The organism is Bradyrhizobium sp. B097, from assembly GCF_038957035.1.
Lineage (GTDB): Bacteria > Pseudomonadota > Alphaproteobacteria > Rhizobiales > Xanthobacteraceae > Bradyrhizobium.
Genome location: NZ_CP152412.1, coordinates 6,939,346 through 7,170,031 on the forward strand (window position 1 = coordinate 6,939,346; position 230,686 = coordinate 7,170,031).

178 protein-coding genes and 23 pseudogenes (1 of these 201 cut by a window edge) are annotated in these 230,686 nt (G+C 58.0%); 72 read left to right on the forward strand and 129 right to left on the reverse strand.

The annotated features are described in order from the left end of the window. Positions 1–211 precede the first annotated feature (211 nt). Together AAFG07_RS31935 and AAFG07_RS31940 are read left to right on the forward strand one after the other, a co-directional pair. Positions 212–1,666 (forward strand): carbohydrate porin, encoded by a 1,455-nt coding sequence (locus AAFG07_RS31935; protein WP_342723701.1) that lies wholly within the window; start codon positions 212–214, stop codon positions 1,664–1,666. Positions 1,667–2,122: 456 nt separating this feature from the next. Next, the gene (locus tag AAFG07_RS31940) at positions 2,123–2,359 is read left to right on the forward strand and encodes a transposase (RefSeq protein WP_342723702.1); all 237 of its coding nucleotides are present in this window, start codon (positions 2,123–2,125) and stop codon (positions 2,357–2,359) included. Between the two features lie 577 nt (positions 2,360–2,936). On the opposite strand, the pseudogene AAFG07_RS31945 reads toward AAFG07_RS31940, so the two are convergent. The 7 genes and pseudogenes from AAFG07_RS31945 to hypF form a co-directional block, all read right to left on the reverse strand. Next, a pseudogene (locus AAFG07_RS31945) lies at positions 2,937–3,201 on the reverse strand (transposase); the annotation flags it as partial. 244 nt (positions 3,202–3,445) lie between these two features. Continuing rightward, a complete protein-coding gene (locus AAFG07_RS31950; RefSeq protein ID WP_342723703.1) occupies positions 3,446–4,723 on the reverse strand; it encodes an amino acid permease in 1,278 nt (425 codons plus the stop codon). 31 nt (positions 4,724–4,754) lie between these two features. Continuing rightward, the gene (gene hypE, locus AAFG07_RS31955) at positions 4,755–5,777 is read right to left on the reverse strand and encodes a hydrogenase expression/formation protein HypE (protein ID WP_342723704.1); all 1,023 of its coding nucleotides are present in this window, start codon (positions 5,775–5,777) and stop codon (positions 4,755–4,757) included. Beyond that, positions 5,774–6,742: an agmatinase gene (gene speB / locus AAFG07_RS31960; protein ID WP_342723705.1), complete on the reverse strand. Its 969-nt coding sequence runs from the start codon at positions 6,740–6,742 to the stop codon at positions 5,774–5,776. Before speB ends, hypE begins: the two co-directional genes overlap by 4 nt. Then, positions 6,739–7,323, reverse strand: coding sequence for an isochorismatase family cysteine hydrolase (locus AAFG07_RS31965; RefSeq protein ID WP_342723706.1), 585 nt, complete (start codon positions 7,321–7,323; stop codon positions 6,739–6,741). The genes speB and AAFG07_RS31965 overlap by 4 nt, the downstream gene beginning before the upstream one ends. Before the next feature lie 12 nt (positions 7,324–7,335). Further along, positions 7,336–8,448: an arginine 2,3-aminomutase gene (gene blsG / locus AAFG07_RS31970; RefSeq protein WP_342723707.1), complete on the reverse strand. Its 1,113-nt coding sequence runs from the start codon at positions 8,446–8,448 to the stop codon at positions 7,336–7,338. Between the two features lie 211 nt (positions 8,449–8,659). After that, the gene (gene hypF, locus AAFG07_RS31975; protein WP_342723708.1) at positions 8,660–11,092 is read right to left on the reverse strand and encodes a carbamoyltransferase HypF; all 2,433 of its coding nucleotides are present in this window, start codon (positions 11,090–11,092) and stop codon (positions 8,660–8,662) included. A gap of 418 nt (positions 11,093–11,510) precedes the next feature. Here hypF and AAFG07_RS31980 point away from each other — a divergent pair, with 418 nt between their 5' ends. Next, the gene (locus AAFG07_RS31980) at positions 11,511–11,942 is read left to right on the forward strand and encodes a transposase (RefSeq protein ID WP_342729301.1); all 432 of its coding nucleotides are present in this window, start codon (positions 11,511–11,513) and stop codon (positions 11,940–11,942) included. Between the two features lie 455 nt (positions 11,943–12,397). Here the strand turns inward: AAFG07_RS31980 and AAFG07_RS31985 are convergent. Then, positions 12,398–12,796 (reverse strand): annotated as a pseudogene (locus AAFG07_RS31985) (IS6 family transposase); the annotation flags it as partial. After that, positions 12,789–13,038, reverse strand: a pseudogene (locus AAFG07_RS31990) (transposase); the annotation flags it as partial. The pseudogenes AAFG07_RS31990 and AAFG07_RS31985, both read right to left, overlap by 8 nt. A gap of 468 nt (positions 13,039–13,506) precedes the next feature. Here AAFG07_RS31990 and AAFG07_RS31995 point away from each other — a divergent pair. From AAFG07_RS31995 to AAFG07_RS32020, 6 genes and pseudogenes are all read left to right on the forward strand, one after another. Then, entirely contained in the window at positions 13,507–14,070 is a 564-nt protein-coding gene (locus AAFG07_RS31995; RefSeq protein WP_342723709.1) for a hypothetical protein, read from the forward strand. Between the two features lie 435 nt (positions 14,071–14,505). Next, a complete protein-coding gene (locus AAFG07_RS32000; RefSeq protein WP_342723710.1) occupies positions 14,506–15,666 on the forward strand; it encodes a 4Fe-4S cluster-binding domain-containing protein in 1,161 nt (386 codons plus the stop codon). Between the two features lie 145 nt (positions 15,667–15,811). Then, positions 15,812–16,042, forward strand: a pseudogene (locus tag AAFG07_RS32005) (transposase domain-containing protein); the annotation flags it as partial. A gap of 107 nt (positions 16,043–16,149) precedes the next feature. Next, positions 16,150–16,449 (forward strand): annotated as a pseudogene (locus AAFG07_RS32010) (IS110 family transposase); the annotation flags it as partial. 403 nt (positions 16,450–16,852) lie between these two features. Beyond that, a pseudogene (locus tag AAFG07_RS32015) lies at positions 16,853–17,011 on the forward strand (transposase); the annotation flags it as partial. A gap of 74 nt (positions 17,012–17,085) precedes the next feature. Continuing rightward, positions 17,086–17,553 (forward strand): annotated as a pseudogene (locus AAFG07_RS32020) (ATP-binding protein); the annotation flags it as partial. A gap of 140 nt (positions 17,554–17,693) precedes the next feature. Here AAFG07_RS32020 and AAFG07_RS32025 read toward each other — a convergent pair. From AAFG07_RS32025 to AAFG07_RS32040, 4 genes are all read right to left on the reverse strand, one after another. Continuing rightward, entirely contained in the window at positions 17,694–19,856 is a 2,163-nt protein-coding gene (locus AAFG07_RS32025; protein ID WP_342723711.1) for a hypothetical protein, read from the reverse strand. 307 nt (positions 19,857–20,163) lie between these two features. Beyond that, the gene (locus AAFG07_RS32030) at positions 20,164–21,150 is read right to left on the reverse strand and encodes a pectinesterase family protein (RefSeq protein WP_342723712.1); all 987 of its coding nucleotides are present in this window, start codon (positions 21,148–21,150) and stop codon (positions 20,164–20,166) included. A gap of 275 nt (positions 21,151–21,425) precedes the next feature. Next, complete coding sequence (locus AAFG07_RS32035; RefSeq protein WP_342723713.1) at positions 21,426–22,718, reverse strand: glycosyl hydrolase family 28 protein; 1,293 nt, start codon at positions 22,716–22,718, stop codon at positions 21,426–21,428. 213 nt (positions 22,719–22,931) lie between these two features. After that, positions 22,932–23,135 (reverse strand): hypothetical protein, encoded by a 204-nt coding sequence (locus AAFG07_RS32040; RefSeq protein ID WP_342723714.1) that lies wholly within the window; start codon positions 23,133–23,135, stop codon positions 22,932–22,934. A gap of 907 nt (positions 23,136–24,042) precedes the next feature. On the opposite strand from AAFG07_RS32040, the pseudogene AAFG07_RS32045 reads away from it, so the two are divergent. The 7 genes and pseudogenes from AAFG07_RS32045 to AAFG07_RS32075 all read left to right on the forward strand — a co-directional run bounded on the left by AAFG07_RS32045 (position 24,043) and on the right by AAFG07_RS32075 (position 33,805). After that, positions 24,043–25,326: pseudogene (locus AAFG07_RS32045) on the forward strand (UDP-glucose/GDP-mannose dehydrogenase family protein). A 788-nt stretch (positions 25,327–26,114) separates the two neighbouring features. Then, positions 26,115–27,845: an outer membrane beta-barrel protein gene (locus tag AAFG07_RS32050; protein WP_342723715.1), complete on the forward strand. Its 1,731-nt coding sequence runs from the start codon at positions 26,115–26,117 to the stop codon at positions 27,843–27,845. Between the two features lie 277 nt (positions 27,846–28,122). Further along, complete coding sequence (locus AAFG07_RS32055; RefSeq protein WP_342723716.1) at positions 28,123–28,449, forward strand: hypothetical protein; 327 nt, start codon at positions 28,123–28,125, stop codon at positions 28,447–28,449. A 227-nt stretch (positions 28,450–28,676) separates the two neighbouring features. After that, the gene (locus tag AAFG07_RS32060) at positions 28,677–28,799 is read left to right on the forward strand and encodes a hypothetical protein (protein ID WP_342723717.1); all 123 of its coding nucleotides are present in this window, start codon (positions 28,677–28,679) and stop codon (positions 28,797–28,799) included. Positions 28,800–29,334: 535 nt separating this feature from the next. Further along, positions 29,335–31,572 carry a tetratricopeptide repeat protein gene (locus tag AAFG07_RS32065; protein WP_342723718.1) on the forward strand — a complete coding sequence of 746 codons (2,238 nt, stop codon included), beginning with the start codon at positions 29,335–29,337 and terminating at the stop codon, positions 31,570–31,572. A gap of 689 nt (positions 31,573–32,261) precedes the next feature. Beyond that, positions 32,262–33,440, forward strand: coding sequence for an MFS transporter (locus tag AAFG07_RS32070; RefSeq protein ID WP_342723719.1), 1,179 nt, complete (start codon positions 32,262–32,264; stop codon positions 33,438–33,440). A gap of 17 nt (positions 33,441–33,457) precedes the next feature. Then, the gene (locus AAFG07_RS32075; RefSeq protein ID WP_342723720.1) at positions 33,458–33,805 is read left to right on the forward strand and encodes a DUF3088 domain-containing protein; all 348 of its coding nucleotides are present in this window, start codon (positions 33,458–33,460) and stop codon (positions 33,803–33,805) included. A gap of 377 nt (positions 33,806–34,182) precedes the next feature. On the opposite strand, the gene AAFG07_RS32080 is transcribed toward AAFG07_RS32075, so the two are convergent. From AAFG07_RS32080 to AAFG07_RS32090, 3 genes are all read right to left on the reverse strand, one after another. Continuing rightward, positions 34,183–35,061, reverse strand: a complete 879-nt coding sequence (locus AAFG07_RS32080; protein WP_342723721.1) for a LysR substrate-binding domain-containing protein — start codon at positions 35,059–35,061, stop codon at positions 34,183–34,185. Between the two features lie 1,907 nt (positions 35,062–36,968). After that, positions 36,969–37,385: a hypothetical protein gene (locus AAFG07_RS32085; RefSeq protein ID WP_342723722.1), complete on the reverse strand. Its 417-nt coding sequence runs from the start codon at positions 37,383–37,385 to the stop codon at positions 36,969–36,971. A 668-nt stretch (positions 37,386–38,053) separates the two neighbouring features. Continuing rightward, entirely contained in the window at positions 38,054–38,260 is a 207-nt protein-coding gene (locus AAFG07_RS32090; RefSeq protein WP_342723723.1) for a cold-shock protein, read from the reverse strand. 771 nt (positions 38,261–39,031) lie between these two features. Between AAFG07_RS32090 and AAFG07_RS32095 the strand changes: the two genes are divergently transcribed. From AAFG07_RS32095 to AAFG07_RS32105, 3 genes are all read left to right on the forward strand, one after another. Further along, positions 39,032–39,274 carry a hypothetical protein gene (locus AAFG07_RS32095; protein ID WP_342723724.1) on the forward strand — a complete coding sequence of 81 codons (243 nt, stop codon included), beginning with the start codon at positions 39,032–39,034 and terminating at the stop codon, positions 39,272–39,274. A 403-nt stretch (positions 39,275–39,677) separates the two neighbouring features. Beyond that, positions 39,678–40,457 (forward strand): nodulate formation efficiency C protein, encoded by a 780-nt coding sequence (locus AAFG07_RS32100; RefSeq protein ID WP_342723725.1) that lies wholly within the window; start codon positions 39,678–39,680, stop codon positions 40,455–40,457. 23 nt (positions 40,458–40,480) lie between these two features. Beyond that, positions 40,481–41,236, forward strand: a complete 756-nt coding sequence (locus AAFG07_RS32105; protein ID WP_342723726.1) for a hypothetical protein — start codon at positions 40,481–40,483, stop codon at positions 41,234–41,236. 220 nt (positions 41,237–41,456) lie between these two features. Here AAFG07_RS32105 and AAFG07_RS32110 read toward each other — a convergent pair whose 3' ends face one another. Both AAFG07_RS32110 and AAFG07_RS32115 read right to left on the reverse strand, forming a co-directional pair. After that, positions 41,457–42,407 carry a class I tRNA ligase family protein gene (locus AAFG07_RS32110; protein ID WP_342723727.1) on the reverse strand — a complete coding sequence of 317 codons (951 nt, stop codon included), beginning with the start codon at positions 42,405–42,407 and terminating at the stop codon, positions 41,457–41,459. An 8-nt stretch (positions 42,408–42,415) separates the two neighbouring features. Next, positions 42,416–42,769 (reverse strand): hypothetical protein, encoded by a 354-nt coding sequence (locus AAFG07_RS32115; protein WP_342723728.1) that lies wholly within the window; start codon positions 42,767–42,769, stop codon positions 42,416–42,418. Here AAFG07_RS32115 and AAFG07_RS32120 point away from each other — a divergent pair. Next, positions 42,762–43,134: pseudogene (locus AAFG07_RS32120) on the forward strand (integrase core domain-containing protein); the annotation flags it as partial. The gene AAFG07_RS32115 and the pseudogene AAFG07_RS32120 overlap by 8 nt on opposite strands. Before the next feature lie 127 nt (positions 43,135–43,261). On the opposite strand, the gene AAFG07_RS32125 reads toward AAFG07_RS32120, so the two are convergent. After that, positions 43,262–44,167, reverse strand: coding sequence for a hypothetical protein (locus AAFG07_RS32125; RefSeq protein WP_342723729.1), 906 nt, complete (start codon positions 44,165–44,167; stop codon positions 43,262–43,264). Positions 44,168–44,584: 417 nt separating this feature from the next. Here AAFG07_RS32125 and AAFG07_RS32130 point away from each other — a divergent pair, with 417 nt between their 5' ends. After that, complete coding sequence (locus AAFG07_RS32130) at positions 44,585–45,616, forward strand: trehalose-6-phosphate synthase (protein ID WP_342723730.1); 1,032 nt, start codon at positions 44,585–44,587, stop codon at positions 45,614–45,616. 142 nt (positions 45,617–45,758) lie between these two features. Then, the gene (locus tag AAFG07_RS32135) at positions 45,759–46,040 is read left to right on the forward strand and encodes a hypothetical protein (RefSeq protein ID WP_342723731.1); all 282 of its coding nucleotides are present in this window, start codon (positions 45,759–45,761) and stop codon (positions 46,038–46,040) included. A 73-nt stretch (positions 46,041–46,113) separates the two neighbouring features. On the opposite strand, the gene AAFG07_RS32140 is transcribed toward AAFG07_RS32135, so the two are convergent. Together AAFG07_RS32140 and AAFG07_RS32145 are read right to left on the reverse strand one after the other, a co-directional pair. Next, complete coding sequence (locus AAFG07_RS32140; protein ID WP_342723732.1) at positions 46,114–46,563, reverse strand: type II toxin-antitoxin system VapC family toxin; 450 nt, start codon at positions 46,561–46,563, stop codon at positions 46,114–46,116. After that, positions 46,560–46,862 carry a hypothetical protein gene (locus tag AAFG07_RS32145; RefSeq protein WP_342723733.1) on the reverse strand — a complete coding sequence of 101 codons (303 nt, stop codon included), beginning with the start codon at positions 46,860–46,862 and terminating at the stop codon, positions 46,560–46,562. Before AAFG07_RS32145 ends, AAFG07_RS32140 begins: the two co-directional genes overlap by 4 nt. A 551-nt stretch (positions 46,863–47,413) precedes the next feature. Here AAFG07_RS32145 and AAFG07_RS32150 point away from each other — a divergent pair. Next, positions 47,414–48,643 carry a recombinase family protein gene (locus tag AAFG07_RS32150; RefSeq protein ID WP_342723734.1) on the forward strand — a complete coding sequence of 410 codons (1,230 nt, stop codon included), beginning with the start codon at positions 47,414–47,416 and terminating at the stop codon, positions 48,641–48,643. On the opposite strand, the gene AAFG07_RS32155 is transcribed toward AAFG07_RS32150, so the two are convergent. The 5 genes from AAFG07_RS32155 to AAFG07_RS32175 form a co-directional block, all read right to left on the reverse strand. Further along, on the reverse strand, positions 48,619–49,845 hold the full coding sequence (locus tag AAFG07_RS32155; RefSeq protein ID WP_342723735.1) for a glycoside hydrolase family 18 protein: 1,227 nt from the start codon (positions 49,843–49,845) through the stop codon (positions 48,619–48,621). The genes AAFG07_RS32150 and AAFG07_RS32155 overlap by 25 nt on opposite strands. Before the next feature lie 300 nt (positions 49,846–50,145). Continuing rightward, entirely contained in the window at positions 50,146–50,679 is a 534-nt protein-coding gene (locus AAFG07_RS32160; RefSeq protein ID WP_342723736.1) for a DUF2285 domain-containing protein, read from the reverse strand. 58 nt (positions 50,680–50,737) lie between these two features. Beyond that, positions 50,738–50,929, reverse strand: coding sequence for a DUF6499 domain-containing protein (locus AAFG07_RS32165; RefSeq protein ID WP_342723737.1), 192 nt, complete (start codon positions 50,927–50,929; stop codon positions 50,738–50,740). A 797-nt stretch (positions 50,930–51,726) separates the two neighbouring features. Beyond that, a complete protein-coding gene (locus AAFG07_RS32170) occupies positions 51,727–51,993 on the reverse strand; it encodes a hypothetical protein (RefSeq protein ID WP_342723738.1) in 267 nt (88 codons plus the stop codon). 59 nt (positions 51,994–52,052) lie between these two features. Further along, positions 52,053–52,406: a type VI secretion system ImpA family N-terminal domain-containing protein gene (locus tag AAFG07_RS32175; RefSeq protein ID WP_342723739.1), complete on the reverse strand. Its 354-nt coding sequence runs from the start codon at positions 52,404–52,406 to the stop codon at positions 52,053–52,055. Between the two features lie 671 nt (positions 52,407–53,077). Between AAFG07_RS32175 and aepX the strand changes: the two genes are divergently transcribed. The 4 genes from aepX to AAFG07_RS32195 all read left to right on the forward strand — a co-directional run bounded on the left by aepX (position 53,078) and on the right by AAFG07_RS32195 (position 57,095). Beyond that, positions 53,078–53,947 carry a phosphoenolpyruvate mutase gene (aepX, locus tag AAFG07_RS32180; RefSeq protein ID WP_342729302.1) on the forward strand — a complete coding sequence of 290 codons (870 nt, stop codon included), beginning with the start codon at positions 53,078–53,080 and terminating at the stop codon, positions 53,945–53,947. A gap of 558 nt (positions 53,948–54,505) precedes the next feature. Beyond that, positions 54,506–55,297: a phosphocholine cytidylyltransferase family protein gene (locus AAFG07_RS32185; protein ID WP_342723740.1), complete on the forward strand. Its 792-nt coding sequence runs from the start codon at positions 54,506–54,508 to the stop codon at positions 55,295–55,297. Between the two features lie 7 nt (positions 55,298–55,304). Next, positions 55,305–55,913, forward strand: a complete 609-nt coding sequence (locus AAFG07_RS32190; RefSeq protein WP_342723741.1) for a CDP-alcohol phosphatidyltransferase family protein — start codon at positions 55,305–55,307, stop codon at positions 55,911–55,913. Between the two features lie 267 nt (positions 55,914–56,180). After that, complete coding sequence (locus tag AAFG07_RS32195) at positions 56,181–57,095, forward strand: branched-chain amino acid transaminase (protein ID WP_342723742.1); 915 nt, start codon at positions 56,181–56,183, stop codon at positions 57,093–57,095. A 160-nt stretch (positions 57,096–57,255) separates the two neighbouring features. On the opposite strand, the gene AAFG07_RS32200 is transcribed toward AAFG07_RS32195, so the two are convergent. Then, positions 57,256–58,176 (reverse strand): branched-chain amino acid transaminase, encoded by a 921-nt coding sequence (locus AAFG07_RS32200; protein ID WP_342723743.1) that lies wholly within the window; start codon positions 58,174–58,176, stop codon positions 57,256–57,258. 416 nt (positions 58,177–58,592) lie between these two features. On the opposite strand from AAFG07_RS32200, the gene AAFG07_RS32205 reads away from it, so the two are divergent. Together AAFG07_RS32205 and phnF are read left to right on the forward strand one after the other, a co-directional pair. Further along, the gene (locus AAFG07_RS32205) at positions 58,593–59,708 is read left to right on the forward strand and encodes a PLP-dependent aminotransferase family protein (RefSeq protein ID WP_342723744.1); all 1,116 of its coding nucleotides are present in this window, start codon (positions 58,593–58,595) and stop codon (positions 59,706–59,708) included. Between the two features lie 92 nt (positions 59,709–59,800). Further along, entirely contained in the window at positions 59,801–60,544 is a 744-nt protein-coding gene (phnF, locus tag AAFG07_RS32210) for a phosphonate metabolism transcriptional regulator PhnF (RefSeq protein WP_342723745.1), read from the forward strand. A 182-nt stretch (positions 60,545–60,726) separates the two neighbouring features. Here phnF and AAFG07_RS32215 read toward each other — a convergent pair whose 3' ends face one another. Beyond that, positions 60,727–61,674 (reverse strand): hypothetical protein, encoded by a 948-nt coding sequence (locus AAFG07_RS32215; RefSeq protein WP_342723746.1) that lies wholly within the window; start codon positions 61,672–61,674, stop codon positions 60,727–60,729. Between the two features lie 220 nt (positions 61,675–61,894). Here AAFG07_RS32215 and AAFG07_RS32220 point away from each other — a divergent pair, with 220 nt between their 5' ends. After that, on the forward strand, positions 61,895–64,747 hold the full coding sequence (locus AAFG07_RS32220; protein WP_342723747.1) for a TrlF family AAA-like ATPase: 2,853 nt from the start codon (positions 61,895–61,897) through the stop codon (positions 64,745–64,747). Positions 64,748–64,840: 93 nt separating this feature from the next. On the opposite strand, the gene AAFG07_RS32225 is transcribed toward AAFG07_RS32220, so the two are convergent. Then, positions 64,841–65,698 carry a hypothetical protein gene (locus AAFG07_RS32225; RefSeq protein ID WP_342723748.1) on the reverse strand — a complete coding sequence of 286 codons (858 nt, stop codon included), beginning with the start codon at positions 65,696–65,698 and terminating at the stop codon, positions 64,841–64,843. A gap of 185 nt (positions 65,699–65,883) precedes the next feature. Next, complete coding sequence (locus tag AAFG07_RS32230) at positions 65,884–67,056, reverse strand: Fic family protein (protein WP_342723749.1); 1,173 nt, start codon at positions 67,054–67,056, stop codon at positions 65,884–65,886. Positions 67,057–67,348: 292 nt separating this feature from the next. Here AAFG07_RS32230 and AAFG07_RS32235 point away from each other — a divergent pair, with 292 nt between their 5' ends. Next, the gene (locus tag AAFG07_RS32235; RefSeq protein WP_342723750.1) at positions 67,349–68,656 is read left to right on the forward strand and encodes a DUF2130 domain-containing protein; all 1,308 of its coding nucleotides are present in this window, start codon (positions 67,349–67,351) and stop codon (positions 68,654–68,656) included. Between the two features lie 307 nt (positions 68,657–68,963). Here AAFG07_RS32235 and AAFG07_RS32240 read toward each other — a convergent pair whose 3' ends face one another. Continuing rightward, the gene (locus AAFG07_RS32240; RefSeq protein ID WP_342723751.1) at positions 68,964–70,538 is read right to left on the reverse strand and encodes a porin; all 1,575 of its coding nucleotides are present in this window, start codon (positions 70,536–70,538) and stop codon (positions 68,964–68,966) included. A 245-nt stretch (positions 70,539–70,783) separates the two neighbouring features. Next, positions 70,784–71,047, reverse strand: a complete 264-nt coding sequence (locus tag AAFG07_RS32245) for a hypothetical protein (protein WP_342723752.1) — start codon at positions 71,045–71,047, stop codon at positions 70,784–70,786. An 861-nt stretch (positions 71,048–71,908) separates the two neighbouring features. Here AAFG07_RS32245 and AAFG07_RS32250 point away from each other — a divergent pair. Then, positions 71,909–72,730 carry a class I SAM-dependent methyltransferase gene (locus AAFG07_RS32250; protein WP_342723753.1) on the forward strand — a complete coding sequence of 274 codons (822 nt, stop codon included), beginning with the start codon at positions 71,909–71,911 and terminating at the stop codon, positions 72,728–72,730. Between the two features lie 259 nt (positions 72,731–72,989). On the opposite strand, the gene AAFG07_RS32255 is transcribed toward AAFG07_RS32250, so the two are convergent. From AAFG07_RS32255 to AAFG07_RS32275, 5 genes are all read right to left on the reverse strand, one after another. Further along, a complete protein-coding gene (locus AAFG07_RS32255) occupies positions 72,990–73,850 on the reverse strand; it encodes a phytanoyl-CoA dioxygenase family protein (RefSeq protein WP_342723754.1) in 861 nt (286 codons plus the stop codon). A 243-nt stretch (positions 73,851–74,093) separates the two neighbouring features. Further along, complete coding sequence (locus tag AAFG07_RS32260) at positions 74,094–75,368, reverse strand: extracellular solute-binding protein (RefSeq protein WP_342723755.1); 1,275 nt, start codon at positions 75,366–75,368, stop codon at positions 74,094–74,096. Positions 75,369–75,383: 15 nt separating this feature from the next. Then, the gene (locus AAFG07_RS32265) at positions 75,384–76,232 is read right to left on the reverse strand and encodes a carbohydrate ABC transporter permease (protein ID WP_342723756.1); all 849 of its coding nucleotides are present in this window, start codon (positions 76,230–76,232) and stop codon (positions 75,384–75,386) included. After that, positions 76,229–77,149 carry a sugar ABC transporter permease gene (locus AAFG07_RS32270; protein WP_342729303.1) on the reverse strand — a complete coding sequence of 307 codons (921 nt, stop codon included), beginning with the start codon at positions 77,147–77,149 and terminating at the stop codon, positions 76,229–76,231. Before AAFG07_RS32270 ends, AAFG07_RS32265 begins: the two co-directional genes overlap by 4 nt. A gap of 41 nt (positions 77,150–77,190) precedes the next feature. Further along, a complete protein-coding gene (locus AAFG07_RS32275; protein ID WP_342723757.1) occupies positions 77,191–78,369 on the reverse strand; it encodes an ABC transporter ATP-binding protein in 1,179 nt (392 codons plus the stop codon). 574 nt (positions 78,370–78,943) lie between these two features. Here AAFG07_RS32275 and AAFG07_RS32280 point away from each other — a divergent pair. The 3 genes and pseudogenes from AAFG07_RS32280 to AAFG07_RS32290 all read left to right on the forward strand — a co-directional run bounded on the left by AAFG07_RS32280 (position 78,944) and on the right by AAFG07_RS32290 (position 82,313). After that, positions 78,944–80,142: pseudogene (locus AAFG07_RS32280) on the forward strand (pyridoxal phosphate-dependent aminotransferase). Between the two features lie 68 nt (positions 80,143–80,210). Then, a complete protein-coding gene (locus AAFG07_RS32285) occupies positions 80,211–81,026 on the forward strand; it encodes an isocitrate lyase/phosphoenolpyruvate mutase family protein (protein ID WP_342729304.1) in 816 nt (271 codons plus the stop codon). Positions 81,027–81,404: 378 nt separating this feature from the next. Continuing rightward, positions 81,405–82,313, forward strand: a complete 909-nt coding sequence (locus AAFG07_RS32290; RefSeq protein WP_342723758.1) for a LysR family transcriptional regulator — start codon at positions 81,405–81,407, stop codon at positions 82,311–82,313. 260 nt (positions 82,314–82,573) lie between these two features. Here AAFG07_RS32290 and AAFG07_RS32295 read toward each other — a convergent pair whose 3' ends face one another. The 3 genes from AAFG07_RS32295 to AAFG07_RS32305 form a co-directional block, all read right to left on the reverse strand. Further along, positions 82,574–83,107 carry a DUF2285 domain-containing protein gene (locus tag AAFG07_RS32295; protein WP_342723759.1) on the reverse strand — a complete coding sequence of 178 codons (534 nt, stop codon included), beginning with the start codon at positions 83,105–83,107 and terminating at the stop codon, positions 82,574–82,576. Further along, positions 83,043–83,360, reverse strand: coding sequence for a DUF6499 domain-containing protein (locus AAFG07_RS32300; protein WP_342723760.1), 318 nt, complete (start codon positions 83,358–83,360; stop codon positions 83,043–83,045). Before AAFG07_RS32300 ends, AAFG07_RS32295 begins: the two co-directional genes overlap by 65 nt. Before the next feature lie 155 nt (positions 83,361–83,515). Beyond that, positions 83,516–83,803: a DUF2285 domain-containing protein gene (locus tag AAFG07_RS32305; protein ID WP_342723761.1), complete on the reverse strand. Its 288-nt coding sequence runs from the start codon at positions 83,801–83,803 to the stop codon at positions 83,516–83,518. A gap of 789 nt (positions 83,804–84,592) precedes the next feature. Here AAFG07_RS32305 and AAFG07_RS32310 point away from each other — a divergent pair. After that, a complete protein-coding gene (locus AAFG07_RS32310) occupies positions 84,593–84,817 on the forward strand; it encodes a helix-turn-helix transcriptional regulator (RefSeq protein ID WP_342723762.1) in 225 nt (74 codons plus the stop codon). Positions 84,818–85,021: 204 nt separating this feature from the next. Continuing rightward, positions 85,022–85,498 carry a helix-turn-helix transcriptional regulator gene (locus tag AAFG07_RS32315; RefSeq protein ID WP_342723763.1) on the forward strand — a complete coding sequence of 159 codons (477 nt, stop codon included), beginning with the start codon at positions 85,022–85,024 and terminating at the stop codon, positions 85,496–85,498. Between the two features lie 366 nt (positions 85,499–85,864). Here the strand turns inward: AAFG07_RS32315 and AAFG07_RS32320 are convergent, their stop codons facing one another. The 3 genes and pseudogenes from AAFG07_RS32320 to AAFG07_RS32330 form a co-directional block, all read right to left on the reverse strand. Further along, positions 85,865–86,020 carry a transposase gene (locus tag AAFG07_RS32320; protein ID WP_342729305.1) on the reverse strand — a complete coding sequence of 52 codons (156 nt, stop codon included), beginning with the start codon at positions 86,018–86,020 and terminating at the stop codon, positions 85,865–85,867. Then, positions 85,986–86,222: pseudogene (locus AAFG07_RS32325) on the reverse strand (transposase); the annotation flags it as partial. The pseudogene AAFG07_RS32325 and the gene AAFG07_RS32320, both read right to left, overlap by 35 nt. 29 nt (positions 86,223–86,251) lie before the next feature. Continuing rightward, positions 86,252–86,623 (reverse strand): IS5 family transposase, encoded by a 372-nt coding sequence (locus tag AAFG07_RS32330; RefSeq protein WP_342723764.1) that lies wholly within the window; start codon positions 86,621–86,623, stop codon positions 86,252–86,254. Positions 86,624–86,787: 164 nt separating this feature from the next. Between AAFG07_RS32330 and AAFG07_RS32335 the strand changes: the two genes are divergently transcribed. Together AAFG07_RS32335 and AAFG07_RS32340 are read left to right on the forward strand one after the other, a co-directional pair. Further along, on the forward strand, positions 86,788–87,168 hold the full coding sequence (locus AAFG07_RS32335) for a hypothetical protein (RefSeq protein ID WP_342723765.1): 381 nt from the start codon (positions 86,788–86,790) through the stop codon (positions 87,166–87,168). A gap of 691 nt (positions 87,169–87,859) precedes the next feature. Continuing rightward, positions 87,860–88,834, forward strand: a complete 975-nt coding sequence (locus AAFG07_RS32340; RefSeq protein ID WP_342723766.1) for a class I SAM-dependent methyltransferase — start codon at positions 87,860–87,862, stop codon at positions 88,832–88,834. Between the two features lie 759 nt (positions 88,835–89,593). Here the strand turns inward: AAFG07_RS32340 and AAFG07_RS32345 are convergent. The 4 genes and pseudogenes from AAFG07_RS32345 to AAFG07_RS32360 form a co-directional block, all read right to left on the reverse strand. Beyond that, positions 89,594–90,169, reverse strand: coding sequence for a UPF0149 family protein (locus tag AAFG07_RS32345; protein WP_342723767.1), 576 nt, complete (start codon positions 90,167–90,169; stop codon positions 89,594–89,596). 44 nt (positions 90,170–90,213) lie between these two features. Beyond that, positions 90,214–91,768: pseudogene (locus AAFG07_RS32350) on the reverse strand (IS66 family transposase). 2 nt (positions 91,769–91,770) lie between these two features. Further along, a complete protein-coding gene (gene tnpB / locus AAFG07_RS32355) occupies positions 91,771–92,172 on the reverse strand; it encodes an IS66 family insertion sequence element accessory protein TnpB (protein ID WP_342723768.1) in 402 nt (133 codons plus the stop codon). Continuing rightward, positions 92,169–92,630 carry a transposase gene (locus AAFG07_RS32360; RefSeq protein WP_342723769.1) on the reverse strand — a complete coding sequence of 154 codons (462 nt, stop codon included), beginning with the start codon at positions 92,628–92,630 and terminating at the stop codon, positions 92,169–92,171. The genes tnpB (AAFG07_RS32355) and AAFG07_RS32360 overlap by 4 nt, the downstream gene beginning before the upstream one ends. Between AAFG07_RS32360 and AAFG07_RS32365 the strand changes: the two genes are divergently transcribed. Further along, positions 92,617–93,165, forward strand: coding sequence for a hypothetical protein (locus AAFG07_RS32365; RefSeq protein WP_342723770.1), 549 nt, complete (start codon positions 92,617–92,619; stop codon positions 93,163–93,165). The genes AAFG07_RS32360 and AAFG07_RS32365 overlap by 14 nt on opposite strands. Positions 93,166–93,334: 169 nt before the next feature. Here AAFG07_RS32365 and AAFG07_RS32370 read toward each other — a convergent pair whose 3' ends face one another. The 8 genes from AAFG07_RS32370 to AAFG07_RS32405 all read right to left on the reverse strand — a co-directional run bounded on the left by AAFG07_RS32370 (position 93,335) and on the right by AAFG07_RS32405 (position 101,951). Continuing rightward, entirely contained in the window at positions 93,335–93,532 is a 198-nt protein-coding gene (locus AAFG07_RS32370; RefSeq protein ID WP_342723771.1) for a hypothetical protein, read from the reverse strand. A 1,024-nt stretch (positions 93,533–94,556) separates the two neighbouring features. Further along, positions 94,557–95,456 carry a bifunctional methylenetetrahydrofolate dehydrogenase/methenyltetrahydrofolate cyclohydrolase FolD gene (gene folD, locus AAFG07_RS32375; protein WP_342723772.1) on the reverse strand — a complete coding sequence of 300 codons (900 nt, stop codon included), beginning with the start codon at positions 95,454–95,456 and terminating at the stop codon, positions 94,557–94,559. 3 nt (positions 95,457–95,459) lie between these two features. After that, the gene (gene purU, locus AAFG07_RS32380) at positions 95,460–96,341 is read right to left on the reverse strand and encodes a formyltetrahydrofolate deformylase (RefSeq protein WP_342723773.1); all 882 of its coding nucleotides are present in this window, start codon (positions 96,339–96,341) and stop codon (positions 95,460–95,462) included. 72 nt (positions 96,342–96,413) lie between these two features. Next, positions 96,414–97,715 carry a type III glutamate--ammonia ligase gene (gene glnT, locus AAFG07_RS32385; RefSeq protein ID WP_342723774.1) on the reverse strand — a complete coding sequence of 434 codons (1,302 nt, stop codon included), beginning with the start codon at positions 97,713–97,715 and terminating at the stop codon, positions 96,414–96,416. A 62-nt stretch (positions 97,716–97,777) separates the two neighbouring features. Next, positions 97,778–99,106: a glutamate synthase-related protein gene (locus tag AAFG07_RS32390; RefSeq protein WP_342723775.1), complete on the reverse strand. Its 1,329-nt coding sequence runs from the start codon at positions 99,104–99,106 to the stop codon at positions 97,778–97,780. A gap of 15 nt (positions 99,107–99,121) precedes the next feature. Next, complete coding sequence (locus tag AAFG07_RS32395) at positions 99,122–99,808, reverse strand: GXGXG domain-containing protein (RefSeq protein ID WP_342723776.1); 687 nt, start codon at positions 99,806–99,808, stop codon at positions 99,122–99,124. A 56-nt stretch (positions 99,809–99,864) separates the two neighbouring features. Next, a complete protein-coding gene (locus AAFG07_RS32400) occupies positions 99,865–100,764 on the reverse strand; it encodes a glutamine amidotransferase family protein (RefSeq protein ID WP_342723777.1) in 900 nt (299 codons plus the stop codon). A 212-nt stretch (positions 100,765–100,976) separates the two neighbouring features. After that, positions 100,977–101,951, reverse strand: a complete 975-nt coding sequence (locus tag AAFG07_RS32405; protein WP_342723778.1) for a GlxA family transcriptional regulator — start codon at positions 101,949–101,951, stop codon at positions 100,977–100,979. Positions 101,952–102,044: 93 nt separating this feature from the next. Between AAFG07_RS32405 and AAFG07_RS32410 the strand changes: the two genes are divergently transcribed. From AAFG07_RS32410 to AAFG07_RS32425, 4 genes are all read left to right on the forward strand, one after another. Continuing rightward, on the forward strand, positions 102,045–103,295 hold the full coding sequence (locus AAFG07_RS32410; protein ID WP_342723779.1) for a sarcosine oxidase subunit beta family protein: 1,251 nt from the start codon (positions 102,045–102,047) through the stop codon (positions 103,293–103,295). A 19-nt stretch (positions 103,296–103,314) separates the two neighbouring features. Then, a complete protein-coding gene (locus tag AAFG07_RS32415) occupies positions 103,315–103,590 on the forward strand; it encodes a sarcosine oxidase subunit delta (protein ID WP_342723780.1) in 276 nt (91 codons plus the stop codon). After that, complete coding sequence (locus AAFG07_RS32420; RefSeq protein ID WP_342723781.1) at positions 103,587–106,550, forward strand: sarcosine oxidase subunit alpha; 2,964 nt, start codon at positions 103,587–103,589, stop codon at positions 106,548–106,550. Before AAFG07_RS32415 ends, AAFG07_RS32420 begins: the two co-directional genes overlap by 4 nt. Positions 106,551–106,680: 130 nt before the next feature. Next, positions 106,681–107,067, forward strand: coding sequence for a sarcosine oxidase subunit gamma family protein (locus AAFG07_RS32425; protein ID WP_342723782.1), 387 nt, complete (start codon positions 106,681–106,683; stop codon positions 107,065–107,067). 1,175 nt (positions 107,068–108,242) lie between these two features. On the opposite strand, the pseudogene AAFG07_RS32430 reads toward AAFG07_RS32425, so the two are convergent. Then, a pseudogene (locus AAFG07_RS32430) lies at positions 108,243–108,739 on the reverse strand (DUF2493 domain-containing protein); the annotation flags it as partial. Between the two features lie 215 nt (positions 108,740–108,954). Here AAFG07_RS32430 and AAFG07_RS32435 point away from each other — a divergent pair. After that, entirely contained in the window at positions 108,955–109,620 is a 666-nt protein-coding gene (locus tag AAFG07_RS32435; RefSeq protein ID WP_342723783.1) for an XRE family transcriptional regulator, read from the forward strand. Positions 109,621–110,008: 388 nt separating this feature from the next. Here the strand turns inward: AAFG07_RS32435 and AAFG07_RS32440 are convergent, their stop codons facing one another. From AAFG07_RS32440 to AAFG07_RS32460, 5 genes are all read right to left on the reverse strand, one after another. Next, a complete protein-coding gene (locus tag AAFG07_RS32440) occupies positions 110,009–110,842 on the reverse strand; it encodes a transporter substrate-binding domain-containing protein (protein WP_342723784.1) in 834 nt (277 codons plus the stop codon). 385 nt (positions 110,843–111,227) lie between these two features. Then, positions 111,228–112,253: a sterol desaturase family protein gene (locus tag AAFG07_RS32445; protein WP_342723785.1), complete on the reverse strand. Its 1,026-nt coding sequence runs from the start codon at positions 112,251–112,253 to the stop codon at positions 111,228–111,230. 19 nt (positions 112,254–112,272) lie between these two features. Beyond that, a complete protein-coding gene (locus tag AAFG07_RS32450; protein ID WP_342723786.1) occupies positions 112,273–113,688 on the reverse strand; it encodes an amidase in 1,416 nt (471 codons plus the stop codon). Positions 113,689–114,142: 454 nt separating this feature from the next. Continuing rightward, positions 114,143–115,033 (reverse strand): crotonase/enoyl-CoA hydratase family protein, encoded by an 891-nt coding sequence (locus AAFG07_RS32455; RefSeq protein ID WP_342723787.1) that lies wholly within the window; start codon positions 115,031–115,033, stop codon positions 114,143–114,145. A 245-nt stretch (positions 115,034–115,278) separates the two neighbouring features. Then, complete coding sequence (locus tag AAFG07_RS32460) at positions 115,279–117,000, reverse strand: AMP-binding protein (protein WP_342723788.1); 1,722 nt, start codon at positions 116,998–117,000, stop codon at positions 115,279–115,281. Positions 117,001–117,172: 172 nt separating this feature from the next. Between AAFG07_RS32460 and AAFG07_RS32465 the strand changes: the two genes are divergently transcribed. Then, complete coding sequence (locus AAFG07_RS32465; protein ID WP_342723789.1) at positions 117,173–117,613, forward strand: hypothetical protein; 441 nt, start codon at positions 117,173–117,175, stop codon at positions 117,611–117,613. A gap of 106 nt (positions 117,614–117,719) precedes the next feature. Here AAFG07_RS32465 and AAFG07_RS32470 read toward each other — a convergent pair whose 3' ends face one another. The 12 genes from AAFG07_RS32470 to AAFG07_RS32525 form a co-directional block, all read right to left on the reverse strand. Continuing rightward, positions 117,720–118,568, reverse strand: a complete 849-nt coding sequence (locus AAFG07_RS32470; RefSeq protein ID WP_342723790.1) for a transporter substrate-binding domain-containing protein — start codon at positions 118,566–118,568, stop codon at positions 117,720–117,722. 914 nt (positions 118,569–119,482) lie between these two features. Next, positions 119,483–120,700, reverse strand: a complete 1,218-nt coding sequence (locus AAFG07_RS32475) for an FAD-dependent oxidoreductase (protein WP_342729306.1) — start codon at positions 120,698–120,700, stop codon at positions 119,483–119,485. A gap of 284 nt (positions 120,701–120,984) precedes the next feature. Further along, positions 120,985–121,302, reverse strand: a complete 318-nt coding sequence (locus tag AAFG07_RS32480) for a non-heme iron oxygenase ferredoxin subunit (RefSeq protein WP_342723791.1) — start codon at positions 121,300–121,302, stop codon at positions 120,985–120,987. A gap of 126 nt (positions 121,303–121,428) precedes the next feature. Next, on the reverse strand, positions 121,429–122,442 hold the full coding sequence (locus AAFG07_RS32485; RefSeq protein WP_342723792.1) for a sterol desaturase family protein: 1,014 nt from the start codon (positions 122,440–122,442) through the stop codon (positions 121,429–121,431). Between the two features lie 808 nt (positions 122,443–123,250). Continuing rightward, positions 123,251–124,006: a GntR family transcriptional regulator gene (locus tag AAFG07_RS32490; protein ID WP_342723793.1), complete on the reverse strand. Its 756-nt coding sequence runs from the start codon at positions 124,004–124,006 to the stop codon at positions 123,251–123,253. A gap of 392 nt (positions 124,007–124,398) precedes the next feature. Continuing rightward, positions 124,399–125,406 (reverse strand): D-2-hydroxyacid dehydrogenase, encoded by a 1,008-nt coding sequence (locus AAFG07_RS32495; RefSeq protein WP_342723794.1) that lies wholly within the window; start codon positions 125,404–125,406, stop codon positions 124,399–124,401. 207 nt (positions 125,407–125,613) lie between these two features. After that, the gene (locus AAFG07_RS32500) at positions 125,614–126,459 is read right to left on the reverse strand and encodes a transporter substrate-binding domain-containing protein (protein ID WP_342723795.1); all 846 of its coding nucleotides are present in this window, start codon (positions 126,457–126,459) and stop codon (positions 125,614–125,616) included. 45 nt (positions 126,460–126,504) lie between these two features. After that, positions 126,505–127,269: an amino acid ABC transporter ATP-binding protein gene (locus tag AAFG07_RS32505; protein ID WP_342723796.1), complete on the reverse strand. Its 765-nt coding sequence runs from the start codon at positions 127,267–127,269 to the stop codon at positions 126,505–126,507. 15 nt (positions 127,270–127,284) lie between these two features. After that, complete coding sequence (locus AAFG07_RS32510) at positions 127,285–128,115, reverse strand: amino acid ABC transporter permease (RefSeq protein ID WP_342729307.1); 831 nt, start codon at positions 128,113–128,115, stop codon at positions 127,285–127,287. Positions 128,116–128,410: 295 nt separating this feature from the next. Then, positions 128,411–129,601 (reverse strand): Xaa-Pro peptidase family protein, encoded by a 1,191-nt coding sequence (locus tag AAFG07_RS32515; protein WP_342723797.1) that lies wholly within the window; start codon positions 129,599–129,601, stop codon positions 128,411–128,413. 164 nt (positions 129,602–129,765) lie between these two features. Next, on the reverse strand, positions 129,766–130,629 hold the full coding sequence (locus AAFG07_RS32520) for an amidohydrolase family protein (protein ID WP_342723798.1): 864 nt from the start codon (positions 130,627–130,629) through the stop codon (positions 129,766–129,768). A gap of 76 nt (positions 130,630–130,705) precedes the next feature. Then, positions 130,706–132,361 carry an AMP-binding protein gene (locus AAFG07_RS32525; protein ID WP_342723799.1) on the reverse strand — a complete coding sequence of 552 codons (1,656 nt, stop codon included), beginning with the start codon at positions 132,359–132,361 and terminating at the stop codon, positions 130,706–130,708. Between the two features lie 370 nt (positions 132,362–132,731). Between AAFG07_RS32525 and AAFG07_RS32530 the strand changes: the two genes are divergently transcribed. Next, entirely contained in the window at positions 132,732–133,649 is a 918-nt protein-coding gene (locus AAFG07_RS32530) for a LysR family transcriptional regulator (protein ID WP_342723800.1), read from the forward strand. A gap of 208 nt (positions 133,650–133,857) precedes the next feature. On the opposite strand, the gene AAFG07_RS32535 is transcribed toward AAFG07_RS32530, so the two are convergent. Beyond that, complete coding sequence (locus AAFG07_RS32535; protein ID WP_342729308.1) at positions 133,858–135,321, reverse strand: NAD-dependent succinate-semialdehyde dehydrogenase; 1,464 nt, start codon at positions 135,319–135,321, stop codon at positions 133,858–133,860. 399 nt (positions 135,322–135,720) lie between these two features. Here AAFG07_RS32535 and gabT point away from each other — a divergent pair, with 399 nt between their 5' ends. Beyond that, entirely contained in the window at positions 135,721–137,022 is a 1,302-nt protein-coding gene (gabT, locus tag AAFG07_RS32540; protein ID WP_342723801.1) for a 4-aminobutyrate--2-oxoglutarate transaminase, read from the forward strand. A gap of 538 nt (positions 137,023–137,560) precedes the next feature. On the opposite strand, the gene AAFG07_RS32545 is transcribed toward gabT, so the two are convergent. After that, positions 137,561–137,761 (reverse strand): hypothetical protein, encoded by a 201-nt coding sequence (locus AAFG07_RS32545; protein ID WP_342723802.1) that lies wholly within the window; start codon positions 137,759–137,761, stop codon positions 137,561–137,563. A 453-nt stretch (positions 137,762–138,214) separates the two neighbouring features. Here AAFG07_RS32545 and AAFG07_RS32550 point away from each other — a divergent pair, with 453 nt between their 5' ends. Next, on the forward strand, positions 138,215–138,709 hold the full coding sequence (locus AAFG07_RS32550; RefSeq protein WP_342723803.1) for an Lrp/AsnC family transcriptional regulator: 495 nt from the start codon (positions 138,215–138,217) through the stop codon (positions 138,707–138,709). A gap of 196 nt (positions 138,710–138,905) precedes the next feature. On the opposite strand, the gene AAFG07_RS32555 is transcribed toward AAFG07_RS32550, so the two are convergent. The 5 genes from AAFG07_RS32555 to AAFG07_RS32575 form a co-directional block, all read right to left on the reverse strand. Next, on the reverse strand, positions 138,906–139,982 hold the full coding sequence (locus AAFG07_RS32555) for a tartrate dehydrogenase (RefSeq protein WP_342723804.1): 1,077 nt from the start codon (positions 139,980–139,982) through the stop codon (positions 138,906–138,908). A 323-nt stretch (positions 139,983–140,305) separates the two neighbouring features. Then, positions 140,306–141,499 (reverse strand): Xaa-Pro peptidase family protein, encoded by a 1,194-nt coding sequence (locus AAFG07_RS32560; RefSeq protein ID WP_342723805.1) that lies wholly within the window; start codon positions 141,497–141,499, stop codon positions 140,306–140,308. Between the two features lie 62 nt (positions 141,500–141,561). Continuing rightward, positions 141,562–142,974: an amidase gene (locus tag AAFG07_RS32565; RefSeq protein WP_342723806.1), complete on the reverse strand. Its 1,413-nt coding sequence runs from the start codon at positions 142,972–142,974 to the stop codon at positions 141,562–141,564. Between the two features lie 233 nt (positions 142,975–143,207). Beyond that, the gene (locus tag AAFG07_RS32570) at positions 143,208–143,756 is read right to left on the reverse strand and encodes an amidohydrolase family protein (RefSeq protein ID WP_342723807.1); all 549 of its coding nucleotides are present in this window, start codon (positions 143,754–143,756) and stop codon (positions 143,208–143,210) included. 145 nt (positions 143,757–143,901) lie between these two features. Next, on the reverse strand, positions 143,902–144,696 hold the full coding sequence (locus AAFG07_RS32575) for a Crp/Fnr family transcriptional regulator (protein ID WP_342723808.1): 795 nt from the start codon (positions 144,694–144,696) through the stop codon (positions 143,902–143,904). Between the two features lie 2,035 nt (positions 144,697–146,731). Between AAFG07_RS32575 and AAFG07_RS32580 the strand changes: the two genes are divergently transcribed. Further along, complete coding sequence (locus AAFG07_RS32580) at positions 146,732–147,352, forward strand: nitroreductase family protein (RefSeq protein WP_342723809.1); 621 nt, start codon at positions 146,732–146,734, stop codon at positions 147,350–147,352. 122 nt (positions 147,353–147,474) lie between these two features. Here the strand turns inward: AAFG07_RS32580 and AAFG07_RS32585 are convergent, their stop codons facing one another. From AAFG07_RS32585 to AAFG07_RS32595, 3 genes are all read right to left on the reverse strand, one after another. Beyond that, on the reverse strand, positions 147,475–147,666 hold the full coding sequence (locus tag AAFG07_RS32585) for a hypothetical protein (RefSeq protein ID WP_342723810.1): 192 nt from the start codon (positions 147,664–147,666) through the stop codon (positions 147,475–147,477). A gap of 312 nt (positions 147,667–147,978) precedes the next feature. Beyond that, entirely contained in the window at positions 147,979–148,131 is a 153-nt protein-coding gene (locus tag AAFG07_RS32590; protein ID WP_342723811.1) for a hypothetical protein, read from the reverse strand. Between the two features lie 584 nt (positions 148,132–148,715). Continuing rightward, entirely contained in the window at positions 148,716–148,919 is a 204-nt protein-coding gene (locus tag AAFG07_RS32595; RefSeq protein WP_342723812.1) for a hypothetical protein, read from the reverse strand. Between the two features lie 1,809 nt (positions 148,920–150,728). On the opposite strand from AAFG07_RS32595, the gene AAFG07_RS32600 reads away from it, so the two are divergent. Beyond that, positions 150,729–151,900 (forward strand): IS3 family transposase gene (locus AAFG07_RS32600; RefSeq protein ID WP_342723813.1). Its coding sequence is split into 2 segments (ribosomal slippage): positions 150,729–151,014 and positions 151,014–151,900, totalling 1,173 coding nucleotides; the frame shifts between segments, so codons are not numbered across the junction. Positions 151,901–152,425: 525 nt separating this feature from the next. Further along, on the forward strand, positions 152,426–152,674 hold the full coding sequence (locus AAFG07_RS32605; protein ID WP_342723814.1) for a hypothetical protein: 249 nt from the start codon (positions 152,426–152,428) through the stop codon (positions 152,672–152,674). 375 nt (positions 152,675–153,049) lie between these two features. On the opposite strand, the gene AAFG07_RS32610 is transcribed toward AAFG07_RS32605, so the two are convergent. The 12 genes and pseudogenes from AAFG07_RS32610 to AAFG07_RS32665 form a co-directional block, all read right to left on the reverse strand. Next, entirely contained in the window at positions 153,050–153,532 is a 483-nt protein-coding gene (locus AAFG07_RS32610) for a hypothetical protein (RefSeq protein WP_342723815.1), read from the reverse strand. 18 nt (positions 153,533–153,550) lie between these two features. Next, on the reverse strand, positions 153,551–153,697 hold the full coding sequence (locus tag AAFG07_RS32615) for a recombinase family protein (RefSeq protein WP_342729309.1): 147 nt from the start codon (positions 153,695–153,697) through the stop codon (positions 153,551–153,553). A gap of 76 nt (positions 153,698–153,773) precedes the next feature. After that, the gene (locus AAFG07_RS32620; protein ID WP_342723816.1) at positions 153,774–154,049 is read right to left on the reverse strand and encodes a recombinase family protein; all 276 of its coding nucleotides are present in this window, start codon (positions 154,047–154,049) and stop codon (positions 153,774–153,776) included. A 441-nt stretch (positions 154,050–154,490) separates the two neighbouring features. Then, positions 154,491–154,820 carry a hypothetical protein gene (locus AAFG07_RS32625; protein ID WP_342723817.1) on the reverse strand — a complete coding sequence of 110 codons (330 nt, stop codon included), beginning with the start codon at positions 154,818–154,820 and terminating at the stop codon, positions 154,491–154,493. A gap of 884 nt (positions 154,821–155,704) precedes the next feature. Continuing rightward, positions 155,705–156,406: an SDR family NAD(P)-dependent oxidoreductase gene (locus AAFG07_RS32630; RefSeq protein WP_342723818.1), complete on the reverse strand. Its 702-nt coding sequence runs from the start codon at positions 156,404–156,406 to the stop codon at positions 155,705–155,707. A 515-nt stretch (positions 156,407–156,921) separates the two neighbouring features. Beyond that, positions 156,922–158,208 (reverse strand): aminotransferase class I/II-fold pyridoxal phosphate-dependent enzyme, encoded by a 1,287-nt coding sequence (locus tag AAFG07_RS32635; RefSeq protein WP_342723819.1) that lies wholly within the window; start codon positions 158,206–158,208, stop codon positions 156,922–156,924. 244 nt (positions 158,209–158,452) lie between these two features. After that, a complete protein-coding gene (locus tag AAFG07_RS32640) occupies positions 158,453–159,658 on the reverse strand; it encodes an aspartate aminotransferase family protein (RefSeq protein WP_342723820.1) in 1,206 nt (401 codons plus the stop codon). A 233-nt stretch (positions 159,659–159,891) separates the two neighbouring features. Continuing rightward, positions 159,892–160,602 carry a hypothetical protein gene (locus AAFG07_RS32645; RefSeq protein WP_342723821.1) on the reverse strand — a complete coding sequence of 237 codons (711 nt, stop codon included), beginning with the start codon at positions 160,600–160,602 and terminating at the stop codon, positions 159,892–159,894. A gap of 1,684 nt (positions 160,603–162,286) precedes the next feature. After that, positions 162,287–163,202, reverse strand: a pseudogene (locus AAFG07_RS32650) (IS630 family transposase). Positions 163,203–163,732: 530 nt separating this feature from the next. Then, the gene (locus tag AAFG07_RS32655; RefSeq protein ID WP_342723822.1) at positions 163,733–164,623 is read right to left on the reverse strand and encodes a crotonase/enoyl-CoA hydratase family protein; all 891 of its coding nucleotides are present in this window, start codon (positions 164,621–164,623) and stop codon (positions 163,733–163,735) included. A gap of 1,264 nt (positions 164,624–165,887) precedes the next feature. Next, positions 165,888–168,335 carry a CoA transferase gene (locus tag AAFG07_RS32660; protein ID WP_342723823.1) on the reverse strand — a complete coding sequence of 816 codons (2,448 nt, stop codon included), beginning with the start codon at positions 168,333–168,335 and terminating at the stop codon, positions 165,888–165,890. Between the two features lie 1,116 nt (positions 168,336–169,451). Next, positions 169,452–170,312, reverse strand: a complete 861-nt coding sequence (locus AAFG07_RS32665; protein ID WP_342723824.1) for an acyl-CoA thioesterase II — start codon at positions 170,310–170,312, stop codon at positions 169,452–169,454. Between the two features lie 2,069 nt (positions 170,313–172,381). On the opposite strand from AAFG07_RS32665, the gene AAFG07_RS32670 reads away from it, so the two are divergent. The 5 genes and pseudogenes from AAFG07_RS32670 (at position 172,382) to AAFG07_RS32690 (ending at position 175,788) form a co-directional block, all read left to right on the forward strand. After that, positions 172,382–173,347 (forward strand): IS481 family transposase, encoded by a 966-nt coding sequence (locus AAFG07_RS32670; protein WP_342723825.1) that lies wholly within the window; start codon positions 172,382–172,384, stop codon positions 173,345–173,347. An 87-nt stretch (positions 173,348–173,434) separates the two neighbouring features. After that, a pseudogene (locus AAFG07_RS32675) lies at positions 173,435–173,608 on the forward strand (transposase); the annotation flags it as partial. A gap of 378 nt (positions 173,609–173,986) precedes the next feature. Further along, positions 173,987–174,226, forward strand: coding sequence for a hypothetical protein (locus AAFG07_RS32680; protein WP_342723826.1), 240 nt, complete (start codon positions 173,987–173,989; stop codon positions 174,224–174,226). Positions 174,227–174,241: 15 nt separating this feature from the next. Beyond that, positions 174,242–175,231 carry a tyrosine-type recombinase/integrase gene (locus AAFG07_RS32685; protein ID WP_342723827.1) on the forward strand — a complete coding sequence of 330 codons (990 nt, stop codon included), beginning with the start codon at positions 174,242–174,244 and terminating at the stop codon, positions 175,229–175,231. After that, positions 175,231–175,788 carry a hypothetical protein gene (locus AAFG07_RS32690; RefSeq protein WP_342723828.1) on the forward strand — a complete coding sequence of 186 codons (558 nt, stop codon included), beginning with the start codon at positions 175,231–175,233 and terminating at the stop codon, positions 175,786–175,788. Before AAFG07_RS32685 ends, AAFG07_RS32690 begins: the two co-directional genes overlap by 1 nt. A 1,184-nt stretch (positions 175,789–176,972) precedes the next feature. On the opposite strand, the gene ehuA is transcribed toward AAFG07_RS32690, so the two are convergent. The 4 genes from ehuA to ehuB (AAFG07_RS32710) all read right to left on the reverse strand — a co-directional run bounded on the left by ehuA (position 176,973) and on the right by ehuB (AAFG07_RS32710) (position 180,193). Beyond that, positions 176,973–177,737: an ectoine/hydroxyectoine ABC transporter ATP-binding protein EhuA gene (gene ehuA / locus AAFG07_RS32695; RefSeq protein WP_342729310.1), complete on the reverse strand. Its 765-nt coding sequence runs from the start codon at positions 177,735–177,737 to the stop codon at positions 176,973–176,975. Between the two features lie 86 nt (positions 177,738–177,823). Then, positions 177,824–178,480 carry an ectoine/hydroxyectoine ABC transporter permease subunit EhuD gene (gene ehuD, locus AAFG07_RS32700; RefSeq protein ID WP_342723829.1) on the reverse strand — a complete coding sequence of 219 codons (657 nt, stop codon included), beginning with the start codon at positions 178,478–178,480 and terminating at the stop codon, positions 177,824–177,826. Beyond that, complete coding sequence (gene ehuC / locus AAFG07_RS32705) at positions 178,481–179,209, reverse strand: ectoine/hydroxyectoine ABC transporter permease subunit EhuC (protein ID WP_342723830.1); 729 nt, start codon at positions 179,207–179,209, stop codon at positions 178,481–178,483. 120 nt (positions 179,210–179,329) lie between these two features. Then, positions 179,330–180,193 (reverse strand): ectoine/hydroxyectoine ABC transporter substrate-binding protein EhuB, encoded by an 864-nt coding sequence (gene ehuB, locus AAFG07_RS32710; protein WP_342723831.1) that lies wholly within the window; start codon positions 180,191–180,193, stop codon positions 179,330–179,332. A 1,837-nt stretch (positions 180,194–182,030) separates the two neighbouring features. Between ehuB (AAFG07_RS32710) and AAFG07_RS32715 the strand changes: the two genes are divergently transcribed. Beyond that, positions 182,031–183,389, forward strand: coding sequence for an LLM class flavin-dependent oxidoreductase (locus tag AAFG07_RS32715; RefSeq protein WP_342723832.1), 1,359 nt, complete (start codon positions 182,031–182,033; stop codon positions 183,387–183,389). Positions 183,390–185,606: 2,217 nt separating this feature from the next. Then, complete coding sequence (locus tag AAFG07_RS32720; RefSeq protein WP_342723833.1) at positions 185,607–186,467, forward strand: MaoC/PaaZ C-terminal domain-containing protein; 861 nt, start codon at positions 185,607–185,609, stop codon at positions 186,465–186,467. Positions 186,468–187,762: 1,295 nt separating this feature from the next. Here the strand turns inward: AAFG07_RS32720 and AAFG07_RS32725 are convergent. Beyond that, positions 187,763–187,932, reverse strand: a pseudogene (locus tag AAFG07_RS32725) (transposase); the annotation flags it as partial. Positions 187,933–188,250: 318 nt separating this feature from the next. Next, on the reverse strand, positions 188,251–189,090 hold the full coding sequence (locus AAFG07_RS32730; protein ID WP_342723834.1) for a class I SAM-dependent methyltransferase: 840 nt from the start codon (positions 189,088–189,090) through the stop codon (positions 188,251–188,253). A 229-nt stretch (positions 189,091–189,319) separates the two neighbouring features. On the opposite strand from AAFG07_RS32730, the gene AAFG07_RS32735 reads away from it, so the two are divergent. Further along, positions 189,320–189,589 carry a hypothetical protein gene (locus tag AAFG07_RS32735; protein WP_342723835.1) on the forward strand — a complete coding sequence of 90 codons (270 nt, stop codon included), beginning with the start codon at positions 189,320–189,322 and terminating at the stop codon, positions 189,587–189,589. A gap of 1,008 nt (positions 189,590–190,597) precedes the next feature. Here AAFG07_RS32735 and AAFG07_RS32740 read toward each other — a convergent pair. The 12 genes and pseudogenes from AAFG07_RS32740 to ectB form a co-directional block, all read right to left on the reverse strand. Further along, positions 190,598–191,632, reverse strand: coding sequence for an IS110 family transposase (locus AAFG07_RS32740; RefSeq protein ID WP_342723836.1), 1,035 nt, complete (start codon positions 191,630–191,632; stop codon positions 190,598–190,600). Positions 191,633–191,705: 73 nt separating this feature from the next. After that, a complete protein-coding gene (locus AAFG07_RS32745) occupies positions 191,706–193,319 on the reverse strand; it encodes an IS66 family transposase (protein WP_342723837.1) in 1,614 nt (537 codons plus the stop codon). Between the two features lie 45 nt (positions 193,320–193,364). Further along, positions 193,365–193,712, reverse strand: coding sequence for an IS66 family insertion sequence element accessory protein TnpB (gene tnpB, locus AAFG07_RS32750; protein WP_028182053.1), 348 nt, complete (start codon positions 193,710–193,712; stop codon positions 193,365–193,367). After that, a complete protein-coding gene (locus AAFG07_RS32755; RefSeq protein WP_342723838.1) occupies positions 193,709–194,107 on the reverse strand; it encodes a transposase in 399 nt (132 codons plus the stop codon). The genes tnpB (AAFG07_RS32750) and AAFG07_RS32755 overlap by 4 nt, the downstream gene beginning before the upstream one ends. Positions 194,108–194,408: 301 nt before the next feature. After that, complete coding sequence (locus AAFG07_RS32760; RefSeq protein ID WP_342723839.1) at positions 194,409–195,575, reverse strand: Xaa-Pro peptidase family protein; 1,167 nt, start codon at positions 195,573–195,575, stop codon at positions 194,409–194,411. A 440-nt stretch (positions 195,576–196,015) separates the two neighbouring features. Then, positions 196,016–196,205 (reverse strand): annotated as a pseudogene (locus AAFG07_RS32765) (transposase); the annotation flags it as partial. A 277-nt stretch (positions 196,206–196,482) separates the two neighbouring features. Next, positions 196,483–196,686, reverse strand: coding sequence for a hypothetical protein (locus AAFG07_RS32770; RefSeq protein ID WP_342723840.1), 204 nt, complete (start codon positions 196,684–196,686; stop codon positions 196,483–196,485). 308 nt (positions 196,687–196,994) lie between these two features. After that, a pseudogene (locus AAFG07_RS32775) lies at positions 196,995–197,875 on the reverse strand (integrase core domain-containing protein). A gap of 27 nt (positions 197,876–197,902) precedes the next feature. Further along, a complete protein-coding gene (locus tag AAFG07_RS32780) occupies positions 197,903–198,304 on the reverse strand; it encodes a Zn-ribbon domain-containing OB-fold protein (protein ID WP_342723841.1) in 402 nt (133 codons plus the stop codon). Between the two features lie 4 nt (positions 198,305–198,308). After that, positions 198,309–199,463: a thiolase domain-containing protein gene (locus AAFG07_RS32785; protein WP_342723842.1), complete on the reverse strand. Its 1,155-nt coding sequence runs from the start codon at positions 199,461–199,463 to the stop codon at positions 198,309–198,311. A gap of 70 nt (positions 199,464–199,533) precedes the next feature. After that, entirely contained in the window at positions 199,534–201,630 is a 2,097-nt protein-coding gene (locus AAFG07_RS32790; protein ID WP_342723843.1) for a 3-hydroxyacyl-CoA dehydrogenase NAD-binding domain-containing protein, read from the reverse strand. A gap of 358 nt (positions 201,631–201,988) precedes the next feature. Continuing rightward, a complete protein-coding gene (gene ectB / locus AAFG07_RS32795; RefSeq protein WP_342729311.1) occupies positions 201,989–203,254 on the reverse strand; it encodes a diaminobutyrate--2-oxoglutarate transaminase in 1,266 nt (421 codons plus the stop codon). A gap of 575 nt (positions 203,255–203,829) precedes the next feature. On the opposite strand from ectB, the pseudogene AAFG07_RS32800 reads away from it, so the two are divergent. Beyond that, a pseudogene (locus tag AAFG07_RS32800) lies at positions 203,830–203,941 on the forward strand (integrase core domain-containing protein); the annotation flags it as partial. A 780-nt stretch (positions 203,942–204,721) separates the two neighbouring features. Here AAFG07_RS32800 and AAFG07_RS32805 read toward each other — a convergent pair. After that, positions 204,722–204,880, reverse strand: coding sequence for a hypothetical protein (locus AAFG07_RS32805; RefSeq protein ID WP_342723844.1), 159 nt, complete (start codon positions 204,878–204,880; stop codon positions 204,722–204,724). A gap of 47 nt (positions 204,881–204,927) precedes the next feature. Here AAFG07_RS32805 and AAFG07_RS32810 point away from each other — a divergent pair, with 47 nt between their 5' ends. Both AAFG07_RS32810 and AAFG07_RS32815 read left to right on the forward strand, forming a co-directional pair. Then, positions 204,928–205,407, forward strand: a complete 480-nt coding sequence (locus tag AAFG07_RS32810) for a hypothetical protein (protein WP_342723845.1) — start codon at positions 204,928–204,930, stop codon at positions 205,405–205,407. Between the two features lie 776 nt (positions 205,408–206,183). Beyond that, complete coding sequence (locus AAFG07_RS32815; RefSeq protein ID WP_342723846.1) at positions 206,184–207,548, forward strand: LLM class flavin-dependent oxidoreductase; 1,365 nt, start codon at positions 206,184–206,186, stop codon at positions 207,546–207,548. A gap of 189 nt (positions 207,549–207,737) precedes the next feature. On the opposite strand, the gene AAFG07_RS32820 is transcribed toward AAFG07_RS32815, so the two are convergent. The 3 genes and pseudogenes from AAFG07_RS32820 to istA all read right to left on the reverse strand — a co-directional run. Continuing rightward, a complete protein-coding gene (locus AAFG07_RS32820) occupies positions 207,738–207,935 on the reverse strand; it encodes a hypothetical protein (protein ID WP_342723848.1) in 198 nt (65 codons plus the stop codon). Positions 207,936–208,629: 694 nt separating this feature from the next. Next, complete coding sequence (istB, locus tag AAFG07_RS32825) at positions 208,630–209,370, reverse strand: IS21-like element helper ATPase IstB (protein ID WP_342723849.1); 741 nt, start codon at positions 209,368–209,370, stop codon at positions 208,630–208,632. 11 nt (positions 209,371–209,381) lie between these two features. After that, positions 209,382–210,575, reverse strand: a pseudogene (gene istA / locus AAFG07_RS32830) (IS21 family transposase); the annotation flags it as partial. Positions 210,576–210,730: 155 nt separating this feature from the next. Here istA and AAFG07_RS32835 point away from each other — a divergent pair. The 4 genes from AAFG07_RS32835 to AAFG07_RS32850 are packed head-to-tail and all read left to right on the forward strand — an operon-like array spanning position 210,731 to position 213,880. Beyond that, positions 210,731–211,954, forward strand: coding sequence for a tyrosine-type recombinase/integrase (locus tag AAFG07_RS32835; RefSeq protein WP_342723850.1), 1,224 nt, complete (start codon positions 210,731–210,733; stop codon positions 211,952–211,954). Further along, entirely contained in the window at positions 211,951–212,388 is a 438-nt protein-coding gene (locus AAFG07_RS32840) for a hypothetical protein (RefSeq protein WP_342723851.1), read from the forward strand. The genes AAFG07_RS32835 and AAFG07_RS32840 overlap by 4 nt, the downstream gene beginning before the upstream one ends. Before the next feature lie 24 nt (positions 212,389–212,412). After that, the gene (locus tag AAFG07_RS32845; protein WP_342723852.1) at positions 212,413–212,895 is read left to right on the forward strand and encodes a tyrosine-type recombinase/integrase; all 483 of its coding nucleotides are present in this window, start codon (positions 212,413–212,415) and stop codon (positions 212,893–212,895) included. Further along, positions 212,885–213,880, forward strand: coding sequence for a tyrosine-type recombinase/integrase (locus tag AAFG07_RS32850; RefSeq protein ID WP_342723853.1), 996 nt, complete (start codon positions 212,885–212,887; stop codon positions 213,878–213,880). Before AAFG07_RS32845 ends, AAFG07_RS32850 begins: the two co-directional genes overlap by 11 nt. A 62-nt stretch (positions 213,881–213,942) precedes the next feature. On the opposite strand, the gene AAFG07_RS32855 is transcribed toward AAFG07_RS32850, so the two are convergent. Next, positions 213,943–214,317 (reverse strand): helix-turn-helix domain-containing protein, encoded by a 375-nt coding sequence (locus tag AAFG07_RS32855; protein WP_342723854.1) that lies wholly within the window; start codon positions 214,315–214,317, stop codon positions 213,943–213,945. A 51-nt stretch (positions 214,318–214,368) separates the two neighbouring features. Between AAFG07_RS32855 and AAFG07_RS32860 the strand changes: the two genes are divergently transcribed. Continuing rightward, a complete protein-coding gene (locus tag AAFG07_RS32860) occupies positions 214,369–214,503 on the forward strand; it encodes a hypothetical protein (protein ID WP_342723856.1) in 135 nt (44 codons plus the stop codon). 704 nt (positions 214,504–215,207) lie between these two features. Here the strand turns inward: AAFG07_RS32860 and AAFG07_RS32865 are convergent. From AAFG07_RS32865 to AAFG07_RS32875, 3 genes and pseudogenes are all read right to left on the reverse strand, one after another. Continuing rightward, complete coding sequence (locus tag AAFG07_RS32865) at positions 215,208–215,420, reverse strand: hypothetical protein (RefSeq protein ID WP_342723857.1); 213 nt, start codon at positions 215,418–215,420, stop codon at positions 215,208–215,210. Between the two features lie 48 nt (positions 215,421–215,468). Then, positions 215,469–215,567: pseudogene (locus AAFG07_RS32870) on the reverse strand (transposase); the annotation flags it as partial. A gap of 330 nt (positions 215,568–215,897) precedes the next feature. Next, positions 215,898–217,436, reverse strand: coding sequence for a porin (locus AAFG07_RS32875; protein WP_342723858.1), 1,539 nt, complete (start codon positions 217,434–217,436; stop codon positions 215,898–215,900). A 961-nt stretch (positions 217,437–218,397) separates the two neighbouring features. Between AAFG07_RS32875 and AAFG07_RS32880 the strand changes: the two are divergent. Continuing rightward, positions 218,398–218,768, forward strand: a pseudogene (locus AAFG07_RS32880) (zinc-binding dehydrogenase); the annotation flags it as partial. Positions 218,769–218,802: 34 nt separating this feature from the next. Further along, a pseudogene (locus AAFG07_RS32885) lies at positions 218,803–219,327 on the forward strand (glutathione-dependent formaldehyde-activating protein). Positions 219,328–219,615: 288 nt separating this feature from the next. Here the strand turns inward: AAFG07_RS32885 and AAFG07_RS32890 are convergent. The 8 genes from AAFG07_RS32890 to AAFG07_RS32925 form a co-directional block, all read right to left on the reverse strand. Beyond that, entirely contained in the window at positions 219,616–219,936 is a 321-nt protein-coding gene (locus AAFG07_RS32890; protein WP_342723859.1) for a 2Fe-2S iron-sulfur cluster-binding protein, read from the reverse strand. A 13-nt stretch (positions 219,937–219,949) separates the two neighbouring features. Further along, a complete protein-coding gene (locus tag AAFG07_RS32895) occupies positions 219,950–221,179 on the reverse strand; it encodes a cytochrome P450 (protein ID WP_342723860.1) in 1,230 nt (409 codons plus the stop codon). 144 nt (positions 221,180–221,323) lie between these two features. Further along, positions 221,324–222,148 carry an ectoine/hydroxyectoine ABC transporter substrate-binding protein EhuB gene (ehuB, locus tag AAFG07_RS32900; protein WP_342723861.1) on the reverse strand — a complete coding sequence of 275 codons (825 nt, stop codon included), beginning with the start codon at positions 222,146–222,148 and terminating at the stop codon, positions 221,324–221,326. A 536-nt stretch (positions 222,149–222,684) separates the two neighbouring features. After that, entirely contained in the window at positions 222,685–223,401 is a 717-nt protein-coding gene (locus tag AAFG07_RS32905; protein ID WP_342729312.1) for an amino acid ABC transporter ATP-binding protein, read from the reverse strand. Positions 223,402–223,507: 106 nt separating this feature from the next. After that, positions 223,508–224,170 carry an amino acid ABC transporter permease gene (locus tag AAFG07_RS32910; protein WP_342723862.1) on the reverse strand — a complete coding sequence of 221 codons (663 nt, stop codon included), beginning with the start codon at positions 224,168–224,170 and terminating at the stop codon, positions 223,508–223,510. Further along, positions 224,160–224,819 (reverse strand): amino acid ABC transporter permease, encoded by a 660-nt coding sequence (locus AAFG07_RS32915; protein WP_342723863.1) that lies wholly within the window; start codon positions 224,817–224,819, stop codon positions 224,160–224,162. The genes AAFG07_RS32910 and AAFG07_RS32915 overlap by 11 nt, the downstream gene beginning before the upstream one ends. Before the next feature lie 1,186 nt (positions 224,820–226,005). Continuing rightward, a complete protein-coding gene (locus tag AAFG07_RS32920) occupies positions 226,006–227,439 on the reverse strand; it encodes an MmgE/PrpD family protein (protein WP_342723864.1) in 1,434 nt (477 codons plus the stop codon). Positions 227,440–227,490: 51 nt separating this feature from the next. Beyond that, positions 227,491–228,684, reverse strand: coding sequence for a Xaa-Pro peptidase family protein (locus tag AAFG07_RS32925; RefSeq protein ID WP_342723865.1), 1,194 nt, complete (start codon positions 228,682–228,684; stop codon positions 227,491–227,493). A gap of 247 nt (positions 228,685–228,931) precedes the next feature. On the opposite strand from AAFG07_RS32925, the gene ehuB (AAFG07_RS32930) reads away from it, so the two are divergent. Both ehuB (AAFG07_RS32930) and AAFG07_RS32935 read left to right on the forward strand, forming a co-directional pair. Beyond that, the gene (ehuB, locus tag AAFG07_RS32930; protein ID WP_342723866.1) at positions 228,932–229,762 is read left to right on the forward strand and encodes an ectoine/hydroxyectoine ABC transporter substrate-binding protein EhuB; all 831 of its coding nucleotides are present in this window, start codon (positions 228,932–228,934) and stop codon (positions 229,760–229,762) included. Positions 229,763–229,886: 124 nt separating this feature from the next. Beyond that, on the forward strand, positions 229,887–230,686 hold the 5' portion of the coding sequence (locus AAFG07_RS32935) for a succinylglutamate desuccinylase/aspartoacylase family protein (RefSeq protein WP_342723867.1). It continues 226 nt past the right edge of the window; the window shows 800 of its 1,026 coding nt (coding positions 1–800); its start codon is at positions 229,887–229,889; the stop codon falls past the right edge of the window.

The following is a 230,686-nucleotide window of genomic DNA, read 5'->3' on the forward strand; positions in this document are numbered from 1 at the left end:
AGTCCGCTCTGGGCCAATCAGAGCGGAGTGCAGTCCATTCATGGCTAGCAGACACGGACCGAAGTACACTATGCATGACCGCTTTCTTGCGACGACATCGCCTCGGATAGGCTCGGCTGCGCCGGCACCTTCATTCAACTTTCGACCAACCGGGAAGCGACGTGAGCTTGCGATCGCGCTTTCGCTAGCAGTTTGTCTGGTCGGCAATTCCGTGCTGGCACAAACAGCTAACGAACCTGATCCCAAGAGCGGTACTGCGGATCGGGCCAACAAACGAAGAATTCAAAGGGCTTCCGATCCGGCCACAAAGGTCCGAATCGCCATGATCAGTCAGGCAATCCGCTCTGGTGCCTGGGCGCCAGCAGTAAGTCCCGGCATGTCTCTCGACAAGCGCGACAGCGCGGATCGGGCTGCTCAGGCGGGAACGCAAAAGACGATCGAGCCCTTCGCAAGGTATGAAAATCTGCGTGAAAAAGGGTTGTGGCTCAACATACCTGGCCCTGCCGACACGATTGATCAGGACAAGCACGGCATCAGATCTGCGCTGGCAGACGTCGGCATCGGCTATATCGGCTGGACACACAACACATTTGCAGACAACCAGCTGCCGAATGCAGCCAGAAGCAGCATCGCCAACCAGCTCTATTTGGGCCAGAATCCGACGTTTGCTACGGCGAACTTCATGATCGTCACCTACGATCTCAGCCGATTTGGCGTCCCCGATGGCCAGATCGTCGTGGGAGCCGAGCAGCAATACTGGACATGGAAGCGCCCTGGGCCAGATCGAGTTGGACTGAATACGCTCGCCTACTATCAAACTTTCTTCGACAGGAAGCTCGAACTCAAACTTGGCTATCTCAGAAATCAAAACGAGTTCACCGGCACATTGTTCGGAGGGATCTCAGGATCAAACATGTTTGCCTTGTTGCAAGCAGGCATGAGCAGCAACCCCGCGCCCACGCCCGCGGTCAACTTGAAGTACAATCTTGATGATCGCTTGTACAACAAAGTTTCCGTGCAGCGCTCGATCAGCCCAGATGGTCCCTATGCGCAGATAACCGAGAATCCATCCGGCTTGAACTGGAGCACGGCCAACGCGGGCATTCTTTTCGTTGATGAACTCGGCTACAAGAGCAAGGCTGCTGCCGGCGTACCCGACACGTGGCTGCGGGCGGGCATCGGCTTCAACAGCAGTCACTACAAGAATTTGGCGGATCCGGATCAGCAAAGGGAGAGTGGGAATAATTTTTATTACATCGCAGCTGACAGGCAGCTCTGGCAGAGTGACGTTGAGGGGGCGCCATCTCGCGGCATCTACGGCGGATTCTCCGTCATGGGAGCTCCGCCTGATCTGAACAGGATCAGCCGGTATTACGAGCTTCGTCTTTATGCGAAGGGACCTTTTGATAGTCGGCCCAGTGATCTGATCGCTCTCGTTGCCACCAACACGGCGTGGAGCAAGTTTGCAGTGGATGCGGCCTTGGCCAAAGGGCAGCTTGCGCATCGCGATACCATGGCAATCACGGGAACATATACCGCGCATCTCGCTCCGGGGATATATGCAAGCGTCGGCTTGTCATACATTCATAACCCGACGAGCGTCACACACACGCCCCAAACGGAACATGCCCTCAATCTGCTGGTCTCTACGTTGATATTCTTCTGACTCATCGAGAATGCTTACCAATTTCGGCCCGGGACTGCCGCTGCTGTGAATTGCCTGCCGATCGCGGCGACGATTGGCGAGACCGGCCGCGCAGCGATGTCCGCGGCGCATGCTGGTACCGCCGCGACGGACGTCACAATGCTCGCAGTCACAAGAGACAGGTTCTTCATTCGAGCTTCGGTCGTTTGGACGCCCCCCCCTTGAGGCGTGCCTGTCGTCCTCGCCTGGACCGATCCATCGGGCATCTCGACCGGAGCCTTAAGCCACCGTTCAATGTAGAGCCGGATCCAGTCAGCTTTCGTGTGTCGATAGACCGCGCGCATCAAGAGTTCATGAGTAAGCGGCAAAGAGACCCCGTCTAGCGGAGTGGGTGAGCGATCGGCTATCGGCTGTTGAGTTTGTGAGCCGATGTGAGCTTCTATGTCTGAGCCTAGTTCTGGAACTAGAACCTTCCATATGATCGAGGCGGTCGCCGACCGTCTCGAAGGAGCACCGCGGCAGCTTCGCCGACGCTGGTCGGACGAGTTCAAGGCGCAAGTCGTGACAGAGGCGTTGGAGCCCGGCGCGAGCGTATCCAACTCCGGCTCCAGACACCGTTTGACCACCATCTGGGCAATACGGTCTGCGACCGTCGGTATGCCAAGAGGGACGAACCCCACCGTCGGCCTTAGGAATCTCGACCCGCCGCACTGACCATCGACGCCCGCCGCCTTTCCCTTCTTCTTCACAAGCTTATAGGCCTCCCACACCATCCGCTTGGTGATGGGCAACGGTTTGCCGGAATTCACCGTACTCCTCCCGGTATTCCCGGTTGGCGCAGTGACGCCAGCAGGATAACGCAACCCCTTTGCTCCGCGGCCATTACAGCCGCTTCGTCACTATTACGGGTTGCTCCGCCCCTGACGCATTGCGTCAGGTTCCCACGTTCCGTGTTGAAGCCTGTGACGAGATCATGCCGCCTATGCACCGGCTGCCGCGTGGGCCGTAACCAGGCTCCGCCCACACTCCTCCGGGCACCATTACCCCGCGCCCGTTTTGACAGCGTCTTGAACCCATTTCGATACGTCATCAGCGGTTCGCTTGCGCTCATCTTCTTGTCACTTACCTGACGGTTTCATTCACCGCCTTTTCCTCGTCGCTCACCACCGCGCCTTTTTGAACGCGGCAGCATGAGGTGGCTTGAAGCCTGCCCCCAGGCCGGCTCCGGGAGGCCAAACTCCCATCTTCAACGCAGCATCACCGGCGTCGCCGCCGGTGTTCGTGGCACACGGAAATATGGATCATGGACCCAGCGCTCGCACACCCCCTCATCGGACAGGCCGTAAATGTGCTTGAGCAGCAGCAGCCCGATCATGAAGCGGGTCGCGATGCCCGGCCGACCATTCTCGCTATGGAGCGGCGATCTCGCCGTCGATCCAGTCCCAATCGAGCTTGCCGGCGAGCTGAACCAGCTCGTGCTTCATATTGATGATCTGGTCCAGCCTGGCCCGGAACAGATCGCCCGATCCCGTCGTACTGTGCTTCTTCGGTCGCATCGCCACCTCCGGTGCGACGACGGAAGCATAACTGGCGATTCGACGGAATCCTGAAACTGAATTTGCAAGGTTCCGACGCCCGACGCATCAAAACCCTGCAATCGCAAAACAGTCTTCAGCGACAAATGCGATTCCAGCTCAGTCGCTTAGACGCTCTTCACGGACGACTACGCGGGCACGCGAGAACACAGCGCGTGCGGCAGCATCCGACGAATGCAATAGACCTGCAATCTGCCCGGGTGGATCAGTTTTCAGCCGGCCTTGATAATTGCGCGGCGGGCCGTCGACCAAACTGCAATCCGAGGACGAATGATGTCAACGGAAGCACGACACGCCAGCGGCAAAACCAGAATACGACGAGGCACGAGAGCAGAGAGACAAGCGCCGCCCACCATACACCGCCACCCTTCGGAAAGCGCTTAACGGCTGCGGCCATAGTCAGCGAGTAAGCGAAAACAAACACCGTACTTGGCCATTTGATCAACTCACCAATTTCGACTCCGCTGATTCCGATGAATAAATAGGTAGCACCGAATAGCACCTGGACTAATAACAGCGCATTGAGTGGCGTCTTGCCTCTAGCGCTCAGCTTCCCTACAGATTTTGGCAGCGAACCATTTCGCGCCTGTGCGTAGAGCATGCGCGAGTACCCGGCGATATTGATGTGGAGAGCGGCAAAGGCGACAAGACACGCTAGTGTGGTTATCGCTGCTATGCCCGGCTTTCCCATCGTCCTTTCAATAAGCAGTGGAAATGCCATCACGCCGTCACTTTGCTGATATGCGCCTGTACCGATAGTCACGTACGCAAACGCGCCATATATGATTGACACAACGACTGCGGCGACGACCATGCTCACGCGCACGTCGCGGCGTGGATCCCTAAATTCTTCAACCAGAGGCGCGACCATTTCCCAGCCCACGAAGGAAAAGAAAATAGGCACCATCGCCTCTCCCACCGCTTCCCAACCGCGCGGCGCAAACGGTGTTAGCGAATCGTGGTGTAGTAATGGCCAAGCGGCAATCACTGTCAAAATCATCAGCGCAACGACAACCCCAACGATGGCCATTTGCAAACGACTCGCCGCGGCAAGTCCGCGACCGTTCAAAAGCGTCGAAAACGTGGTTGCGCCGACAGCTAGCCACAGCGCAGCCTGACCGCTCCAACCGCCGAGGTGCGCAGCGTACTGCGTGCCTATCACCGCAACTATCGGAATGCCGATTGGGATAGCCCCCAGAAAGGTCCAACCTAGAGCCGTACCGCAGCGAATCCCAAACGCACTTGAGACATAGTCGATAACGCCCCCGGCCGTTGGATTTCGTATCGCGAATTCGCTTAGCGTCCACACGATCGGAAACGAAAGCATGGCGACAAGCGCCCAGGAGACTAGGGCTGCTGGGCCCGCCTCTTGAGCGGTTACGGCCGGGAGGGCCAGTACACTGATGCCGACCACCGCGCTGATTGTTAAGATAGTCCCCTGGACGCGGCCGATTGTACGCTTTAACTGGGGTACTCTTTCCATCCCGGTCGCCTTATCACCACGTTTCTCCAGATCAACACAAGCGAGGGAGCTCGGCGCCCTCTAGTTCATCTAGAACCTTGATGGCGCCGATCGCATCTGCCAACCTTACTTGAGCTCCTCGAGAACTACTGAATATTTCTCCCACGATTGCCGCGTGTCGGCCGTATTTGTTTCTCCTCAGATGCTGACACACTTCGCCGGCTCTAGCTGGCTCGACGAAAATTGCAAGGCAACCTTCGTTTGCGAGATGTAGAGGGTTAACGCCTAGCATGTCACTAGCCATTACGGTCTCATGTTGAAGGGGTAGGTCAGCTTCGTTTAGGCGAACCTCGAAACCACCGTGAAACGCATACTCGTGCATCACGGCTGCGAGCCCTCCCCGGGTTGCATCTCGGATTGAGCGCACCGTTCCAGTTGGGAACGCTTCCAACAACTCTGATACCATCCCACTTAGCGGCGCACAGTCGCTCAGAACGCGGTTCTCGAAGCCCAACCCCTCCCTCAAGGATAACAGGTGCACAGCGTGATTCCCGAGTCGGCCAGTCACGATAATTCGGTCACCTACGCGCACCGAGGCCATACGCAGCGGCGTGCGTCGGAACACACCCAAGCCCGTTGTATTAAGGAACACGCCATCGGCATCTCCGCGCCGGACCACCTTCGTATCACCGGCGACGATGCGCACGCCTGCCTCCCTCGCCGCATCGCGTACCGATGCGAATATCTTCTTCAGCTTGGCACGCGGGAATCCTTCTTCAACAATTGTCGCCAACGTAAGAGCTAGTGGGATGGCTCCGACGACGGCAAGGTCGTTGACCGTTCCGCAGACAGCAATTCTGCCAATATCACCATTTCCAAAGATGACTGGATCGACCACAAACGAATCTGTCGTCATTGCGAGTTCTTGACCATCGACCGTCAAGAGTGCGCTATCCTCCAGTTCCCCGACATATGTTTCCTCGAGCGTGCCGATGATATCCCCGATCAATAATCGGCTGAGCTTCGCGCCCGTACCGTGATCAAGAACCACGACCTCATCTGGATTCGGATTCAAGGTGCATCCTTTCGTGGCGGAGCAAGTGTCAGCAGACAGAGTAGCTCAAAAAGCAAGTGTGCCGCGACCAAGCTAGTCTGTTGGCCGACATCAAACGGCGGGCTCACTTCGACTACGTCAGCTCCCACGATCGTCAGCCCACGTAATTCGCGCAGCAGACGAAGGCAAAATTTCACGTCCAGTCCTCCGATTTCTGGAGTGCCTGTGCCAGGACAGTATGTGGCATCGATGCCATCGATATCGAATGACACATATACTGGCAAATCGCCGACAACCTTCCGGATGTGCCTTGCCACAGCTTCCGCGCCGAGCGCTTCCGCTTCCTCGGAGAAGAAAAGAGTGAGCCCCTGCCCACGTGCAAAATCGTATTCCTGAATGCCATAGGTTGTCCCTCGAAGGCCTATCTGGAAAAACGCTGGGGGTGAGACCAGTCGCTCCTCAATGGCGCGCCTGAATACGGTGCCATGGTTGTAGCGCGAACCCAAGAATTCGTCTTCCGTGTCCGAATGAGCATCTAAATGCACTACGGCATAGGGGACCGCGTCAGATTTTCCACGTAGCACCGCGAGAGAAATTAGGTGATCTCCGCCGATGGCGAGCACGCGCGACCCGCGGCGCCTCCAGCGGCTCACCTCATCTTCAATGGCGCTCATCGAGGCGGCGAAATCAAGAGGATTCACGGCAACGTCGCCGCCATCCGCCACAATGATCTGCGAAAATGGGGATATGCCGTACGCTGGGTGAAATGGCCGCAGCATCGTCGAGGCGTCGCGTATGGCGCGCGGGCCAAAGCGGCTGCCCGGCCGAACCGTTGAGCCGTTGTCGAACGGCACGCCAATAATCACAACATCAGGCGGAGCAGTTGCGCTGGCCTGTTCAAGCTTCATGAACGTGGGCAACCCTGCATATTTTGGTAGTACATTGCCAGAAGGTGGAAGCGCGTGGGACATGATCTGATTCTTCATGCAACCTTGATGACCTTACGTGTGAACGACTCCCCCCTATTCAATTGATCAATGATATCATTCATTGGCTGAATGGTTGCGCAGTAGGAGCCGAGCCAAGCAATCGCTCGGTCAACATCTTCCTGACGCGTCGAAACAACTCCATCGGGAGGGACGATTACGTTGTAACCGCGAAAAAACGCGTCAGCAGCTGTCGTTTGCACGCAAATTTGCGCCTGCATACCAGTGAGGATCAATGTGCCGACGCCATGCAGCCGCAGCTGATCGTCAAGATCTGTTTCGAAAAACCCGCTGTCGCGGGGCTTTGGGACCACAATATCTCGAGCATCGAGTACGTCTGCCAAAATATCAGCGCCAGGAGTGCCTTTCTGAGCGGGAAGAAATTCCCCAAACCATTCGACGCTTGGATCGGCAGGATCGCAGACGAGCTGAAGGTGGAAGACGTGAACGCCATGCGACCTGACGTTGCACAAGAACTGTACCATGCGTGGCAAGAACTCATACACGGCACGCTCCCGCGCTCCATGTTTTCGAACGAGATCATACTGGAGGTCGTTTGTGAGCACAGCGACGTTATGCATTTGACTGCTCCGTTACACGTGTCGGATATCCATTGTCTGGCCGAGATAGTTGGTCACTCGATAGCCGTTGTCGGTGGAACTCGCGTACTCTTCGGTCAACGGAATCTTTCCGAGACGCGTCGTCAGAACGTACTTAGGTGAAGAAAATCCTGTAGAGTACCCGAGTAGGGCACGCATGATTTCGCGGCCTTTTGCAATCGTCGTCATGAAATGCGAGACCCCCGCTACATTGTCACAGTGGAATAAGTAGTACGGCCGCACACGAATTGTTTGAAGCCCAGTCATCAACGCGCGGATCGCGTCGATGTTGTCGTTGATGCCCTTTAGCAAGACGGTTTGATTCTGAACTGGAATACCGTGCGATAAAAGTCGATCACATGCAGCTGCAGCATCCTGGGTGATTTCCTTCGGGTGGTTGAAATGGGTCTGGAACCATATGGGGTGATAACGTGAGAGCATTTGACAAAACTCTTTAGTGATCCGCATCGGCAGAAACACCGGGTACCGACTTCCGACGCGGATAATTTCGACGTGACGTATGGACCTTAGCCGTTTGAGGATCTCCTCAAGCCGGCGATCTCCATAAGTTAATGGATCGCCGCCAGAAAGAATGATGTCACGGATTTCAGTATGCGATTCGATATAGGCGTAGTCCTGCTCGAATGACGCACCCTCCGCTTCCCCAAAATACGATCCTTTGAGATCGCTAGTGTGGTACTTTCGGGTACAGTGCCGACAATATACCGGACAAACCGAGGTGATGAGAAATAGTGCTCTATCTGGATACTTGTGAATGATCCGATTCGTTTTTCGGTAATAGGTGTCGCCGACTGGATCAACTTCAGCATCTGGGAATGGGGCCATCTCAGCGCCAGCCGGAACGGCCTGTAAGCGAATGGGGCACCGCGGATCCACTGGATCCATCAGAGATGCGTAGTACGGTGTAATGCGCCATTGGTATTTTCCCTTTATGTTGTCGATGGCCTTTCTCTCATCGGGCGTTATCTTGATCCAGGACTCAAGCTGGTTCGCGGTCCTAATGCAGCGCTGCATTTGCCAAGTCCAATCGTTCCATTCCGGGCGATTCCGGTACGCGTCGGCATCTACGCTCTCATCATTGAGCATTGCTCGTCCTTTCCGAACACCGCGATGGCTGTGCAAACCGATATTGCACCGGTGATAAGTCCCTCGACCACTCCGTGGTGATCATTATCGAGCGCAATGAATAGGAGAGAGAGACGCAATTGCTTGCGCGAGCTTCTCACGGATCCTTTGCGCTTGTTCTAAGGTATAGCCGTGGAATTCGATCGTCATATGGAGAACTCCTGGAGATGGCTCACTTCACATTGACGGTAGCATCAGCCGACGCCTGGAGCGTCAAGTGACGTCGCAACGCGACAGCCACCTGCCCTACCGCAATCCCCCCATCGTTCGGTGGAAACACACTGTGCCGATAGACAGCAAATCCGGCGTCACGCAAGGCGTGGAGTACATTCACTGCAAGGAATTCATTGCAGAAAACGCCACCACTAAGGACGATTGCGTTGAACGCATGCAGTTGCCTTAGCAATTTGCACATCTGGATCACCATTTCTACAAGCGTGGAATGGAAGCGCCTTGAGATATCGGCAGCCGGCCGGTGCCCCAGCACCTCATGTGCGATGGCGCGTATCATCGCGCGGTAGTCAAATCGGAGGACCCCTGCGGTGTCCTCGAACACTACAGGATATGGCTCTGTCATCTCGAAATCGCGGCGCAGGAGTCCCTCGAGCTCAATCGGCCCCTGCGCTTCATACTCCGCGCGATATGCAATACCGCCGAGTGCGGCGACACCGTCGAACAGACGCCCCATGCTCGTACACAATGGAGAGTGGACATCTTTGCAGTACATCGCTGTTAACACTCGGAGTTCATCAGGCGTGAACTCAGCGATAACTGGTAGCGCGGCGCAGGCAGACAGATCGCCTTCGTACGCGTCTAACAATAGTGCAAGCGCCGTGCGCCGCGGCTCTCGTACCGCTCGGTCGCCTCCCAGTAAGCGGAGGGACCGGATCGATCCGACCTGTCTAACTGCGCACAGATCTCCCACCAAAAATTCTGCGCCCCAGATGCTACCGTCTTCGCCGAGACCTGCGCCGTCGAAGATCACGCCGAGTGCAGGCCCCTCGATCCGGTTTTCAGTCATGCAGCACGCCATATGCGCGTGATGATGTTGAACTTGAACCAGGGCGCGCCCGGATTCTTGCAAAGCCATTTGCGTCGAACGAAAATTTGGATGTAGATCGCACGCGACTATTTGTGGCGCCGACTTCAGCAATCGAGTTAGATGTTTTTGAAGCGTATAGTGGCTTCCGAGAGTTTCGTCGTTTTTTAGATCGCCGATGTGTTGGCTGACGATGATTTGGCCGCGCGCATATATCGCAAGGGCTGTCTTGAGCTCCGCCCCCAGGGCTAATACTGTCGGCGCGGTGTCGGTCACGCCGTGAAGATCGAATGCATATGGGGCGTAGCCACGCCCGCGCCGGAGGAATAATAGCTCGTTCTGATTGTCCTTATCGGCTGGAAGCCTGCGCAAAACTGAGTCGTCCACGCGAACTTCGATATCACGATTGTGCGTGAGTATTAGATCGGCGACCACCGGCAACTCTGCCAGAGCGGTCGCGTTGTCAATAACAATTGGGCGACCAGAGATATTCCCGCTCGTAGCCACGACTATTGGCGGCGCACCACGATCAAACATAAGATGATGCAACGGCGTGGAAGGCAGCATAATGCCAAGCGTTGAATTATTCGGGGCAATGTTGTCAGGAAGTGGGGAATTTGGATGCCTGGGCATCAGTACAATCGGACTGGCCCAGTGGTCTAACAGTCTGGCTTCGTCAGGCGCGATGATAGCGTGGCGCCTTGCAGTTTCGAGATCGGCCGCCATTAGTGCAAACGGCTTTAAATCGCGGCGCTTGCGGCGTCGAAGTTCGGCCACAGCCGTCGCGTTCCCTGCGTCCACGACCAGATGGAATCCTCCTGCCCCTTTGACTGCTACGATCCTTCCGGCGTTGAGGGCATCGACAACCGCCACCAATGGATCACCAGCAACGACCTGACCTCCTCGGTCGTACAAGGTGAGCCTTGGACCGCATTTCGCACATGCGTTCGGCTGCGCGTGGTAGCGACGATCTGCTACGAGTTCATATTCCGCGCGGCACTGCGGACACTGTTCAAACCCGGACATGGTGGTGACGCGCCGGTCGTACGGCAGGTCACGAATAATTGAAAAGCGCGGCCCACAGTTCACGCAATTGATGAAAGGATATCCGTAACGCCGATCGCTAGGAGTGCGCATCTCTGCGAGACACTCTTTGCATGGCGCGACATCGGGCGAGATCGTGAGACGGCGCTCGTCCATCTGTTCGCTATGGGCCACCTCGAAACTGTCGCAACTCGGGTCCGGGCTAGACGCCATTACCGAAATGCGATCAATTCTGGCCAGATTGGGGGCTTTGTCCTGCAAAGTAGCAACGAATTGCGCAACAAGCGCATGGGAACAGCCATGCAGCAGAATGTCGACTGAAGCGCTGCAGTTTCGGACAAAGCCCCGCAGACCCAGACTCCGCGCTTGGCGAACGACGAAAGGGCGAAACCCCACGCCCTGTACCAAGCCAAAGACCTGTAGTTGCCAGCTAAGCGGCGGGTCTACGTTATCTTCGGACCTGATGTGAACGCTTTCCCGGTCGAGCGGGGTGGTCTCTTCGATAGAACGCGGTGTTACCATCCGCCGGCCCTCGCACCACGAGTAAGAAAGTCATCGGCTACGGAAATCGAGGCTCGGATCTGCGTCGATATTGCACGCATGAAAATAGCAGACCGGTAGTGTGTGCAGCTGTGTCGCCCTCTTTCGTTTGATTGTTGTTCATCGGCATTCCTGGTTTTCCCTGGTCCGCGAACTGGAGTTGAAGCGGTGAAGAGTCGCGCAACATACCTGCCCGTGTACAGCGTGGACACTGACGGTACACCTCACCTTTATCCGACTGAATTGCTATCAGGTAAGTCAACCGGGCCGCACCTACCGAGATCGGTAGGCTCGGCCATTCACATGCTGTTGCCCCGGGTATCCGATTGGCGGAAGAACCACTTGCATAACCAGCCGGCCGCGATCACCCGCCCTCTCATCCTGGTCGAACCGGCATGGGCTGGCGGTCGCCGGCAGGGTCACGCATGCCAATGGCACCGCCGAACGCCGGGCTTCGGAGACCATGCTGAAGGCGAGACGCAAAGCCGCAGGCCGCCGTATCACGGCTGGTGAGGGCAAGGCATACGATACGGCCGACCATGTCGCCAATCTTCGTGCCATCGGCGTGACGCCGCATGTGACACAGAACCAAGCCGTCACCAAAACCGGCAAGAACCGCAGCAGCGCCATCGACGAACGAACCACGCGGCATCCGGGGTACGGCATGTCGCAATCACGCCGGGCAATGGTCGAGTGCATCTTCGGATGGGGCAAGCAGCATGGGACCATGCGCAAGACCAAACATCGTGGCATCGCCCGCGTTGCCGCCGACTTCCTGCTCAATCTGATCGCCTACAACCTGATCCGCATTCCCAAACTGCTTGCCGCTTAGTCTAGCAACCCGCGTCACGGCGCACCCAGCACAAGGTTAGAAAATTACATCCAACTCCACTGCGCCGCCCCAACAACCACCGGCGAGAATGCGAAAACTCGCCATTTAAGGTTTTTCAGCAAACTGTTAGATCAAATAGGTATAGTTCTGAGTTGCTGCGAAGAGGCAATACTACTCGCGCTAGCTTTCGAGAAGCTGACGGACCTCGCTACAGTTCCCATCCAAAAAACGGAAAGCGGTCCGTACGGCCGCTTGCCTCTACACCGAGAAGTCGACCGTTCTTAGTCTCGAGCTCGGTGTCGATCCCGATAGGCAACAGTCCGTTTCCACGTGAGGGTCGTAGGCAGAACCGCCCAGGTAAAGGTTGTCCGTTTCGATCTTTTGCCCAAACGCTCATCTTTGCAGAACGGGAAGAAACAGGCTTCTCAAGGCCTCGTCGTCGAATCTGTCGCTCGCCGCGTCGGCTGATGAGAATTCTCGGCCCGATTGTTGAGAGCTTTGTGCTGGCGATGTTCGACGTGAAAGCCCATCTTCGCCCTCGCAGCGCCGTACGAACGGAGCTTGTCCGTGATCATCACGCGCGGCGGCGTGCCGGCGGATTTCAAGAGCTTCTTCATGAGCCGCTGCGCAGCGCGCGAGTCTCTTCGGCGCCGGATCAAGACGTCGAGAACGAAGCCATTCTGGTCGACAGCGCGCCAGAGCCAATGTTGTTCGCCCGCGATCGAGATAACGACTTCGTCCAGATGCCATTTGTCACCGCGGGCGGGAGCGCGCTGGCGGATCCGATCGGAGAACGCCTTGCCGAATTTCCGTCCCCACTGGCGCACGGTTTCATAGGTCACGCCAATGCCACGCGATGAAGCCGATCATATCGCTTCCTTCACGAAGGAGGCTGCGGCCTTTTTTAGGATGTCCCGATCTGGCCATGGCCCGGAAGAGCCTGCACCGGGTCGGAGCCGAACTCCTTCACCCACTTGCGCAGAACATTCTCGTGAACGTCCAGGTCGCGGCCGGCTTGCGCCACCGACACCCGACGTTCCCTGACCAACTTGACTGCTTCGACCTTGAACTCTCGGCTGAACTTCCGTCGTCCCATTGCCCACCTCCGGCTCCATGAAACACCCAATTTTGGTGTCCATCAAACCGGCAGCAGCTCAACCAGCTCAATTATCGACTAGAGCGGCGACTGCTCTTATTCCATCTGCGAGGTGCTCCAAACCCTGAGAGCCGGCGTGTGAGGTTGGCACCGGCCAGATTTCTCCAGGACTTCTGCACTTCCATCCAACGGCTTTTTGGAGCGGGCAAAATATCAAGCATTTTTTCGGCGTGGGCGCTCTCCGTTTGGGTTGAGCTGGTTCGATATGCCTACGTTAGTCCAGTATCGGCAAAAGCGGACCGCGAGGCTCCTACCAGAATTGCTGGGTATCCCATATCAACGTGCTCGCTCAGCATACTGCTGGACCACCAATGTCTTGCGCCTTAGTCAACTACTGAGCTTGGTTATTGATGGAGAGGACAGACGCATGGCAGTCGTACCCGATGAACCTTCGGGGAGTCGACTCGCATGAAGAACGTCCTGCTGGGCGCAGTAGCCCTGATCGCGCTGACCGCTCCTGCCTCTTCCGCAGATCTGCCCGCGCGGCCTTACGCCAAAGCGCCGCCAATCGTCAGTCCGATCTTTGATTGGACTGGCGTCTACATCGGCATCAACGGCGGCGGTGGCTCCGCGCATCAGTGCTGGGACGTAGTCAACGCCGCCGGCTTGGTCTCCGCTCCACCCCGTGGGATGGGTTGCCACGATGCAACCGGCGGCACGTTCGACGGCCAAATCGGCTACCGCTGGCAAATCGCCAACTCGGTGTTTGGCCTGGAGGCGCAGGGTAACTGGGCCGATTTCAAGGGCTCCAACGCCAACCTCGCTTTCGTCGGTGTCCAGGATGAAACCATGATCGACGCCCTCGGCCTGTTCACGGGCCAGGTTGGCTACGCTTGGAACAACATGCTGCTCTATGTGAAAGGTGACGCTGCAGTCGTCCGCGACAAATACCATGTCTACGATTTCGCGTCTGGCCTGAACGTCGACAACGGCAGCGAAGCCCGATGGGGCGGCGCCGGTTCTAGGAGGTGACTAAGCCCCGATATAGGTTTCTGATTTCTGGGATAGGCATCTTGCACCGCGGTTTTGAACCTCCTCCGAACTGATGGACACCTGTAGTAGGCTCGAAGAGCCAGGAGGTGTCAGATGGAAGGGCGTCAACATCGGTCGTTTACAGCCAACTGCAAGCGGCTGATCTGGGGTTGCATCGGGTAGCCGCTCGATCGGATCGGCGGCCAAGGAACTTGGTCCCGGGACGCCAACTGTAGACGGCTGGAAGAAAATGAAGGTTACCGTCGAATTCGATTCTGCAACGATTCGGGACTGATAATGTACCAAGTGCCAGTTGATGAACTACGCGCAACGTCCGGGGCGGCTGTCGGAGTAACTCTCAAGGACGCCGCTTACATCCTAGACCAAACGAAACATCGTCCTCTGTCCCCTAGGGAAGTTGGCGAGTTCATTGGGATGATCAACACGCCTGATTTTGAGAGGATTAAGGCGATGGTTCTTGACTGTTCTTCCAAAATTAGAGTGCGGAAATATGGTTGCTCGGTTGTCACGTTGTCCCCCGTGGAGGTTACCAACCGATGTGCATCTAACTGTGATTTTTGCGGATGGCGTGCCGACAACACGCAAATGGGTCGCGTAACTATCGATGAAGAACTCGTCGATATTCAAACTCAATATTTGCTTGAGAAAGGCGTTCAGGATATCGAACTGGTCGGCGGCGATGACATTCGATTTGTCCGCGTTCTTCCAGCTCTTCTGCGGAGGCTGAGATCTCGTCTGCCAACTGGTGTTAGCCACCTGTTGTTTAGCACGATGGCACTTACGGAGCTGCAATATCAGACGCTAGCTGCCTGCGGCGCTGATGGAGTGATAATGTGGCAAGAGACATATGATGAGAGTGTGTATAATCATCATATCTCGCGTGGGCCCAAAGCTTGCGGAATCGACGAAGAGTTCCGCATTGTGAAGAATGGTAATGGCTTCTTGTTCAGACTACAGAGTCAGGATCGAGCAGCCCAAGCAGGCCTAGCTCTTTCGGTGGGATCAATGCTTGGGCTAAACAAAGACGTTGCCTTTGACGTGTTGGCAACCATCCACCACGCGAGGTACCTTTGCACAACATATGCCCCCGTGAGACCCTTGATTATAGGCATGCCCACATGGAACGAAATAACGACCCCGGAGACAGACAAACGCCCCGAGCAAATCTTAGATATAGAGAAATGTTTCTCGTTCTTCGCTTCACTGTATCTCCTGGCCTTGTCGGATCTGAATATATGGGTATTCCCTACCTGTCGTGTTTCGATGACGGCTCATATTGAGGCGGTAAGAGTTGCAGGCGCTTATACGTCCACGGAAGTAAAAACAGGGCCAGGGGGCTATTTGGTTGACGCGTTGCGGAATGCAGACTCCAGAGTACGCCAAACTATAACAGAAAAGCTTCACGGAAAGTTCGGCGAAGAAAGCATTAGTGCAAATGCGCTTCTGAAGCGCCTTGATGAAATTGAGCAGTTCAAACATTATCACTATCCCCACGAAACGTTTGCGCGTGCGCTTGCCGTTGCGGGGATCAAGATTGCAAATCGCGATGGTGCGGGCACGCTGTCTGCGGTTTGACCCGTTTGCGGCGCGATCCATAGATCAATACGTCGGCTGGCCCGATAAGCTGGCGCATGGCGTTGCAGGCCATTGGGTGCCTGTTCTGATCCGGGCTTACTATCCGGTGCAGTGGTGCAGTTCGCCTGCGTTGATCTCGACATACGGGCGTCCTTGTCTGACCAACAATTGTGCTGAGCGCGCATTGAGAGGCATCGCCTTGGGAAGGCGCAACTGGACCTTCGCCGGCAGCCAGCGTGGTGCCGACCGTGCCGCCATCATGCTGACGATGTTCACGACCTGTCGTCTCAACGACGTCGATCCGAAAGCCTGGCTCGCCGACGTCCTCGCCCGCATCGCCGATCTTCCCGCATCTCGTCTGCACGAACTGCTGCCCTGCCCTGCCCTGCCCTGCTGCCCTGCCCTGTTGAGGTGGACGGCTCCCAACGGCATCGCAATGTGCCAGAGTGAGTTCGTTGAAAGCTCAATCGAGGGAGACCGCCCGTGGAACAGATTATCCGAATTGGTATGGACACGTCAAAAAGTGTTTTCCAATTGCATGGCGTGAACGCAGCCGAGCAACCAGCCTTACGCAAGAAGCTTTCGCGTAGGGAGATGGTGAAATTCTTCGAGAAAGCGCCGCCGACTATCATCGCACTGGAGGCCTGTGGTGGCTCTCATCATTGGGCTAGGCTGTTAAGTTCGTTTGGTCATGAGGTGAAATTGATCGCGCCTCATCTGGCGAAGCCTTATGTGAAACGCGGCAAGAACGACACGGCGGATGCGGAAGCGTTGTGTGAGGCGCGGCGAAACATATCGGCGAATAGAGGGGCAACCGAAGGCAGCATAGAAAGATTGGCCGTCACGGGGAGCGCGACAGAATGGCTTCCGTGTTGAGCTAATGCAGTGAACTTGCAAGAGAAGAGCAGATGGTGCGATCGATCGATCCAAGACGCGTGACACTCCGTCATTCCCATTGGCCCTCCGAGGCCGTTGCCCTGTTAGGAACATGCGTTGCGGAAACCATCTTGGCCAGTGGTCATGTGCGACCACACACAAAGGCCGCACAAGAATGGAAGCTCCTGCGCAAAGCCGACAAACCCGCCGATCAGCGGGCCGCCTGACCTTCACGCAACGCCCAGCCATCATAGAGCTCGCCGCTCTCGCGCGCATGTGCCAATCTGGCGGCCTTCGTCGTATGCGTACTGTTAAGCGCCAGAACCTTTCGCTGCGCATGTCGTCGCGCCGCTTCACTCGCTTGACGAACGGTTTTTCAAAGAAGCTGGACAACCACATTGCCTCCGTGGTGCTGTATGTCTGTCACTACAATCTTTGCCGCACTCACGAAGCCCTGCGCACGACGCCTCCTGCTCGAACGCGAAGCGTCGCTGCGACGCGACAAGCGGCTTGATCGCAGCCTGCTGACGATGGCTGGTCGAGGGCCAATGGATCGACGACCACGCCAACCTTTTGATCTGCGGACCCTCCGGCGTTGGCAAGAGGTGGCTCGCCTAGGCGTTCGGCAACAAGGCCTGCCGTGACGATCGCTCCGTGCTCTATCAGTGCGTCCCCTGGCTGTTCACCGATCTCGCTTTGGCGCGCGGCGACGGCCGCCATCCCCGCATCCTGCGTGCGCTCGGCCGTGTCGATCTCCTCATCCTTGACGACTGGGGCCTTGAGCCGCGCGACGCAGCAGCCCGCCACGACCTCCTGGAGATCCTCGAGGATCGCTACGGCCGCCGCTCCACCATCGTCACCAGCCAGCTCCCCGTGGAAACTTGGCACGAACTTATCGGAGACCCCACCTACGCCGACGCCGTCCTCGACCGCCTGGTCCATAACGCCCACCGGATCGATCTGAGCGGCGAGAGCATGCGGCGAAGCCGTAAACCCAGCCAAAAGGCCTGAGCAAGTGGCGCTGTGGACATGCCGCTGCGCTTGGACAACGCAAGCGCGTTGCCTACATGCCCACAGTAAGAGCAGCAGAAAAATCAGCCCTTCGGTGAGCTGCCCCGCTGAACCGTCAGGTTGCCACCCGCGCGAATTCTTTAGCCAAGTTCAGGATAGATGCGAACGCGCCGGCGCCCCTCGCTTTCCACCAACTCGCCCCTGTAAGGCACGCCGCGGATGTCGAAATAGACTGGGCGCCCAGCCTCCGGCATGATGCGCTCGCCCTCCAGGACGCGGACAAGGAAGGGCGGAAGGAACCGTTCGCGGTGCTCCCATCCCCCGCGGATCAGATACCCAAGATCCACTGCATCCCCACGGGGTTGTTGGCCGGCTCCGACTGTCTGCGGCGGATGAGGGAGCTGCCGGGACGGCCCAGCTTCATCTATCTGCCTGCGGCGAGGATGATGGATCAGGCGAACATCCCGGCGCCCTCCTGGTCCGAACGTGGCCGAATAGTGCTCACCGTTGATCGTAAACTGACTTGGCCCGAACTGGTTTGGCAGCAGATTGATGTTGCCCAGTACGACAACCAAGACCTCCGAGGCCGCTTGGGAGCCGTGGCGCCAGTCAGGGTCAACGATGGCCCCAATATCCCGCAGTTCCTGAGGGGCCCCTGACGGTCCAGCGAACGAGGGCGCTCTGCCAAATTCAGGTGCCGGCCCAAATTCAGGTGCCGGCGCAGAGCGCGCATCGTCGCGCAAGTCGTATGGCGTGGGCGAATCCAAATCAACCAGGGAATCGAGACTGCCGTAGATGTTTGACGACCGAGGCCTCACGGACGAAGGTGAGGCGGGTTCTTGCATCTGCTGCCCGAGCCAATCCCAAGCTCCTTGGCTTGCGGTGGCTGGAGTCGCAGGAGGCCCGAGGGGTAGATTGGGCTGCGGGGCCCAGTGGGGCGCTGGCACTTGTGAGGCGGGTCCGTGGATCTGCTCGCCGAGCCAATCCCACGCTCCCGCGCTCAGCGTGGCCGGCGTTGCGGGAATCTCCTGCGGCGAGTGCGCCTGTCGAGCGCCTTCCCCAGCAGGCTGCCCCGCATCCTCAACAGGATGCAATCCGAGCGCCCTATTCACCTCAAGGATTTGCTGGTAGCCTCCAAGTCTGACCAAATCAGCATTGATCTTGCTGTCCTCGGTTTCTTGCCTGTACTCCTCAACGTCTTGGGTCAGCCCGGCGGTGAAAAGCCGGCCAGCCATCGCCGGTTTGTGGTGCGTTTGCAGCCAGTCACTCAGCCTGGACAGGCGGCGAGCCTGCCGATCGATCGTCTCCGGCTCAATCCTGTGTGTCGCCTTTTCGGCCGCGGCCCACATACCGATGAGGGTTGCGTCCGCGCGATGGGGAACCAGGCGGCGGATATCGGCTGACAAGGTGTTTCCGGCGCCGACCTCACGGAGCTTTTTCAAGGCCGCCTTGATGCGCCTGCCGCGGTCCTTTGCATAGGTGTCGACATCCTCATCGAGCTCAGCTTCCAGCTGGTGGTTGTCCACCTCCGGATTTTCCAATTGCGCGTTTTCGAGCTCGCGGCGAATTCGATCCGCAATTGAGGGCCTGCCGTTCTCGCTCAGATGTGCGCTCAAATGGCGCAGATCGGCTGCCGCATTTCTGATGGTGCCTTCGCTGAGGTTGCCCGCCGCCTTGTTTCTAAAATCCTTGATGAGCGCCTCGTCCGCCGCAGGGACCCCGCGCGTTCGGCCGGGCTGCCTGGCGTAATCCACTCGAAAACTCAATGAAGAGACGTCAGGCTGCGCCGTATCGCGCGAGGACTTATCGCTGCTGCTTCCGCCAAAGGCTTTGCCAACTCCCGACTTGATGCGCGACCACAGTCCGCGGCTTTTGCCGCTCTTGGCCTGAACCGCGGGTTCCAAGTCCGGCATCGTGTAGCGCGCGCTGCTGAACAGGTCATCCTGCAAACCGGGCTGCGGCACTTGCGCCGAAGCTATCGGCTGAAAGCGGGGAATGTCTACGCTCCGGCGCGTGCCGCTGAACGTGCTGTCCCTTAGAGCGAAGTGTGACGGCATCCGCATCGAACCGCCGAAATCGCCTCGCCGGTTCCCTCCACCGCCCCCCGCGGCAGCGCAATCCGGGGAGTTTGAGTTTGCAGCGCTCTCATCAGACGAATCGAGCTGCAAATCCTCCATTCGCCGCTCAAAGTTGCCGCGCTGGCCTGTGTTGCCCGCCCGTTGCCCCGTCCGCTCCTGTTCGTGCTGGGCGGCGTACTGCTCCGTCCAAGCTCCTGAATCGAAGAATGGGTCGATTGGATCCATCCTGATCTCCTTGTGATGCTACAGGCCCTGCGCAATCCGCATGGTCTGCTTTAAGACCAAGCGGCAACTGTCAGATTCCCGATTTTGCGGGCGCAAGCTTTCGAAAAGCTGACAAGAACAGGAATTCGCGGTGAGCAACGGCAATCGCATTCACTTCTTCTGAAAGATGCAGCAAAGCCGGCTCACACCCTGCGTGAAGCCGGCTGCCGATGTCCGCTTGAGCGCAACCAGGCGCTCGTCGCTCTCATCCATCTTAGAGCGGCCTAATGGCGTCAAAACCCCTTCTTCTTGAACGTTTCTCCAATCCCTATCTTGATGGTTCGCTGGACAACCAATCTGTGGCACTATCGAAGAATGCTCTTAAGGACCATTTCGCGGCTTCGCGGTCCGACAGTTGATGAGAGTGAGGCTCGCGACCCGCCGAATTGGCGCCGATGCCGGAAGATTTGTATTCGGCAAAGTAGGCCGTTCTCAGCGTATTGGTCTTACCGGGAGTCCATTCGCGCCAGCCTTGCGCGATGATCGGCGCATCCATCTTCGTTGCCAGAAAGATCACTGCGGCATAGGGGCGCCAAGCGCGGCCAAGCGCAAGATAGCGCGCGGCAGGGTCGGCAGTCAGCCTGCAATGATCGAATACATAGGCGCTGTCCTCGTCCGGCGTGCCTTTGCTCTGCGCGGTATAGACGACCGCCTGGTTCGCGATGCCGTGCAACTCACAGTGCCGGAAATAGGCCTTGGCATTGCCAAATATGAAATCGACATGCCCCTCGATGTAGCAGTCCGAGAAGTACTGTCGCGACATTCGGCCGTTCGGCCCCTTACCGGCGAACAGCGTGTCCTGGGCGCCGAGCAGGCGGACACGGGTGATAACGTCCCTGTCTCCGGTAACGGACAGCGCCACGGCCTGCGAAGCTGGATTGGCGGGGTTGCGCGCGTAGTCGTTTTGGATCGTCAGATTGTCGAGCCGGAAGTCATCGCCCGAGGCGTCCAGCGTCGCAGAACGAGCGGTTCCTCCCACATTGATCGCGCCGTCGCCGTACACAATGACCGTTTCATCCGGATTCTTGCCAGTAGCTTTGAGATGAACACCGGATTTGACGCCTTTGACCTTCTCGCGATAGATGCCGGGGGCAATCTCGATATCCCCGCCTTGCGCCGGCAATGCGTCGACGGCTGCCTGCACGGAGTGATAGGCCGTCTCATCAGCATGCGAGACAAAAAGCAGCTGGGCATCAGCTACCGAGATGCAGCAACATCCGGCCAGAACCGCAGCGGACAGTGCGATAATTCGCATTTGATCTCACTCTTCATCCGGCCCGCTGCACGCTCGATGCGATCGATATGACCTGCCGCACCGAAACAGCAAACGAAACTTGTCAACGCAATGACCCTGTCCTGCCGGGGCTGGCGCGCGATTCCCAGAGCGGCCGCGCGTGACGAGGCTGTCGGAACGCTTGGCAAGGAGGTGCAGCGCCATGAAACTACGCAGGCGTAACGTCAGTAAATCAAAACCGCATCAAGGCGGAGCTGACCCGCCTGACGCTTGCACGGAATTGTTGTGGTCACTCATCACCAATCGTGGAAGGCCTTTGCACATCCTTTCCATCCGCCTGACACCTGTTCTCTAGCCCGCCCGGGCAGCGGCGGCGACACGTCAGAATGATTCGCGGTCACGTTTGCATTTTCCAGCTGCCAAGTCGCGGCATCGGCAAATCGAACATTCTCCAGCGTCACGTCAAGGGCATGCATCTCGTCTACACCGCGCATCAGCAGCGCGCCGTTGTCGCCACGCACGTGGCGCAGAGCGATCTGGCGATAGACTGGAATTCTCGTACCTTGTGCGTGTGGATCGTATTTTGCATCGAAGGCGATCGGCCATCGGTTGCCCCGCAGACACACGTTCTCATACGTCACTCGCTCCACGAGGCCACCTCGACTGACATCGCTCTTGATGCGCAGGCCAGACGTCGTGCCGTCCAGGGTCAGGTCGCGAACCAGTATGTCGCTGGCACCGGAGTTCACTTCGCTGCCGATCGACATCCCGTGTCCCCAGCCGAAATAATTATCGATGATGGAGATATGCCGGGTTGAGCCATTGTCGCCGGCTTTGATGGCCACGTTGTCGTCTCCGGTGCGGATAAAGCTGTGGGTGATGGTCACATCCTGGCTGGCGCCGGGGTCGATGCCGTCGGTGTTGCGGGCGTCGGCCGGTGCATCGATCGTGAGGCCCCAGAACGTGGCGCCTTCGACCCGGTTCATCGCCACGTGGAAATTGGGCGCATTGCGCAACGTGATCCCATGGAACGTGATGTCCTGCGCATGGTCGATCTGGATCAAACGCGGGGCGTTCTGGCTGCCGCCCTCACCTTGCGCGCGGCGGGCCAGCTGCCACCAAGTCTCGGTGCTGCCGGCGATGGGCGCGCCACCCCGGCCATCAATGATGCCGTCGCCATAGATGCCGCCGCCGCGTGTTTTGGAAAAGCTGATGAACGGCCGGCAACCGTCGCCTCTGCCAGCGATGCGACCGCACTGTCCGCGGCCCCTGTCATAAAGAAATGGTTCAGGCACGGCGAGCAGCGTGGCACCACGTCCGATCCATAAGGTTACGCCTGATCTCACCTGGAGTGGACCCGACAGGTACTCGCCACGGCCCAGATAGACCGCAGCGCCGGCGGGGCAACGGTCGATGGCGTGTTGCAGCCTGGCTGTATCGTTCTTGCCAGACGGCGCGGGGCGGTCGCAGACCGTATGGGGTGCAACAGGTTCGGCGACAATGCGGCGGTCTTGCGCTTTGGCGGCGGGACAAACAGCCATGGAGGCAATGATGGACAACAAAACCCATTCGCGAAAACGCTTTGTCATCGACCTCCTCGTGCTTTGCCGCGCGCATCCTTGCGGCATGCTTTGTCTGCAACTGAGCGGTCGCCGCTGGGCTCATTGGCCCGCGCAAGATGACATTTATAAGACGCACAGGCGTGGACCTTGTGAGCTCACAGCAGCAGCGTGCCTGTGCGCGAATAAAGCCCCGACGCGGTGCAGGTGCAGGTGGCGGACCGCTGACACCTGCTCAACAGTCTAGGCGAGGCCCTGCGCCACGCGGTCGGCCGCCATCGTCGCAACCTCGCCGTCGCCGTGCAAATCAGGCGTCCGCGCAACGAGCGAAGACCGGCGGTTCCACGCCACCGCGTGGCCTTGCACAGTTGCGGGCGGATCGAAAGGCTGCGCGACGCAAGCGCTGAGATGAAAATTGTCGCCTACGCCGGCAGGGTTGCCCGACATCCAGGATCGCCCAATTGCTCGGCGTCGACAGGCGCACTGTTCAGCGCTGGCTGGCTGCTGGCGGCGAACCGGAGCATTCGCGTCCCGCGGCGCTCGCCACGGACGTGCGCTGGCGTGTGTCACAAAAGACCGCTGAACCAAACTCATGCTGCAGCCGCTGCTCGAGCTCCGCCAGCTCTGCTTTAAATTTGGCCACAACCGATCGAGCAGCAAGGAGCTGGACGTTGAGCTCGTCTCGTCGCCTCAATCCTTCTTCGAGCTCCCAACTGTCCCGCATCAGCTCGTTGGCCTTCTATGAGCTCGGGCCGGTGGCTGGCTGCCAGCTTCAAGAACATCGCTCGGCATCCTCCCGGCGTCAGATCGCTGCGCTAGGGCCCCAGCGTGACGTTTGCCAGATCGATCATGCGGAACCGCCCGCGGCAGGAATGTGGTGCGCCGCTAACGCAGCAACAAGCTTATGGACTCTACCAATTCTAGGAGGAGATTGCCGGGCCCTAGTCGATTAGAAATCCTCAAGTCTGACCTCCATCGGAACTGGGCCAGGTCTACGAGGCTGCGACGGCAGCCCGACCCGCACTTTCTGCTACGTCTCCGACGCGATCACAGGTTATCTCCTCTGCCTTCTACATGGGAGGTACGATTACTTCAACATCAGCATCGATGGGCCCGAGATCTCCGTCCACAACCTTGCCGAGATCTATCAGCACGCTTCGCTGGAGCTTTTCGGACGCCGCGGCGCGGTCGTCTTCGAGAGGAGCTCCGACTCAGAGTATCTTGTCGATAATCCAAGCTGGCGCTGCCCCGTGATCAAGAAGGCGCGGAACATTCTCGGGTACGCTCCCAAAGTCCTCGTAAATGATGGCGTGCGCCACTACCTGTCCCTTCTGCGCGACGAGTTGGGGGCGTGATGCGCGTCACAGTTGTCGGCTCAGGTTATGTGGGCCTCGTCTCCGGAGTGTGCCTGGCGGCGAAGGGACACGACGTGACGTGCGTCGATCTGCGGAAGGATGTCGTTGGTCAGCTCAATGCCGGCGTGCCGCATATCCATGAACGCGGCCTCCCTGAACTGCTCAAGTCAGTACTTGCATCGGCCCGTTTTCGGGCGACCACCGACCTTCACGCCCCGATCGAGACAGCCGAAATCGCCTTGATCGCAGTCGGTACGCCGTCCAAGAACGGCGCGATCGACCTTAGCGCCGTCCGACAGTGCGCTCGCCAGATTGGCGCGTATCTCGCGACGAGCCTTCATCATCTGTCAGTCGTCGTGAAGAACACCGTCATCCCGGGGACAACGGACACGATGGTGCGGGGAGAGCTCGAGCACTCGTCCGGAAGGAAGCTTGGGGCATTCGGCTTGGGTATGAATCCGAAGTTTCTTCGCGAAGGAGAGGCGATCGAGGATTTCATGGAACCCGATCGCATCGTGATCGGTCAGGAGGACCAAAGGACGCTGGAGCGGCTCGAGGAACTCTACGCTCCGTGGAATTGCGACAAAGTGCGGGTGAACACCCGCACGGCCGAAATGATCAAGTACGCCAACAACGCAATTCTGGCTACCCAGATATCCATCGTGAACGAGGTGGCAAATCTTTGCACTGCGATAGGAAGCGTCGACGCCCTCGACGTCATGCGCGGCGTCTATCTCGACAAACGCTAGTGGCCGATCACTCCCTTAGGCCGCCTCGCTCCACAGATCCTGACTTATCTCGTTCCGGGCTGCGGGTTCGGCGGGTCGTGCTTTCCAAAGGACATACAGGCGCTGCGCAGCCAAGGCGAGAGCCTTGGCCTCCCGATGAACATGTTGAATGCAGTTCTCGACGTGAACACCGCTCAGCCGGGCCAGATAGTCTCCACCCTCGAGCAGAAGCTCGGAGCGTTGTCCGGCCGACGAACCCTCGTTCTAGGCCTCTCCTTCAAACCGAATACCGACGACGTCCGCGAAGCCGCCTCGATCAAGATCGTTGGCGATCTTCTGCGGGTCCAAGCGGATGTCAGGTGCTACGATCCACTCGCGACGGAGAACTTCAAGCTCGCCATCGGAGACGCGGCGAACGGTATTCAGTTCTCATCTGACTGGCGCGAGAGGTCGACTGGGCCGAGATCGTCATCATCGCGACTCGGACACAGGAATACAGCGAACTTACCTCGTTGCGAGTCAGCGGCAAGACGGTGTTCGACGCGCGTCGACTAATCAACCCAGCCGACGTGGCCACGGCGGATTACCTTACCTTTGGTCGGCGCCTGAACTAAGGCACGTCGTGAGCCACGAACTTGCCCCCATCGGCGCTTCCTCGGCAGCCTCAAGCGTCGCGGCGGCGATCGCGGCGATCTTGCTCGCGTCTTCTGCACTTAACGTTCGGTGCGCGCCCGCGGCCTACGGGATTCAAACGGATCAACACCTCGGAGTCTGCGGCCGTAACGGTCTCTCGCTCGAGCTCGACGATGCTTCGTTAAACGCACCGATCCACGCGACTCTGTGCGAGGATAAAAGTGGGTTGCATCCTGCTCTGGGCCATTCAATGGCGTGGCTGTAAGGTTTCCGCCACGCTATCGCCGCTATCCCGGAAATCGTCGAAGCCTTTCGTCTAGCGGGCGAAACCGACTCGTCTTCGCCTCGTAGTGCCTAGCGTGGAAGTCTATGACGCCGTTTATAAAACGTTGATTGCGCGGCTCGACTTCACTGACGTCAGCTTCCTTCATGAGCATGGAGGAACTGAAGTTCACCAGCGGTCGTACGACGGGGAAACTGTCGGACGCTTCGATTGTCGAACTTGAGACCACTGTCAGCAAGTGGACGCTACACACTCTTACGAAATGCCTGCAGAAGATGCGAATTCAATTCGGCACGCGGCTTGCTTCGCTCAAGCTTCATCACCGATCGCAGTGCGGTGATCTTCGAGGCGGACCCAGCGCGCGTTGCCGTTAGCGTCTGGTTTGCCGCAACGAATTGCTGTGCGGCGATACTTAAGGAGCCGGTTTGTGGACCGGGAAAGTGCAAGGCAATCTTTGATGCGATCTAGAGTTCTTTTTTGGGGCGCCACAACAATTGCGCTCGTCGCAAGCGATGCAGCCAAGGCAGCGGACCTTGAGCCAGAAGTAAGACTGCCACCGGCGGTGTGGAACTGGTCCGGAGGCTATATTGGCGGGCACGTCGGCGGCGGGTACGGCCGAACCTCCTTCAGCAATCCCTACGGTCCATCAATCTATGGCGACGGCGTCGATACCCCAGTAGCCTTTGCAGGTGGCCAGATCGGCTACAATTGGCAGAACAACAGCTGGGTGTTTGGCGTCGAACTGGATGCCAGCCGTGTTGTCTCCGACGGCACAAACACCTGCCTCGCCGCCTCCGGCTTCATTGTGAGCGCAAACTGCAAGGCTGGCCCCAATTTCTTTGCCGCCGGGACCGGTCGCGTTGGTTATGCGTTTGGCGCGCTCGGCCGCACGCTGGCCTATCTCAAGGCAGGCGTAGCTTGGCAAAACAATCGGGGCGACGTCGTCAGCAACTTTGAAGGCGGTTGGCCACAGGAGAAAACCCATTTCGACTATGGTCAGGTCGGCGGCATCATCGGGCTGGGCGTCGAGCAAGCGCTCACGCCTGCATGGTCGGTCAAAGTCGAGTATGACTATCTGCATTTTGGCGGACCGAGTGTCGCGACCGCCTCGACAACGCAGTTTCCACCGCCTGCAATTCTGCCGGCGAACACAACCAGCCTGTCCAACAACTATCATATCGCAAAGCTCGGTCTGAACTATCATTTTGGCGCCGAGGCGCAGGCCGCGCAATGGTCCGATGCGCCGCTGTACGCAAAGCCACCCGTCAGCGTGCCGCCCATTCCCTACGCGGCCGGTTGGTCATTCGAAGGCGGCTCGCGGCTATGGCTCAGCCGGGGACGGTTCCAATGGGACCACAGCGCGGCGAAGTATGGCCGGCCTCAAAACCCCAGCATGCTCATATCGAGACTCACTTATCACGGACTGGACGGACTTTCCGGGGAGTTATTCGGCCGTCTTGATAGCCCTTGGGGATTGTTCCTGAAGAGCAATATTGGCATCGGCCGCTTCGACAAAGGAAACGAGAACGATGAAGATTGGGGCCTCGAGTATGTCCTCCGGTACGTCAACACGATATCAGGGCAAGCAAACGGAAGGTTCACGTATTACACGGCCGACGTCGGTTACGATTTCTTGCGCGGTACCGACTACAAGATCGGCGGATTTCTAGGCTGGACCTATTACGGCCAGAGCTCGGATTCGATCGGATGCGTGCAGATCGCCAACCCCTTCCATTCATGTCTTGCGCCAGGTGACACCAGGGTCATCGGGAGCGAGGATACTCAATGGAATGCGCCTCGGATCGGCCTGAGTGCAGAAACCATGCTGACCGAGCGTTGGCGCTTGAGCGCTGACGTCGCATACCTGCCTTGGACCGATTTCAAGGGCCGTGACTATCATCTCTTGCGCGACATGAGCACCTTTACTGAACAACGCGGCGATGGTGGCGGCGGAGTCCAGGTTGAAGGCGTGTTGTCCTACTTCATCACCGAAAACATCAGCGTCGGCGTCGGTGGCCGCTATTGGGCCATGTGGACCAAAAGGCAGGGCGACTCCCTGTGCAGCAGCAGCGGCTGCATCGGTCAGCCGCGCATGTTTGCGAAGTACAGCATGGAGCGCTGGGGTACATTCTTTCAGGCCTCCTATAAGTTCAATTGAAAGGGCCCCGCCACAGCCAAGCTCCAGACTCTTCGACGGCATCCTGAAGCCAGCTGGTGACAATCAACGTCGGCGCCAACATTGGCGCCGACACCGCTGTTATGGCGCGGGTCGGCCCGCATGAGTGAAAGCCGGCTCTTGATCAACAGCATGGACAAGGCGAGCGGAACTCCAGTGCTCGGACCAAAGCTCATCCCGATGGCACAGAATGCTGGTCGATCTGTTGACCCAGGACGAAATTCACATCAGCAAGCATTGACCCGCTGCGATTGCGCAGTTGCCGCTGGTTGGACACATCCGCGATAAGCGCGATCAGCGGATCACCCGTCTCGATATCTGGGCGCACCTTGGCCACGAGCGCATGAGCGTTGCTTTGGAAATCAGCCGCAGCCGCAAAACCATTCTGCGCCGTGAGCTGCTGGTGGAGCGGCCATCAACTTTCTCATCAAGCGTGCGAACATCATTGGTTTGCACCGAAGCTGTCCGCGAGAACGCCGAAACGGCATCCGTCGCCCGCAGAAACATCCGCTCCTGCGATCAAGAACGAGAACTCCGCCGCATGTGGCGAACCTCATCGCGTGTTGACGGCAGCGTCAGATCGTAAAGGAACTAGGCATCGGTTGGGCCGGTGGGCCGAGACGCTTCCCAGGGAGCAGATGCTGCTGGGCCTCAAGGACATCCGCCAGGTCGCAGCCTGTATGGAACCCGGCCAGGACGAGACAGCTCCGGAAGGCCAGGCGCGGCGCGCGCGCAAGCGTCGGCAACCGTGGAGCAGCCGGCACGTCTGCCGGGGACCGAGGTTATGGTCGACATCGATGACAAGAGCTGTCCGTGCTGCAGCGCGACCTGCACGGAATCGGCGAGGATCGGAGCGAGCGGTCGGAGCTGGCGCTCAATCCAGCGCTCAAGGTCGTCCGCGACATGGCGACATGGCGCGGCTGGTGCAAGCTCTAACCAGAACGAGCCGACGCCGATTGGGAAGTCCGAGCACGACGACAAGAACGGGCGCGACAATGCGCAGGCCCTGTTGATAATCCGCTTGCGGTTCCCCTTAACAGGGCTTACGGCCCTCAGCTCAGCGACGGGAGCATTCAGTCGCCTGCACCACCGGCATTGCGAGATCGCCGCATTGGAGATTGTATGCAGCGCCACGTCGGTGAGAGTGCCGTATCTCCACAGGCGCAGCGAATTTTTTTAGCCGCTACTGCGAAGAATTTTCGCTCCGGATCATGGCGGCAATTCTCTATCTTCAGCCCTGCATGACTGACCGCGCGTTCGCCGGTTACTCGTGCCTAATGGAAGGAGACCGCGATGAGAAAGAAGATTGCTGAGATCAGGACGACCATCCGCACGACCACTCCGTACAAAGGTACGGTCTAGGCTCGTCGGCGGCACGCCTTGAACAAACCTGCTTTGAGACAGGCACAGCGATGAGCATCGGAGGGGGGTCCTTCGACCACCCTCCTTTGTGATGTCTTCAGGAGATACAATGGTTGATTTGATCCAGCTGCGCATTGCGCCGGCCATCTCGACATCCGTCGATGTCAGCCCAATCACGATCTTGAAGACGGAACCCGGTATGGCGCCGGTGCCGACGATCAAATCAGCACTTAAGAGGTCCGCTCCACTCGTATCAATCGCAGATGGTGACTGGCGCACCGGCGGGTATCTCGCGGGGCTGCAAGATGTCATCGACGCCGAATTGAGATGGGCTACTGACCACAGGCCACAATTGGTCGAAGCGGCACAGCAATCCTTAAAGCGGCTGTTTCCTCTCCTGGTCAGCGACGCCTTTACCGTCCCGAAGGATCTGACCAACACCTCGAGCAAAGAGGAGCGCACACGGTTTTATCATCACGAATATCAAAACAAGCTGCTGGTTGGATTAGCGGAATTTCTGATCGAATGTGCCCGAGAACGCAACGAAAGCCGGGTCGTCGTGATCGATCGGGCTTCCGCCCTGTCCAATTCGACCAAGAATCTGATCAAGCTTCTCGTCAGGCTGCAAGACGGCACGAGCCTGTTTCGATTTGTCCTCATCGATTATGAGCAGCACCTTTATTTTCCCGATGCCAACGAACTGCATTTCGGCAGATATAGTCACGAGGAGATAGCGCCGATCCTCAGTCAGGATCTCGCTCCGGAGAGGCAGCGACAGATCTATGAGGCGAGTGGCGGCAATCCGCTGATCGCGGAGGCATTGAGCAAATGCGAGGCGGCGGGATTGCCGGTCATTTTCTATCTCGACCCAATAGCGATTGTGGACCTCTATTTAGCGAGCCTCACCGGCGGTGAACGGCGCGGCCTCCTTGAATCATATATCGATTCCAATTGCACGACCCCGGATCTGATCGCGCAGCGCAACTACGCGGTTTTCGAGCAGGCGACTGCAGATCATCTGCACGAGCAGTTACATCGCAGCTGCATGGATCGCTATCTCGCCGGCGAGGCACCGCTCGTCATGCTTCATGCGCTCTCTGTCCGGGACAAATGCAAGCGTCTGGAACTGCTCGCAGAGCCGAGTGAGATCCTGCAGAGCATCGGCCTGTATGATCTATGGTTTAGCTATTTCGGCGAGATTTTTGCTGATCCGGCGCTCCGCGCTTATGGATCGGGAGATGCTCCGGTGAACGCGGCATTCATCAGCGCGGCATTTGTGCTGTATTCGCTTGGATGTGGCCGGGTTTCGGTTCCCTATCTCGATGAATTCTACAAGACATTCCCCAAGAGCCAATACACCCCGACCGTTCTCTATGCCCAATCGATGACTTACGGACGCTATCAGCAGCCGGTCAACCTGGCCGTGGCCGAAGAGTACGCTGTACGTAACCTCCAGACCATTGAACGCGATTTCAACGATCACGAGAAGTATCATTACATCAAGGTCTTTGCAGAGAACGCTTATGCTTACATCAAGGCCAAACAGGAAAAGTACGATGAAGCCCTCACCCTTTGCGCAGAAGGGTATGGGAAGATGCTGGAGATCTATGGCGAGAAGCGTTTCAAGCTTCACCAATCGATCCTCATCTACAATACGAGCCAAGTCTATGAACTCGTCCACGATCTGGATCGCGCCGAAAGGCAATTGCGTGAGGCCATCGCTTACGATCCCTATTATGGCGAATATCAGAACGACCTGGGGAATTTGCTTTCAAAAGTACCCGGCCGTGAAGCTGACGCTCTGGAGGCATATGCCCGCGCAGTTGAGCTATGCCCGCCCTATTACGAAGCCCATCTCAACAGGGCAGCGCTGCGCGCCAGGATGGGGGACGCGGCTGGCGCTCTGAGTGATCTCGACAGGGCCCTTACCATCAAGCCGAACGAATGGCGAGCCTATTTCGAGAGGGGCAACATCCTGATGAGACAAAACAAGGCGCACGCCGCTCTGCAATCCTATCTCTCGGCCTCCGAGATCAATTTCAGGAACGCCGATTTGCAAAGCAATCTCGCCCTCGCTTATTCCGAACTTGGCAAGGGTAGCGAGAGCATTACGCACTATCTTCGAGCCCTTGAAATCAATCCGCGGCACGCGCTCACGCACAACAATCTGGCGATCGAGTATTTCAATGAGGGTTGGCTAGATCTGTCGCTTAACCACGCCACGGTTGCCGCAGAGATCGGCGGGGACCCGGACTATGTCTCTACCCGCGAACATATCCAGACGAGGATGCAAGCTGATCTTGATTCTCGGCGCGGGAGAACGGCTACGTCTTCACCGCACCCCTGAGGCAAGTTGCGGGCCGAACGGTGGTGGCTTGTTACTCCCGGTCAGCGATCATGCAATACGGTATGCCAGAGAATGAGACCCGCAACGTCGAATTTCATTGAAGATGTCTGGCTGATTCCGTCTGCGGCGCTGAAGTCCTGCAGTTCCGTTTGCGATCAGACTGACGACATTGGGGTTCGTGCCAGCCTATGCCACGGCTTCTCCGGATCGGTCGCCCGCCAAGCAGATGTTGATATCGGGTGCCTCGAGAAGTCGTTTGCTAGCGAGGACGTCGATTGCCCCCCGAGCAGCGCCGCAATTCCCCCACTGCCGATCGATGTGCGTATCCCGGATGAGCGTTGCTACGATGACGTGATCGACAGCACAATCTGGCGCCAGCTGAGCGGGTCAACAGTCGTAAGCGGCGCATCGGTTGGCAGGCTGGCCGGAGCTGGTGCTGTTCTGCCAGGTAGCACCACAACGATTTCCGCGATCGAACAGGCGAGCTACTTCCGCCCTGATCCCCCTCTTTCCGAACCCCGGCCAGCCGAAGCATCTCAATCTCGTCAGCGGCCTGGAGGGGCCGTGACGCCCGGGGCCTCATCGGACCGATATCGCAGGACATGGCACGACTGCATTGTCTCGCCCGCGCCCCCGACCGCAATCATACTCTTTCAGCTCAATGGCGCTTCCGTTGGGATAGGCTGGCAATGAGCATCCCGACCATACGGCGGCTCGTATACCTGTCGCATCTCATCGTTCAGATCGGTGGTTGGGCGTTCAGAATTGGCATCCTCATTGGCCTGCTTCAATCCAGTATGAGCGCTGCCGGCGTTGGCGTTGCGGTCATTTTTGTCCCTATCATGCTCGGCAGCCTCTTCCTGTCCCCCCTGGTCGACAGAAGCGACCCGCTAAACGCCATGATGATCGTCAATGGCATTCGAATTTGCGCGCTCCTTGCCATGTCTTCGACTACGGAGATTGACTCCGTTTCGTCCTACGCCTCCATCGCCGTGCTGAGTTTGGTTCAGCCCGTCTACTTGTCGGCCGAAGTCTCCTTCTTCCGGCGCATTTTATCAGAAGACAGTATGATCGCGGCGTTACGCAACATTGCCAATATCGACTGGCTCACATACCTATTGGGCGTGTTCGCAGGGACTATGCTGGTCGGTCAACTGCGCCTGTCTGGGGTTCTGGCGCTCAATATATCGGCGGTATTGCTTTCACTGATGGTGCTCTTTGCCATCAAGCAATATTCAATGAAGCTCCGATCTACGCCCGGACCGCCTTCCTCCGGAACGATCTTCGACTTGAAGCCGCTCTATCCCGCCTTCTTTGCGGTCTTTCTTCTTAATCTGGGTGCGGGCATCATCAACGTCTATCCTGCAATCCGTGCCACGACGGGTGGGGAGCTTGATAGAGGCAGTCTTTTGATCATCGTCTTGAGCAATGGCGCTTTCGCGCTCCTGGGAGCGCTGTCGGTTAAGCCTATCTTCGATCGGCTGGGCGCCCTGCCAACAATAGCCGGCGCGGCAGCGCTGCTTGCGGCATGCCTGGTAGCCATGTCACTCGATGCTGGCCTGCCTCTGGTGGTCGCCTCCAGCAGTGCGATGCTGGGGTTGGGTCAGATATTTGCGGCTGCCGCTCACACGCACATGGTTTCGTCAGTTGCGCCGGATCGGGCCGGCCGCCTTTCGGGCCTGTTTCAATGCTGCACTTACAGCGGCGTCGGAGGCAACGGCCTGCTTTTCTCTGTTCTGGGTGATGAGCTCTCTTTCGGGCTGATTGTGCTGATGTGTGCGGGTAGTGCATTTCTCGCTTCTGGCGTCGCCACCTTCGCCGTCGTGCGATCCACACATGTCAAAGTGTTACCTCCGATCGAGCGATAAATCCCAGAACCAATCTCATGCCGCGGGATCAGCTATTTCTGCTACGACAGCCCTTCGAAGATCCGGCATTCCCCGGTAAGGAGTTCTATTGCTGGCACTGTGCCCTGATCGAGGGGGTGCTATCTGCGTCCCCAAGCCGGGGCGCCAACCTCGAAGTTCGCCGGCTGGCTTGGGCGCGGCCAAGAACCGAGCTTATCGAGAGGCTCGACGTCGATCATCAGTCGCTGCCCGTTCTCATTCTCGGAATAGTAAGCTCTGCGCCGCAAGCCGCAAGGTTGCTGAAGGGGCGCGCCTATGTCGACGATGCGTTCACGATCCTTCAGCTTCTGGTTTCGCTCCACGGATTTCCAGCCCCCCATCCGTAAGGATCTAATCGGTGAAAGCTGCTCGGAGTCAACATGTGGAGGCAACATGCCGTGACCAGCCACCGAAGAGCTAATTACGAAAAAACGGCTATGCCCTGAAACGCCAGCTCAGTCACTCGGGGAATTCGATTGTGCCCGCGCCATGACTCAAGCTCGATATCTCCTGACATTCATTCGCATCACATTCACAAGCAACGGTCGCATTGGTCCTTGCCGCGCCAGAAACGTGACCCGCCGGTCGGCATTGGTGGGCGAGTTGCACACCGTCATACGGAAGCATGCGCGGACGGCATCATACCGAATGCAGCGGCGGCCACACTCTCAATAGAATGCGCTTTTCAACCTCTCGAGTTGCACCTCGTCAGAGGCAGTCCCGGCTATGCTCGGCCGAGTATTTCTGCCATTGCCCAGCGCCGAAACTCCTTAACCGCGACGATAGTTTGTGCATGCTCGCTGACCAACATGTAGATTGAGCGATTGACGGGCGTGAAGCCGAACGGAGCCACAAGTTCTCCCTTCTCAAGGTTGCTTCTGACCAGCACCTCCGGCGATATTGCCGCTCCAAGTCCGCCTTTCGCCGCCTCGATAGCTAACGAAAACGAATCAAATACAATATCACGCGATCCACGCAAGCATATCGCAGTGGCCTTTGCCCACTCGTTCCAGGCGTCCAACTTGAGCGATTCATGCAGTAGAGGAATTGACAAAATGTCTACTGAGCCTTTCATTGCGTCGAGTGCAGCCGGCGCGCATACGGGTCCAATCATCTCGTTCGATACGTGTACCTCATCGACGGGCAGCGGCTGCTTCAAGACACCGCAAACAAACAATACGTCCAGCGCACCAACAGCCACCGAGTTTAGATCCGCATCTGTTTTGAAAACGAACTCGATATCGGAATGCGCCTGCCGGAACCCGCCAATCCGAGGCAACAGACTGTGCGACAAGAATGTAGCTGAGCACCCCACCACAACAGATCTTCCTGCATCACACCTCCGCAGTTCGTAACACCCTTTCTCAAGCATCGTGAATGCGCTCTCACACCTGCGCTTCAGCTGGTCGCCATCGGACGTAAGCCGCACTCCTGCACTGTGACGGACGAACAATCTCTTCCCGAACCAATCCTCGAGTGTGCGCATCTGGTAGCTTACCGCACCCGTGGTCATGTTCAGGCCATCGGCGGCCTTTGAGAAGCTTGGGAACTCGCTCACCGCCTCGAAGAGGTGAAGGCTTTTTAGAATCGGCAACTTGCGCATCTAGCCTATTTGTTCCTCTGCTCCCCAGACCCATTGAATGGGTATCGGGCATGCTGTGCGCTCGGCTCTCTCTGCCCTTCTTCACTCACGATCTTCCCTCCCAATTCTTGAGCGAATGGAGGTGGAGATGTACAGCCGCCGCGAATATCTGTGCTCTGCAAGTGGGGTCTCTCAGGATGACATTGGGGATGTGACCGCGCGAGAGCTTTGAACGGAGTTTGAGGTGAGAATAGCCAGTGTTGGGCCAACCTTAGCGTCTGCGACGACTTGGCCATCGGCTGACGTTGCAGGACTTCGCTGCACTTGATAGGGGCAGCCATTGGGTCATCTCGAATTCGAGCACGTGACCGGGTCGTTAGGGAATTCTCAACGCCCCGCCGCTTTGAAGTGAGCAGCTCCGAACGCCGCGTCCACAAGCTGAGTGCGAAACGGAATGAACAGCCGACCAAAGACCATCAGCTTGTTCGTTTCGGTCTGCTGAAGCGACCGCAACTGGATCGCTGCGCCGCCAGACCACGCAAAGGGACGCTCCCAAGATCAAGCGGTGCACCCCGCCCCCTTTGTCAGCCGGATAGCCCAAAGGCCCTTCGGGTCCGGAGGCGGCTTTCCCGAATTCCTGAACGACACCTGCTGGCGGCGGTCGCTGTGCCACTTCCTCTGCGACTTTCAACACCTCTTCAGCCGGGATGTGCACCTCCTCGTCCTAATTCGAACGGATCGACTTCGGCATTCATTAGATTCACTCGCCATGACGGTCTCTGCTTTCAGTAGCGAGAAACAGCAAGGGCCGTGCCAGCACTCCCATCTTGCACTTAGCGCTTGATTGCGTTTTGAAGGAGTTGGCGGTGCAAATGGACGCGCGGCGGCACGAATCTCACAGGTGTTGTGAGCCGTGTTGGCAACCAGACAACGATCAAGAGCCGGGCAGCCGTGTAATTCTCACGGATCTAGGCCCCGGTTGAGCCAAGCTCTGGCTCAAGGACTACGGGACTGGAGCTATCACCGATTTTCCATGACCGCCTAAGCGTTCAGACGATGGCAATGCTGAGCTACTTGCCAAAGAAGCCACGTTTGGAACTCCGATTGCGATCGGAGCGAACCGCGAGACTTGCCCCACAGCGACGCTTTGAGCTTCGCTGCCGCCCAGCACGAGGACCAGGGCATGAGCGCAGGCCGCTTTGCGGAAATCGGGATCGCGGTCCGGTGATCATAGCGGATATGCGCCATCTCTGAAATCACGACGACCGGGTCGGCGCCCCCGGGGCCGGCAGATCAGCGCGATCTTGACCGGGTTTTTCTGGCGCTCCGACGCGTCGCTCGTAGTGAGCGGCCAGCTGTAACAGGCGCTTCTTGATGAACGGGTCAGCTTGCTCTGCAAGTGCCCGCACCGTCCGCGCCCTCTCTCTACAAAACTCGTCGTCCATGGCATCCCGGCGAAATCTCAGCGGGATAGTGCAGTTATGCGGTCGGACTGCGTGTGACGTAGGTTACATTGCGTAGTATTTTCCCGGCAATTCCCCGGCGCTTTGGAAGCAAGCGCCCGTGTCGCTCAGTGTCAAACGGGCCCCCGGCCATGCGCCTTTTCGCCGGACAACATTGCACGAGTAGGCCTTTTCGGCCGAACGATAAGGATGAAGCGGTCAGGAAGGGATGATGGCGGGCCTGCCTTCAATGCTGCGCCACCCTCTGCCTTGTCCCGCACGACAGGTGACCAGACCTGATCACGGCATTATCCAGCGATGGATTGCGCGCAAGCTTTTGCCTGTCGGAAAGGACAGTCATGTCCGGCCCATCAATAATTCATGCAAATTTGATCGATGCTGCGCGAGAACAATTGCATGTCAACTCGCGATTGGAGTGCCGCGCGCACCTCGAGCTGAGACCGAATGAGAATTGGCGACGCTGCTTCATGCTGTACGCTGATTAGATCGGCCTTTCCCGCGGCGACGCCGCGGCCTCTGACGGCGACTTCGCGGAGGATCAAGTGATTTTGTCGCATCCGTTACCGGTTGCGCCGTGGGCTCGTTGGATGGCGGATCGATGTTTGATCGAGGTGGCTCTCTTCGAACGGCCGCGGCCTTTTCGAGCGCAGAGAGGAATTGCCGCCCCTCTTCCGTGATTTCCCAGCCAAGAGCATCCCGAAACACGAACTTGGCCGAGAAGATATTCAGGTCGGGCACGTGTTCGGCCAGCCGCTTCATGCGATCGGTCCAGTCACGGCCGCTATTCATCAGGATTTCAACGGCGTGCCTTATGTCGGTAACGGAGGCCCGCCCGGCAGGTTGGCCGGCCAGCACTTTCAGGACGGTCAGCTGGAAGGACACTTCCACCTCTCCGGTGGGCCGGGTGTACAGTTTCCGGTGCAATGGTTCAAGAATAGGGGCGCAACGTCAATAACATGGCGCGGTTAACCTCAACTATATTGGCTAACCGTGAGCGTTGACGTTCCAGATCTACCTCGCCGCGCGGTATCAAGGTCAACGCGCGAGCTCGCTTGCCTCGAGACGTGAAAGGCCTCGGGCATCAGCGTAGCGGATATTGCCCTCCGGCCGCAGCGCCGCCGGCCAGTATGGTCCCAACCTGGCGGTACCCGAGTGCGCGCCCCCTCATCAGCGACAGCATCACTATTCGATCAGAAGCACCAGCCGACGGCATCGTTGCCTGCGCCGATCTTTGCGCGGCATGCACCTTAGCCTACGGGGTACGATACGATGAGCGTCCGGTTCGGACCGTTCTTAATCCACTGACAAAGGGGTAGCTCGCCATGCCCACAACACACCTCGCCGGAAAGGCCTTGGTTTCCTGCGGCGCAGGTCGAGCGGCGGTTCTAAGAGACTGCATTAAGCTGTTACCAGAGCCTGCTACACATCGTAGCGCTCAAAAGCAGAGAGTGGCAGGCAAAAGCGCCGCGCGCCCGCGACAGGCAAACCGAATGCGCGTGCAACCGCGAACCGGAATATGCAGATGGCCGATTTCCGAGAGCCGGATCGGATTAGCCAACCCGAAGATCTTCGGCTGACAACTTGCCCGAGCGACCAGCCTTCGGCTCGTAGCTTACCCGGGCTCCCTCTTCGAGAGTGGTGTAGCCAGCCTTTTCGACGGCGCTGATGTGCACGAAGACGTCGGGACCTCCATCCTCCGGCCTAATGAAGCCATACCCTTTGTTCGAATTGAACCATTTCACAATACCCATTGCCACGGCACCGTCTCCATAAACGAACGACTGTGATCTAACGAAAAAGTCTCGCAGCCATCAAGGTCGGCGGCAAGAGACCCACGGCCTGGCTGCAGACATCTGACGTCCACGACGTCTTTTTGCCGCGAGGCTTACGCGAGCGCCGCTGGGTGCGGGCCGCAAGGCCTTAGCGTGGAGGATACTTCGCTTTGAGCGGTTTGGACGGTGTCCGGTCAACGCGGGTATCTGCTTCACCATCGATGTCGCTCGTCAGTCGCGGCGGTGTGTATCAGTCTTGGCGGTCGATGGGAGCAAGGGGCAGTCTGACAACAGACCAAAACGCTCAATTCCAGAACGAGAGCAAACGAGAAGAAGCGCCGCGATCGCATCGCACGCCATATGCGGCGACCTGCAATCTCCTTTGGTCGGTTAAGCGCGCTCTCGATGCGCCTGCGCAGCTTATCGAGAAGCCCTTGAGGCTGAACCTCTGCCTTTTGGCAGGGTGGCGTGGAATGGACGGCTAAGCCCGCGCTCGATTACTTCTCATGCAAGGCGCGCTCCTCTGATCGATGAGCGACATATTCGGTGAACTGTGCATTGCCTCTCTAGCAACGTTCATCAATAGTGGGCCGTAGCCAAGCGATTTGCTCCCCGCGCAAAACGGGAGCCGGCACGACGAATGGGCGATCGCGCCTGCCAGTTCATCGGGACGTTGTGGGAAGCCGGCCGGCCACGCTCGAAACCGAAAAGGTCGCTACGCGAAACAGCCGAAGCCCCGCGTTTGACCGCGATTGCATGGACCACTTCAAGGAGCTCGTCGTCGTTCCCGATCGCGCAGCCTTCCTCGATCGTCCGGATCTCCACGTCGGAATGGCCGTACTAGCGTGCGTGTCCTTCATAGGGTCGTATTTCGCGAACGACATCGAAGGGGACGAGATTTCCATCGATAAGGAAGGCCATGCGGGCTGGCTTGGGCAGCGCCAAGCCTTGCCGCGAGCTGTTCCGCAACGGTTCTGGCACCCCGCGGCAATACGGTAACTCGCCGCTTCCGGTGCCCAAGATCAACGAACAGCCGCGACCAATATAGCTCGCCACTTTCAGTTGCCGGGGCTTACTGGCACCAACAAGCGGTTGGCCTGCGCAAGTCCGAAACCAGACAAAGTCTACACAGACATGGTGCGAACCATCGGCTATTTCCTGGCACGAAGCATGCAGACGCTCGACATGCCTGGGGCGCCCTCCCTTGGGCATCGCTTCGAGGCCGTGGCTGGCCACCGAGGTTAGCGGCGCGTGACATAGACGAGGGACGGCGCCTGCTCCTGCGGACACCGGCAGGTACCTGCGTCACGTCGCCGCTAACTTTCATCTCTGGCGAATGGCAAATTCGGCGGTTGGCGTTTTAGAATCGACGCGTCGATAAGTACGGACGGGGCGCGGGCTTGTGAAGAAAACGATTGCAAGACGACTGCTTCGGTTCTGCCTCGGCCTGTTGATGATCTGCGTTGCTGAGGCCGTCACGAGCAAAGGCGTTTGTGCCGACCACATCCCCATAGTCGACAAGGTCAAATCAACATGGCGAGCGCAAGACGGCGAGAGCGTAGAACAAATTATCTCGAAGGTCGCGAAGGTCGCACACTTCGTCCGTCGAACGTGGGGAGTGGCGAGAGGAATAGATCGAATTGAATATGTCTTCCTTTCTTGGACCAGGCACCGCGACCACAGATCACTCGAAGAGTGCGTCATCACCTGGAACGTTTCGGCCGAGGGAACGATTAAGATTGCGTCGACACATGCGAAGCCGATGGAATTGGGCTGGCGGGCCTTCGCGTTCTCATTGATTGCTGGTGAAGTCACTGACGGCGAAAAGAACGTGAACCTTCGCTTTCTGCATGATCCGACCAATTTCAACTTCGTGACGACCGCGCAAGGCAAGCTGGGCAACCTTCTCACGCGCGGCCGTTGCATGATCGTTGAGCCTGTTAGCGTGGATTACTTGCCGAAGCTGGATGAAAATCAGACCACGAAAGGTGATCTGTGGCGCGTTCTACTTTTGGTGAACTGCAATATTCCAGGGCCCCGTTATTTTACCCGCAAAGGGGGCATCACTCTCGAGATTCGCGAAGGACAAGAGTGGGAACCGCAATCCTTCTTTGCCCGGCGTATTGCGACATTTCCCCCAGGGCTCTTGATCACGTGGAACCAGAGGAACGGGACGCGCTAGAGAGGGCGCGTAGGCCTCGGCAGATGAATGCAGAGAACAATTTCGCGGCGCGGCTCATTGACGCCGGTCGCCTCGCAGCAATAGCACGTACAAGCGGTGTGAAAGCTGACGTCTCCTATTACGTCAATGAGGCGCTCAAGGAGCTTTGGCGAACCGGGTCGCCCGAAGAGGCAAGGAGGATCGCTCAGCGCTGGGTCTTGTGGGACGCAGAGGGGAGGCCGTGGCCGCGCATACCCCCGCTTGAAAACGTGGTTTTATTCCACCGCGCCGGCACGGCAGAGATGTCGACTGTGAAGCAGCCGGTGACGCCATTGCATGCAATCCGGGCTTGGTTCGAAAGACAGGACGAAGAGGTCCGATGCGAGATCGCTGGCATGGCGGCGCTTCTGGTCTTCGAAGGCGGTGGTCTTCTCGAACTCAGCAGCAGAGAGTGGTGTGACTATCTCCTGAGGTGGCTGAGCGAGGCGAAATTGCCAACCCATACGGTCATCGGCCGCGCTATGATGTTCCGAACTTGCTTTGAGTACTTCACGGAGGGCAGGTTCACTGAGTCCGGGTGGACGCGGTCCGAAGCGGCCGCTCTTAAGATTCTCGAAGATGCCAAGCGCGCCCCAAACTCGGAAGCCGCGCGCTTTGCACCGGTTGCCAAAAAAATGCTTGATACCTTGCCCGATCGAAAAAGCCGATGGATGGAACTGCGGAAGTCCTGGAAAGAACTGGCCGATGGCAACCTCACAGCCCGCGCTCTCAGGATTTGGAGCGTCTCGCAGATAGAATAGGAAGGCTCGCAGGTTTTGACGTGTTCTTCGTGTTTCTCGCCAATCCGCGATGTGGCTCGCGAGAATAAGTCGCGAAGAGCTCGCAGCCTTTGCCAGCAACCGGTCATCCCTGCCGCAGCGGCTGAAAGGACGATGGCCGATTTCTCCCACTAGTGAATGAGGACAGCCCCCAAATCTGCTGCGGATGTGCTGAATAGACTCCGCGGCCCTATAGCCGCTATCATTGGAGGACGGCCGGCAGCCGAGCGAGCGCTGCCTCTAGCTTGCCTTTGGCGGCTTCGGTCTCGGCGAACCGCTCGCGCGTATCCTCAACGACCTGTTCCGGGGCACGAGCGACAAAGTCCGGATTGCCGAGCTTCTTGGAAAGCTTGTCGGCCTCCACGCCCAGGCTCGCCAGCTCCTTAGCGAGGCGCGCACGCTCTGCCGTCAGCTCTATGAATTCCGCGACCGGGAGCGCCAGCGTGGCGCCGGCGATCACATAGGAAATCGCTCCCGCGGGCACCGCTCTGACGAACCGCACTTCGGAGACGCGGAGCAGCTGCGCGATGAGCGGCGCGCTGGCCTTCATCGCCTTGCGTTGCGTCTCGGAGGCCTCGACGACCAGAAGCGGCGGACGCGCTGAGGTAGGGACATTCAGCTCCTGGCGCACTGATCGGCCTTCTGAAATGGCGTCGATGATCAGCCCGATTTCGGCATCGGCAGCCCGATCGATCAGGCTCTCCGCAAGCTGGGGCCAGGCTGCGGTCATGAGAAAGCCCTGGTGCTCGCGCGGCGCGCCAAGATCGCTCGTCTGGGCCCAAAGCTCCTCAGTCAGGAAAGGCATGACCGGATGCAACAGTTTGAAGGTGACGTCCAACACCCAAGCGGTGACCGCGCGGGTCTCGTCGCGCGCTGCAATGTCTGCACCGCTCAGCGTCGGCTTGATCAGCTCGATGTACCAGTCGCAGAACACATTCCAGATGAAGCGGTAAAGCACGTCCGCAGCCTCACCGAAGCTGCACTCCGCTAGCGCGTCGGTCACGGCTTTCGCCGTATGGACCGTCTCGCCAACAATCCAGCGGTTCAGCGGCATCGTCGCCCGATCCGGCGAAAATCCCGCTTCGCGCGCGCAGCCGTTCAACTGGGCGAAACTGGCAGCTAAGTTCTCGGTCGCGGAGATCACCGCGTTCATCAAGGAATCTATGGCTTTACGCCAAGGTTGACCTTACGCATGTCCATCTTGGCCGTGAGGCTCGGATTAACGGTCGCGTAGTCGCCAAACATCGGCGACCGCATCCCCATCGGCAGCTTGGCAAGGAGCTGCACGTAGAACGTCCAGTCGTGCCGCTCGATATAGCCGACCGGCGCCGAGACAGTAGCCTGCGAGTTCGGGAAGGCGCAACCGGCCAGGATGAAATTCCGGTAGGCCGAGAGGTTGGGGATCTTACCGAGCGCAAAGGCCAGCGACGCCGCGAACGCGGTGTACGGCACGTAACTGGGCGTGCCGAGATCGATGATCAGGTCGGTCTCTGCCGCCGTCACGTTGAGGCTCACCTTCCGCGGCAGCGACGTGGTGGCGATACTGGAAAGGGCGAAGTGGGATTCCCGGCAACGATCCGCGTCGATCAAGGCAGCGAGTTCGTGTCGCGCGATCTCGACCTGTGGGCCTACTAGCGCGGTGTCACGCTGGACTTCTCCAGGCCCGGCGAGCCGACCGGCAACGCGTTTATCGAGGCCTTCAACGGCCGCTTCCGGGCCGAATGCCTCAACGCCCACTGGTTCCTATCCCTTGCGGATGCCCAGGAAAAGTGGAGACTTGGCGCAGATATTATAACGAAGAACGGCCCCATGGGGCGATCGGCAATCGACCGCCGATTTTGCTGCAAAACCACGTCGGCGTACCCAGCCCGCCAACGTGACAGAGGCGCAGAGCTCTACATTCGCACTCACAACGCCCTTTATGTGGACCGCTACTGCTCGCTCCATCCCCCAGAAACTCGCACGACTTTGTCAGCAGTTTCCGGGACAGAACACTAGGCTATCTATTCACTCGCTCGTCCTGTACGGATTCGTTTCGCTTGCGGTCCGATAGTCATCCAGATTGCAGCCCAGAAACAATACCTCGGTCTCCTGGGTTGGTGTTCTGCTCGCCCACGTTCGAGGGCTTGGCTCTGCGAAGTTAGATGTGGGCTCATACCGGCTGACAATCTCTGATGCACGCTCATGGTGATTGGCGATTTTTTCGGGCGTCCAGACGAAAATCCTCGGAACCGTGTAGGTGTGCAGTTCATTCGCGTTTTCTGCGATCATCCGCGCGCCGTGATCGGGGGACACACGCACACGTGAGGCATCCTCAGCCAATGACACAAAAGGAGAATACGTGTCCCCCATCATGTGCTCTACAGCTGTGCTCGCCTGACGGAGCTCATAACGCGCCGAAAGACGCTCGAGGGAGGGGTCGGAGCGCAAACGCGCCCTGGAACGCACATGGTCCATGGCGGTCAGGGTGAACAACACGCGCGGCTTGCAATGGCTGGCCTCGCTCTGAAAGCGGTGCAGCGTTAGATACGACGATGCCTGCGCCTCGTTGAAAATGCGGTCGCTATCGACGGTGTTGACGAAAGATCCAGTCGGTCTTGACCACTGTGTTGTTCGCTGCTGAGCTTGGCTGATCTCGTTCCTAAGCGCTCCAAGATTCGCACCGGCCAGCGTCGCGGAAAGCAGGGCGCGTCCGCTGACAAAGGATGAGGCCGGGCATCGTTCCCTCGCCTGGATCGTGGTGCCACTCGTCACCGTTGAGGGTGATTCCGTTTCAAGCAAATCTGATGTGCTGCGGGTTGGCTCGGTCTCTGTAAGCCGCTGCTCGAACTCTGCTTGCCCCGTCTGCTCTTGTTGCGGCTCGACGTAGCATGTTTGGGCTGCCGAGGAGGTAACATTATTAAGCGGCTCCATTGTTCAGTGGCTCCATTCCTTCTTGGCTTTGCAGATCATCTCAACGGCGCGGGTCTGTCGGTCTAGACTAGATATCCACACCTCTTGCTATCAGGGTAAGCTTTCGAGAAGCTGACCACCTCAGAAAGGTCGAGGTGCCCGCTGGCCGTCGATGGCGACCGCCTGATAGTACCGGAGGTATGTTGTCGAAGGCCTCCACCTCATCAGCCCTCGGCGGGGCGGGACTTCGCTCCGGCGCGGTGACTTTCAGGGGGCGTGCTTTCGATGAGGAACCGTTCGTCCCTACTCATTGAGTCCTTACCGATTAGGGGTGGCGTGTGATGGAAAACGAGAGTCCCTCAGGTCGGAGCTTTTCTGGCGGACGGTAGAGGCGACCATTGAAGCCGGCGCACTATCCGAACTGGGTAGATAAATTTCGTGGCCTGCCTGCGAACCCATTTCGGGCTGGAGAGCAAGGATGGCATTGTGACCACGGAGCGCGGCCAGACGCGACTTCAAAAGTTCCCAATCGGTATCGATCCCAAGCAGATCGCGGAGTATCTTGCGGCAGACCTCTCTCCCGCAGAGCAAGAAAAAATCTCCTCATTATTGCAAAACTTCGAGGGCGCCAAGTTTGCGATCGGCGTAGACCGGCTCGACTACACGAAGGGTATCGACAAACGGGTCGAAGCATTCAATCAGCTCTTAACGACCGAGCCGCACAGCATCTCGCTGTTGCAGATCGCACCGTCCTCACGCGCCGAGGTCGAAGAATACCAGAAATATAAAGACGACGTGGAGAACGCGATCAACCACGTCAATAACGAGCATGGCACAGACGAGTGGAGGCCGATCCACTACAAGAATGACTCGTTCAGCCAGGCTGCACTCGCGCGTCTTTACCGCGCCGCCCATGTTGGCGGCGTAACACCGTTGCGCGACGGCATGAACCTGGTGGCGAAAGAATATGTTGCTGCACAGAATCCAAAGGATCTCAGTGTGCTCGTACTGTCCAAGTTTGCCGGTGCGGCTGAAGATTTCAACGAGGACGAGGCGCTGCTGGTGGATCCAAACCACCCCGAAGAGATCGCGGCCGCTATTTCGAAGGCGGCCAACATGCCACTTGAGGAGCGTGTCCGGCGCTGGCGGTCGATGATGGGCAAGCTTGAATCCTATACCATTCACGACTGGTCGGCGGACTACGTCCGGGAGCTGGACAAAAGCCGTGTCACGGTTCCGGCTGATCAGTTCCACCATCTCGGTCTCGGCTGGACCAACGAGGCTCAAATGCCGCTGTACCAGAACTATGCCGAGGCTCTCACCGCCTACAACGAGATCGACCCCGCGGATGCCACTTTGAAGGAGGCTGCCTATTTAGACGTGAAGTCGGCCTTTGAGGCGTTGGCGGCCCCTCTGAAACATACACAGGACAGACTCTGGGATCTGACGGCGCCGAGTCTCGCTCGATAGTCGTCGCGGACAAGAGCTCGGTGCCGGCGAGGAGTGAGCGGGCGAAAAATATAGCACGGCGGATTATACACTTATGTAGCAGGACAGAGGAACAATCCACATCCGGGCGCTGACGCGGCTCTTGCGGGCCTCGCAGGCCCGGATGATGACCGGGAACGTTAATGAGCTGCGTCAAGCCATCATGCGAATGCTCCATGACCAGAATAAGAGCAATACAGCTAACTTCTTGTTGCTACCTGTAAACGACGCTGAGCCGTACTGCGTGAATATCTCGCTGGTCGGCGGGATGTCGCGCGAAGGCGGAAAGACGATCCTGGAATTCGTCGGCAGCAACGCCCAGACCATCGAGGTGAATGAAACGCCGGAAGAAATTCTGGCGATTCACCTCGGTGCGTCGGAAGGCCTGCCATCGCAAAGGTGGTAGGCGAACACGAGGCGTTCGAACTCGGTGCCGCTGAAATCCTCGAAGTGAATCGGCCGGACCGTCCGAGCTATCGTCACCTGCCTACCTCCTGGCTCCCAGAGCTCCGGAGCGGGTTGATGATCTGAATGTCCTCGAAGTCCTTTCCATTATCGGTCACGACGACACACTGGTTGGCTTCGGCTACGGCGGCAATGATTGTGTCTAGCGCGCTTCGCGAACGGCCTTTGGCTTTGCCGTTGGCCATCAGCCGCGCCCACACGAGGCCAGCTTTCTCGTCGAACGATAGGACGCGGCCAGCGAACAGCGCTTGCGGACCTTCGGGACCGGCGAACCAAGTTTCAAGGCTGCTGCGCTTCTTGCCCTTCGGTTTCTCTAAGATACCTCGGCGGATTTCGGCAACGGTAAGCGAAGCAATGAAGAGATCGTCGTCTTTCTGAGCGCCCATCCAAGCCAGCAGCGAGTCCGACGGCTCCGGCTTTATGATGTTGCTGATGATATTGGTATCAAGGAGGTAGCGCGTCACAGATCGACCTTACGCCCCTCGTCTCGCGGGCGGTTGAGGTCGAGATCCGCGCCAACCAGAGGTGAGCGTCGCAACGCGGCGAGAATACCGCCCGCTTTCGGAGACTCACCCGTCACTGCCTGCTGTATGGTCCGGCGAAGTTGCCCGGCTTCCGGACCTTCCTCCGTCAATTTTCGGGCGAGAGATCGAAGCAGATCGCGGTCAGCGTCGAGCGCCTGGATCTCGAACCGCGCGATGCCACGCTTAGTCAGGCGGGACCGATAATTTGCGAGGGCTCTCTTCTGCGCACTGTTGCTCATCGCGTGCCTCCGTGCTATATCCAGATATATAGCCGTGTTTTTTTTGGAGCACAAGGCTGATGGAGTTGTTATCGATCCCGGCAGATAGAGACGAACCTCTCCAGAGCATTTAGGGTGCCGGGGGGTTGCCATGAGACTCCCTGTTCAAAGGGGGGCGATCACAAAAATATTATTGCTACGAGAACGATCGACCCGTGCCCCGCCACTACGCTACCATCCGTCAGCATTCGCTCAGATACGAAACAAGTCATTGATATAAAATATGTTTTCACCTTTCCAACGCACCTCCCCTTGGCATCATTGTCGCGCAGCGGGATATTCCGCGCGAGGACGGGGACGCGATCGTGGCGCGACCGAGACGCACAACAGCCGAACAGCTTTTTGTGGTCGCCGACGCGACCCGCGAACCGGTTGCGCTTGCGTCATCAAAAACCGATCCACGCCTCGTCAATCTGGTCCGACTGCTGGCGCGACAGGCCGCACGGGACTTCGTTCGAGCCGAAACTGATAGCCGGACGCGAGACCGCCTTCCGGAGTAAGGAGGTCGCCTCGTGAAAGTCGCGCTCTACGCCCGCTACTCATTAGACAATCAGCGAGACGCTTCAATCGAGGATCAGTTGCGGCTGTGCCGCCTGCACGCCGAGAAGCAAGGCTGGACGGTCGTCGACAGCTATACCGATCGCGCAATCTCTGGCGCGTCGCTGTTGCGTCCCGGCATTCAGGAACTGATCGGCGACGCGATGCGCAGCAAATTCGTCGTCGTGCTCGCAGAGGCGATGGATCGCCTGAGCCGCGATCAGGAGGATATCGCTGGACCGTTCAAGCGTATGGCTTTCGGCGGTGTGCGTATCGTTACACTGTCGGAGGGTGACGTGACGCATCTGCACGTCGGTCTCAAGGGCACGATGAACGCCCTCTTCCTGAAGGATTTCGCCGACAAGACGCGCCGTGGGCTGCGCGGCCGCGTCGCGGATGGCAAGTCCGGTGGTGGGCTCTGCTTTGGGTATGACGTGGTGAGGCAGTTCGCGGCGAATGGCGAGCCGATCCGCGGCGATCGGACGATCAACGGGGAGGAAGCTGCCGTCGTACGCCGTATCTTTGCAGACTACATTGCCGGCAAGTCGTCCTGCGCGATTGCCTTTGAGCTGAATAAGGAAGGCGTGCCTGGACCACAGGACGCCGAATGGGGGCCGTCAACGATCCATGGCAACCCGAAGCGCGGCGTCGGCATCCTCAACAACGAACTTTATGTCGGGCGCCTCGTCTGGAACCGGCTCCGCTATCTGAAAGACCCGGATACGGGGAAGCGGGTGTCGCGTCTCAATCCTGAATCCGAGTGGGTGATTCAGGAGGTTCTGGAGATGCGCATCATCGACCAGGAAGTTTGGAATGCGGTGAAGGCGCGCCAAAAATCACTCGCCTATGAGACGTCTGAGCCCGGCGAGAACCCGTTGAATGAGCGGCGGCGCCCGAAGCACCTGTTTGCCGGCCTCGTGAAGTGTGGCTGCTGTGGTCGCGGTTATCCTTCTCGTCCACAATCGCCGTGCCGGTCCTGGAATCCAATGCGCTTCCCATCCCACAGAAAGCCGCCTTGGCGCCAGCATGTCCCCAATGATGCTGCCGGATGGGTCAGATGTCCGACATCGTCATTTGCAGCGGGCGTGGCTCTTATCTCACAACAGCGAAAGCACTTCGCGGCTGATTTGGCTCGAGGCGGGCGGATGGTGTGCTTCAACGCGACGCGACGACCACACTCCTATTGCGATGTTCGCGCGGGATGATCGCGGAGCGCGGCGAGCAGCGAACCGTCGTCGGCGAGCAGGTCCCAGATCATGATACCGGCTAGTGCATGGGCGCGCGCGTACCTCGCCTTGCGAGCAATGGAGAGCGGATCGTCGTAGCTGATCCAAACGCGCCGTTCGGCATCATAGAGCCAAGGCACCTGGGCCGCCTCGCTCCAATACCGGCGAAAGCCCTGCTCTTCCGGTCGCCGGGCCACGAGATCCCGATAATCGATGCCGTCACTCCCGCCCCACTTTTCGCTTGCGGTCGCGCCCTTTTGGAAGAGTCCGTCGTTCTCCGGCGGAACGTCCGCAACGGCTCGGCCATAGAAGGCGACCCCGAGCGTCACCTTGGCCGGCGGCACACCGTTCCGGATCAGGCCCTTCACACTCGCATCGACATTGAGATCGGGATTTGGATCGCCGGCGCTGGCAAATAGCGGGGCATTGAAGGCGGCAAGGGCCGAGCCCGCGTGATAGTCGTAGGCCATCAGATTGATCCGGTCGACCAACCGGGCCAGAGCGGCTGCCTGCAGATTGACGATTTTGTCGGGCGCAGCCGACACGGCAATGGTGAGCTCCAGCTGCCTGGGCTCCGATGCGGAAAACCTGTCGAGCTTTCGACGGAGTTCCGCGATCAGGAGCGTGAAATTATGCCGGTCCTCAGGGCGCTCAAGATTACCTTCACGTCCTCCCGAGACGGGATATTCCCAATCGACATCCACACCATCGAACAGACCGGGATACGGCCGAAGGAACGCCTCGATAACGGATTGGGCGAACCGCGCGCGCGAGATCGGCGTGGCAGCGGCCGCCGAGAAGTATTTCGATCCGCTCCAGCCGCCCAACGAAATCAGGATGCGAAGCTTCGGATTGTTCCGCTTCAATTCGGCGAGTTGGGCGAAATTGCCGCCGAACGGGCTCGACGGCGAGGTTCCGTCGCAGGCTCCTGCGTCGAGGCAACGATCCGCAAGTTCAGCCAGCCCTTCCGACGAAACGGTGCCGAATGCGTACATCAAGTGGGTCAGCTCGCGCGCCGGAATCGTCTTGATGGTTGGTCCGCCCGCCCGGGCCTTCCACGGAGCGACATAAGCTGCGACCACCGGGCTCCTGGCCGGCGCGGTCCGTCCCTGCTGTGGCGCGTATCCCCATGCGAGCGCAGAACACCCACCTACAGCGAAGGTTCGACGATCAACTACCATGGCTTACGACCTTCTCTCTGTGAGATTGCACCCTACGCCAACCGATGACGCGGGTCATCTCCACGACATGAGCTTTCTCACTGACGCGAGCTTGTCGAGTCAAAATGATTGGCTCAGTTGTCACACGCGCCACGCGACTCGATTACCCTATCGATTTCGAGCGCTCGCTTCAGCGTTGATTGCGCCAGCGGAACTTGCAACCGACGTGATGCCGAGAGCGCCTCGCCCATAGTGGAGACAACGCTCGCGCGCTGCCGGATTCGAGGGAGCGCGGCACGCAGCTAGCAAATCAGCAAGAGCTCAGGAGGTGTCATCCTTGCCTTTGCCCTTATGACGGAGCAAGTCGCGATAGCCACCGCGCATGAGGCGCAACCCCATCTGGACCAGGCGAATGGTCCGGCTGCGCAGATCGTGTGTTTTCCAACCGCGATCGGGAATGCGTGGCTTGCCAAACAGGCCTTGCGCGATGTTGCGATAGCTGTTGCCTTCCAGCCACCCGTCCACTGCACGCAAAGCGAGGACGTGACGATGCCAGCGCCCGATCCATTGAGCAAGAGGTGGCGGCCCAACGGGGCGCTGTTCGAGCGCCAACCAAAATCGACGTGCAGCCTGCAAACGGAGCCCGAAGTTGCGGTCGAGCGGCAAATCGAGGGCAACCAATGATCCGCGCGGTGGAAGCTCGGTTAGCCAAAGCCGATGCTTCGCTCCTCCCAGCGGCACGATGGCATGCCATCCATCCGGCGCTTCCCGAAGCTCGCTGCCTGCCAGGTCGGCGAGATCGAGCTCGTACGGTTTGGACCCGCTCGAGCTGACCGCCGTGCGGACGGTTAGCACGGTCGACAGCGCCTCAGGCGCCCAGAAAACAGGTTGTGCTTCGAACGTCTTCTGCGGATCAGCCGCGAAACGTTAGCCCCCACTTCCTTCGGAAGTGATCCGGCGCCTCGGATTGTTTGCTGCTGAGGAGACCCCTGAAGTCTTTTTGGTACTCGCGATCACGGCGCAGCCACTCCCAGGCAATGTCGACCGTTTCTGCTTTCTTGACCTCGTGGTATGCGCTCTCTGATTTCCAGTCGGCACGTGACATCACACTATTTTCCCAGCGTGTTCTGAATGGACAAGCAAGGAAAACGCAGGGTTGTGACGGTTTCTGGTTGCACTTATTGCATTGTTCAATGCTTGATCCGCTTACGCGATGGAACAATGTACTTTTGCGATTAAGGAACTCATGTCCGCTTCAGCTGCGGTCATTCTTCACTTTCAGGCGCGGCGGACGCACGAGATCGCGATAGTCTTCGGATCCCCCGTTTCGACCGTTAAATCCCTGGATGACGCCCGCGAAAGGCCGAGTCCCGGCACGCCGAATGCAATGAAGTGAGGCCGATACAAATCCGATGACGCGAATTTCTTGGATCCATCAGCCACTCGATCAAGCGTCGGGGCCCAGCTGGGCCGAAAGACTCGCACGCAACCCGGTTAAGTTTTGGAAAGAATACGCAAAGCTTTGGCTATCGGTAATTCAAGCGTCAGCCGTCGGCTCAACGTGTCCCATTTGCGCGAACGCGTTGGCGGCATGCCGGTGAGCGTCGAACCAGAAGGGTTCCGCCCAGGGCGATTTCTTCGGCCAAGGTTACGGCATCACGTGCCGGCCGGCCGCCACGTTTGCTTCTAACATTAGCGATGTGACCGGTGGATGGTGAGATCGTCGAGCGGCCAGTAGAGGCCGCCCGTCAAAGCGCATCCACTAGGTGGCGCGATCGAGCAGATAACATTTGGAGTTGCTGGGTGCGACGCCCATGGCGGCGCAGCATATTGGGCAATGGTGTATAAAAGTAGCCTGATCGCCATCGGCGCAAGGCATAGCGCCACATTCGGAGCAGCCGGTTAAGCCGCCTCACCGGACGATATCTGTTCCGCCAATCCGGTTCCCGCCTGCTCGGCAGCTTGGATCGTTTCAGCCGCATGCTCGGTCGCAGTGGCCAGCTCGCAGGTGGCTTGTTCGTAATACGATTGCAGCGCCCGGAGCAACCCCTCTAAAGCGCGCCGCTGGTGGACCAGTTTCCCACTGAGTTGGCAAGCGAGATCATCAAGCGCATCATAGGCGGCGACCACCGCCGAAGAGTCGGCCTCAGTCGGCACAATCGCGGCCACTCCCGGGCCAAGGCGACCAACGAGCCAATCGAGCGCTCCGACCCGTGCACCTTCCTGCCTCAATGGCGGAAATAGCCCCTCCCAATGCGTCGCGACCATGCCGCGCAAGATGCTGAGGCAAATGGCAAGACCCTCATATCCCCCAACCCGAAACAAACCAAGGTCGCCCAACAGGCAACCAGAATGTCTTTTGACTGCTTCGTCAGAATATCGAGCGACAGCGTGCTGACCTTCCTCCAGTCAACTGCAGTTGGTCCATCGGAATCCATCCGCCGGACCTCGGCCTCGATCCATCGGAATTCGACGGCCTCGCGAATATCGATGCCGGCCGGTACAGGACCTGGAAAAGGCGCAGCGCCGCAACGCGAGCGTGCAGCGATGTTGTCGCGAACCATGATCCAATATTCGATCATGCAGACAATACCACCCGCGCGTTGTCAGACATTGCATCATTGGAACGGTCGACCTCGTACTCGTCCCGGACAATCCACTCAGATCCAATGCTCTTGTAAGCCACCACGGCCGTTCCCTTGCACACGCGCTGCTGCTCACAAGCCTCAATCAAGTCTTGTGCCAATCGCATAGCTTGATCTTTAAACGCTGTTTGCCCAATCGGACGTGTCGTGAAAGCGACAGCATGTTGTATAGCCGACATCAGAGCACTCGGATCGTCTCGATCACTAGCCCGCTGGCGTCTCAGGTCCAGACACGCCGTCGCCCCTTCGTTCGCACCCGAACGCTTGAACAATCGAGGATCGCAGAATGCTGGAGAACTGAACCAGTGCGCGCACCGGGCGGTCTCCGAACCGCAGGAACATTACAAGATGAGCAGTCCCGCCAAAAACGATTGATCATCTGGTGATGATCTGGCTCTAGCCGGAGTTCCTGCGCATCCGTTGCGACTTCCCACGGTTTGACGTCTCGTCAACTACCAACCCGCGCAATTGAACGAGATGACAGACACATGTCACGTTCCACAATGATCGTCGGCCGGCCAAGCGCACAAGGAATCGGCATGCAAGACCAATCACCATCCGTCCTCGCCAACGGCTTCATTCAATCCGGTGATTCCTCACTTGTCGAAATGCTGCGTGCTCAAGTCTGCTGCAGCCGCGAACTCTCGTTCCTCATGGAAGCACATGACGGTCTCTCCGCCGCGATCGCCAAGCGCGCAGGTTTCAACGGCCTCTGGGCATCGGGCCTATCGATAGCGTCCTCTCTGGGCTACCGCGACGCCAATGAAGGATCCTGGAATCAACTTGTCGACGTCGTCGAGCGGATCGTGGATTCGAGCCAGCTGCCGGTTCTGGTCGATGGGGACGGTGGTTTCGGCAACTTCAACAACGCTCGCCTGCTGGCGCGCAAACTACGTCAGCGTGGCGCTGCCGGGATCGCGCTGGAGGACAGCTGCTTTCCGAAGACGAACTCGTTCGTCGGTGATCTGCATCCCCTCGCCGACATCGATGAATTCTCTGGCCGCTTGCGTGCCGTGAAGGACGCAGTCGCGGGAGACTTCGTCCTTGTGGCCCGGACAGAAGCGCTGATCGGCGGCCACGGAATGGACGAAGCAATTTTGCGCGCTCACGCTTACGCCGACGCTGGAGCCGATGCGATCCTCATTCACTCGCGAAGGAGCGCTGCGGACGAGATCCTTGCGTTTGTGCGCGCCTGGCAGAACAGGCTGCCGGTGGTGATTGTTCCAACGAAGTACTATCGAACGCCGGTCTCTGCCTATCGCAAAGCCCGCATTTCCACAGTGATCTGGGCCAACCACTCCATGAGGGCCGCAATAGCCGCTATGCGGCAGGCCTGCGGTCGCATCTTCGCCGAGGAGACCACTGCCAGCATTGAGCCCAATATTGCGACGCTCGACGAGCTCTTCGAACTGTTTAGATACAACGAACTCGCCAATGCGGAAGCGCGATATCTGCATTCTGACGACATCCGGCAATAGCCCATTTTCCGCATTCGCCCACACACGTCCGAAGGAGTGCCGCCATGCAACCATCTGCTCCGCCACAGCATTCCGCTTCACCTTCGATCGAGCCGCTTGTTAACAGTCCTGATGCTGGAAATTGCATCAAATGGCACGGAAGTTCTTTCCAGGCTGACCTATGCACCGCTGCGGTGCCCTGCCCCGATCCCCTTGCCCGGCGCAACAACCTACTGAGGTCCACGAGCGCACTGAGCTGGCCGACGCGGACGACATTTCGTCCTGGTTGAATGCGGCGTCTCTTCCGCAGGTCGTCCTGGACATCGCGTCGCAGCGGCAATTGCCTGCAGCATCCTGGATCGACCAAGCGTGCTCATGTTGGCGCAATCGATATTCCTTTCGACTGTCCGTGCATCGAAGAAATAGCGCCTCAGCGACAAACGATGAACTCGTGAACACGCCGTACGCCGGATTTTGGCGACGCGGGCCCACGCCCATTGTTGTCTCCTCGAATGGCCCCAACACGGTTCCTCGACGGTTTGGAACGAAGACATATCCCTCGACCATAAAGGGACTCAAATGGCCATCAATGCTCCCAAGAACGCCGTCATCCTCGCTGCCGGCGTAGGCTCCCGCCTTCAACCGTTGACGGATCTACGGCCGAAGCCCCTGGTCGAGGTCAACGGCACGCCGATCCTCCTCAATGCCCTACGAAACCTGGAAGCGGTCGGCGTCGAAGAGGTGACGCTCGTGGTCGGCTACCGCAAGGACGCCATTCAATACGCGTGCGGTCGCCGCTTCGGTACGCTTGCGATCAACTATGTGGAATCGCCGACCTTTGACCGTACCGGCAGCGCCTATTCGCTGTGGCTCGCGCGCGACGCGCTGCTGTCCGGCGACTGTTTTCTTCTCGAGGGCGACGTGTTCTTCGAGGAGGATGCGCTGCGTTATCTGCTGCTCAGCCGGACGACCGACGTGGCAGCAATCGCTCCTTTCGATGAATCGATGCAAGGGTCGGCAGTTCTGTTGTCGGATAGCGGCCTCATCTTCGAGTTCCGAATGAAGCAGACCGGAGCGAACCTGGTCGCGAATGGACCAGCGCTTTTCAAGACGATGAACCTGTTCCGATTTTCGGCACCGACTCTCAAGGCGACGATCGTTCCAGCGCTGGACGAGATCATTGGGTCCGGAGTGACCCAGGCCTACACGGAGGAGCTTCTTTCCTATCTCGTTGAACTGCGTGGCCTGCAGCTTGCAACTGCGCGATGCGATGACCTCAAGTGGTACGAAATCGACACTCCTGAAGATCTGCAGGTCGCAGAGCGCATTTTCAGAGAAGCGCGAGGCCGAGGCATGCCCCGCAAAAGGTAAAAATCAAATGCTCAAATATCTCTGGGATCCAGCGAACGCCATAACAACTGGTGGCCTTCTCTTTTCGTCGGCCAGCTTATTTCTTGCTCTCTCCGATCGCCTTGAGCTGTCGATAGCGGCAGCACTTTGGGCCGTCCTATCCGATCACCTCGACGGGATCGTGGCAGCTCGCACGAAGGATCGCCACCCGGATGTTGCAAAGATGGGAAAGAGCCTCGACGGGTTTGCTGACATTATCTACGGAGCCGTCTTGCCCGCCGCAATTGTCATCCAACTCAGCCACGCCTCGGTTCTTGCCCTGGTGACCGCAACCGCCCTGCTCGCAGCAGGGGCAATCAGGCTCAGCTACTTTGCGAACTTCGGCAAATCAGCCGATGGGCGCTTCCTGGGGTTGCCGCTATCATATGACGTTCCGGTAATGGCTGCCGCTTTTGTTGTTCGACCGCTCGTTCCGAGTGAACTGTTCGTAACTCTCACACCCGGCATTTTTCTCGTGCTTGCAGGATTGCACGTCTCATCTATCCGGGTGCCATCGCCGAATACGGCCATGTACGCTGCGATCACCATCTTCGCCATAGTCGCTTCGACCATCCTCGCATTGAGGCCTCTCGATTAGACCAGTCCGAGCACGAAGCATAGGCATCCGTCTTCCGCCAGCAACGGCGCGCCCGAACCGACAAATAGCGCAATTAAACGACGCCAGTTTTGCATGACCAAGCGGAGCAACACTATGTGCATTCCCGCACGCCCGACATCCGGAGCGTAAAATGACGAAGCCGCTGATCGCCCGCGACGCACGATCGACGGTGACCAGGTGCTAGCCGACCAGGTCATCGGGCGAGCGAAGTCGCGACAGTAGCTACCGCGTTATAGGTGAAGACGGATGTCGACCGCCCAATTTGCATATCTCAACGGGCAAATCGTTCCCTGGAATGACGCTAAGGTGCATGTCTTCGCACCCGTGGCAAAGTATGGCATAGGTGTTTTCGAAGGAATACGCGGCTATTGGAATGAAGAGGCACAACAAATGTACCTCTTCCGGCTCGCAGAGCACCTTGATCGGTTTGCGTTCTCGCGAAAGGCGATGCGGTTCGATCGGGGGCCATCCCGAGAAGAGTTGACCGAAGCACTCGTTCGCTTGTGTCGGGCAAATGCGTTTCGTACGACCGTGCATATCCGGATGATGGCTTTCATTGACGAGTCTGGCGACATCGGGGCAACAGGACCCGTAGGAATCGCGATCACGGCGCTGCCGCGGCAGTCCGCGCAGCAATCGATCCAAGGCGCCTCTGCTCAGATTAGTTCCTGGATGCGCATGCCAGACAACGTTATGCCAGCGCGCATCAAATGCAACGCAAACTATCATAACGCTCGATTGGCGGTCATGCAGGCCCAGCGGGATGGCTACGATGTCGCTTTCCTCCTCAATTCAAGAGGAAAGCTGGCCGAGGCCCCCGCGATGTGCGTGTTCATCGTTCGCGATGGTCACCTGATCACGCCGAGCGGGACCAACGATGTATTAGAATCGATTACACGCCAGACCGTTATCGAATTAGCCCGCAGATATTTTGGGATACAGACGGTTGAGCGCGATGTGGATCGAACCGAATTGATTCTCGCCGAGGAAGTATTCCATTGCGGGACTGGCGCCGAAATCACGCCGGTAACATCTGTAGACCGCATACCTGTTGGAAGCGGTCAACCCGGAATCATAACGCAACAGTTGATGGAAATCTACCGGGCGGTCGTCACCGGCGAGCATGTCGCGTATGCGTCGTGGCGGACTCCTGTCTTTTGATAGCAAGTATTCAGACGACCCTGCTAACGACCCACAAAAATCCTCACGGGTGTCTTGAACAGTGGCCGTTGTTCAGGGCACGAGGGTATTTGTGCAAGCCTCCTGAGAGTTCGGATACGACCTTCTAGAAATCTCGAACCTGGCGCTCGGTGGCGCCATGCTAAACTTCCACGGGCGTCAACCAATTCAGCCAGAGATTTGTGCGCCCGTGGACGAGGTCGAAGTAGGCCGCTTGTAATGCTCTTACCACCGGCCCAGCCTTCCCATCGCCCACTGGAAGTCGATCGATGCCGAGGATTGGCGTCACCTCCGCTCCCGTCCCAACCAGGAAGGCCTCGTCGGCCGCATAAAGCTCGGAGCGGTTCACAACCCGCTCCTCCGCCGGCAAGCCGATCCTTTCGCGGGCGAGCCTGAGAATGGTATCGCGGGTGATACTTTCCAGCACGTCCTCGCCGAGCGGCGGCGTCACCACCACGCCGTTGCGGACGATGAAAGGCGTCGAGGTAGGGGCCTCGGCCAAATTGCCCCGCTCGTTTAGCAGCAGGGCCTGTTGGTAGCCGTCTGCAATGGCCTGCATGTGAGCCAGTCGCGAGTTGTGGTAGTTGGCGCTGGCCTTGATGCGGGCCGGCATGGCGCGGTCAGGAATCCGCACCCAAGAGCTCACCTGGGCCTGGACACCATCGATCACGGCCCTGGGCACGGGCCGGGCCAGCGCTGTGATAGCGGTGCCGATCGGCCCCCTCACCGTCATGTCTCCCTGGCCGTTCAGGTAACTCATGATCCGGATGTGGGTGCTCTCCCGGTACCCGCAGGCCTTGAGCAGGTCTGCGGTCTGCCCCGTCAGTTCCTCAGCCGTGAAGGGAGTGTCGAAGCGTACCGCCTTGTGGCTATAGGCCAAGCGCCGCAGGTGGTCCTCCATCCGAAACAGAAGGAGGCGTCCCTGCTGCTCGCTCCAGTAGGCCCGCACCCCCTCAAAGACCCCGAGGCCGTATTTCGCCGCCGGGCTGAAGACATGCATTGTGGCTTCCGGCCAGGAAACGACCCTTCCGTTCAGCGATGCGTAAGGCGCAGGCAGGCTCATGTTCTCTCCTTAAGGAACGTTCATCGATCAGCGGAGGAAGTCGGCCAGGATCCGCTCTACTGGTTTACTTGCCGCGGGCAGAAGATCCTCGACTTGACGATCTCGCTATGGGGCGAGGCTTGCCGCGCGCTCGAGCGCCACCACGTCGACGCTACGCGCATGGCGTGGGGTGTCGAAAATCGAACTCGAACTGGCTGAGTGCGATCACGTCCGGGGCACCCGGCGGCAGTTCACGGGCCTCCTGGATCATGGCCCCCGACCCCCGACGCCATTCCCCGTATTTGAGCTGCCCGCCATGCCTGCCCTTCCTCTGTCTACTCCCAAATTATAGGGGCTTCGGGTAAAAGGTCTAGTGATATAGATCATTGTCCGCTAGGCTGAATGTCAGAATTTTTCTTCAAACCGTTGGAGCCCGCATGACCATCGTCGCCGATCTCGGCCGTAACCTTCCGCCACCCGTTCCAGAGACCAACCAGGCGTTCCGGGCGGCGCTGACCGACCTTCTCGCTGAGACGGACTTCACGGCCCTCACGCGCACCCATCGTTTCATGGGGACGGAAAGAGATCGCATCCAAGGCGGGGAATGGCTCGCACGCCGCTTAGGCAAGCCGCCGGCTCCGGAGCGTGTTGTGCTCACCAATGGTACGCTCAGCGCGATGAACATGATCTATCCCGCGATCATGCGGCCCGGCGAAACCCTGCTCACCGAACCACTCACCTATCCAGCCGTCCCCGCCATCGCCCGGCAGTACGGATTTCGCACCGAATCCGTGGCCTGCGATGCGGACGGTATGATCCCAACCGCACTTGACGAGGCCTGCCGCCGGCTGAAACCCAAAGCCTTGTATTGCCTCGCCACCCTGCAGAATCCGACGACCGTCGTCATGCCGTTGGCTCGCCGGCAACAGATCATCGAGATTGCCCGGCGCTATGGCCTTGCGATCGTGGAGGACGACATCTACAGCGCCTTGCCGGCGGACGCACCGCCGCCGATGTCCGCGCTCGCGCCGGACATTAGTTGGTATATCTTGGGACTCGGCAAGAGCTTCAGCGTGGGCCTGCGGTTCGCCTACGTGGCAGCCCCTTCGGGCGCCGAAGCCAAGCGGGCCTTTTGGCCGGGGGTGCGCTCCACCTTCTGGATGGCGGCACCGATCACGGCTGCGGTCGTTTCACATTGGATGGACAGTGGCATGGCTGGTCGGCTGTTCGAGGCAGTCCGCGCGGAGGCCGCCGGCCGCCACGCCATGGCCATCTCCGCACTTGCCGGCCTGGACTTCGCCTCTCCGCCTGGAGCGATCCACGGGTGGCTGAAACTGCCAACGGGGCGGCGCGAAGCATTCCACGCTCGCCTCAAGGCCCGTGGCGTGCTCGCCGGCGACGCGGCCCCCTTTGTGGCCGATGGTGGGCCGGTGCCCGACGCGGCGCGGGTCTGCTTCGGATCTCCAGAAACACGTGATGAGCTTGCCACCGGTCTCAGGGCGATCGCCGAGACCATTGTGGAGGTTGGTGCGCACCCAAGCCTGATGGGTTGACGCAAATGTCTGGCAAATCACGCCAACGACGGTTGGCGTCGAGGTACGATGCCCAGCAAATTCGGCGCAATTCGGGAGGACCACATCTGCCCATGGCGAAACGGACGATGGAAGGGATCAGCATGTGGCGGCGGATCGTGGACTCCATCGTCGACGACATCAATCGCGGCGCCCTGGCGCCCGGAGGGCGGTTGCCTTCAGCGCCGGCGATCGCAGCGAGATTTGGCGTCAATCGCCTGACGGTGCTGCGCGCTCTGTCGCACCTCGAACACGAGGGCGTCGTCAGCATGGAGCAGGGCCGCGGGACATTCGTTTCCCACGATCCGATCAACTACCATTTCGAGAACCGGAAGTACTTCGAGGAAAACATTCTTGAGAACCGGCAGAAGCCTTCCCGCAGGCTGATTTCGATCGAGCAAGCCGACGCCTCTCCCCCGGTGTGCGCTGCACTCGGGCTCCGTGATGGTGAGCGCGTGGTCGTGGTGACCACATTGAGTGAGGCTGATGGCGTGCCGATCAGCTATGGACCAAGTTACTTCCCCGAAAGATTACTCCCCAACATCGGTAAAGCTTTCGAAAAAGCGGCGCGTGGCGCCGATGCCATCTTATCCACCTCTGCGGTGCTGAAGAAGCTCGGCGTGGCCGACTACCACCGCAAATCCATCCGCATGCGATCGCGGCCGCCGACGACCATTGAAGTCGAGCGGCTGAAGATCCCAACGACAGAGCATGTGCTGCAGACCGACGTCGTAAATGTCGACGCCGAGGAGCGTCTGATCTCTTTCGGTCAGATCGCCTATGCCGCTAGCCGGGTGGAATTCGTCTTCGGCGGCTGACCGCTGCGCCGGCAGGAGCCGTCTCGGCTGGATTCGTCTTGCACAGAGAGGAGAATTCAAGCCGACCGATACGGCGCGGCGACGATAGAGCGGAAATTGTCAGAGGCGCAAAACTCAAATCCTGATTGTCAAAAGTTCGGTCACAGGCCGACTCTCGTACGTTCTGAGAAAATACGCCGTGGCTAAGGGGACACCTCTTTGCTGATCAAGCCGTACCTATCTAACAGGTTTGCAACCCTTTGGCGGCAACTCGGATTTGCCAAAGGGTGAAGATAGACTTTTTCGACCAGTGCATTCAAATCGACGGGTACCGCAATGCCATTTTCACCAATTGCGGGAAAGTTGCCTGCAGCTGCCCTCCCCCAGACGACCGCTCTAATTTCCCTCTCCCCAGCGTACTTCCTTTCTTTATGGACAATGGCGTTTAGACTGTTGGTGAGGTCAATAAGCTCCGTGTCGAAGTCTATGTAATTTATGCCCCCGAGATAGCATTGGTCTGGAAGAAGCTGTTGTAACTTGGCAAAGCTGGTCTGCACGCTGATCGAATCAGGGGTCGGAGCGTAGCGATTCCACATAGCGTCTGACTCGTTCTCGTTCATGTGCCAGCAACTGACAAATGTATTTGTCCTGTCCTGCTGCGCTACGGAAAGCATCATCCGGTAACCTTGGCGCAAAGATTCCGCCGAGGTGCGTTCGGGTGCACCAAAGCCGCCATTGCGCATTTGATACGAAACAAAGTGATCTTCAGCAAGAGCATTGGCTCTTGTGAAGAATCCTTCAGAAGGATCTTCAAATTTGTCAGACCGGCAAAAAAATAGCGCCCTGTTGTCGAGAGCCCAGACGAGCTTATCGAGGCCCATGTAGCGCCAAAGTATCGCGCTCCGATTTAGCGGCCACCGAAACGACGGGTGTTCTTGAGCAGGCAACCGATCCTCCACACTCCAAAGGGAACATCCCCACATCATCGCCTTGTCAGACTGCGGACCGGTATAATCCCCGAAGCTACTATCTATCAATGATTGCCACAGGAAAGACTTGGGCGATTGCGTGTCGTCGACCTCAGGTCGACCGCACGCCCAAATGCCCGCCGCTCCGTCCGATTCGTACGAAAGTCTCAGCAACGCCGTCATGACGCCAGTTTAGCGATCGAATGCTCGTCGACTGTGGAGACGCTGCAGCGGACGAGCGCGAAAGCCTATCTTTCCGACGTTGGGCGAGATCCGCTCGAGTCTTAAAAGAACCGCAAGGACCCCGTTCGCTACGACTTAAGTTGAGCTTCGGCTTGAGGAGCATCGAGGTTGCGTCTCAGTACAACCTGGGGAAGTATGCCGCGCAGCAGGGGATAGAAAAATGGCGCACGAGGTTGGACTTCATCCGGGCACGACGTGGCATAAGTGCGACTTTCAATGTCATACGCCGCGCGACCTCAACTGGGCTGGCTCACCCGGCCTGTCTGGCGGGAGTGAGGCTGGTGAGTTGGCGCGCCAGCAATGGGCTGATAGCTTCATCGACGCAGCCGAGGCCTCAAAGCTACAGGCTATCGCTGTCTCGGATCACCACGACATTTGCCTGTCCGCTTATGTTCTGCAGGCGGCACAACGTCGCGGTTCGGCCGTACGCGTGTTTCCGGCGGTCGAGATCACCTGCTCGGACAACGCGCAATGCATTGTGGTCTTCGATCCCGCGATGGACGTCGACACGCAAAAGCTAGCATTGGCTGCGGCCGGAAATATCCTTGCCGCGGCGGCAGCGCAGGCCAAAACCTGCGCGATCGTGCCGGCTCGCGAAACCGTGGCGGGGTTCATTCAAGCTGTCCAGGGCGAGCAACATCTGCGCGACGCAAGTGTGATCCTGCCGCACTTCAGCAAGGAGGAAGACCACAAGAGCCTCAATGAAGCCGGCCATCACCCCAGATTCGCGAATTTGCCGATCGACGGCGTCTATATTGAGCGGCCGTATAGTTCGCTGGATGCGACGACATTGGAAAAGATCCGCGGGAAAATCGCCGACTGGGGCAAGCGACGCCGAGCGATCCTAGCGACTGGCGACAACCGCAGTGCAGATTGGAGCCGATTGGGCGTCCACGATTGCTGGATCAAGCTTGGCGAGCACTCAATCGAAGCCTTTCGCCAGGCGCTCCTGGCCGACGAGGCGAGAATCGTGTTCGACGCGCCGACATCTCCGACGGAATATCTGGTGGAGTTGCGCGTGAAGAGCAGCCTCACCGGACCTGCGCCCGTGACAATATCCTTCAATGACGGCTTCAACGCGATCATAGGCGGCCGAGGCTCGGGAAAGAGCGCTTTTCTGGAGTATCTTCGCTTTGGCCTCGGGCGGACCGACAAGGACTTCGACAACAAGATCGACCCTGAGTTTGACCGTGAAGCCAAGCTTATCAGCGAGACATTGGCAGAAGATGGTCATGTCGAGGTGGTGCTTGAGCGCGAAGGCGTGAGGGAGACTTGGCGGCGCGTCCTGACGAACAGCGAGATTATTACGGTCAGCGCAGCCGGACGGACTATTGAGGTGACGACCAGGACTGCCCGGGAACGCTTTCGAGGAAGAGCTTTCCGGCAGAAGGGCCTGTCGAGCACCATGAATAACCCGGCCACCGCATCTGAACAGATCACAGGCATTGCCGCAGCGGAGGAGGTGGACCGGGAGCGAGACGTCAAGAGAGCCATCGAGAACGGCCAACGCAGCGTCGGTACCGCGCTGATCAACCTGGCCGCGCTGTGGCAGTCTCGCGTCGACCTGCGGCAAACGACCGAGAAGGTGGAGGATCTCAGACAGCGCATCGCGGCGTTGACCAAACGGCTTGAACAAGAAGGACTCTCCCCTGAGGCCCTTAAGACAATCGAGGATGGCCCAAAGTACGGTCGAGCGAATGATTACATTCGCACTGTCGGCGACCAGGCGAGAGACGCTAAGGTCGAACTCGACCGGCTGGAAAGCGCCACGCTTACGGTCGAGTTGTCGGCTTACGAGGGCGCGAGCGACTTTGATGAGGCGGCAAGCTTGCAGCAGGCTCTGTCGGACGCCAAGGCCGCGATCAAGGCGTCGTTCGAAGCGGCGAAGACTGCTCTCGACGTTCTGTCGACGAGGCAAGTTGAAGCCGGGAACCGCTTTGAGGTTAAGCGAGCTGCCTTCGGGTCAACCTACGCAGCCGCCGTTGAGGAACAGGGCAAGCACAGCAACCTGATCGACGAGGTCGCCCGGTTGAACGGCGAACTGCAGACGGCGGAAGCCGCGCAGGCGCGTGCTCGGAGCGCGGAGCTTGCCAAAGCGAATGCCGAGAAGGACTACGTGGATGCGCTCGCGCAGTTGGACCGTCTGGTGAGTCAGCGGCGCGACATCCTAAAATCCGCCGCCGACGCCGTCGCCGGCAAGTCAAGCAATATGCTAAGGGCACGCGCTCGCCGGGATCGACTGCCGGCGCAGTACTTGGCCGCGCTGCACAAGCTGTTTGAGGCGTCTCATACTCAATCGGTCGAAGATAGCTGCACGGAGTGGGTCAGCGCGACACTTGCGGCCGACGAGGTCGAAGGCTGGGCCAAGCTGCGGCAGCAGTTTGTCGGGCTTTACGAAGCAAAGATCATGGCCGGGTCGCCGCCCGATGCGAGTGATGGTATTCTTGGCTCGCTCCAAGCGATCCTGTTCAATGGCGCCAGGCAACTGACAGAGCGGCAGCGCAAGAGGATTTATCTGAATCTCACGGACACAACGATCGCTGGCATCGTGGCGGCGGTTCCGGCGGATTCGATCATCATGTCATACGTTGACGACGGCAGGGCAATCGACTTCAAAATGGCGTCGCCTGGTCAACAGGCGTCCGCCCTACTCGAACTTCTGCTCAAACAATCTGCTGGAACGCTGATCATCGATCAACCGGAAGACGACCTGGATAACCGAGTGATCATGCGGATCGTGGAGCTTTTGCGAACCTCGAAGTCTACCCGGCAGCTCATTTTTACGACTCACAATGCCAACATCGTCGTCAATGGTGATGCTGATAAGATCATTGCACTGAAGTCTCCGGAGCCATCGTCAAATCCGAACAATAACTCACCTCGCGTTCAGCTTGACTGCGACGGAGCGATCGAGACGCCGGCTGTGAGCGCCACCATCACTTCGATCATGGAGGGAGGACGTGAAGCCTTTGATCTGCGCAGCCGCAAGTACCGGTTTGATTCGCAGGCGTGACGTTGCAACCCCCAAGTATCTCCTTCCTCATGCTGAATCCCATTTATATGATGTCCGAGAGCTGCAGGTTAGGCGCCTTGTCGCCTTGTAAGCTTATTGTCTCGTCACAAAGATAAGCTGAGCTCCGACCGACCAAGTCTCTGCACCAACCACGAGCGCCACGGCTTCCGCGCGGCTACGGCCACTCGCTTGAAATCGGGCTAGTCGGCTGCGACGAAGGGCAGCTCCCCGGCCGTCGTCTGACGGAATCCCATAAGCGCCGCGGTCCGGATCTTGGTGGCGCCGTTCGCCGGCCCGGCGGATTTCCGTACGTCTTTCAAAGCCGGTCAGAACCTCTTCCAGAGCCTCGCCAAGGGACACCTTACGGTGTTCAAGGTCAAAGCGGACCTTTTCGGCGATGTCCGCTTCGCGCACGGCTGGAAGTTGCAGCGGGGTAGAACAGAGGTATGCACGTTGATCGTCATAGACGACCATGTGTTCTCCATCAGGAACGCCGTTGTTGTCCAATACCGACCGAATTGCCTTTGGCGTCACAATGAGCGACCGCCGAAGAATCTTCTTCTGCTCATAGTGGCCGAGATAGACCTCCCAGTCGTGAAACCTTGGAGCAACATAGAATACGCGCGCACCGTCGAGCTCAGCCTTTAGCAGCAACTCGAACTGACCGTCAGGCTCTGCTGTATCGACACGATATCTCCAGAATTGCTGAGAAAGCCGAGGTCGCGGCGACGGCTTAAAGCGCCGCATGGCTTGCCCGAGCTTGAACTGGATCATCAGCGGCATACCCTGGACGTTGAACGCAACATCAAAGCCGACAGAGGCTTCTTGAATCAGGTTGGGAAGGAAAGGTACTGCTGACAGACCCGACGCTTTCAGCCGGCGTTCGACTTCGCGCGTTACACCATACCCGTAGGAAAATTCAGATAGACGCTCGTGAAGTTCGATCGGCATACCTAAAACCGGCGTGCTTGGCGCCCGACATCGCCGGTACGCTAGCCCGCCCTCCCCCTCCAGATCCACTTATATAGACTTCGCATCGTACCCACGGATCGACCGAGATCAAACCAGGCAGTTCAGTTGCCGCGCGAGCGGGCTTTCCTTGTCGCGCTTGGCGCAGTTCGCCGCGACCACTCTGGTTAGCTCGCGCGTGGCTGGTAGAGTCGCGGAAACCAGCGATCAACGGCATCCGGCGGAAAGCCTAATCGAACTGGACTTCGCGTTGTCGGCGACACAAGGTACCCCTTGTCAATCAGCTGATTGAGCACAGTACGCGCCTGACGCTCGGCGTAACCGGTGATATCCGACGCATCGCCTCGCTTGAACTCGCCCTGCATGACAGCCAGTCGCAAAATTGGCCAGGAGCCCTTTGAGAGGCGTTTTGCGGCTATTTCCTCCTCGGTCCAGATCTCCATCCGATTTATGAGCTCCGAGGGCTCCAGCAGCCGTTCCATGAAGTCGACCTGGTCGACGCAAGTGGCGAGAAAGAACCGACAGAAGTCGGCGAGGCCTGCTTGAGTGAGATTGCCTCGACCATCGGGATCCCCTCGCCTCGGCTCGTCGGCGGCCTGAAGGCTTGCCGTGTACTCCGCGGAGACGCGCGCCAATCCGCGCGAAATCGACCACAGCTCTGAGCCGATGCCGAGCTCGCGCAGCAGCGCATGCGAAAACAGGCGCGCGACGCGACCGTTGCCATCGAAGAATGGGTGGATCCAGGTCAGGCGATGGTGCGAAGCTGCAACGCTGATGATGCGTTCGATTTTCGAGAGCATCTTCGTAGAGTAAGCCTCACAGAACCGCAGAAGGAAATCCGGCAGCTCATCCGGATCGGGCGGGACGTGCAGGCCGGCCTGAACATGACGCGTTCGTAGTTCGCCCGGCGTCATCTTCACACGTTCCCTGGTTTGCGGGTTTTCAACCCACCACATCTCTTCAGGAATGCGGCTGTAAAACTCGCGATGCAGCCAGAGAATAAATTCGGTTGTGAAAACGCTGCCTGGCCCCTCTCCCCGGTCGATCATTTCCTGCACTTCGATGTGAGCCTTCGCCTCAAGCTGGAGATTCCGCTTTTCAGGGTCTGTCGCAAAGTCGTTCTTCAACGCGCGATCGATATCGATCAACGTCGTGTTGTGGTTTTCGATGAGATTGGAGTAATAGCAGTTCATGGATCGAACGAGGTTGCCGATCGAGCCGCGAAGGGCCGGGCTCGGGCGAGCGGCCAGGCCGCTGGCCTTCGCTACGAGGTCCGTCGCAAGATCGGTCAGATCCTTACTTTCAGCTGGGATCATCGGCTCCATTCGGGTGACCGCCATTTTGCCGATTTCTTTGCCGGTTAATTTGCTAATTAAATTATGACATTAGGTCGAAAATTTACAATCCATTTTGCCGCTTTTATTGCCGTTTCCAAGACACGGAAACGGCCCGCCGATCACTTTTTGTTCCTCTCTTGATTACGGTACGGTGGTCAGCATCAGAACGGCCTTCGTGGTTTCCGGGGAAAACGGCCGTGTGACGACACCTACGTGTGGATAGCAGCCGCGGGCGCCTCGCAACCGCAGCCAGATGATGTTCAATCGGCCCCGCATTAATGACAGGCGGCAAATCATGAATTTCAAAGCGACTGCGGCTGGCGCTGCGTACGAGCCGACCTTGCGTTGTCCCAACTGCAATCATGCGATCCACCTGACTGAATCTCTCGCAGCACCGCTTCTCGCTGAGACCCGCCAGCGCTTTCAGGCGCAATTGGCAGCCAAGGATGCAGAGATCATTCGGAAGACCGACGCTTTGCGCGCCGAGCGCGAGCAACTGGCCAAGGACCGCGAGCAGGTCGAGGACCAGGTCGCCAAGCTCCTGACGGCGGAGCGGGGCCAACTGGTTGCAACGGAGTCCAAGAAAGCACGCGAGGCCGCGGCGGCCGAACTGCAGGCCAAGGATGCCGAAGCCAGGGAACTTCGTGCGATGTTGGAGGCCAACACTGCCAAACTTGCCGAGGCCCAGCAGGTGCAGGCCGAATTCTTGCGGAAGGAGCGTGCGCTGGGGACCGAGAAGCGTGAGCTCGACCTGACGATCGAGAAACGCGTGCAGGCCTCCGTCGGCGAGATCCAGATCAAGGCCAGGCAAGAGGCCGACGAGGCCGCGCGTTTGCGCGTGGCAGAGAGGGATCAGACGATAGAGTCGATGACTCGTACAATCGAGGAACTGAAGCGCAAGGCTGAGCAAGGCTCCCAGCAGACTCAGGGGGAAGTCCTTGAGCTTGAGCTCGAAGAATTGCTTCGCGGGCGTTTTCCGACCGACGTGATTGAGCCGATCGGCAAAGGTGAACTTGGTGCCGACGTCATGCAGCAGGTGAACGGCACAATTGGTCAGCCCGCCGGCATCATCCTCTGGGAATCCAAGCGGACCAAGGCCTGGACCGACGGCTGGCTCGCGAAGCTACGCGACGACCAGCGCCGTTGTGGCGCAGACGTAGCGCTGATCATCTCACAGGCGCTGCCGAAACACCTGGAGCAGTTTGATCTGCTTGACGGGGTGTGGGTTGCTCACCCCCGCTGCGCTGTTCCTGTAGCAGTTGCGCTCCGCCAGGGACTTATCGACGTCGCCAACTCCCGCCTGGTTCAGCAGGGCCAACAAACCAAGATGGAGCAGGTCTACCAATATTTGACCGGGACGAGATTCCGGCAGCGCGTCGATGCCGTCGTCGAAAAGTTCACCGACATGCGCGAGGACCTCGATAGGGAACGCAAGTTCATCAGCCGGCAGTGGGCAAAGCGCGAAACGCAGATCCTGTCCGTCATTGAATCGACGGTCGGCATGGTTGGCGACCTCCAGGCGATCGCAGGCCAGGCTATGCCGGAAATACCAAGCCTTGAGATGCCGTTGCTGGAGGTTCAGGCTGACCGCAAAATCGGATGATTAGCGCGGGTCGACAAAGCCAGGATGGTCGCATTGGTCTCCTCGCGCCGCAGATAGCCCTCATACTGGATCCGCCCGGCGGCTGTTAACGGCTTGCGATCAATCGTGGTCGCGCCGATGAAAAATGGCCAAATAAATCTGGTTGATTAGCATACATGGCGCTCGACTCAAAAAGGCCACTCCGTAGGAGTGGCCCAAGTCAGCGAGGAAACGTACCACAAGAGGCCTCTGGGTTCGGCCGCTGTCTGGTCGATCGGTGCACCGGCTCTACGACAGAACTCCCGTTCTCCGGTTGTTTGACGGGACCTCACCAATTGCGCTGAACGCGTAGAAGCCCGACCAGCGCGCTCTGGTTCTTCAGCTCATATATAGCAGCCGGCTTGCCGACACCTGCGACCGCTGGCGCCTTAATCGTGCCAGAGTACTTCTGATCGAGAAAAGTGGCATCGAGCTCAGCCGAGAACGTCAGGTTCGTGACAGGTGTCCAGCGCGTGATCGTACCGACGCCGGCGATGTTGAAATCGGGATTGCAGACACCGGTCAGGCCAAGTGCAGCCATGCCAGAGCTGCCGCAGATCTGAGCCTTAGCTGCGTCTGTGTAGCGGACAGCAGCCCACCCGCCGTAAAAGCCAGTATTCCAGTACGGATTCCAGTTGTGGGTATAACCTCCGTTGAAGCCATACGTCGTGGTCAGCTGCAGAGCCGTACCTGTTGCTGCTGTTGTGCCGGAGTAGATGGCATCCGCGATGCCTGCGAGGCCCACGCTTTGATACGCGTCAGTTCTGGCAGAATTGCCGTACATCGCCCATGAGGCAGGAATGTTCTCGTTGATGCCAAAGTTGATTGCGCCGTTGGCGTAGGCAGCTTGCAAGTTGACGGTATCACCGGCGCCAGTAGGAATGTTCTTGATGGACAACGCCAACTGACCAGCCCAACCCCACTTGTCGGAGGCGTGTCCGGACGTTTCGTCTGCACCGTAGTACGCGGCGTGATTATTGTGTGCCGCGACCGAAGCCTGGAAGAGACCCCAGGCTTGGTCAAGGCGCGTCATGCCCACGACATCTGGAGCCCGGGTAGCACCGAAACTCGGCGAACCATAAGCCCCCGTCCCAATGCCCGCGGCTGTTGCATAAGTCGTGTTCCAGATATTCCTCTGATAATAGGCGGTCGGGTCCTGCATTGAAAATGTCGCCGTAAAGCCCTGACCAAAGTCGGCGGTATAGGTAAGCTGGTTGACACCTGTGTTGTTTCCGCCGCTGCCCGGAAGGCCGTCGAAGTTGCCAGCCGGATATTGCACCCAAGGAGAGCTGTACTGGGAGACCGCCTTTCCTATGGTGAATCCAGCAAATTGAATGAACGCGAAATAGACGCCAACCGAACCATAGCCAACATTGCCCACAGCTGCATTGGCAGGCGCCGCAGTACCGCCGAGGGATTGGTAGACAGTAGAGCCATTTCCAGCACCACTGTAGCTACCTGACGCCCAATTAAGAGTCGTTTCGAAGAAGGTGCGGACCAAGCCGTACTCAGTCGCTGTGCGCGTATCAATGGTGAAGTCGATGCGAGCGCGACCGGTATAGGCACCGCTCAGACGATTGTTGGCACCAGCGGGACCGGAAACAGGCGTCATGACAAAGCTGGAGCTGTCCAGCACCGTGTCAGCGCGCACAAAGCCGCCCAGTTTGATGCAGGTATCAGAGCCAGGCACGTAGTAGAATCCGGTACCATATAGCGAGCAAGCCTTCACATACTGGATCTCTTTGGCCTTTACGGGAATATCAGCGGCCTGTGCCCCACTCAACGCAATCAAGCCAGCCATTGAAGTCAGTACGGTCCGTTTGATCGTTCGATGTGAGGCCGAGCTCGCATTTGAGAATGTCATTGTCCCCTGTCCTTCGTAGACCCCGTCGGACCCACGGGTAGCACTGCAGAGTAACCGTTTGACGGCCACGCATCGAATAGTGCGATCGTTACGTTCGTGTTTGACGATGGATAATGTATGAAAGCCGACGTCGCCCGGTTGAGCCTCTCTGCTTTAGAGATTGGCCGCGGTCACAACGGTCGCGGGTGGACGCGGCAATCCAACGTAAGAAATCTGTTACAAATCAGATTCAGACCGGAGCCCGCCTAGCCGACGGATGGACGTATGAGGTGAAGCCGCATTGCTGCGCTCGAAATCCAGGGCGTAAATGCGAGCGCGGGTTCAGCCGAGCAAGAGGCACACGCCTTCCAGCAGCGCACCGGTGCCGAGGCCGCGTCGTAAAGAAGCGGCTGATGTCCCTGGATGATGAACGCCGACCTTTCGTACTCGATGCCGGTGCGAATGCCGGCCTTCGACCACGCGATCAGTTCGTTGCGCGATCGCAATGACGCCGTGACAATTTGGTCCATCGCCACGCTCATCGCAGAGGCGGTCGACTGTCCTCCTTACGGTCCGACGCAAGTATTGCGCATCTGACGATGTCGCTGAGTGAAGGACGACCGTTTACCAGCATAGCCGTGTGGGTCAGCTGGCAGTTGCGGGGCAGCGGACAAGACATCTATCAGTGCGAGCCCGCCGCCCCGGCTATCCGGTTGGAGAACGGCGGGCCATCCAATCGCCTGGAGTGACCGGTGGCCCATGGCGCACCCCCACAGTCCACCATGCGCCCCCGGAGTGCTGGCTACCGGCGGAATCGGATTCCAGCATGCGGAACGCACGGATCGATCAAACGCGTATATTCCTAAAGTTGCGACAACCAAGTGCACTCCGCTATTTCGGGCTTGGTCGCGCTCCAGCAAAATCATCATAGCGACATGCAACAATTCGCGCGCCGGTCAACTACCAACGCTGGTATTTGATCCAGATGACAAGACCGTGTCACCCAGGGATTGACCAACGTAGCACCTCTTCCTTTTGTCGAACAGAATGGCAGCTGGCAGACCTGGTTCTTGATAACTCCTCGGCTTCTCATCCTCGCGGCACCTATGCTGCAGGCCCCGGCTTATTGGCAATGCGGGCGGTTAGACGGCGACTTGGATGATTGCACCTCTCACCGCAGACGCGGCCAATGGGCTCGCGACGCCTGGCAGTTGAAATTCAAGGAGATCGAAGTGCCGTCGTTTGGGCTGGCGACCGCTTCGCCGTCGCCTCCTCTCTTCACAGGATTTTGGATAAGAACTCGGGGGAGTTAAGCAACGACCCAACAATGCACTAACGCTCTTCAGCGAATCCATGAAAGCAGCCACTGGGATCCTTTTGCGAACATTGCGATGGCAACAACCTTTCCCAATTTTGAGACCCCATGGTCCGAATTCGCTGGCGAGGGACAGAACTATGATCTTTATCGGCCAAGCTATCCCAGTGAGGTCGCAAAGGTCATCATGGATCACGCTATTCACCACCGCCTGGGCGGCGATATTGTGGATGTGGGAAGCGGCACAGGACTCTTTACAAGGGCGCTCGCCGCAGAAGCCCAAGGACGACGCTCGATTATCGGCGTCGAGCCGAACACCGACATGATTCGTGTTGCGGTGAAGTCAACGCCTCGCGAATTGAACATCAGATTCCGCATTTCACCAGCCGAGCGGCTACCATTTCCGGTCAGATGTTTGTCTGCCGTTGCGGCAGCTACGGCGGCCCATCGCTTTGACAGGTCCGCGTTCCATAATGAGGTTGCGCGCATACTGCTTCCAGGCGGGCTCTTGGCGCTCGTTCACAATCGGCACCGGTACTTGGACAGTCCTGCACTTTCCGAGTATCACGATTTCGTCGAACAGTGCATTCCGGAGTACCACAGGGGCACTTTCACCACGGCGGCCGGGACCTACTCAACGATTGATTTCTATGGCGAGCTCGACACTGATCTCAGATTCGAAGACGTGAAGGTGCGGCATTGGAACTGGGATTTTGATACTAGCCTTCTGCACTTCCTGGCACTGAGTTTCTCTTCCAGCCTCATTCAACGATCGGCCGTGGCGATCGGCGAACAAGCTGTCGTCAAACAGCTAACCGACATATTTGAGCGGCACTCGCAGAACGGTCTACTGCGTCAGCCGCACGTTACCGAGGTGACACTCGCGACAAGACAGTGACCCGAATGCTCAGCTGGTCAAATGGCTGCGGACCCGCAATAATCGATGCATTGGAGCTCTCGAGCTGAGATACGATTTTCCTCGTCTGCCGGCCTTTCTCCCTCCCCAAGCCTTTCGACGATACCAGGGCTCGGAACGTAGGCCATCCTTGGCCTAGACCGCAGCGCGCTCGAACGCCTTGGCTAGCAGATGCGCGAGGGCGCCGCGCAGGGTGGTGCGATCGCCCTCGCGTTGACGAGGCGAGCCGTGGACGTAAGGCTCAGAGCATGGTTGTTGATTTGAGCCGTTCTTGCTGGCTCTGGTGGTGAGCGGCAATTGCATCCTTGCGCCTGCGGCTTTCGGCAACCATCGCGTCATAGAATTCAACAGCATCTGGATCAAAGTCGCGGCGCGGACGTGGTTCGGCGACAAAATTCCGATACTTATCGGTTCCGCGAACCAGGGTCGCGCTATCTTTAAACCCGCTAATCTGGCCGACATGCGCTGCCACATATCTAATGGTAATCCCGAGACGGCGCGTGTCGGAGAAGTTGGGCTTTGACCCGTGAATGAGCATGGTGTGATGAAGAGATATTTGGCCGGGCCGAAGCTCCAAATCGACGGCCTCAGCTTCATCGACCTTGACCTCCACATCCTGACCGCGACTCAACAGATTGTTTTTGTCGTCGGTATCTCTATGCGGCAATTGGCCCCGGTGATGACTGCCGGGGATTACCCGCATACATCCATTCTCGCGGTTACTGGGCGTCAGTGCAACCCAAGCTGTCACAACGCTGGGTTCAGAAAGTCCCCAATACGTCCCATCTTGATGCCAGCTTACAAAGCTCGGATCGTGAGGCTTCTTATCAAAGTGGCCGGTCGCCCATGCCATGATGTCCGGCCCAAGAAGATCCTCGACCACATCCAGGACATTCGAATTCCTCATAAGATCATTGAGCCACATCATTAACAGATGCGGCTTGATCTTGGATCGTGCCCATAGATTTGGCTCCCGACTTTCGAGATCTTCCATTCGTGCTAAGAACTCAGCAGCTTCCTCCGCCGAAAGAGCGTCAACTGGGCAGACGAAGCCCTCGGAACGATATTGTTCAACCTGCGCTTCACTCAACATTTTAGGCATTTTTCTCTCCTGGATGGGCAGCTTCACATGGATTGACGTGAGAAGGAACGAGGCAAAAGCTGGTGCTCCGATGTAGGTTTGGTTCAAAATCCGCGAGAGCCGCCGAGCCACGCGGCGTATGGCCCTCGTCAAAGACGTTTGGGATTGCTGCGATAGATTGCCGCTCATGTTGGAGGAGGACGGGGCGGCGAGTGATCGAAGCCTGGAGGTTATGACATATTTTGCGGGCAATTGAGCGAGAGCTTAGGCGTTGAGCAGTTTGCGGGTCTGCTCGGCCATTGTGACGAGGGCGGCCTTTGGCTGCGTCCGGTGCACAAGCACCTGCCTCATTACCTCGGTCATCATGTCAGTGATCTTGACCGCGTTGTCGCTCGAGAACGAGATCTGGTCTGTCGTGATTACCAGCTGTTCAAGGATCGCTCGGTGATAGGGATTGATGGCGAGGTATTGGTTCAGGAACGTCGGATCCTTAAGCGCAATCAGGTTGACGGGCATATAGCCAGTCTGCCGGGCAAGGATCATCTGGCCTTCCGGCCCGGCGGCGAAGCGCAAGAATGCCCAGAGCCCCTTTTGCCGCTCCCAGTCCTTGGTAAACATCATGAAGCCATGGGCAGCGCCGACGAGCCGGCCGCCGGCGGCGGAAACTGGCAACTTGCCGACCTTCAGGTCGAAGCGGCCGTTGGCTGCCTTGGCGACCGATGTGATACCGCTTGCCGAGCGAACAAGGATGCCGCAGGTGCCGGCGTTGAACGCTTGGCGCGCCTGCTCGCGGGTCATGTTAACGGTGCTTGCCTCTCCGAAGCGCCACACGACGTCCAACGCCTTTACGCCTTCCTCCGTATCAAAGGCTATCTCGCTCAAATCGGACTTCATCATTCGTCCGCCAAACGTGGCGATGAGGTTCTGAAACATCCAGGCGTTGGAGGCATCGTACTCGACGAAGCCACCATTAATTGTTCGGTCGAGGGCTGCGACCTTCACGCCGAGTGCGATGATCTCCTCCCAGGTCGAAGGCGGGGTGAGCGAGGCGTACCCAACCCGGTTCAGGAGATCCATGTTGTAGTAAATGACCGGAACCGTCGTGCCAAATGGCATGGCGTGGACACCTCCGGCGGCCGATACGGCCTCCATGAGCGCGCTTGACAGGCCGAGCTCAGTGAAAGCAGCACTCCCGCCAGCGACGGGATCAAGGGGCTGGGCGTAGCCACGCCGTGCGAGCAACGGCGCGTAAGTCAATGACTGCCATGTGCCATCGGGAAGATCGTTGATTAAACCGTCGCGCAACGTGGTCTGGAGTAAGGGATCCCAGTTTTCGCCTTTGGCAATGAACTCTATAGCGATCTCGGGATTGGCCGCGGTGAACCGGGTAGCAAGTTCACCCAACATCTTCTGATAGGTGCCAATTGGGGTGCTGATCTTCAATGTCAGCTTGGAGGCGGCAGCGCGCGACGAGCGCAAAGCCCCCAGGCCCATTGCCGCCGTGCCGGCGAGAAGAATATCTCTGCGTGTCAGTGGCATACGTATCTCCCAGCGCTACTTCACCGCTCCCCCGGTCATCCCTTCAACAAACCATTTCTGTGCGGCAAGAAAGGCGATGACGAGGGGCAACACAACGAGGGTCGACGCGGCCATGAGGGGGCCATAGTCGTTGCCAGCCTCTTCGTTCTTGAATGCCATGATGCCGAGCGGGGGCGGCATGAGGGACTGGTCGCGCACCGCTATGAGCGGCCAGAACAGATCGTTCCAATGGCTGACCACAGAGAAGATTGAGAAGGCGATGACGGCCGGCAGTGCCATCGGCATCATGATCCCCCAGACGATGGCAAGTTCAGAAACACCGTCGAGCCGCGCCGCATGCATGACGTCATCTGGAATGGTCTTGAAGAACTGCCGAAACAGAAAGATACCAAAGGGCGAGACCACGTAGGGGAAGATGAGCGCCGCGTAGGTATTGAGGATGCCGAGCTGATGACCAAGAGCAAAGAGCGGTAGCGAGAGCACTTGGTGCGGCAGGAGCAGTCCTACCAACACCATGCCGAAGAGAAGGTCGCGCCCAGGAAAGCGAAGTTTGGCGAACGCATAGGCACAGGGGGCACAGACGAGGATCTGAGACACCAAAATCATTGCGCAGACGATGAGACCATTGCCCATATAGCGCAGCAGCGATGCTTCGGTCAGCGCTTTGGTATAGTTTTCGACGGCATACAATTGTGCGGGCCAGAACGAGAAGGACGCGCGAAAGATCTCCTCCGGCGGCTTGATCGACAGCGAAACCATCCACACGAAGGGGAGGAGAATGAGCGTTCCGGTTGTGAGCAGCACCGCGTGTCGAAGGACAGCTGCGGACGGCGACAAGCGGTTTGCCGAGTTAGTGGCGTTCATTGGTAGTGCACCTTGGTGTCCATGAAGCGGACCTGAACGAGGGTAAGCGTCACCACGATGGCGAGAAACACGACCGCGATGGCAGCGCCGTATCCAGTACGCAAGTACTCGAAGCTCTCGCGATAGAGCGTGTAGAGCAGGAGTTCGGAGGCGTGACCGGGCCCGCCTTGGGTTAGCACCTTGACGCTGTCAAAGGACTCGAATGCGCGCAGCGCCACGACGACGACAACGAACATGGTGACCGGCCCAAGCATCGGCAGGGTGACGGCGCGCAACCGATCAATCCAAAGGTCGGCACCGTCGACATCAGCGGCATTGTAGAGCTCCTGCGGGATGCTCTTGAGACCGGCAAGAAACAATACCATTGCGTAGCCGAGGTTCTGCCAGATCCCGATCACGGCAAGTATTGGGAGAGCCATATTCTCATCGCGCAGCCAATTGGCGGTCGGCAATCCGACCGCGGCAAGCGCCTGGTTGACGAGACCAATTGTCGGATGCAACAGCGCTTCCCAAGCGAGCGCCATGGCGGTGAGCGTCGCCATGAAGGGCAAGAAGTGGATAGCGCGATAGAAGCCGCGGCAGGATCGTCCACTTTCGATGACAAGTGCTATCAAAAGACCTGACATGACGGTTCCGGGCACGACGATCAAGGCGTAGACGACGGTGTTGACGAGCGAGGCCCTAAAACCCGTGTCCGCGAAGACCTCACGGAAGTTCGCCATGCCGACGAAAGAAAGAGAGGTCGCACCGAACCGCCAGTTGGTGAGCGCGATGACGAAGACCGCAGCAACCGGCAGGAAGAACAATACAAGCAGCAAGAATGCGGCGGGTCCGACCAGCGTCAAGCCCGCCAACGTTTCTGCATGGGCTCGCCTGCGAGCCAGCGGGACGGCTAAGATCGGAACTTCGCCCGCCATGGATCGCTTGTCTGAGACGCCGGAAAGAGCAAGAGGCTCACTCATCCCGCGACCTCCTGGAACGGGGAGCCGGATCTCCGGACAGCTTCCCCCTCCCGCCGTAAGCGTCGCCCGTCCCGCGTAAACAGAAGAATACGGTCCGCTCTCACGCCGACATGCAAGGTCTGGCCGGGCGCAATCTGCGGCGCCCGTTCGGCGCGCAGCCTTGCGATCAACGGCTGGTCGATGCCGGCCAGATCGAGATGAACGAAGAGATCTGATCCCATATGCTCGATCATTCGCACGGAACCTGTCAGCGCGCTCTGCCCGCCGCGGTCGGCGAGATAAAAAGTCTCCGGACGAATGCCGAGCGAGAGTGGCGTGCCTGTGAGTGCATCGGCTTCGATCGTGAGCGTCGACCCGGCCACGTCGATCAGACCGCGTTCGCGCACCACGCCATCAAGCAGGTTGATCTTGGGCGAGCCGATGAATTCGGCGACGCGCCGATTGTCGGGATCGGCATAGATGTCTTGCGGCGGAGCAACCTGCAACAACTCCCCGTCGAGCATCACCGCCACCCGGTCCGAAAGGGTCATCGCTTCGGCCTGGTCATGCGTGACATAGACGAAGGTGACCCCGAGCCGCCGGTGCAGTTCCTTGATCTCGGCACGCATCTGAGCCCGCAGCTTGGCGTCGAGGTTGGATAGCGGCTCGTCCATCAGGAAGACAGCCGGATGGCGCACCATCGCCCGACCAACTGCGACACGCTGGCGCTGGCCGCCCGAGAGCTGACCCGGTTTGCGCGACAACAGGTGGCCGATGCCGAGGGACTTGGCGGTGCGGCAGACTTCCGCGTCGATGTCCGCTGTGATCTGCGCCGTTCCTGACAGCAGATGGCCTAGAACGGGAAGCCTCTGTAAGGCAGAGAGCCGGCGCATCCGCAGCGGCAGTGCCATGTTCGAGGCGACGCTCATGTGGGGATAGAGTGCATAGGACTGGAACACCATCGCGATATCCCGCCGCTTTGGCCGCAGTCCATCCACCACGCGCTCGCCGATCGAGACCGAGCCGGCGTCCTGCACCTCAAGTCCAGCCAGGATGCGGAGCAGCGTCGATTTCCCACAGCCCGACGGCCCCAACAGCGTCAGGAACTCACCATCGGCTATCGACAGTGAGACGCTACGCAAGACAGGCGTCTGGCCGTAGTCCTTATTGATGCCTTCGATCGTAACCGATGCCACCGGGTTACTACCTCAACTGTCATGAAACTCTTGCGCAAGCGCGACGAGGAGATCGTCTATCCCCTTGAAAGCTAGGCTGAGCTTCAAGACCCATCGTGCTACAGCTGGATGACGCTGATCGAATAATTCGATGGAATACCCTGTAATATGCGATGGCCACGGGTGCTTCGGAGCCTTAAAATGCGTTCAAGGCCCTCAGCAACTTCGTCGAGATCGCCTGACAGGGCACTTGTCACACGCAGCAACGAGTCTCGGCGCCGCTCTCTTGTGGAGCGCAACGCAATTTTGTCGCTAGAATCCGAAAGCGCTTCGTTTCGCTTTCGGCTGATCGTTCGATCTGGCCCTCAGGGCATTCGCACGTGTCGGCGCCGCACAGCACACAGAACAGCGAACCCCTTGCTCGTCTTTCCGCCGGATGACGCCCAGCTCCGAGAAGCGCAATTCTCCGGCGACGCGACGCAACCATCGCAACTTGCGATCATTTCATTCAACAAACGCGATTGTCCGTTTGTTCGCGACTTTGCCAGCGACTAGAAGCCGCCAACAATTTTGCGTCACACTTCAGGTGCTCCCTTTGTCTCTCGTTGCAGAACGGCTCAAGCTTGTCCGCCCCTCTGAAACCAAGGCCATGACCGCGCGCGCGGCCGAGCTGCGCGACCGGGGTTTCGATGTGATCACGCTCAGTCAGGGCGAGCCGGATTTCGAAACACCGACCGCGGTCCGCGACGCCGGTATCCAGGCAATCCGCGACGGGAAGACGAAATACACACCGGTCGCCGGCATCAAGCCGCTGCGCGAGGCGATCCGAAAGAGCCTGGATCGCGACCACGAGCTCGCTTACGGGATCGACCAGATCACGGTTGGTTGTGGTGCCAAGCAGGTCATCTTCAACGCCCTTTTCGCCAGCCTCGACGCAGGCGACGAGGTGGTGATCCCGACGCCGTGCTGGGTTTCATATCCCGATATGGTGACGCTTGCCGGTGGCAAGCCGGTCCTCATCGCCTGCGATGAATTCCATGAATTCAAGCTGCGTCCCGAGGCATTGGAAGCAGCGATCACGCCTCGTACCAAATGGCTGATGCTGAACTCGCCCTGCAATCCGACCGAGCACTTTACAGCCGAAGCGAGCTGCTGGGGCTCGCGGCGGTGCTGCGCCGCCATGCCCATGTCCACGTGCTGTCCGACGACATCTATGAAAAACTCACCTACAACGTCGACTTCGCCACAATGGCTGCGGTGGCACCAGACCTCTACGACCGCACACTGACGGTCAACGGTGTATCCAAGGCCGACGCAATGACCGGCTGGCGCGTCGGCTATGGCGCAGGGCCTCTGCCGCTGATCAAGTCCATGAACCTGATCCAGGGCCAGACCTCTTCACACACCAGTTCGATCTCGCAATATGCCGCGATCGAGGCGCTGTCCGGCGGACGGAAGCATATCGATGAATTTGCGAGCGCCTTCCTGCACCGTCGCGATCTTGTCGTTGCCAAGCTCAACCAGGCCCAGGGGCTTTGCTGCCGGGTGCCGGACGGCGCCTTCTACGTTTTCCCTTCCTGCGCGGGCGTTATCGGCAAGCGCACACCGAATCGCAAGGTGATCGAAACCGACACCGATTTCGCGATGTATTTGCTCGATGCTTTTGCCGTGGCCGTCGTACCCGGCAGCGGCTTCATGGCCTCGCCGTACATCCGTATTTCCTACGCTTCGTCGCTCGCGGACCTCACGCGGGCTTGCGACCGCATCATCGCCGCCTGCGCCACGTTGTCCTGAAGGATCTCCCGGTGTCCCCTGCCAAACGCCTGCGCGCCCGCATGGCCGAGACTGGCCTCGTCCACGTCATGGCCGCCCATAGCCCACTTTCCGCGATCCTTGCTGAAAAAGCCGGATTCGATGGCCTGTGGGCTTCCGGCTTCGAGCTGTCGGCGCTTTACGGCGTTCCGGACATGAGCCTGATCTCGATGACACAGCATCTCGACATGCTGCGGGCGATCGCTGGATGTACGAGGCTGCCAATTGTCGCCGACATCGATACGGGCTATGGCAATGCGATCAACGTGATCCACGCCATCGGCGAATACGAACGTGCCGGCGCCAGCGCCGTCGTCATCGAGGACAAGACCTTTCCGAAGGTGACGAGCCTTGCTGCCGGCGGGCGCCAGGAGCTCCTTCACATTGAGGAGTTCCAGGGCAAGATCGAGCCCGCCGTTGCGACAAGACGGGATCCGGATTTCCTCGTCATTGCCCGCACCGAAGCCCTGATCGCAGGACTTGGCGAGGCGGAGGCTCTGCGTCGAGCGCAAGCCTATGTAGAGGCCGGCGCGGACATGATCCTGATCCATTCGAAAAAGAAGGATCCTTGCGAGATCGAAAGCTTTTCGCGCACCTGGAGCGCGCCGGTGCCCTTGGTCATTGTACCGAACGCCTACCCGGATCTCGACGCCGAGCGCGTCAAGGCGCTGCGCAACATCCGCATGATGATCTACGGCAATTACGGCATTCGCGCTTCTGCCACTGCCATGCAGGAGACCTTCCGCCGAATCATTGCCGACGGCGGTGTCCACCACGTCCACAAGGACATTCTACCGGTCGAGGAAATCTTCAGACTTCAAAGGATGGATGAGGTCAAAGCAGCCGAAGCTCGCTTCCTTCGCTGAAACACTACTTTTAGTGCCTTTCGTAACCAATAAAATGTTGAAATGACACGGGGCGCTCAAGATCACAGCTCAGGCGCTATCCTGAGGCTGTTGGGATAAACGGCTGTGTCCATTAGAAAGTCGCGTGCCGCCGACTGAGATAACAGTGATCGCGCCGACCAAACTCACAAGGCGCTCAAAGAGCTCCTCTGAAAACAGCCGGCGACGGCAATCGCCGTCGCGCGCCCAACCGTACGAAACGTACGAATCAAGCCGACTTTGCACGCGAAACAACATCGATAAGCAGCAATCCGGCTGTACGCATCGAATAATGTGATTAAGCATCCATTTGTGGAAATGGCGGCAATAGTGGATTTTCAAATGCGACCGGAGCAGAAGATGGCCACCGAACAGGATGATGTGCCGCTCAATGCGATCCGGGCATTTGTGACCATTGCGCGAGAAGGAAGCGTAACGCGTGCAGCCAGCGCATTGGGAATAACACAGAGTTCGGTCAGTCGTTACCTGGCTGTGCTCCAGGACTATTTCGGTACAGACCTCGTGGAACGGCGGGGTCGGCGGAGCGAATTGACACAATTCGGAAGACTTTTCGCCAACACCGTTGCCGAGCCGCTTGATACGGTGTGCTTCACCGCCAAGAGAATGCGACGCCGAAACCGATCGGACGCTAACCGGATTGTGGTCCGCACGTCGCTTTCCACGTTCGCCTACTCCTTTTTGATCCCGAATCTTCAGGCGTTCTCTGCCGAGATGGATGGCGTGGTCGTGGACGTGATCAGTTCATTGTCTCCGCCAACATCATTCGATAATTTTGATATTTTGATTACGCGCGATCTTTCCATCATTGAACCGGCTGACGATTGGGTAATCTACAATGAGGATCTCGTATGCGTGGGCTCTCCACATCACGTGGCGGGAAGAACGCTCTCAATCGTTCGTTCAATGCCAATTCTGAACATCACATCCCGGCCCGACATACTGCCCACATGGCTGAGGGCGATGAACCTGACCGCAAAAGACATAAAATCGGGGGCGCGATACGACCACAACTATCTTGCTTTACCGGCCGCCATAACGGGAAAATGCCTGCTGGTCGCGCCTCAAATCATTGTCGCCGATCTCGTGCGCGGGGGCGCGCTGCATGTGATACCGGGATCGCGCGCGCCCAGTGGCATGCAGTATCGAGCCTATGCGGTCGACCGCAGTGACAACCCCGAAATCGCTCGTGCCTTCTGCCGATGGATCGCTCGGCTCTGCAAAAAGGCCGCGATCCCGGAAGCCGCCTAACATCGCATCAGGCGATACCACAAATTAGATGAATAGACGCAGACACCGCAGCTCAACGTGGCCGAAACTGATCGTTCAAGCGGCGAGACGAATGGTCAAAACCAGCCTGCCCCGTTACATTCGTCTAGCCGTTCCGCGGTCGCGAAAACCGAACCGAAGTAATGCCCAAAGGTAGCCGCGCGCAATGATGACATCACTAGCTTACCTGCGAGGCGTCATTTTCCGGGACCGCGGTTGCAACTAACCGATCAGCCAAGAGCTTACGACACATCATACTTGTCTTTGCGCTTGTGACGGAGCAATGCGCGATAACCGCCCCGGATAAGACGTAACCCCAGCTTGACCAGACGAATGATCCGGCTGCGGAGATCGCTTGTTTTCCAGCCTCGATCGGGAATGCGAAGCGCGCCGAACAGGCCTTGCGCGATTTTGCGATAGCTGTTTCCTTCCAGCCATCCATCTGCGGCACGCAGAGCAAGGATGAGCCGATGCCGGGTCTGGATCGGCAGAGCACGTGGGGACGGCCCGAGGGGGCGCTGTTCGAGCGCTCGCCAAAAGCGCTGTGCCGCTCGCAAACGAACGTCGAAATCGCGGTCGAGCGGCAGATCGACGGCAATCACTGAGCGGCTCGATGGCAATTCTCTCAGCCAAAGGCGATGCTTCGCTCCTCCGAGCGGCACGACGGCATGCCATCCATCTGGCGCCCGACGAAGCTCGCTGCCCGTTAGCTTAGCGAGATCCAGGTCGTACCGTTTGGACGACCTCAAACCGATAGCAGGGTGGATGGGCAGCACGGTCGACAGCGCCTCGGGCGCCCAGAAAATGGCTTGTTTGTCGAACGGCGTTTGCGGATCCGCGGCGAAACGAAAGCCCCCACTTCCGTCGGAAGTCATCCGACATCGCGCCGGATCGTTCGCTGCTGGCCAGGACCTCATAGTCTCTTTCATACTCAACGTCGCGACGTAGACATTCCCAGGCTATGTCCTCCGTTTCTGCCGTCTTGGCAGCAGGATATGCTTGCTTTGATCTCCAGTCAGCAACCGCCATCGTATTTTCTTCCCCGCACGTTCACGCAAGGAAATTGCAGCCCCACGATTGTGACGATTTCTGGTTGCACCAATGCATTTGTTCGATGTTGATGCGCTCAATCGATGGAACAATCTACTTTTGCGATGAGAGCTGGATAGAAATTCACGTCCGCTTCAAGTGCATCCATCATCATTCTTCGGCCAACCGCGTCGCAGGAGGTGACGATAGCCGTGACGCGCCATCCATTTGGCGCGAGCCAGATGAGTGTCGAAAGCACGGCGCGCGCGATCCGGCTCGAGGGCCGGATCAACACCGAGCACAATGCGCGCGACTTCGCGCCAATCTGCATTGTCCGCCTGTGCATCGAGAAGACGCATGTAAGTAACGACGTGCTGTTCATCGTATGGCGTAAGCTCAGGCGCGCTGGGCGCCACATCTGCGATCTTCGGATCGGCCGACACTGCCTGGAACTCCTAGCAAACCGAAAAACCTCTATCCAAATCGAAACGAAGGTAACCGTATTCATGGCACCTTGGTACCGTCCAATTGTCGCGGTCCGCAGGAATCCCGCCGAAATCGATTGGAGCCCACCACCGGAAACTTTGGCATCCTTGGTTCCGTCGATCGTTTTCCATTCCACTCGCCCCGATTTTGGTCAATTGGATTTGATTGCAGTCCATGTCGCTCGCAGCACGATCAGCAGATTTGCCATCCAGCTCGTGTGTGCTCGCTTCTTGCCTACGAGACAGAATCGAGGTGTGCGATTTGTGCGACACGTTGCGTGCTCGCTACCGGATGGCTTTGTCGCTCGGTCCGGCCGGCTGGTAAGAACTTCGTTCTCAATTTCGAACCCCAAGTGTCTCAAGTTTGCTATTTGGCCGCGCGGCCAAGAAACACGGTAATCCTAGTTGGCTGTCCGTTTTGCGCCCGCCATTGGCTAACGAACGCCTCGCGAGCACGTTCTGCCAGCGATCTGGGTTGGCATGCAGTACGATCCGAGCAACTTCTTTCCAGTCGGCGTCAGCGGCTTCGGCATCAAGAAGTTGCCAGCAGATGACAAGGTCTGCTCGTCACGGGCAGTAAGCACTGAACTATCCGGAGCAGGATCGGTGAGGATTGAGTGACGGGATCCGGTTGATCTTAAGCATGCGCAGCAGATTGACGCAGTTTCCGTTCACAACGGACGCGAGACGACATTTTGTTAAGTATATCGAGGTGCAGTATATCGAGCAAGCGGCATTCTTTCCCGCATGGACTTGCGGGAGACATTCGCCACCAATTTGCGCCGTTTGCGCAATGCGAGGGGATGGTCGCAAGACGAGCTTGCCTTCGAGGCAAAGATAAGCCGGGGCTATTTGAGTCAGCTTGAAAAGGGCGAGTATTACGTCAGCATTAAAGTCATAGGTCGCCTTGCCGACAAGCTCGACGTTGAGCCTGCTGAGTTCCTGAAACGGCCTGCAAAGAGAAGTCGCTAGGTAGGCACAGCTCAATGCACGTCTTACTCTCAGTTCATTTTTTTCTGATCTCTTCAGAAGCCGTTAAAGCTTCATCTAGGTGATTTCCCAGATGATCCTCCGCATGCGCAGCAGATTGACGTTTCGGTTCATAAGGCGCATGACACGACGTTTTGTAAGGTATATCGAGGTGCAATATACTGACCAAACGGCCTCCTTTCCCGCATGGACTTGCGGGAGACATTCGCCACTAATTTGCGCCGTCTGCGCAATGCGAGGAGATGGTCCCAAGACGAACTTGCCTTCGAGGCCGAGATCAGCAGGAGCTATTTGAGCAAGCTTGAAAAGGGCGCGTACTTCGTCAGCATCAAAATCATAGGTCGCATTGCCGACAAGCTGGACGTTGAGTCTGCTGAGTGCCTGAAATGGCCCGCAAAGAGACCGCCAGGTAGGCACATCCCAATACGCGTCTTACTCTCAATCCATTTCTTCTCATCTCTTCGACAACCCTTGAATGCCGGTCTAGGTGGTTTCCGGCGGCCGGTTAGGGGCTTTCGCGCCGCTAACGTGGATTCGAGATGGGCGGACGAACGTGCGCGTCGATGTGATCGTTGGAATGATCCCGACGATCTGCGTGGCGACATCGGCAACAGAAGCTCGGGACGGCGCGACACTAGCAACTGCTGGGTCGTCATTTCATAGGGATCGAGTTGGTTTGAAGCAGGTGCAAAAGGAGCAAAGATCAAGGCGGCGAGCCAGCAAGGATCAGACATCTGAGAAACTGCGTACTATAGACAAGGCCACGGGGCATGCTTCTTCCGTGCCGTTTCTGTTATGTCTCGAGCGGCTCGGTCTCTGCGACATGTTCGCGAGGCCTGATAATCGCAAAATGAAGCCGCCCACCGGACAGGCGAGGCTCTTTGCTCACTCGCCGTTCTTGTGCGGCAGCAACCAGGCAGGATGTGACCTTCGCTCCTTGAACAGATGCGTAGGTCAGCGGGTTGAAGGAAGGATCGTCGAGCTCGAGCGTAAGCGTAGCTTTGCGGCCCTTTCGATTAGAGCCTGTCCTCAATTGAGCCAGATGATAGCAGCGGCGAGGTGGATTGCGGCGAGGAAATTTCTGGCGGTTTTGTCGTAACGGGTGGCGATGGCGCGGTATTCCTTGAGCTTGCAGAAGAAGTTCTCGATGAGATGACGTGCCTTGGAGGCGGTCTCTGTCGAAATCGCGTTGGACCTTGCGGTTGCTCTTGGGCGGGATCACGAACGACTTTCCGCGTGCCCGCAACGGCTCGATCACCCGCTCGTCCGCATCGAAGGCCTTGTCTGCCAGCAAGACCTCGGCCGCCATATCCGGCAGCAGCGCGTCGGCGCCTTCCAGATCATGGGCTTGGCCCGGCGTCAGGATGAAGTCCAGCGGATTGCCCAACGCATCGACAAGCGCATGAATCTTGGTGCTCAGCCCGCCTTTGCTGCGCCCAATCGCCTGGTCCGCGCCGTCTTTTTTTGTGCGCCGGCACTGTGCTGATGCGCCCGCACGATCGTGCTGTCGATCATGGCGTACTCATTGTCCGCATCGCTCGCCAGCATCTCAAACAGCATCTTCCACACCCCGCTCTTGGCCCAGCGCGAGAAACGCGTATGGATCTTGATCGGGTCGCCAAAGCGTTCGGGCAAGTCCCGCCAGGGGATGCCGGCCCGATAACGATAGATCACCGCTTCCACAAACAGCCGATTGTCCCTGGCCGTTACCCCCACATGCCCCTCACGTCCGGGCAAAATATCCTTGATCCTGTCCCATTGATCGTCCCGAAGGGCGTAGCGGCGCACCTGTCAGCTGCGAATCAGCTGACCGCCCATGAATCACGCGATATTCTGCTTGGGAATCCTCAATTGAGGACAGGCCCCTAGGCTCAGACATAGAAGCTCACATCGGTTCACAAACTCAACAGCCGATAGCCGATCGCTCACCCACTCCGCTAGACGGGGTCTCTTTGCCGCTTACGGCCCAAGGCACGGTCAACAAGTACCTCGACCGAACGCGCCGGGGCAGCCTGACCTGGCCGTTGCCGCCGGAGCTCGATGACGATGTCCGGCTCGAGAACCGCCTGTTTCCGCCACCGTCCGATTTGCCTAGCGACGAGCACCGCAGCCGGATTGGGCGCTCGTGGATCGCGAGCTGCGGGCGGAGGAACTTCACGCTGATGCTGTTGTGGGAGGAGTATTGCGACTCCCACTCCGACAGTTTCAGCTATTCGTGGTTCTGCGAACGCTGCAGGGAAAGGGCCAGCCGCCTGAAGCCGCCCCGTCAGGTCCATGTCGCCGGCGAGAAGCTCTTCGTCGACTATTCCGGGCCACACCATGGAGGTGGTTGACGGGCTCACCGGCGAGGTGCGGAGCGCGCAGAACTTCGTTGCTGTGCTCGGCGCCTCGAACCACACCGACGGATCGGCCAATCGGAACGGACATTCCAGTTAACGTGGAAATGTCCCGCCTGCCGCCCCGCGCCGCCATGCTCCCACAGGTCGCACGGTCTTTCTTGGCTCGCCGTCGCAGTGCTATATCCGGCTGTCCAGCGCGGTTGGCGAAGGCATCGAGGCAGCACTGCCGGAAATGACCGCGGGCATTACTTGTGCCGATATCTAGCGCACCTGGCAAACGGCGACTGCCCGACACGCTTTCATAAGAAAGCCAGGCTTGGTCACTCAATAAGAAGCGGTTTCCCGCCGACTTAAGGCGAGCGCACAGCTAGTTTTCGTTACGGCGGTCTAGTCATGGCGCACCCGTGTAGAACTTGTCCCCAGCGCATCCCTAATCGTGCGATAAGAATGCACCATCAAAGCTTGGGATTAAACACTTAGTTCTAGGTGGTACAGAGTTCGCTCGCGCCTGCAAAAACCGAGTGATGGACTCTACCAGTTCTTGGAGGAGATAACGGTGCTCAGGTCAGTTAGAAACTCCATGAGTGAGCAGATCCTCCGGTCAAGCCCGAGGGTTTGCATTTTAGAGAACCGCTGCACATTTTTTCGGATCGTGCACTAAAGACTTTGAGCTGGAGGCGTGCCATTGAATAAGAACGCTAAGATCGACGACGACCGGTCGGGGGCGCTGGTAACGAAGGACAGCTCGCCACCCGCATGCCCGATCAAAGGCTGCACCGACACAAGCTGGTACGCGGATGCCCACGACATCGAGTACTATACGTCCGACCGCACCTACTCTTTCCACAAATGCCAGAGGTGCGGTGTCCTGTTCATCGTTCCGATGCTGTGGGATCGTCTCGGAGAGATCTATCCGAAGAATTATTATTCCTACGCTCCGGCCAAAAAGAGCATCGTACCACGTCTCAAGCGATCGCTCGACCGGCCTCTATTGAAACTGCTCGCCTCCATCCCTGGCGATCGGCTTAGCGTCCTAGATATCGGCGGCGGCAGCGGTTGGATGCTCGACCAGATCAAGTCCTGTTCACCGCGGGTGAGCTTCACGCAATGTGTCGATCTGGACGAGGGCGCACAAGCACAGGCGGTCGTGCGCGGACATGCCTATCATCTCGGCCGTATCGAGCAGTTCGAGACCGATCGACGCTTTGATCTGGTCCTGGCGCTCGGTTTGATCGAGCATGTACGCGACCCCGCGCTCGTGTTGCGCCGTATCGAAGGGCTCCTCACCGCTCACGGCCGCGTGCTGATCAACACGCCAAACTTCGACGCGCTTGATGCGCGGCTGTTCCGGCATTGTTCGTGGGCTGGCTATCACACCCCGCGTCATTTCGTACTGTTCAACCGCCAGAGCTTTACGGACTTGGCGGAACAAGGTGGTCTTGGCGTCGTATCGTTCTCATATACGCACGGCGCACCGTACTGGAGCATTTCAGTGCTCGACGCCATGCGCCGATTGGGCCTCATAGAAATCTCGGCGCAACGTCCGGCGTTCTATCATCCGCTGTATCCGCTGTTGCGGGCGAGCTTCGCCGCCTTCGAGCTTGCGCGCGCCCCCTTCGCCCGGCTCTCATATATGGTGTTTACCCTCGGGCGGCGCTGAGCCGCCGGACGCTAACGGCGACCGTAGCACCGCGAAATCGATCCCTCGCAACGCAAGGTAAAGCGGCCCCAGCGACGCCACAAGCCGGATCGTAAAGGTCAGAAATCCGTGCGTGATAGGTCGGGTATTGCGGTAGGGACGACCATTGCTGGTCGCCTCGCACAGATCCGGACTCGCCCAACTAAGGCATCCGGCTCCTTACTTGGCTGCTTGACGAAAGCGTCTGTCGGGCCAGGAATGACGGATGTCGCGCGCCATGGAAAACTGGCCCCTCGGCGTTACGAGGAATTGCCCCTCCCTGGATAGCCGAGGAGAGAGCGAATGAAAGAGGAACGAAATCACGGAAGGCTCATCGTGGAGTGATCCACGGGGGCAGGTGATGAAGACGCCGGATGACGTGGTGGAGATGTTGCGCCTGAAGGCGTGCGGGTGGGGTCTGAAGCGGATTGCGCGCGAGCTGGGCTGCAGCCATCACACGGTGAAGGACTACGTGGCGGCGGGCGGGGTGAAGCCGTTCAAGTCGCCTGAGCGCCCGAAGCGGCTCGATGGCCTTGAAGGCTGGCTGCGCGAGAGGTTGCGGATGTGGTGCGCCAGGACCTGTTGGCCGAGAAAGGCGTGGCAGTCAGCCGGCGAACGCTGCAACGCGCCGCCAGGCGCTGAAGGCCGAGGCGCTGGCGACGACGCGGTTCGAGACGTCGCCTGGCCGACAGCTGCAGATCGACTTCGGGTAACCGGCATGAGCTCCCACGTCTGCGGAGATCAGCGAGCGCGTAGGTAGCGGATCGGCATCCAATATTGGCGCATGGCCTCGACGACCGCTGGAATATCGGCGTAGGCGTTACGCAGAAAGTCGGCGGTCTCGCGGCCACTTCGGGGGGATCCGAGCACCGGCTGCCCCTGATCGTCGCTACAGTGCAACAGAATGGGCAGAAGCAAGCCGTGATTGACATTGCTGGTATCCAGCATCGGCGCCCACGCCGACAGCTTGAGCCGCATCGCGGCATGGAAACCCTGGCACCAGGGACGCGGATCGACGTCGCCATTGGGGTTGCGCAGGTGTATCGGCTCGAACCGATCGGGGGCCGTCGAGAGGGTGTTGCTGATGTCGTTGTGGCGCAGCGCGACGGCGGAGATCGCGGCGAACTCCGGCGTGCCGCCATGGTTGAACGCGTCTGCATCGATCGCGAGCAGCGGGCAGATCCAATCGAGCGGGCTCATCGAGACCGGTCCGGCTACGATCGCGGCGGCATAGCCGTCGAGCATGGGAATGCTGGTGGCGGCAGGATGGCGATCGATGCGAGCCTGGAGCCATCGCTCGAGGTCCGCAAGCGGCATCGCGGCCGACTCCATCGACGATGCTGCTTTATGGCGTCGTGGGCTCATGCCGCTGCCTGCGGTGTGCGTCGGCGCGCCGCCTTCCAGTTCCAGGCGAGCAGCTCGTGCAGCTGATGGCTCTTGGTTCGCCCGGACACGATGCGCTCCAGCACATCGGCCAGGTAGGCCTGCGGGTCGAGCTCATGGAGTTTTGCCGTGTTCACGAGCGACGCCAGGATCGCCCAGCTCTCGGCGCCGCCTTTGCAGCCGCTGAACAATGAGTTGCGTCTTCCCATCGCAATCGGGCGCATGGAACGCTCGACTGTGTTGCTGTCAACCTCGACACGGCCGTCGCGGAGAAACAGCGTCAACCCGTCCCAGTGATTGAGTGCGTAGTTGATGGCCTCCGCCAGCTTCGATTGGGAGAAGAACTGGCCGACCATTGTGGTCAGGCGCGTCCTGAGCGCCTCCATCAAGGGAGCAGACCTGGTGCGGCGGGTGGCCAGCCGCTGCTCGGCACTGCTGCCGCGGATCTCTGCTTCGATGGCATAGACCGCCTGCAGGCGCTCGATCACTTCGCGAGCGAACGGCGACTGGGTCGTCTTATACACCTCGACGAATTTGCGTCGGGCGTGGGCGAGATAAAAGGCGAGCTGGATCGCGTCGCCATGATCGCGGGCGAGCGCTTTGTAGGCCGCATAACCGTCGACCTGTAGAATGCCGGAAAAGCCCGTCAACTGTCTGGCGATCTCCGCCGTGCCGCGGTCGTCGGCGAACACGTAGGCCACTGCCGGCGGCGAGGGGCCGCCCCATGGCCGGCCATCCATCGCATGCGCCCAGAACTGGCAGATGCGCGGGCGATGTCGTCCGGGATCGAGCACCGGCATCGGCGTCTCGTCGCAGAACAGGCCCGGAGCAGCCCGGATCGTGCGCAGCGGGAGCTCATAGAGGCTCCTGAGCCACCAGGCCGCTCGCTTCACCCAGCCTCGCCCGGTCGAGATGGACACCCTGGCCGGCCAGAATTTGCGCCTGTCGGTAAAGCGGCAGATACTAGGCGAACTTCGAGACTACCACGTGGCTCACGAGTGCCGTCGAGGCCATGCCGCTCTCGATTAGGCGAGGCAGCACCTTCGCCTGGATCACACCATCGGTGCAGCGGCGGCAGCCGTACTTGGGACGGACCGTCCGCAACACCCGCAGGATCGCCGGGATGATGCCCGGCACCTCGCTGACGTCCTCGCCGATCTTGTGAAGCTGGACCTGACAACACGGGCATGCGGTCGCTTCCGGCTCCAGAACCTGCTCGCAGCGCGGCAGGTGCTTGGGCAGCGCGCCGATGTTGCGGCGCGCCTTCTTCCGCAGTGGCTTGCCGGGCGGCTTTGCCGCGGCTGCATCGTCGTTGGCAGCTGCAGGCGGCGTGACGCCGGTCTCAAGGTCGCCAAGCTCAAGTGCGAGCTGCTCGGCCACGAGCGCGGCAAGCCGCTCCGAGCGCTTCCCGAAGATCATGTCCTTGAACGTCTGCATTGCTACGCGCAGCTTCTCATTCTCAGCGTCAAGCGCGAGCACCATCTCGGTCAGAGCTGCTGGATCGGCCGGAAGAGCGTCGCGGCGAATCGCCATGATCAGACGATACATCCGTGCGACCCATGCTCCAGCGAAATCCTCACTTCTCTGCCGACAATGGCCGGCTGCCTCACAGGCTTGGGCGACACACGCGTCCACTCAAGGCCATCGAGTAGCATCGCAAGCTGCGTCGCACTGAGATGCACAACGCCGCCGCGGATCGGTGGCCAGGTGAAACGCCCCCGGTGCAACCACTTCGTTAGCAACACCATGCCGCTGCCGTCCCACGCCAGAAGCTTCACTCTGTCCATGCGCTTGCTGCGGAACACGAAGACGTCGCCGCAATATGGGTTCGCGCGCAGTGCTTCGCTCACCAGCGCCGACAGCGTTTGCACCGACTTACGAAAGTCGACCGGCTGGGCCGCCAGCACCACCTTGAGGTCTGACCGTAGCGCAATCACCGGATCCCTCGAAGCGCCGATAGCACCACCGAAAGCGTCGCCAGCTCCACGCCCGGCTCGACGCGGATGCGCGCCCTGTTCACCTCGATCTCGACCACTCCACAGACCTTGGCCGGCGGTGCGGCAATCTCCAAGGGCTTCATCTGTACCGGCGAAATACACTCGGAACCGCCAGCCCTCCCGCCATCGCTCTCGGCGCCAATTTGGATAGGCACGAAGTTCTGGGCTTTGCCGGCCACCGCCGCCGCTACCTGGCGTCGCCACACCGTGAGCAGTCCGCGGGAGACACGGTTGCGCCGCGCCACCTCGGAGATGTTCGTCCCCTCCTCAAAGCTCTCCGCCGCGATCCGGGCCTTCTTCTCGCTCGTCCACCGTCGCCGACGCCGCTCCCCATTGATCACCTCAACGCGGCGATAAGAGTCACCTTCCTGCCTGGCATCAAGCATGGCATTTGCCATCGCTTTACCTCCACCCATCAGCTCATCCCAGGCTGTATCCCAAGCGAACCGCGCCATGACGAGGTGGAGGCCTCATGCCGGTTACGACTTCGGCGAGCGTTTGGTCGAGATCGGCCGGGGCAAGGTCAAAGCATTCGTGTTCATGGCGATGCTGGGGCATTCGCGAGGGCTGCATGTCCATGCGTCACGGGCCGAGAAGCAAGAGCACCGGTTCGCCGGGATCGAGAGCGCATTCACGACCTTCGGCGGCGCGCCGGAGGAAGTGCTGATGGACAATCCACGCGCCCTCGTGGCGCGCCATGACGCGGTGAGCCGGTCGGTGGAGCTTAACGGCAAGCTCATCGCGTTTGCCAAACATTGGGGCTTCCGTCCTCGCGCCTGCGCGCTGTATCGGGCGCGCACGAAGGGCAAGACAGAGAATGGCGTCGGCTACGTGAAGAAGAACGCAATCGCGGGGCATTCCTTCGAAAGCTGGGAGGCATTCGAGGCGGATTTCGCCAAGTGGGAGCGTGAGCTGGCGAACGTTCGTATCTAGGGTACGACCGGCGAGGCTCTGATCCTCCGCTTCGTGCGTGACGAGACGCACCGGTTGAGACCGCTTGGCGGGCAGCCGTCGTTCGGATTGTTGCGCGAACTGACCCGTGTCGTCGGCAACGATTGCGCCGTCGAGAGGCGGACGATGCGCTCATCGCCGATCCTGTGTTTCACGACGCGACCAGCCAATCTTGACCGACCGCGATGTCAGCGTCCAGAATCCAGTTCACTTTGCGCAGTTTAATCGCCGTCGAAAGAGCGTCCAACGCATCATTCGGTCCTCGTCTGGGCCGGAATCCGTAAGAGAATCCGGCGAAGTTTGCGTTGAGCACCAGGACGGTTGCGCCCTGGACGATCCTGTCTTCCAAGGCGGCGATCGCCAGCGGTCACGGCTTTCCATCTGCCCTCGCGATGTAGGTCTGGCAAGACGGTTGCGGCCGATAGGCTCCCCGATGGACTCGTCTATGCAGATCCTCAAGCCTGAGTTCGAGGTCCGACTCGTAATCCCGCCACGTCATACCATCCACGCCTGGGGCGGCTTTTCGCTTGAGCGCGTAGAACTCCGTCCGGAGCATATCGACGTTGGCGTGGTGGAAGAGCGCGGTGAACTGCTCCTTCTTCCTTTGCCTTGCGACTTTCCGCACGCGGTCCAACGCCTGGGTCACGCGAACCCGGCTCTGTGTCCGGCACTTGGTTTGCTGGTCCGTGTTCCCCTTGGTCCCCGGCCTTGGTTCCAACAACTCCGCAGACGATCGCGCGGCTTTGTTCGTCAGCTTCATACCATACCGGAGTAAGACCTCTCTGGATCGTGCATCAGCGGTTACGGCTGCTCACCTTCCCGCCACCGACTATCAGACCAAGTAGGATATGGTCGATCCAAAGACCTCCCGGTTCCCGCACAAGGAGCCTACGTAAATTGGCCGGGTTCATGAGGGCGGTGGCAAGACAAGTGCGGCCGGCTCACGAACTGCGCCGACAGCATCCCGACCTCGCCCCCAACATCCGACGCGCGCTGGAGCTGCGCATCAAGGCCTGGCGGGCACTCAACGGTCTCGAACAGGACGTGATCTTCCGTCAGGATTCGAATGCTGGCTTGCTGCAGGCGGTGAACGCACGTCACGGCCGCCCACGCCTATGCACATACATTGGAGTGGCCGAGGGGCTAACGGCAAGCTTGCGGCTAATGACGGGGCGGTCCAACACATCCCAAAGGTCACGGCCGCCGCTACGGCCCTCTCCCTTGTTCTCGTGCCATCATCTGGATTATTCAGGCTGCGGTTGCGGGAAACGCTTCGCCGTTATGTTTCGGAATGGATAGATTGACGACGTCCTGTATCCTATAATGAAGGACTGGAACCGACGATGCGGACGATGATCTCGCGCGCTGAGGTATTAAAAGTCTAACGGACGCAAGCCAGTTGCCCGTGCAGCAGCGATTACTGTGTTGACCATCAGCATAGCTATGGTCATTGGCCCAACTCCTCCCGGAACCGGAGTAATAGTCCCAGCGATGCGCGCCGCTTCAGAGAATGCGACATCGCCCACAAGCTTGCTCTTGCCGTCCCCCTTCTCTGGAGCAGGCAGACGATTGATACCAACGTCAATCACCGTCGCGCCGGGCCTAATCCATCCCGCATTGACCATTTCGGCCCGGCCTATTGCAGCCACCACTATGTCGGCCGTCCTCGTCAAGGCGGCGAGTTGCTTCGTACGAGAATGCGCCATGATGACGGTAGCGTTCGCGTTGAGAAGCAGTTGCCCCATTGGCTTCCCAACCAAGTTTGACCTTCCAATCACAATGGCGTTCAACCCAGATAAATCGTCCCCATGTACGCTGCGTACCAAGAGCATTGCTCCCGCAGGGGTGCACGAAATCAGTCCTGTATCCAGATCGCCGACCGCCAACTTGCCGGCATTGGTGACATGTAGCCCGTCGACGTCCTTGTCCGGCCGGATGGACTGAATGACCACGTCACTGTCCAAGTGCTTGGGCAGGGGCAGCTGCACCAGAATGCCATGGATCGATGGATCGGCATTGTGGGCGCCGACCAGTCCGTTGAGCATCTCCTGGCTCGTCTCCGCCGGCAACGTGTGCTGCACTGAATGGAAGCCGCATTCTTTAGCCATACGGCTTTTCGCGGCAACGTAAGCGTGGCTCGCCGGGTCGTCGCCGACAATAATGACTGCAAGGCCCGGCTTCGTGCCCGTCTCGGACGCGATCCTTGCGGCTTCGGCCTTGACCACCTCAATCACTGAGGCTGCCGCACTCTTTCCATCGATAACACGTGCCATGCATTAGCCCGTCCGTTTAGAGGCGTAGCTTCCTGGGCTCGCCGGAAAGACCACTGTGCGACTTCCATCAATAAAGGTGCGGTGATGAATGTGCGCGTGAATGGCGCGTGCCAGGACTTGGCTTTCGACATCCCGTCCGAGCGCAACATAGTCGTCTGGGCTATGTGCGTGCGTTATGCGCACGATATCCTGCTCAATGATCGGCCCCTCATCGAGATCGGCCGTTACATAATGGGCCGTAGCACCAATCAACTTCACTCCACGCTGATATGCCTGCTTGTAGGGGCTTGCCCCCTTAAAGGATGGCAAAAAGGAGTGGTGAATGTTGATGATTTTTCCAGCCATCCTTTTGCAAAGGTGATCGGAGAGCACTTGCATATAGCGAGCCAGCACGATGAGCTCTGCACCCGTCTGCTCAACTAGCTCAACGAGCTGGGCCTCTGCCGTCGGCTTGTTCTCTTTCATCACTCTGATGTAGTGGAACGGAATGTCATGATTGACAACGAGCTTCTGGTAATCTAGGTGGTTGGAGACGACACCCACGATCTCGATCGGTAGAGCGCCGATTCTCCAGCGATAGAGCAGATCGTTGAGGCAATGACCGAACCGCGAAACCATTAGCAGCACTTTCATGCGCTTGGTCACATCGTAGAAGTGGTACTCCATAGAAAACTCTGCACCTATCGGCGAGAAGCCCTCGACAACCTGAGAAAGTGCCGCGCCTTCTTCCGAGACGAAGGACACACGCATGAAGAATTGGCCCGCATCGCAGTCATCAAATTGCGACGAGTCGATAATGTTGCAGCCTTTGCCGGCAAGATAACCCGCAACAGCGGCAACGATTCCGCGCCTAGTCTTACAGGAGACGGTCAAGACAAACTGCATGACGTAGATCTTTCATGCGTCGGCAAGCCCTGAACGTCGGGATCAAGCTTGCGGATGCTCGCTGGAGATAGATCAGATATCCAGGGTGTTCTGGTGTTCCCAAGCCGTAAATTGGGCGCAGTAAGTGTTCCACTCGCAATGCTTGAGCTTCAGATACGCTGAAGAGAAGTCGGTGCCGAGCGCAACATGTAGCGCGGCATCCTTCTCGTACTCACGCAGTGCGTCCAGCAGATTTAGCGGCAGCTTCGGCGCATCGGTCACGGTATGACCGTCCTTGTACATGTCAATATCATAGTGACGGCCCGGATCCGCCTTGCAGCGGATACCCGACAATCCTGCGGCAATAATAATGGCCTGGAGCAAGTACGGATTCGCTGCTCCGTCGGGCAAACGGAGCTCGAAGCGACCGGGGCCAGGCACGCGCACCATGTGCGTCCGATTGTTACCTGTCCAGGTGACAGCGTTGGGAGCCCAAGTCGCCCCGGAAATTGTGCGCGGCGCGTTTATGCGCTTGTAGGAGTTCACGGTCGGATTAGTGATGGCCGTCAATGCCGAGGCATGCTTCATGATGCCGCCAAGGAAATTGCGCCCCTTCTCCGATAAGCCGAAGGGCATCAACTTGTCAGTGAATGCGTTGTTCCTTCCTTCAACGTCCCAGACCGAGATGTGAACGTGGCAGCCATTTCCGGTTAGTCCCTTGAATGGCTTTGGCATGAAAGTCGCGCGCAACGCGTTCTTCTCAGCTATCGATTTCACCATGAACTTGAAGAAGGAATGCTTGTCGGCTGTTTTCAGCGCGTCATCATATTCCCAGTTCATTTCGAATTGACCGTTCGCGTCCTCATGATCGTTCTGATAAGGTTTCCAGCCGAGCTCAAGCATGCAGTTACAAATCTCGGCAATCACGTCATAGCGCCGCATGACTGCTTGCTGATCGTAGCAGGGCTTTTCGGCTATATCATACTCGTCAGAGATTTTAGAGCCATCAGGCGAAATCAAAAAGAATTCAGGCTCCACACCCGTCTTGATTCGCAATCCTTCGGAAGCGGCATCCTCGATGAGATTTTTAAGTACAACGCGGGGGGCCTGCTGGACCGGCTTGTCATCCATGGTGCAGTCTGCCGCGACCCACGCCACATCCTTCCTCCACGGCAGTCGAATGACCGAGGATGCATCAGGCATAGCGAACAGATCTGGGTGCGCAGGCGTCAAATCAAGCCACGTTGCGAATCCAGCAAAGCCAGCTCCCTCGCTCTGCATTTGGGCAATTGCCTGAGCTGGGACCAGCTTCGCCCGTTGTCCGCCAAACAGGTCGGTGTAGCTGATCATAAAATACTTGACGCCATGCTCCTGGGCGTAGGCTGAAAGATCCATCTTTTCCCCGTGTGTCGTTTAATTGGTCGTTCCCCGGTCTTTCCGTCTCTCAGCAGAATCTCTCAGAAGTCTCCCTTGCCAGGAAACCAGCTGGTCCCAGCCAATGGTACACGGGCCATGGCCGCTGCCTCTAACGTCAGCGCACACAGATCCTCGGGCTCCAGATTGTGCAGATGGTTCTTTCCGCACGCCCGTGCGATCGTCTGCGCTTCGAGCGTCATGACCTTTAGATAGTTGGCAAGGCGGCGGCCCGCAGCGACTGGATCGAGCCGCTGCATCAATTCCGGATCTTGCGTGGTGATTCCGGCTGGATCCTTACCTTCATGCCAATCGTCATAGGCTCCCGCGGTCGTACCTAGCTTCCGGTATTCGTCCTCCCAGCGGGGATCATTGTCTCCAAGCGCAACGAGAGCGGCCGTACCAATAGCAACTGCGTCGACACCAAGCGCAAGCACCTTCGCAACATCTGCGCCCGAACGAATGCCGCCCGAGATGATCAGTTGCACCTTGCGATGCTGGCCAAGGTCCTGCAAAGCTTGGATGGCGGGGCGGATGCACGCGAGCGTTGGCATACCCACGTGCTCGATGAAGACGTCCTGCGTCGCAGCAGTCCCACCTTGCATACCGTCCAACACCACAACATCCGCACCTGCCTTAACCGCCAGCGCCGTGTCGTAGTAGGGACGGGCCCCGCCGACCTTCACATAAATGGGCTTTTCCCAATCGGTGATCTCGCGCAGCTCCAGGATCTTGATTTCGAGATCGTCCGGTCCAGTCCAATCAGGGTGACGACAGGCAGAGCGCTGGTCGATCCCTTTGGGCAGATTGCGCATGGCAGCGACGCGATCGGAAATCTTCTGACCGAGCAGCATGCCTCCGCCGCCAGGTTTCGCTCCCTGACCGACGACAATCTCGATGGCATCCGCGCGACGCAAGTGCTTCGGATTCATACCGTAACGCGACGGGAGATACTGGTAGACGAGCGTTTGGGAATGGCCCCGCTCTTCCTCAGTCATGCCTCCATCGCCAGTAGTAGTAGACGTCCCGGCGGCTGTGGCGCCGCGACCGAGCGCCTCCTTCGCGTGAGCGGATAGGGCACCAAAGCTCATGCCAGCGATTGTAATTGGAATCTTGAGCTCAATAGGTTTTTTCGCAAAACGAGAGCCAAGCACGACTGACGTGTCACACCTCTCGCGATAGCCCTCGAGCGGATAGCGCGAGATAGATGCGCCCAGAAACAAGAGGTCGTCAAAATGCGGCACCTTGCGCTTGGTACCGGCACCGCGAATGTCGTAGATACCGGTAGCAGCAGCGCGGCGGATCTCGGCCAGAGTATGGTCGTCAAAGGTCGCTGATTTGCGCGGGGGAGTGTGGGGATTGTGGTAGCTCATAGATGTTCACTCGCCTTAGTACGCGTCCGCGTTGTCGATATTGAAATTGTAGAGTTTGCGCGCTGAGCCGTAACGCTTAAACTCCTCCGGTTTCACGCCTTTGACGCCTGCCAATTCGAGCAATGCTGCCAGCTTCGTAAGATGTTCAGGACGCATGTCTTTCGCGACACAGTCGGCACCCAGGCTTTTCACTGCACCACGTACGAAGATTTTCGCTTCGTAAAGTGAATCCCCCAAGGCTTCGCCCGCATCGCCCAGCACAACCAGGTGCCCGGATTGCCCCATAAACGCCGACATGTGACCGATGTTACCGTGCACAACGATGTCGATGCCCTTCATCGAGATGCCGCAGCGGGAGGCAGCATTGCCCTTGATGACGAGCAAACCTCCACGGCCTGTAGCACCAGCATACTGACTGGCGTCCCCCTCGACGACGACAACCCCCGACATCATGTTCTCTGCGACACCGGGGCCGGCTGAACCTCGCACGGTAATAGCACCACCATCGTTCATGCCGGCGCAATAGTAACCCACCGGCCCCCGCACCGTGACCACCACCGGCTGGTCGACGCCAACCGCGATCGAGTGACTGCCCCGCGGATTGACTACCTCGAAAGCCGTGTCATTGGCCCCAGCAGAAAGCCTATGAAGCGCAGCGTTGAGTTCACGGAGGCTTTGAACAGAGAGATCGAACGTGGGCATGACTTCCCTTCTTGGAGCTTTCGCAGCAAACAGCAGATGGTCTGCGACAATATTCGTCAGGCGGCCTTATCGTGGTCCCAGAAATAGACGGTGGCCGGCTCCGGCTCCCAGATTCGAGCCGCCTCAATACCCGGAAGCACAGCGAGGGCGCGGTATTCGGTCCCAAAGGCGACGTATTGATCGGTCTCGGCCATGACAGCCGGCTTGCAGGCAATCGGGTCACGCAGGACGCCGAAGCCGGTCTTAGTGCCCACAACGAACGTAAAGAAGCCATCGAGATCATCGAGCGCACCGGCCAGAGCCTCCCCCAGATCCTTGCCCTTGGCCATTTCCGCGGTCAGATACGCGGCCGCGACTTCTGAGTCGTTGTCTGTCTCGAAGGTCATGCCCTCACGAACAAGTTGGCGACGAACGTTATTATGGTTCGACAAGGAGCCATTGTGCACAAGGCACTGGTCCGCCCCAGTTGAAAACGGGTGGGCGCCGAGCGTAGTGACCGCGCTCTCCGTCGCCATTCGCGTATGACCGATCCCGTGAGTTCCCTTCATCGACCGGACACCGAAGCGAGCTACTACATCTTTAGGCAGACCCACTTCCTTGAAGATCTCCACGCTCCCGCCGGTCCCCATAATGCGCACGTTAGGACGGTGCGTCAGCAGAAAGCGGCGAATCTTGGCGGCTTCCGCCGACGTTTCGACTACCGCATGACTGCTCTTGACGAAAATGACCGCATCGATTCCGGCCGCGCGCAGATCCGCTTCAAGGCTAGCGAAGTCCACGTCAGGAGCCGGTGACTGCAGCGTCAACTTCGTCTTACCACCTTCCCTGCCGTAGATAGCGATTCCGGCCGAGTCTGGCCCGCGATCCGTCATCGTCACGAGCATGTCTGAGAGCAGGTCGCCCAACCGAAGCTCCAGAGTTTTGTCTTTCAAGAAGAGCCCAACGATGCCGCACATGCCCGCCCCGTTCAGATGAGATGCATCCGAGACCTGTACCAGCGGAAGATCGCGAAAACAACCCACAGGAACCTTTTTTTCTTATAGAGAAACTCCCCCAAAGTGACCTGCTGCAAAGTTCAGCCAGCGGACGCCCCCCCCAAAGCGCTCAAGAAGCGCGAATCTCGTTCAAATTCTGATCGACGATAGTGCCCGGACAGGCGCTTTAGCGTTCACCCACCACGCAATGTACGCTTACGGGCGCTGCGAGGACTCCGGCCAAAGGCGGAGGCAAAAGCGCGCGAGAAATGGCCCGCACTCGAGAAGCCCGTCGCGAAGGCGATTTCAGACACCGACAAGGGGCTCTGCTCGAGTAGTCGTCGAGCATGGTCAAGGCGTATCCGACGATATGTATCGAGGAAGCCTGCATGCATCTCAGATGCGAACAGTCGGTCTAGATGGCGAACGCTGATATCGACGAAAGCGGCCATAGCCGAGCGCGATAGCGGCCGCTCAACTGAGGCCTCCATCTTTTCAAGGACGGCAAGCAGCGCAGGATGGTTTGTACCAAAGCGCTCAGCGGCAGCGCCCCGTTGCGGGGCACCCGGTTCGGCAATCGCCGTGTGCAAGTACCAATCACTAACACGGCGCGCGAAGTGGGGTCCCATCCGTTCACCAATGATTGCATGCATCATATCTAGCGGGGCTATACCCCCGCCGCAGGTGATACGGTCGCCGTCAAGCACGTAGCGCGCTTGGCGCGGGGTTAGATGCGGAAAGGCTTCACGCAAAATCGGCGCATGTTCCCAATGGATGGTGAAGTCGCGATTATCGAGCAGGCCGGCTGCAGCGAGAATGTAGGCTCCGCTGGAGATTGCGCCGATACGGATGCCCTGCCGAGATAGCCGCCTCAAAACCGATACGAGCTGCTCGTGCCCAAGCCAATCCTGCCTTGTACCGCCCGCACAAACGAAGATCGTGTGACAACGCGCTCCTTCGGATGCGATCGACTTGCATGAAATGAGCAAGCCCGAAGAACTAGCAACCGGTGCAGCATCAGACGAAAGGGGCACAACCTCATAGAGCGGTACGCCTGACAAGAGGTTGGCGGCGCGCAGCGGTTCGCTTGCCGACGCGTAGGACATCAGCGCGAAATTCTCGATGAGCGCAAAGCCTATCCTTTGGGTGCTCTTCGGATTGAGCGGCATGTCCCATTCTTACAGTTTATTGTCCCTTTTGTGCAATACTGTGAGCTGGTCGGCTGATAGCCTTTTCTTCCGTTTTCAGAGGCAAAGCACGGAATGCGCTACTCGGCCCTATCGATTTTCCTACGCGGCCTTCGTGGCAACAAGCATTGGCGTCCAGCGTGGCGCGCGGCACAACCGAAACCTCGGTATGACGTTGTTATTGTGGGCGGCGGCGGTCACGGCTTGGCCACGGCCTACTACCTCGCCAAGGAGTTCGGCATCACCAACGTGGCAGTGCTGGAAAGGAGCTACATCGGCGCGGGCAACGTAGGACGCAACACCACCATTATTCGTTCGAATTACCTGCTACCGGGAAACAACCCATTCTACGAACTATCAATGAAGCTCTGGGAGGGCCTCGAGCAGGATTTCAACTTCAACGCCATGGTCTCTCAGCGTGGCGTTCTGAATCTTTTCCATTCAGACGCGCAGCGCGATGCTTACATCAGGCGCGGCAACGCAATGCGCCTGCATGGAGTAGACGCCGAACTGCTCGATCGCGAAGCCGTTCGGAAGATGCTGCCCTTCCTTGATTTCGAAAATGCTCGTTTCCCAATCCAGGGCGGCCTGATCCAGCGCCGCGGCGGCACGGTTCGGCACGATGCCGTCGCTTGGGGATATGCGCGCGGCGCCGATATGCGGGGCGTCGACATTATCCAGGAATGCGAAGTGACTGGCATCAGACAGGCCGGTGGACGGGTACTCGGCGTGCAAACGACCAAGGGCTTCATCGGCTGCGGCAAGTTGGCTCTAGCCGTCGCCGGAAATTCTTCGCTTGTCGCCGAGATGGTTGACCTGAAACTGCCAATCGAAAGTCATGTGCTTCAGGCCTTTGTATCGGAAGGGCTTAAGCCCTTCATCGATTGCGTCGTTACATTTGGCGCCGGTCACTTTTACTGCTCGCAATCCGACAAAGGCGGTCTCGTCTTCGGCGGTGATATTGATGGCTACAATTCCTACGCCCAGCGCGGCAACCTCGCCGCCGTCGAGCATGTTGCGGAGGCCGGTAAGGCAATGATCCCGGCGCTGTCGCGCGTGCGCGTCCTTAGATCCTGGGGCGGGATTGTGGATATGTCTATGGATGGATCGCCGATCATCGACCGAACCCATATCGACAACGTCTATCTCAATGCCGGCTGGTGCTACGGCGGCTTCAAGGCCACTCCTGCATCCGGCTATTGCTTTGCGCATCTAATTGCTCACGACGCTCCGCAGGCGACGGCCACCGCTTTCCGTCTTGATCGGTTCGCACGCGGATTGATGATCGACGAAAAAGGTCAGGGCGCCCAACCTAACTTGCACTGATCCTACAAGGTCAAATGAGATGGCAAGCCTCGTTCCATGTCCCCATTGCGGCGTCCGGCCGAAGGAAGAGTTTACGATCAAAGGTGCGGCGCTTAGGCGGCCCCTCCCGGATGCGCCGGTCGAGTCCTGGCTCGACTACGTTTACTTGCGCAACAATTCGCGCGGAACTCATGAAGAATTTTGGCATCATACCTCCGGTTGTCGCCGCTGGCTGATCGTGACCCGCAGCACTGTCACTCACGAAATTGAAGCTTCTCGGGACGCCGCGGTGTCACTGCTGGATTCCAACACATGACCTCGTATCGTCTACGTAAAGGCGGGCTCGTCGATCGCCGGTCCACTTTGCGCTTCAGCTTCGACGGCAAACGATTTTCAGGTCACGACGGTGATAGTCTGGCGTCGGCGCTGCTCGCCAATGGCCAACGGCTCGTCGGGCGCAGCTTCAAATATCACCGCCCGCGGGGCATTCTGACGGCGGGCTCTTCTGAGCCAAGCGCACTCGTCACGATAAACTCGGGCGGACGGACGGAGCCAAATACGCGGGCGACTATGCAGGAGCTCTATGATGGGCTCGAAGCAAAGAGCCAAAATCGCTGGCCTTCGCTTGATTTTGACATCGGTGCAGTCAATGGGCTCCTTTCGCCCTTTCTCGGCGCTGGCTTCTACTACAAGACGTTCATGTGGCCGGCGGCCCTCTGGGAGAAGCTCTACGAACCGGTCATTCGGAAAGCGGCAGGACTAGGCAAGGCAACGTATGATCCCGATCCTGACGCCTACGAAAAACGCTGGGCTCACTGCGATTTGCTCATTGTCGGTGCAGGCCCAGCAGGCTTGGCTGCAGCCTTAACCGCCGGGCGCACCGGCGCTCGGGTGGTGCTTCTTGACGAAAATGCGTTGCCTGGGGGCGGCCTGCTCTACGACACGGCCCTCATTGGCGGCCAGGCGGCGGCTGACTTTGTCCGCAAAGCCGTGGCAGAGCTCGAGAGCATGCCTAACGTCGACTTGCTGACCCGCACCACCGCATTCGGTTGGTACGACGGCAACGTATTCGGCGCGGTCGAGCGAGTGCAGAAGCATGTTCAGCAGCCCCATGCAAACCGGCCGGTTGAACGGCTCTGGCGCATCGTCGCGAAACGAGCATTGCTGGCGTCGGGTGCAGAAGAGCGGCCGCTTGTGTTTGGCGGGAACGACACCCCCGGTGTCATGATGGCATCCGCCGCACGAAGCTATCTAAATCGTTACGGGGTGGCCTTCGGCAAAACGGCCGCAATATTCACCACCAACGACAGTGGCTACGCCCTCGCGCGCGATCTCGAGGCAGAGGGTGTTGACCTCGCGGTCATCGTGGATAGCCGGCTCGATGCATATCTAGCTTGGACAGGCAGGGCACGATTGATTCAGGGCGCCTTCATTAGCAATGCCCACGGCGGCAAGTCGCTATCCTCGATCGAGATTTGGAAGAGCGGTACGGTCGAGAAGATCTCAGTTGATGCACTCGCCATATCAGGTGGCTTCAGTCCCATCATACACCTTGCCTGTCATCGCGGCCGCAAGCCCGTGTGGTCTGAGCAACACGCCGCGTTTCTAGCCCCTCCTGATCTCAAAGACCTAAGCCTGGCGGGCGCCGTCAACGCAGAAGCAGGCATTGCTGCGTGCCTCACTGATGGCGCCGCACGCGCGTCTCAGATTCTTGGCGAGCTTGGTTTTTCAGCGACCGCCGCCACTTTCGGGACAGTAGAGAGGGACATCGCGCCGAAGGCCGCGAAGCCGGTCTGGACCGTTCCAGGTGTGAGCAGCAAGGCGTTCGTAGACTTCCAAAATGACGTGCACCGCAATGACATCGACCTTGCAGTGCGGGAAGGTTATGGTCATGTCGAGCATGCCAAGCGTTATACGACCACCGGTATGGCGACCGACCAAGGCAAGCTGTCCAACGTCAACGCAATCGGGCTTCTGGCCGAGGCGCGCGGCGTCTTGCCCTCACAGATAGGCACAACTACCTTCCGCCCCTTCTACACTCCGATATCCTTCGGCGCGCTCGCGGGCACTTCGCATGGCCATCACTTTCAACCGGTGCGCAAATCGCCCCTGCATGAATGGGCGGCGAAGAACAATGCAAAATTTGTCGAGACTGGCCTTTGGTATCGGTCTTCCTGGTTTCCCCGCGCCGGAGAAACGAGTTGGCGGGAGAGTGTCGATCGCGAAGCGAAGAACGTCCGAGCCAACGTCGGCCTATGCGATGTCTCTATGCTCGGCAAGATCGAGATCTGCGGTCAAGACGCCGCCGAATTCCTCAATCGGGTTTATTGCAACGCTTTCGCCAAGCTACCCGTTGGCAAGGCCCGCTATGGGTTGATGCTGCGCGAAGACGGCATGATATACGACGACGGCACTACAAGCCGGCTTGAAGAGAACCGCTTCTTTATGACCACCACAACTGCATACGCAGCAGGCGTGATGAACCATCTCGAGTTCTGCGCACAAGCACTCTGGCCGGAGCTCGACGTTCGTTTGGCGTCCGTGACCGATCAATGGGCACAGATGGCAGTTGCTGGACCGAAGTCTCGGCTAGTGCTGCAGAGCATTGTGGACGAGGATCTTTCCAACGACGCTTTCCCTTTCCTCGCCGCCCGCACTGTGTCACTGGCTGGAGGCCAGCTACTTGGTAGACTCTTCCGCATCTCGTTTTCCGGCGAACTGGCCTATGAGCTCGCCGTGCCAGCCGGCTATGGTGAGAGCGTAGCTGATGCGGTCATGCAGGCTGGACGAGACTACAACATCCAGCCTTATGGCGTCGAGACGCTTTCCGTCCTGCGGATCGAAAAGGGCCACGTCACCCATAACGAGATCAATGGCACCGTAGTGCCGGCGGATCTTGGTTTCGCCAAGATGGTCTCCCCCACCAAGACAGACTTCATCGGCAAACACATGCTTTCCCGCGAGGGCCTGATTGCGCCAGACCGTCCTCAGTTAGTCGGCGTGGTGCCGTTGGATCCCAAATCGAGCTTCAGCAGCGGATCGCACATCCTTGCCAAGGGCGCAGAAGCCACCTTGGAGAATGACCAGGGATATGTGACGTCGAGCTGCTATTCGCCTCACGTGGGCTCGACGATCGGGCTAGCACTCGTCAGGCGCGGAGCTGATCGACACGGAGAAGAGATCCTAGTTTGGAACGGCTTACGAGGAGAGTTTACACCCGGACGCCTCTGTAGCCCCACGTTTGTTGACCCGAAGAATGAGAAGCTCCATGCTTGATGTTGTCTTATTCTCTCGCGCAGCATTGGCCGACAGAGCACCATTGGTGATGGCTGACGTAAGCCTGAAGCCACTGTCAGATGGGCACATAGTTCTTGTAATAGCGAAGCCAGGGGGCGGGACCTCGAAGATGCCTGACCAATTGCGCGCTATCCCCTATTCGGTTCGTCCAGTTTCGCCCGGTCAATGGTTCATCGTTTCCGAGACAGCGATCCCGCAGGATGCGTTGAGGGGGATGCTCGAAAGCCTAGCCCCTGAGGCGGTCGGCATTGACCAAAGTCACGGCCGAGTTCGTATCGCCATCAGTGGCCCGACCGTCGAACGTACGCTTGCGAAGGGTACGGGAGTTGACCTCGCTCTCTCCACCTTTCCGATCGGACACGCGACTACGACCCTGTTCGGACACATCGCGGCCCATTTGACCCGCATCGATGAAACGTCGTTCGAGCTTATTGTCTTGCGCGGTTTCGCCGAAAGCTTGTGGGACGACCTCTTGCGCATGTCTTTGACCGCCTAGAGCCCGGAGCCAACGCACTCATCTCCTTTCGCACATGACCTGGAGCGACCATCGAGTGCCCATCGTGTGGTATTGATCAACTGATAGGCCAAAGTTACTTCGAAGAGTACCGCGGTTTTTATGGTTTATCCGCGGAGGCGACCGATGCTGCTCTTTCGTTCCGGCGTCCCTTTCGAACGTATTGGCTCTCGACACAGCGACGCCCGTCACCACGCTGTTCCAGCTGCTGGATTTTCGGAGCATACGAGGTCCCAAAAGAGTCTCTGGTCGAGGAGAGTTGTGCATAGGCCCGAGGCATCGTACAGCCGCTGCAGGGATGGCTGATCCTGTCGAAATTGACCGACTGCACGCTCACTAAGTTAAAAACCATCACGCTGCGGTGGCCCACGGGTATCCGCCCGTCTACGCGTCGGTCGCACAAAGCTACCGGAGCGCTAAGCAGAATTTCCGCAATGTAAGACCAGGACGCGTGGTCAGTATACTAGGCCGGGCGCCTTATTTTACGGCGGGGCAGGGCCTACCGAAGCTAGGCGAACCCGGGCGCGGCTCTCTCCACGGGCTAGGAGCGCTCGTTCGGCGGCCGCCGCTGTGAGCCCGCGGCTGGCCCCGTTGGTTCAAAGAGCTTGCGGGCTAACTTTACGTTCGTGACCAATCTTTGGGTGTAAGCCTTGATCTCGTGCTGCACCTCCCAGGCCTGGCGGTCGGTCGGGCCTGCTAACGGAGAGGTCCTGGATTTGCGCTTATTCGCCACATAGGTGACATAGAGGCGACGCCCTGGCGATTCAACGTGCATTTGTGAGCGAAACGTACGAAGCACGCGCTTTTGAGCGGGGACGTAACATCCGGTATGCTGTGTCCGCGGCTTCTGCCTCAGGCAGTCCACCTCTAGCCCCCAGCGCGTAGGCGCGGCACTGCCGAACAAGGCGGATGCGTACGTTGCGGCAGAAACACCCGCGAGGTTTAGCTACCAGCCGGGGCCGCTTCAATCGGTGTCTGACCAGAGCGACATGAAGGCACTGCTCGACGATCTGATCGAGAACGATGCGGAGTTGGCGCACTATACCCGTGCGGCGTGCATCGTCGTAACGGGTGAGCCGAACTGAAAAGCGGCGTTGCCGAAGCCGGCCATCCGGCTTTCCGGTTTCATGTATCACGCATAGAAGCGAAAGCGGCTCTTATGCGCCGCCGAACCTCCAGACCGGGATGCCGAGCTTCTTCGCCTTGTCGGCAAGATTGTCCTGAATTCCCGTGCCCGGGAAATGCATCACCCCGATCGGGAGCTCGTTGAGCATCGTGTCGTTGCGCTTGAACGGAGCGGCCTTGGCATGCTTGGTCCAGTCGGGCCTGAAGGCGATCTGCGGAACCTTGCGATTGTCGGCCCACCTGGCGGGGATCAACTCGGCGCCCTTGGGAGATCCGCCGTGCAGCAACACCATGTCCGCATGCTTAGCATGCACCTGGTCGAGCTTAGCCCAGATCAACCGGCGATCGTTGAAGTCGAGACCACCGGTCAGCGCGACTTTCGGTCCGGGCGGAATGAGCACATGATTGTCGGCGCGCTTCTTCGCGAACAGGAAGTCGCGGCTGTCGATCATCGCGGAGGTCAGATTGCGGTGGTTGACCTTCGACCCATTCCGCCTGGCGGCCGCCAGACGGAATGGGTGTGGCGTTTGGCTGACCTACTCTCTGGCTTTTGATAAGTCGGTCGAACTGATCTTACCATGCTGCACGGGCCGGCGCCCCAATTGCGGATGACGCCAATCAATCTCGGACAAGGTAGCGGATCAGCTCAAAAAACTGAGCAAATCTTGCACACATTGCGTTCACCCCACCATCTCATTTCGAGTACGATCCTCTACTCCACGGGTACCGGGAAGGGTGAACACAGTGAAAAAAGCGAGCACAGCGACATCCAAGACTACAAGACCAACAGAGCGAGATGTCGACCTGCTCACGGGTTCGTCTGCCCCAAAAGAAGTGCCCCCTACGCTAGAGGCTGAAATTGGTGCCGAAATCCGACGGCTTCGAAAGCGGTTTGATCTGACGGTATCCAAACTGAGCGGGGCATCAGGCATTTCTCCCGGAATGCTATCGAAGATCGAGAACGGCACCATTTCGCCATCCCTATCGACCCTATCATCTCTGGCGAAGGCTCTAAATGTCCCCATAGCTCATCTATTCCACGAGACAGGCGAGCAACGCGACTGTTCCTTCGTCAAGGCGGGAACGGGCGTTCGCATCGAGCGTCGCGGCACAAAGGCGGGACACCTGTATGATCTGCTTGGGCATTCGCTTGGTGGCGAGGTCGTCGTTGAGCCTTACTTGATAACGCTCAAGTCAGATGCCGCGCCCTACACCGATTTCCGACATGCGGGCGTTGAATTCATATACATGTTGACTGGCAAGGTCAGATATCGGCACGCTGACCAAAGCTATCTGCTTCAGCCCGGAGACGCTTTATTCTTTGATGCCGCCGCCCGTCACGGTCCGGAAGAGCTGATCAAAGCTCCAATGACGTATCTTTCTATCATTGTTTACCCACGGCAGAGTTGAGAGACTAGCGCCTTCGGTCGCGCTCGTCATACGCACGGCCGCGCACAACAGTCCTGGTTTGTTGTCACCAGCGACGACGCTCGTGTAGCGATCTTATTCCGTTCAAAGATACCCGTCAGGCGGTGCCGATTCTCTCGTGGCTCTCCGTGTAAGCCGGAGCCTTGCAATTGCGGCGAAGAATTCATCGTGCAATGTTGTGAATAGCCACCGCGAAGCGACTTTGCGTAGACGACTGCTACGGTGATCTAATGGGCGTCCGGCCAGTGCGCACAAACCAAGGCGTGGGCACTGTTGCTCGTGCAAAGTCCATAACCCTCGTTTACTCGGCATTGGGATCCGCCACCGTCACGAGAGGCGGTGGCGGATCCTCTTCAGTTTGCTGATAAAGTCACTTTCCGGAATTGACCAACGAGACATCGCCGATTGAGCTATCTTCTTGTAGCCCATACTTTTTCAGGAGCTGGGCATAAGTGCCGTCGGCTATCACTTCATCCAAGGCTTTTTTCAAAGTGTCGCCTAGTTCCTTATTCTTTGCCAGATACGGGAAACCAAACAAGAAATTGGCCAAAGGAGGGCCTCCGAGCGGTTTGAAGACATCTTCTCCCTCGGCCTTCCTCGCCTGCGCGAATGCGGTGGCTCCAATAAAGCCGGCGTCCACTCGGCCCTGCTTCATCATCAGCTGTTGTTCTGATCCGTTAGCGACCTCCAGCTGCTCCACACCAGGTCTCCCAGCTTTCGTACAATTTTCCTCGCTCCAGCGTTCAACGGTTCCGAGCATGGCTTTGCTACCCCGCGTATTCGCCACACGTTTTCCGCATAGGGCGGCCAGGTCCTTGAATTGGTCGGCCTTCGCGGTGAGAGTGTAGAGATAGGTCGGCTCGTTCAGGAAGTCGATGAAGCTCACCCCGTTTTCGCGCCTCTCGGGCGTGTCCCACATGTCCCCTGTTGCGACATCTACGCGGCCAGTTTTAAGGGGAGCAAAGCTGGCTTGCTCCACCCAACCAGCTTCAATCCAGTTGACCTTTAACCCGGCCTTTTTGGCCATCGCCTCAAACAGGTCATGGTTGAAGCCCGTTAGCTCGCCGGTTTTGGGGTCCTTGAATTCTAGCGGTGGATAGATGACCACGGTCCCAACGTTAATCGTCTTGCGCGACTCCTGCGCATAAGCAGCCGTGGTCAGTAGGCTCGCGCAGAGAGCGAAGCTAGAGACCAAATTACGCACGACAGATCTACTAGACATGTTATCCCCTTTTAGGCTCAACTGGATAATCGGGCATAATTCCTATCGCGCGTTTGCGCATTCCTGAAGCCTAACAATGCCAAAGCGGCTTTGCCCTCTAAAGATGCTGCCGCTACAGATTTTTTAGGTTCTCTTGAACTCTCCGAAAAGCTATGGGCCTTCGTCAGCCTTCGGGGTGTCGATGGGGAGACTTGGACCCAGGATAATGAAACCACAGCAAATCTTCCTGCAGTCGATCTGGCTTCTTTCTTTTTTAGAACCGATCGGCCTTCCCGATCGAACGCGCGGCTCAACCAAACTCCTACTGGACAGGCGCGCTCTCACGATGTCCATGCGACCGAAGTGTTCGCGGGGCTTCAACTACTGATCATCCCTGTGACGAGCCGCGCACATACTTCTTGGCTTTCATCCGCTTGTACATCGCTTCTTCGGCTTCCGGTGAACCATCATGCGCTGTTCCGAACAGCCAATCGAGCCCATGAAGCTCTCCGCCGTAGTTCACTTCAAAATACTTGTGGTGCAGGTAATGAAAGTAGATGTCATTGTCGATAAACTCGCCGTCACGCGTAGCAACGGCATGGAAGCCGAGGTGACCGATGGCTGGATGAAGCCCGAAAAACATGAGCATAAACATGGAGTGTATAGGGTTTGAAGGAACCACGGCAACGATCAGCACAAGCGAGAAGTAGATAAGGTGCTCGAACGTGTGCATCGACAGGCCGGACCACGGGCCGGGGTTGAAGCTGTTGTGATGCACTTTGTGAATCCAATGATAGAGCGGCCCCATATGGATCAGGCGATGAACCACATAGAAGTGTATCCCTTCCCAAAGGGGCACTAATAGCAGCAAAGCCACGCAATAGATCGGATGTTGCGCGAAATCGACACGCGCAATGTAGCCGTTGGCGTACATCCACCAGATCACCGCTTCGTACGCCGTCCAGACTGGCACTCCACTGCACATCGTCCAGAACACATTTTCCGCTGTTTGACTTCCAAATAGGAAGCTTGAATTATCAGCCTCAGGCCACCTCGCGTTGTACTTAAAAGCCGTTTGCTGTCGGCGCCGGATATAGAGCATGAAATGCAAGCCGCCGCAGATCAGCAGCTCCAGCACTGCATTGCGCAGCAGGATGAGCGAAATCCAGCCAACACTGAAGTTCCGCATAGTCTCTAGTGACGGCGTCAAATAACGAATTGTGAAAAAAGTCAACACCAGAAAGGCAGCATTCCGAGGCCAAATGTAGCCCGGAGAACCGAACATATAGCGTAGAAACTTGATCGGCTGGACCGGCCAGACGAAAACTGGCGCCCGCGTTATTAGCCTTTTGGGTGTCCAGTACCCTCGTTTGTCGCGGTTGCCATATAGGGTGTCATCCAGGCCCTTCTCCATCGATAAACTCGCCTCCAACCTATTCGGATCGGGGCAGCTCTTTGCCGCCGAATGAAGGGGGTCGCTTCCGACGCCAAGAAGTCGCTCTTTCAAACGCGTGCGCAGTCCGAAGCAGAAGAGGCTCGCAGTAGGGCTTGGCCACTAGCTGAATTGAGACCGGCAAGCCTAGATCACCAAAACCTGAGCAAACAGAGATTGCGGGATAACCGGTTACATTGAAAGGTATGTTGAAACTAACGTTTTCCCAGGTAGACCACTTCTGCACCGCTTCGAATGGTATCGCTTCGGTCGCTTGCGACGTCGTGACAAGTATGTCTACGTCCGACATAGCGGCTGCCATCTCAAGGCACAACTCGCGCTGACGTCGCAATGCGTCGACGTACTGATCGCCAGTTATCAGCGCACCCAACGCTACGCGGTCTCGAAAGAACTCGCTGTATTCATAATAGCGCGTCGTCAGCCATGGCTTATGAACAGCGTAGCCTTCAGCAAAGCAGATCAGGGTACAACACGCGTGATAATCACTTAGGGGCGACAGGCTTACATCAGTTATGTTGGCGCCTAGCTCGCGCAGCACGTCTAAGCCCTCTTCGATGCCCGTCCGGGTCGCCACGCTAACAGGGGCATCGACTTCATGAAAGTGACGAACCACGCCGATCCGCAGTCCCTTGATCCCGCCGTCGATGCCTGAAGTGAAGTCGGCTACCGCGGATTCCATTCTACCAGGCTCATTCGAGCCATGAGCCACCATCGCCTGCAGCAGGAACGCGCAATCCTCTGCCGTCCAGGCCATAGGCCCAGCATGATCCAAAGTGAAGGAGAGCGGGAGAATGCCGCGACCGTCGATCAGCCCATAAGTTGGCTTGATCCCAGAGATCCCGCAAACTGACGCGGGGCCACGGATCGAACCGCTGGTGTCTGATCCTGTACCGCCCAAAATGAAACCGGCGGCAATAGCAACGGCCGTCCCGCTACTGCTTCCTGCCGGACTGTAGTTCAGATTCCAGGGATTGCGAGGGGGAGGCCAAGGCAGGTCAAACGACGGCCCGCCCAAGCCAAACTCATACGTAGCGAGTTTGCCCATGAGCACCGTACCTGCCTCGGCCAGATTGCGAACGGCAACTGCATCTTCGGCCGGAACGTTTTCCTGCAGGATACGAGAGTTCCAGGTAGTGCGTATTCCGGCCGTGTCAAAGGCGTCCTTGTGAGCGATGGGGATGCCATCCAGCCTGCCCTTGGGCTGACCGCTGCTCCAGCGTCGCTCTGATGCGCGGGCATCAGCCATGGCTCGCTCCTCAGTTAGGAGCAGGAAGCTATTAAGCTGAGCGTCCGCGGCGCTAATCCGACTGAAGCAATCCTGCGTCAGTTCAACGGGCGAAAGCTTCCCTGCCTCGAACAGGCGGGACGCTTCCGAGATAGTGAATTGCGGCTTCATCGACGCTGCTCGGGGTTGAAGGCAAGAGAGGGCCGAGCATCCGGGGGTCTTCTGCGCGAAACCCGATCAGCCAGCAAGTCGACAATCGGGCTCGCACGTCGCAGTTCGGCAATCGTCTCCGGTTTAAGTCGTAAGCCGCTTCGACTCATCGCGCTATCGAATTCAACGTCGGTCATGCATCCTTCCTTTCTCGAACTCTGCTGTATGACGTGGTCAGGCGGCTGCTTCATGGCCGAAGAAACCGCTTTACAACCCTTGAGCGCGCAGCTTGCCCAGAGATCCTCGCGGGAATCCCAAGCCGACTATTATCCAGCCCTTGAGCAGTCCTCGACGTACCGCAACAGTACCTCGTAGTCGTAGTTCGCTATCGGGCCCGCAGCTCCACTCATTGGTACAGCGCGGTCTGAAACAGTTCGCTTAATTCCTGCAGCACCGCGCGTCGTCCCGTCCGAACTCACTTGTACTCCAGCTCCTGCCACCACGGAAAGTAATCCGGCATGTCGCTTGAGACCTTATCCTTGAACATGGCCGGACGCTTCTCTAGGAACGACGTTATGCCCTCCCTTACGTCGGTAGAGCGTCCGCGCGTGTAAAGACCCCGGCTATCTATCTTATGCGCCTCCATCGGATCTTCGGCGCCCGTCATGCGCCACATCATCTGTCGGATCAGCGCGATCGACACCGGCGCGGTTTTGGAAGCTATCTCCTTGGCCAACTCACGCGCAGTATTTAATAGTTCGTCCGGGGGGACCACCTTGCTGACCAGCCGTCCCGCTAATGCCTCGCGCGCTTGAAAGACACGGCCAGTATAGCACCATTCCAATGCTTGCGAGATGCCGACTATGCGTGGCAAAAACCAGCTAGAAGCTGCCTCTGGCACGATCCCACGTTGAGAGAAAACAAAACCAAAGCGTGCAGCTTCAGAGGCGATGCGGATATCCATCGCTAGCTGCATGGTGACGCCAACACCAACCGCGGGACCGTTCACCGCGGCTATCACTGGCTTCAGACTCTTGAAAATGCGCAAAGTCACCTGTCCACCACCGTCGCGGACCCGCGGATCGCTGTAATCGACTTGCTGATTAGGCAGGCGACGTACCGGGCCACGCTGCGCGTCGCGATCAAAAGTGTTTGTGCCGGTAGAGAGGTCCGCGCCGGCGCAGAACCCACGTCCGGCGCCGGTGACGATAATGGCGCGGATGTCATCGTCTTGATCGGCGGCGTCGAAGGCATTGATAAGTTCGGATTGCATTTTCGCGTTGAACGCGTTGAGCTTGTCGGGCCGATTCAGCGTAATGGTGAGGATTTGCTCGGAAACCTCATATTTGATCGTCTCGTATGCCATTCGGTTCCCTCAACTGTCTTCCTGAACGTAATTCTGGCCGTGGGCTGCGTTTGATCAGCCGGATCACGCGCTGCATTCAATTGCGACTCTCATCGCAGGTCAGATGAGCACAAAAGCAAACCAGTCTTCCGGCGCTCCCGCTTTCGATGAGAAAGTCAGAAGTTCGCTTCAGATAACTCAAAATCGGCGGCGGCACTCGAACAAATGCATATCCTTGCCTGCCCCGGCGATAAGAGAGCGGGTCCTCATGACGCGCTTCCGTTTCCGATCACGCCGGAAACCGTGGCAAGCCGGTCGAACACTATCGTGCCGGGAGTCTCCGCAAGAAGTAGGTGTTTGGCGACCTTTGATGAAACAGTCTTCGGTAGCGATGTTCTGCTCTCGAAGAACCGGGGCACCTTGAAGGGCGCGAGATTACGGCGGCAATGATCGACTAGAGCGGCGACCTGGGCCTCCGTTCCCCTTACACCCTCCCGCCACACCACGATCGCTTTGATCTCCTCACCGCGGACCTCGTCCTTGACGGGGACGACAGCGACTTCAGTGACGTCCGGGTGCGCCGCCAAGACAGTTTCAACTTCTCGCGCCGCAATGTTCTCGCCACTTCGACGTATCGAGTCCTTGATGCGTCCAACGATATAGAAATAACCACGCTCGTCCATCCGAAATAGATCGCCAGTACGAAACCAGTCGCCGTGGAAGGCTGCGTCTGTCGCATCTGGCCGCTTGTAGTAACCTTGCATAATGCCGGGGCCACGAACTAGCAGTTCTCCGACTGTACCTGGCGGCACCGTCGCACCGCTCTCGTCGGCTACGCGGCACTCCCGAAAGGGGCAAGGAATTCCGCACGATCCGGAACCGACCATGTCGGTCGCTTCCAAAGGCATATAGAGTGTCGATGCGATTTCTGTCATCCCGTAGGCTTCGCGCGCGCAGAGATCGAAACGCTCCTCGAGTTCGGCGTGCAGTCGCGGCGGAACCCCGAAAATGCTCGCCCGGATCACGGCATTCTCGCTGTCGCGGGAATCGACTGGCTGCTTCAGAGTCAAATGTGGCAAATGGCAAAATTCGATCCCGTATTCTCGCACCCACCTCATGAAGCGTGAGGCGCTCTGCCGCTCGGCAATGTAAAGCGTTGCCCGCTGGTACAGCGTCATCAGCAATATCCACTGCGGGTCAATGTAGAAAAATGGCGTGGATGTTAAGATCCGACGATAGACCCGACCGTCGCGGAACGCATTGACCTTGCCAGCACTAAGCCAAAAGCGCTGTGACAACATGCAGCCCTTCGGAAAGCCAGTCGTGCCTGACGTATACTGGATGTTGAGCAAGGTATCGTGATGCACATCGGGCGTCGGCAGCAAGGCGCCGGGATCGGCCTGCATCAAAGAGCCAAGGGCAACGTGGCCTGCTGGCGCACTTCCCGCGACAATCATCCTTTCTGCGGGCATGGAGACCGCTCCACGCGCGATGGCCCGCTGGATCGTCGGCAGCAGTAGCGAGGTTGTGACGACAAACGAGGCGCTGCTATCGTTAAGGACGTATTCTATCTCACGCTCGCTATACCCGGTATTCAGCGGCACCATTACCGCGCCAAGAATACCTAGTGCCAACCAGGTCAACGGCATCGCCGCGATATTGGGCAGCATCACCGCAACATGCGTACCCTTCCTTATACCGAGCTGCACAAATCCGGCAGCCAACGCGCGTGTTTGGGTCTCAAGCTCATCATAACGTAGCTTTTCTCCGCTATCGATGAAGTGCCAAACGAGCGAATCTCCGCCTTCTCGCGACGCTTCGCGGATTAGGGCTTCGAAGTTTATTGGGAGGGGTTCGGCCTCAATAAGCGCGCGGCGCTCATGTGCGGGAGGGACCGTCGCCAAAGCAATACGCGCGCGCTTCTTGATGCCCGCAACTTCCTTCAGTCGTTCATCTGCAATCTGCAGCGTGTGGACCGGCTTGGACATGGAACCCCCACTTTAACGCCACATCGTTCTGCAGCGTGGATGTGCGACAGTTGGGCTTTCTTAGATGAGTTGTTGCTGGGCCGGCCAATATTTTCAGCTCACTTAGGTGCTTCCAAAAGGTTATATTTCCATGCCTTCTCTCTAGTCATAAACTAACCAATAGGGAGCTGACATGGCTCGAGAGCCAGCACATCAAACCTGGACAACTTTTCTTATCCCGCCCGGAGCCGATGTCATTTCACAAGGCATTGGATTACCCCGTTTGGGCATGAGTATTCGTGCGAGGCGGGAGGATTTTATGCGGCCAACCTTAAACCAATCGCGCAATCTTGGGCAAAGCCGTCAAGACGGCTTGTTTCACGTGCTTACAAAACCGCGAGTCCGCCACGGTCCTGAAGCTCGCCGAAAAGACCGCCTCTTGGCTTCAATGCGACATTCGATAGCTGTGCAGCGACTTTCAATCACTGACTTCGCCCGCACTCCCAGCGCGCTCGGCGAGGCGCCCGCAGACAGTTCGCTGCTTAAAATCATTCATGAAGTCGAGCAATGGGGACGTATGCTGCCAAATGAAACCGCTCAAGCGGTTGGGCAGAACGTTCCGCAGATAACTTAGTGTAGTGCTGGTCGAGAGATAATTTTGCGGCTCAACAAGATGTAGTTTGAGATCCGCCACCGCCCCTAGAGGCGATGGCGGTCGTACTTCGCGTTTCTGACGAAGCTCACTTACCGGCGTCGATCGTTGACGAATTACCGATCGAGCTGTCTTCCCGGAGATACCACTTATTCAAGAGCTGGGCATAGGTACCGTCGGCTATCACCTGATCCAACGACTTCTTGAGTGTGTCTCTAAGAGCCGTGTTCGTTGCCAATACGGGGAAACCGAGCAGAAACTTGCCCAAGGGTTCGCCGAGCTGTTTGAGCAAGTCGCCATCGCTCATTTTTGATGCTGCAAAATTACTTGCGTTAGTGAAGCCGGCATCGACTCGCCCCTGCTTCAATGCCAACATCTGTTCTGCTGTGCTCGCCACTTCAAGCTGTTCCACGGCAGGCTTTCCTGCTTTCGTACAATTTTCCTGGCTCCAGCGCTCAACGGTCCCGAGCATCGCTTTGCTACCGCGCGAATTAGCCACACGCTTTCCGCACAAGGCAGCTAAGTCCTTGAACTGGTCGGCCTTCGCGGTGAGAGTGTAGAAATACATTGGTTCAGAGAGAAAATCGATAAAGCTCACCCCGCTTTCGCGCCTCTCCGGCGTGTCAAACATATCCCCCGTTGCAACATCTACGCGGCCCGTGCGGAGGGGAGCAAAGCTGGCCTGCTCCACCCAAGCAGCCTCGATCCAGTTGACCTTGAACCCAGCCTTTTTGGCCATCGCCTCAAACAGGTCATGGTTGAAGCCCGTTAGCTCGCCGGTTTTGGGATCCTTGAATTCTAGCGGCGGATAGTTAATGACGGTCCCGACATTAATGATCTTCTCGGAAGACTGCGCATATGCCGAGGTAGCTAGTAGGCTAACACAAAGAGCGAGGCTGGATACGAAGGTACATATGGCGGTAGATCTAATAGGCATATTGAGTCCCCTCTTGTTTAAGTCGACGGCAGTTCACTCAGCTCAGCACCATTGAAATAAGATTCAGCGCTCCCCACGCTCCGCTGTGATCCATGGTAAAGGGGCTTGCCACCTCACGCGAGACCCGAGCTTCGTCGGTCACTATAACCATTGTCATTCTGAGCCGGCGAGATCACGCATCACGGCGAGCGTCTCGCACTAATTCGGATTCACGCGCGGCAGTTAGCCCTTCTAAGAGCATGAACGCCGATTTCATTGCGGGCGCCCCGAATGATACTATCGCGCTTTTGCTGCCCCCGTTTTCGATGAAGCGCCATTCCAAACCCTGTTCGTCAGCGGAAAATAGGTCACCGATTAACTCAGCAGAGTTCTGGGACAGGCAGCCCCTCATCGTAAACCTGCTTGTCCTCCGAAAGCACCACATCATCCGACAAGATGCGTCCCGACTTCATACCGCACGCCCAATGTCACCCTCGAGACTGCCGTCATAGGACGGGCCTTTCTCGAAGCTTATCACTGTGGCTGAGGTTGACTAATATCTTTAGGTATTTTGGAAACGTCCAAAAAGTTATGATCTGGCAGACCGGTGCGGCAAACTGGACTTCGTCATTCGCAGCGAGGCGAGCTGTGGCAGGTTACGGCGCGACGCGCTGGTGATGATGACGAGGCTCACGACTAATCCGTCGCGCACGCGATCAACAGAGGTCGGATGCTAGCACAACGTAATTACGGGAAATATGCGTCGGCCGTTGGAGAGACTTCGAGAATGACTTTTTTGCCAAGCATAAGCATTATCCTAAGATTGCGCTCTCCACTTCACGCCCAACTCGAATGACGACTCACGGTGATCATCGTCATTCCAAGTCTGTGTAAGATCACATGTCGTAGCGAGCGCCTTCGCCTACTAGCGACTATCAGCAGGCCGTTAGAGACTTCGTGTTGACAGCGGGGTCAGCGAGAGCTTCTGCTTTGGGAGCAAGACGCTTACCAATCATGATCTCCGCGAACCGTATCTCCTTCGCGATCGTGCCGAGGCTACCGAAGCCGCATGCGCCGACCAGACGACCGTCCGGAGCAAGGTAGAAGAGAAGTTGCCCCTTTGCGCCCAGGTTCCTGACCACCGCGACATGTTCTTCACGACAGAGGCCCGCAATTTGGAGCGTTTCGTCGTATTGATCTGACCAAAACCATGGCACGTCAATGTATGGCTTGTTCGCGCCGAGCATGTTGACGGCAGCAGCTGCCCCCTGTCGCTGCGCGTTACGCCACGCCTCGAGCCTTAAGTTCATGCCGTAGAGGCGGTGCGGAAATGAACAACAATCACCGGCAGCGAAGATATCACTATCCGAGGTGACTAGCGTCTCATCTACGACGATACCGTCGTGGACATAGAGTCCCGCTGACTGCGCGAGCTCGACGTTCGGCACCGCACCTATCCCAACGAGTACCAGATCAGCGAGGTACGCGCGGCCATCCGCCAGCACGACCTCGGACCGTCCTTCTTTGGTATCAACGCGTACGACCATAGCATTGGTCTCAATGCGCACTCCCGATCGCTCATGCTTTTTCTTGACGAGCTCAGCCATAGCTTTCGGTACTGCTCGCATCAGTACTCGAGGACCGGCTTCGACCAGGGTGGCCGAGGCACCTCTCAGAACAGCGCTCGCAGCAGCTTCGAGCCCGATGAAGCCGGCACCGATGATTAGAACCTGACTCCCTCGTCGGATGGCTCGCCGTATTTCCAGCGCATCCGCGTACGTGCGTAGGGTTGCTACTTTGCTTCCGGCATCGACAGGAATATTCAACTGCCGAGGTCGGGCACCTGTGGTCAGCAACAGGCGCTGATAGTTCAACTGGGCGCCGTCCGAGAGAATGACCGCGCGTACCGAACGATCTATCGCTTGTACGGTGCGCCCTTCGCGGTAATCAATTCTTAGGTCTGCCAGACGCTCGGCGGTCACCAGCAACTTCGGTCCGGGGTTCGTCTCCTCGCTCAATATGGCCTTGGACAGCGGGGGCCGCTCATATGGCAGCATAGCTTCATTACCGATTAGGGAGATCCGTCCCTCCCAACCGTTCTCCCGCAGCGCGAGCGCAGCGGCCGTACCCGCCTCGCCCGCCCCGACAATCACTATTGCAGGTTTATTGCCCAAAGCTACCAGGTGAGTTTGAGTGGGGTTTGCGCTCGACCGTCGTCGCGCCGAATTGGTGGCGCTATCGGAACGGAGTCAACGATAGCTGCTCGCCTCGCTATCTCCTTGATGTTGCGAGTGAGGGCGACGTAACCTTCAAGTACCGGCATGTACATATGCGTCAAAGTGGCCATGATCACGGATGACAATCGTAGCGCACGGCTGAGTGACAAATCACAACAGCCTTGGTATCGCTGCTAAACTGCCGCCTCGCTTGTCTCATTTTAAACCTTGACGAAGACAGTGTTGGCGTCAATTTTTACTTCATAGCTGCGCAGATCGATGCATGCGGGTAGCGCACGCGCCTCGCCCGTTCGGTAATCGAACGTTCCTAGGTGTTTGGCGCATTCGATAATATGACCGTCAACAATGCCGTCGGCGAGGTGGACTTTCTCATGAGAGCAGAATCCATCAATCGCGAAATAATCTCCCTCTGGCGAGCGAACAATCAGAAACGTGCGCCCTTCATGGTCAAACCGCAGCGCCTCTTCGGGCTGCAATGCATCGGCGGCGCAGACCGCTGTCCAATCTACCGCAGTCAATTTGAATCCTCCTCTTTGTGGGCAGATCGCCCAGCCGGCTCAGCGCCCCCCTCCACCCACCCCGCGCGACTTGTGGCGTGGGGGAAGGGGCATCTAGAGTTTTTGCAGGTAGTTTTGAGCTAATGCTCAAGCCGCTGTTGCGCCACGCACATACTTTTTGGCTTTTATCCGCCTGTACATCGCCTCTTCGCCTTCAGGCGAACCGTCATGCTCTGTTCCGAACAGCCAGTCGAGTCCATGAAGCTCGCCACCATAGTTCACTTCGAAGTATTTGTGATGCAGATAGTGCATGTAAATGTCGTTATCGATGAACTTTCCATCACGCGTCCGAACCGCGTGGAAGCCTAGATGGCCAATCGCGGGGTGCAAGGCATACAGGGTGAGCAAAAACATCGGATGAATCGGGTTTGACGGCACGACAAGAACGAACAGCGCAAGGGAGAAATAGATAATGTGTTCGAAGGTGTGCATCGACAAGCCGGACCACGGTCCTGGGTTGAAGTTGTTATGATGCACCTTATGAATCAAATTATAGAGCGGCCCCATGTGGATCAGGCGATGGGTCAGATAAAAGTGTACGCCTCCATATGCCGGCAACAAGAGGAGCAAAGCCACGCAATAGATCGGATGTTGCGTGAAATCGACATGAGCAATGTAGCCGTTGGCGTACATCCACCAGATCACCGCTTCGTACGCCGTCCAGACTGGCACTCCACTGCACATCGTCCAGAACACGTTCTCGGCGGTTTGGCTTCGAAATAGAAAGCTTGAATTATTAGCCTCTGGCCACTTCTCGTTGTATTTAAAAGCAGTCCCTTGGCGGCGCCGAACGTAGAGCATGAAATGCAAGCCGCCATACATCAAGAACGCCAGCACTGCATTGCGCAGAAGAATGAGCGAAATCCAATCGACGCTGAAGTTTCGCATCGTTTCCAACGAGGGCGTCAAATACTCAATCGCAGCGAAGGTGAGCCCGACGAAGGCCAGGTTTTTGGGCCAGATGTACCCGGGAAATCCAAACACATACCGAAAAGCCTTGAGCGGCTGAATCGGCCAGACGAAGACGGGCGCCCGGTTAATCAGCTTCTTGGGTGCCCAGTAGCCCCTTCTGTTGCGGGTTCCATGTAGGGTTTCATCCATGTTCGTCTCCATCCTCGTTATCGCGGCGGGGTCCCATCTGGGGTCACCTTTCGCGCCCATTTGAACCAGATCATCAACCGGCTTAGAGCAGCCAAAGTTGTAGACACAGATAAGTATCTACAAGTTTGGGAATGTGTCAATACCAACCTGTAAACGCAAGCCGACGGTTCGGGACAGCGAACGGCGCCGACCGTTGGCGAACTGGCGCAACTCTCAGTACTTGCTGGACAAAATTGGTCGCGGTTACGTCGCGCGAAACAGTATTTGGCGGCCTATTGGTGAGCAGGCGCGTTTCGCGAAACGCCCACAGTTAGCAATGAGGCAATGCGAAAATCGGCTTGAGGTCGCCGAAGGCGGAAGCTATTCGTCCAACCTTATGCTCGTGGTGATGGCGAGATCCGTTCGTTTCTCGGTCTAAGCGGTTTACGAGATCGATTAGATTGAAGAAGTGCGTGATGCCACATCCGCCGTGCCGGTTGCGATGCCTCCGACGGTCGACGACGAAGGTACCCTCGCAGTGCGAGAGTGAGTTGCGCAACGGTGGAGCGTGTTTCTCAACGATTGGGCCCTGAGCGATACACTATGCCCCCCAAATCCGTCGTTCAGGCAGCTCTGCGCTGGTCACCAGCTCTCGGATATTCTGCATGCAGCCGCGCGAACTGGCTCGCGGACGATAGCGCAGCTCACAATCGAACATTCCTGTGGCCGATCGTCGGGCGAGAAAGGCGCGACCTATCGGAATGTTTCGAAAGCCCTCCTGAACTTTGAGAGAGCGGCCTAAGCTTGCGGGGAAAAGATGAGATCGACCTTACGGATTCGTTTTGACCGGCATATTATTCATTTGTGAGTCGCCGAATACAAACGAAAATCTAACCCGATCGATACGGTAATACATGGCAGTGACACAATACGGTTCGCCGTCCTGCAGATGGTCGGTGCCGGTGTTCACCACAAGCAACGTACCGGGCGTAACCCGCAGAATCCTGGCCTCATCTTGAGACGACGGCACGAACTCCATTTCGGTTTTGTACTCTGTAATTGGCAGCCTGGCGCAACGGCCAAACAAGATCCACGTCGGCGTGGTACCGATCTCGCTGAGGTCTAAATCGTCGACGATTGAGTCGGAGATATAGCGGCGATCGAAGGAAATGACCCTGTCATCGACACTCCGAAGCAGTGTGATGGCAGAGATTGCATCCGAGCGCGTACGCTGCAGCTTGTCCAAAACATGGTCTGGGACGCACGCGCGGCGCTCTACCGACAAGACCTCGGTCGTCATCTTCAATCCCTGCTGCATCAAATCGTCTTCGATCGGCACCATCGGTATCAGCGAGCGCAGCACCTTGGGAGGATTGACGATGGTACCCCGGCCACGCTGCCGGTCGACCAACCCGCTCCCCTCCAAAACCGCGAGCGCTCGCCGAATGGTCACTCGACTGACCTTGAAGCGCCGAGCGAGCTGGTCCTCGCTGGGCAACAACGAATTGGAAGCCAACTTTCCGATCTGAGCCTTCAACTGATCGGCGACGGCGGCGTATCGAGCTACTTGCTGGGGATCCTCCAAATAGTCCTCCCGGGACATTTCCCGACTTGTAAATACAAGTGGAGGAACTTCACGTGAAGATAATAAGAAGTCAACTCCAATATATGGACGTACAAATGTTGATTATTCAGATTGCATGTGAATTTCCTAGCTCCAGCACGCCCAACTGCTGGGGATGTGATCCCTCGATGCTGAGGGCTCATGAGCCGCCCGCAGGTTGGACCTGCTCGTAGTCTGCAGCTTTCGTTCATCGTTCTTGCGAGAAAACGATGAAGTCCGGCCATTGGCTCTGCGCCATTGACAGGCGGAAGCCTGACGTCAGAGCTTCGAACTGCGGCCAGTCTGACGCCGACTTTCTTTTGGCTGCGCCGTCGTCTCGGCGCAGCCAATCAGCGGCAGCAGCGCAGCAGCCATCAGTAGCCAAGTGTAGAGTCGCAGAGTCCGGACATATTTTGCTTATCGGGATAAGCCTTCAGATTGGACGCGAGGAGTGCCGCACTTGCATCGTATGCGTCCGTACGGTTCCCACCGAGGTGAGGTGTGATAAGCGTGTTCGGCGCGTCCCAGAACGGACTGTCTGATGGAAGTGGCTCCACGGGAAACACGTCGAGTGCGGCGCCACCGATTGTGCCATTACGCAAGGCCGCCAGGAGTGCTGCTTCGTCAATGACTCCCCCTCGTGCCACGTTGATCAAAACCGCGGTTCGCTTCATCGCTTTGAACTCTGCCGCTCCGAGCAGTGCACGGGTATCCCCCACGAGCGGGAGGGCAAGTGCCACGAAATCCGACTCGCTCAGCAGACGATGCAACTCCTCGGGGGGATACACTGCATCGACGGCCTCCACGGGCGTGGGATTTCGCTTGGTGCCAACAACCCGCATACCGAGATGTTTGGCGTGGCTAGCGATCATGGCTCCGATCTGGCCCAGCCCCACGACCCCCATGGTGCGCGATGAAATGAGCGGTTCCGGCGTGTAGTTTGCATGAGGCTCCCAATGATGCGTCCGCTGATGCTTCATTCTTTCCAGCAGGTTCCAATGAAAAGCGAGAGTGGCCATTAGAACCAAGCTGGCTGCTGACTCCGCCGCTAAGCCCTTCGCGGCGGTGACCAGAATCTGAGGGTTCAGTCGGCAATGGTTCTGGAAGGAGTCAATACCTACACCTGTACTCTGTATCCATTTGAGGGAAGTCATACGAGCAAGGATATCGTCAGGGCAGCTGAAAGCGAACAACACGTCAACCTCGGCGAGGTTTTCCTCGCTAAGCAAGTTTCCGGTCACGTCGTCGATATGCAATTCCTTATCGAGGGCTTGAACGAAGTCCCGGCACCTCTGGTGATGTATCAACACCCGAAGGCGCGACTTGCCGACTCGATGTACGTCGATGAGCCGGTAGCGATTGCCTTCACCCTTCTCAGCCATTGTTTTCTCCGATGAAATAGCCCACGTACGGAAGAGCGCATCTTCCCCACGGCATTCCCTGGGCTCAACCATACTTTGACCGGCATAACTGCCGATCGGCTAAATCTTCACATTCGTAGGAAAAGCGGTCGCTATCTGATGCTTGAAAACGCGAACGACGCAACTCCTCAAGCTAAAGAACCCGTTACCCTCTCCTGAAGGCGGCACTCATTTGCCAGCGTTGATGGACGCGACCTTACCGATCGAGCAATCATCGGGCAGCCCCCACTTGTTCATGAGCTGAGCATAAGTGCCGTCGGCTATCAGCTCGTCCAACGCCTTCTTTAGCGTCTCGGCGACTTCCCTGTTCTTTTCTAAGAAGGGAAACCCGTATGTGAACTTGGACAACGGCGTACCAAGCGCTTTGTATGCGTCGTCCCCGGCTTGGGCACCCTGCACCAATGCGCTGACGGCGGTAAAGGCAGCGTCCACCCGGCCCTGCTTTAACATCAATTTTTCCTCTCCCGTGCTAGCAACATCAACCTGAATTACAGCGGGCCTACCTGCCTTCGTGCAGTTTTCCTCGCTCCAATGGTCAACGGCTGTAGTCATCATTTTGCTGCCGCGCACATTCGCTACGCGCTTCCCACATAAGACGGCCGCGTCCACAAATTGATTCGCCTTGCCGCTGAGCGTGTAGAAGTACGCCGGGTCGTACATAAAATCGATGAAGTTCACACCGATTTCGCGCCTCTCGGGCGTGTCCCCCATGACTCCGGATTGGATGTCTACGCGACCAGTCTTGAGGGGAGCAAAGCTGGCTTGCTCTAGATAAGAGGCCTCAATCCAGTTGACCTTAAACCCGGCCTTCTTGGCCATCGCATTGAAAAGGTCATGATTGAAACCCGTTAGTTCGCCGGTTTGCGGATCCTTGAATTCCAACGGTGCATAGTTTCCCGTCCCGACATTAATCACCTTGCCAGACTCCTGCGCATCGGCTGCGGAGATCATAAGGCATGTACAAACTAATAGACCGGACGCGAGGTTACGTGCTGCTGTGAATACATCAGACATACTAATTCCCTGTCGTTTATGGAAATTGATCTATCGTCAATCCGATCAGCTCAGCACCGCCGAGATGAAATCTCGCGTACGCGCGTGCGTCGGGGTACCAAGAATTTGCTGGGGAGGTCCGCTTTCGACGACAAGCCCGTGATCCATAAACATAACTCGATTTGCCACTTCGCGCGCAAACCCAAGTTCGTGGGTCACAATAATCATTGTCATTCCGGACTTGGCGAGATCGCGCATGACAGCGAGCACCTCCCCTACCAGTTCGGGGTCAAGTGCAGAGGTCGGCTCATCGAAAAGCATGAGGGCCGGTTTCATCGCAAGCGCCCGCGCGATTGCGACGCGCTGCTGTTGTCCCCCGGACAGTTCAACCGGATAGGAGTTGAATTTGCTCGAAAGACCAACACGATGTAGCAGTTCGCGGGCGGCTTCTTCAGCCAGCTTACGCTTCATCTTTAGAACTTGGATCGGGCCTTCGACGACGTTTTGCAGGGCTGTCTTATGCGGGAAAAGATTAAACCGCTGAAACACCATTCCTGTTGCAAGTCTCTGACGTGCGATTTCCCGTTCTGTAAGCTCATGCAGCTTGTTGCCTTTGCGTCGATATCCGATCAACTCGCCGTCAATCCATATGGCGCCGCCATCTATAGTTTCAAGCTGGTTAAGACAGCGAAGAAAGGTACTTTTGCCAGACCCCGACGGTCCAATTAAGCACACGACCTCTCCGCGCGTAATCTCCAGATCGATTCCCTTGAGTGCGTCGAAGTTCCCAAATGACTTGCGCACATCTCTCGCTTTCAGGATCGAAGTCATTTCGCTGTCTCTCCCCTATTCATGCACAACATGCTTCACTCCTCGGGAGAAATGACGCTCTACCCTGCTTTGCAAAATTGACAGTATCGATATGACGACCACGTACCAAAAAGCCGCAACAAATAGCAGCTCAATAACTCTACTGTTTACGTAGTAGATGCTTTCTGAAGCATACATGACCTCAGAAAATTGAATTACGCTCGCGAGCGAGGTCCATTTGATCATCCCAATAAATTCATTGCCTAGCGGCGGTAGAATGACGCGCATCGCCTGGGGCAACACTATCCGACGCAATGCTTGAAGTCCGTGCATACCGATTGCACTGGCCGCTTCATACTGCCCGCTGTCGACAGATAGTAGTCCGGCACGCACGACTTCCGAAGTATAGGCCGCTTGTGCGATCCCGAGTCCGAGCAGCGCAGCGACAAAGGGCGTCATCACGTCAACCGTCCGCCATTCGAACAGCCCGGGGATGCCGATCGTTGGAAAGATCAGCGCCAAATTGAACAAGATGAGCAGTTGCAGCAACGAAGGGATGCCGCGAAAGAACCAAACGTAAGCAACGGCGGCCCAGTTCACGATCGGATTAGAGGAAAACCTCATGACCGCGACAGTCACCCCGATCGCGATCGCAAGTAGCATTGCTAGAACGGCCAAGAGAACTGTGTTGCCCAACCCGAGGAGGATAGTACGGGCCGTCAGATACTTGCCCGTGACCGACCAGTCGATCTGTCCATTCGCAAATGCCACGACGATCCAGGAAATCACTGCGATAACGATGGCCGCGCCGATGTACCGACCCACGTGCGATCGACGCACCCGCTTTAGCTGTAGCAGGTCTTCAATCTGACCATCCCTATCGATTGCCAATGGTCTGTCTCCCTTCGACGCACCTGCTCGAGTTTGCGGCAGGTTTCTTATGCTATGAAACCATGCGGGATAAACGCGGTGACCCCGTCCAGGAGTTGTAACATCCGCCTGGTGACCGGAAGCGGCCGAGATATCTCCATCATTCACCCGACTGCGGATAGGCTCATTCCACATATTCACGCTGAACTTCCTTGATGTGAGATCCTTGCAGACTTTGTTCGACGGTAGCCACCGCCCGCGCGATTCGAGCACGAACTGCTTGGCAAGCCGGCTATATTCGCAAAAGCCGCTCTGTGGCGCGTTTGGTCAGCAATTCGAAGCCCGTTTCCGTTACAACGACCATCTCTTCAGCAATAAGCGTGCTACCGCTCGGTGAGTTCAGGCTTGGCTCGATGCAGAAAACCATGCCCGGCTCGAGCACCCACTGCTCCTCCTCACAAAGTGACGGCGGTTCCACGATTTCGAGGCCAATCGAATGGCCAACGCGGCCCAATGTCGGAGTTGTACCAGTCAGCCTTTCAGTGGCTCGTCTAGCGACTGAGTATACCTCGTTGATGGTTGCACCGGGGCGCACCGCGTTGATTTCTTCACCCGTGATGTCCCACAGCCGCTTGTACGTATCCTCCAGCTCAGACGTTGGAGCGCCGACCGCAAAAATCCGCGCGAAGTCCGCCCAATAACCTGCCACACTGCAGGTTGAATCGATGTAGATCACACTGTTCTTTCGGATGGGGCGATCGGTATATCCGGCGCCAGGAGGTTGGGTGACATCGTTTACACTGCGGTAGCCGAAGGCTTCCGCCCCAAATGTTAGGACATCCAGTCCGACACGGGTAAACGCTGCACGCTCGCTCTCTGCAGCTCCCAGCCACTCTGGAACCTTGTCATACATACGGTCCGTAACACCGATCGCCGTCCTAATGTAATCGATTTCACCGACCGACTTGGTCGCCCGAGCTCGCCAAAGGAGACCGCTACCATCTACAAGCTTCAACTGAGGAAGAGCCTCCCGAATCGATTCAAACGCCATTGCAGAAAGCTGCGGTCGATGGTGGACGCCAAGCTCAGCAGCCACGCGGCCTCTATCCAGTCCCAAGGCCGTCAGCTCGTCGACAACGCCTTTGATGCCCGGCTTGATGTCGTGGCCGGTTCCACCGAAAACCTTGATTTCGCAACCGCCCGCCGTCGTCATAAGCGCGGTGTCAGCCTCACTCTTCGTCGAACAGAGAATAGTCGCAGCGCCTTCTTTCGTTATGATAAGAAAAATCGGACGCGTGCGGCTCAGCCACCGACCACTTGTATGCCCGGTGAAATAGCGATTATTTGCTTCTGAATTGAGCAAGAGTGCATCGATCCCCTGTGATAACATCAGGGCTGCAGCGCGCTGTCGGCGCTGCTTGTATTCTTCGGACGCGAATTCTGGCTTCAAGGCGGAAGCAATGTCTATTGCCGTGTGTTTCATTTGAAACTCCTCAACGTTATTGCGGCGCTGACGACGATTGACTGATGGTGTCTCCGGCTTCCGTGGCAAGCCACCTGGGCTGCTAGGACATCAAATTCAGCGTCGGTCAGGCATTCTCCTTCTCGAGTTTTGCCGGACAGCATGGCGTAATCATGCGGCCTGCCTTATAGCCGCAGAAACCGCTTAGCGTTTTGGTAGAGCCATAGGTCCTTGATCTCGTCCGGCATGCTCAATTCATCGACTTCTCGCACAGCCTGGCCAGGTGAGAGACGCGGGAATCCGGAGCCGAATATGATCCGATCCTTGAGTACTGTACGACCGTACTGCAACAGTGATTCATAGCCGGAATTCGCAACAGCCAGCAGTTTCGGTTTGACCATCACCAAGCCAATAAAAAGCGTTGGATGCTTCCACGCCACACCGAGCAGTTCCTCCACCCAGGGCCAACCGGGAGGTGCCGCACAGACCCGGAGATCAGGAAAATGCATTAGGACTTCATCCAGCAGAAACGGCTGTCCGTAAGCCATGGTCGCCTGCCTGGAAAAGTTGATGCCGCAGTGGATATTGACCGGTATGTCCAACTCTACGCACTTGGCGTAGAGAGGGTACATCAGTTTGTCGTTGATCGGGAGTTTATGCTCAAAGCACTGCAGATTGAGACCGCGCAGTCCTAATTCTTTGACCGCCCGTTCCAGCTCGCGAACAGCCTGCATACCTTTGTGCGGATCGACGCCAGCAAAACCGATATAGCGCGGACCATGGACCGCGCAGAATTCGGCAACGTCCTCATTTCGGATTTTGATGCCGAATGTCGTCTCTATGTCTCTAGCCTTGACCACCACGTGCTCAAAACCGAGCGTATCGTAGGTCGACAGGAATTGTTCGAGAGTTGACGCCTCTTCGGTCGGCGTACGGCCGTAGACCAGATCGTAATTCTGCAGATGGGTTGCGCTCGGGTTGCTCTGAGGCAGCGGCGGCTTGCTCGCATAATCGATTAGCCGACGGCGCGCGCCAAGGTGCTCTGTCATTTGTCCTCGACTCCAATGCTCATATCCGCGAGCGAGAATGCTTTGTTGCTATCACGCGGTTCGATCACAGCGCTTTTCATGCTTCACCACCTACTCGGGGAGCCGCGGACGCTACGGCGATCCGATCAAACACGATGGCGCCAGGAGCATCCGTCAGGAGTACGTGTTTGGCTATCTTTGACGATCCAGTTTTCGGCAGCGACAGTCTGCTCTCAAAGAACCTAGGCACCTTGAAGGGTGCTAGGTTGCGATGACAATGCTCAATCAGGCTGGCGACTTGGAATTCCGTCCCCGCACCAACCCGCCAAACCACGATTGCCTTGATTTCTTCGCCGCGGATCTCGTCCTTGACAGGGATGACTGCGACTTCTGCGATATCCGGGTGGGACGCTAGCACCGCCTCCACCTCACGCGCCGCGATATTCTCACCGCTTCGACGTATCGTGTCCTTGATACGACCCACAATATAAAAGTAGCCGCGCTCATCCATACGGAAGAGATCGCCGGTTCGAAACCAGTCGCCGTGAAAGGCCTCATTCGTCGCATCTGGCCGGTTGTAGTATCCGAGCATAATACCGGGGCCACGAACTAGCAGTTCTCCGACTGTCCCCAGCGGCGCCGTCGCACCACTTTCGTCCGCAACGCGGCACTCCCGAAACGGGCAGGGAATCCCGCACGATCCAGAACCGACCATATCGATCGCTTCGATAGGCATGTAAAGCGTTGGGCCTACTTCGGTCATACCGAACGCCTCACGCGCACAGATATCGAAACGTTCCTCGAGCCGGGCGTGCAACGCTGGCGGGACCCCATAGACGTTCGCCCGGACCACGGCATTCTCGCTGTCGCGCGCGTCGGCCGGCTGCTTCAGGGTCAGATACGGCAGAAGGCAGAATTCAATTTCGTAAGTTCGTACCCACTCCATAAACCGCGACGCACTCTGCCGTTCGGCTACGTACAGCGTAGCCTTCTGATAAAGCGCCATTAGAAGCAGCCATTGCGGGTCCATGTAATAGAACGGCGTAGAAGCCAAGATTCGTCGATAGCCGCGACCATCACGAAAGGCATTTACCTTTCCTGAGCTAAGCCAAAAGCGCTGTGACAACATGCAGCCCTTCGGAAAGCCAGTCGTGCCTGACGTATACTGGATGTTGAGCAAGGTATCGTGATGCACATCGGGCGTCGGCAGCAAGGCGCCGGGATCGGCCTGCATCAAAGAGCCAAGGGCAACGTGGCCTGCTGGCGCACTTCCCGCGACAATCATCCTTTCTGCGGGCATGGAGACCGCTCCACGCGCGATGGCCCGCTGGATCGTCGGCAGCAGTAGCGAGGTTGTGACGACAAACGAGGCGCTGCTATCGTTAAGGACGTATTCTATCTCACGCTCGCTATACCCGGTATTCAGCGGCACCATTACCGCGCCAAGAATACCTAGTGCCAACCAGGTCAACGGCATCGCCGCGATATTGGGCAGCATCACCGCAACATGCGTACCCTTCCTTATACCGAGCTGCACAAATCCGGCAGCCAACGCGCGTGTTTGGGTCTCAAGCTCATCATAACGTAGCTTTTCTCCGCTATCGATGAAGTGCCAAACGAGCGAATCTCCGCCTTCTCGCGACGCTTCGCGGATTAGGGCTTCGAAGTTTATTGGGAGGGGTTCGGCCTCAATAAGCGCGCGGCGCTCATGTGCGGGAGGGACCGTCGCCAAAGCAATACGATCTCTGTTCATGGCAAACGCCCGCGATAGCACCGCTGCCCGTTCGCATGATGTTGCAGCACGCCCCTTGCAATCAGCCGCGCCCGCGTCCGTTTGGACATTCCTTCCCCGCAATCTTTGTGAAACTAGGTGTTTCGACCTAATTACTTGCGGCTGACCCTGTCCAATACTCTTATTTAACCGAGAACCTTCCAAAACGTTATGGGACATCCCACGCGCCATGGAACGGCTAGAGGAGGCTCGAGGGGGGCCTATTGCGCGCTTTGTGCCGCAAGCATCAGGCAGAATGACGCATGGCCGTGGCTCGACGCCTTAGCTACTGTTGCAACCTTCGAAAAAGTTATAGACTGTACTTTGCGCTCCGAGTTCGCGAGGGTCGTCTATGATCAATGTTCGTCACCTTGCCGTCTTCCGCGCGGTGGTGAAGACAGGCAGCGTTTCGGCAGCCGCTCGTCTGCTCGCCGTGAGTCAACCTGCTGTTACGAAAACACTACAACAGATCGAGTGGGAAATCGGCGTGCCCTTGTTTCGACGTATGAAAGGGCGCCTTCAGCCGACACCTGAGAGCGCGTTGCTTATCCCGAAGGTTAGCCAGGTTTTCAGCGCGATCGAAGATCTCGAGCGGCTCGCGGCGGAGATCTCCGGCGGCAATGTGGGCCATGTATCCGTAGCCACCGTCTCCACGCTTGGTGCTTCGATCGTCGCTTCCGCAATACAGAAATATCGCAAGCGACGGCCGCAAGCCGTTATCAACGTACGAGCGCTTGCGACGCGCGAAGTGGTTGAAGATGTTGCGAACAATCAAGTCGATATTGGGGTTGCGGACGGCGCCACAATGGAGGGAACGTTAGAAACGGAGCCTCTTTGCAGAGCGTTCATTGGCGCTGTGATTTCAAAACGTCACCGGCTTGCAAAGAAGAGCGTAATTCAAATGGAGGATCTGGCGGGAGAAAAGATCATCGCCTTTTCCGAACACACGATCACTGGCATGGAGTTGAGGCATCGCCTGGATAAATTGAAACCGCCCACCAAAGTCGATATCTCTGTAAATCAATCGGTCATCGCATGCACTTTAATCAACAGCGGACTCGGAGTTGGCCTAATTGATCCATTCACCGCCTTGTCCGGCATTTTTCCGAATCTCAAAGTCACAAAACTGGAGCCAGAGATTGAAAATCAGCCGCGCCTGATTTTCCCTCCTAATCGGCCTGCATCGATTGCAGCTTCCGAGTTCATCCAAATCGTGCGCGAAACTTTCGGTGAGTATGTCAGCCAGAGTCCATTACTGCGATCGCTTTAACGCGCCACGAAAGAATTGTGTTTCGTCGAACCAGATATGACTTCTCTGATTAGCTCGTCGTAGCTTAGCTCGTCGTAACGGCCTTGATCCGCTTCGGAATTCACCATGATAAGTGCATGCGCCACAACTGGAACGCTGTCTCAGTCGAATAAAAGACAGAGAGTTGTGGCTGAGCAAGGAATTGGCTCGTATTCCGGCGAACCGCCCTTCAATGTGCTCCGAGGCCCCCGATGTGGAACGCCTTGACTTCAAGGTATTCGTCGATACCAAACTTTGATCCTTCGCGGCCAATTCCAGATTGTTTGATACCTCCAAATGGTGCCACTTCAAGCGACACCGAGCCGGTGTTGAGGCCGACCATGCCGAACTGAAGTTGTTCGGCAATGCGCCAAGAGCAGTTAAGGTCGGATGTGTAAAAGTACGCTGCCAGTCCGTACGGAGTCGCATTGGCGATCTCAATTGCCTCTTTTTCGTCCTTAAACCGGAATAGCGGAGCAAGCGGGCCGAAGGTCTCTTCGTTCGCCAATTGCATGTTCACCGTTGCACTTGAAAGTATCGTAGGCTCGACAAACTGATCGGTTGTTCCGGTCTTGCCACCTAGCATAATGCGCGCGCCGTTTGAAAGCGCATCGTCGATATGACGACGAACTTTGTCAACCGCGGCCCGGTTGATCAGCGGACCGATAGTGACGCCCTCTCGCAATCCGTTACCAACAACGAGTTTCGACGCCTGAGCTAACAGTCGGTCGGCGAACTTGTCGTAGATCCCGTCCTGCACAAGCACCCGGTTCGCGCATACGCACGTTTGACCACCATTGCGGAATTTGCTGGCCATCAATCCGGATACAGCGAGATCAACATCAGCGTCATCAAATACAATGAACGGTGCGTTACCACCTAGTTCGAAGCTCACTCGTTTAATGGTACTGGCCGATTGCTGCATCAGCAGTTGGCCAACGCGCGTGGATCCGGTGAACGAAAGCTTACGTACAGATGAATTCGAGGTGAGCTCGGCGCCGATCGCTTGCGGCATGCCAGTCAAGACCGAGAAGACACCCTTTGGAAACCCGGCCCGCTCTGCGAGCACCGCCAATGCGACGGCCGAGAACGGAGTAAGTTCAGATGGCTTCGCAATCAGCGGACAGCCGGCCGCCAGCGCTGGACCCGCTTTGCGGGTGATCATCGCGTTCGGAAAATTCCACGGCGTTATCGCGGCCGAGACTCCCACCGGTTCCTTCAGGACCAAGATGCGGCGGTCCGCTGTGGGCGACGGTATGGTTTCGCCATAAACGCGACGCGACTCCTCCGCAAACCATTTGATAAAGCTAGCACCATAGCGGATTTCGCCTGCCGCTTCAGAAAGCGGCTTGCCTTGCTCAAGCGTCATGATCAAGGAAAGGTCGTCGATGTTTTCGATCATCAAGCGATACCACTCTTCCAGCAGGCGCCCTCGCTCGCCGCTCGGAAGACTGCGCCAAGCCGGCCATGCCTCCTCGGCTGCCTTAATGGCCCGTTTGGCCTCCTCCGCTCCGAGCGCCGGCACCCTTCCAATCTCGGCGCCGGTCGCCGGATCTGTAACGTTGACCACAGCGCCATTGTCGGCATCAACCCATATACCGGCGACGAACGCCTGCTGACGGAACAGATCCTTATCCTTCAAACGCGCGATCATCGACAATGTCCATCTCCCAACATGAGGTTTCATCTTCGCACGCCGGTGCCGCAACCTCTGCTGCTGAAGGCTGCTAGCGACGTGGAAAAAATCGATTCATGCTCTTCCTGCGAAATGTCCTGCTGTCTCCGATGGATCCGACGATTCTAGATGCGGGAGACGCCGACTGGAGGTTGGCAATTCTTGGCCACCTCGCCGACTCTGCGGTGCGGGCGGGTAGCCGATCGACGACAATCTCTCCGGGATGGATCGATGAGCAGGGGCTGCTGTTTGTCGCTCTCTTGACGATAGACCCTGCGGTTTAACCATGATCTTCGGTAACTTGATCGAGGCGTCGAGGATAAAATCCAACAAGACCAATTCCAAACCGAAGCCGCCGCATCAACAAGGACCCACGTTATGTCACCCGCTCACGCTGCCGCCGAGCTCGCCGCATCCCGCACTGCAAACATCCCGCGTGGTGTGCTCACCGCCCATCCGATCATCGTTGCCCGCGCGCACGGCGAGTTGGTCTGGGATGTGGAGGGCAAAGAGTATCTCGACTTTGTTGCAGGTATCGGGGTACTCAACGTCGGACACAACCATCCGCGGGTGGTGGCTGCCGTGGAGAAACAGCTCAAAGAGCTTACTCACATGGCATTCCAGGTCGCTAGCTACCGACCATACCTTCATCTCGCTGAGAAGCTAAACCGCATGGTCGGTAAGGGCGAACCACACAAGAGCATCTTCCTGACCTCCGGAGCCGAGGCAGTGGAGAACGCCATCAAGATTGCTCGCGCTTATACAAACCGTTCGGCTATCATCGCGTTCAGAGGCGGTTTTCATGGTCGTACGATGCTTGGTGTCAGCCTCACAGGCATGAGTCAACCTTACAAGCAGAACTTTGGGCCGTTCGCCTCCGAGATCTTTCACACGCCATTCCCGGACATCTACCGCGGCATGACGACTGACCTCGCACTTGCCGCCCTCGACGAGGTGTTCGCAACGGACATCGCGCCCGAGCGTGTCGCCGCGATCATCGTCGAACCGGTGCAGGGCGATGGGGGCTTCCTGCCGGCTCCGCCTGAGTTTCTCAAGGCGTTGCGAGAAATCACAAAGCGGCACGGCATCGTGCTTATCTCTGACGAAATCCAAACCGGCTTCGGCCGGACCGGGAAGCTTTTTGCATTCGAACATGCCGGGATTCAGCCCGATCTCGTTACCGTAGCCAAGAGCCTTGCCGGTGGGTTTCCGTTGTCCGGCGTTATTGGGCGAGCGGAGATCATGGACGCCCCCCTACCCGGCGGCTTAGGCGGGACCTACGGCGGCAACGCTATCGCGTGCGCGGCGGCGCTCGCCGTGCTAGACGCCTTTGAGCAGGATGGCTTGCTCGCGCGCGCGGAGTATCTTGGCAAGAAGCTCGAATCGGGTCTGCGTGAGCTGGCTCGAAGGCACTCAATCATCGGAAATGTGCGCGGACTCGGCTTCATGCAGGCAATGGAATTGGTCACAGATAACAAGACTAAGACGCCGGATCCGGATCGCGCACAGCGCCTGATCGACCAGGCTCGTCAGCGCGGGCTCCTGGTGATCAAGTGCGGCATCCACCGCAACGTAATTCGGTTCCTCGCGCCTCTTGTCACATCAGATGAGAATCTGGACAAAGCGATCGCTATCTTGGATGCGGCCCTGTCCAGCGAAAGCGCGAAGGTGGTCGCCTAGCTCTATCCCAGAGGGCCGGCCGGCTGGTGGCTCGGCAGTTTCCCCGGCAGATGGTGCATTTCACCGCGTCGATTTTGGTTATGGCCCAAGAACCACGAGCTGGGATCTTTCAGAAGGTTGTCCATCTGGTCTGACCGAAGAAGCTGAGGTTGCGAAGCTTCAGTGTTCGACGGAAAGACCAGATGAACATTCGGGGGCATGACGGGCCAAAGGGTGCGGAGCATAGCCGAGGCCGGCTTGCCGAAGGCCGTAGCCGCCTCGAATTCAATGTCACGGCGAAAACGTCGCCGAATGGTTCGAACGCTTCCGCGCAGAACGCGCCGATAGTTTGCGGGATCGTTCCTCACGGCCTCATTCATTGCCAAGCCAAACCCCGGCAACCACGTGCACCGCTGTCGCAATATTCCGCCTGCAGCGCCACACCGGCAAACAAACCGCGTTCGAAGCTGGGGTCCTGCGCCGGCTCGGTCTGAACAGGTTGGTTGCTCGGGAGCCGGCCGAGCCGAGCCGGCGCTATGAGCGCCGGCATTCTGTTGAACTAGTTCACATCGACATCAAAAAGCTCGGCAAGTTCAATCGGATCGGCTATCGGATCACCGGCGATCGACATGGGTCGAGCAATCTGCGCTCTCACCGCCAAGGAGCCGGTTGAGAATTCGTACACGTCTGCATCGACGATGCGTCGCAGACCTTCAGCCAGCTGATGAAGAACAAGCGAAAGGGCTGTGCCCTCCCCCAAGGCGGCCGTAGCCTACTACGTGACCTCGCGTGTGAAGTTAGAACGCGTCATGACCGACAATGGCGCGTGCCACAAACTCTTCGCTTTCCTAAGGGCGTGTAAGCGCTTCGGCCTCCGCACATCCCGACCAAGCTATATGCGTGCCCAAAACCAATCGCAAGGCCGAGCGTTCATTCAAGCCAGCCTGCAAGAGTGGACCTGGGCCCAAGCCAACAACACCACCTCAACGGAACGAGCAGCGGAGCTGCCAAGATGGCTTTACCGCTAATCGTCCCCATGGCTGTATCGGCTCCAAGCCACCGATCCGCAGGCTCGGATTAACCGGGGTTGAGGCTCCGCACACTAGCCGGGAAAATGACGCGCAGCACATGCCGCTCTATGGACTCGTGAATTAATCTGGCCAATGCTGGCGAGCCGCGTTCACTATCCCACCGGCAGCACGGAGACAGGTGATTGAACGGCTCACTAAGGCTCGACCGGATTGACTTGAGCATCCTCGTCCAGTTGCAGAAGGATGGCAGGATGACTAATGCCAATCTGGCCGAGGTCGTCGGCCTGTCCGCAAGCCCTTGCCTTCAACGAGTCAGGCGCTTGGAATCGGCCGGGTACATCACAGGTTACGGCGCGCAGATCAACTTGGCGAAAATCACCGAGAGCATAACGGTCTTCACCGAAGTCACCTTGATCGACCATCGCAGGGAAGATTTCGTAAAGTTTGAGGCCAACATGCGTAATGTCGACGAACTGCTGGAGTGCCACCTAATCAGCGGCGGCTACGACTATTTGCTGCGATTCGTGTGCCGGAACATCAACCACTATCAGGATCGGATGGAAAACCTGCTTGCGCGCAACGTTGGGATTAAGAAGTACTTCAGCTATATCGTGCTGAAATCCCCTATTGTGAAGAATGCATTTCCGCTCAGGACACTGCTCGATCTTTCGCAGTAACGGAAGTCAAGAGCTGTAGTGTTGTCTCCGCGTAAACTCGGCTGCTAGCTTCTTCAGGCTTGAGATATCCGCCTGACGAACGGGCATGCGAAACATCATGGATGAGCTAGCTGTGAAACTGCGCCTAGTTTTGGGCTCACTGGTATGACTCTGGCCGTGATGACGTCCATCGCGGCCAGATCCGCAATTAATGCCATTATTCCAACATCTCAGCGACGGCCTTACCGCACGCGGTGGTATCGGCGTTACCACCGAGGTCGCGGGTGCGCAGCGTGCGTTCGCCGAGCGTGCTCTCGATCGCGCCGACGATGGCGTCCGCCGCCTGCTTCTCGCCGAGATGCTCCAGCATCATCGCGCCCGACCAGATCATGCCAATCGGGTTGGCGATGCCCTGCCCCGCAATATCAGGCGCCGAGCCGTGCACCGGCTCGAACACCGAGGGAAAATCGCCCTCCGGATTGATGTTGCCCGACGGCGCGATGCCGATCGTGCCGGTGCAGGCCGGGCCGAGGTCGGAGAGAATGTCCCCGAACAAATTGGAGCCGACCACGACGTCGAACCTGTCTGGATGCAGCACGAAGTTCGCGGTGAGGATATCGATGTGGTACTTGTCCCACTTCACGCCCGGATACTTCCTGGCCATCGCCTCCACGCGCTCGTCCCAATAGGGCATCGTGATGGAGATGCCGTTCGACTTGGTCGCCGAGGTCAGATGCTTCTTCGGCCTCGACTGCGCCAGCTCAAAGGCGAATTTCAGGATGCGGTCGACGCCGGTGCGCGTCATCACTGTCTGCTGCGTGACGAATTCGCGGTCGGTGTCCGGGAACATGCGGCCGCCAACGGAGCAGTATTCGCCTTCAGTGTTCTCGCGCACCACCCAGAAATCGATGTCGCCCGGCTTGCGGTTCGCCAGCGGCGACGGCACGCCGGGCATCAGCCGCACCGGGCGCAGGTTGACGTACTGATCGAACTCGCGGCGGAACTTGATCAGCGAGCCCCACAGCGAAATGTGGTCCGGGATCTTGGCCGGCCAGCCCACCGCGCCGAAATAGATCGCGTCATGATTGCCAATCTTATCCTTCCAGTCGGCCGGCATCATCTCGCCGTGCTTCTCGTAATAGTCGTAGGAGGCGAAATCGAAATGGTCGAACTTCACGTCGACACCGTGCTTCTTCGCCGCCGCCTCGATGACGCGCAGGCCCTCCGGCATCACTTCCTTGCCGATCCCGTCGCCAGGGACGACTGCGATCCGGTGTCGTTTTCTGCTATTCATTGAATTGTCCTTGATGCTTGGGTTGACGCACGATTTGCTTGAACGACATGCCGTTCTTCGACAGGGCCGGCTCTTTGGTCTCCTCGGGGCGCGGATAACCGGCACACCGGAGGCCCTCGGCTGCCGCTTGCAGCTAGGGATCGTTCTGGTCGTGCCAATTTCGGTCGGATCTAGGACATCGATTTGCGATGCACGGCAGCCCGGTGTCTGAGGATCGGTACCCAGTCGGGCGCGCGTCTAGTAGTATCGCCGCAAAGCGACGGGAAGCTTGATGACAGCGCGGTCAAGCGCGCGTGGGGTCCCTACGATCCGGATCACCGCGGCTATACACGCCGGATTCGCTCTGGAGCGCGCCTGGTCAGCAATTCAGCGCCGTTCTCCCTCACTGCCACCATTTCCTCCGCGACTAATTGGTTCCCGCTCGAGGTAGTCAGGCTTGGCTCGATACACAAAACCATTCCCGGCTCAATTACCCAATCCTGTTCCGCGCAAATCGATGGCGGCTCCACGATTTCAAGACCGATCGAATGCCCCACACGGCCAAGTGTCGGTAGTGCGCCGCTTGTCATTCGTTCAGTGGACCCACGAGCGGCTGAGTAGAGCTGGTTGATGGTCATGCCGGGTCGCACCGCTGCGATTTCTTCGCTCGTGATGTCCCACAGGCGCTTGTAAGTATCCTCTTCGTCAGGCGTCGGAGCCCCAACTGCGAATACCCGGCAGAAGTCCGACCAATAACCGGCTACACTGCAGCAAGCGTCGATGAAGATCACGCTGTCGCGTCGGATTGACCGATCCGTGTAGCCCCCGTCCCAAGGCTGGCCAACGGTGTTAACGCACCGATATCCGACGGTCTCTCCTCCGAGCGTGAGGAGATCTAGTCCGACGCGAGTAAATACCTCCCGCTCAGTTTTCGCCGTTCCCAACCACTCGGGTACCTTATCATACATGCGATGCGTGATGCCGATCGCAGTCTTCATGTATCCGATTTCGCCGGCCGATTTGATCGCTCGCACGCGCCAGAGAAGATCGCTGCCGTCTTCAAGGATCATCTGCGGGAGAGCCGCACGCAGCCAATCGAACGCCAAGGGGGGGAGCTGCGGACGGTGATGGATCCCCAGTTCTGCGGCGACACGAGCCTTACTAAGCCCGAGGGCCTGCAGTTCATCCACAAGACCTTTGAGTCCCGGGTTCAAATCGTGACCGGTGCCGCCGAAAACCTTGATTTCGCAACCACCGCCAGTGGTCATGAGCGCCGTATCTTGCTCGCTCTTCGTGGAGCAGAGGATCGTCGCAGCCGCTTCTTTCGTAATGATAAGAAAAATCGGGCGGGTTCGGTTCAGCCATCGCCCGGTCGCGTGACCCGTGAAATAGCGGTTATTGGCCTCAGAATTGAGTACCAGAGCGTCGATACCCTGAGACTTCATCAAGGCAGCCGCGCGCTGGCGCCGCTGCTTGTATTCTTCCTGAGTAAACTCTGGCTTGACCAGCGTGGTATTCTCGATTGACGTTTCGGTCATATGGTTCTCCTTAACTGCTTAGCTCGTTGCTGGAAGTTTCGCCGATAGCCCCGCGTCTATGCCTATTCGTTGCGGAGCTGCCCCTTGCTCCTGAGCAAGGGAGGTCGCTTCCGACGCCAGGATGTAGCGCTCTCAAAAGCATGGGCCATCCGCAGCAGGAGAGGTTCGCAGTACGGCTTGGCTACCAGCTGCATCGAGACCGGCAAGCCGCCCTCGCCCAATCCGGAGCAAACAGAGATCGCCGGATAGCCGGTCACGTTAAAGGGTATATTGAAACTAACCTTCTCCCACGTGGACCATTTCTGCACGGCTTCGAATGGTATTGCTTCCGTCGCTTGTGATTTCGTGACAAGTACGTCGACGTCCGCCGTAGCCGCTGCCATTTCAAGGCACAACTCGCGCTGCCGACGCAGCGCATCGACGTACTGATCGCCAGTTATCAGTGCACCAAGCCCGACGCGGTCGCGAAAGAACTCGCTATAGTCATAATAACGGGTCGTCAGCCACGGCTTATGAACCGCATAGCCTTCCGCAAAGCAGATCAGGGTGCAACACGCGTGATAATCACTTAGGGGCGACAGCTTTACATCGGTTACTGTGGAGCCGAGTTCGCGCAGCACTCCTAAGCCTTCTTCGATGCCCGTCCGAGTGGCCGCGCTAACAGGGGCATCGACTTCATGAAAATGACGAATTACGCCAACCCGCAATCCCTTGATCCCGGCGTGAATCCCGGAAGTGAAGTCAGCGACGGGACGGCGGAGACCTGGCTCATTCGAGCTACGAGCCTCCATCGCCTCCAGCAGGAACGCGCAATCCTCCGCTGTCCACGCCATAGGCCCAGCATGATCCAAAGTGAAAGAAAGCGGGAGAATGCCGCGAGCATCGATCAGCCCATAAGTGGGTTTGATCCCGGCGATCCCGCATACCGACGCAGGCCCACGGATGGAACCGCTCGTGTCAGATCCCGTGCCGCCCAAAATGAAGCCGGCGGCCACAGCGACGGCCGTCCCGCTGCTACTTCCTGCGGGGCTGTAGTCTGGATTCCAGGGATTACGAGGCGGCGGCCAAGGAAGGTCAAAGGACGGACCGCCCAGGCCGAATTCATAAGTCCCGAGTTTGCCCATGAGCACGGTGCCTGCCTCGGCCAGATTGCGAACGGCAACCGCATCTTCGGCCGGAACGTTGTCCTGCAGGATGCGGGAGTTCCAGGTCGTCCGTATTCCGGCCGTGTCAAAGGCATCCTTGTGAGCGATGGGAATGCCATCCAGCTTGCCCTTGGGCTGACCGCTGCTCCAGCGCCGCTCCGACGCGCGGGCATCCTCCATCGCTCGTTCTTCGGTCAGGAGCAAAAAGCTATTAAGCTGATCGTCCGCAGCGCCAATCCGGCGAAAGCAGTCCTGCGTCAGCTCGACCGGCGAAAGTTTCCGTGCCTCAAACAGCCGAGACGCTTCCGCGATCGTGAATTGCGGTGTCATGGGCGCTGCTCGGGGTTAAAGACGAGAGAAGGTTGAGCGCCTGCAGGCCTATCTCGCGAAACGCGATCGGCTAGCAAGTCGACGATCGGGCTGGCGCGTCGCAACTCGGCCAGCGTCTCCGGCCTTAGTCGCAAGCCACTCCGGCTCATCGCGCCATCGAATTCAGCATCGGTCATGCATTCTTCCTTTCTCGGGCGCTGCTGACACAGAGCGACGTGGTCAGCCGGCCTGCCTCACAGCCGCAGAAACCGCTTGGCATTCTGGTAAAGCCACAGATCTTTGACGTCGTCCGGCAGACCAAGCGCATCGATTTCTCGCACAGCCTGCCCAGGTGATAGTCGCGGGAACCCGGAGCCGAAAATAATCCGGTCCGTTAGGAGTGTTCGACCGTACTGCAACAGTGATTCATACCCGGAATTCGCAACCGCCAGCAGCTTCGGCTTGACCATCACCAAGCCAATAAAAAGCGTTGGATGCTTCCACGCCACGCCGAGCAGCTCCTGCACCCATGGCCAACCCGGAGGTGCCGCACAGACGCGCAGATCCGGGAAGTGCGTTAGGACTTCATCCAGCAGAAATGGCTGACCGTAAGCCATGGTAGTCTGCATGGAGAAGTTGATGCCGCAGTGGATATTGACTGGTATGTCCAGCTCTACGCATTTGGCATAGAGAGGGTACATCAGTTTGTCGTTGATCGGAAGTCTGTGCTCAAAGCACTGAAGGTTGAGACCACGCAGCCCCAGTTCTTTGACTGCCCGTTCCAGCTCGCGGACTGCCTGCATACCTTTGTGCGGATCGACTGAAGTCCTAACGCACTTCCCGGATCTGCGCGTCTGTGCGGCACCTACTGCTGGCGTCCCCGGATCCCTCTGCGCCGCAGTGCGACGCATTACAAGCCTTATGACGAGCTCGAAGGCATTAGCGAAGTTAAAACCGAGCAAGCTCGGTGTCCGTACTCGAGTAAGCGGCCGAAATGAGCTTGTAGCAACAGCACGTCCTGTGCTCGAGGCTATCCCGGTTTCCGATTTGCAGTACGCCGCGCGTCTTCTGAATCAATCCCAGCTCTTCGAATAGGTTCAGCGTCTCTGTAATTCCCGCGCGCCGCAAGCCTAAGACAGACGAAAGATAATCATGGGTGACTGGAAGAACCTGTGCGTCAATAGCGTCGCTTGCCAAGCAAAGCCAAGTTGCTAGGCGCTTTTCGCGGTTGTGACAAACCCCGCAAAATCCAGTCTGCGCGCAATGCAAACCAAGAGCTTGGACGTACCATGCGAGACGATCGAGGATTTCGGGCCGCGCATTCATCAGCCCACGTAGAGCCTCAACATCGATTCTGTGCGCCGTACCAGGAAAGAGGACGACAGATTGATGGGTGGAAACATGGCCTCCGACCAACCGCGAAGCGCCGACGGCGCCCCGATATCCAATGACTGCTGTTTCAACAATCGCTCCCGCCGCAGCTATCCTCAGCGAGACAAGCCCCGATTCTATGAAGTAAACATAATCAAGTTTTCTTCTCGGCTCCTGAAGGACCATGCGTTCTTTCAGGACAATGGGTTCAAGGCACCTGCCGATCTCCGAGAGGCCCTGACACGAAAGCCTAGCTAAGATTTCATTTTTAACAAATGACCTCACAGGAATGCGCCCCGTTCCCTCGCCAGACAGGAGTGGTTGTGCGAACCCTGCAGACCCGTTGGAGCCGGCAGACACATAGTCGGTCATAGCGGCCTGTCTCCGATGGCGCACGTGAGTTCTGGCACGGCCAGCCCGGCGCTAAAACGTTCTAGAATGCTCACTTTACCCAACTATATTACTTCGTTTGCCAATGACTAATATTTTCCGCTCTCCGAGATGATTCCAAAAAGTTATGTGTCGATCGGGCCTGACATCCTCCGAATGGGTAGACACAGGGTCGGACAGCCAGAAGGTGTCGAATGGAAGACGTGCGCAGCGAACGCCGTACCAGACTTAGATTATTCGCCCAAACGCCTGCGCCGCAACGGCCATGGTCGCCAGCAAGCCCATCACGAAGGTGAGGCTAACGACATAAGCCTTTCCGGCCAGCGCAGCCGCGGCGACCGCCTACGCGCCGATACGACCGATGAACACGAGATCCGTAGTCGTCATAGCGATTTGTCCAAGCTGCGTCAGCACCATAGGCAAAGCGAATTTCGCGATTTCGCCCAGGTCGACGGAGCCATGTGATGACCAACCGCCGATCCCCTTGCTCCCCGCCGCGGGGTCGACACTGGCTTTGCTACGGCAATCTTATTCATGAAAATGATGCGTCCTGTCTGCCTCATCGGGCCACGACCTCTTTTGCTCCGAGGAGGCCCCTCTCTGCCCATGCCCCGAGTGCTGCTCATACGGGAGCCTTGCGCAGCCACACGCCACAGAGGTCACGGACGCTAACTTGTCGATCTACTGTTGATTGCCGTTCAGGGGCACGCCACCCAAATAAGCAGCGTTAGCTTGACCAGCGGTCGCGCTCCAAGCGCAAAGTCAAGCGGCAGGTGAGGCGTGCGGCCGGAGCGTGCCAGATCATGCAATCGCCAGCGCGAAGAGCGCTCCCGGCATTGTGGGTCATGGAAGCAAAGTAATGCGCGAACGCATGGCTGAGGCTGGGACGGATGGCGGCATTGACCACTCGAATTCGCTCGTGACGTTTACGAGGCGATTATCTTGCGAGACAAGACGGCCATTTCCCTGAGGGTTGCGGTACCGAATGATGCATGAAACTTCCCTTCAAAGAACGTGCCAACAGCGAGAGCTCGATTTGTAGAGAGTGATTTTCCCGCGAATGTGCTGTGTGCCCGACAACATGTTACGAATCCAACAATCAACGTGAGATCGCTTCTTCCCGATGTTTTAGTCATGTAGCCAGCCGTCACGATCCCGAAGACCTTGGCTTCGAAGCAGTGGGCGCTGGCCCGGATGCGGTTAGCGGCGGCGTTGTTGAAATTGCCGTAATTGCGAAGATCTAAGCTGGCGGGCGCCCTGCATTCAGCCCGAGCACTAACTCTGAATTCGTCAAAGCGGTCCGAATGATCCACCCCGTATCCATTTTGGCCCGGGGCCAATTGCGGAAGGTACTACTGCCGTAACGAGCTTAAGTCCCCTAGCTCCATAACTTCCTTGCATTAGCGCTTCAGTTTGCAGGAATTTTTAGTGGCACGCTCATTGCCAGGAGGAAAACGCCCCCTCTGGGGCTGGGCATCGTGCAAGGAATTGCTGATGACGCCTCTGCGCCAGCATGTTTTGTGAAGCCAAGGAACTATTACAAACGTGAAACTCCTCGAAATTCCTCTGCGGCGCGGCCGCGGCGACCTTCATTTGTCGGCCGGAATCCTCCGGCGACTGGGTATACACGAACAGATCACTGTATCTGGTGGTTCGTTCGTGACGCGCACCCACGTGTCAGACATACTCCGTTCGAGAATGGCTATCGTCCAAGGATCGTCATCGAGCAATTGCACGTAATTCAGCTGGATATTCTCGTCAATCCGCAGATCGTCAGCACGAGGCCGTGTCATCCAATCCCCCCACAGCCGGATAACCGAAGTTTTGCTAGGCGTGATATCTTCAATGCCATAATCGAGCTAACGTCACCATCCAGTTTTTGATATCCGACCATTACGGGCAGCGAGCGCATGGATATCGATCTTTCGGCGGGAGAACAGGGGCTTGGTCGAGGCCCCGACGACATGCTCACCACTCTGGCGTAGTCGCTTCCCAAAAAAGGACCAAGGAGAAGAGAGTGACCACTCAAGAGCATGCATCCAAAATCCGTACCCCCGAGCATCCTGCGGACCCAATTTTTATCAATCGCTGGTCGCCGCGTGGGTTCACCGACAATGAAATCCCGGAAGGAGTTCTGAACACCTGCTTTGAGGCCGCTCGGTGGGCGCCATCGACTTTTAACTCCCAGCCATGGCGCTTTCTCTATGCCTTGCGCGGCCAGCCGGAACTCGAAGCCTTCCTTGCACCTCTGGTCGACTTCAACCGAGGTTGGGCGCAACATGCGGCGGCTTTGATCTACCTGTTGTCGAGCAAGGAGTTCACCCCACATGGCAAGACCGAACGACAGTTCTCGCGCACGCATTCCTTCGACAGCGGATCGGCCTGGGCCAACTTTGCCAACCAAGCAACGGCCGCAGGCTGGGCCGCCCACGGCATGACTGGATTTGACGCAGAGAAAGCGCGCACTGAGCTGCGGGTGCCTGAGGGTTTTTCGGTAGAGATTGCGATCGCCGTTGGACGCAAGGGCGACGGCGCACACTTGCCGCTCGGTCTACTGAAGCGTGAACAGCCGAGTGGACGATTGCCCGTCGGTGAGTTTGTCGGGCGCGGCTTCTTTCCTGAGCGATTTAGACGTTGACGGATGGGGTGCGCTCTGACTTGACCCTCACAGGACTGCGCGCCCGACGCGGCGATCAGCCTCGAGCGGAGTCCGATCAACATGCCGATATCATGCGGACATTCAGCAGTTGACGTACTTGTCTAGCGCAAGTGGGCGCGCGGTTCCCCAACGTATACATCGCTATTCATCCAAAGCTGCAGCGAGCGTTTTCTTTTGACGATGATGCGCATCACTATTTTGCGATTTTTGATATTTCTTCCAAGAAAACGCTCAGCTTGCAATGCTAACGAATTTGATCTCGTCCAAGATTCAAGGAAGATGTCGCGCATCATTCCGATTTGATCTCGCTCGGGGCTGAGGAGTTCTGGCTATTTGGATTCTGGCCTCGAGCTAGCCGCGTATTCTTGTATAGCGCCTCGAGGTTTGATTTTTCTGCTGTTCCTGCTGGGCACGATGGCAACGCGCTTGCGTTGTCCAAGCGCGGCGGCGTGTCCACAGCGTCACTTACTTCAAGCCTTTCGGATTGGTTTGTAGTTCGCCGCATGCTCTCGCCATTAAGATTTATCCGGTGGGCTTTATGGCCCAGGGCGGTCGAGGATGACGCCGGCGCAGGAAGGATCGCGGATCAGGGCGTGCCAGGGGAGCTAGCTGGTGAAGCGGTCGTAGCGATGATCGAAGGTCTCCGCGAATTCGTGGTGGACCGCTGTGTCGAACGGCTCGAGGCCGCAGTCGTCGAGTAGGAGGAAATCGACACGGCCCAGCGTGCGATGGGGATGGCGGCTGTCGCCGCGCACCAATGCGAGATCTGGGGACGCGCGGGACGCGCTGATAAAGCTCGCCCCGCTGTCGCGGCAGGCCTGTTGCCGAGCGCTGAGGCAAGACAATCGCTCTTGCCGACGCCGGAGGGTCCGCAGATCAGCAGGTTGATATAGTCGTCGATCCGTCGGCGTTCGACCAGCATCGTCAGAACGCTGGGGTCGAGGCCAAGCGGGGCGCCATGGTCGAGGTCCTCAACCAAGCTTTCGACGCAGCTTCGCATGTTGCAGCCTCGTGGAACGCAACTTGTTGACTCGCAGCGACGCTCCCAGTTCGAGCAGGGTTGCACAGCACCGCGGTAGCCGGCCCCGCTCGTGGCTGTCTCCTTGCGGATACGCTCGATGATCTAGCTGTCGTCGAGACGATGGCCAGACGCCATGTGTTCCGGCTATGATGGTGTGTTCTGGCTTTCGCTCAGCGCTGAACGCGATCCGCTTGCCTTTCTGAAGCATCTCAATGGTGTCTGGCGGTGAAACGCACCTCAAGCTTGGCATGGACCATGCGAGACACCGCAGTAGTACACTTGGACCTCGACGTGAAACTCGACGCTGACTCGGCTGATCGGTTACTCGGCGAACACGCCAGGGCTCTTTGGCAAGACCCCGAGTGCCGGCCGGTCCATCTGCTGCAAGGCCATGCCGAGCTCCCGGATCGGTCGCTCTTCGTTGAGCCGGGTCATGAACTCGACGATCGCCGCGACCTCGAGGCTGTGGAAGTTCGACGGCGACGTCCGAGCAGCCAGTGCTCGCGTACGAGGGCGCCTGCTCAACCTTTGTCTTGGCCGATGGCCATCGTGGTCTGATGGGCAGAATGGCGGCGTCGGAATGCGCCGCCGGCGTGGCTGTGGAGGCAGACCTTGAGCAACCGCGACCTTGGTGTTGTCCGGTACGCGCAGTGCCGGTACATCGCCGATCGCTTCGAAAGACGACGTAGGCTATCGATCCGGTCACCAGGCCCATGGGCCAGGTCTCCTGCGCGCATGTGAAGCTCGATGAAGCACCGCGACGAAGATCTGCGCGGTGCGCCGCTCGCCGGAGAACCGCTTGATCACGACCGACACGCTGTTGCGGGTGCTCGGCGTGGGATGAGATAGATATCCGCCATCTCAAACGCCGGGCGGCGCCGCGCATCCGCGCTGGCCGAGATCCCAATCGTAGGCGAGGTCGCCGCGCGGGCTTTTAGTCCGCGCTATCAGATTGTCGCGACTTGCGTATTGGGCTTTGCCGATGACGATCGCGCGCGGCCAAAAGGACTTGGATGAGCCGGATACAGCATACGGCGCCTCGCAGCAACGCTGTGTCGCAGGACACGTGCCGCAACCGGCTTATCGAGCCCGGCATATTGCTGAGGTTTGCGGCAAGCCTCTCGCCCAATGACGTTCACCGGGTCGTCCAGACATGCGGTTTGCCATATCGTAGGACGCTGACCAATCGCGGCAACAGCGTCTCGTAACGATCCTTGCCGCCCCTACCGACGTGATCACGATTAGCATGCGCTTGCTGTCGATCGCACGGACATCAGCCCGCAGACTAGGCTGCCCGGTGGACTGGTAGCGGGGCGCCACCAGTACAACGCGATTCTGCACGGCCGGTACAGTCTCCAGAAGAAAGGCGATTTTCTCCGCACTTAACACCAGTGTTTTGCGGGGACTCGTTGGCCGAGATGATTCTCTCAATCACGTCCTTACGCCCGAGCGTCATCGCCGCATAGAGAAAGCACTACGCGCATCATTTGTCGATGTGGGTCCACGACCGCATCAATCCGATCAGGCGTAGATCCTGCTCGAAGCCGAGGTCGTCAAGTGATTGGCCGAACTGTCAGCTGAAGTACTCAACCGGCAAACATGAGATTGTCGCGTCGAGGTTGATAACTTGCGCAGCTATACTATCGTCGGTCAAGCAGCGGTGCAGCGGGGGCTCGAACTCATCATGAGCATGAGGCATTCCTGTATTGTGAGGACGGACCTGCGGTCTGATCCTCTCAATCAGGTGCCTCTTAAATGAATGGCCCCGCCACGCCCTCTCGCGGCGAGATCCTTCCAGCTGACGACATCGGTTCGAACCCGTATCTCTGCCATGATAATGTTCCGGATCCTCGCGCGAACAAGAATAGTTCCGCTTCTCGCGTATTATTCCGGAAGATCACAGTATAAGCCCTGGCGCTGCGGCCCCTGTTCTTGCGGAGCACGATTGTCGTCGTGCTTGACCGGCGTGGGGGATGCTCTCATGCCTCAAGGCGTCAAGTCGAGTTCGGCAGCGGTGTGGGTGCTGCTCCAAGTGAACGGCCATAAAGCCACGGACATGCTTCGTATCCCCTCCAAAATTGGTAGGAGCACTCCCTTCCCTTTTGCCGTATTCTTCACCATTGAGCGCCGACCGCGCTCGTCATTAGCAGGCCGAAAGTTGCAAGTGGCGAGCGCCTAGACGACGACGGTTGGAAACAACTAGAGATCGGCAGATCTGCGGGTGGGGTGCTAGCCGCGGGCATTAATTCAAGAAGCATAATAGCGATGGGTCCGCTGAACCTCCTCCGAATGAGTGGACACCTGTAGTAGGCTCTGAGAGCCAAGAGGTGTCGGATGCAAGAGCGTCAACGTCGGTCGTTTACCGAGGAGTACAAGCGGCAGGCCGCTGAACTGGTGGTCTCGAGTGGTCGGTCGATCACGTCGGTCGGCAAGGAACTCGGTCTGCGCGACTCGGTATTGCGGCGCTGGGTGGAGAAGCTGCGGCATGTGCCGGCATCGGCGACGCGGCGCCCCGCGACGCAGGCGGCGCCGATGCCGGCGGACCAGGCTGCCGAGATCGCCCGGCTGCGCGAGGAGAACGAGCGGCTGCGCATGGAACGGGACATTCTAAAAAAGTCGATCGCGATCTTTGCCGGAACACGGACATGAGCTTCCGCTTCATCGAGGACCATCGCGATGCCTATCCGGTGCGGCTGATGTGCGCTGTGCTCGGGGTCTCGGCGGCCGGCTATTACGCTTGGCGGGAGCGGCCGGCGAGCGCCCGTACAACCACTAATACTGCGCTCCTGGCTTCGATCCGACAGGTCCATCAGGACAGCGGCGGCCGCTATGGCAGCCCACGCATCCATGCCGCGATGCGGGCGCAGGGAGGTGGCGTCAGTCGTGGCCGGATCGAACGCTTGATGCATCGGCACGGCATCCGCGCCATCATGGCAGCACCGCGTCGCGTTCGGACCACCGACAGCCGTCATGGCATGCCGATCGCGTCGAACCTCATCGAACGTCACTTTGCAGCTGCGGCTCCGAACCTAATCTGGCTCGCCGATATCACCTACATTCCGACGGCAGAGGGCTGGCTCTATCTGGCAGCCATCATGGACCTCTTCAGCCGCAAAATCGTCGGCTGGGCGATGCGCGATCACATGCAGGTCGAACTCGCCTCGTCCGCCTTGACCATGGCGATCCGCCAGCAGCGGCCGGAGGCCGGATTGATCCATCATTCCGATCGCGGCGTGCAGTACGCTTCACAGGACTATCGCGCGGTCCTGTCGACCGCCGGCATCACCGCATCGATGAGCCGCAAGGCCGACTGCTACGACAATGCCCCGATGGAAAGCTTCTTCCATACCCTGAAGACCGAGCTCGTTCATCATCGCCAATACGAGACCCGCGCCGAGACCCAGCGCGACATCTTCACCTTCATCGAGGGCTTCTACAATCGGATCCGTCTCCACTCCGCCATCGGATATATCGCCCCGATCGAAATGGAGCTAAAAACAGCTTAACCCTGTCCACTGTTTTGGGGGAAGATCACCGCACATATCGACAAGGAATGTATGCTTCAGGAGGATCGTCACGTCCGGCAACGTCACGCACCGGTTGGGATAAGCAAGAGAGACGCAGCACGGGCGGCGAGTTTCCTGACAGGAGTTGATTAGTGGCTGGTGTAGTTTGTGCGTGCCGGACAATTGGCTCAGCAGGGCTCGATGGGATTCCTGCGACTAGACCGGCCATGAAACCGCGTAGAGCCTGTGCCGCGGCGGACCTTTACGGCCCTGATTAAGCGAGGCCCGCCGATTCAAGCTCTTAAGTCGCCAGTAAGGTCAAATCGCTGATGTCGAACGCAGATGTGGCTCTTTGCATTTCCCGTCGGGTCAATCGGTATGGCCTGTTCGAAATGATTCGATGGAATCGATTGGAAGGTAAAATGCAAGCATTCTAAGGTCCGATACCTTTGGATATCCGCCTATGCATTTCAAAGCGTTGGCTGAGAACATGCCATCAACCTCGCAAAAGCTTAAGGAAAGATGATGAAGCTCGTCGAACCTCACTCGCGCAGTCGAATTGCGTCAACCGTCTTTATTGGGAGAAATCGTCGCGGCAACTGGATTGCCCGCGAGCAGAACGGCACATTCGGCGGACTGTTCACAAACCGCGCCCAAGCATTAAAGTACGCGGTGTTCGAGAACGGACATCATCCAGAAATCATCGTCGAGGTCGCGAGAGAAATCGAACTCGATATTTCCGTACATCAGCATGTCGATCACACGAGTAGGTAGACTAATGCGCCGATTAGTTTAGAAAGTTAAGTGCGGGCTCGCATCCGCCAAATGTCCTCTTCGGTCGTGGCTAACATGCCCGGTTGTCCGCATCCGCGATTGGAAGCAGCCATCTGGTGCAAATGGCGGATGTCAAATTGCCATGCCTTTTCGGCGGTGGCATATCGTCGACCGGACGGACGGCATCCATGGCGCCGCAAGCGGCATCATGCATTCGATCTGCGCAACGTCGATGAACTCTCGTTGGTGGGTATTACGGGGCGTGAGGCAGCGCAGCCAGCGTTGCTGTTTGCCTTGTTGGCCAGCGCCGCACAGCGCAGGCGGTCAAGGAAGCTCGTCACGGATTCGGCGAGACGCAGACAGACTTTCTTCTCCTTATTGGTTTTCGATCGCTTGCAGCGCCGAAAGGCAAGCCTGTTCGCAGCTGCGCAAATTGGGCATGCGACTGCGCAGCTCTTCAAGTGAGAGATGGCTCCCCTGATAGGCCGTGAGGAGACGCTCGACGCTTTTCCGGGAGCGCGCAGGGTCGCGGCGAAGCGTTTCCTCGGGGCGCTGTGTGAGATCGGCGTTGCGCGCCGCCGTGAGTCGACGCTCAAATTCGTCTTCAATAAGGTGTCGGTCTTCAAGTAAAAGCGCGATCTCTTTCCATACCACCTCGTCCAGCAAACCCTGGCGCATCTGGCGGTTGTCGCAGACCCGTCCGCCGAGCCAGCGCCAGCCATCCGGCCCAAGCTTCTTGTTGGCTTCCAAAGGCTCGTTCGCCAATGCGAAAGTCTCCTTGCTGATGATGGTCGGCACTTTGGCCCTGTTGCGAGGCGCGACGCCGCCGCGCAGTCGCAACGGCCGCGTCACACGCATGTGCGGCGCGATCCGCGTCTAGCCAAAGCAGGCCGTTCCTTTATACGCGGGATTGCGCAGCATCGCCCAGACGGTCGAGCGTTCCCAGCGGCCTGTTTCTTTGGCTGTCGGACTCTTGCGTTCATTGAGCAGGCGCGTGATGGAGCCGATGCTGTATCGCGCCAGAAAGCACGCTCACTTGGCGTTGAAGGGCGCGATGGCGCTTCCCTCGCCGCGACCACTCCAGGATTTGCGAGCTTTCTTACTCGGCGATCATGCCTTGAAAACTGCAGCAGGAGCTCGTCTGCCGGCGTCGCGGCCCGTCTCGAGCGAATGAACAATACCTCGACGTCGGCGCCCGCGAGCTCTTCGCCAAGAAGGATTTGATGCGCATGCGCCCGCTCAGCCGATCGGGAGCGTAGAAGAGCACGGCTTCGATCCGCCCTTCTGCGGCGAGATCGCGCAGTCGTTCAAGCCCAGGGCGCAACAAGCTCGCGCCGCTACGGCCGTCGTCTTCGATCGCCCATTCCGCCGGCACGTCGCAGTTCTGATCGCGCGAAAGCGGTCAGCGCGCTCGTCTGACTGGCGAGCGTGTTCTCCTCCTTCTGTTTGTCCGACGACACTCTGGCGTACTTCGCGGCGGTTTCAACTTCGCCTCCCGTCACATCGTCGTCGGCCCGCACGAAGCGCACCTAGTTTGGAACGAGAACTTCGCAAACCTGTACGCGGGATGAAATTTTCGACCAAAGCTGCTTTGCTCATGGTGGTATTCTCCAATCTTGGGATATTTCGCCTTACAAGCTGATTAGCATTGACCTGAAAGTCGCTGAATGAGACGAGTTACCTGTAATGCCAGTCAGGAGACCGGAAAACGAAGCCAATGAGTGAAAACTCTTGTTCTAAAGGAGGCGCGTCTCTGTTGTCCCGCTATTGCGTGGTTGATATCTTCATATCGCCTCCTCTTACCTGGCAACTAGCATTACATATCTTTCATAGCCATCGCTGCTACCTCTCCTAGTGGGCTCTGGTTCTCGATCATCTCGGTGCGATCGAGGTTGCGGTGACCTCTACCCCTGGCTGCGATTGCGCGTCGAGCTCGCCAATTTCGGTTGACAAGCTCTTCCCCCGGTTCCAGATTCTCCTTGATCATCATCTGTGCGACGCGGTCCCCGACCGTCGGAATGCCCAGAGGACGGATGCCGCCGTTGGCTTTGGGAATCTCCGCGCGCCTTACCGCTGGCGGGAAGTAGCTTCCCGATGCCATGTGGTTCCGGAGCTTGTCGAGGTTATTTCCAAGAAACTTATCCAAGCTCTGGCCATCGACGCCCGCCGCTTTTCCATCCCTGCCGCCATTTGGTAAGCCTCTCAGACCATATACACTTGGTGATTGGCAACGGCTTGTCCGGTGTCATGACGCTCCTCCCGCCAAAGCCGGTTGGCGTCCGATGTCGAACAGGGTAACGCAGCCGCTTCGCTCCATGGCCATTAGAGCGACTTCAGCGCTACTATGAGCTACTCCATCCCTGTCTCGGGTATTGGCTTTCTCCCTCGTGGTGTGCGCCACTTGCGGATGCCCTTATACCCCGAGCCAGACGCCTGTGATGAGATCATGCCGCCTATACACCGGCGGCCGCGTGGACCGTAAGCAGGTATCGCCCACACTCTTCCGAGCATCACTATCCCCATGCCCATTTTGGCAGCGTTTGGACCCATTTCGATTCGTCATCGGCGATTCGCTTGCGCTCATCTTCTCATCACTAACCTGCCGGCGTAGCCCGGCCGCCTTTTCCCTAGCGCTCACCACCACGTCTCTTTAACGCAGTAGCCTGGAGTGGTTTGAAGCCTGTCCCAGCAGGCCGGCTTCGGGAGGCCGAGCTCCCGTCTTCAATACAGTTACGCTGGCAGATACGCACCAGCCACGAGGCACACACAGATAGCCTCGATCTTGGTGACATCAGCACCGAGATCAGCCAGTGTGCCGGTACACAAATGAGCCTACAAACCCGTCGCGAGGTCAATGACACCGATTCCCCGCACCGATCGCCGATCTGCATCGATGCAATCGGACAACCCCGCCGCTGTTAATAGCTGATCACTGTCCAGCCCGCCGATTTCGATGCGATAACGCTCTCATAGACCATTTCCGGGCCAAGGGATGCTCCAGAACATCGGTGATCCAAAATGCGACATGCATCAGGCGGCAAACTCGCCGCCTGTGACGTCGATGGTTATACCGGTTACAAAGCCCGCCATCGGCGAAGCCAGAAACGCTGCGACGTGCGCAATCTCTTCAGCTGTGCCGAAACGGCCAACTGGAATCCGACTGAGGGCAGAGCGATTGACCGCGGCCTCGGCTGGCCCAGTCAGGTCACTGAGAACACGCCCAGGAGCGATGCAATTGACTGTGATGCCGTGGGCAGCGAGATCTCGCGCGGCCGCACGGGTCAATCCGACCAATCCTGCTTTCGACGCTGCGTAATGCGGCCCTGCGATCAGAGGCATGGCGCGGCCGGCGAGTGACCCGACATTGATGACGCGTCCATATCTCATCAGAGTCATCGCTGGCGCTAAGAGCCGTATGAGGTTGAAGGGACTCTTGAGGTTGACATCGAGGACCCGCGTCCATTCCTCAAGCGATATCTGCGACAGCCAGGGTGCATTCTGATCTAGCCGCTTGGGGGAGATTCCAGCGTTGTTTACTAGAATCGCAATCTCGCCCCAACGCGCCCGGATACGATCAATAAAGCATTCTAATTCGCTTTCTCTCGTTACATCGATCGCCTCAGCATAAAGCCGATCTTCCGAACCGGTAAGAGTGTCAAGCGCCCGCCCCACATGCGCAACGCTTGTAGCCACGAAAGCCACACGGTGGCCATCAATTAAGAAACGGCGCACGATTTCAAGTCCAATCCCGCGTGCTCCTCCAGTCACGAGAGCAACGCGTCTTTCGCTTGGGCAACAGGGCTTTTCTGGTTTCGGCAGCATAATTCTCAAAAATCCGCAAGCGGCGCAATGAGCGAGCCCACAGCCATGGGAAGGTAAAGTCGCGTACACCTCCGGACGACGTATCGTCCCCGTCGCGCCTTGATTCGCTCACTGCGATTCGACAAGTCGCCGCACGCTGAGCCGTCGATCTTCATTTCCAACGATCTTATATTTCCGCTTGCAATGCTCCGCAGCTTTTCCTTGATTGGGATCCAACAGGCGGCGCGACTTCCTCGCTCGCAGTTACCGATGAAGCGCCCATCTTTCAGTCGGACAGCGCTCTCCGTAGGAGTATTCATTGTCCCGTCGGCACACGTCGATGACGTTCGTCTCATCGATCGCGATATGTTTTCGAACGCGAACAATGGAGCCTCATCTATCTTTGTCACCTTCATGACCTCCCTCACAGAATGGCCGATAGTGCCTCAGGAAGGGGTTGATGCTATGCTCGGCTTGGCGGCTTTATCGGGTACCCTTTCCAAGATGCAGCCGGACAGCCGTTCTATCTCCTGGACTTCATGATCGGCCGTAATGCACACTCGAATCCCCGCTTGTCCTTGCGCGACCGTCGGGAAGAATATCACGGAAGTATAGAAGCCATCATCGAGAAGCTCTCTTGCGATTGCAATCGCCTTGGCTTCGGAGCCGATCGCGATCATTCGGATCGGAAGTGAATTACCTTGCTCAGCGGTTGCGAGAAGATCGTCAAAAACCTTGATCCGTTGCGACAACCGCTCCTGCCGGTCACCGAGCTCTGCCGATCGATGAATCTTGCACGAACCAATCGCGGCGCCGACAGCAGCCAAATTGGGAGCCACCGAGAAGGCATACGGAATTGAGTACCGCCGAAACAGAGTCTCTTGTTCGGCCGTTCCAAGCATCAACATGCCGCCCGATGCGCCGAATCCCTTTGCCAGCGAGGCTACTATGATCGTGCGGTCACCTAACGCTTCCGCAAACTGAGAGCGGGCAAATCCTTCGCCTTCGTGTCCAAACAGCGATATTCCATGAGCATCGTCGATATAGAGAAAGAGACCATAGCGTTCTTGGAGTTGGCGGAGTTCCTTGATCGGCGAATGCCCTCCCATGGAATAAACACCATCGCACACATACGCAACCATTGGATGTTCACGGCACAAAGCCTCGAGGGCATCCATATCGTTGTGCGCTATTGTTTCCACCTGCGTTTCATCAGCAACTATCGGCTTATGATAAGCGAGCGATATGTGGGCAATGCGGTCGAAGACCACAACCGGCTTTCTTCCGCCCGTCAATTGGCCCGAAGCAAGGAGGGGCATTGCGCCCAGATTGGCGAGCATGACGGTGGAAAAGGCGATCACGCGCGCGCGAAACATCTCCGACAAGTTTTTTTCAAGCTCTTCTAGAAGATCGAAATTAAGTCGTGTTCGTGCGCAGGACCAGTGCAATGACCGATGCGCCTCAATTGCCTCAATCGCCCCAGCTACGACCACTGGATGATTATCCAGGCCCAAGTAGGAGCATCGTACGAAGTCAGTTATCTTCGGCCTGCTGTCAAGCGGACCGCGGCCTAAGGCAAAACTCCGTCCGGTCATAGAACGTGCCGTGACGGCCATGAGGCCAGCCGCATGGGCTGCGTCGAAGTACGGACTGCTCTTCTTGATGACGTAGGCGGTGTTCCGAAAGTGACCGGTCGGCTGGCCGCGACTAAAGAGCGGGTTCGATTTTTCCATTTATTCCCCGTTCCATCTGCTAAGCATGCGCCCGCTTACCGCTAAGATGACCGGGACGACTACTTTACCACAACGGCCCGACCACAGATTTGCCTGATCCTAGTAGTAGCTATCGGCCTTCTGATTCAATTAAACCACCGCGACATCGCTCGAGCACCTACCAGATAGAGTGGGTTAATCGCAGATCGCCCCAATAGCAACAAACTAGACGGAGAGCGATACATTGCGCAACGTGTCGCTTTGGTCATGCGCATACGTCCACTGCGTCCAGCATGTCTTCGTATTTATCGAGAAAGCCCGTGAACACATGGATGATGAATTCGGCGTCGGCGCAAGCCATTTGTGTCGAGATCGAAGCGGCAGTCCCGTATGGCAAGATGATGCCGCTCTCCGCAAAGAAGCGCGTAAGTTGCTTCATTAGAGTTACTCCGGCGAGCCCGGGATAAGCTTCACGATAGTCACTCGGCATTTGCGCCATAGGATGGATACGAAATAGTGAGGCGGCTCCGGTCACGCATAGGGGCACGCCCCGATTTGAAATGGTCTGACCAATGCCTTCTCTGACAATGTTTCCAAGCATCTCAAGGTGTGCAAAAGCCGCATGATCTAGATGCCGCATTGCAACGAGACCCGCTGTCATGGATAGAGGATTGGCAGAAAATGTACCGCCTTGAGGTAGCAGTGGCTGGCCCGCTGAGGCATCGAACATTTTCATCACGTCCTCGCGACCGCCTATTGCTCCAATTGGCAATCCGCCGCCGATGATCTTGCCCATCGTGACGAGGTCTGGAACAAGACCATAGCGGACGGAAGCTCCCCGGAAACTTTGCCTGAGATTCAGGACTTCGTCAGCTATCAAAAGAATGCCGCTGCTACGGGCAACGTCCTGAACCGCAGCAATGAACTCAGGCGTCGGCGCTATTAGACCACCGCGGCTTGGCATCGGATCCAAGATGACTGCGGCAAGCTTCTGCGCATGCAATAGCAATAACCGACGTACGCTTTCCACATCATTGAAGCGGAGCACGACCACGTCATCGAGCACGCTCGCCGGCATCCCGCGATAGACACCCGTAGAACTGGGTGCGTCGGGATCACCCCAGTCGTCCGGCATGGCCGCTAGACTGACCTCGGCCCAGTCGTAGGCGCCATGATACGCGCCTTCAAGCTTCGCGATTTTCGAACGTCCCGTGAAGGCTCGGGCAGCCTTGATCGCAAACAGCACAGCTTCAGTCCCCGTGTTGACAAAACGGATTCGATGAACCTGCGGAATGCGCTCGCACAGTAGCTCGGCGAGCTCGATCTCGCTCTCTGTAGGGTTCGCGAAACAACTGCCGCGCTGGAGCTGATGGGTTAGCGCTTCCACGACGGGCGCAAAGGCATGGCCATGGATCAACGTCGTGAAGTTACAATTGAGATCCAGAAACCGACGGCCATCGACGTCGAACACATAGCAACCTAACCCACGCTGGACATAGAGCGGAATCGGATCTCGTTCGACGGTTGATCGTGATGTGCCGTCAGGGAATATGAACCGCGCGCGGGCAAAGTTATCCCTAGATCTCTGTCCGACACGTGCATTTTCCATCATATTTCGAGCCCGATAATTCCTGGTTCACCTCATTTTGAACGATCTAACGGACACAACAATCGTCACCTACTGTAGTCACAGAGGAAGAAAGTTCAAATGCGGATCGCTTCTGTCGTGCTATCAACAAGACTCCTCAACTCCTCGCCGGTTAGCCAAACGAGTAAGTCGTCGTCCGCAATATCCTCTGCTACCAGCCGTAATATCGCACCACCGGCTTCATGATGCGTATGTCCGTATTGCGCAAGAACGCCTTTATCCAAGGTCCATTGCGCGGCAAGTCCACATAAGAAGTCGGGCGCCCACATTGCAAAAGAAATGCCGCGCAATACGGCAGCCATGATCTTGGGCACGCCCTGACCTCTGAAGTCTTCGCGCAACCAAAAGTCCCCGTGGTAGGCCACTCTCCCGCTGATCTCCTTCGCGCTTGGTGCGGTGCAGGTACAACGGTCGTCAGGATGTGCATGTATAGTCGGGTCAGCGTAAAAGGCCTTCAGAGATTCAAGATGTTCCGCAAAGTTGGTGCCAGAAAGATCATACAATCGAGCAGCCTGTACAAGTGCGACCGCATTGTCTTTGTCGATGCCTATCATCCAATATCCTTCGCCTGATTTGATTGGCGAGCGATCTGGCCGGAAATTTGGATACGTCAGCCTTTTTGTTGGAAGAGCGTGAGTAATCGAGACATACTCTTGAAAATCGAATCCGATAGAAAGCTTGATCCGTTTTTGGGCGGCAGCGTCGTCATACACTCGGAGAAATCGAGAGACTTGCAACGGATTAACGACAGTTGTCATCTTCTGCACCTTTGGTCTCATCCCAATGAACACCGTTCTATAGCCATACGGTCCAGATCGTATGGCGAGCGGCCAATTGATGGTACGCATCAACTAGGGCTCGAGACACTACCTACTCTGGTCGGCGATATTGGCTTCAACGCTCGAAGCGGTGCCAGCACGTTGAGCGGAAAAGCGTTCTATCGCGTAGCGAACTTGTTGGGTTGCGGCTCGCAGATCATGAATTGCTAAAAGAGTCCGAGGTCCTGGAAATCTTGATCGTACATCCACCTTTCAGTTATGAAAGGGAAAAGCTCACCGGATTACGATCGGCGAAATACCAAGCTTTTGTTGAGCACGAGCGCGCCAGATGATTCGCATGTGGCTGCATCTGTTGGGAAGAACGCGCCCTTCAAACAGTCGAAGATAGGGACTGCTCAAGTGCTGGCCGCTGGAAATAGTGCAATCCAGATATGGCCAACGCGCAAGCGTACCGTGGCCATCACTCGTAAGCTCTCGGTGCCTGGTCGCTTTGGGGCGAAGTTACGCAAACCTGATCAGCCCATTGACCAGTGCGTCCTAAACAGGGGTGCGGCAATGGCGGAACGGCCGCTTAAGGCGGTTATCTCACGATACTTTTTCGCGCACGTGGTAAAAACGCAACGCACACCATAAGATTTTACGGGTACATGCTCGCACGTCGCGGTGATTAGCGGCCGCGGCGCAGCGTCTTGGCATACTATATTGGCGCATGGCCTTTCGATGGTCGCTGGGATATCGGCATAGTGCTGCGCAGAAAGTGTCCGCCTCAGAACCGGTTCGTGACAGTACAAGCAGCGGATGGTGCAGAAGGATGTGTAGAAGAAAGCCCTGATCACATGTTGAAGTCTGACAACGCCGCGAGCGCAACGGCCCCAGCCGTATCACAGCATAGAAATCTTGACAGCAAGAAGGCGGATATATGTCGCCATGCGTTTGCGCCAGGCAATCCCGGCCTGGCCTGGTCGAGAGACTATTGCCGATATCGCTATGGCGTAGCGCGACGACAGAGATCGCGGCGACGTAGCCGTAGAGCATGGGGACAGGATGCCTATCGCGCGACCCGCAGCCATCCGCGAGCTCCGCGCGCGGCATAGCGGCAGCCGCCATCGATGATTACGTCTTCTAGCGAGGTCGGCGGCTCATACCGCGGCTTGTGTAGCTGACCGCTCTCGGTTTGCCGGACATGATACGCTCCAAGTCAGTCAGGTCGGCGTGCGGTCGAGGTCATAGTGTTCTGCAGTACTAGACCAACGATGCCGGAATCGCTTAACTCTCGACGCGTGCTTCAATGCAGATGAACATGACTTCCGGCGCCGGGCCATCGCAATCGAGCATCGGACGCTTGACCAATACCGCTGCTGACAGGCCATCGCGGCTCCGCTTCGATCGAAAACACACCGCTTAGAGAGGTTTAAACGGGACTTAGTATGTAAGCTCAGACGAATTTACCTCGGAAATCAGCGGAACAAACGAGAGCTAGTCGTGAGAGCGCTCGAGGCGAATTGCCATGATCAAACGATACGTCCGCGCGCCGTATCTGCAGCGAAGCGCCGTATCTGCAGCGAAATCCTCGCTTCTTAGTCGAAAACTGCTGGCTGTTCACGACCTTCCTATGAGCGCGCGTCCACCTAAGTTCATCGAGAAACATCCGAACTGTGTCGCATTAGAGCGTTCACCTGTTGATGGAAGCGTATCCTGCGTTTTCGAAGTAGTTGCTGCATTCGTTGGGCTGGATAGTTGTGATGAGTCGGCATATCGATCGTGCGCTTCTGGGCGGAGCGCATCCGGTGCTTGATCTTGGCGAAGCTCTGTTCGATCGGAATGAGGTCAGGAGAGTATGGCGGCAAGTACCAGAGCCTTGCGCCGGCGGCTTTGATCAAGCCGCGCAGGGTAGCCGGCTTGTGACTACCGGGATTGTCCATGATGACGATGTCGCCCGCCCGAAGCTGCGGCACGAGAACGTGCTGAACATAAGCGCGGAAACACTCGCCTTGATCGGGCTGTCGAACAGGCAAGGTGCGGTGAAGCGGTCACAGCGCAAGGCGCCGAGGAACGTCAGCGTCCGCCAATGGCCATGTGGCGTGAAGCTCCGCGCCCGCTCACCTTTTGGCCCCCATCCGCGCAACGGGGACCAATGTTGGTCCTGATGAATATCTCATCGATAAAGGCTAGGCGTCGAGGGTCGAGTTTGGCCTGCCATGAGCGGCAGCGTTGGCGTCTACGTGCGATGTCAGAGCGCGCCGGCTCGAGGGCGAGCAGCTTTTTTTGAACCGCAGCCCTTCGCGCCACAGAAACAGCCAAAACCGCATTGTGGAAGACCGTGGCCCCTCGCGCCGCGAGTTCGTCCTTCAGGGCATGCAGCGTCAAATGGGGCGTCTGGCCGATCCATTGCCTGATACAGGCGCGATGCGGCTCAAGCACCGGCTTGCGGGTCCGCCCATCTTGCCAGGCGCGCGATGACGCTGCGACCACTTCACCACTGACGACACCGCAAGGCCAACCTCAATGCGAACGAACGACAGCTCTCACCCTTCGCAACCGCCGCAACAACACGCTTACGCAAGATCATTGGAAAGTGGTCGGACCATCGGATGCCGGCCTCCAGCCCAGCCAGCATCTCGAACCATATTCGTCCCAAATCCGGAATCGTGACCGCTCTAAGATGCGCAACGCCGCAGCGTATTAGCGACCAGGTAATGCGCCTCTGGTGCAATCCCCCTGCTCGCCGTTTGTCGTCCATTCCGCGCGTTCCACGCTCCCCGGTGATCTAGAATCATTAGTGCGATTTGGAGCTTCATACGGCACAGAATGAGGTTGTCTTACATCACAGCCCTACTCCGGACGAGCACGGCCCTGCTCAGACTGAGCAAAGCCTGAGGGCGACAAGGGCCCGTCTCCAGGTCCTCAACGAGCTAAAGGCGCTTGGTGCCGACATAGGTCACATTGCGCGCTCCACCATGCCGTAGGGACGCTCTGCTCGATTAGCTCAGCCGCCCCGGCTCCCTAAACGCGCGGCAGGTGCCCGCCATTACGATCTCATCTACGTCAGTCTGTTCAGCCGGCTGTGCCATCAAACCGACGCCTGAGACCGGTAGGCCCGCAGCAAAACCGCGACCGATTATTTGTACTCCCGTTCCGTCCACCATGGGAAACAATCAGGCATGTCGGCCGATACCTTATTCTTGAAGCATGCGGGCCGCTTTTCTAGGAATGCCATTACGCCTTCTTTAGCGTCGGCAGAGCCACCGAGCACATAGCTGATTCGACTGTCTATTTTGTGAGCCTCCATCGGATGATCGACACCTAGCATGCGCCACATCATCTGCCGGATCAACGCGATCGATACGGGTGGGGTCTTCTCGCCAATCTCGCGAGCGAGCATGCGCGCGGTAGGCAGAAGTTGATCAGCCGGCACCACCTTACTGACGAGTCGGCCGGCGAGCGCCTCCTGGGCTGAGAATACCTTGCCGCTATAGCACCACTCCAGAGCCTGCGCGATTCCGACGATCCGGGGCAGGAACCAGCTCGCAGCCGCCTCAGGTACGATGCCGCGCTGAGAGAACACAAAGCCAAAGCGCGCGTGCTCGGACGCAATGCGAATGTCCATTGCTAGTTGCATCGTAAGGCCAATACCGACCGCCGGACCGTTCACCGCGGCGATTACGGGCTTGAGGCATTTGAAAATCCGCAACGTGAGCAGGCCACCGCTGTCGCGGATGTGCGGATCGCCATAATCTACCGTGCCGTCGGATAACCGTCTCGCCAACCCACGCAGCGCATCGATGTCAAATGAGTCAGCTCCTGGCGAGAGATCGGCGCCTACACAAAATGCCCGGCCTTCCCCAGTTACGATGATGACCCGGATCTCGTCGTCCTTGTCAGCGCGATCAAAGGCATCGATCAGCTCCTGCCTGCAGGTGTTGGTGAAGGCGTTCAGCTTTTCGGGCTGGTTCAAGGTGATGGTCAGGATCTGCTGCGCGACCTCATATTTGATAGTCTCGTAGCTCATGATGCTTCTTTCAGAAGTTACAGAAGGTGCGGGATTTCAGGTCACTGCAGCTTTGGCTCTTTTAGAGCCTCGGCCAATCGTTATTCAATCAAGGCTCCGATTTAGTAGGGCTAAGCCCATCGTGAGTGCCGGCAATAATTTCACGACTTGATCGCCGGTTCCAGCGTCTGATGCTAGATACTCAGCTATAAGCAGCTCTGATCGGGCGACTGTCGTGGCCGCAGTTCAGGAGTCTAGTACCGTAGAGGACGTTAATGAGCTTTCGACCATTATTCGTTAACATAATGGAGCCGCTCCAGACTGAAGATAGCCGGAAACGAACGCGCGCAAGATCGGACGTTTGATTCTAGAGCCGCAATAGCTCGCGCCCCGTTGAGAAATCGGCCCATAACCGCCTCCACCACATGCAAGAGATCCCTGGTCAAGCACGTTTCTCTCAGATTGTGCGAATACTACACACGCGACCGGAATCTGCCGCGCTTCTTGGCGAGCTGTACGTTGAACGACGCTCGTTTACAGAACCGACAACTCACTTACCTGACAACCAAGAACACCGAAACTACTAAGCTTGGTAGTAGTTTGATGGATCCAAAACACACACCTGTCTCTGCCGTCTGGCGTTTGGTCCTGGAAATTCGAACTCGTTGACTTCGCGCGAGTTGAGCTTGCCCTTCTGCGCGCGAAAAGCGATCGTACTTTTTAACGATCGCAGGTCGACCAGTCGACCAGGACCGCTTCGACTTTGAAGCCTCCGAGCAGGGCTTTTGCAGTGAGGTTGTCATGTCATTGGCGGACGGTGAGCATAAGCCCAACGGCCGGCCGAGGCCGTCGCCGAGCATGTGGATCTTGGCAATCAAGCCCCTCGGGAACGCCCAGCTTCTGAGTTTTGGCCCCCTTTCCTCTCGCCGCCTGCTGGTGGACACGAACAGAGTGGTGTCGAGCATCAGGTAATTGTTATCGCGGTCCCTGATCAGTTCGGCGAACGCCTTCTCCCACACGCCGGCCATTCATTAGCGATCCGAAATGTCAGTCGCATGCATCGAATCTTGACAAATGACTACTTCGCAGCGACGCGGACCAGACGCGTGGGGATGGCACGCGGAGAGGATAAAGAGCGAGCACATTTAAGCGTTTGATCGTGACAGCCAGGATTGATCGACGTAGTGATAGCTACCTTTCGCATCATCTGAACCCATTCCCTCGGAAGAGCGGACGATCCTTGCTAGGACCAGTGAGCGACTAACCTACAAAACCCGAGACCCTGTCAATCTCGGCCATATCTCCCTCGCCTTACAAGCTCGCATTCGGACAGCATCTTCGTACCGATAATGCCCTCCCTGGTCAGTTGCTGTATCGCAGTGTCGGAGAGTCCGAGAAGCCCAGAAAGAATCTCTCTGTTATGCTGCCCGAGTGTTGGGGCCGGTTTGCGGATCGCATACGGCAATAACCCTTCCCGAACCGGCATCGAGGGTTGCAGATGCCAACCTACGAATGCACGCTCTACCTCCTGAAGAAACGCGCGCGACCTGAGATGCCGGTCCTTGAGCAGATCGTTTGGCAGGCGCGCTACGCCGGCCGCAACCCTTACGGCCTGCAATTCAGACATGGCCTGATCCGCTGCGCGGGCGAGTGTCCAGTCTTCAATTGCTGCCTCGATATCTTCCTCAATGCCACGGCGAGCTTCCGCGGACTTCAATGATAACTCCGAGGCCCAATCGGGCCGACCAATAACCAGTGCAAGCCTCTGCCACATATCGTCGTCGGTGGCGGTCACTACGATCCAGTTGTCGTAACCGCAGCACCGGAAGCAGCCATGCGGCACGAACTGCGGATGTCGATTGCCATACTTTTGCGGCGGCATACCGCTTATCGAACTGACAGTGATCCATGGCGCCGCAAAGGGCATCATGCATTCGATCTGGGCAAGATCAATGAACTGACCCTGCCCAGTTTTACAAGCATGCGTCAGCGCGACCAAAACAGCGGCGCAGCCGTTCAACCCACCAACCGCATCCCCGAACGCCACGTGGCTCATCACTGGCGGCGAGTCGGGATTTCCGATCACGCTGGGTAAACCCGAGCCTTGTTCCAGAGTAGAGCCATAGGCTCGGCAATCGCGATTGGCGCTACTCGCACCAAAGGCTGACATTGACATCATGACGAGGCGCGGGTTAAGCGTTCTAAGGACGGCATAGCCAAGCCCAAGCTTCGGCAGCACATCAACCGAATAATTGTCGACGACGATATCGGCTTCCGCCAAAAGCCGCTTGGCAAGTGCTACGCCTTTTGGCCGCGACAGATCGAGAGTGATGCCGCGCTTATTGCGGTTCATGACGCAGAAGCCCGGCGTCATTTCATACATTTTGCTGTTGACGTAAGCCGGCCGCCGGTCGACGCCGCGCCACCAATCCGGATACTGGACAGCTTCAATCTTAATGACGTCGGCACCGAGATCAGCCAGTGTCCGGGTGCACAAGGGGCCCGCCCATCCCATCGCGAAGTCGATGACACGAATTCCCTCCAATGGCAGCCGGGCCGCCTCAATGCAGCAGGATGAAGGCGGGGCGGAGCTGGTCAGATCTCTGAGCGTATTGGCAAAACTCTGCTGCTCGCCTGGAGCTGGCACCTTCCCGCCTCGGCGTGGCGCCGTCAATGTCAGCTGCTGCGCCGAGCCAACCGTCAGGCCTCGCTCCTCGCCCAGTAAGACGGGCACGATTGCTCCACGCTCTTTCTTCTCCGCGTCCCGGAGCAACTCCGATACTTCGGGCACCGGCACGATCGGAATCTTGCGCTTCACTCCTTCGGCGAACCACTCCTGTGCAGTGCGCGTCTTTAGCCTCGGCATGAACTGCCGCTCGATTTTTTCGACATGTTGCAAACGATCGAGGCCCGTGACCAGAGCTGGATCGTTCCGCAAGTCGGATAGGCCGAGCAGGTCGCAGAAAGCCCGCCATTGTGCGGGCGTGCCTGTGGTAAGGCCAAGCCAACCCTTTTTGGTTTCATAGATGCCAGCTGGAAAGGTCGGCCAGAAACGGTTAATGCCGATCCGGCGCATCACGTCGCCGCGCGCATACGCCTCGAACATGAGATACTCGCTGAGGACGAGGCTCGACTCAAAAATGCTGAGCGACCACGATCGCCCTGCCCCGCTCTGCATTCGCGCTATCACCGTTGAAGCCGTGGCGATAAAGCCCCACAGACCGGCCAGTATAGCAGTCTGGAAATCGGGCGCGTGCAACGGCCGCCCCCCCGCCGGTCCAACCAGCTTCACGAGGCCGGCCAGCGCCCGGACGGACGAATCGCTGGCAGCGAATTTTGCATACGGACCATGGTGGCCGAACCAGCTCGCTTCGAGGTAGATCAACCTGGAGCGTCGTTGCCGGATCGCGGCGATATCAATAGTCGGGCAATCCGCGGGATCAACATCGCGGCCATCGAGTAGAACGTCGCAATGTTCGATCAGTGCCGTCAACCGCGTGACCGCATCCGGCTCAGCGCGATCGATGATGATGCTCGACTTATTGAAGTTAAGGAATCCGAACCACGCACTCTCGCCGCCGGGCGTCAGTTCTGCGCTTCGACGAAGCGGATCGCCCGCTGGGGGCTCGACCTTCTGCACATCGGCGCCGAAATCCGCAAACAACCTTGCGCAATAGCTGACTGCCGCCGAGCTACCGATCTCGACCACCCGCAGATGCGATAGTACTCCCATCGAGTGCTCCACTTCTCCGGCCACACTCATTCTTACAGAACATCGCTCGACACACATGCTATCATACGGCCAACACGATGGTACGCTCGTTAGTCGCCTGGCACCGGCGACTGGTACGCGCCGGAACAGAGGCCGCGAAGCCGCCCACCACATGCCCTTCTCGCGTTACGGTTCAGCACACGCTGCGACGTTCGTCCGCTCGGACATGCGGGCTACATTCTCCATCGCGCTCCGCACGTAAGGTGCCCGCCGGTCTACGCGCCGAGGCGGCAACCCTTCCCTGGCACCATCCGAACAGCAGCACGGATTAGTCCCGCTCCGGTAACAAAGATTATTCGAGAGCTGACGCTCGATGCCGTTCTTTTCCCGCGTCGATTTCGACGATGAAGCCGAAGGGCCCGCCGCGCCAACGCTGCGGATAACATGTGGCTTCCTTGCGTCCCTGAACCGCTCGCGACGGTGACGTGTTTGGCGTTTTCGGACACGCCGAACGGCTTTCCCTCGATGTGGATCAACGCGCAACCTAAGTCGCAGCGCAACTCGAACGCTAAGTTTAGGCCTTGAGTCAACCGCGGCCCCTATCGGATAGTCATCTAGATGCTGGCTTCCGACTCGCACACCGCGCATCCGCTGGTTCGCCACTTTCCGATCCGCATTCGGGCTTTGAATGAGCTCGGTGTCGTCGAGCACGTCGGTTTCTCCTTATTGTCCACGAGGAAGTCGACGTCGCTTGCGGGAAAAGATCGGGCAAGTTTGAGGACGGCTTCCGTGGTTCGACCTAACTTAATCACTGGCACCTCCGTTACGCAGCTCCCAAACCAGGTAGTGAAATGGTCGCTAATTGGGACCGTTGACCTAGTTAAACATTCCTAACCAATTTGAGTGATGGCACGCTTTGACCAATTTCTAAAATTGGGCCGCGTACCTCATGTCGGCAGGCGAACACACGATGCACAATTCACTTCTGGTACCGGCTTCCGGGTTTAACTGCCGGTAGCGAAGCGCGCAAATGGACGGCACGATCACCATGTGCGCGCAGCCCCGCCGGCCGCGGAGCATCATGTCGCGCAACGACTTTAGGTGACCGCGAGAACGCATTTCCGCACTCATGAATGCTCAGCGCTCTTCGCGCACCGCCCCTTCTTGGGCGACGGACGCCACCAGCGCGCCGTTAGGCTTGAAGATCAGGCCGCGTGCGAGGCCGCGTCCGCTTTGGGCACTCGGCGACTCCTTGGAGTAGAGTAGCCACTCGTCGGCGCGGAACGGGCGATGAAACCACATCGCATGGTCGAGGCTTCCAGACATCATGCGCCCATCAAATAGTGTGCGGCCATAGCGCGCCATTACCGCATCGAGCAGCGAAAGATCCGAGGCATAGGCTAGCGCGCACATATGCAGCGCCAGATCGTCGGGCAGCTTTGCGGCGGCCTTGATCCAAACATGAATGCGCCCGTCTTTGATTTTCTGACCGACATAACGACCGATTTCGACCGGACGCAATTCAACAGGACGATCAGCTTGATAGTAACGGTGAATGATTTCTGGCATATCGGGAAAGTTCGGCTGCTTCGACAATGCTTCCGCCGTGAACTTCTCTGGCGGCGGCACGTCAGGCATGCTGGTCTGATGATCGAAGGCTCCTACCTCCTCCACGTGGAACGAAATCATGATCGAGAGAATCGCATCGCCGTGCTGAACCGCCGTGACACGCCGGCTCGAATAGCTCTTGCCATCGCGGATGGCCTCGACGTGATAGACGATCGGCACCCGCGGATCTCCCGGCCGAATGAAATAGCCGTGGATCGAATGCGGGAGGCGGCCTCGGACCGTGCGGCATGCCGCGACCATTGCCTGCCCGATCATCTGGCCACCGAACACACGTTGTGCGCTAATGTCCGGCCCCTTGCCACGAAACAGGTTCGCATCGATCTTTTCGAGATCGAGGATAGTGAGTAAATCGAGCACGTTTTTTGACATTGATGCCTGTCTTCTGTTCCTTCGGACTTGCTCCCGTCAGCCATCAAGCGAACCTGTCTAGCCAGGCGCCCGGCCTTTTGATCGATGGATAGTGACGGTATCTGTAGCCGGTCGACCTCTTCTCTCCTCGCGCATCTGCTTCGCCCGTACGGACGCAGCCACAGCCTCATTTGGGGACACCGGGAGTGCTGACTTTGGCTACTTCGAGAGGCTATATTCGAACTCCTAGCGCGAGGCAGCCATTTGCGAACGATTCTGAACCGGTGCACTAAATGCTGCGCGATCTTGTGCTTCAGTCCAACCGCCTGAGAATCCTATCGGCTAATAGATGATTCCTAGAAGTCTCAGAATCGTGAGAACGGCGCACATGAACGAGACCGGTCTTATCCGATGTTGAACTTTTGACTACCGCCACTTTAACACCGCCACGCAGGTTCAGGTCCTAGACTCTTTTCGTGCAACGGTCGGGATTGGGTTCGCGCACTGAAGCGTGCAAAAGCTACTCAGCCGGCCTGGCGGGTTCTTGTAGTTTTGCGCGCGTTTCGCGAGAAAGAAGATGTCGCGGGCGATGAGCACGCCTGAATGGTCGAGTACCGGCATAGCTCAAGCAATGCCCGCGCGAACCACGGCAGGAGAGCCGTGCGTGGTCGCGAGCTGAGCCAGGCAGCCGGGTTGGAACAGTCAAATTCACGCGTGACCGTGAGTGATCCGAAGCGGCCATTTTAAGTAGCTCCTGGCTGCGTTCCTTCGAGCATGCGATATTGGTCTCGTTCAAGACTCGTGCCAACTTCTAAGGCTTGATCTTTAAGGCTGTTTGTTTAAGTGGATGTTGCCGTTGTCCGACGGCGTAGCGAAGCCGACACTCGGCAAGGTCACGATCATCCGCGTGGAGCAAAGGCGAAGGCTACGTGCACGCATGCCTCGTAGGCTTCTGTGGTCCAACGATTCGAAAGAGAAATAACGTCCCCATTTCGACAATGTCTAGACCTGTTCGCAAGATTCTTTCCCATCGTGTTGGACAGGAAGCAGATCGTGATGACGAAGTCGATGACACGCGCTGGTTCGTGATTGCTCCAGCATTTGCATGCGGACGGCTCGGCGGTCAAAAACAGCACTTCGAGATCATACATGCAGCGTCATCGTTAGTATCCGCCAGTCGACGGCGGACGCCGCTGTACAATATCGATACTGGCGGCGCTACTGAACGCCTCATACGGTCGAGGACTCCCGTGCGGCATCTCGCCCCCCCCCGAATGGACTCCTAACTCGGCCCTCTTTATGCGGTTCCCTGCCGTCGACTCTTGTCGTCATGAGGCTCTCGCCACTCCACGTCAGAATTGTATGACGACAGACGGTCTCATGGAAGGAGGCTCGTACGCTGCGTCGAACACGCGCTACTCATCGAGATCGCTTCAACCGTGTCACGACAATGTTGGATCTAGATACTGGATATTCTGGACGTTTAAACGATAAGACGGGATTGACCGGTCCTCCGTGACGAGTGCTGGCCCGCAATTGGGGCCGCGCCCATAGTTGCGGCAGCAAGGCATGTACATGTACGATGAATGACACGCCCAATGGTCACCTTCAGCAACACGGGAGTCACACCATGGATTGGTTCTGTGGCTTGGACGTTGGCATGTACCAGACGGCGATCTGGGTGGTAGACGAGCGACAAGGTGATGATGGAGACGGCGGGTGGTAACCGATCCGGACGCGATCAAGACGCGCTGAAGCCGTAACTCGGCCGGATGCGCCGCCTCGGCCAGGGGGCCGGGGCTCGCTGTCGGCCTAGCTGCATCCAGAACTGTTGAAGCTCGGTCTGGTTCGGTCTTCTGAAAACTCCGCACGTGCGCGCCGGGCTGAAAGCGTGGCGCAATAAGATCGACCGGACGGACGCGCTCAATCTAGCGCATCTGATCCGCACCCGCGGGTTCCGCAAGGCGGACATCAGGAGCGACGCGCGGTACCGGATACGGCTACTACGTAAGCGGCAAAGAGACCCCGTCTAGGTGTTTAGTCCCAAGCTTTGATGGTGCATTCTTATCGCACGATTCGAAGGATGCGCTATGGGACAGGTTTTACACGGCTGCGCCACCACGACGGAGGCAATCCGTCGAGCAATACAAGATAGTCAAGAGAGCCTGAGAGCGCTCGCCAGGCGCTACGGGATCAACCAAAAGACCGTCGCGAAGTGGAAGGGGCGCGAGACAGTCGCCGATCTCCCGACAGGCCCAACGGAAGCCAAATCGACCGTGCTTTCCATCGAGGAGGAGGCGATCATTGTTGCTTTCCGGCGGCATACGCTATTGCCGCTCGACGATTGCCTCTATGCGCTTCAGCCGACCATCCCACATCTGACGCGATCATCCCTGCATCGCTGTCTCCAGCGCCACGGCATCAGTCGATTGCCGGAGGTCGAAGGCAGTAAGCCTCCGAAGAAAAAGTTCAAGGCTTATCCGATCGGCTATTTCCACATCGACATTGCTGAGCTCCAGACCGCTGAAGGCAAGCTCTATCTCTACGTCGCCATCGATCGCACCAGCAAGTTCGCCTTCGTGCAACTGGTCAGGAAGACGGGAAGGACCTCCGCCTCCGCCTTCCTCGAAGCTCTGATCGCGGCTGTGCCCTACAAGATCCATACGGTTCTCACCGACAATGGGATCCAGTTCACCTTCTTGCCGCGCTACGCGGACGGCCCGACGGCAAGATACGTGACACATATGTTCGATATGCGCTGCCAAGAGAATGGCATCGAACATCGGCTGACCAAGATCAAGCATCCCTGGACCAATGGGCAGGTCGAGCGCATGAACCGCACGATCAAGGAAGCGACCGTCCAACGCTATCATTACGATCGACACGATCAGCTCGAAGCACACCTTGCTGACTTCATTAACGCATACAACTACGCTCGGCGGCTGAAGACCCTGAAGGGCCTCACGCCCTACGAATATATCTGCAAAGCCTGGACAAAAGAGCCCGAACGATTCACCCTCAATCCGCTCCAGCAAATGCCGGGACTAAACACCTAGCGGAGTGGGTGAGCTATCGGCTGTTGAGTTTGTGAGCCGATGTGAGCTTCTATGTCTGAGCCTAGTTCTGGAACTAGAACCTTCCATATGATCGAGGCGGTCGCCGACCGTCTCGATGGAGCACCGCGGCAGCTTCGCCGACGCTGGTCGGACGAGTTCAAGGCACAAATTGTGGTAGAGGCGCTGGAGCCTGGCGGGAGCGTCTCGGCGATCGCCCGCCGGATCGGCATTCACCCGTCGCAGCTCTTCGCCTGGCGCCGTGATGCTCGGGCCGAGTTGCATTGTCCCTCGCGGCCGTCAAGTCGCGAGGTTGTGGTGGCGTCTGTGTCAGGCGCGGTGATCGAAATTTCCATTGGCGAGGTGATCGTGCGCGCCGGCGTGGACGTCGACGAGGTGCAGTTGCAGCGGGTGATCCGGGCGGTCCGTTCGGCATGATCCCCTCCGGCGTGAAAGTGTTCCTGGCCAGCCATCCAGTCGACTTCCGCAATTATGCGGAGCCTACGATTATGCGGAGTGCGCGGCCGTTCGATCCGAGATCCGCTCCGTTATCAACAGTTTAGTTCCCAGTGCCCTCTTCCTCGCTCCGCATAATCTGAGGCCTCCCTTCCTGTCTTGATGGCAACGAAAGGGAGACAAGGAATGGTCAAGTTGAGTGAGAACCACTGCCACGGGCAGCGCTGCATGGACGCAGGCGATCTTGCCCCGCTGGTGACGGAGTTCGCACGACACCTGACGGTGTTGGGGCATTCGAGCTTGACGGTGAGCGGCTATGACGCCGCAGCCCGACACCTCGCGCAATGGCTGACGCTGTCTAAGGTCGCAGTCACCGACATCGATGATGGCGTCACCGATCGGTTCGCTCGGCATCGCTGTCGATGACCCGGCATACGTCGCGTGAAGGGCGTGTCCAAGAAGTGCGTGAGGCGGGTGCGCCGGTTCGTCGAGTTTCTCGGCGAGCGCGGGATCGTCCAGCGCAAGCCGAAGCTCGCATTACCGACGCTCGACCGGTGGGTAGTCGAGTTCCAGGACTGGCTGCGGCAGCATCGCGGCGTCACAGAGCTGACAATAGATCGACATGGTCGCATGGTCATGCGGCTGCTCCCGGCACTTGGCAGCAAGCCGCGAAGCTGGGATGCCCAACTCATTCGCGACGTGATCATTGCAGAGACGAAACGGGTCTCGCTCGCCTATGTGAAGACTATGACGATGGCGCTGAGAGGATATTTGCGGTTCCTCACCGCACGGGGGTTGTGCCGGGCGGGACTCGATCATGCTGGGCCAATGATTCCGCAGTGGCGACTGTCGTCGCTGCCGCGGTACATCAGCTCGTCAGATGTCGAGACGTTGATTGCAATGTGCGACCAGACCACGGCGACTGGCGTTCGTGATCGGGCGATCCTGCTGCTGTTGGCACGACTGGGCTTGTGGGCTTGCGGGCCGGCGACATTCTCTCTTCGTCTCACCGATATTGATTGGCAACAGGCGACGCTGTCGGTTCGTGGCAAGGGGCGGCGGGAGACGAGATTACCATTGCCGCAAGACGCCGGCGATGCCGTGCTCGCATATCTGGATCAGGCCCGGCCGCACGTCGCCGATGGTCGACTCTTCTTCATGTCGAATGCACCAATCCGGCCACTGACAGGTTCGAGCGCAGTCTCTGACGTTGTGCGTGGTGCAATACGAAAGGCCGACATCCCCGCTCCGTCGAATGGGGCCAACCTGCTTCGGCATTCGGCCGCGACCGCCATGCTGCGGGGCGGCGCGACGCTCGACACAGTTGGTGCCGTGCTGCGCCACCGCTCACCGGACATGACCGCGCACTATGCCAAAGTCGACGTGACGATGCTGCTGCAGATCGCGCAACCCTGGCCGGGAGATGTGTGATGCTGAGCAAATATCTTGCCAAATATGTGGACCAGCAGCAGTCGCTGGGGTTCAAGTTCCGCGTCCAGCAAATCCTGCTGAGGGGCTACGTCGGCTTCGCCGAGGAGCGCGGCGACCGGCACATCAGAAGCGCCCGCGTCCTGGCATGGGCCGCACGTGCGCCGTCACCGGAGCAGCGCCGCAACCGGTTGCTTACCGTGCGGCGGTTCGCGCTGGCGATGCACGCCGAGAATCCGCGCCATCAGGTTCCGGCGGCGGATGCACTCGGCCACGCCGTCGTCAAGCGGCGATCGCCGTATATCTATAGTGCAGACGAGGTCGCACGATTGCTTCGCGCTACGGCGGAACTCCGGCCGGCGCGCTATTATCGAAATCCGTTTCGCGCGATTACGGAAACACGCAATGATCGCCCTCCACTCGATGAAAAGCACGGTCGACATGCCTTCCTTGGAACCCAGCAAACGTCGGCGACAATCTCGCGCTGCTTCCATTTGCGACCGCCTTCTGGTGATCCCGTAGCGCTTGCTTCTCAGGCACCCTTGATATTCTGTACATGAGACTCCGCTCGAAAGACGATTCCTTCCTCGAAAGTGGTCTCCGCCGGGCTATTCACGCAAGCTGCAATTCCCAAAATTACCGGACACAAGGAATCCGCCGTTGCGGCCTGACGAGTTAAAATCTGATTACGAGGTGTTGGGAGAAGATCAAGTCTGTTCTGGCTTCCGACCTATCTCGATATCCTTGTTTGCATCAAGCCAATCGCAAGTCGGTATCGCAAGGCCTCGCTTTCTTAGCATGCTTCAGAGTAGCTGCGTAGCGAGCGTTAGACGCATCACAAGGGCATCTATGTCAAGTCGCCATTCGGTGCTCCCGAGCAGATAGTGCCCTTCTCGGCCGCCACCTGCGTCGCGTCGCCATCGCCAGTTGGTAATGTCCGCAAAGACGCGAGGACAAATCGACCAAGGTGATGGCGCCGGATGTCGCCCAGTCATCTGCCATTTCCTATCGCATAGGGAAGATTTCCAGGGGTTCGCTACTACGGCTTTCCCGCCAACGGCGGACGTGGCGATAACGTCGTCCGCCGTTGCCGACCGCTCGATGCCAAACACGCTGCGGCTGATTCCGAGCTGGCGACCGGTTCCCGCCAAAAGCCGTCGATAAAGCGACGGGCTGTTCCGGATCTGCCTAATTGCGACGGCACCAAAGCGCTGTATCGCGCCGCGTTCATCCACCCATCCTCCGCTGTGCACGTCATGATCTCTTCGCTGTCTAATGTCGTCACCGCCGCCGAACGTGCTGCGCAAGCTGCCGCCGCCCGCACGATACCGATCGACTGCCGCAATCCCGCTGCAGAACTAGCCGCTGATCAACTCAAAGTCTTCTCTCCCGGTACCGGATCCGTGAGGTCGTCCTCGCCAACTCGTTGCAGCATACCAGATGGCCCCCAAATCGTCTTCTTCGAGCCTTGCCTGGTACGAGAACACGCGCTGCAGCCCCTCACGACAACGATGAGAAATCATCGGCGCTGCCGCACCGTCTGGAAAGAGAGCAGTTGCAAGTCAGAGGGTATTAGAATGATCACTTTGAGGATGCGAAAGACGCCTTAATTCCTGTCCTTTACACAAGATCAAATGGAGGTCACGCGATCAGCCATCTTGAAAAGTCCTTATCTTTGCCAAGCCACAAACCAGCAGATGCTTGTGCTCGCCCATAGACCCAGGATGCGAATCACACCGCGGGACTATGTCACCTCCCGCACCGCCCGCAGAAACTGGCGCGTCCGATCGCTCCGGGGATTCGCGAAAAACGTTTCTGGGGGCCCATCCTCCTCGATCTTACCGGAATGGATAAACCCGATACGATCGGCAAACCCCTTAGCGAACCCCATCTGATGCGTGACCATCAGCATTGTCAAATCGTGCTCCGCCCCAAGCTTGCGGATGACATCCAAAACTTCGCCCGCCAATTCGGGGTCAAGCGCCGAAGTTACTTCGTCGAATAGCATTACCTTAGGGCGCATAGCGAGCGCACGCGCAATGGCGACGCGTTGCTGCTGCCCGCCCGAGAGCTGGCTGGGATAGTGGTGCACTTTGTCGGACAAGCCGACCATGCCGAGAAGGTCTACGGCTCGCTCTTCGGCCTCTCGCTTTGACAGGCCAAGCACCGTGACCGGTGCCACGATGCAGTTCTTAAGCGCCGTCATGTGCGAGAACAAGTTGAAGTGCTGGAACACCATCCCGATCTTGCTCCGAATGCGGCGAAGATGGGCAGCATTGGCCGGCACCATCTGGCCGTGTTGCTCGATATGAGTTAGCGGCTCGCCATCCACCCAAATTATACCACCGCTGACACGCTCAAGCGTCATGAGCATGCGCAGGACGGTCGTCTTACCCGAGCCAGATGGTCCGATGAGAGCAACCTTTTCGCCTCGTCGGATCTCGAGGTCGAGTTCCTCGATAACAACGTGTTGGCCGTAGCGCTTTGTGACGTGCTCAAAGCGAACCATCGTCTGGCCGACGGCAGGCAGCGCGTGATCTTCTGAATGCTTCACAATAGAAGTGCGCCCAAGTGCCGGCCATCTAGAATTAGGAGTCATCGTGCGATCCTCCGATTGACAGCACGTTCGGCATATCTGATCGCCGCAGCGGAACTGAGGCTCATAGCTAGAAAGAACAAACCCACCAGGGTGATCGGCTCAATGTAGCGGAAACTTTCCGATCCCAGCGTCTTGGCCGTCTCCATAAGCTCCAAGACCGCGATGACCGATAGAATTGGTGTTGCCTTGAAAATCGCAATTAAATCGTTACCAAGCGCAGGTACAATTGGTACAATGGCTTGCGGCAAGATGACGACCCTAATCGCCGTGGTCAGGCTAAGGTTTAGTGCCGTCGACGCTTCCCACTGTCCTCGCTGAATGTTTTCGAAACCAGCTCGATAGACTTCCGAGCAATACGCAGCGTAGTGAACTCCGATGCCCAGCACCCCGACCGTTAGCGAATCGAGCGTTATGCCGAATTGCGGTAGCGCAAAATACATGAAGAATATCTGGATAAGCAGCGGCGTCGAACGGACGATTTCGACGAGAAGTGCAACTGGCCACGACAACGTCGGGCTTACCATCCGCAGTATTGCGAGGGCGAGCCCAAGGGTTGCGGCAATTGCAAAACTAAGGGCCGCTGCTTCGATGGTGACCCCCGCAGCTTTAAATAAATGCGGCAGTACTTCAAACGTGTAGGTCCAGTCCCACAATTAGGGGGCCCCTCCCGGTGCGACGCCGCGCGATGCCGCACTCTGAACCAGACGCATCAGAATCGTGATCGCTAACGACATCGCGAAATAAGCCAGCAACACTAACACGAAGATATCAGTAGTCTTCATGGTCAAGGTGTTAATCTCCGAGGCTCTGAAGGCGAGATCCGGGATAGTGATAAGTGAGACTAGCGCCGTCGACTTCAGCAGCTCGATGAATAGATTGCCCCACGGCGGTGCCATCAGCACGACGGCTTGCGGTAAAATGATTCGATGCAGCGCCTGACCACGGGTCATGTTGACTGCACTCGACGCCTCCCACTGGCCGCGTGGAACGGCCTCGATTGCAGCGCGAATAATCTCTGCGCCGTATGCTCCCGTGTTAAGTCCGAGCGCCAGCACTGCTACTGTGAAGGGCGCGAGCCAAATGCCGAATGTAGGTAATACGAAGAACAGCCAGAACAGCTGCACTAATAGCGAAGTCCCACGAAACACCTCGATGTACCCTCGCGCACACCACCGCACTGGCAATGGTCCGTAAAGCCGCGCGAGCGCCGCCGTGACCCCAAAGGCACAGGCGAGGAACGAGGCGATAGAGGCGATACTGCCCGTCGTGATAGCGCCATCCAGTAAGGCAGGCAAGAAATCATGGAACCGCTCGAGTGTGGAGAGCCACGCAGTGAACGCAATGATCGCGAGCAGCATTACGGTGATGTGGCGCTCCCCCATTCTGTTTAATCCTGATGAACCCTAACGATGTCCTCTCTTGCCGGACGGTCGCTGCATTGCGGAAAGGTGGCCTCGAAGGCCCAAGAACACATGCTGTTGCCCCCAAAGAAGAGCACTGCTTTATTTCCCCGCGCAAAGTTCGGCCGTAGTCTTTTTTCCGGGCAGGGTATTCTTGCCGAATCCAAATGGCGTAACGATCGCAAGGTGTTCAGACGATCCAAGAAACGTCTTCAGCTCTTGGTTGAAGGCTTCGAGGAGATCCCTGTCCTCCTTGCGGAAGCCAAACGCACCATAACCCTCTACGGGCTTGCCAGCCACTTCGAAGTACTGGGGAGTGACTTCGATACCCGTAACCTTCTTCGCCATCTCGATCAGTTGGATAGCGGGCAGCGCCCCGGCATCAGCGCGTCCCGACTGCACCGCCGCGAGAAGACTCGTATTGTCACGCAAGACAAGTAGCTGCGACTGATCAATCCCTGCAATTTTCGCATAGTCAACCTCGACCGCCCCCGTCACCACGGCGAGCTTCAAATCTTTGTTCTCCGCGAAAGTAGACAGATCTTTTATGCTTTTCGGGTTGCCTTGCGGAACCAACATAGCCTCTCCCAGGCGATAGATCGGGTCGGAGAAGGCGATCTGCTCACAACGTTTCGGCGTAATGTACATAGCCATCGTGAGGTCGATCCGCTCCGCCTTCAGGCCGGGCACGATTGAGCCCCACTCCGTCAGAATGCTGTCGACTTTGTTGATTCCCAGCTTCTTTGCGATGGATCTGGCAATTTCCACGTCCTCACCCGTAACCCGACCGTCGGCGGATTTGTAGGCCGGCGGTATGGCATTGGAGTAGCCAATACGAATGCTTCCCTCTTTCTTCGCACGTTGGAGGGCCGTGTCTGCCAATGTATCTCCGCGCGCTGCCAATATCGGTAGCGTAGCAGCCGTCATAGCGAAAATGAGGCGACCAATCTGAAACCTCTTCATCATCTCGCATATCCTCCCACGATACAAGGCGCTAACAAAGTCGGGGAACGCAAGCTCTCCTCAAGAACATATCTCTAATGTGGACGCAGAAAAGCTACCAGAACTGGGCATCGTTTTGCCGACTGCCAGCGTCCAAATGGATCGATAAGCTTCTGGAAATCTATTGCGTAGAACCTCGCACTGCTCTGGGACAACTCACACGGTAGGATAACGAACGGCTTTGGACCGCAAAAGCAATGTCGGTCGCTTAAAGTCGCTTCGCGCGCCGCCTGGGCGTGATCCCCTGCGATTCGTTGATTCCTTTTGACTCGCGGACTTATGCGCGAGAACCTCAGCGAGGATACTCAGCTAGGTGCGATTGGACCAGCGGGTACGCTCGTCGTTATTTGCTCGGTTATTCCTGGTCGTAAAAGGGTGCGAAATGTGTTGGACGCGCCCGGCCGCTCCGCCTTCTGCGACACCATCGTGAGCTTGTACTGCCGATTAGATGAGGCTGGTGATTTGAGCGGCGAGGAAGGGCTCACTCCATGGCGACAGTTTGCCATCAAACCCTTCTGTACCAGTCGCCGGCAGTGCTTGACCACCGCTCAAGACCGACGCTCTGTGCCTTGTCGCTGATAATTAGGGCTTAGCCGCGACTCCGAGCTAACCTATAACGGAAGCAAAGATTTTTCTCCTAGTGGACTATGTAGCCGGCAAGCTAAAGTCGTAAAGTGCAAAACCGCTGCACGGGAGCGTTCGAGTATGGCATGGCGCGAGGTGTTTAATCCCGGCATTTGCGGGAGCGGGATGAGCTAGAATCGGTCCGCCTGAGAAGTCCGACATTCGCAGAAGCGTTGGTATAGTGTGAGGCCCTCGAGTAATATAGGCGGTGATGAAACCGGCAAGATGAGCTTCGAGCTAACCTTGTCGATCGTAATGGGAGCGCTGGTCGTCGCTTCCTTGATCGTGCCGCTAATGCGCTCGATCTGGCCATTAGTTCAGAGATGCTTGGCCTTGGTCGGCCGATGTTTGCTTGACTAATTGCGCGAAAGTGGCCCTGCTAGTGCGATCGATTACGACGTAACGGTAGAATTTGCCGTCAGCGGTCTGGAGGTCTTGGAATTCTGCTTCGAGGGCCGGCTGCCTTCCTTCCACCAGACGAGGTCTCTCTGTCGCTTACTCAACTACCAATACTAGTAATTGATCAGAATAGCGGAAGCATGCCACCTAACAATCGATGCGGCTAGGCCCTCGAAACGCGATAGGTTCGACATGCAACACCGAACACAAGCTGTTATATGTCCCGATCGATGCGCGGGCTCGTTGCGTGCAGGTTTCGCGTGCGCTTACGTTAGCGCTGAGCGCGCACTATCCCTTCTCGCGAAGCTATATGCTCAACTCTGCAACACCGTTGCCCGGTGCGCCGCTCCCGAACGGCTCTACGCATCGATCCTGCCAACTGTGAGGCCTCTCGGCCACCGCGATGTGGACGACGCTTCACGGACCCAAATCCGTCGAAGTGATCGATCCACCGAACTTCCGGTGCTCGATGAAGGCAATCCCGTTTCGAAAAGCGGGCACATTCGCTCTTATTGGATGCGAGGCGGCAGAGTTGCACGGTATCACCTTCAAACGTTCCTGTTTAGAAACATCCGTAGATGGCCATGGCTTCTTCGCGCTAACGCATGGTTGCCTGGCACCGGCGAGAGCCTCCACATTGAGCTCTTTGGCGAAGCGTTTGGGAAGCTGGCAGCCTAGTCGGGCCTAGCAACTTTTGCGCTGGTGGTGACGCCAATGAACTCGACCAAGCAGGCGGGCACAGTGCGCGAGGATATTCCAACTCGAATGGAGAAACGGTATGGGACGCAATGACGAAATGAAGCTAGGAGTTCTTCTCCTCCCCGCGGGAAACCACGAAGGTGCATGGCGCGATCCCGGCGTCCCAGCGAATGGTTCGGTCGACATAGATTATTATGCTAGCTTGGCGGCACTTGCTGAAGGTGCAGCGTTTCACTTCGTTTTTCTCGCCGATACGCCAAGCATATTTGAACGAAATGACGTAACGATAGCTCGGTCGAGTCGAAACGATGGACTCGAACCACTTACGCTGCTGTCTGCACTTTCAGGGGTGGCACAAAGTATTGGCCTCGTCGCGACGGCGACAACGACGTACCATCAGCCGTATCATCTTGCACGCATGTTCGCGTCACTGGATCACCTGTCGCGCGGACGTGCGGCGTGGAATATTGTTACTTCAGGATTTAAGTTCGAAGCCGAAAATTTCGGCGAAAGCTCACTTCCAGATCATGATGCGCGGTATGCTCGAGCGAGGGAATTCGTAGAAATTGTCACGGGTCTTTGGGATTCGTGGGAAGACGACGCTTTCGTTCGCGACAAGCGCAGTGGTATTTTTGCGGACATCGCGAAGCTGCACTTACTTAAATACCGAGGGGACCACTTATCGGTCAGAGGCCCCCTTAATGTCGCGAGGCCGCCGCAGGGATATCCTGTATTGGTTCAAGCTGGCGCATCCGATACGGGAACAACCTTCGCTGCAGAATTCGCAGAGGTCGTGTTCACCGCAGCCCCCTCCTTGGAAGAGGGCAGACGAAGCTACGCAACTCTCAAAGAGAAAGCGCGCGCACTTGGGCGCGAGGACGATGAGGTGCTCGTCATGCCCGGCATTGTACCGGTCGTTGGCAGAACCAAGCAGGAAGCTTCTGAGAAGCTTGAAAGGCTACAATCGTATGTGCACATTGACGTTCTAACTGGAGTGGCCGATCGTTTGCTGGGGTTTGTTACCGAGCTTCGTTCGATGAATCTCGACTCGTTAGTTCCCGAGTCCTTACCCCAGACCAATTTGATTCAAAGCCGCCAGAAACTGCTCCTCGATCAGGCCATACGGCAGAAATTGACCTGGAGACAACTGATCCGCTACATATCGGATAGTAAGGGACATCTCCTCGTTGTTGGAACACCAGACGAAGTTGCCGACATCATGGTGGATGCGTTTGACCAACGTGCGGCTGACGGATTCAATGTAATGCCGGCAGCCTTTCCGGGTGGACTCGGTGATTTTGTTGACCTTGTTGTTCCTGAATTGCGTCGACGAGGCAAATTCAGGTCCAGATACTCTGGACAAACGCTAAGAGAGAACCTCGGCCTCAAGCGACCGATCAACCGGTTCGCGCGGCAGGCGTGTGCCGTCGCCCCCTGAAATCCGCCCTTGCCGTCCAGAAGCATGGCCTTAGCACGGTCTATAGGTTCTGAGATTGCAAGCCTTTCCGATATATAGATTGATCCGCTGCCGGATTCATGGCTCTTTCGCCGGTCTTGACCTTATGCAGCTGCGCCGCATGATACCTTCGAAAGCAACCGTATGTCCGCCTCTGTCAAATTAGGTTGCTCAGCCTGCACTGCGGTCCGAGGGTTGCTCGGGTCGCCCGAGCTGGTCCTCATTGTAGGAGGCGAGCCGTGGGGGAATAGAGGAAGGCACTTGTGGGAATTCGACATTGCGAATCTGAGGAGCGCAAGGAGTGCCATCATCACACGGTTCGGACTCGGTCTTGCCCTCAAGCAGACCTGACCGACTTCGTTTGCCGCGCACACTGAGGATTCCTTTTGCCGAACTGGCAAGCCAACATACTGGCTCATAGCCCCTCTGATTCGTGAGATTGCAGGAACGCGATAGGTAGCAGACCTTCGAGCCGGGAGCGCCGACCGCGATTACGCTATCACGCCGGGTCCGATTGACACGCATGGCTTCCCATAGCGGGTTTGTGACTGCCGAACTTGGCATCCACCAACGCACCGTAGCTGGGGTACCATTGGTTACAAAGTGACCGCTGCGATGTTGGAGGCTGCCCCGCACCACAACGGACAATAAGGTTACTGCCATTTTGAGCGAACGCAGGAAGTGACCCCAGCGGTCGGAAACGAAACTGGCCGATCAGGTCGCAAGAGTACGCGTGAAAGTCCATCAGTCACTTCCTCCGGCACGCCGCCGAAGTTTGTGAACGCGCTTCGAGCCCGGCGCGAACCAGTCCTTTTGCTTCTCGAACGCACGGACATGCAGCCGCCGCGAAGGCCCGAGCGTCGCCGTGAACACGAATGCTTTGACCTTCACCCCGCCGATCTCGACCAGACGCTCGCCGAAGCGATCTGCAGCTGTCGGCCGGGGGGGCGTCTCGAACCGCTCGTTGCCAGCGCCTCAGCCTTCAGCGCCTAGCGATAGGATTGCATGGCGCGCTGCAGCGTTCGCCGGCTGACCGCCACGCCTTTCTCGGCCAACGGGTTCTGGCGCACCACATCCGCATTGCCGCGATGCCGCGATGCCGAATGGATCCTCGCGCAGCCCTGCCCTAAAGGCCATGGAGTCGTTTCGGGTGCTCAGGAGATTTGAACAGCTTCACCCGCCCGTCGCCACGTAGTCCTTCACCGTGTGATGGCTGCAGTCCAGCTAGCGGGCAATCCGTTTCGGACCCCACCCGCATGCCGCTAGGCGCAACATCTCCGTCACGTCATCCGATGCCTTCCGTGATTCGTTCCCCGTTCATTCACACTCTCCGCGGCTATCCAAGCAGGGGGCAATTCGTCGTGACGCCGAGGGTGCAGTTTCCATGCCCCGTGACAACATCGTACTTTCATTCAGTTGTGCAACATCGAATCGACACTCTCCAGCTGGTTCGATTGCGGCAGATTAGATCGCGGTTTTCGGTCGCCCCCTTCTGCTACAAAGCCAATAAGGCCTTAGGTGACTGACGTTGGACCAGCAATGAATGTAGATACTTTCTCAAGTCCAACTTCCGATCTGATGAAGTTGCTGGGAGCATCGGCTCCTAGCGGAGACGAACAAACATGTCGGCCATTATACAGATGTGTCGCTGATAGGACAGAGAATCGGATGACTCATGTCACGGCTGCCAGTTCTCGCCACGAACCGATGTCTTCTTGCAAAACAGCACACAAAACGTCCAGCCTACCTCGCTGCGGTAAACGATGCACGGGCTCGGTTGAGGCGATGACTGCAACATGATGTGTGCCGACCAGCACCCTCCATGTTCTGGAATGCGTCGTTTGGGTCTAGGTTACATCCAACTCCACTGCGCCGCCCCAACAACCACCGGCGAGAATGCGAAAACTCGCCATTTTAAGGTTTTTCAGCAAACTGCCTAGATACCATAAGGGACTGCCCGGAAGAATTGATGCAGGCGACGAACTTCGGGCCTGTGGCGGCTCGAGCGCTGGCACGGACGTTGCTATTGAAATGCGTCCAGTGAAAGCTACTGCAAGCAGACGCGGAGCGGAAGCGATCAAGGGGTGAGACAGAAGGAAACACACTCTCGGGGCTAAACGGCGCACGGTGAACTGGTCGCGAGTAACCCTGGATGATGCACAATGAGCAACCATTTATTCTATCTTGGGGAAGAGCCGAATGCCCATCGACTATCCTGCTGTACTTAATCTCAAAACCGAAGCTACCCCTTATTCGTGGAGCGATCGTGAGGTGATGTTTTATGCCCTTGGGATCGGCATGGGCTCCGATCCTCTGAACGAAAGAGAACTGCAGTTTGTTAATGACGCATCTGCAATACCCAGGCCGCTGAGAGTCGTTCCGACGTTTGCTTCTGTTTGTGTCTGGGGGGCCTCACCAGGCGCTATCGATCTCAGCCGCATCATGGTCCTTGACGGCGAACGCGACATAATTTTTTACAAACCCATCCCGGTGACCGCCAGCGTTACCGCAGATGCGCGCGTGCGCGGCGTGTACGACAAGGGCAAGGAGAAAGGCGCGATCATTCAGAACGAAGTCGACGTCAGAGATGGCAACGGCCACAAGATCGTTACAATCCTTTCTTCGACCTTTGCGAGAGGCGACGGCGGCTTTGGCGGACCATCGGAGGGAATGCCCGAGCCCCATCAAGTTCCTCGGCGAGCACCAGACAGGTCAGTCGACATTCCGACCCGACCTGACCAAGCCTTGATCTATCGACTATTGGGTGACCGAAATCCATTGCACAGCGATCCGGAGTTTGCGCGTCTGGCCGGTTTTCAAAGGCCCATTCTCCATGGCATGTGCACCTATGGATTCACCTGCCGGGCCGTGTTGCAGACGTACGCCGACTATGATGCATCGGCCTTCCGTCGTCATCGCGCGCGCTTTTCAGCCCCTGTGTTCCCGGGCGAGACAATCACAGTTAATCTTTGGAAGGAGGGCAATTCGATTTCGTTTGAAGCTCATATCCAAGAACGCCAAGTTACTGTCGCCAAGAATGGGCAGACGGTGCTAGGCTGAGCCTTCGACACGCCGTCGGAGTGCCGATTTTACCAATTGGGTATAGCAAGCCGACGGATCATCAGGCTAGGATCCTAACGATCATCATTAGGCATTCGCGAAGTGGCCAAATTGTACCGAGTCACGAGACGCGACTCTGACGCATTGCGGCAGCCGCGAAGAAATTCGTAAGTCGCCCTCGATCGGTGTCACGAGCGCCCATGCAATCGAGCCGCTTCCTGTCGTCCCGGGCGAGCTTGCGTTAGCAACTACACCACATTCAACTGCGTCTGCTTGAAAGTTTGGACCCACGCTCTGCTATGAGGTCAACGGTGACCGCCCCTAGCTTCGACTTGGCCGAGCCGGAGGAGTTCTTTCAGCCGAAGACCTCTTCGATGCGTTTGAGGCAACGCTGGCTGATGTCCCCGAAGTGTGCTAAGCGCTCCTCCTTGCCCGTTTGCTGGTCTTATTCCGGCAGCACTCGCAATATGCGGGTGACTAATCTATTTGGGGGTCGTGCACGAAGTGCGTCGCGTCGTAGGCCTTGTCCGCCGGCCAGAATGATCCGCTTCGAGCGCACGATCATAGCAAGCGCCGGTTGCCGTTCGGCAGTACCGGTCGCTTGGCTCGCCCCCCCAAAGCCGCTAACGCATTACGGTTGTCAGCAGCGCGCAGGCCCATGTAGTTGAGCTTGGCCGGCTGATAGTCACATTCTTTTTTATAGCGAGCCTGCGGACTGGTCGTGTTCGCATGTGTCTCGTCGGATCGCTTCTGCCTGCGGAGATTTACGCTGGCGGATTGCTCTCGTTATCGCTGTCATCCTTCTTCCGGAAGTTCTTGGTCGAAGCCCAGCCTTCAATCAGCGTGCCATCACCAAAGATGGATCGCTCGACAGCAGACGCTTGGCCTTTGACTGCGCCAGAAGTGCGTCTGCCTGCCTCAAGCGGCCGGTCTTTCAGAAAGTGTAAGCGCAGCACCAAGGTCCTTCAGATTGTTTGTGCACAGCTTTGGGAGCGCCGCTAGACTAGAAGAGTCATCCTCAGCAAGAGTCCTCGCAACGGACGACCATTCGGACGACATAAGACGACCGTCGTCGCCGCGTATCGAGGTATATGCTGGCGTTGGTCGAACGCAGTGGCCAGACGATTTGAAGGCACAGATGGTCGTGGAAAGCTTTCGGACGGACGCGATCGTAGCGGATACGGCGAATGGCACGTTCTGGTCAATTGGTGCTACCGGTCTCGGCGGATACGTCATCGTTCGTGCCGTTGGTGTCGGAATCTTCGCGACCGGCCGCTGCGGAGCCGCTACGCTTACGAGAACGTTGGATGCGACCAAACTCATCATGCATTCCAAGCCCTACGGACCGGCTGAACGGAATATCGAACTCCATCAGATGCCGCTCAGAGCGGCTCCTATAGAACGCTTGCGGGAGCATCGTCCGAAGCAGCTTCTTCGGTGGGATAGACCGGCGACCGAAGTTCGTACAGAATTTGCCGAAACTGTGCCCAGAATGTTCGCTCACCGCTACCGTATCATCCCTAACGCATGATCCCCGTAAACCTGAGCCTAAGTCCACACAACTGCCAAGCGAGCCGACCATTCGACCGCCCGGATCACAGGCCCAAGGTAACCGATCCAAGAGAAGTGATGCTACTTCAACAAGCTGCCAGACCATTTGAACACCAAGCAGCGATGGTTATGCATCGAGGGCCGCAATGCATGCAGGCCAGACCCATTCTTTCGCACACCTTCGGTTTCTGGTCCTACATCGGCAACATTATCAGGCTACTGCCGTCAATAGTCACAATGTATTGGTAATTCGCATTCTATCTGCCTCCGATACGCGTTGAACATGCCAAGCCGAAGAGCGAAATCTTAGGCTTTCCGGCTGCCTCTTTCGGAAGGTCTCCGCGATCATCTGTAGTATGGAATTCCAAACTTCGGGGGACACTTGGCTCGGGATGTCATGTCTACCAGACCAATAGTTGACATACCGCTCCTCGCTCATTGATACTGTTTCGGTAGTAGCGAGATAAATGCAGTGTCCCAGGCCGGGATATTGGTTCAAGAGCGCCTCGTATGTTCCCATCTGACCAATGAGTGTAGTACGCGCCCGCCGTAAAGCCGGAGCCACGTCGCGTACCCGATTTTCGATTTCGAGTTGAAACGGATCAGTCTCAAGATCCGCAAGAACGTGCACAATTGTGAAGAATCCGCCAGGTCGCAAGATCCGCATGCTTTCGCGAAGCGCTTCGCGCACGTCCGTCAGATGGAATGACAAGCTGTAGCAAACCCAATCTAGCGAATCGTCGGGTAGGCTCGTGCACTCTCCCGACGCGATAATCCAAGATACGGCTGGATAGGTTGCGCCAAGCCTCTGCCCCACAGCAACCATTTTACTGTCGGGTTCGATTGCATAGCCTGAAAGTCCCATGTCAGCTAAGGCATAGGCGATGGCACCCGTACCCGCACCGATATCCCCGAAGACCGGACTTCCAGTTAGGTACTTTACCCGGTCAACAAGCGTCTCAAGCAGCTGTCGTGAATAGGGTGGAAAGGCCGGATAATACTCCGCTATTTCGGAAAAGCTTCCGAAGGAAGGTCTGTTAGCGACTTTCATCTTTTTCTCCATCGCGTTCATGATTGTTCTGATGCTGCGGCCGCGCCAAAATCGCTTTATCCAAATTTCTGCTTGACGCCCCTGCTCTTACGCGCGGATGCACCCACGCAAGTGATCCATGGCAGGCTGCTCGAGCTCATACCATCGCCGCGACATCCCTCGAGATCAGCTTTTCGGTCTACCTATCTCGCCCTGGCGGGCGCCCAAAGCCTGGGCGCCCCCCATCGTTTGGATTTGAAGAAGCCGCCGAATGATCTCGTTCTGGCATCTATGGATGATCCGCCAGAAATTCGAAGTGAAAGGCGCGCCTTCGGCGAGGTGCTACCATGCGCAGCATAATGTTCGACCTCAACTTCCCTATCTGCTGGCGCGCGCCGATCATGCCGTACTCGTTGTTGAAATCCCCGCTGAAGGAGAGAGAGCCCAAGTTTTGTTTCATCATTGCACAGCATACCATATTTCCTACTCGGAACGCCTTGCCGCTCGGACCGAGTTGCCGGGACATTCGTTGGCGTATTAGGCAAAGCTAGGTTTGCACCCGCAGTCTCCACCATCGCGTTAGAGTCCATTGCTTACCTCATTGAGAAGGCAGATGCCGAAGGCAGAGCTCAACGAGATTCTGGATGTCGCAAACGAGTGCACCGATCACCGCCACGACAACCAGCAGATTGCGATTTATCCCGACCTCTTTCCAAGTGACTATGAGCTAAGCCGGTCTTTATGGATGACAGGATGGATGACGGGGCCTGAGCTCTTCAACCAATACTTGACATGTCGCGGCAAGCCAGATCAATTGCCAACCTTGGTAGTTGACGCGTTGCAAGATACTACTTCTGAAAGCCGCTCCGGGGCCAGCCCCATCTTTTCAGCGACCGCAGCGCGTCTTCGGGCCACGACGCACCGGCAGCACAGATCGCCGTCCAGACTCCAATCAATTTCCGGTTCCGAAGCGCGACCTAGGCAGCGCCGGTCCTAATGCTCGACTTCGTCGCAAACGGCTGGGATAGCTCTGATCGATCGCGATACCGTCGCGGTGTCGAGACCGGCGCTTCATGGTAGGTTGCGCCAATATTCCTATCAGCGGCAGCTTTTGGATGCTGTAAAGTACGCATACGACGAAGGCCGCCAGATTGGCACATGCGCGTGAGAGCGGCGAGTTCTATGATGGCTGGTCGTTGCGTGAGGGTCAGGCGGCCTGCTGATCTGTGGGTTTGTCGGCTTTGCGCAGGAGCTTCCATTCCCATATGTGGACGGCTCCCACTTGCAAGCTTTTTTGCAGATATTTTTGATCGGATCGCTTGCTTCCATATGTGCGGCCTTTGTGTGTGGTCGCACATGACCACTGGCCAAGATGGTTTCCGCAACGCATGTTCCTAACAGGGCAACGGCCTCGGAGGGCCAATGGGAATGACGGAGTGTCACGCGTCTTGGATCGATCGATCGCACCATCTGCTCTTCTCTTGCAAGTTCACTGCATTAGCTCAACACGGAAGCCATTCTGTCGCGCTCCCCGTGACGGCCAATCTTTCTATGCTGCCTTCGGTTGCCCCTCTATTCGCCGATATGTTTCGCCGCTCACCATGAGCTTCCAGGCAACACGGGCGATCTTGTTGGCAAGCGCGACGGCAACCAGCTTGGGCTTTTTTCGTTGCAGAAGTTCGGTGAGCCATCGGGACGCATGTTTGCTCCGTCCTGCTCTGACGTGTTGAAGAAGAGCGGTTGCGCCGACCACCAATATACTTCTGAGCATTTCGTCACCAGCGCGGGTGATCACGCCAAGCCTGACCTTCCCTGCCGTCGAATGGTCTTTGGGTGTAAGCCCTATCCAGGCGGCAAAATCGCGACCTGACTCAAACATTCGAGGATCTGGGGTCTTCATCATTAAGAGCGAGGCGCCGACCGGTCCGACACCCGGAATTTCAGCCAGGCGCCTGCTGCATTCATCGGAGCGATGCAGCGTGGTCAGTTTGTCCTCGACGGCTTTCGTTTCGGCAAGCAAATCGCGATACTCAACGCCATGCATGGCAAAAAGCTCACGGGCCAGTTCGGGCAAGGATTGATCAGCCGCTATTCGTTCCAATAACGGTTCGATCCGGCACATGCCCTTGGCCGCGACAATGCCGAACTCCATGGCAAAACCGCGTATGGCATTGGCAAGCTGTGTCCGATTGCGGATCAGCCGCTCTCGCATACCGACCAGCATTAAGGCCGCCTGCTGGTCCGCGGTCTTTACCGGCACGAAGCGCATGGTGGGTCGGCTCATCGCCTCACACAACGCTTCCGCATCCGCCGCGTCGTTCTTGCCGCGTTTTACATAAGGCTTCGCCAGATGAGGCGCGATCAATTTCACCTCATGACCAAACGAACTTAACAGCCTAGCCCAATGATGAGAGCCACCACAGGCCTCTAGTGCGATGATAGTCGGCGGCGCTTTCTCGAAGAATTTCACCATCTCCCTACGCGAAAGCTTCTTGCGTAAGGCTGGTTGCTCGGCTGCGTTCACGCCATGCAATTGGAAAACACTTTTTGACGTGTCCATACCAATTCGGATAATCTGTTCCACGGGCGGTCTCCCTCGATTGAGCTTTCAACGAACTCACTCTGGCACATTGCGATGCCGTTGGGAGCCGTCCACCTCAACAGGGCAGCAGTTCGCGCAGACGCGAAGTGGGAAGATCGGCGATCCGGGCGAGGACGTCGGCGAGCCAGGCTTTGGGATCGACGTTGTTGAGGCGGCAGGTCGTGATCATCGTCAGCATGATGGCAGCGCGGTCGGCGCCGCGCAGACTGCCGGCGAAGGTCCAGTTGCGCCTGCCCAACGCGATGCCGCGCAACGCTCTTTCAGCGGCATTATTGCTGAGGCAGATCCTGCCATCATCGAGGAAGCGGGAGAAGTCGTCCCAGCGCCTGAGCATGTAATTCATGGGCTTCAGGACCTCGGAGGAGCGCGACAGGGCTTCTCGCTCGCGGAGCAGCCAGTCGTGCAAGTCATCGAGAAGCGGCTTGCTCCTCTCCTGGCGTACGGCACGCCGCTCGTCGGCATTGCGGCCGTTGATGGCGCGCTCGATCTCGAACAGAGCGTCAAGACGCCTGACCGCCTCCAGCGCGATCGGGGAGACCGGTTTGCCCTTGCGGCCTTCCCTGGCCGTTTTCTCGATGTCGGCCAGCTCGAAGAATCCCCGCCGCGCATGGGCCAGGCAAAATGCGGGCGTGATCGGCATCGCTTTTCTTTTCGGATCGAACAACGGCTCGAAGCCGCTATAGCAATCCGCCTGCAGGATACCGGCGAAGGCGGCCAGATGCTTCTGGGGATGTTCGCCCCGTCGGTCGCTCGAGGCGTAATAGACCGCCGCCGGCGGCGCAGGCCCGGCGAACGGCTGGTCATCCCGCACATACGTCCAGATCCGCCCAGTCGTGCACTTGCCCTTCGCCAGGATGCGGATGGTGGTGTCGTCGCCATGTAGGCGCTCGGCCGCGAGCACATGGTGCTCGATCAGCTGGAACAGCGGCATAACGGCGAAGGTTCCGTGGCCGACCTGGTCGGCCAGCGTCGACAGCGGCAGATCGATCCTCTCGGCCTTAAAGCGCACGCTCTGACGGTTGAGCGGGATATGCATGCCGAACTTGTCGAACAGGATTGTCGCCAGCAGTTGCGGACCGATGAAGCCACGCGGTGTGGCATGGAACGGCGCGGGCGGCTGGCTGATCTTCTCACAATCGCGGCAGGTGAACTTTTCCCGCACCGTCTCGATCAGCTTGAACCGGCGCGGGATCTCCTCCAACGTCTCGGTCACATCCTCGCCCAGCTTCGCCAGGCGCGATCCGCCGCAGCAGGCGCAGCTCGTTGGCGCCTCAATGACGACCCGCTCGCGTTCGATGTCGTCCGGCCAAGGCTTGCGCACCGGCCGCTTGCGCGGGAAGGCCCGAACGTTCTGTACCTTTGCAGCCGCGGCACGCGCGGCGAGCTCATCCTCACTCGCCATGGTGATGAGTTCTTCGAGCTCCAATTCCAATTGCTCGATCAGCCGCGCCGTGCGCTCGGACCGCGGCCCGTACAGTTCGCGTTTGAGCTTCTCGATCCGCAGTTCGAGATGTGCGATCAACGCTTCGTTGTCCGACAGCTCCGCCCGCGCGCTGGCGGCATCCGCGACTGCGATATCGCGCTCAACTTGCAACGCCTTGCGCTCGGCCAGCAGCGCCATGTAGGCGCTCGCAAGATCCGCAGGAAGATCGTCTGGCTTCGAGCTCATGAAGCCATTGAATCAGATCGAGCAGCAGATTCAAACCCAAAACGGTTATCCGACCCGCGTCGGACGCTGGGTTTCTTGCGGGGTGCGCCAATCGATTCCGGACAACAGATAACTCAACTGCGCCGGCGAGATCGTTACCGTTTCACCGCCAACCGATGGCCAGATGAACCTTCCTCGCTCGAGTCTTTTGGTAAAAAGGCATGCTCCTTGGCCGTCGTGCCAGATCAGCTTCACAAGATCGCTGCGGCGACCGCGGAAGACAAACAAATGACCGCTGAGCGGGTCTTTGTGCAGCACCTCCTGCACTTGGAGCGCCAACGACGGAAAGCCTCGGCGCATGTCTGTGTAGCCTGTCGCGAGCCACACTCGCGCGCCCGTCGGAACCGGGATCATCGGCGGACCAAAGCATCGAGAACGCGACGTAGCGCATCTCCATCAACGTCGCCATCGACCCGGATGCGGTGCCCGCTACCAAGATCAATCTCGATGATGCCCTGGCTCTTGCGTCGACGCGCCGTTGGCGTCAACGGCGCTTCGGCCACCTCCCGCGGTAGCGCAGACGGCCCAATCTCGACCGGAACAAACGGCGCTATGCTCGCTTCGCCGTGCCTGCAAAGCTCCTTACGCCACCTGAACAGCTGGCTCACATGAAGCCCGGCCACGCGAGCCACCTCGGAAACATTGGCGCCGGGCTCGAGCGACGCTGCGACGAGCCGTTCCTTCTCATCCTGCGACCACCGGCGCCGCCGCTCGACCGTTGTGATCACCTCCGCCCTCGAAATCATCATAGCGCTTCTCCTAGGATTACCCCTAGGACCTGCAGCGCTCGCGCCCATCAAACAAGGCGGCCCTTAGCGGAGGAATACGATACAGGCGCGTTTTCCGCCGACACTTCTGGTTCATTAACTCGACTTCCAGGGCTTGCTTGCCGACCAGCCCCGTCGGCGGCTGAAACCAGCGGGGCTTCCTTCGCATCTGAATCGACTGAAAACGCCTTTGCCACGCCGGACTATCCCATATTGGGTACAGTCACGAGATTACAACCCAGGACTGGAGGCACAAGACGTAACAATAGTTCGACGAGAGAACTCAAACCTCAAAGAGCTCGCGCGGCAATTTCGTGAACGGCTCACCGCCAACATCGGTAACACGAAACGTTTCGCTGATCACATAGCCGACATCTTCATCGATCCAATTTCCAAGCATCAGGTGAAACGTCATGTTTGGCTTCAGGATGGTAATGTCGCCTTCTTTCAGGCTAGCCGTTGGCTCTGTCCAATCGATCCCCACGGCATAACCGCACCGCGACTCTTTCTCAAAGCCGCATTTTTTTAGAGTGGAGTTAAATGCAGCTGCGACGTCGCTACAAGTCCGACCAGTCGTGGCGGCGGCAAGCGCGGCTTCCAAACCGGCGACTTCTCCCTCATGGAGCCGAGTAATTTGATCGGACGGGCTGCCAATCGACATTGTGCGCATTAGAGGGGACGTATACCCGTGGCGAACACCGCTGAATTCGAGGTTGATCTGTGAACCTAACTGGAAGACGTCCTCGGTCCAGCGAATGTGGCACGTAGACGTGCGCGGCGTAGAACACAGAAAGAAACTCGCGACATCGGTGCCGGGCTTACCATCAGCACCGCGCACAAGCGTCCCAATAATCTCCGCTGCTAGGTCAGCTTCACGCATGCCTGGCCGAATAACTTCCCTCGCTCTGAGCATGCCGGCGTCGGAAATGGCGGCCGCCTCACGCATGAGCCCAATTTCCAGATCCGATTTTACGCCTCGAATCCAAGCGACGACATGCGTGAAATCGACAATCTTCGCTTTCATCGATCGATACTTGAATTTCTCGACCGTCGACGCTGGCAACAACTTTGCTTCAAGTCCGATCCCCCGGGTCCGCCCCTTGTCCAAAATGAAGTCGATTATCGCGTCATATCCGTCCCGGTTGGGATTGGCGATGAGCGTCTCTGGGTAGCCAATCACATGACTGCGATTGATAAACATCTGGTGGATAGCTGCTGGGCCGTCCATACGGCGTGTAATAAACGTCGGCTCTTCATCGTCTAAGGACACGACCAAACCTTGAGGCACGTACCCAGACTTTGACGTATATCCTGAAAGGTATGTAATGTTGGCTGGAGCCGTTACCACGAGCACTTCAATCTCACGTCGCGCCATCTCTGACTTAACGGTATTCAATCTTCGTAGATACTCAGTGCGGGGAAACGCCTGCGGACCTTTTGGCATTGTCACGCTTTAACTCCTTCCATGAAGTATCAGGCTTGTTGTGTTTAGCCTGGCTGCTAGCGATGGCGCCATGATGACTATCGCATGATGGTCGACAGCATCTCTTGCGAAACCACGGTTTGGACATCGTGATAAACGCCACCGGCACCACGATTGCATCAGCGCGATGCAGCAGGCACCTTGAGCGATGATCCCACGAGTTTGGCGTGAATTGATCGGCTGACTGTCACTGCGGCTCCCGCTAACGCCGTATGGCGTGATACAGTTCAAACATAACGTTCTGTTCGGCGTCGAGCACTTTCAATTGTCATCTCGTCGCCAACAAAGCGGTGATCCGATTAGTAGGCCGAAATCGGCGAATTACTTCGACGTACGGGATCGTCGCGCAGTAATACTCCAACGCTTAGCCCAACGCACCATATGCACGGAAGCGTCTTGCGCGCATCAGCTTGCGACGGCGGGTAAGCAACGATCGGATCATCACTTAAGGGGCGATAGATTCCAGTGTCATATAGCGGGAGCGCTGCCGCCATTCATCGTCTGCTCGAGCAGGATCGCACCGATTAAGCGGACGATCACATCTTCATAAGGGAACATGCCGATGACTTTGGTCCGCCGCTCAATCTCGCCCATGAGCGCGCGAGGGTTCATCATCTCGAATGCCGTAGGTGGTTTCTCGAATCATGTTGGTGTCAGCATACAACCCTACCTGCGAACCGCCGGCGACCACCGTTAAGCCGTCCACCGCTAACGCGCTGTTTGAGGGCGCACGTGGAGACGGCTTTGCTCTACCGAGTTACCCCATAAGGGGGGAGCACAGCCATCCCAAGTCCGCAACTTTCGGCCGAGGTTGTCAAATTACGCCTGAGCTCGAATAAGTCTTGACGATCGCACAGCCGCGGCTATTCCGCATTCAGCGGAACACCGGAAATTGGCTCAGAAAATACTTCTCGGATACACTCTGGAACACCTTGTCGCCATCGTTCTCACTGATCTGGCAAAGTTCCTGTCGCGCAGAATAACCGCCCGACCTGCGCCGGCCTTCATCGCCGCGGTCCCCCCTTTTTAACATAGATTCCCCCTCTGATCCATCAAGTTTCCTATCAATGGCGTTCACGACGCCACTCCCCCCATGAAACAGTTGAGTCGTATTCGTCCAGCACGGTTCGGCGGCTGTGATCAGCTATTTAGGTGGGCAGCATACCGTCGCGACCTGTAGCTATATTCTGGCCAAGAGATTTCATAGCGTCAGCTGATCGTAGTGGACAGAGATTGCGCGCTTTTCCGCCGGCTGTTTGACAATGCCGTATCGCGAACTTTACCAGTTCGAGCTTCCCCCAGCTCGGCCCAGCGAGAAACCGTCCATTGCTCGCGGACCTCCGGCCTGTCTTGCTCGCACTGATCACGGCTCGCCGCTCGATTGTCCTAAAAAGACCTCAGCCTCGGGCGCATTTGCTGGAGCGGGTTGAGTTTGAATCTTCTGGCTGGGAAGTTCTGCATTTGCAGACGTATTCTTAGGGTGTGAGGGCCTTTCAGGGTCTTCAGGCGCCGAGCTTAGTTATAAGCGGTGATGGAATAGGCAAGGTGAGCGTCGAGCTGATCGTGTCGATCGTAATAGTTGCGTTAGACTTTCGCTTCCTTGATCGTGCGGTTCATGCGATCGACCTTGGCATTGGTCCAGGGATGCTTGGCCGTTGTCACCCGATTCTCGATCCCGCTTTCTTGGCAACGCATATTGAGCATATGCGTCACGCATTTTGTCGTCGAACCGTTCGCATGGCAGCGGGAAGGTGAGCTGAATCCTATTGTCGGTGAGCAATGGGTGACTCTTGCAGGGGACATCCGCGATCAGAGCTGCGAGGAAGGCCGATGCGAGCTAGAGCTTGCCTCCAGCCATCCGGAGTCAGCGATGTCGATATGAAAATCGCCGATCGGATAAGCCTTGGAGTTTTTCTTCGAAGACTTGTCGCCTACGAACTCGCCCAATCGGCTGATGCAGTGGCGCTGAGGCAGCGATGCAGGGGCGACCGCTTCAGATGTGGGATGGTCGGCTGCAATGCATAGAGGTAATCGGCGATATGTCGCCGGAAAGCGCCAATGATCGTCTCCTCGATGGAAAAGGTGATCGATCTGGCTTCCTTGGAACCTGTCGAACACGATCGGCGACAGTCTCGCGCTGCTCCGACTTTGCGACAGTCTTCTGTAGCGCTTGGCGACTGCTCTCAGGCTCTCTTGACTATTTGTATTGCACGACGGACTGCCTCCGTCGTGGTGGCTCTCTGTGTAAAACCTGCTCCATAGCGCATCTTCAATCGTGCGACAAGGATGCACCATCATAGTTTAGGACTAAGCACCGAAGGCACGACGAAGAGCGGAACAGGCAATCGCCCAATAGCGGGCCTGAACGCCACCTTGACCCTGGTACCGATCGAGAGCGTGAGCGGATCGGCATCAATCACATTGCTGAGCATAATCGGCCCCTCGCTCAGTGCAACATAGGCAACCACATAGGGCTCATTTCCCATCCGGTTCACAGAGAAAGAGTAAATCTCACCGTCGCCCGAAGACTCATGCCAGTCCAGCTCAGTCGAAAAGCAATGCGGGCAAATGCCTCGTGGATACCAGTGTGTCCTATGGCATAGCCGACACCGGGGCAGCACAAAGCGTCCGCCCGCAACCGCATCCCAAAACGCCTTGGTCTCTGGACTCTCCTCGATAAGGTCTGTGCCGATCATCGGATCACTCCCGTTCCAGGATGAGGGTGGCGCTGCCGTGGCGAGTGCCCATCAACCATCCAGTCCCGTGCGCAAGCGCGAGCGCGCAATCATCGACCTGAACAGCTGGATGCGCCTCACCCCGCAGCTGACGGACAGCTTCGATCACCTTGGTGATACCACCCCGCATCGCTGGATGGTTGTTGCAGAGGCCACCGCCGTCCGTATTGAAAGGCAATCGTCCAATACCGGAGATTAGATTGCCACCGGCGACAAAACGACCGCCGGATCCCTTTTCGCAAAATCCAAGATCCTCCAACGCAATGAGGACAGTAATCGTGAAGCTGTCGTAGATTGACGCGTAGCGAATATCGGTTGGCCTGACACCGGCCTCGGCGAAAGCGATGGCGCCCGATTGCCTGGCTGCCGAAGCAGTGAGCTCGACCTCGCCCGCCCACTGCCCTTGAACTGCTTCGCCCGCCCCAATTACCTTCACCCGTGGGCGCTTGAGACTCATTGCGATCTCAGGGCAGGTCACCACAATGGCACCGCCACCGTCAGATGTCACACAACAATCAAAGCGGCGCAGAGGGTCGGAGACGATGGGAGACGACAACACGTCTTCCACAGAAGTCACCTTTCGGAGCATGGCTTGTGGATTGTGCTGCGCGTGGTGAGATGCAGCGACCTTGATCCATGCGAGCTGCTCGCTTGTGGTCCCATAGTCGTGCATGTGACGGCGTGCGCACATTGCATAAATGTCTGCCGTCTTAACTTGGAGCGGCGCCTCCCACATCGTGTTCGGCTGGGTGGTGTTCAGATGTGACTCGCTTCGTTCGCTGCGAGGGCGCCCGGCCAGGGTGACCAAAGCGATACTACACTTTCCGGCTGCGATAACTTGCGCCGCGTGAGCGATGTGCAGCAGAGGTGCCGAACCGCCAATATCGGTTGAATCACAATGCCGCACTCTTAGATTCAAGAAATCGATCATCGTAAGCGGACCTGGACCCGGCGCATCGCCGGCGCAAAAATAGCCGTCGACGTCGTCTTTGGTCAGTCCGGCATCGGCGAGGGCGCCGGCAGCGCATTCTGCATGAAGTTGCACAACCGACTTGTCTGGCGCTTTTCGCGTGGGATGCTCGTAGATACCGACTATGTACGCTTGTTTGGTGAGAGCCATCGCTTCGCTGTCCTCTCATGGATGTCGGCAGTTGCACATCTACCGTCGACACGAAGTGCTGTCTTGATCCTCAGGACGCTTTCGCAATCGACGCGAACGAAGCGAAGCTTTCACCTTTCGCGACCAGCCGCTTGAGCAGCGGCGCGGGCTCAAGTGATGCATCGCCGGTCTCGTTGGCGTAGCAGGCAAGCCGCTCCGCGACATGCTTCAGGCCGATTTGATCGGCCCAATACAGCGGGCCGCCGCGATAGATCGGCCAGCCATAGCCATACAGCCAGACCAAGTCGATGTCGCTCGGGCGAGACGCTACGCCCTCCTCTAGGATCCGAGCGGCCTCGTTGACCATCGGATAGTTTAGACGCTCAAGAATCTCTTGACAGCCGATCGCCCGAGGCTTGCGCCCTAGCCGAGCCCACGTCTCCTCTATCAGCCTCTCGACGTCGGGATCCGGTATGGGCGTACGTGATCCACCTTCATATTTGTACCAGCCCTTCCCAGTCTTTCGACCGTATCGACCAGCTTCGCATAGGGCATCCGCAATTTCTGACTTGATGCCCTGCTCCTTTCGAGCAAACCACCCGACATCCATGCCGGCCATGTCGCTCATCACGAATGGTCCCATTGGCATTCCAAACCTCGTCATGACCGCATCAATTTGCTGCGGCAGCGCGCCTTCGAGCAATAGCTCTTGCCTTTGCTTGTCGCTTTGATCCCACATACGATTGCCGACGAACCCATGGCAAAGGCCGACCACCACGGGCACTTTTGCGATTTGGCGCGAAATTGAAACGGCGGTCACCAGCGTGTCCGGCGCCGTTTGCGGCCCGCGCACAATCTCACACAACTTCATTACATTGGCCGGCCAAAAAAAGTGCATCCCTAACACGTCCTGCGGACGCCTTGTTTCATCGGCGATCTCGCCGATGCGCAAATACGATGTATTAGAAGCGATTATAGCGCCAGGTCTAGCGTATTTGTCGAGCTGTCTGAATACTTCCTTCTTGAGCGCCATAGTCTCGAACACGGCCTCAATCACAAGGTCAACGTTCTTGACACTATCAATACCGATGACGCCGTTAATCAGCGCCATCCGTTTCGCCGGCGCATCGGCCGGGATACTGCCACGAGCGGCGGAACCCACCCAGTTTTTCTGCATCAAGCCGATGCCGCGCTTGAGGTGCCGTTCGTTAGTGTCAATCAGCGTGACAGGAATGCCGGTATTGGCGAAGGACATTGCAATGCCGACTCCCATGGTTCCGGAGCCGATGACTGCAACGCGATCGACGGAGCGCGCCTTCGTATCGACAGGGAGGTCCGGGATCTTCCTGGCTTCGCGCTCCGCGAAAAACGCATAGCGCTGCGCCTTGGACTGCTCGCTCGCGACCAGCCTATTAAACGTCTCGCGCTCCTTCTTCGATCCTTCCTCAAATGGAAGGTCGATAGCGCATTCCACGACATTGGCAGCGGCGAATGGCGCTTCCAGCCCTCGCGCCCGCTTGGCTATTGAAGAGAGCATATCGGTAAAGGTCGAGCGATCGGACCGTGCGGCAGACAGCTTTGAATCGTCATCTCGCAATTTGCGCAGCAGCCGCCTCTCGGCCAGCACTTTGCGCGCGAAAGCCTTACCGCCCACCTCCGGATTATCGACAATCTGCTCGATCAGGCCCCTGCTTAGGGCTTCGGCCGCGAGAATCGGATCGCCAGTGGCGATCATCTTCAGTGCAAGCTCAGGTCCGACCGCACGCGGCAGGCGCTGGGTGCCGCCGCCACCAGGCAAGAGCCCCAGTTTGACTTCAGGCAGGCCCAACTTCGCATCCTCCGTCGCAACCCGGAAATGGCAGGCTAGCGCCAACTCAAGCCCGCCCCCGAGTGCGTTGCCATGGATCGCAGCAATGATAGGCTTCGGCGAGTTTTCCATTGTAGCTAGCAGTTCCTCCCACGTCGGCGGTCGAGACGGCCTACCAAGTTCGTTGATATCTGCCCCGGCAATGAATGAACGGCCTGCGCACGTCAGCACGATTCCCCTTACCTCGGGGGCGGCAATCGCGACATTTACGGATTCCATGATACCGTCTTTCACCGCGGCGCTCAGTGCGTTCACAGGAGGATTGTTGACCGCGATGATCGCGATGTCTTCATGAAGTTTAAGCTTTACCAGTTCACTCACGCAGCGCTCCTTGAGTTTTTGTTCGATTGCGGACGCTGCGGGCTTCGGAACGCAGCGAACCGCAGATGATGCTCGCGGCATCGCCGACCAGCTTGTCCATCATGGTGCGCAATGACCTTCGAATCGATCCTCAAACGATCCGACATGGAGGATCGTTTTCGCTATCAATGCTCTTCTGGACCGGCGCTGACGACTACGCGAAGCCGCGTGACCTCCAATGCTTAGCTAGATCTCGATCTCAGCCACCATGGAAATCGACTTCAGTAGTTACCCAACGACACAGGGTCAGGTGACCATTCACTTGCGCCAGTTGGCTCCTTGGACTGCCTATGCAAGCCCCCGAAGCGACCAATGCCCTTCAAGCGCCTCTTGCCCGCTTCATTGTCTCGGCTAGAGATGCTTCGAATATGTCCATGCCCTGATTCAATGTCTCCAAGTCGATCGTGAGCGCCGGCAAGAATTTTACGACCTGATCAATGGGTCCGCATCGTTCGATGATCAATCCCTTCTCAAATGCTTTCCGTACCGTCGCCGCCGCGGTTTCAGCGATTTGGCAATCAAACCCCAATGCCATGCCTCGTCCGCGAACAACAAACCTGCCTCCGTGCTCGGATGAGATCGCCTCAAGCCGGTGGCGCATATGCTCTCCCATGCGCTGTACCCCTTCTGAGAACGTCCGGCTGCGCCAATAAATATCTATGGCTGCCGTAGCAGATACAAGGGCAAGGTTGTTGCCTCGGAACGTGCCAGTGTGTTCTCCCGGCTGCCACGCATCGCGTTCCTTTTTTAACAACAGCATTGATAATGGCAGGCCGTACCCACTTAGCGATTTCGACATCACCACAATATCTGGCGACAACTCCGCGAACTCGAAACTAAAGAATTCGCCCGTGCGACCGCAACCCATTTGGATATCGTCAACTATAAAGAGAGCGCCGCACTCTTTTGCGATGGCCTGGATTGACTGCAACCATTTTTTTCCCGCTACATTTATTCCCCCCTCTCCCTGCACAGTTTCGACGAGAATAGCAGCTGGAGGGTCGATACCACCGCTGTCGTCCAATAACACCTTCCGCAAGTAGTCAGCCGTATCTACTTCTGGCCCTAGATAGCCATCGTAAGGCATTAACGTCGCGCCGAACAAACATATGCCGCTGGCTGTGCGAGAAAACCGACTACTGGTCACGGCAGTAGCGCCTAAGCTCATCCCATGATATCCGTGTGTAAAGGAGATGATGTTCTGACGCCCAGTGATTTTTCGCGAGAGCTTTAGAGCTGCCTCAATGGCATTCGCGCCTGTCGGCCCAGTAAACTGAAAACGATAACTCTGCAGACCGCGTTCGCGAAGTATGACAGAGTCGAAAGTCTCCATGAATTCGCGCTTCGCAGGACACGCCAGATCAAGTCCGTGAATGACGGCATCCGACGAGAGATACTCAGTAATCGCAGCTTTGATGTTGTAATTATTGTGACCGTAGTTCAGCGCTCCAGCACCGGAGAGGAAGTCAATTACCTCCAGGCCACTATCCGTTAGCATAATGGAACCGCGCGCCCGACTGAAAACATCCGGGAACGAACGTGAGTACAAGCGGACATTCGACTCCAATGCTTCGAACACTCGCATGTTAGCTGGCCTGCCAACCACCTCGCCCATCGTCCGTCTCCTTTGCAAGTAAAAGGCCCGTTAACAAGTACGTGTTCGTCAGTGCCCGGAGTGTGTATACAGCGACCGAGCGCGCGCACGTCTAGACTCTCGTCACTGCGTGTTGAGTGCGAGGCGCGCCTCCAGCCACGTACTTACATGAGAACCGAGAATCGCGGACCTACTAAGACCAGCAGTATTCTAAGGCACCTTGGCGCCGCGCCGGAACCAAACAGGGTGAGCTAAGGCTTTCAAAGCGCAACAGGCCCCAGAACAGCGTGTCAAGGCAAAGCCGACAAACGCAGAGCCGATTTCCTAGGGTATTTTCCAGCGCTACCTCGTCATCGCCGCTGATTAACATGCGGTGGCTTCAACGCCGGCGAGAACCGAGGGTTGGTCTACAGTCGTAAGCACGCGATGCTTACGCCCCGCCGCCGATTGGTCATGGACGAAATCCAACCACGAGCTCTCGCCCGCTCGCGCGCCGGCTGAGACCGGCGACGATTGAGGTTGTCCGGCTTGTGTCGCACGACCTTGACCTGTAGCCTTGTTAACGCGGCGTCATGCTGGACGTCTCGCGGCCCGGCGCCGACCGACAATGTGTTTATCGAGGCCTTCAACGGCCGCTTCCGGGCCGAATGCCTCAACGCCCATTGGTTCCTCTCTCTTTTGCGGACGCCCGGGAAAAAGCAGAGCATTCACTTAGAGGCAATCGGCAAGCCACCGTCGATTTTGCTGCAAAACCACGTCGGCGCAACCAGCCCGCCAACGTGATTAGAGGCGCAAAACTCTCGTTCTGAATGGCCCAGACTTCGACCTCGCTGCATCGCCGACGCGCCTCGTGGTGAAGCCGGTCGAAAGCCGGATGCGGGAAATCTCCACGTCTGCCCGCTCATATGAGCCAATGAGAAGCAGCCATTATTGCGCGATCGTCGTATCTGCTTGCCTTGGCATTCGGGGTTGCTCGCGGATTGACCGATCCTGCACAGCAATCTTAGCAGCGGAGCCGAGCTTTGATCCCAGCTCTCGTAAAATCCCCCAGCGATCGCGCGAACTGTCCGCACGTTGTCAATCGCGTCCGTCCCTATCTGACCACTATGCGCCGTCCGGACCGAGGAGGCCTGAGCAAACGTGAACTGCCCGTTGTCCGAACTATCTACTCAGCGTCTGGCCCAATGCGAGCATCTGAGGCATCGTGAGCGGATCGCTAAGCGCGGCCGAGGCGATCGAATACGAGGCGATGCGCGCGAATACCATCTCTGCCTTCGGCAGATGTATGGGCGCTGTCCATGGACACCTCTGGCCTCGATGGCGTCCAGCTCGTTCTGCATCACTTACCACTGGCTGCGATATGAGTAGCTGAGCCCCATCAGGGGAAACTAGAGACGGCGGCCCCCCTTTTGAAAATCGTGTGCGACTGACGCCTGGACCAGCTGTTTTCCGTTCCACTCAGCTTTGCGTCGCATTAACTCGCCGAAACGCGCCAGTGTTGCCGACGATCCCAGCGGGATCCACAATGACGTAGCCGTCTTCCTCGCAGCCGAGCGACGCCCGGAGGCGCTCGCTGAGCAGCTGCGCGAACGAGCGGCCCGTAACGCGCGCCGCCATCCAGGCCACATCTCGCTGTTTGCGCTCTTATACGCAAGCGCCTCGCCATGCATCCCGACCTTGTTGATCGCGCGCTCTTTGGCGAGAACCAAGGTTGCCGCCGTGTGGGAAACCGGGATTTTAACGAGGGGCGTGACACCGGTGTTGCCGGCATTCCAATAAGTGAACGCGAGACGGATTGCGTCGCGCAGACGTTCTTCGCGGACGGTTCGAGCGGTCTCCGGCTGTCGCACGGTAGTGGCAATTCGACGCTCGAGCCGATGCGAAAAGCAGTCGGTGACGTCGGGCTTTTCTCCAAGACTGGCGAACACAGCAACGATTTGCGTGAGATCCTCGATGATCTGGGCCGCGGCAGTGGCAATGTCAGCGAACAGTCTGTGATGCGCAAGCGCAACGTAAGCCATCGCGCGCTGAATCGACTAGAAGTGGTGAAAAACGGCGGGCGGCGGCGAACACCGACATGCGCAAAGGCTTCGCTTCGTTGGCGTTGCGATGCAAGAGGCGCTGCACCGCGATCCGCTGAGTGATCATTTGTTCTGCTTCAACGGGCATCGAGGCGATTTATTGAAGGTGATCTGGGATGATGGCCGGGCGCCTGCTTGTAGAAGAGCTGGAGAGAGTCCGTTTTATGGCCGTCGCTGGTGGACGGCGTGGTGTCGATCTCGCAGGCGCAGATGAACTATCTGTTGTCCGGCATCAATTGGCGCCGTCCGCATCACGCCGTCCGCAATCTTTGGTCATACGAACTAGCAGCCGTCGAGGCGCTTGTACCTCAATTGAGATCGCAGGACTCGTCGGATGCAGCGTAACAGCCGGTGCGTGGCACCTCATCCATGCTAGCCATTGTTCGAGCGGCCACTTCCCTGCGTCGTAAAACGATACAACCGGTCGGCGAACGCCTCTTACTGCGCGACGCCGCCACCGTATGGTCGATTCCTCCGCAATGAGCCCGGATCTATAGATCGTCATGAGCCATAGACGGGCACATTTGCGTGCTGTCGACCTGACGGAGCTGGCCAGCTTAGTGAAGCGCCATTTCCGACAGCGCGGACTTGCGAACGAGCACCGATCGTAAGGACGATATGCCAAATATGTAAGATGATTAAGGCCGCAAGGGCCATGTCTCGAACACCTGATGTCGCGATACACAACTATAATATTCGCAATTGACTGCTGCTTTGGCATTGAATCCTTACGATCTGTGGCGCGGTCAACGACCAAGAATGGTAATTGATCTGCACAACGGAAGAATGTCACTGATTGTCGTAATGAGCCCGACCAGCTGAACGTGCTGGAAAGGAGAATGCAATTCAAAGGAAGGTACGGCATGCGGCGCAATGACATGAAACTCGGACTATTCCTCGTTCAGGCAGGACATCATGAGGGGGCATGGCGCGATCCGAACGTGCCGGCGACCGGTGGAATTGATATCCACCACTATGCTCAGATGGCAGCGCTTGCGGAGCACGCGGCATTTCACTTCGTGTTTCTTGCCGATTGCCCATGCGTATTAGAACGAGATCACGCACATATAGCTCGTGTAAGCCGAAACGATGGATTCGAGCCGCTCACGCTGCTTTCGGCACTTTCATCGAGATCACACAACATCGGCCTTGTCGCGACAGCGACGACCACGTACCACCAACCGTATCACCTTGCTCGCATGTTCGCTTCAGTCGACCACCTATCGCAGGGGCGTGCAGGCTGGAACATTGTCACGTCGGGAGCTAAGTTCGAAGCCTCGAATTTCGGCGACAAGGACCTTCCGGATCATGACCTGCGCTATGCTCGAGCCCGAGAATTCGTGCAAGTTGTAAAGATCCTTTGGGACACGTGGGAGGACGACGCTTTCATTCGTAACAAGCAAAGCGGTATTTTCGCTGACACCACAAAATTGCATCTACCTGACCATCGAGGAAATTATTTCTCAGTCAGAGGCCCACTGAACATCGCAAGGCCGCCTCAAGGATATCCCGTTTTGGTCCAGGCAGGCGCATCCGATGCTGGAGTACGGTTCGCTGCCGAACTCGCCGAGGTCATTTTCACTTCTGCGCCTTCTTTGGCGCAGGGTAAGCGGTACTACGCAACTCTCAAAGAGGAAGCGCGCGGACTTGGGCGCGACGACGATGAGGTGCTAATTATGCCGGGCATTATTCCTATCGTTGGCAGGACTAAACAGGAAGCATCTGACAAGCTTCAAAGATTACAGTCGGATACGCACATTGACGTGCAGATGGGATTGGCTGAGCGCCTTTTAGGCTTTGTCATCGATCTTCGTTCAGTGAACCTCGACTCACTGGTGCCCGAGACTTTACCGCAGACGAATTTCACGCAGAGTATTCAGAAGCTGCTTCTCGAGCTGGCCGGGCAGAAGAAATTCACTTGGAGACAACTGATCCGCCACATATCAGACAGCAGAACCACCTCCATGGTCGTCGGAACTCCGGACGAAGTTGCCGACATTATGGTGGATACATTTGACCAACGTGCGGCTGACGGATTCAATGTAATGCCAGCGACCGTCCCTGGGGGACTCAAGGATTTTATTGAGCTCGTCGTCCCCGAATTGCGCCGACGAGGCAAATTCAGATCCGGATATTGCGGACAAACACTAAGAGAGAATCTCGGTCTCAAGCGGCCGCTCAATCGTTTCACGGAGCGGATGTAAGCAATGGGCTGTGAAACGGTGCCGGAGCCGTCGAGGGGAAATCGCTTTTGACAAGGTGGTACTCGACGTTTCTAGCTTGGGTGGCCTGGACAGGCCGAAGCTTGCAGTTTCGTATTCTTTGAGATGAATATAGCCGCTGGCGGGCGCAGCTTCCGGCTGACAGCCGCAACAGAGACAGAGGCGTAAACTCTATAGAAAGTATCCGCTGCGACTGGTCGAGGCAAATGGCAGCCTATACTCCATGAAGCGTAAGAACGGGTTGATCGCAGCGCCTGGGCATTGCGTGTTGGCGCCGAGTTGCTTCTTCTCCAGATGCTCTAGGAATGCCAGCACCAGCGGCGCATCAAGCGGCTCGACCTCGATCCTTGCTGGGGTGGTGCTGAGCACGGCCAGCTGCGAAAACGAGCAGGAATTAGAAGCTCTGCGCATACGCCTCGCAGGTATGCTAGCTGGCCCTGCGCACTTTGGGCAGATGCTTGCGCAAGAAGCCGCGCGCATGACCGAGTTAGGTGCTGAGTGCGACGTATGCCGAGCGACTGTAGCACGATCGTGGCGAGGCTGCTCCAGCGATCGGACCGCGAAGGTGTGGGTGGACCGGTCGCAATCAGACGATCGACATCGGCGCTACTGATGTAGCGAGGTAACGCCGATAGACGCTATTGGCAAATAATCGGCGTAGCCCGTTCGCGCCCCGCCCGACACTGGCAGCGCGCGCCGAAGAAGCGCAGATATCCTCGCAGGGCTATGATCATCGTCTTCACGTCGGCGAGTGAAGCCCAGCACGTCTCTACAAGAATCACACCGCGAATGAGCTGCGGATTCCAATGATCGCGCGCAGCTATTCCAATCTGATGCCGCGCAGCGTTCCAATCTGATCGCGCGCATGTGAAGCCCCCGATCGTTAAGGCAATTGGCACTATCGTTAGCCCGTGGTCAAGCGGCTGCCGAAGAGATCACGTTCTCATGTTTGATGGTGGTGCTCGACGGAGCGAAGCTGACTGGACGCGCACCCCCGACAGTGCCGTAGCGGCCAGTCAGCTTCGCGGGCAGCAGTCTCAGTCTTCATTGGCCGACGATGTCATCAAGGCCGAGGAAGAACCGGCGGGCGACGCATGGAGTCACCGTTCAATTCGAGCCTGTGAGCGTTGTGAAGCAGGCGATCAAGTATGGCATCAGCGTAAGTTGGGTCATTTATGAGCTCGTGCCATTTGGCAATTGGAAGCTGGCTGGTGACGAGTGTTGATCGACGGCCGTAGCGGTCTTCGAGGATTTCGAGCAGATAATGACGGGCATTGGCGTCGATGGCCTGGAGGCCCCAATCGTCCAAAATCAGGAGCTCGACGGCGGCGATGCTCTTCATCCGCGAAGTGAGTCGGCCATCGCCCCGGGCAAGGTCCAGTTCTTCGAGCAACCGTGGCAGCCGGGTGTAAAGTACAGAGTGGTTGTCCCGGCAGGCCTTGTGACCAAGCGCACATCCAAGCCAGCTTTTCCCGACGCCGGTCGGCCCGACAATGGCGCAATTCTCATGGTTTTTGATCCAGTCTCCCTTGAGCAGCATGTCGAACAAGCGGCGGTCGAGCCCACGAGGGGCGCGATAGTCGACATCCTCGGGCACGGCATGATGACGCAGCTTTGCCTTACGAAGACGAAGCGCCAGGCGCCGGTTGTTACGCCAGGTCGCTTCATGGTCGAGTAGCAACGCCAGCCATTCGGCGTGAGCGAGACCATGGACCTCCTCGTTGTCTGCGAGGCTCTTGAAGGCATCGGCCATGCCGGTAAGGCCGAGCTGGGTAAGCAAGTGGAGTGTGGGGTGTGTCAGCATTTTCTTCCCTTTTAGTGGTAATAGTCCGAGCCTCTGATGTTGGTGTGTATGATCGGCTCGCGCTCGGGAGACACGGGCGTTGCAACGCGATCGAGCCCCTTCTCGAGGATCGATTTGACGCTCGGGTAGTTGCGAGCCTGGATCTCAATCGCACGCAGCGCGGCCGCCTCGAGGCGCTCGGCGCCAAAGCGCTTCTCAAGCCGGATGATCCCCAGGCACGAACGGTAGCCCTGTTCGGGATGCGGCCGATCCTCGATGATCCGGTCGATCAGCAGGCGCAGCATCGGACCGATCCGGCTTGCCTCGCTGCGGATCTTTGCCGGCGTCCACTCGCCATAGCGTCGGTGGCTGGAAGGCATGTGGGCGCTGATCGTCGTGTGCCGCCCGTTGCCACTGCCGCGCATGTGCGCGGCGATACGCTCGCCGCCCAGGAAGATTTCAACCGTTCGCGCACAGATCCGCGCTTCTACCTCCCGACGGGCGAAGCGATAGGGCACCGAGTAGTAGTGCCGCTCGATCTCGACGTGATAGTCGAGCCCGACCCGGCATCGGCGCCATTCGGCATGGACCCACGGCTCGCCGGGAAGCGGTTTGAGATTCGGCGCGTCAATTTCCTCGAACAGCTGGCGCCGTGTGCGACCATACTGTCGTAGCACCCGTCCGTCATTGAGCTTGGCCAGCCACTCGGCGATCGCACCGTTGAGTTCGGCCAGGCTGTAAAAAGTTCGGTTGCGCAGCCGCCCCAACAGCCAGCGCTCGATGATTCCGACGCAGGCCTCAACCTTCGCCTTATCTCTCGGGCGACGCGGCCGTGCCGGCAAAATCGCCGTGCCGTAATGCTGCGCCATATCGCTGTAGCTGCGGTTGACCATAGGGTCATAGAGGCAAGCCTTGATCACCGCGACCTTGGCGTTGTCGGGCACCAGGAGCTGCGTTGCGCCGCCAAAAAAGCTGAAGGCCGCGTTATGTCCCGCAATCCAGTCGCCGAGCTGCTCGGTCCACGTCGCCAGCGCGAACGACAAGCTGGACGCGCCAATGACCGCCACGAAGATGTGCGCGTCACGCACCTCGCCAGTCTTACGGTCAACCACCGGTACCGTGTCGCCGGCATAGTCGACAAACAATTTCTCGCCTCCGCCGTGGTGCTGGCGCATCACCAGCGGCAGCCGGCCTTCCCAGTTGCGGAACAAGTCACAGAAACGGCTGATATGTTCACGATTACATATTTCGCGTTATGTTGCGGCCAGATTTATGTTGTGCAAGGGGCTATAATTGCGGGGAAGCTGAACACTGGGAGTATTGTTCACGCAACATAATTCGACGTCTGGGTAGCGAACCATTTGTCCAATGGAGGCTCGCTATGGATCAGACGATTTATTCCATGCCCTTGACCGTGCCCCACCGTGATGACGCGCCATTCACCGACGAGCGATACCGGTACCTTCGCCACTGTGCAGAAGCCGGCGCGACCGCAGCTTCTCTCAGAGTCAAGCGGAACGAGCTGTTGCGGATTGCCGCATATCTCGGTCCAGATGCTTCGGAGGGCATCGATATCGAGGCGCTCCAACGGATCGCGACCGAGCGTCTGCGCCTGACGGGGGCTGTCACCGCAGCACGAAGAGTGGTCGACATCGGACGACCTTGGCTTCGATTTCTCGGTTGGTGGCGTGAACCAACCGCCGTGTTTCAGTACCAGAGCCAACTCGACCAGTATGTGACATGGATGCGCAATGAGCGCGGTTTCACGCCATCGACGGTGGAGCAATGGAGCCGGATAATCGGTAGGTTCCTACGCTGGTGTGATCAGACAAACCGGCAACTTAGGGATCTTCAGCCTGGGAACGTTGACGCCTATTTCGTCACCCAGGCGACGGGACGATGGTCCCGCGTTTCGGTTGCCGGCACAGCCTCTGCCTTGCGGGGATTTCTGCGCTACGCGGCAAAGCAGGGAATGTGTACGGACCGCTTAGCGGCCTCGATTTGCCGGCCTCGGCTCTATCGACAGGAGTCGCTGCCGTGTGCCCCAGATTGGTGCGACGTGCAGCGCATGTTGGCCGACGCCAAGACTGACAACCCCCGGGACATCCGTGATCGTGCGATCCTGCTGTTGCTCGCGGTCTACGGGATGCGCAGCGGCGAAGTGGCGGCATTGCGCCTCGATCAGATCGACTGGCCCGGTGGGACGCTACGGCTTTTCCGCCTGAAGCGCCGCCAGCCGCAGATCTACCCGCTGGTTCTCTCTGCGGCTGAGGCGCTCGCCCGCTACATCGACACGGTGCGGCCGCTATCATCGTGCCCGGAAGTGTTCCTCTGCATGCACGCGCCCCGTCGACCGCTGAAGGCAGGGAGCATCTATGATGTCGCTAACCGCAGATTTGTTGCACTTGGAATCGACGCTGCCCACCGCGGTGGCCACGCGTTGCGCCACGCCTGCGCGTCCCGGCTTCTTGCCGAAGGTCTGTCGATAAAGGAGATCGGGGACCATTTGGGACATCGCAGCGCGGCGTCAACCAGCATCTACGCCAAGGTGAACATGCAGGCGCTTCGCGAGGTCGGAGCGTTCGATCTGGGAGGCCTCCAATGATGCTGACCCATGTTGTCGACGCCTATCTGGCCAAGCAACGGTCACTGGGGGCGCGTTTCGAGTCCGCTGAGGTTCTGCTCCGCAGGTTCTGCCGAGCGATGGGCAATCGAGATATCGGCGAAGTCACCCCAGAGGCGGTAGCCGAGTTCCTCCAAGGCAAAGGATCGCTCAGTGCCACTTGGATGCTGCGATACAAAGTGTTGAGCGGCCTTTACAGATTCGCCATCAGCCGCGGGTACGCGGCGTTCTCCCCATTGCCGACAACGTTGCCGAAGCTGCCGCCGCAACAAACGCCCTATGTCTATTCCACTGAAGAACTGCGCCGCCTGTTGGACGCGACCTCGATCCTGAAGGTTGGGCATCGCCCTCACGTGCCAGCTATGTACCGTACGCTCCTCTTGTTGCTGTACGGAAGCGGCATGCGCATTGGCTAGGCTCTTCGTTTGGTCTTGCAAGACGTGGATCTGATTGATCAGGTCATCACCGTCCGTGACACGAAGTTCTACAAAACGCGCCTCGTGCCAATCGGACCAAAGCTCAACCAGGAACTGGTCGAGTACGTCGAGCGCCGTCGCCGGCTCCCTCTGCCGCGCGGGCAAGACTCTCCATTATTCACTACGCGCGGCAGTCGACCGTGGCACTATGTGCGGGTCATCTCCTGGTTTCAGCATGTCCGCCGAGCCGCCGGAATCAGTTGCCCTGTCGGCGAGCCTCGACCTCCACGGCTGCACGATATTCGCCACACAGCCGCGGTGCACCGGGTGATCGCATGGTATCGCTCCGGCCAGGAGGTGCAGCGACTGCTTCCGCAACTCGCAACCTACCTTGGCCACATCGATATCCGTTCAACCCAGCGCTATCTGCAGATGACGCCGGATCTCCTCCAGGCGGCCAGCGAGCGCTTTGCTCTGTACGCGATGGAGGCCGACCATGAAGGATAAGAGCCTGCTTGGTCCGTGGATCCGGCGGTTCTTGCTGGAACATCTGGTCACCGAGCGCAATCTTTCCCGCAACACCCAAGCCAGCTACCGTGACACGCTGACATTGTTGCTGCCGTTTGCCAGCAAGCAGGGAGGCTGCGCCATCGATCGCATGACCGTGGAAGAGCTGACGCCGGAAGTCGTCCGCAAGTTCCTGGACCACCTGGAGCGCGATCGCCGGTGCAGCGAGGTCACTCGCAACCAACGGCTGGCGACCATCCATTCACTGGCGCGCTTTATCGGGACGCGTTCGCCGGTCCACCTGGCCTGGTGTTCCGAGATACGGGCAGTGCCGTTCAAGAAGACGGCCAAGACCGTGATCGGATACCTCGAAAAGGCCGAGATGGACGCGTTGCTAAACCAACCTGACAGACGCACGAGTCTTGGGGTGCGCGACCATGTTCTGCTGCTTTTCCTATACAACAGCGGTGCTCGCGCCGATGAGGCAGCAAAATTGACGGTCGGCAATCTCCAACTGGGTGCGTCCCCGTCAGTGCGACTTCACGGCAAGGGAAATAAAGTCAGAATCTGTCCATTGTGGTCAACGACGGCAACCTCGTTGACTCGTCTTGTGGCCGACCGGAACAAAAGTGAAGCGGTCTTTCTCGGGCGGACGAGCCAGCCTTTGACGCGCTTCGGAATACACCGTCTCGTGACGCAATATGCCGCTATGGCAGGCCAAACGATGCCGACGTTGGCGACGAAGCGCGTGAGCCCACATACGGTTCGGCACACAACGGCCGTGCACCTGCTGCGCGCCGGCGTCGACATCAACACTATCCGTGCTTGGCTGGGCCACGTGTCATTAGATACCACGCACATCTATGCTGAAGTCGACCTGGAGATGAAAGCAGAGGCGTTAGCCAGGGTCGATATCAGCAGCCTGAGGCCGCCACCTCGGCAACCCTCTCTCCCGTCGTTGATGGCATTCCTGAAGGCCCTATAGGCCGAAAGGTTTTACACTCTTATGTTGCGGAGCGAGCCGAGGAGGTTGGCGAAATCTTTGGCTCACTCCAGCAGCGACAACATAAATCTGGCCGCAACATAACGGCTGTACCGGTACCCGTCCGGATGCTCTGCAATGTACTCGTCCCACAGCACCTGCAAGGTCACATGCTTGCGCTTGAGCTCGCGGGCAACAACGGACCAGTCAGGCTCGGCCACCTTGCGGCGACCCGGCTTCACGTCAGGCACCCCGTACAGCAGTTGCTCCTGCTCGGCGTCGCTTATCGCTTCCGGGAATGGCCATGCCAGACCCGCGCGTGCAAACCGCTTCAGCGTGTCACGTACCGTCGTCGGCCCGACGCCGACACGTTCGCCAACCACGCGCGTCGAGAGCCCAGCCTCAAGGCTCAACCTCACAATCTCGCGCACCTGGCGCATGATAACCCTCCTCGTCGGCATCCAATTCTCCAAGCTGTTCCAGCCGGAGAAATGGCCAACGATCAGGCTTCACACCATCCGAAACTGCGCGCGATCAAATCGGAATGCTGCGCGGAGAATGCTCGGAATGCTGCGCGCCATCAACTCGGTACGGTGCGCACCATCATCTCGGAATCGGCAGAATGAGCTTGGCATCCCAGCTTTGCGACCTTCTGTCGAGCGCCGGGAGCAACTGCATGACCATGCGACCGCGCCGACCTATCGTCAGCTCCTTGATGCCGCGATGGGGCGCAGGACTCCTGAAATTCGATCACATGCCGGTCGAAAGCTGGGGACGTACTCTTCGGCTCGCGTCGTACGATCTGCGCTCACCAAAAAATCGACAAACCCGCGCTCTCGCCTCTCATATTTCTCGGATACGCCTTTCACTCGGCGAATGCCGAGACAGCGACGGCGATGTCGCGCAAAACGAATTACGACATCCTCGTCGACGTTGCCGACTGCAGGCCTTTCCTTGATGAGCCAGCAGGCGATGTGGCGAGCTGAAACGTCGTAGCCGCTCACCGTCAAGCAGCAATATCCCAACGTCCGGAGATGGGCCATAAACTCCGTCACCAGCGGGGCGAGGTCTCCCGCGTCCATACTGCATCTGTGATTGCTGAAACCTTGCTTCGGCTTGACCAACGTTGGCCACCTCTCGTTGCCATCAGAAAGCGAAGGAAACCTCAAATTATGCCGAGCCAGATCCACTGGCCTCGGCCTAAGCTTGGTGATAAGAAGGAAAACTCCGATCGGCTCGCCGCGGACTCTGCATAACCATGCGCGGCTCATATTGCGGAAGTCGACCGGCTTGGTTGCCACCATCACCCGGATAGTTCCGGACGGGCCGATCAGCGGCTTGCCTTCAGCGCGTGGACGATGGCCGCAATCATCGCCACGTCCGCGCCTCGGCCGACCCAGATAGTGGCGCCTTCGGCTTCGATCTCGATGCCCCCAACATCCGGCTTGGCCTTGCGTCGCGCTGTCTTGCGCTCATGGCCAGCAACCGCGACTGGTGCCATGGCGTCTAGCACCGCAGGTACATACTGCGGATCGTCCGCCATCAGCACCGGCTGCCGGCGCGCTTGCCGGCGCCAGATGAACACCTGTTGTGGGTCAACCCGTGGTCGCCGGGCAATCTCGGAAACGACCGCGCCTGGTACCAGCGTCTCCTCGACAATCCGAGCTTTGCCATGCTTGGAGAACTCAATGACGGCGCCCCGTCTCCGTGATCACCTGCAGCCGTCGCACCGTCACTTCCGACTTAGGCGTATGGTCAAGCATAGACACAAGCCGATCCCTTCGGAGAGATCGTAAAACTCGCCTATCCCATGTGCGGCGAGAAGGTGGAAGCGGAACGAGGCTTACGAGGAACGTTCGTCGAAGACAATCAACGTTACAGACGGCCAGAGCTTCAGATGCCTGGAACGAAACGGCATAGTCTTTGGCGAGCGCAAGTTCGGGCTCGCAAAAAGCCCTCCGGCGGGCACGCCGGAGGGCTTCCTGGAGGTCAAACTTCGTCTTGGCAATTTGACCTATACTTAGAAGTTGCGCTGAGCGATGAGCTGCACCGCAATGCTGTTTTGATCCCTCAGCTCATACAACGCTGCCGGCTTTCCGATTCCCGCTTGCGCCGGCAGTAGTACCGTGCTTCCGCCCGCGTAATTTTGGTGCAGCATGGTGTAGTCAATTTCGGCAACGAAGGTGAGGTTCTTGACCGGGGTCCACGCGGTCTTTGTACCCACAGTTGCGAAGCTGAAATCCGGGTTGCAGCCAGCTACCCCGCTCGAGAGCGCAAGGTTGGCAACGAACGCACCGCAGATGTAGCCCTTGGCAGTGCTGTTATAGCGTACAGCGCCGTAGCCGCCGAAGACGCTCGTCGACCAGTACGGATTCCAATTGTGGTTGAACGCACCGTTGAAGCCGTAGGTGGTGGTCAACTCCTGGCCTGATCCAGCAACGAACACGGAATCAGAAACGCCGGCAATTCCGACGCTCTGGTAAGCCCCAGCCAGGCCCGTGCCGCTGTACCTCGCGAAGGAACTGACCATGTTGGCGTTGAAGACGTACCGGCTGGCGCCGTTCGCATACACGCCCGACATGTTGATGGAGTCACCGGGACCGGTCGGAAGGTTCTTGACGGACAGCGCAAGTTGGCCGGCCCAGCCCCACTTGTCGTCCGGGTGGCCGGTGAGTTCGGTCCCGCCATAGTAGGCAGCATGGTTGTCGTGCGCCGCAAACGAGGCCTGGAAGAGGCCCCAAGCCTGGTCAACGCGAAGCGCCGCGATGAGGTCGGGCGCTACCGTTCCTGCGATGTCATTGGCACCATACGCGCCAGCGGCGATACCTGCAGCCGACGCCGCGCTCACGTTCCAGATGGCGACTGTATCGTGTTGAACCTGATCCTGGGCCGAGACCGAGAAGGTGACGCCTTGACCAAGGTTAGCCGTATAGGAGAATTGGTTCACCGGCTGCCAGGCGCTGCTGCCCGGCAGTTCATTGTAGTTTCCTGGATAGTCGCCCCAAGGCGTGGAAAACTGCGAGATTGCCTCGCCCATCGTGAATCCGGCGAACTGGATGAATGCGAACCAGACACCCAGCGTACCGCCGGCGACAGCCCCGGGGTTCGCGTTATTTGGCGCCGAAACACCACCAATCGACTGGTAGACGGTCGAGCCATTTCCCTGACCGCTATAACTTCCGTCCGTCCAGTTATATACAAGTTGGGCGTAGGTACGAACGGCGCCGTATTCGGTCGCGGTGCGCGTGTCAATTTCCATGGATTGACGCGCACGCCAAGTGTAGCCATTGCTGAACCGGTTCTGTGCACCGCCCGCACCGTAGTCCGGAGTAAGACCCATATTGTTGTTATTTACTTCCATCCACATGCGGGTATAGCCACCCAGCTTGAGGCACGTATCCGTGCCAGGGATGTAGTAGAATCCCGGACCATAGAGGGAACATACCTTAACGTATTCAATCGCTTTTGCCTTCACGGGTAGATCTGCCGCCTGCGCCGCGCCGCCCACCGCGATCAGCCCTGCGGCTGAGGCAAACAAAAGGCTCTTCGCCACCTTCATGTAGTCCTCCAATTGCTTCACCCCAGAGGCGGCGATAGGGTCTCAAAAAACCGGCCGCCTCCGCCCCCGACTGGCCAAAGGGCGCTGCTCAACGCCATCGGATAAACCAGTGGCGTCGCGGTGCGGATCATCCCGCCCTCGCAAGGTGAGCTTGACAGAGTACCGTCACATTTCACTCGCGTTCTTTGTACGAAACGTACGGTACGAAATTGCACCCGGTCACCGTGTTGCAATTGTTCCACATTCGTGCGCTGCGTACCCATTCTCCTGCAGAAGCCGCATCGTCGGACGGAAACAGAGCGTCTCGGAAGGGCGGACTGCGGCAGCGGCAGCGATTCAAGGCTGAGGATACCAACGTCATCGCTCAAAGGTTGCTGCCTCGTCCCTTGTGGCAAGCGCGCAGACCCGGGATTCGCGCCGGCGTCGTTCGATTTCAGACGGAGCGAGATGAAGAAAGCGAACAAGACCACCTCGACAAGCGATTGTTTCACCGCTTGAGGAGTTCGCCCCGCGCAGCCAAGGCGTCTCGCCGTGATCACAAGCTCCGGACAAGGCTCGTCTCTCGCTAAGGAGGTGGTCGCTTTCGGACTGCCGCCCCGGGGATCGCCCTGATCGTGTTAGCTCTCTCACAACCTAGAGTGTTCTGGTCGGGATGAGATTGCAGCCGTCAAGCAGATCGCGCGAGGCATCAGAGCCAATTTTCTTGTGCGCGCGGGCGTCATGTTCATCCAGAGTCGTTCGGCCCGAAGTCCCTCAGCCGCAAGTATAGATGCCCAGATCGTTGATGTCGCGCGACGCGAATGTCGGGGACTTTTCGGACCTTCTTGTCGACGGTCAGCGCGCTCGTGACTCTGGCGGCTTGATCAGAGCGTTCGAGACTTTGATGAAGCAGCCCGCTTATCTTTTGATCCAGTGATGGCTGCGGCGCCGGTGCCGGCGTCCACTCGCAAATGTGACACAGGGCTTCAACGTGGTCGTGTTCGACCTCCGTGGCATCGGCGTCAGCTTGATCCAGGGCGCCAAGATCGTCGGTGCCGACAAGATCATCGGCCTCGACATCAACGGTGCGAAGGACGTCTCGAGCCACCAGTTCAACATGACGCATTCCGTCAATCCGACCAAGCTGTGGATGACATCATCCAGCATCTGGTGGGGCTGACCGACGGTGGCGTCGACCTAAGCCTTCCACTGCCCGGCAACACCAATGTAATTCGTCAGGCGCTGGAAGCCTGCCACCGGGTGACCACCCACGTGCCCAGGTTCGCCGAGATCAACGAGGGCTTCGACCTTATGCACCAGGGGAGGTCGATCCGTTCGATCGTCGCATTCTGAAATCAAACCAGCAAGCAATCAGGAGGATCGGTCAATGACTGTTCATATCCACTCATCGGTCGACAACGGCGTCGAGCAGGCCTCCGGCAGTTCTGCCGTCGCAGGCTCGTCTACAAATGCGCGGACAAGAAGGTCAAGGGTCGGCATCAAGGGCGACGTCGCCCATAACCATGCCTGCAGCTGCACCAAGTGCTGGAAGTCCTCGGCGCCACATTCTCGGTGGTCGCGGTGCTTCCGCGAGAACGTCACCGTGCTGGAGAACGGCGGCAAGCTGAAGATCGTCCGTGATCCAGCGCCACGTTTGCACGGGCTGCTGCACCCATCTACGGCCGGATCGAGAACAAGGGCCATCCGTTCTACGGCCACAATTTCATTCATCCCGAGCTGTTCCAGCTGTCCGGCCGGCAGCGACGGGTTTGCCGCGTTCGTCTCGTCCGTCATCGAATCTGGCGTCAAGCCGATCACGACGGCCGGGATCAGGCCGCAGCTGAAGCAGCCGGGGCTCGAGCCCTATGACTGCATGATCGGTATCTCAGCCGGCGAGGCCATCGGATACTAGACGCCCGGTACTACCAGCGCGATTACGGCACCTTGATCCGGTAGACAATCGCTGTTGTGGGCCGATAAGTGGGCCTCATCGCAACCCGTCCTCGGACACGCTCACTTGGCGCCCCCACGCGAGCAGCCGCCCGCTCGACGAAGGAATCCAAAGGCGGACGCAAGGCGCAAGAGCTGCAGCCAAGCGAAGCAGCTTCTAACGCATGGCTCGCAAGTATGGAACGCTTGCAGATGCATTGGCCGGATCGACCGGTCCGGAATTTAGGGACGTTTCGTCGAGGCCGGTCGGCTATGCGAATTCAGAGCCTGGCGCGAGCGTGACGGCGAGGCCGTCCAGATCTTCGGTCAGCTCGATCTGGCATGACAGCCTCGAGTTCTCCCGCCGCTGCTCGACGACGTCCAGCATCGCATCCTCGAAATCAGCGGCAGGCTTGAGCTTTCCCAGCCAGCCATCGTCGACATAGACATGACAGGTTCCGCAGGATGCACATCCGCCGCATTGCGCGGTCAGGTTCAGCCCCGCCCCGCGAATGGCGAGCATCAGGGTCGGCTCGGATACGTCATTGAGTTCGACCAACCGGCCTTCATGGTCGCAAACCAGCAGTTTCATCGATCAGAAGTCCCTAGAATACGACGTGCAACGGGCCATAGGAGCGGTGGGAGAAAGCCCGGAATGTTGGCGGCTCCTTCGTCGGATCGAGACGCAGGTTCGGCAGGCGCGCAATCAGGGCCTTCAGGGTTTCCCGGATCAGAAGCCTCGCCAGATGCATGCCCAGGCAAATTCGCGGACCGACGTTGAATGCCAGGTGATCCGTGGGCGGCGTCCGCTTCAGGTCGGCCATGTGCGGGCAGGCAAAATGCTCGGGATCCCGGTTTGCGGCGGCGTGCAGCAGGCAGATGATGTCGTCCTTTTTGATTTCCGCACCTGCAAGGGTCACGTCCCGGTTGGCCTTTCTGAACCGCCACTGCACCGATCCGAAGAGCCGCAGGACTTCCTCGACGAACGCATTGAGGGTGCCTTCCTGGTCGCGCGTCACGGCGTCGTGCAGGCCGGGATCGGACAGGAACAGGTAGATCGCATTGGCGATGGCGTTCGCGGTCGTCTCGCCTGCACCGATCACCAGCTCCCGCACGATCCCGACGAGATGGTCGACCCCCACCTCGCCATACTCGGCCTCGGCCCGGGTCCAGAGCTCGCTGATCAGATCGTTGCCCCGCCTGTTCTTTCGCTCGAGGATCAGCGGCACGAACAGCCTGTTCAGTTCGGCGGATGCCCGCAGTGCCTTCCGGTTCAGTTCGTCATTGGCGTACTTCACACCGAGGCTGGCAACGATATCCTTATGCCATTGCGAGACATCGGCCATCAGCGCGTCGTCTTTCCAGGGAAGCCCGAAAAGCGAGCCCATGACGCGGTTCGGCACCTCAAAGGCAAGCTGGGAGGCGAGCTCGGCGCTTCCCTTTCCGGCAAAGAGGTCGATCAGGTGGTTGACCGCAGGCAGCACATGTCCGACGCGATAGGCAGGCATGTGCGCAGGGCTCAGAAGCTTCAGATAGAAGCGGCGCATGCGCGCATGCTCTTCCCCGACCAGTGAGGAGACACCCGTCCTGGCGAGATCGCCCTTGATCTCGAACGTCACGGCGGGCGCATCGACGGGCAGGATCCGGTATGTCGCCTCGTCGGTCTCGATCGCCCTGCAGATATCGTAGCTCAGCACGAGCCAGCTATCCATGCCGGGATCCCAAACGACCTTCCCTCGCCTGCGCAACTCGTCATAGGTCGAAAACGGATCCCGATCGGCAAGCGACAGCATCGACCACTCGGCGGAAGACGGCAAAATCGAAGCAGTGCTCATGTCATCCCTGTGTGCTGTGCAGCGCGCGTCCGAACGGTCGTGCCATCTCGTCGGGCCACATCATTGTTGAAGCGATCGCGCATTGGGACCGCGACCTGGATCAGACGACACGGAATCCCTCGCCGCCTCATCCGGTTTTGGACACTACCGGTTGCAAAGCTGGCCGGCGGTCACCTCGACAGGCGGCACCTCGTTTTCGGAATAGCCGTATTTCTTGAGGATCTCGAGCAGCTTGCCGCTCTCGTGCAGCTTCTTCAGCGCGCCATTGTATGCGTCGCGAAAATCCGAGTCTGCTTCCCGGAACGCCACGGCGGAGTAGTCGTACTTGACCTTGCCTTCGGCATCCACCGGCGGCGCAAACGGCTCTGCGCGCTCCAGCGTATTGTTGGCGGCAGCCATGGCGGTGATGGTCGCAATCGTTGCCGCGAACGCATCGGCGCGTCCGGCCAGCAGCGCCGACAGGCCCGAGGGAACGTCAGGAACCTGCATGAGCCTTTCCTTCGGCACGCCGGCATCGGTCGCATAGCCTACGTCCACAGACCCTCTGTTGACGGCCAGGATCGCACTACTCTTCGCGACGTCAGTATAGCTGTGGAGGGATTTCGGATTGCCCTTCATGACCAGAAAGGTCTCGGTCATCCGAATGTCCGGATTCCCGAAGGCAACGACCTTACACCGCTCGGGCTTGATGTAGAAGCCCGCGGCGATGACGTCGAACCTGCGGGCCTGCAGCCCGGGCACAAGTGCGCCGAATTCGGTGACAACCGGCTCAACCTTGGTAATGCCGAGCAGCGCGAGTGCGGCCTTCGCGACATCTACAGACTGCCCCTTTACTTCTCCGTTGGTGTCGACAAAGCCCCAGGGCGCCTGGTTGAAAATGCCGATCGTCACCTTGCCGGTCTCCCGGGCCCGCGCCAGAACACCCTGCGCCTGCGCCGCCGTCCCCTCTGCAAATGCCAGCATCAACATGGCCAGCGTTACAAGTCCCCGCCTCATCCTCATAGGATCGCTCCCTCCAGCTGCCTGCCCCAGAACCATTATAGTATAGCAGGTATATCTACCATGTCAAGTTCAGGCGCGACCATCCTGACGGCGGGGCGAGAGCGCTCCGTCCGAACCTCAAGCAGATGTAGTCGTCGCGCGCGCGTGGTCCGAGCAGCACATCGCCAACATGGAAGGCCGGGCTTGTATTGACCTGGCCTGCCCGCCGGCGCTGCCCGATTGCGGCGTCGCACAACCGTTCAGCGTTTCAGAGAGAGAGAGAGAGAGAGAGAGAGAGAGAGCTGATCAGATGAATTGTCAGCTCCGTCTACTTATGTGCAGCGATGATCGCTGCGCCCTCCCTTCGCAAACCTCAGGCAGCGCAGCGTTTCCCAACGGAGAACGCTGCGTGCATCGTTTGGACGATGCCAAATCCGCTGAATTGGCCGCAAACATCTACCGGCGCCTTCCGATCACGGCGCCGAGAAACGATGCATCGTTCGGTCCGGGACGGGGCCCGTCGACTAATGCAGGAGCTGGCTTAGAAACTTCCTAGTGCGTGCGTGCTGGGGATTACCAAAGAACTGTGCAGGCACCGCCTGCTCGATGATTTCTCCGCCATCCATGAAGATTACCCTGTCGGCGACCTCCCGGGCGAACCCCATCTCGTGGGTAACGCAAATCATCGTCATGCCGCCGTTGGCAAGGCCGGTCATCACATCAAGGACCTCCTTGACCATCTCCGGATCGAGGGCGGACGTCGGCTCATCGAACAGCATGATCTTCGGCTTCATGCACAGTGCCCGCGCGATTGCCACGCGCTGTTGCTGACCACCCGACAGCTGGCGGGGATATTTCCTTGCCTGCTCGGCTATGCGCACTCGCTCGAGATTCTCCATTGCGAGCTGTTCGGCCGCCGCACGGGTCATCTTCCGGGCACGGACCAGGGCCAGCGTGCAGTTATCCATCACGCTCAGATGCGGGAAGAGATTGAACTGCTGAAACACCATGCCCGCTTCACGCCGGACATCCGCAAGCCCCTTCATGCCAGGACGCAGCTCGACACCGTTGACGACAATCCTGCCCTTCTGATGCACTTCAAGCTGATTGATGCACCGGATCAATGTCGACTTGCCCGAGCCGGATGGACCGCACACCACAACCCGCTCGCCGGCGGCAACCTCAAGGCTGACGTCACGCAGGACCTGAAAGGACCCGTACCATTTCGAAACCTGCTCCATCAGCACTGCGGTACGATCCGCCGCCGGGCAAGACTGTGCACCGTCCCTGGTCACTTCCGCCAAATCAGACGCCATGTCGTCACTCCCGATGCATTTCTGCTCTATTCTAACGAGTTGGGGCGATGAGCCCGAAGCGCCGCTCGAGGCTCGCGATAACGGCAACCGCGACCAGATCCATGATGAGGAAAAGAACGCCCGCCACGAACATCGGCTCGGCGTAGCGGTAGGTCTCGGACGCCACATCGAACGCGCTGCCCTGCATCTCCGGAACCGCGATGACCGCCAGTAGTGGCGTGGACTTCAGGATAGAGATCGAATAGGCCCCAAGCGGCGCTGCGATGTTACGCAGCATCTGCGGTGCGACCACGAAGATCACCGTATCAAGCCGGCCAAGACCCAGGCTCTGCGCAGCTTCGCCCTGCCCTCGCGGCACCGCGTCAATACCTGCTCTGAAGACTTCCGATATGTAGCCCGAGAAGTAGAAGCTCAGTCCGAAGACTCCGACAAGCAGGGCCGGCAGTACGATCCCGTAGAAGGGCAGGACGAAAAACAGGAAGTAGATCTGAACCAGGACCGGCGTCGATCGAATTGCGTCAACCACGAACTGGGCGACGGGGCGCACGAACCTGTTGGAGCGGCGCAGCATTTCCCAGATGAACCCGAGAAGGGTCGCGCCAATGAAACTGAGAATGGCAACCAGGATCGTGTTTCCGATTCCCTCGAGGACTTGCGGAACGATCCTTACAGCAAAGGCGACATCAAAGCTCATCGACGCGCCCCCGGGTCTTTCCGTGTGATGCGTGCAGATGCCGCCCGAAGATGGTGACCGGATAGCAGATGATCAGGTAGGCCACCAGAAGGGCCGAGTATATCTGGGCCGGATTGTAACTGAGCTCTGACAGCCCCTTTGCACGAAAGGTCATGTCGGTCAGCGTGATCAATGAAACCAGCGCGGTGCCCTTGATCAACTGGATGGCCTCATTGACGAAGGTCGGGATCATCACTGCTATTGCCTGGGGCAATTCGACCAGCCGAAGCACATCGAAGCGGCTCATGCCGAGCGCCAGCCCGGCCTCGCACTGCCCGCGATCGAGGGCCTGCAATGCCGCCCGAACGGACTGGCTGCCATAGGCGCCGGTGTTCAGCCCGAGCACCATTGCCCCGACGGTTATGCCGGAAAGATAGATGCCGAAGGCAGGCAGCGAATAGTAGAAGGCATAGAGCAGGACAATGACCGGAGAGCTGCGCCAGAACTCGATAATGGCGGTGACGATCCAGCGGGACGCCCCCGTCGAGAAATGCTGGAGCGTGCCGGCAAACAGCGCGAAGGGTACAGCGTAGAGCAGACCAAGGACCGTGACGATCGCGGTGATGCCAAAACCTTCATAGATGCGCATCAGGGTATCGAGGAAACTCATTCGCCTTGCTCCGTGACCTTGCCGCCATCGCAACTGGTGAACATCCGCCGGACGATCTGCTCCCGCCACCCGCATGCTCCCGAGCGATTTTTCGCCGTCCTCACCCGGCGCAGTTCGTTGTCCTGCGCAGTTCGTCCTGCCGTTCCCCGGCTTTCCGCCCTGCCGGGACTTCGTGAGAGCATTTTTCGAAACGTCCTGCGGAAATTAGTTGCGGCATGCTGCCCGCTTGCTGAACCTTCAGCGTGAGCCCCGTTTTGGATCCGGAACGCGCCGGCAATCACGGCTGTCGCAGGAGGCCGGGCGATCTCCATGACAACCGGCGCACCAGCGGGGCTCTCATCCGATCTTCAATGTACCTGATCCGGACGACGATGGTGATTCCGGCCTTGCGTCCGCAGCGAAACGGAACGCAGTTCTACCGACGCATTGTCTCAACACCTTGTCGCGCCCCCACGTTCACATTTTCGTAGTTTTTAGGGCAGGTATACACGATATGTCAACAGGATCTGAACGTCCTGTGAGGCTAATGGAGAACGGCTGTCTCCCGGCCGTCGCAGCGATGGGTCATCAGCCCTGCACGATGAGTTTGCCAGGAACTGCTCGGGGCGATCAAAAAGTGCCCCCTGCTGCCTCATCCATCGCCGCGCCGGTCAGGAACGCGGCATCGGCCCGTCGCTGCGACGAAAGTCTTCCGCGATTGCACATCCTGCAGCAGCAGGAGCACATTCTTCGATCAAAACAAACAGGGCTCTCCGGTTCGAAGCCCGGACGCCGTCATTCGATCATGCCGGCATGCGACTGATCGCCACGGTGAATTGCAAGCGCCCCCTGGAGCGTTGCGAAACGGGGTTCTGTTCGAATCAGCATCTCTTTCCCGCGGAGATTTCGCCGTGCATGGTGCCGCGCGCTTTTCGGGCAGACATTGAAGCGATCGACGTCAGGACTGCTGCGTGAAGCGCGACCGGTCAGCCAAGGCGCGGACTGACATGGTGAATGTCACCTCGTCATCGACGCGCCCTGCAAGGTGAGCGTCAGTTGAACGCTGGAGATCGTTCGCCTGCCCGTTTTCCACAGCACTGAACATGCTAAGGCGCGATGAGATCAGGTTGAATCTCCATCGGACTTCAGCTCCCCGTCCAGACATGATCTGTCCGGAAAACCGCTGCACGCTTTTTCCGGATCCTCCCTAGGCCCGCAACAGCCCGCACAGCTCTGCCATCGAGTCCGCACGGTCGAGCTTCATGACCGTCTCGACGATCCTGTCGCCCTTCGGTTCGAGGGGCGTCCCGCGAAGGTTGCTCAAAAACTTCCGCTCGACATCCGCATCGCTGAACGGCCGGCGCCAGTGCCCCGGAGCCCAGTCGGCGGTCGCATCGAAAGTCCGGCCATCCCTCATCCGGATACGGACCGAGGATTTGTACCGGCCTTCGTCCCAAAACGCCTTTTCTGCGACCGGATCGATTTCGACGGTCATCTTGCGCATCAACTCCCTGACCACTGGATTGTCCATCATCTCGGGCGCAAACCAGTGCCGTCCCGGATCGCGCACCATCAATCCCATCGCCGTCACATATTGCACCGAGAGCTGCGCGTCGATATCGGTTGCCGGCGCGGCGTCCGAGAACCATTCGGTGATGCGCGAAAAGCACCTGATGGAAACCGACTCGATTTCATCCAGGGCAACGTCCTGATCCTTCACGGCGCTTGTTGCGGCATCGACGGAGGTGTGAAGGAATGCGCAGCTGGGAAACGGCTTGATCGACAGTTCGTTGATGCGCCACCTCTGTGCAAGGTCCGCCGACAGCTGGGCGGGATCGAAACGGTCCGATCCGATGATGTGGGCAAAGCCGCGTTCCGGGTCACTCAGCATTGCGAAGGGGCCCAGAATATCCTGGCGCGCGCATAGCGCTGCGTCGACTCCCCCAAGTGTCATCTGGCCGTAATTCGCTTTCAGCGCATGCGCCGGTTTGCCGTACTGGACGTACCAGATCGGTACGTTGGTATTGGCCGCGGCATGCCCGAGTGCGGAACGAACCTGGGCCTCAGTGCCGCCGGCAACAACAATCGCCGCGGCTCCGGCGGCCACGCCGTGCCAGGCATGGTAGACCGCAAAGCGCCGGTAGGCCTCCGGGCCTGCCCGCGTCGCGTCATGAACACGCAGCCCGGCTTCATAACCGGCGACCACGCCAGCCAGAAATCGCTGCGGCGTGGCGGACAGATGCTCTGCGACAGCGAGCGCTGCCGGAATGACCGTTGCGCTTGGATGCCCGCAGGCCACGTCTTCATAATCGAGCACATCCGACAGCCAGGATGCGACCTTTGCCGCGAGAGAAGGCGGCAGCCGCAGTTCGGTGCCCGGAATGCAGCAGCCGGACGTCGCCACACCGCCACCGTATGCCGCAAGGATGCTGCGTCCGAGCGGCGTCGCAGCGCCCGTGGCGATGCAACCGATCGTATCGAGCGTCACCCGCTTGGCAGTGTGAAGCACGTCCGCCGGCAGGCTAGTGAATTCCAGATCAGTCAGGAACTTGGCCAGCCTGCCCGCGTCCTGATGGACAGGATGACGCGGGAACAGGATGTCCTCGAACCGGGGCGGGACCTCGACGTTTTCGACAGCCATTGGCATTACTCTTTCTCTTTGCCTCCATTAGTGCCCGTCTGGTGGCGACAATCAGCAGACGGTGGGAATGGTTTCGGGCGACAGGGCGCTCAGAAATTCACATCCCGTATCGGTTACAAGGATGACCTCCTCGAACTGGAAGACCGCCCCCTCCCGCTCGAGCTTCGGCTCAAGATGCAGGATCATGCCGGGGCGGATCTCGGTTGCATCGACCCGCGATATCGACGGTGGCTCGGTCACATCCAGACCTCCGCCATGGCCGATCCGCGAGACCCTGGAATACAGCGGGCCCAGATCGGCATCGATCCACATCCGTTCAAACCGGGCATAGAGATCGGCGCAGCTCATCCCCGGCCTGACCGCCCCCGCCAGATCGACCGTAAGCGCTCGGACCCTGCCGTAGACGTCGACCTCCCACGCTTCCGGCTCGCCTGCTCGGGCAATCCTGTTGCGATCGGCGGGATAGCCGCCATACGTCGCCCTGAAGTCGGTCCAGATATAATGGCCTGCCTCCAGCCGCCGGTCGGATGCGGGACGGCCATAGGAGAAATCGCCCTTCGAGAACAGCATTGCGATCGGATCAGCAGTTTCGGCGCCGTTGAGGAATATCTGCGCCTGCACCATCTGGCAAAGCTCGTATTCCGGCATGCCGAGGCGCGCGGAGGCAAGCGCGGTGTCGAAGGCCGAGTTCACGATTTCGAACGCGATCCGTTTCAACTCCGCCTCGAAGCGAGACTTAATGACGCGGACGCTCCACAGAATCTGCGAAGCCGAAACCGGCTTACCGTCATGCGACAACTCCGAAAGCGCCTCGACGAGCTCGAGAGATCCGCGCCCATAGAAGTCCTGCCCGTAATCCAGCGCCGTCCTGCGAGGCCCGGACACCCTCTCGCTGATCCACGCAGAGATCGCCGCCACTGCCTCGGGCAGGTACCCGTCGTAATACCTGCTGGAGAAGCTGCGTGCACGCACCTCGACGGTTCGGGCCTCCGCGAGACTTCCGAACACAACCATGTCATCAGCCGAAATGGCCGCAAAGACCGGGCGTGCGTGATATGACCAGGACAGGGATCGATAATCGGTGAGATAGGCGACGTTCTTTTGGTCGCTCAGAACAATGACGTCGATACCAGCCTTCGACATCTGCGCCCGGACGCCGGCACGACGACGCTCCAGCTCCGCGGCCGGCACAGGCGGCGCTGGAGGAAGTGGCTTGGGAGGGACCGAGGGCCAAACCTTGGGCATTGCGGCTCTTCTTTTTAGTTTTCTAGCTGGCTCTTTTTCTTTACCGGGCTTCTTTTTCCTGAACGTCGGACAGGCCCCGCCTTGCCGCCGAAACGCGAAACCTTGCCGAAAGGCATCAGCGGGGACGGATCATTGACATAGTGGGCATACCTAGTATAGGATCAAGCCATCGTCAACCGGGCTTACCATAAAGATGGGGCGTTCAGAGATCTCCAGACGAGCCGTGCTGGCCGGGAGTGTGGCGGCAATGCTGATGGCGAGCACCCTGTCGGCGGTTGCGCAGTCGATCACCGATCGTGTTGTCAAGGAAGGCAGGATCACCGTCGGCATCCATAACCAGGCCCCATGGGGTTATGTTGGCGCGGACGGGAAGGTTGCGGGTGTCGGCCCCGATATGGTCAGGGCGATACTTGGACCTGTCGGTGTCAGGCAAGTTGACTTCGTGGTTGTGGATTTCGGCGCCCTTATCCCGAGTCTTCTGTCCAGGCGAATTGATATCGTCGCGTCAGGCATGGCGATCACTGACGAGCGCTGCAGGCAGGTGATTTTCAGCAATCCCGACCTCGTCATCGGTGATGGAGTAATGGTGCTGGCAGGCAATCCGCGTAACATCCACAGCTACGCCGATGTGGCAAACAGTCCGACCTTGCGCATGGGCGGCGGTCGGGGCAGCTCGAATTCAGAAAACGCCATCAGGGCCGGCATTCCCAGGGACCGGATGGTGTTGTTCCAGGACACGCAGTCATCGATCGCTGCCCTGCTCGCCGGCCGTATCGACGCGGACACGCAATCGATGGCAACTGCCATCAGCACCGTCAGACAGCCAGGTCTCAAAGGAAAGATCGAGCTTGCGGAGCCGTTCACCGGACTGGTGGAGAATGGGCGCCGGGCGGCGAACTATGCTTCGATCGCATTCCGGCCGGACGACGCCAGATTGCGCGATCTCTGGAACGAGAGCCTGGATGCGCGAAAGTCCGATGGAACGGTAAAAGAGATTTTCGCCAGCTATGGATTTGCGGCCTCCATGGTCGCCCCGGCGGATCTCACCGCACAGAAGCTGTACCCGAATTGCAGATAGGGACGCTGCATTGCCTGGGGACGTCGTGTTCGCGCGCGGATTGCAGGATCGTCAGAATCCCCGGCGCCGTCACGCGTCCCACTTACCCGTGATAAGTTAATCCACTTCTCCTGAAGGATATGAAATGTCTGATTCTACGCGTATCTGGTCGCCGATCAGCTATGACAGGGATGGAAAGCAGGTCGATTGTCTGCGTCTGCCTATTTCCACCGATACCTCCGCCTACGGCTGGATAGCGATACCGGCAATCTGCCTGAAGAACGGCGACGGCCCAACGGCAGTGCTGATTGCCGGCACCCATGGTGACGAGTACGAAGGCCAGATCGCGCTGATGCGGATTGCGCGGAAGTTGAAACCAGCTGACCTGAGGGGACGCATTATCATACTTCCGTCCCTCAACTTCCCGGCTGTCCAGGCCGGTCGCCGCGTTTCACCTGTCGATGAAGGCAATCTCAATCGTCATTATCCAGGACGCGCACATGGCACGGCCACCGAAATGATTGCCCATTATGTCACGGAGGTCCTGCTCCCGATGGCCGATCTCGTGGTTGACCTTCATGCGGGCGGTCGTTCGCTTGACTACATCCCCTGCGCCCTCATCCGTCCGGGAAAGACGGCGCAGCACCATGAGAAATTAGTCGACCTGCTGCGCGTCTTCGGCGCCCCGATCGGCTATCTGACGAACGGCAGCGGGGGCGGCGGGAACACCACACTCCCGGCCGCGGCCGAGCGCACCGGCGCACCCGTGCTCACCGCGGAGCTGGGTGGCGGGGCGACGCTCAATCCATCGGGGCTACAGCTCGCAGAGCAGGGCGTCCTCAGGCTCCTCAAACACATTGGTGTGCTTCCGCGATACGATGTCACAGAACCCGGTCCGGTTCGATTGATGGAGAGCTCGACGACCGACCTGCTGGTTTATGCCGG

Excerpts from the sequence above, each read along its gene's own strand:
- AAFG07_RS31940 (WP_342723702.1), top strand. The coding sequence starts at position 2,123 with ATGATCGAGGCGGTCGCCGACCGTCTCGAAGGAGCACCGCGGCAGCTT.
- AAFG07_RS31950 (WP_342723703.1), bottom strand. The coding sequence starts at position 4,723 with ATGGAAAGAGTACCCCAGTTAAAGCGTACAATCGGCCGCGTCCAGGGG.
- speB (WP_342723705.1), bottom strand. The coding sequence starts at position 6,742 with ATGAAGAATCAGATCATGTCCCACGCGCTTCCACCTTCTGGCAATGTA.
- AAFG07_RS31965 (WP_342723706.1), bottom strand. The coding sequence starts at position 7,323 with ATGCATAACGTCGCTGTGCTCACAAACGACCTCCAGTATGATCTCGTT.
- blsG (WP_342723707.1), bottom strand. The coding sequence starts at position 8,448 with ATGCTCAATGATGAGAGCGTAGATGCCGACGCGTACCGGAATCGCCCG.
- hypF (WP_342723708.1), bottom strand. The coding sequence starts at position 11,092 with ATGGTAACACCGCGTTCTATCGAAGAGACCACCCCGCTCGACCGGGAA.
- AAFG07_RS31995 (WP_342723709.1), top strand. The coding sequence starts at position 13,507 with ATGAAGAACGTCCTGCTGGGCGCAGTAGCCCTGATCGCGCTGACCGCT.
- AAFG07_RS32000 (WP_342723710.1), top strand. The coding sequence starts at position 14,506 with ATGATCAACACGCCTGATTTTGAGAGGATTAAGGCGATGGTTCTTGAC.
- AAFG07_RS32025 (WP_342723711.1), bottom strand. The coding sequence starts at position 19,856 with ATGGATCCAATCGACCCATTCTTCGATTCAGGAGCTTGGACGGAGCAG.
- AAFG07_RS32030 (WP_342723712.1), bottom strand. The coding sequence starts at position 21,150 with ATGCGAATTATCGCACTGTCCGCTGCGGTTCTGGCCGGATGTTGCTGC.
- AAFG07_RS32035 (WP_342723713.1), bottom strand. The coding sequence starts at position 22,718 with ATGACAAAGCGTTTTCGCGAATGGGTTTTGTTGTCCATCATTGCCTCC.
- AAFG07_RS32040 (WP_342723714.1), bottom strand. The coding sequence starts at position 23,135 with ATGTCGGGCAACCCTGCCGGCGTAGGCGACAATTTTCATCTCAGCGCT.
- AAFG07_RS32065 (WP_342723718.1), top strand. The coding sequence starts at position 29,335 with ATGGTTGATTTGATCCAGCTGCGCATTGCGCCGGCCATCTCGACATCC.
- AAFG07_RS32070 (WP_342723719.1), top strand. The coding sequence starts at position 32,262 with ATGAGCATCCCGACCATACGGCGGCTCGTATACCTGTCGCATCTCATC.
- AAFG07_RS32075 (WP_342723720.1), top strand. The coding sequence starts at position 33,458 with ATGCCGCGGGATCAGCTATTTCTGCTACGACAGCCCTTCGAAGATCCG.
- AAFG07_RS32080 (WP_342723721.1), bottom strand. The coding sequence starts at position 35,061 with ATGCGCAAGTTGCCGATTCTAAAAAGCCTTCACCTCTTCGAGGCGGTG.
- AAFG07_RS32095 (WP_342723724.1), top strand. The coding sequence starts at position 39,032 with ATGGACCACTTCAAGGAGCTCGTCGTCGTTCCCGATCGCGCAGCCTTC.
- AAFG07_RS32105 (WP_342723726.1), top strand. The coding sequence starts at position 40,481 with ATGAATGCAGAGAACAATTTCGCGGCGCGGCTCATTGACGCCGGTCGC.
- AAFG07_RS32110 (WP_342723727.1), bottom strand. The coding sequence starts at position 42,407 with ATGAACGCGGTGATCTCCGCGACCGAGAACTTAGCTGCCAGTTTCGCC.
- AAFG07_RS32125 (WP_342723729.1), bottom strand. The coding sequence starts at position 44,167 with ATGGAGCCGCTTAATAATGTTACCTCCTCGGCAGCCCAAACATGCTAC.
- AAFG07_RS32135 (WP_342723731.1), top strand. The coding sequence starts at position 45,759 with ATGATGACCGGGAACGTTAATGAGCTGCGTCAAGCCATCATGCGAATG.
- AAFG07_RS32145 (WP_342723733.1), bottom strand. The coding sequence starts at position 46,862 with ATGAGCAACAGTGCGCAGAAGAGAGCCCTCGCAAATTATCGGTCCCGC.
- AAFG07_RS32155 (WP_342723735.1), bottom strand. The coding sequence starts at position 49,845 with ATGGTAGTTGATCGTCGAACCTTCGCTGTAGGTGGGTGTTCTGCGCTC.
- AAFG07_RS32165 (WP_342723737.1), bottom strand. The coding sequence starts at position 50,929 with ATGTCACGTGCCGACTGGAAATCAGAGAGCGCATACCACGAGGTCAAG.
- AAFG07_RS32175 (WP_342723739.1), bottom strand. The coding sequence starts at position 52,406 with ATGATCGAATATTGGATCATGGTTCGCGACAACATCGCTGCACGCTCG.
- aepX (WP_342729302.1), top strand. The coding sequence starts at position 53,078 with ATGCTGCGTGCTCAAGTCTGCTGCAGCCGCGAACTCTCGTTCCTCATG.
- AAFG07_RS32185 (WP_342723740.1), top strand. The coding sequence starts at position 54,506 with ATGGCCATCAATGCTCCCAAGAACGCCGTCATCCTCGCTGCCGGCGTA.
- AAFG07_RS32190 (WP_342723741.1), top strand. The coding sequence starts at position 55,305 with ATGCTCAAATATCTCTGGGATCCAGCGAACGCCATAACAACTGGTGGC.
- AAFG07_RS32195 (WP_342723742.1), top strand. The coding sequence starts at position 56,181 with ATGTCGACCGCCCAATTTGCATATCTCAACGGGCAAATCGTTCCCTGG.
- AAFG07_RS32200 (WP_342723743.1), bottom strand. The coding sequence starts at position 58,176 with ATGAGCCTGCCTGCGCCTTACGCATCGCTGAACGGAAGGGTCGTTTCC.
- AAFG07_RS32205 (WP_342723744.1), top strand. The coding sequence starts at position 58,593 with ATGACCATCGTCGCCGATCTCGGCCGTAACCTTCCGCCACCCGTTCCA.
- phnF (WP_342723745.1), top strand. The coding sequence starts at position 59,801 with ATGGCGAAACGGACGATGGAAGGGATCAGCATGTGGCGGCGGATCGTG.
- AAFG07_RS32215 (WP_342723746.1), bottom strand. The coding sequence starts at position 61,674 with ATGACGGCGTTGCTGAGACTTTCGTACGAATCGGACGGAGCGGCGGGC.
- AAFG07_RS32220 (WP_342723747.1), top strand. The coding sequence starts at position 61,895 with ATGGCGCACGAGGTTGGACTTCATCCGGGCACGACGTGGCATAAGTGC.
- AAFG07_RS32225 (WP_342723748.1), bottom strand. The coding sequence starts at position 65,698 with ATGCCGATCGAACTTCACGAGCGTCTATCTGAATTTTCCTACGGGTAT.
- AAFG07_RS32230 (WP_342723749.1), bottom strand. The coding sequence starts at position 67,056 with ATGGCGGTCACCCGAATGGAGCCGATGATCCCAGCTGAAAGTAAGGAT.
- AAFG07_RS32235 (WP_342723750.1), top strand. The coding sequence starts at position 67,349 with ATGAATTTCAAAGCGACTGCGGCTGGCGCTGCGTACGAGCCGACCTTG.
- AAFG07_RS32240 (WP_342723751.1), bottom strand. The coding sequence starts at position 70,538 with ATGACATTCTCAAATGCGAGCTCGGCCTCACATCGAACGATCAAACGG.
- AAFG07_RS32245 (WP_342723752.1), bottom strand. The coding sequence starts at position 71,047 with ATGGACCAAATTGTCACGGCGTCATTGCGATCGCGCAACGAACTGATC.
- AAFG07_RS32250 (WP_342723753.1), top strand. The coding sequence starts at position 71,909 with ATGGCAACAACCTTTCCCAATTTTGAGACCCCATGGTCCGAATTCGCT.
- AAFG07_RS32255 (WP_342723754.1), bottom strand. The coding sequence starts at position 73,850 with ATGCCTAAAATGTTGAGTGAAGCGCAGGTTGAACAATATCGTTCCGAG.
- AAFG07_RS32260 (WP_342723755.1), bottom strand. The coding sequence starts at position 75,368 with ATGCCACTGACACGCAGAGATATTCTTCTCGCCGGCACGGCGGCAATG.
- AAFG07_RS32265 (WP_342723756.1), bottom strand. The coding sequence starts at position 76,232 with ATGAACGCCACTAACTCGGCAAACCGCTTGTCGCCGTCCGCAGCTGTC.
- AAFG07_RS32270 (WP_342729303.1), bottom strand. The coding sequence starts at position 77,149 with ATGGCGGGCGAAGTTCCGATCTTAGCCGTCCCGCTGGCTCGCAGGCGA.
- AAFG07_RS32285 (WP_342729304.1), top strand. The coding sequence starts at position 80,211 with ATGGCCGCCCATAGCCCACTTTCCGCGATCCTTGCTGAAAAAGCCGGA.
- AAFG07_RS32290 (WP_342723758.1), top strand. The coding sequence starts at position 81,405 with ATGGCCACCGAACAGGATGATGTGCCGCTCAATGCGATCCGGGCATTT.
- AAFG07_RS32300 (WP_342723760.1), bottom strand. The coding sequence starts at position 83,360 with ATGGCGGTTGCTGACTGGAGATCAAAGCAAGCATATCCTGCTGCCAAG.
- AAFG07_RS32310 (WP_342723762.1), top strand. The coding sequence starts at position 84,593 with ATGGACTTGCGGGAGACATTCGCCACCAATTTGCGCCGTTTGCGCAAT.
- AAFG07_RS32315 (WP_342723763.1), top strand. The coding sequence starts at position 85,022 with ATGGACTTGCGGGAGACATTCGCCACTAATTTGCGCCGTCTGCGCAAT.
- AAFG07_RS32345 (WP_342723767.1), bottom strand. The coding sequence starts at position 90,169 with ATGCCGCTTGCGGACCTCGAGCGATGGCTCCAGGCTCGCATCGATCGC.
- AAFG07_RS32365 (WP_342723770.1), top strand. The coding sequence starts at position 92,617 with ATGGCATTTGCCATCGCTTTACCTCCACCCATCAGCTCATCCCAGGCT.
- AAFG07_RS32360 (WP_342723769.1), bottom strand. The coding sequence starts at position 92,630 with ATGGCAAATGCCATGCTTGATGCCAGGCAGGAAGGTGACTCTTATCGC.
- folD (WP_342723772.1), bottom strand. The coding sequence starts at position 95,456 with ATGGCACGTGTTATCGATGGAAAGAGTGCGGCAGCCTCAGTGATTGAG.
- purU (WP_342723773.1), bottom strand. The coding sequence starts at position 96,341 with ATGCAGTTTGTCTTGACCGTCTCCTGTAAGACTAGGCGCGGAATCGTT.
- glnT (WP_342723774.1), bottom strand. The coding sequence starts at position 97,715 with ATGGATCTTTCAGCCTACGCCCAGGAGCATGGCGTCAAGTATTTTATG.
- AAFG07_RS32390 (WP_342723775.1), bottom strand. The coding sequence starts at position 99,106 with ATGAGCTACCACAATCCCCACACTCCCCCGCGCAAATCAGCGACCTTT.
- AAFG07_RS32395 (WP_342723776.1), bottom strand. The coding sequence starts at position 99,808 with ATGCCCACGTTCGATCTCTCTGTTCAAAGCCTCCGTGAACTCAACGCT.
- AAFG07_RS32400 (WP_342723777.1), bottom strand. The coding sequence starts at position 100,764 with ATGTGCGGCATCGTTGGGCTCTTCTTGAAAGACAAAACTCTGGAGCTT.
- AAFG07_RS32405 (WP_342723778.1), bottom strand. The coding sequence starts at position 101,951 with ATGCCGCTCAATCCGAAGAGCACCCAAAGGATAGGCTTTGCGCTCATC.
- AAFG07_RS32410 (WP_342723779.1), top strand. The coding sequence starts at position 102,045 with ATGCGCTACTCGGCCCTATCGATTTTCCTACGCGGCCTTCGTGGCAAC.
- AAFG07_RS32415 (WP_342723780.1), top strand. The coding sequence starts at position 103,315 with ATGGCAAGCCTCGTTCCATGTCCCCATTGCGGCGTCCGGCCGAAGGAA.
- AAFG07_RS32420 (WP_342723781.1), top strand. The coding sequence starts at position 103,587 with ATGACCTCGTATCGTCTACGTAAAGGCGGGCTCGTCGATCGCCGGTCC.
- AAFG07_RS32425 (WP_342723782.1), top strand. The coding sequence starts at position 106,681 with ATGCCTGACCAATTGCGCGCTATCCCCTATTCGGTTCGTCCAGTTTCG.
- AAFG07_RS32445 (WP_342723785.1), bottom strand. The coding sequence starts at position 112,253 with ATGGAGAAGGGCCTGGATGACACCCTATATGGCAACCGCGACAAACGA.
- AAFG07_RS32450 (WP_342723786.1), bottom strand. The coding sequence starts at position 113,688 with ATGAAGCCGCAATTCACTATCTCGGAAGCGTCCCGCCTGTTCGAGGCA.
- AAFG07_RS32455 (WP_342723787.1), bottom strand. The coding sequence starts at position 115,033 with ATGGCATACGAGACGATCAAATATGAGGTTTCCGAGCAAATCCTCACC.
- AAFG07_RS32460 (WP_342723788.1), bottom strand. The coding sequence starts at position 117,000 with ATGTCCAAGCCGGTCCACACGCTGCAGATTGCAGATGAACGACTGAAG.
- AAFG07_RS32465 (WP_342723789.1), top strand. The coding sequence starts at position 117,173 with ATGGCTCGAGAGCCAGCACATCAAACCTGGACAACTTTTCTTATCCCG.
- AAFG07_RS32470 (WP_342723790.1), bottom strand. The coding sequence starts at position 118,568 with ATGCCTATTAGATCTACCGCCATATGTACCTTCGTATCCAGCCTCGCT.
- AAFG07_RS32485 (WP_342723792.1), bottom strand. The coding sequence starts at position 122,442 with ATGGATGAAACCCTACATGGAACCCGCAACAGAAGGGGCTACTGGGCA.
- AAFG07_RS32495 (WP_342723794.1), bottom strand. The coding sequence starts at position 125,406 with ATGGCTGAGAAGGGTGAAGGCAATCGCTACCGGCTCATCGACGTACAT.
- AAFG07_RS32500 (WP_342723795.1), bottom strand. The coding sequence starts at position 126,459 with ATGTCTGATGTATTCACAGCAGCACGTAACCTCGCGTCCGGTCTATTA.
- AAFG07_RS32505 (WP_342723796.1), bottom strand. The coding sequence starts at position 127,269 with ATGACTTCGATCCTGAAAGCGAGAGATGTGCGCAAGTCATTTGGGAAC.
- AAFG07_RS32515 (WP_342723797.1), bottom strand. The coding sequence starts at position 129,601 with ATGAAACACACGGCAATAGACATTGCTTCCGCCTTGAAGCCAGAATTC.
- AAFG07_RS32520 (WP_342723798.1), bottom strand. The coding sequence starts at position 130,629 with ATGACAGAGCACCTTGGCGCGCGCCGTCGGCTAATCGATTATGCGAGC.
- AAFG07_RS32525 (WP_342723799.1), bottom strand. The coding sequence starts at position 132,361 with ATGAACAGAGATCGTATTGCTTTGGCGACGGTCCCTCCCGCACATGAG.
- AAFG07_RS32530 (WP_342723800.1), top strand. The coding sequence starts at position 132,732 with ATGATCAATGTTCGTCACCTTGCCGTCTTCCGCGCGGTGGTGAAGACA.
- AAFG07_RS32535 (WP_342729308.1), bottom strand. The coding sequence starts at position 135,321 with ATGATCGCGCGTTTGAAGGATAAGGATCTGTTCCGTCAGCAGGCGTTC.
- gabT (WP_342723801.1), top strand. The coding sequence starts at position 135,721 with ATGTCACCCGCTCACGCTGCCGCCGAGCTCGCCGCATCCCGCACTGCA.
- AAFG07_RS32555 (WP_342723804.1), bottom strand. The coding sequence starts at position 139,982 with ATGAATAGCAGAAAACGACACCGGATCGCAGTCGTCCCTGGCGACGGG.
- AAFG07_RS32560 (WP_342723805.1), bottom strand. The coding sequence starts at position 141,499 with ATGACCGAAACGTCAATCGAGAATACCACGCTGGTCAAGCCAGAGTTT.
- AAFG07_RS32565 (WP_342723806.1), bottom strand. The coding sequence starts at position 142,974 with ATGACACCGCAATTCACGATCGCGGAAGCGTCTCGGCTGTTTGAGGCA.
- AAFG07_RS32570 (WP_342723807.1), bottom strand. The coding sequence starts at position 143,756 with ATGCAGGCAGTCCGCGAGCTGGAACGGGCAGTCAAAGAACTGGGGCTG.
- AAFG07_RS32575 (WP_342723808.1), bottom strand. The coding sequence starts at position 144,696 with ATGACCGACTATGTGTCTGCCGGCTCCAACGGGTCTGCAGGGTTCGCA.
- AAFG07_RS32585 (WP_342723810.1), bottom strand. The coding sequence starts at position 147,666 with ATGATGCGCGACATCTTCCTTGAATCTTGGACGAGATCAAATTCGTTA.
- AAFG07_RS32605 (WP_342723814.1), top strand. The coding sequence starts at position 152,426 with ATGAAGCTCGTCGAACCTCACTCGCGCAGTCGAATTGCGTCAACCGTC.
- AAFG07_RS32610 (WP_342723815.1), bottom strand. The coding sequence starts at position 153,532 with ATGCGTGTGACGCGGCCGTTGCGACTGCGCGGCGGCGTCGCGCCTCGC.
- AAFG07_RS32635 (WP_342723819.1), bottom strand. The coding sequence starts at position 158,208 with ATGGAAAAATCGAACCCGCTCTTTAGTCGCGGCCAGCCGACCGGTCAC.
- AAFG07_RS32655 (WP_342723822.1), bottom strand. The coding sequence starts at position 164,623 with ATGAGCTACGAGACTATCAAATATGAGGTCGCGCAGCAGATCCTGACC.
- AAFG07_RS32660 (WP_342723823.1), bottom strand. The coding sequence starts at position 168,335 with ATGGGAGTACTATCGCATCTGCGGGTGGTCGAGATCGGTAGCTCGGCG.
- AAFG07_RS32665 (WP_342723824.1), bottom strand. The coding sequence starts at position 170,312 with ATGTCAAAAAACGTGCTCGATTTACTCACTATCCTCGATCTCGAAAAG.
- AAFG07_RS32670 (WP_342723825.1), top strand. The coding sequence starts at position 172,382 with ATGGGACAGGTTTTACACGGCTGCGCCACCACGACGGAGGCAATCCGT.
- AAFG07_RS32680 (WP_342723826.1), top strand. The coding sequence starts at position 173,987 with ATGGTCAAGTTGAGTGAGAACCACTGCCACGGGCAGCGCTGCATGGAC.
- AAFG07_RS32690 (WP_342723828.1), top strand. The coding sequence starts at position 175,231 with ATGCTGAGCAAATATCTTGCCAAATATGTGGACCAGCAGCAGTCGCTG.
- ehuA (WP_342729310.1), bottom strand. The coding sequence starts at position 177,737 with ATGGTTCGCTTTGAGCACGTCACAAAGCGCTACGGCCAACACGTTGTT.
- ehuC (WP_342723830.1), bottom strand. The coding sequence starts at position 179,209 with ATGGGGGAGCGCCACATCACCGTAATGCTGCTCGCGATCATTGCGTTC.
- ehuB (WP_342723831.1), bottom strand. The coding sequence starts at position 180,193 with ATGATGAAGAGGTTTCAGATTGGTCGCCTCATTTTCGCTATGACGGCT.
- AAFG07_RS32715 (WP_342723832.1), top strand. The coding sequence starts at position 182,031 with ATGGGACGCAATGACGAAATGAAGCTAGGAGTTCTTCTCCTCCCCGCG.
- AAFG07_RS32720 (WP_342723833.1), top strand. The coding sequence starts at position 185,607 with ATGCCCATCGACTATCCTGCTGTACTTAATCTCAAAACCGAAGCTACC.
- AAFG07_RS32730 (WP_342723834.1), bottom strand. The coding sequence starts at position 189,090 with ATGAACGCGATGGAGAAAAAGATGAAAGTCGCTAACAGACCTTCCTTC.
- AAFG07_RS32735 (WP_342723835.1), top strand. The coding sequence starts at position 189,320 with ATGATCTCGTTCTGGCATCTATGGATGATCCGCCAGAAATTCGAAGTG.
- AAFG07_RS32745 (WP_342723837.1), bottom strand. The coding sequence starts at position 193,319 with ATGAGCTCGAAGCCAGACGATCTTCCTGCGGATCTTGCGAGCGCCTAC.
- tnpB (WP_028182053.1), bottom strand. The coding sequence starts at position 193,712 with ATGATCCCGGTTCCGACGGGCGCGCGAGTGTGGCTCGCGACAGGCTAC.
- AAFG07_RS32755 (WP_342723838.1), bottom strand. The coding sequence starts at position 194,107 with ATGATGATTTCGAGGGCGGAGGTGATCACAACGGTCGAGCGGCGGCGC.
- AAFG07_RS32780 (WP_342723841.1), bottom strand. The coding sequence starts at position 198,304 with ATGATCGGCACAGACCTTATCGAGGAGAGTCCAGAGACCAAGGCGTTT.
- AAFG07_RS32785 (WP_342723842.1), bottom strand. The coding sequence starts at position 199,463 with ATGGCTCTCACCAAACAAGCGTACATAGTCGGTATCTACGAGCATCCC.
- ectB (WP_342729311.1), bottom strand. The coding sequence starts at position 203,254 with ATGCGAGTGTTCGAAGCATTGGAGTCGAATGTCCGCTTGTACTCACGT.
- AAFG07_RS32805 (WP_342723844.1), bottom strand. The coding sequence starts at position 204,880 with ATGGCGGCGCGCGTTACGGGCCGCTCGTTCGCGCAGCTGCTCAGCGAG.
- AAFG07_RS32810 (WP_342723845.1), top strand. The coding sequence starts at position 204,928 with ATGCATCCCGACCTTGTTGATCGCGCGCTCTTTGGCGAGAACCAAGGT.
- AAFG07_RS32815 (WP_342723846.1), top strand. The coding sequence starts at position 206,184 with ATGCAATTCAAAGGAAGGTACGGCATGCGGCGCAATGACATGAAACTC.
- istB (WP_342723849.1), bottom strand. The coding sequence starts at position 209,370 with ATGCTGACACACCCCACACTCCACTTGCTTACCCAGCTCGGCCTTACC.
- AAFG07_RS32835 (WP_342723850.1), top strand. The coding sequence starts at position 210,731 with ATGGATCAGACGATTTATTCCATGCCCTTGACCGTGCCCCACCGTGAT.
- AAFG07_RS32840 (WP_342723851.1), top strand. The coding sequence starts at position 211,951 with ATGATGCTGACCCATGTTGTCGACGCCTATCTGGCCAAGCAACGGTCA.
- AAFG07_RS32850 (WP_342723853.1), top strand. The coding sequence starts at position 212,885 with ATGAAGGATAAGAGCCTGCTTGGTCCGTGGATCCGGCGGTTCTTGCTG.
- AAFG07_RS32855 (WP_342723854.1), bottom strand. The coding sequence starts at position 214,317 with ATGCGCCAGGTGCGCGAGATTGTGAGGTTGAGCCTTGAGGCTGGGCTC.
- AAFG07_RS32860 (WP_342723856.1), top strand. The coding sequence starts at position 214,369 with ATGGCCAACGATCAGGCTTCACACCATCCGAAACTGCGCGCGATCAAA.
- AAFG07_RS32865 (WP_342723857.1), bottom strand. The coding sequence starts at position 215,420 with ATGGCGGACGATCCGCAGTATGTACCTGCGGTGCTAGACGCCATGGCA.
- AAFG07_RS32875 (WP_342723858.1), bottom strand. The coding sequence starts at position 217,436 with ATGAAGGTGGCGAAGAGCCTTTTGTTTGCCTCAGCCGCAGGGCTGATC.
- AAFG07_RS32890 (WP_342723859.1), bottom strand. The coding sequence starts at position 219,936 with ATGAAACTGCTGGTTTGCGACCATGAAGGCCGGTTGGTCGAACTCAAT.
- AAFG07_RS32895 (WP_342723860.1), bottom strand. The coding sequence starts at position 221,179 with ATGAGCACTGCTTCGATTTTGCCGTCTTCCGCCGAGTGGTCGATGCTG.
- ehuB (WP_342723861.1), bottom strand. The coding sequence starts at position 222,148 with ATGTTGATGCTGGCATTTGCAGAGGGGACGGCGGCGCAGGCGCAGGGT.
- AAFG07_RS32905 (WP_342729312.1), bottom strand. The coding sequence starts at position 223,401 with ATGGAGCAGGTTTCGAAATGGTACGGGTCCTTTCAGGTCCTGCGTGAC.
- AAFG07_RS32910 (WP_342723862.1), bottom strand. The coding sequence starts at position 224,170 with ATGAGCTTTGATGTCGCCTTTGCTGTAAGGATCGTTCCGCAAGTCCTC.
- AAFG07_RS32915 (WP_342723863.1), bottom strand. The coding sequence starts at position 224,819 with ATGAGTTTCCTCGATACCCTGATGCGCATCTATGAAGGTTTTGGCATC.
- AAFG07_RS32920 (WP_342723864.1), bottom strand. The coding sequence starts at position 227,439 with ATGGCTGTCGAAAACGTCGAGGTCCCGCCCCGGTTCGAGGACATCCTG.
- AAFG07_RS32925 (WP_342723865.1), bottom strand. The coding sequence starts at position 228,684 with ATGCCCAAGGTTTGGCCCTCGGTCCCTCCCAAGCCACTTCCTCCAGCG.
- ehuB (WP_342723866.1), top strand. The coding sequence starts at position 228,932 with ATGCTGATGGCGAGCACCCTGTCGGCGGTTGCGCAGTCGATCACCGAT.